Source organism: Pelagerythrobacter sp. (assembly GCF_041912895.1).
In the GTDB taxonomy this organism is placed as follows: Bacteria; Pseudomonadota; Alphaproteobacteria; order Sphingomonadales; family Sphingomonadaceae; genus Pelagerythrobacter.
Genome location: NZ_JAYSGI010000005.1, coordinates 55,874 through 217,716, shown reverse-complemented (window position 1 = coordinate 217,716; position 161,843 = coordinate 55,874). Strand labels below are relative to the sequence as shown.

Below are 161,843 nucleotides of genomic sequence, written 5' to 3'. Positions count from 1 at the left end.
ACGCTGCAGAAGTACAAGTCGCTGCAGGACATCATCGCGATCCTGGGCATGGACGAGTTGTCCGAAGAGGATAAGCTGACCGTCGCCCGCGCGCGCAAGATCCAGAAGTTCCTCAGCCAGCCGTTCCACGTGGCCGAGGTGTTCACCAACATCCCCGGCGAATTCGTGCAGATCGAGGACACGATCAAGTCGTTCAAGGCCGTCGTCGAAGGCGAATACGATCACCTGCCCGAAGCCGCCTTCTACATGGTCGGCGGCATCGATCAGGTCGTCGCCAAGGCGAAGAAGCTGGCCGACGAGGCCTGACACGATGGCGCTGCATTTCGAACTCGTGACCCCCGAAAAGCTCGTCCGTTCGGAAGACGTCCACATGGTGGTCGTCCCCGGCACGGAGGGTGAGTTCGGCGTGCTGGAAGGCCATGCGCCTTTCATGTCGACAATCCGCGACGGCGCAGTGCAGGTCTACAAGACCGAAAGTGCCGCGCCCGAACAGATCGAGGTCCGCGGCGGCTTCGCCGAAGTCAGCGAAAAGGGCCTGACCGTGCTCGCGGAGCATGTCGAAGGCTGAGCCTTTCGCGCTTCACCGGTTACGAAGGGGCGGCCTGCGAGGGCCGCCCCTTTTCATTTCACGCACGCTGGCGCCACCAGCGCTCGTGGAGCATCATCGCGCCCACGGTGCCGAGCGCGAACACCGCCCCCTCCAGCAGCCCGGTGTTGAGCCGCGTCAGCGGCCCGAAGCCGGTCTCTCCGAACAGTGCGGTCAAACGGCCGAAGCGCAATTGCGAGCCGGGGAAACTGTCCGCCAGCAACGCGAGGCTGCCACCCATCATCTCGCCGCCGAGCAGCGCGATCGCGATTCCCGCCGCGCCGCCCGCCAGCGCGGCGACCAGCGCGGCCCTGCGCCACGAGGACAGCCGGTTCGCGACCACGACGGCCGCGCCGACCGCAAGGCCCAGCAACCCGCCCTCGAAGGCGCCGGTGATGTCGCCCGGCGTGCGGCCCAGCAGCAGGCGGAAGGCGTCTAGGCCGAGCAGCTTGGCGAGCGCCCCGGCGACCAGCCCTCCACCTGCGCCGCCCGCCGCCGCCCAGGGAGAGATCGTGGCGCCTGCGTGCGGCACCAGCGCGATCCCGAAGCCGATGGCGGCACCAGCGAACAGCGCCACGCCGATGTTGAGAGCGAGGAGGACCAGCAGCGCCGACAGCGCGGCACCACCGCCGTCCGCAGGCACGCTCGCGAAACCATAGACGATGCCGCCGACCACACCCGCCGCACCGCCCCCGGCGGTGGCCGCGACGCCGAGCGACAGCACCTCGGCCCAGCGCGGCCCGGCGGTTTCGCGTGGCTCACGCGGCGGCGTCTCCCCGCGTCCACTTCCTTCCGCGACCACCGGCGCGACGAAGCGATAGCCGTGCTTCGGCACGGTTTCGATGAAGCGCGGGTTGGCCGCGTCGTCGCCCAATGCGCGGCGCAGGGTGCGGATGCATTGCGTCAGCGCCTCGTCGGTCACCGGGATCCCGCGCCAGATCGATTCGTGGAAATGCGCCTTGGTGACGAGTTCGCCGGGATGCCGCAGGAGCAGTACGAGCGCGTCGAAATAGCGCGCGCCGAGCCCCACCGGCTCGCCGTGGCAGGCCAGCCGGCGCGCCGGCGCGTCGAGCGTGAAATCGCCGAATTGAAAGCGGTTGGCGTCCAACGCACGGCCCTCCCTTCCGCCGCTCATGCCGCGCGGCGCGGCGGGCGTCCAGCGGCACAACCGCGCGTAAGGGTAACACGTTCACACTCGCGTCACCTTCGCGCGGCAATCGAGGGCGAATGACAGCCGCCGCTCGCATTCGGGCCATCGCCGCCGCTCCCCTGCTGCTCGTGCTCGCATCGTGCGGGCCGCGGGTGGACATCCACTACATCGCCACGCCCGAACCGGTGGTCGCGGCGATGATCGAGATGGCCGAGATCGGCGAAGGCGACGTGCTCTACGATCTCGGTTCGGGCGACGGCCGCATCCCCATCGCCGCGGCGAAGCAGTTCGGCGTGCGCGCGGTCGGGATCGAGATCGACCCGCGCCTGATCGAGAAGGCCAAGGAGAACGCCGAGGCGGCGGGGGTCTCGCACCTCGTGGAATTTCGCAAGGCTGACCTGTTCGCGACCGATTTTTCCGACGCCGACGTGGTCACGCTCTACCTCGGCGACACGCTGAACCTGCGGCTGCGCCCGCAATTGCTCGACCAGCTCGAGCCCGGCGCACGCGTGGTCAGCCACGATTTCGGGATGGGCGACTGGACGCCCGACGAGCGCCGCGTGGTCGCCAACCGCCCGGTCTACAAGTGGACGGTGCCCCAGACATTCATTCCCGGCTTCGGCGGGATCGACTGATCCGTCAGCGCATGGAAATCGGGCGGTTCGCTCAGCTTTTCTTCTCCGCCGCCTTCTTCTTTTTCATCGTGTCGTGGAAGCGGTCGGCCCAGCCCGGCTTCACCAGTTGCTCCGCGCGGACCATGCGCAGTTCGCCGTCGGCCACGTCGCGGCTCACCGCGCTGCCCGCCGCCACAATCGCGTCCGCACCGATTTTCACCGGAGCGATCAGTGCGCTGTTGCTGCCGATGAAGGCGCGCGGGCCGATCACCGTCTTGTACTTGAAATAGCCGTCGTAATTGCAGGTGATCGTGCCCGCGCCGATGTTCGCGCCCGCGCCGATTTCCGCATCGCCGAGATAGCTGAGGTGGTTCGCCTTCGCGCCTTCGCCCAGCACGGCCTTCTTCATCTCGACGAAATTGCCGACTTTGCTGCCCTTCTCCATCACCGCGCCGGGGCGCAGGCGGGCGTAGGGGCCGACTTCGCACCGCTCCCCCACGCTCGCGCCTTCGATATGGCTGAACGCGCGGATCGTCGCGCCATCGGCGACCGTCGCGCCGGGGCCGAAGACGACATTGGGCTCGATCGTCACGTCGCGGCCGATTTCGGTGTCCCAACTGAAGAACACGGTCTCGGGCGCGCGGAGCGAGGCGCCGTTCGCCATCGCCTCCTCGCGCTTCAGATCCTGCCACTGTGCCTCGGCCCGCGCGAGTTCGGCGCGGCTGTTGATCCCGGCGACTTCGCCCGGGTCGCTCGTCGTCACCACCGCGCTGTGCCGGCCATCGGTGTTGGCGACGTTGACCACGTCGACGAGATAGTATTCGCCCTGCGCGTTGTCGTTGCCGACCCGCGTGAGCAGGTCGAACATGTCGGCAGCACGCGCGGCCATCAGGCCCGAATTGCACAGGCGGCAGGCGCGCTCGGCCTCGCTCGCATCCTTGTGCTCGACCATCTTCTCGATCCGGCCTTGGGCATCGGCGATCACCCGACCGTATTGCAGCGCATCGGCGGGCTCGAAGCCGAGCACGACCACAGCAGGGGCATCGTCGGCATGGAGCCGGTCGAGCATCGCCTGCATCGTCTGCGGGCGCACGAAGGGCACGTCGCCATAGAGGATCAGCACGTCACCATCGAACCCGGCCAGCGCACCCTGCGCCTGCTGCACGGCGTGTCCGGTGCCGAGCTGCGGTTCCTGCAGGGCCGTGGCGGCGCGGCCCGCCAGCGCGGCCTCGAGCTGTTCGCGTCCGCTGCCGACCACGACCACGGTCTGCACCGGCCCCAGTTCGGCAGCCGACGCCATCAGATGCTCGATCATCGGCCGTCCGGCGATCGGGTGGAGCACCTTGTGCAGGTCGCTCTTCATGCGGGTGCCCTTGCCCGCGGCGAGGATGATGGTGGCGAATTCTCTCATTCCCCGCCCTTGCCAGCAAACGCTTGCGGTTTGAAGAACCATCCGGCACCCCGGCGTGCATGGCGGACTTTCCCTTCGACATCGTCGCGTTCGACCTCGACGGTACATTGCTCGAAACGCACAAGGATCTGGGCACGGCGGTGAACCATGCCCTCGCACTGGGCGGGTTCGCCAGTGTGCCAATCGATCATGCGAAGGATCTGATCGGCGGGGGTGCCAAGATCATGCTGCAGCGCGCCATCGACGATCAGGGCGGGCTGGCGGAGGAGGAATTCCGCAAGCTCTACAAGCAGATGCTCGGCTATTACGGTGAAAACTACGCGGTCCACACGCAGCCCTACCCCGGCGCGGTCGAGGCGCTGGACGAACTCGCTGCGCGCGGGGTGCGCGTGGGCGTGGTGACCAACAAGTTCGAAAGCTTCGCGCGCGGCATCCTCGACACGCTCGGCTTGTCGGATCGCTTCGATTGCGTGATCGGCGGCGATACGCTGGGCAAGGGAAAAGCCAAGCCCGCGCCCGACCCGATCTGGAAGGCGCGCGAGTGCTGCGGCGGCGGATCGCTGGTCTATGTCGGCGACAGTTCGTACGACATGCGCGCTGCGCGCGCCGCCGGGGTGCCGGTGGTCGCGGCGTGCTACGGCTATTGCGACCAGTCGCGCGAAGACCTCGGCGCGGATGCGATGATCGATTCGTTCGCCGAGCTGATTCCGACGCTGGAGCGGTTGGGCCAGGCGTCGTAGCCATCCGCCGCCCCGCCGTGTTCACGCACGGTTGCATCGCCGCGTGGAACCTGCCACCTCCGCGCGCAGATTGACGCTAACGTAAGGGCATCGCCCTCGACAGGAGAGACCGCATGAGCATCGACTTCAACGACAAGGTAGCGATCGTCACCGGCGCGGGCGGCGGGCTGGGCCGCGAATACGCGCTGGAACTGGCGCGGCGCGGGGCGAAGGTCGTGGTCAACGATCTGGGCGGATCGCGCGACGGCACCGGGCATTCGGACGCTGCGCTGAAGGTCGTCGAGGAGATCGAGGCCGCGGGCGGCACCGCGATGGCGAACGGCCATTCGGTCACCGAATTCGACCAGATGGAAGCGATGGTCGCCGAAGCGAAGGAAAAGTGGGGCGGCGTCCACATCCTGATCAACAACGCGGGCGTGCTGCGCGACAAGACCTTCGCCAAGATGAGCCCCGAAGATTTCGAATTCGTGCTCAAGGTCCACCTCACCGGCTCGGCCTTCGCGACCAAGGCGGTGTGGGAAACGATGCGCGAGCAGGCCTATGGCCGCATCCTCATGACGGCCAGCTCCACCGGCTTGTTCGGCAATTTCGGGCAGGCGAACTACGGCGCGGCCAAGCTCGGCCTCGCGGGCCTGACCAAGACGCTCCAGCTCGAAGGCGCGAAGTACAATATCAAGGTCAACACGCTTTCGCCCGTCGCGGGCACGCGGATGACCGAGGACCTGTTCCCCGAAGAGGCGTTCAAGCTGTTCGATCCGGTCAACGTAGTGCCCGCCGCGCTCTTCCTCGTCAGCGAGGATGCGCCGACCAACGCCATCGTCGGCGCGGGCGCAGGCGGTTTCCATTCGGCCTGGGTGGTGATGAACGACGCCGTGTGGCTGAAAGACGAGGACCGGACCGTCGAAGGCTTCGCCGCCAACTGGGACAAGATCGGCGCGATGACCAATCTCCAAGCGCCGCAATCGGGCGCCGAGCAGTCGGGCGCGATCCTCAAGGCGATGCAGGGCGTGCTGGGCAAGGATGCCGCCCCGGGATCGGCGCGCGGCTGACCCCGCGGCCGGCGGATCGCGGCGCGTTGGCGTACCCACCTGAGCTGCGCGAACCCCGCCGGAAGAGGCAATGAACACCGAACTGCAGCAAGGGCTGGCGATCCTCGAGAAGCGCGCGGCCACCGCGCGGTTCCTGATCGTCGCGGTCGCCGGCCTCACGGGCGTTCACCTGATCGGGCTGGTGCTCGTGACGTCCGGCAGCCTTTCGAGCGACGCAATGTTCGTGGGCGATTGGCATGTCGTCGATCTGATCGGCATTCCCTCGCTCATCGCGATCGTTGCATCGATCGTTGCGGTCGCGATGTGGATTCACCGCGCGCATGCGAACCTCGCGGCGGCCGATCTGCACGGGCTCGACTACACCCCCGGCTGGGCCGTCGGCTGGTATTTCGTGCCGATCGCGAACCTGTTCAAACCGTTCCAGGCGATGCGCGAGCTGTGGAACGCGAGCCACGGCGCGCTCGGCGATTACAAGCATCCCGCGCCCGGGCTGCTGTGGGTCTGGTGGCTGACATGGATCTTCAGCAATCTGAGCAGCTCGGGCGATTCCTACGAAACGATCGACCTGATCGGCCTCGCCCTGACGGCGGTTTCGGCCGGCTGCCTGTACATGATCGTGAACACGATAACGCGACGTCAGCACTCGATGGACATCGCCGAAACTTTCGCCTGAATCCAGCGGGATGGATCCGGGAGCCCGGCCCTAGTCGCCCGCGACGAAGCTGGTGATGCTCCATTTCCCGTCGCGGCTGGAGGCCATAAGGCGATAGTCGATCAGGCTGCGCAGCCGGTCGGTGGCGATATAGCCCCGCTTGCCCTTGGTCGTCGCGACATGCTGGAACGGCGCTTCGGGTTCGAGGCCATCGACCAGTTCGACCACGTCCCACGATACGGGTTCGAGCACATCGGCCTCCGAGGCAGGCTCCAGCCGCAGGGGCACGTTCTCGCCGGTGACGATCATGCCCATCATCGGATCGACCGCATCGATCTCCTGCGCGAAATACCACGGGATCGTCATGCTCGCGCGCCCATCGGCGGCGCAACCCATCGTCAGCAGCGTGTCGAGCTCGTCCCACAGATTCGGCGCGTCGCCATCCAGCCGCCCGCGCAATTCCGCCGTTCCCGCGCCGCCGCCGAAGTCGAGCTTGACGTCGGGCGCAGCAAGCTTCGCCAACGCATCGGCGTCGCGCGCCTCGACCGCCCGGCCCAGCGCTGCGCGAAACGCGTCCGCACCCGGCAGCCCGGCGCATTCGTCACGCGGAGCATATGTGCCCTCGGCCAACGCGGGTGGCATCTCACCGGCGGCTTCCTCCACCAGTTCGGTGGTCGCGTCCTTAAGCTTCTCCGACGGCGCCTTGCCCTCGCCGCAGGCCGCGAGTGCGAGGGGGAGCGTCAGGACGAGGCAGATTTTGAAGCGCATGGGGGATTTCCGTTCGGTCAGTCGCTGTCGCTTTCAACCTGCGGCAGCGCTGCCCGTTCCGTAGCCTCGATGTCGTCCGCGGTATAGCGCGGCGTGCTTTCGACCAACGGCACGTCGTCGATCTCGCGCTTGCCGATCTCGATCCCCTTGTCCTTGAGGCGGCGTCCGGCGGAAAGCACGTTGCGCTCGAAGCTGCCGACGAACTTGTTGTAGTTGTTGACCGCGCTCTCCAGTCCGCCGCCGACGCGCTTCATGTGCTCGGCGGCGACCGCGAGCCGATCGTAGAGCTCGGCCCCCGCCTTGCCGATCTCGATCGCCTCACGCGCGATCGTATCCTGCCGCCAGACCTGCGCCACCGTGCGCGCGATCGCCACCAGATTGGTAGGAGTCGCCAGCAATACCTTGTTGCGAAAGGCGAAATCCCACAGCTCGGGATCGTGTTCGAGCGCGGCGGCGACGAAATGCTCGCCCGGCACGAACATCACCACGTAGTCCGGCGCTTCGTCGAACTGGCTCTGGTAGCTCTTGGCGCCGAGCGTCTGGACATGGCCGCGCATCGACTTGGCGTGGAGGTCGAGGTGACGGCGGCGCTCCTCCTCGTCGTCGGCCTCGAAGGCGGCCTGATAGGCGTTGAGCGAGACCTTGGCGTCGATCACCAGCTTCTTCTGGCCCGGCACGTTGACGATCGCGTCGGGGCGCAGCCGCCCTTCTTCGGTATCCAGCGAGTGCTCGAGATGGAAATCGGTATGCTCGGCCAACCCGCACTGCTCGAGCACGTTCTGCAAGGCGCGCTCGCCCCAGCGGCCGCGCGCCTTGGGCGCATTGGTGAGCGAATTGCCGAGCCGCTGCGCCTCGCGCCGGACCTCCTCCTGCCCGCGCTGCATCTCGGCGATCTGCTGGTGCAACCGGCCGAAAGCGTCGGTGCGCTTTTCCTCCAGCGCGGCCACCTGCTGCTCATAGAGCTTGAGCCGTTCGCCAACCGGCTGGAGCAGAGTGGCGATCGCTTCCTTGTTCGCCTTTTCCGCGTGGCCGAACCGCTCGCTGGCGCGTTCGAGGAACAGTTCCTGCGCCTTTCCGAGCACTTGCGCGCCGGTGTTCTCGAACTCCTTGAGCAGCTTCTCGCGCGATTCCTCGAGCAGGCGCTTCTGCTCGGCGAACCCGGCGGCTTGCGCCTTGAGCCCGGTCAGTTCCTCGCGCGCGGTATCGAGCGCCGCAGCGAGGCCGTCGGCGCGCGCGGCCCGCTCGCTCATCGTCGCCAGTTCGGGCGCCATGCGCGAAAGCCGCTCCGCCAGGTCCTTCGCCTCGGCATCGCGCTCGCCGTGCCGCGCACGCCATTCCGCCGCCGGGCGCGAACCGAAGAACCAGCCCAGCCCCGCGCCCAAGGCAAGCGCACACAGGGCGACGATGATCGCAGTCGTTTCCATACTGGGAACATAGACGGAACGATGGCAGCGGGAAAGCCCCGGACGGAACTAGTCCCCGCCTTCGCTCGCTAGGAAGGCACGAGCATCGCCCGCCAGCCGGCGGCAACGGTCTTCATGGAGGGAATCGAATGCGAACGATAGCGCTTCGCCGCGCAGCCGCGCTGATCGCCATCGCCGGGCTGGCCGCGTGCTCCCCGCCGTCGGACGAACCGGAGAAGGAGGCGGAAACCTCGTCGGAAGGCGAGGGTGTATCCGGGCCGGGCAGCGACGCCGCGCCCGCGCTTCCGCCGGAGGACGAGTTGCTGCGCTTCACCGGCCGATGGGCGGAAACGGTGGAGATGTGCCGCGAGGAACCCTGGACGATCACCAGCAACCGTCTCACCGCGCCGGGGGACATCGCCTGCGATCTCGACAGGATCGAGAAATCGCCCGGCGGCTACGCGATCACCGCGCGCTGCACGATCGAGGGGGAAACGCAGGACGACAACTTCGTGCTGCGCTTCGCCGAATCGGCGCAGGCATTGCTGGTCGAAGGAGCTACGACGCTGCCCGCGACCGGGCTGGTGCATTGTGACGAGGGGTAGGGGCGAGAATTGAGTGAGCCGCAAAGGTGCCGGTCAGGCGGCCTTGCGCATCTTGTCCAGCTTCTTGAGCGCCATCTGCTTCTTCAACCGGCTGAGGTGGTCGATGAACAGGATGCCTTCGAGGTGGTCCATTTCGTGCTGGATGCAGGTCGCCATCAGCCCGTCGAGGTCTTCCTCGTGCGTTTCGCCCCTCAGATCCTGCCAGCGGACGCGGCAGGTCGCCGGGCGATCGACGTCGGCGTAGATTTCGGGGACCGAGAGGCAGCCTTCCTGATAGGTCGCCAGTTCTTCCGCCGGGTCGAGGATCTCGGGATTGATGAACACCCGCGGTTCGTTCCTGGTCGGCTGGTGGGTGTGCTCGTGCCCGCCATGGTTGCACACCTCGGGCTCCGCATCGGGATCGTCGGGCTGGAGATCGATCACCAGCACCCGCTTGGGGACGCCGACCTGAATCGCCGCGAGGCCGATGCCGGGCGCGTCGTACATCGTCTCGAACATGTCCTCGACAAGCGTCTTCAACTCGTCGTCGAACGCGGTGACGGGTTCGGACACGACCTTCAGCCGGGGGTCCGGCACTTCGAGGATTTCACGGATAGCCATGCGCGCGATTTAGTGCGCGAGAGCGATAATCTCAAGTGAGTCCTAGCCGACGGGCCGCCGCGCCCGCAGCGCCTGCGCCAGCGTACCTTCGTCGAGGTAGTCGAGCTCGCCGCCGACCGGCAGGCCGTGGGCAAGTTGGGTCACGCGCACGGGCAGTTCTTCCAGTCGCTCGGCGATGTAGTGCGCGGTGGTCTGCCCCTCCAGCGTGGCGTTCATCGCCAGCACGACCTCGTCCACCCCGCCCGCGCCGACGCGTTCGAGCAGCGCGCCGATCGTCAGGTCCTCGGGCCGCACGCCGTCGAGCGCCGAGAGCCGCCCGCCGAGCACGTGATACCTGCCGGTGAACAGCTTGGCGCGGTCGAGTGCCCAGAGGTCCGACACGTCCTCCACCACGCAGATCGCGCGGCTGTCGCGGCGCGGGTCGGCGCAGATGCCGCAGGGCGCGCGGGTATCGATATTGCCGCAGGTCGGGCACTCGACGAGCTTGTCCTTCACCTCGGCCATCGACACGAGAAGCTGTTCGAGAGCGGTTTCGCGCCGCTTGACCAACCACAACACCGCGCGCCGCGCCGAGCGCGGGCCGAGGCCGGGCAAACGCGCGAGCGCCGATGCCAGGTTCTCGATCTCTTGCGATGCCATGGGGCGGGAGATAGGGGCTGCGCTTCCGCAACGAAAGGTGGCCGCAGGGCTTATGCGCATCGTCTTCATGGGAACGCCCGAATTCGCGGTGCCCGCGCTCGCCGCGCTGGACGAGGCCGGGCACACGCTGGTCGCCGCCTATACCCAGCCGCCGCGCCCGGCGGGCCGGGGCAAGAAGCTCCAGCCCTCCCCCGTCCAGCGCGAGGCGGAAATCCGCCACATCCCGGTGCGCTGCCCCGCTTCGCTGAAGTCCGCCGAGGTGCAGGCCGAGTTCGCCGAGCTGGAGCCGGACATCGCGGTGGTCGCCGCTTATGGGCTGATCCTGCCGCAGGCGGTGCTCGATATTCCCAAGCACGGCTGCCTCAACATCCACGCCAGCCTGCTGCCCGAGTGGCGCGGCGCGGCGCCGATCCAGCGCGCGATCCTGGCAGGCGACGCGGTGACGGGGATCACGATCATGCAGATGGAGGCCGGGCTCGACACTGGCCCGATGCTCGCCACCGCACGCACGCCGGTGGAGGACAAGACCGCCGGCGAACTGACCGCCGAACTGGCCGAGATCGGCGCGCAGCTGATGGTCGGCACGCTGATCGACCTGCCCGCGCTCCACGCCGTGCCGCAGGACGATATGCGCGCGAGCCACGCGGCCAAGATCGACAAGGCCGAGGCGCGGATCGACTGGAGCCGCGATGCCGAGGCGATCGAGCGGCAGGCGCGCGCCTTCGCCCCGTTCCCCGGCGCGTGGTTCACGCTGGGCGGCGAGCGGATCAAGGTGCTCGCGGCGGACGTCGTGGCGCGCGAAGGCAAGCCGGGCACCGCGCTCGATGACGAACTGACGATCGCCTGCGGCTATGCCGCGTTGCGCCCCACCCGCATCCAGCGCGCGGGCAAGCCGGCGATGGACGCCGCCGATTTCCTGCGCGGGCGCGCCGTGCCCGCCGGGACGGTGGTGGAATGACATGAGGAACCCGACGATGATCCGTACGCTTCTCGCCGCCACGCTCGGCCTCGCGGCGATCGTACCCGCCGCCGCGCAGGAACCGCCGGTCGAGCAGTTCGGCGTGGATCTCGAGCGGTTCGCATATCCCTGGCCGGTGGAGACGATGCCGGTCAAGGTCGGCGAAACCGCCGCGCAGATGGCCTTCATGGACGTCGCGCCCGACAATCCCAACGGCCGCAGCGTGGTGCTGCTCCACGGCAAGAACTTCTGCGGTGCGACCTGGCAGGGCACCGCCGAGGCGCTGCTCGATGCCGGATACCGCGTGCTGATTCCCGACCAGATCGGCTTCTGCAAATCGTCCAAGCCGCGCGAGGCGCAATACACCTTTGCGATGATGGCCGCCTTCACCCGCCAGCTGATGGAGCGGCAGGGGATTTCCGATGCCGCCGTGATCGGCCATTCGACCGGCGGGATGCTCGCGATGCACTTCGCGCACATGTATCCCGAGGCGGCGAGCCAGCTCGTGCTGGTCAATCCGCTCGGGCTGACCGACCGCATGGCCGAAGGCGTGCGCTACGTCCCGCTGGCGACGCTGATCGCGCAGGAACGGGCCAAGGGTTACGACGAAATCCGCCAGTATCAGCTCGACACTTATTATCACGGTGAGTGGGAGCCGCGCTACGACCGCTGGGTGCGGATGCTCGCGGGGCAATATGCGAGCGGCGACGCGGTCGCTTACGCGCAGGCCAAGACCAGCGAAATGATCCTGACCCAGCCGATCTCCCAGCATATCGAGACGCTGGCGATGCCGGTGACGCTGATGGTCGGAATGCTCGACACAACCACCTTCGGCAAGGGGCAGGCGCCCGCCGAGGTGCAAGAGCGGCTACGCGCGATCCCCGCCCTCGCCCCCGAGGCGGCGGCGCGCTTCCCGGACGGCGAGCTGATCGCGTTCGACGATCTCGGCCATTCGCCGCAGGTCGAGGCACCCGAGACGTTCGACCCGCGCCTGCTCGACGTGCTTGCCCGCCGCGCCGGGCGATAGGCTCCGCATGACCCGCTTCGCGCTGACCATCGAGTTCGACGGCGGCCCGTTCGTCGGCCTTCAGCGGCAGGCGAGCGGGCCGAGCGTGCAGAAATCGCTCGAACGCGCGGTCCATGCGGTGACCGGCGAGGACGCGACATTGCATTCGGCGGGGCGCACCGATGCCGGGGTCCACGCGCTGGCGATGCGCAGCCACGTCGACGTGGCGAAGGACATCGCGCCGTTCCGGCTGATGGAAGCGCTGAACGCGCACTTGCGGCCGGATCCGATCGCGGTGATCGCCTGCGAAGCGGTGGCAGGCGATTGGCATGCACGCTTTTCATGCATCGGCCGCGCTTACGAGTACCGCATCGCCAACCGCCGCGCCCCGCTGACGCTCGACAAGGGCCGCGCGTGGCAGGTGCCGCAGCCGCTCGATGCTGATGCGATGCACCGCGCGGCGCAGGCGCTGGTGGGGAGCCACGACTTCACCACCTTCCGCTCGGTCCAGTGCCAGGCGGCGAGCCCGGTCAAGACGCTCGACCGCCTCGCGGTGCGCCGCGCGGGCGAGGAGGTGCTGATCGAAGCGGAGGCGCGCAGCTTCCTGCATCATCAGGTGCGCTCGATGGTCGGCTGCCTCGCCCTGGTCGGGATGGGCCGCTGGCCCGAAGCGCGCGTCGCCTCGGCATTGGCGGCGCGCGATCGGCAGCAACTCGGCCTCAACGCGCCGCCGCACGGGCTCTATTTCGTGCGCGCGGTCTATCCCGAATAACGGTTTCGAGGCGAAACCTAGATTTCCCGGCCTCGCACGGTTAGCGATAGCGCGAACGAACAGAGAGAGGACCACGATGACCACCACCGGCAAGCAGCTCTTCACCACCCTCGCCGCCGACGGCACGCTGACGGTGGAGGTCGCGGACACCGAGTTTCCCGATCCCACCCGCAACCAGGTGCTGGTGAAGATGGAGGCCGCGCCGATCAACCCGAGCGATCTGGCGCTGCTGTTCGGCCCCTCCGACATCGCGGGGGCGGATTTCTCCCCCGGCAAGCTGGTGGCGACGATGCCCGAACCGTTCAATTCGGGCGCGAAGGCGCGCCACGGCCAGAGGATGCCGGTCGGCAACGAGGGTGCGGGCACCGTAGTCGCGACCGGTGACGGCGAAGCGGCCAAGGCGCTGATGGGTCAGCGTGTCGCCTGCGTGCCGGGCCACGCCTATGCGCAATACGCCATCGCCGATGCCGCGATGTGCCTGCCGCTGGGCGACGTGTCGGCGCGCGACGGGGCGAGCGCGTTCGTGAACCCGATGACCGCGCTGGGCTTCGTCGAGAACGCCAAGATGGACGGCCAGCAGGCGATCGTTCACGCCGCCGCCGCGAGCAACCTCGGCCAGATGTTGCTCAAGATCTGCCAGGAAGACGGGATCGAGCTGGTCAACATCGTGCGCAAGCAGGAACAGGTCGAGCTGCTGAAGGGCCTCGGCGCGAAATGGGTGGTGAATTCGTCCGCCGACGACTTCCTGCCGCAACTATGCAAGGCGATCGAGGCGACCGGTGCCTATTACGGGTTCGACCCGATCGGCGGCGGCACGACGACCGACGCCTGCTTCAAGGCGATGGAGCGCGTCGCGGCCGCGAAGATGGGCGATTACAACCGTTACGGCTCCAACCAGCCGAAGCGAATGTTCATCTACGGTCGGCTCGATCTCGGGCCGACGATCCTGACGCCCAGCTACGGCTTCGGCTGGACGCTCTCGGGCTGGCTGCTGACGCCGTTCCTCGCGAACGCCGGGATGGAAACGGTGGGCCGGATGCGCAAGCGCGTGCTCGACGGCATCACCACGACCTTCGCGAGCAGCTACAAGCTCGAGGTCACGCTGGAGCAGATGCTGGAGAAGGACGCGGCGACCGATTACCACGCGATGCGGACCGGTGAGAAATACCTCGTCACGCCGTGGGGATAAGCGACCTTCAACGCCGGTCGAACGCCGTCTGAATTTCCGCCACGTCGCGCACGCCGTTCGCCAGCAGGACCTGCAGCAGGATACGCGCCTTCTGCGGATTGAGCGCGCGGGCGGCGACGAAGCCGTTGGCGTCGTCTTCGGGCTCGCGGTCGACCAGCCCCTCGTCGAGGCGGCTGGAACGGACCACGACGATTCCGCCTTCGCGCAAGATCACCAGCGCGCGGCGCAGCGGGTCGGGCATGTTGCCTTCGCCCACGCCGGCAACGATCAATCCGCGCGTCTCCGGGCCGACCAGCCGGGTCGCGGTGTCGGCGTTCATTCCGGCGTGGACGTAGAGGATCGGCACCTCGGGCAACGCGTCGTGCCAACGCCAGGCCGCGCCTTCGCCAGTCCGCCACGGCGCACCGAACCAGTCGAGCGCGCTCGGCGTGACGAGGCCGATCGCATCGCGCGGGAAGCCGCGGAAAGCGTCGGTGCCGCGGGTCCGGGCCTTGCGCACGTCGCGCGCGGCGAACACGCGGTCGCCCATCACCACCAGGACTCCGCGCCCCGCCGCACCGGCATCGCCCGCGACGCGCACCGCATTGGCGAAGTTGCGCAATCCGTCGTAGCCCACGGCGTCGGCGGGCCGCATCGCGCCGACCAGCACCACCGGCTTTGCGGCGGGCAGCGTCAGGTCGAGCAGCAGCGCAGTTTCCTCCGCCGTGTCGGTGCCGTGGGTGACGATCACCCCGGCGCAGGCCGGGTCGTCCAGCGCTTCGTGGATCGCGGCGTGGAGTGGGTTCCATACCGCCGCATCCATGTCCTCCGAGCCGATGCTGGCGATCTGCCGCCCGACCAGCCGCGCGTCTAGGCCCAGTTCGCCCACTTGCGAGAGATAGTCCGCGATATCGATCTGGCCCGGGCGGTAATCGTGCCGCAGCGCCGATCCGGCCATTCCCGCGATGGTGCCGCCGGTGGCGAGGACGAGGAGATGCGTGTCGTTCATCCCGGCGCACTAGCCGCCCTCGCCGGCAATCCGCAATTGATTTGCCGCGCCGTCGCGCTATGTGCAGCGGCACCCGGAAGGGGCGCTTAGCTCAGTTGGTAGAGCATCTCGTTTACACCGAGAGGGTCGGCGGTTCGAGCCCGTCAGCGCCCACCACGGACCGCCGGTAGCCGCGCCGAGGCCTCTTGTCCCAGCCCGATCCCGCCATCGAAATCACGCCGGTCGAGCGCCTGCGCCTCGCCCTGGCCGAGCGCTTGCGATCGGGTGCGGGGCGGCGCGCCATCGGGCTGGGGCTGGCGCTTCTGATCGAGGCGCTGCTGATCCTCGCGCTGATCTCGCTCGGCTCCTCGGTGGGGTTCGGCGACGCGGAGGAAGAGGTCACCGTGGTGAACTTCGAGGCGACCGAGCCTTCCGAGGAGGAGCAGCCGCCGGAGCCGACGCCCGAGCAGGAACAACAGGAAACCCGGCCCGCGGAACCGCAACCGCCGGATGCCGCGACACCGCCCGCCCCCTCGCCGCTCGAGCCTGCGCCGGCGCCCGAGCCGCGCGCGGTGATACCCACGCCTTTCCGCCTCCCGCCCGCTGGCCCGCCGCGCCCGGCCCCGACGACACGGCCCGACGCGCCGGTCTACGGCCCGGTCGACAGCGGCCCGGCGGTTCCCGACACCGCGCGCGTCGGCACCGCGCCCAACGGCCAGCCGCTCTATGCCGCGCGCTGGTACCGCGAACCGCGCGACGACGAACTGGCCGGATATCTCTCGACCGCCAGCGGCCCCGGCTGGGGGCTGATCGCATGCCGCACCGCGCCCGATTTTCGCGTCGAGGACTGCGTCGGGCTGGACGAATACCCGGCCGGTTCGCGGATCACCCGCGCGGTGCTCGCGGCCGCGTGGCAGTTCAAGGTGCGCCCGCCCGTGCTCGGCGGGGTGCCGCAGGTGGGAAGCTGGGTAAGGATCAGGATCGATTACGGCACGAGGCCGAGCTGACGGCTATCGCATCGCTTCGGCTATGGCTTCGCGCACGTCGGCGCCCGCCCAATCGTATTCGCCGACCACGCGCCAGACTTCCTGCCCGCTGGCGTCGTAGAGCACGGTGGTCGGCAGGCTCTGGCTTTCCAGCGCGAAACCGAGGTTCAGATCGGGCTCCATCCACGGTTCGAGATGCGCGAAATCCATCTGCGCAAAGAACGGCGCGACCTTTTCCGCCCCGCCCATGTCCTGGCTGACGGTGATGACACGCAGGGCGCCCTCGTGTTCGCCCGCCAGATCGTCGAGTATCGGCATTTCCTTCACGCACGGCGCGCACCAGGTGGCCCACAGGTTCAGCAGCACCGGCGTGCCCTGCGCGGCGGCGAGGTTGAGTTCCTTCCCGTCGGGATCGGTCACCGTGATCGCGGGCATCAGCGCGCCCGCGTGGCTGCGATCGATCGTGGCGGACAAGGCCGCCTTGTCGCCCGCCAACGCGCCCTCGCCTTGCGCCTCCTCCGGTGCTTGCCTATCGCACCCGGCGAGTACGAGAGCCAGGGCGACGAGCGTGAGCGACAAGCGAGACGACACTACGGGTTCCAATGCGATGTGGGGCGGGCGTTTCGCCGAGGGTCCTAGCGCGATCATGCGCGAAATCAACGCCTCGATCCCCTTCGACAAGGCGCTGTGGCGGCAGGACATCGCCGCGAGCAAGGCGCATGTCGCGATGCTGGCGGTGCAGGGCATCGTCTCGCCCGCCGACGCCGACACGATCGCGGGCGGGCTGGACGCCGTCGCCGCCGAATACGAAGCCGACGGCGTGCCGGAGGACTGGGACCTCGAGGACATCCACATGACCACCGAGAGCCGCCTTGCCGAACTGATCGGCCCGGCGGCAGGCCGCCTCCACACCGCACGCAGCCGCAACGATCAGGTGGCGACCGACTTCCGCCTGTGGACGCGCGAGGCGATCGAGCAGGCGGACGCGGGCCTTGCGGCCTTGCAGCAGGCGCTCGTGATACTCGCGGGCGAACATGCGGACAGCGTGATGCCCGGCTTCACTCACCTGCAGACCGCGCAGCCGGTGACGCTGGGCCATCACCTGATGGCCTATTACGAGATGATCCGGCGCGACCGCAGCCGTTTCGCCGACGCGCGCGCGCGGTTGAACGAATGCCCGCTCGGCTCGGCGGCGCTCGCGGGCACGGGCTTTCCGATCGACCGGCAGGCGACGAGCGCCGCGCTCGGCTTCGACCGGCCGACCGCGAACAGCCTCGATGCGGTGTCCGACCGCGATTTCGCGCTCGATTACCTGCAAGCCGCCGCGCAGTGCGCGTTGCACCTTTCGCGGCTGGCCGAAGAGATGATCCTGTGGGCGAGCCAGCCGTTCGGCTTCGTGCGCCTGCCCGATACGCTCAGCACCGGCAGTTCGATCATGCCGCAGAAGAAGAACCCCGATGCCGCCGAACTGGTGCGCGGCCATGCGGGGCGGATCGTCGGCTGCCTCACCGCCCTGATGGTCACGATGAAGGGCCTGCCGCTCGCCTATTCGAAGGACATGCAAGACGACAAGCCGCCGGTGTTCGAGGCGCACGGGCTGCTTGCGCTGTCGATCGCGGCGATGAGCGGCATGGTCGCGGGCAGCGCGTTCGATACCGCGCGGATGCGTGCGGCGGCGGAGATGGGCTATGCTACTGCGACCGACCTCGCCGACTGGCTGGTACGCGAGGCGGATATCCCCTTCCGCGAAGCGCACCACATCACCGGCGCGGCGGTGAAGCTGGCCGAGCAGCGCGGCGTGGCGCTCGACAAGCTTTCGCTGGAAGACCTCCAGGCGATCGACGAACGGATCGGCGAGGGCGTCTTCGCCGCGCTTTCGGTCGATGCGTCGGTCGCCGCGCGCGCTTCCTATGGCGGGACCGCGCCCGATCAGGTACAGCGACGCGTGGCCGAGGCGCGCGCCGCGCTCGGCATGGAGGATTGATGCGCAAGACGACCTCTCTTCGCCCCTTGGCTTTGCTCGCGTTCGTCGCCGCGCTCGCCGCGTGCGGGCAGCGATCCGATCTCGAGCCGCTGCCGGGCGAAGCCCTGCCCCCGGCCCCCTATGGCGCGGGCGTGCAGCCGAGCCCGGAAGATCTGCTTGCGCTCGACCCGCAGGCCGCCCCCGAACGCAACGTCGAACTGCGCAAGCGCTCGGAGGAGCGCGAGGACGATCCGTTCGACCTGCCGCCGCAGTAACTTCCGCTCCGCCAAGCAAGGCTTGCTCGACGCGCTCCGCACCGCCCGCTAAGCGGCCGCGCATGGACCATTTCCAGCTCAAGAACGGCGTTCTTCACGCCGAAGACGTCTCGCTGCCGACGATCGCCGAAGCGGTCGGCACGCCGGTCTACGTCTATTCGCGCGCCACGCTGGTGCGCCATGCGCGGGTGTTTCGCGAAGCGCTGGCGAATCTGGCCGATCCGCATCTCGCCTTCGCGGTCAAGGCCAACCCCAACCTCGCGGTGCTCAAGGTTCTCCAGCAGGAAGGCTTCGGCGCGGACGTCGTCTCCGGCGGGGAACTGACGCGCGCGCTCGCGGCCGGGATGGTGCCGGGCGACGTGGTGTTTTCCGGCGTCGGCAAGACCCACGCCGAACTGGTGCAGGGGCTGGAGACGGGGATCGGCCAGTTCAACATCGAATCGGAGGAAGAGGGCTACGAACTCGCCGCCATCGCGCGTCGCATGGGCAAGGTCGCGGCCTGCGCGCTGCGGGTGAACCCCGATGTCGACGCGCGCACGCACGAGAAGATTTCCACCGGCAAGCGCGAGAACAAGTTCGGCGTCCCGCTCGACCGCGCGGCTGCGATCTACGCTGCGCTCGCGGGTGAGGACGGGCTGGAGATGCGCGGCCCGGCGGTCCACATCGGCAGCCAGCTCGGCGAGTTGGAGCCGCTGGAGACCGCGTTCGCCAAGGTCGGCGCGCTGATCGCGGACCTGCGCGCGGAGGGCCTTGGCGTCACCCACGCCGACCTCGGTGGCGGACTGGGCGTGCCCTACAAGGCAGGCGAGTTCATGCCCTCCCCCGCCGAATACGGCGCGATGGTCGCGCGCGTGACCAAGGCATGGGACGTGCGCCTGACGTTCGAGCCAGGCCGCGTCATCGCGGGCAATGCGGGCGTGCTGCTGACCCGCGTGATCCGGTCGAAGCGCAGCGGCAACGGGCCGCCGTTCGTGATCGTCGATGCGGCGATGAACGATCTCGCGCGGCCCGCGATTTACGGTGCGTGGCACGATATCGAAGCGGTCGCGCCCAGCGGCGAGAAGGCGACCGCGCATATCGTCGGCCCGATCTGCGAAACCGGCGACACCTTCGCGATGGACCGCGAGACCGACGCGCTCGTCGCGGGAGACCTCGCGGTGTTCCGCACCGCCGGGGCCTACGGCGCGACGATGGCGTCGAGCTACAACAGCCGCGGCTTCGTGCCCGAGGTGCTGGTCGACGGCGACCGGTTCGCGGTGGTCGCCGAACGCATTCCGGCGGACGCGATCATGGACGCCGAGCAGGTGCCGGACTGGCTGTGAACAGCCTGCCGCTCTTCCACCGCATCGCCGGACAGCGCGTGGTCGTGCTCGGCACCGGCGAAGCGGCGGAGGCGAAGCGGCGGCTGATCGAGCGCGCGGGCGGCACCTGCTGCGGCGAGGCGGAGGCGCACCATGCGCGGCTGGCCTTCGTCGCACTCGAAGATGCGCGCGAAGCCGAAGCCGCGGTAATGCGGCTCAAGGGCAAGGGGCTGCTGGTCAATGCGACCGACCGGCCCGAACTGTGCGATTTCACCGTGCCGAGCGTGCTGGATCGCGATCCGGTGCTCGTGGCGGTCGGCACCGGCGGCGCCTCGGCGGGCCTCGCGAAACATCTGCGGCTGCGGTTGGAAGCGCTTTTGCCGCCATCGCTCGGGGCGCTTGCAAGCGCGCTCCATGCGGCCAAGGCGCAATTGCGCGCGCGCGTTCCCGAGCCGGGCGAGCGCCGGCGGGTGATCGATGCGGCACTGGCCGAGGGCGGCGCGCTCGATCCGTTCGATACCCGATCGGCGGAAAGTGTTGCCGACTGGCTCGACCGGCCCGGCGAAAGCGGGGGCGCATCGTGCGAGGTGTTCTCGCTCGCCAGCGACGATCCCGACGATCTCACGCTGCGCCAGGCGCGTCTGCTCGGGCAGGCCGATACCGTGCTGCACGATCCAGCGGTGCCCGCCGCGTTCCTCGACCGCGCGCGCGCCGATGCCGTGCGCCGCGTGCTGCCCGGCGAGCCGCCGGAAACCGGCCTGACCGTGATCCTGCGGCGCGACATAGGCGCTTGATCTCCACCTTTCCGCGCCTTAGGAAACACACGTCATCTGGGGAGTAGCCGACCGCCCGTCCGGGGCGGGCCCATGCGTCAACATACTCGGTCGAGAGGCCGTGGCGCACGGGGAACGGGAAACCGTTCGGGCGAGACCAAGGGCATGGCACACCGCCCGGCCGGGCGCGTGGTGCGATGCCGTTTGTCTTGTCTGGTGCCCGGCCCGGAGAATCCACGTGGAAGCCTTCCTGACCTCGACTGCCGTGGTCGCGCTCGCCGAGATCGGCGACAAGACCATGCTGCTCGCCATCGTGCTCGCCGCGCGCTTCAAGGCGCCGGTGCCGATCGTGCTCGGCATCCTGTTCGCCACGCTCGCAAACCACGCTTTCGCCGCCTTCGTGGGCGAGCGCGCCAGCTTCCTGCTCGACGGCACGTGGTTCCGCTATGCCGTCGCCATATCGTTCATCGCGATGGCGGCGTGGACGCTGGTGCCCGACACGTTCGACGAGGACGAGGACGCGAAGCCTTCGCGCTACGGCGCGTTCCTGACCACGCTGGTCGCGTTCTTCCTGGTCGAGATGGGCGACAAGACGCAGATCGCCACGATCGCGCTCGGCGCGCAGTTCCAGAACGTGCTGACGGTGACCGCGGGCACCACGCTGGGCATGATGATCGCCAACGTGCCTGCGGTATTCCTCGGCAATGCGCTGATCGCCAAGGTTCCGCTGGGCGTGGTCAGGGCCGTCGCCGCGCTGCTGTTTCTCGCGATCGGCGTGTGGTTGCTCGCCGAAACCGCGGGCTGGCTGCCGGGCGCCTAAACCAGCTTCTGCGCCGTCTTGCCGAGTTCCGCAAAGTAGTGGGCCATCGCGTCGGCGGTCCGGTCGGACAGCGCGATGAAAGCGCGGCGACGGTCCGCCTCGTCCTCGACCCGTACGAGGAGCCCCGCCTCGACCATCTGGGCAATCCAGCGCAGCGCGGTGGTCGGCGGGACGCCGCTGGCGATGCACAGGCTGGTGACCGAGACCCGCGCGTGCTCGGCGCGCGCGGCGGTGAGGTCGAGCAGGATATCCCACGCGGGATCGGCGAACAGCGCGGATTCGAAGAACCGGTCGCGCAAACGGCGTTGGCGGATGATCCGGCGCACCAGCCGCGGATCGGGCAAGGGTGGTCGCGGCTGACGCAGCAGCTTGCGTTCGCAGCTCTCGTCCTCGCCCCGATAGCCCTGCGTCGGGGATTCGAAACGGAATGCACCGCCGTCGCGCGGGAGCCCGCCGGACAGGCGATCGAGACGCGTCGCGATCTCGCTCACCTGCTCGGTCAACCGAAGCAGCGTCAGGCGGTCGTCCTGGGATAGCTCGCGCACGCGCATGCCGGGCAGAATGGCCAACGCGCGGCCAAGCGCAATTACGCGCTCTCCCCTAGTGGGATCGACCAGCACTTGCGCACGCGACTGGTCGAGGCAGCCGAACACCGCATCGAGCGCGTCCAGCGTGGTCGATACGACAAGCTGCGCCCCGGCCCGTGCCGCGCGGACATCTAGCCGGGCGAGCGCGGCGAGCGTCGCCGCATCGGCCTGTGGACAATCGAGCACGACCACGTCAGCCAGGACGCGCACCGCCGCCCCTTCCGTCAGCATCGTGACCGGGCCGATCTCGCCCAGCCTCAGCCCGGCGGCGGCGGCATCTTCGCCGATCGCCTGCCGCTGCGCCGCACCGTCCGCGTAGACGGCCGCAGCCAATGCCGCGCCGCTTTCCATTCCAGCCATGTCGTAGACGAAATCCGCTTGCCCCATGAGTTTCCGACTCCGCAATTCTATATGCGAACATCGGTAGAACAAAACGGGATTAAGTCAAGAATGGAGCGATTGGGTCAATCGATGAAGGGATCGCGCACGAGGATCGTGTCTTCGCGCTCCGGACTGGTCGATACGAGCGCCACGGGCGTCTCGATCAGCTCCTGCACCCGCTGGATGTACTTGATCGCCTGCGCCGGCAGGTCGGCCCAACTGCGCGCGCCGGCGGTGGTTTCCTGCCAGCCGTCCATCTCCTCGTAGATCGGCTCGACCGCGGCCTGGTCGGCGGCGTGCGAGGGGAAATAGTCGAGGATCTTGCCGTGCAGGCGATAGCCGGTGCAGATCTTCACCGTGTCGAACCCGTCGAGCACGTCGAGCTTGGTCAGCGCGATGCCGGTGACGCCGCTGATCGCGCAGCTCTGACGCACCAGCACCGCATCGAACCAGCCGCAGCGCCGCTGGCGCCCGGTGACGGTGCCGAACTCGTGCCCGCGCTCGCCCAGCCGCTGGCCGACATCGTCCGACAGCTCGGTCGGGAACGGCCCGCTGCCCACGCGCGTGGTGTAGGCCTTGACGATGCCAAGCACGAACCCGGTGCTGGCCGGTCCGAGCCCCGATCCGGCCGCAGCGGTGCCGCTGACGGTGTTCGAGCTGGTGACGAACGGATAGGTGCCGTGATCGACATCGAGCAGCACGCCCTGTGCCCCCTCGAACAGAATCTTCGCCCCGGCCTTCCGCACTTTCTTCAGCCGCTTCCACACCGGCTGCGCGAAGCGGAGCACGAACGGGGCGATCTCGCGCAGTTCGGCGAGCAGACCTTCGCGATCGACCGGCGACTGGTCGAATCCGGCCCGCAGCGCATCGTGATGCGCGCACAGGCGGTCGAGCTGGGGTTCGAGATGGTCGAGATGCGCCAGATCGCACACGCGGATCGCGCGGCGGCCGACCTTGTCTTCGTACGCCGGGCCGATGCCGCGCCCGGTCGTGCCGATCTTGCCCGCGCCCGCCGCGCTTTCACGCAAACCATCGAGGTCGCGGTGGAGCGGCAGGATCAGCGGGCAGTTGTCGGCGATGGCGAAGTTGTCGGGCGTGATCGTCACCCCCTGCCCTTCGAGCTTGGCGATCTCGGCCTTGAGGTGCCACGGATCGAGCACCACCCCGTTGCCGATGATCGACAGCGTGCCGGTAACGATACCGCTCGGCAGCAGGCTGAGCTTGTAGACGTTATCGCCCACCACCAGCGTGTGGCCGGCGTTGTGCCCGCCCTGGAAGCGGACGACGGCATCGGCGCGGCTGGCGAGCCAGTCGACGATCTTGCCCTTGCCCTCGTCGCCCCACTGGGCGCCGATCACGGTGACGTTGGCCATGGTCCGTCCTGCCTACCTTCTGCACTGCACAAACGCCGCGGGCGTTAGGCGCTGCACCCGCGCAGGGCAAGGCGCAAGCGGGATAGATCGCGCCGACAATGCATTGAAGCTGGCAAAGGAGATTTTATGACCGGCACCCCCACGCTCAAGCTCAACGACGGCCGCGCGCTTCCCCAGCTCGGCTTCGGCACTTGGCAGATCGACGACGACAAGGCGGCCGACCCGGTGCGCACCGCGCTCGATATCGGTTACGATCTGGTCGACACCGCCGCGATCTACCGCAACGAACGCGGAGTGGGCGGTGGCCTCTCGGGCCGCGAGGATGTGTGGCTGACGACCAAGATCTGGAACGATAGCCAAGGCTACGACAACACGTTGCAGGCGATGGACAAGAGCCTCGCCCGGCTGGGGCGCGACAGCGTCGATCTCGTGCTGATCCACTGGCCCTGCCCGGCAAAAGGACTGACAGTCGAGACGTGGGAGGCGCTGGTGGAGGTGCGCAAGGCAGGGAAGGCGAAATCGATCGGCGTGTCGAATTTTCGCGAGGAGGACCTGCGCGCGGTGATCGATGCGACCGGCGTGACCCCGGCGCTCAACCAGATCGAGCTGCATCCCGGCTTCCAGCAGCGGAGCCTGCGCGCGGTGCATCGCGACCTGGGCATCGTGACGCAGAGCTGGTCGCCGCTCGGCCAGGGCGACGCGATGGACGATCCGGCGGTCGAGGCAATCGCGGAAGAGACCGGCCGCCCGGCCGCCGCGGTGATCCTGCGCTGGCATCTCCAGCACGGCCTCGCGACGATCCCCAAGGCGAGCAGCCGCGACCATATTGCGGCGAACTTCGAAGCGCTCGATTTCGAGCTGTCGGACGATCAGATGGGGCGGATCGATGCGCTCGACGATTCCGACGGCCGGATCGGGCCAGAACCGTCAGAGACCAACTAGCGCCACCGCCTCGCCGCCGTCGAGACGGTGGGTACATCCCAACGCTCGCGGATCGTCGCTTTCGGACAAGGCGGCGAGCGTTCGCCAGCCGATCGCGCGCAGGCGTTCGGCGGCTTGGCGGTCGTGACCGAGCGGGAGGAACAGCGTCTGGCGCGTCGCAGCGTCGGGCCCTGGCTCGGCCAGCCGGTCGAGGTAGAGCGAGAAGCCCGTCGCGCGTTCCTCGGTTCCGCGGATGCAATAGGTGCCGCCGCGCCCGACCGCGCCGCGCGATCCGGCGGCGTAGAGCGTGAAGCCGAACCAGCTCTGATATTCGAAACCGTGCCGCTCGGTCGGGTCGAGCGTGCAGCGTACGCCGGGCGGAATGCGCGCGGCGATCGCGCGCAGCCCGGCGATGCGGCTGTCGAGCGCGCCGCCCGTATCGATCGCCGCGATTCGGCCGAGCGCCTCCTCGAGATCCCCGGCGGCATAGAGAAGCGGCAGATAGCTTTCCCCACCCGCCGCGCGCAGGCCGCCCGCATCCTTCATGTCGAGTTCGCGCCGCACCGCCTCGACCGCATCGGGCGCGACCGGCAGCGCGCCTGCCGCCAGCGTATCGACCAGATCGGGCATGGTGAAATCGACCGACAGCCCGCTCGCACCCGCCGCCGCCAGCGCTTCCAGCGCCAGCGCGACGATCTCGCCGGCCGCTTCCGCGCTGTCGCTGCCGATCAGTTCGGCCCCGAGCTGGAGCCGCTGGCGGGCAGGATCGAGCTGATCGGCGTCGATGGTCACGACCTCGCCCGCATAGCAGAGCCGCAACGGGCGCGGCGCAGCGGCGAGGCCGGTGGCGGCAATGCGGCCCACCTGCGGCGTCATGTCCGATCGCAGCGCCAGCGTGCGCAGGCTGGCCGGGTCGACGAAGCGGAACATCCGCCGGGTCTGCACCCCGTCCATCCGCCCGGCGAGCGAGCGCTCGAACTCGACCAGCGGCGGGCGCACCCGGTCGTATCCGTGCCCGTCGAGCACATCGAGCGCACCGCGCATCGCTGCGGTCAACGCCGCCGCGGCGTGCGGCAGGCGATCCTCGAGGCCTTCGGGCAGGAGATCGTCGGGGTCGGTCATACGGTCCTTCGAGACGGGCTTTCGGCTGCGCTGCGGCCTTCGGCCTCCGCTTCGCTCAATCCCTCCTCAGGATGAGCGGTGGAAATTATCATCGCTCATCCTGAGGAGCCGCTGAGCTTGTCGAAGCGGCGTCTCGAAGGACCCGGAAAGCCTTGGCCCAGCACCGGTCAAAACGCCAGCGGCATGACTGTCTTCACGCCTTCGAGCGCGCAGGCCTCGGTCACCACCTCGTCGGGAATCGGCTGGTCGACGCTCAGCAGCAGCACCGCTTCCCCGCCCGCATCGCGGCGGCCGAGGTGGAAAGTGCCGATGTTGATCCCGTTGCTGCCCAGCAGCGAGCCGATGCGACCGATGAAGCCCGGCGCGTCCTCGTTGACGATGTAGAGCATGTTGCCCTTCAGATCGGCCTCGATCCCGACGCCGAAGATCTCGACCAGCCGCGGCGCCTCGGACCCGAACAGCGTGCCCGCGACCGAACGATCGCCCGCAGCGGTCGCCACGGTGACGCGCACCAGCGTGTGGTACACCCCCTCGCGGTCGTGGCGCACCTCGCGCACGTCGAGCCCGCGCTCCTTCGCCAGATAGGGCGCATTGACCATGTTCACGCTGTCCGAATACTGGCGCATCAGCCCCGCCAGCACCGCGCCGGTGATCGGCTTGCCGTTCAGCTCCGCCGCCGCGCCCGACCGTTCGATGCTGATCCGGTCGAGATTGCCGTGCGCGAGCTGGCCGACAAGGCTGCCGAGCTTTTCCGCCAGCGCCATGTACGGCTTGAGCTTCGGCGCTTCTTCGGCACTCAGGCTCGGCATGTTGAGCGCGTTGGTGACGCCGCCGTCGACGAGGTAATCCGCCATCTGCTCGGCCACCTGCAGCGCGACGTTGACCTGCGCCTCGGTCGTGCTCGCGCCCAGATGCGGGGTGCAGATGAAGCCCGGGGTGCCGAACAGCGGCGATTCCTTGGCCGGTTCGGTCTGGAACACGTCGAGCGCGGCACCTGCGACGTGGCCCGAATCGAGCAGGTCCTTCAGCGCCGCCTCGTCGATCAGCCCGCCGCGCGCGCAATTGACGATGCGGACGCCCTTCTTGGTCTTGCCGAGGTTTTCCGCGCCGAGGATGTTGCGCGTCTGGTCGGTCAGCGGGGTGTGCAGGGTGATGAAATCCGCCTTGGCCAGCAGGGTGTCGAGATCGGCCTTCTCCACCCCCATCTCGACCGCGCGCTCTTCGGTCAGGAACGGATCGTAGGCGACGACCTTCATCCGCAGGCCGAGCGCGCGGCTGGCGACGATCGAGCCGATGTTGCCCGCGCCGATCAAGCCGAGCGTCTTGCCGGTGACCTCGACGCCCATGAAATCGTTCTTCGGCCATTCGCCGTGCTGGGTGCGCACGTTGGCCTCGGGAATCTGGCGGGCGAGCGCCATGATCATCGCGATCGCGTGTTCGGCGGTGGTGATCGAGTTGCCGAACGGGGTGTTCATCACCACCACGCCCTTGGCGCTGGCAGCGGGGATATCGACGTTGTCGACCCCGATTCCCGCGCGGCCGACCACCTTGAGGTTGGTCGCCGCATCCAGAATCTCGGGCGTCACCTTGGTCGCGGAACGGATGGCGAGGCCATCGTACTGGCCGATCACGGCCTTGAGTTCGTCGGGCGTCATGCCCGGCTTCACGTCGACCTCGCAGCCGCGCTCTTCGAAAATGCGCGCGGCGTTAGGGTCCATCTTGTCGGAGATGAGAACTTTGGGTTTCTGGGACATTTGCAATTCCCTTCAATCGTCATGCTGAACTTGTTTCAGCATCCATCGAGCCTTCGAGAGCGAAGTGCGATGGGGAGAAATGGACCCTGAAACGAGTTCAGGGTGACGGGGAGCGGATCAGGCGCCGGCTTTCAGCCCCTCGTAGGCCCACTCGATCCACGGCAGCAGGCGCTTGAGATCTTCCTGCTCCACCGTGCCGCCGCACCAGATGCGCAAGCTCGGCGGCGCGTCGCGGTAGCCGTTGAAGTCGTAGCCGACGTTCAGCTCCTCGAGCTGCTTGGCAATTTTTTTGGGCACCGCCGCCTGCTCGTCTGCCGAGAGGCTTTCGTACCAGTCGCCCTGAAACACGAAGCACACGCCGGTGTTGGTGCGCTGCGCCGGATCGGGGACCATGTTGCGCAGCCACGGCGTCGCCTCGATCCAGTCGGTGACGATCTTGGCGTTGGCCTCCGCCCGCTCGAACAGCGCCTTGCGCCCGCCGATCGCCTGGGCCCATTCGAGCGCGGCGATGTAATCCTCGGTGGCGAGCATCGAGGGGGTGTTGATCGTCGCGCCTTCGAAGATGCCGGTGTTGATCTTGCCGCCCTTCTTGAGGCGGAACAGCTTGGGCAGCGGCCATTCGGGATCGTATTCCTCGATCCGCTGCACCGCCTTGGGGCTGAGCACCAGCATGCCGTGCTGCGCCTCCGAACCCATGACCTTCTGCCACGAATAGGTCGTGGCATCGAGCTTCGCCCAATCCATCTCCATCGCGAAGATCGCGCTGGTGGCGTCGTTGATCGTCACGCCCGTGCGGCCCGGGGCGAGCCAGTCGGTGTTCGGGATTTTCGCGCCCGAGGTGGTGCCGTTCCAGGTGAAGACGACATCGTTTTCCTGTGGGATGCTCGCGAGATCGGGGATTTCGCCATAGTCCGCGTCGAGCGTGGTCAGGTTCGGCAGCTTGAGCTGCTTCACCGCATCCTGGATCCACACGTTGCCGAAGCTTTCCCACGCCGCGACCGTGGCGGGCCGCGCGGGATCGAGCATCGTCCACATCGCGCATTCGAGCGCGCCGGTGTCCGAAGCGGGCATGATGCCGACGAGGTAGTCGTCGGGCACGCCGAGCAGTTCGCGGCTGAGGTCGATCGCGTACTTGAGACGCGCCTTGCCGAGCCCCGAGCGGTGCGAGCGCCCGAGCGATTCGGTTTTCAGCTTGTCGAGGGACCAGCCCGGGAACTTGGCCGTGGGGCCGGACGAGAAGAAGGGGCGCTCAGGCTTGAGCGTCGGCATATCAGTCATGTATTCTCTCCTTGCAGAGAGCGCGCGCGGCGTTGGGACCGCGTGGCCCACGCGCGGCAATAATGTTGCGTCCAGCCGAGTCAAGCGCGCATAGGATTGCATCGACAGGGCGGATGACTTTTGCGGCTGGCAACCTCTCGCCAAGCGCGCATCACCGCCCTATGGCCGGGCCCGACCATGCAGACCGCAGATCTCCGCATCGCCCTGTTCAGCGGCAACTACAACTATGTGCGCGACGGGGCGAACCAAGCGCTCAATCGGCTCGTCGGCTACCTGTTGGGGCAAGGCGCGGCGGTGCGCGTCTATTCGCCGACGGTGGCGGAACCCGCCTTTGCGCCAACCGGCGATCTGGTGAGCGTGCCGAGCGTGGCGATCCCAGGCCGTTCCGAATATCGCATCCCGCTCGCCCTCTCTCGCGCCAACCGGGCCGATCTGGAGCGGTTCGCGCCGAACGTGGTGCATACCTCCTCGCCCGATTTCGTCGCGCAGGGTGCGCTGCGTTGGGCGCACCGCCGGGGCATTCCCGTGCTCGCCTCGGTCCACACCCGGTTCGAGACCTATCCGCGCTATTACGGCCTCGGCGTGATCGAACCGATGCTCGAGGCCTATATCCGCAACTACTACCGCCGCTGCGATGCGCTGGTCGCGCCTTCGCAGAGCATGATCGATACTTTGCGCGCGCAGCGGATGAACGACGACATCTCGCTGTGGACGCGCGGGGTCGACCGCACGGTGTTCGCTTCGGACAAGCGCGACCTCGCGTGGCGGCGCGCGCGCGGCATCGCGGACGACGATGCCGCGGTGGTGTTCCTCGGCCGGCTGGTGATGGAAAAGGGGCTCGACGTCTTCTCCGAAACGATCGCCGAACTGCGCCAGCGGAACGTGCCGCACAAGGTGCTGGTGATCGGCGACGGCCCGGCGCGCGGCTGGTTCGAGCGCGCGCTGCCCGGCGGCATCTTCGCGGGCTTCCAGACCGGCGCCGACCTTGGCCGCGCGCTGGCGAGCGGGGACGTGTTCTTCAACCCCTCGATCACCGAGACGTTCGGCAACGTGACGCTGGAGGCGATGGCCTGCGGCCTGCCGGTCGTGGCAGCGGGCGCCACCGGCAGCGCGAACCTGGTGCAGGACGGCGAAACCGGCCGCCTCGTGCCCTCGGGCGATGCCGCGGCCTTCGCCGATGCGATCGCGCCCTATTGCACCGACCCTGGCCTGCGCGCGCGCCACGGCGCGGCGGGCGAGGCGCGCAGCCTGGATTTCGACTGGGACGCGATCAACCAGGCGGTTGCGGACACCTATCTCCGGCTGATCGCGTCGAAAGCCTAGGGTCAGCGCAGCACGCCTTTGTTCCGCATGCTGATCGCATAGATCAGCAGGAACGTCGCGACCGACCAGATCACCACGGTCATGATCGCGGTCGCGCCGGTGCTGGCCCATTCGGGCTGCGGCGTGACGGCCTGATACATCGTGGTGCCGGCGAGCCCGACCAGCGACAGCGCAAAGGCCCAGACGGCGAAGCGCGTGCGCAGGAGCAGGAGCACCGATCCGATCACCGCGCCCCACGTGCCGAACGCCCAGCAGGCGTGCGCCCAGGCCGGGAAGCTGTCGATATAAGCCAGCATCTCATCGACCGAGATACCCATGCCCTGCGTCATGCTCGCGAGATAATCGCGGTTGCTCAGTTGCGACTGGGTATAGTCGTTCGCGCCGAAAGCATTCCAGACCAGCGATACCACGCCAACGAGCCACAAGTGCCACGGCGTCTTGCGTGCAGCTTCCACCATATTCGAACCCCTCTCCATGCGGCCCGGGGCGAGAATATCACTCCCGCCCCGGACGCGCCAGCAGGGTCAGGCGTCGCGCCAGTCGAACGTCAGCGGCGCCTCGCGGAAGGCGAAGCGGTCGAGGTGATTGGCGACGACACCCTTCAGCACGTCGCGCTGGCCGGGCTCGCTCGCGTCGATCCGGCATTCGAGCGCGTCCGGCCCGGCATCGAGCGTGAGGACCGCGTCCCCCGCCCACGATCCGCTGCGCCCCTCGGCCGGGAACGTCACCGTCCCCTTGTCCGCCGAATAATCGACCGCGAGGTTGTGCGACCAGTGCTTGCACAGCTGCTGGAGATAACGCGAACCGCTGGTGGTGGGGACGGAGGCTGTGGTCGCGCTGGTCATAGTCGTTCGATCCTTTTTGCCATGTCGTCGATCATGTCCACGATCTCGTCGATCGTGCCTTGATCGAGCTTGCCCGAGCGGGCGCGGTGCTTGAGCACATTGGCAAGATTGCCCATCGCACGCCAGAGGTGCGGCGACCGGCCGCGCTGTTCGCGCTCGCCGTGGGCGGAAAGCCGTTCGAACAGCACCTCGACCTCGTCGGCCTTCTCCGCCAGTTCCGCGCGGCCGGCATCGGTCGCGGCGAAGGCCTTGCGCGGGGTGTCGTCGCCGCGCTCCTCGATCATGCCTTCGTCGGCGAGAAGCTGGAGCGTGGGATAGACCGCACCGGGGCTCGGCGCGTAATCGCCGCCGGTCAGTTCCTCGATCGCCTTGATGAGTTCGTAGCCGTGGCGCGGCTCGTCGGCGAGCAGCTTGAGCAGCGCGAGCCGCAGTTCGCCGTGGCCGAACATCCGCCCGCGGCGGTGGCCGCGTCCGCCGCCGCCGAATGGCCCGCGCGGGCCGAACGGCCCATCCTGCCCGAACGGCCCTTTCGGTCCGAACGGACCATCCGAACCGAACGCGGCGGCCCAGCTCCGCCCGGCGCGCCGCCATTCGCGGCGCATGTCGTTGTGATCGCTATGATGGTGCATCGTGAACTCCTTTCTTCCGATGCCTCACGATATATCTTTGAGCTATCGGTTTTCAAGGCCCCTCGCACCATGGCGTGCGATTTCCTATCTAGCGCAGGAGATGGCCGACCTCTTTCCCGATACGATTCCCGACAGCTCCGCGCCCGATGAGCCGCGCGAGGATGCACCCCTCGCCGACCGCCTGCGCCCGCGCGCGCTGGACGAGGTCGTCGGGCAGGAGCACCTGACCGGATCGGACGGCGCGATCGGCCGCATGGTCGCGGCGGGTAAATTGTCGAGCATGATCCTGTGGGGCCCGCCCGGCACCGGCAAGACGAGCATCGCGCGCCTGCTCGCCGACGCGGTCGGCATGCGCTTCGTCGCGATCAGCGCTGTGTTTTCCGGCGTGGCGGACCTCAAGAAAGCCTTCGCGGAAGCCGACAAGGCGGCGGAGGCCGGACAGCGCACGCTGCTGTTCGTGGACGAAATCCACCGCTTCAACCGCGCGCAACAGGATGGCTTTCTGCCCTTCGTCGAGCGCGGCACGGTGACGCTGGTCGGCGCCACCACCGAGAACCCGAGCTTCGAACTCAACGCCGCACTGCTCAGCCGTGCGCAGGTGCTGATCCTCCACCGGCTCGATCCCGCCGCGCTCGGCAAGCTGCTGGACAAGGCGGAAGGCCTCGAGGGGCCTCTCCCCCTTACGGACGAAGCACGCGCCGCGCTGGTCGCCAGCGCCGACGGCGACGGGCGCTTCCTCCTCAACCAGGCCGAAACGCTCTACGCCGCGCGGATCGAGGAGCCGCTGGCGCCGGGAGAGCTCGGCAGCTTCCTCCAGCGCCGCGTCGCGGTCTACGACAAGGATCGCGAGGGGCACTACAATCTGATTTCGGCGTGGCACAAATCGCTGCGCGGATCGGACCCGCAGGCCGCGCTTTACTACCTCGCGCGAATGCTGGTGGCGGGCGAGGAGCCGCTGTTCGTGCTGCGCCGGCTGGTGCGCGCGGCGAGCGAGGACATCGGCCTCGCCGATCCCCAGGCGCTGGTGCAATGCCTCGCGGCAAAGGACGCCTACGACTTCCTCGGCAGCCCGGAGGGCGAACTGGCGATCGTCCAGGCGTGTCTCTATTGCGCGACCGCCCCCAAATCGAACGCCGCCTACAAGGCGGCGGGCGCGGCGTGGCGCAGCGCGAAGGAAACCGGCAGCCTGATGCCGCCGCAGAATATCCTCAACGCGCCGACGAAGCTGATGAAAGACATCGGCTACGGCAAGGATTACGCTTACGATCACAATGCGGAGGGCGGCTTTTCCGGCGCGAACTACTGGCCCGAGGAAATGGAGCCGCAGACCTACTACACCCCGGTCGAGCGCGGGTTCGAGCGCGAGGTTCAGAAACGGCTCGAGTACTGGGACAAGCTTCGGCGCGAGCGGGAATGAGCCGCTTCCGGCACTTCCTCGCGATCGACTGGTCGGGCGCGGCGGGCGAGCGGCACAAGGGGATCGCGCTGGCGATCGCCGATGCCGCGGGCGGCCCGCCGGTGTTGGTCGATCCCGGACGCGGCTGGTCGCGCGACGAAGTGCTGACGATCCTGCGAGAGCAACTACCGCCCGACACGCTGGTCGGGATGGACCTGGGCATATCGCTGCCGTTCGCGGACTGCGGGGCGTTCTTTCCCGGCTGGCGCGAAAGCCCGCCCGACGCGCGATCGCTCTGGGCTCTAATCGACCGGATTTGCGCGGACGACGCCCACCTCGCCGCGTCGAGCTTCGTGCGGCATCCCGAAGCCGCGCGTCATTTCCGCCACTCCGGCGACCATGTCGGCGACAGCTTCCATCTGCCCGATGCCGCGACCCGCGAAGGCCGCTTCCGCCGCGCCGAACATGCGCAGCGCGCGCAAGGCGTACGGCCGGTGAGCAATTTCAACCTCGTCGGCGCGGCGCAGGTCGGCAAGTCCAGCCTCACCGGAATGCGCCTGCTGCACCGGCTGGGCGGACGCGTGCCGGTATGGCCGATCGATCCGCTGCCGGCGTCGGGTTCGGTGATCGTGGAGATGTACACTTCGCTCGCAGCGCGCGGGGCGGGCGTGCGCAAGGGTACAAGCAAGATCCGGACCTGCGAAGATCTCAACGAACGTCTCGCCGCGCTCGCGTCGCCGCCGGTGGCGCGGTCGGGGCCGATCGACGATCACTCGTCCGATGCGCTCGTGACCGCCGCTTGGCTGCGCACTGTCGCGCACAATCCCGCGATGTGGCACCCCGCCGGGCTGACGCCCGAAATCGCCCGCACCGAGGGCTGGACCTTCGGCGCGCTTTGAAAGGTTCTTGTTGCCCTATCGCTCCGCTGCTTGAGGACGACTCTTGCCCTGATGCCCTATCGCTTCGCTGCGTGAGGGCGAGTCTTGCCTTGCTCCGCCGCTTCGCTACTGGGAGCGGAACGCCGGCTTAGCTCAGTTGGTAGAGCACCTGATTTGTAATCAGGGGGCCACGGGTTCGAATCCTGTAGCCGGCACCATTCCAGCGTTGCTGGAATGGATTTTTGTCTGCGCTAACCCCGCTTCGCGCTGCTTGAGCGCGTCACACCATATCCTCAGGCCGCACCAGCCGGTCGAAATCCTCCGCGCTCACATCGCCGCTTTCCAGCGCCGCTTCGCGCAGGGTCAGCCCTTTCTTGTGCGCCATCTTGGCGATCGCCGCCGCCTTGTCGTAGCCGATCGCCGGGGCGAGCGCGGTGACGAGCATCAGCGAATTCTCCACCCCGCGCGCGATGTTCTCGCGGCGCGGTTCGAGGCCCGCCAGCAGGTGCTCGGTGAAGCTCTCCGCCGCATCGGCCAGCAGGCGGACCGAGCGCAGCGCGTTCCACGCCATCATCGGGCGGTAGGTGTTCAGTTCGAACTGCCCCTGGCTGCCCGCGAACGTCAGCGCGGCGTGGTTGCCGAACACCTCGATGCAGACTTGCGTCAGCGCCTCGCACTGGGTCGGATTGACCTTGCCCGGCATGATCGAGCTGCCGGGTTCGTTTTCGGGCAATGCCAGCTCGCCGAGGCCCGACCGCGGCCCGGAGCCGAGGAAGCGGATGTCGTTGGCGATCTTGTAGAGGCTCGCCGCCAGCGTGTTGAGCGCGCCGTGGGCGAACAGCAGCGCGTCCTGCGCGGCGAGCGCCTCGAACTTGTTCGGCGCGGTTTCGACCGGCAAGCCGGTGATCGCGGCGATCCGTTCGGCCACCTTCTCCGCAAAGCTCGCCGGCGCGTTGAGCCCCGTGCCGACGGCGGTGCCGCCCTGCGCGAGCTGGTACAGCCCCGACAGCGTCGTCTCGATCCGCGCGATCCCGCCGGCGACCTGCGCCGCGTAGCCGGAGAACTCCTGCCCCAGCGTCAGCGGCGTCGCGTCCTGCGTATGCGTGCGGCCGATCTTGACGATGTCCGCCCAGCACTTCGCCTTGGCGTCCAGATCGGCGTGCATCGCACGCAGCGCGGGCAGCAGGGCACGCACGATCTCACCCGCCACGGCGACGTTTATCGCGCTGGGGAAAGTGTCGTTCGACGACTGGCTCCGATTGACATGATCGTTGGGATGGACCGGCGATTTCGAGCCGACCTCGCCGCCGAGCAACTGGATCGCGCGATTGGCGATCACCTCGTTGGCGTTCATGTTCGACTGCGTGCCCGATCCGGTCTGCCACACGACCAGCGGAAACTGGTCGTCGAACTGGCCGTCGATCACCTCCTGCGCAGCGCGCACGATCGCGTCGGCGAGGTCACCGTCCAGCACGCCAAGATCGCGATTGGCCTCCGCCGCGGCGCGCTTGATCACGCCCAGCGCATGGATCAGCGGCAGCGGCAGGCGCTCGCCGCCGATGCGGAAGTTCTGCAAGCTGCGCTGCGTCTGCGCGCCCCACAGCGCGTCGGCGGGCACCTCGACGGTGCCCATAGTGTCGCTTTCGGTGCGTGTCGCGCTCATCCCCGCCCCCGGTAGCTGGCGACACCCTGATCGGGCACCCATAGCCCTTCCGGCGGCGCGCCGCTCTGCCAGAAGACGTCGATCGGGATGCCGCCGCGCGGATACCAGTAGCCGCCGATGCGCAGCCAGCGCGGCTTCATCTCCGCCACCAGCCGCTGGCCGATGCCTACAGTCACGTCCTCGTGGAACCCCGCATGATTGCGGAAGCTGCCGAGGAACAGCTTGAGGCTCTTCGATTCGACGATCCGTTCGCCCGGCGCATAGTCGATCACCAGATGCGCGAAGTCGGGCTGGCCGGTCACCGGGCACAGCGAGGTGAACTCGGGCGCGGCGAAGCGCACGAGATACAGCGCGCCCTCGCGCGGGTTGGGCACGTAGTCGAGCCGGGCTTCCTCCGGCGAGGCGGGCAGCGCACTGGCCTGGCCGAGGTGCAGCGTGTCGGGTGTGTCGCTCATGCCGCGCATGTGGGCCTATCGCGCGCGCCGCACAACCCGCGGGATTGCACTTCGCAATTCACGGACTATTCAGCGCCACCCGGCCCTTGCCGAATGCCTACGAATCTATGCACGCTCGCTCATCATTCCTGCTTGCCGCTGCGGCCCTGGCGCTCGCTTCGCCCGCGCTCGCGCAGCAGCAGGGATCGGCGCGCGATTTCCAACTCCCACCCGATCCGCAAACGACTGCGACGCCCGACGTCCAAGGGCCCGTCGATCCCGACGCGCCGGTGCGGACAGCGCCGCGCTCGGTTCCGACCCCCACGCCGACGGCGCAGCCCACGCCGCAGCCGACCGCGCCCGCGATCCCGCTGCAATTGCCGGCGCAGGAGCCGTCGACACCCGAGCGCACGCCGGCTCAGGCCGAGCCCGCGGCACGCCCCTCCCCGGCACCGGCAGAACCAGCGCCGACCGAAACCGCCGCTCCACCGCCGGAAGCCGCCAGCGACGAACCGCCGGCAACTGGCGGCACCGCTTTCGATTTCACACCCTCGGTCACCGACTCGACGCCGGCGACTGCCATAGCCCCGTCCGAGGAAGGCGGTTCGCTCGTCCCCTGGCTCGCGGCGCTCGTCGTGCTGCTTGTGGCGGGCGGCGCGGGCTTCTGGCTGCTGCGACGGCGCGAGGAACTGGCGCCCGTCCCGGTGGTGGAACCGCCGCTCGCGCGCCGCGAACCGCGGCCCGAGCCTCAGCCCGAGTCCGAGCCAAAGCCCGCAGCGGCACCGCCTGCTCCGCCCCAGTCCCGAACCACGTTCGCGACCCGGACCGAGAGCGTTTCGCTCGCCGCAAAGCCGCTTCGCTTCAGCCGCAGCATGATGAACGCGACCTTCGCCTGGCGGCTGGTGCTGGAAAACCGCGGCGGCGAGCAGTGGGACGATCTCGAGATCGAGGCCGATCTGGTGACCGCGCACGGCTCTGCCCCGATCGCCGACCAGCTCGCCGACGCCGCCGCCCCGCTCGCGCCGATGCGCACGGTGGCCGCTCTCGCGCCGGGCGAGACGGTTGAACTCGACGGCGACGTGCGCCTGCCGCTGCAGCAGGTACGAGCGATCCGGCAGGGCAGCGCCGCGGTCTACGTGCCGTTGCTGCGGCTGCGCGTTGCGGCGAAGGGCAAGGCGCCGCTCGCCCGCACCTTCCTTGTCGGCCAGCTTCCCGACCGGCACGGCGGCAACCTGCGTCCGTTCCGGCTCGACGAGATGCCGCAGAGCTACAGCGCGATCGGCATGCGCCCGCTCGACTAGGGACGCCGGCCCCGCTACCCCCCGGCCATGGACATTCTCGTCTCGACCGACTGGCTGGCAGACAACCTCGCCACCGTCACCGTGCTCGACGCCTCGCGCCACCTCGCCGCGGCGGGCCGTGATCCGGCGTCGGAGTTCGCAGGTGGACATATCCCCGGCGCGCGCTTCCTCGATCTGGGGTCGCTGGAGGATCGGGCATCGCCCGTCCCCTCCGCCTTGCCGACCGCCGCGCAGTTCGCCGAACGGCTCGCTGCGCTGGGCGTGGAGGATGGGAGCCGGGTGGTGCTCTATGACGACAGCGACTTGCGCAGTTCGGCGCGGGCGTGGTTCCTCTTTCGCCTGTTCGGATGGAGCGATGTCGCGCTGCTCGACGGGGGGCTGAAGGCATGGCGTGCCGCTGGCCACACGCTCGATACGGGCGGGGAACAACCCGCGCCGGTCGAAGCCGTGGCGCACGATGCCGATCCGGCGCGCATGCGCGACAAGGCCGAGATGCTCGCGAATATCGATAGCCGCGCCGAACAGGTGGTCGACGCGCGCGACGCGGGCCGCTTCACCGGCGCGGAGGAGGACACGGTCCACGGCCTGCCTGGCGGACACATCCCGGGCGCGCGCAACCTGCACTACCCCGCGGTGCTGAACCACGACGGCACCTTCAAGCGCGGCGACGATCTGCGCGCGGCGTTCGTCGCGGCAGGGATCGACCTCGACCACCCCGTCGTCGCGACCTGCGGCAGCGGGGTCACCGCCTCGGTCCTGCTGTTCGCGCTCGAACTGCTCGGCAAGACCGATACGGCACTCTACGATGGAAGCTGGAGCGAGTGGGGAGCGGACCCCGCCACGCCGAAGGAAACGGGGGCGGCGCGATGAGCGCAGACGGCAATGGCAGCGGCGCGAACACCCGGCTCGTGGGCGCGGGGCGGCGCGCGGAATGGACCGGGCCGGTGGTCAACCCGCCCGTCTGGCGCGCGAGCACGCACCTCTATCCCGACACCGCCGCGCTGGCCGAAGGCGGCAAGGGCAACGCGGACGGGCGCTTCTTCTACGGCCGCCGGGGTGCCCCGACACAGTGGGCGCTGGCCGATGCGCTGACCACGATCGAACCCGGCGCGGCGGGCACCGTGCTTTACCCCAGCGGCGTCGCCGCGATCGCCGGCGCGCTGATGGCGGTGGTCAAGCCCGGGGACGAACTGCTGGTGACCGACAACGCCTACGAACCGAGCCGGATCATGGCAAACGGGCTGCTCCATCGCTTCGGCGTGACCGCGAAGTTCTTCGATCCGCTCGATGTCGAGGGCTTCGCAGGCCTTTTCAGCAAGAACACGAAGGCAGTCTTGCTCGAAAGCCCCGGCAGCCTGACGATGGAGGTGTGCGAGGTGCCTGCGCTCGCCACGATCGCGCGCGAGCATGGCGCGGTCAGCCTGATCGACAACACCTGGGCCTCGCCGCTCGGGTTTCCCGCGCTCGAACACGGGTGCGACATCGCGATCACCAGCCTGACCAAGCACGTCGGCGGCCATTCGGACCTGATGATGGGCGCGGCGAGCGCGGGCGAACGCTGGTACCGGCGCTTGCGCCAGACCGCGCAGGCGCTGGGGCAGGTCGTCTCGCCCGACGACGCCGCGCTGGCGCTGCGCGGCCTGCGCACGATGGGCGTGCGGCTGGAGAAATCGACCGCCACCGCGCTGGCGCTGGCCGAATGGCTCGCCACCCGGCCCGAGGTCGCGCATGTGCTGTGCCCGATGCTGCCCGGCGCGCCGGGGCACGATCTGTGGCAACGCGATTTCTCCGGCGGCTGCGGCCTGTTCAGTTTCGTACTGAAGGGCCGCGACGCCGCCGCCAGCGCGCGGTTCGTCGACGCGCTCGAACTGTTCGGCATCGGCTTCAGCTGGGGCGGCTACGAGAGCCTCGCCCTGCCGATCGACCCCGCCGCGATCCGCAGCGCGACCTCTTGGCCGCCCGCGGGATGGAACGAAGGCGACCGCTGGGGCGTGCGCCTGTCGATCGGATTGGAAGACCCGGAAGACCTGATCGCAGATCTGGAACGCGGGTTCGCCGCGATGGAGGCTCCATGACCACGTCCGCCGTCTTGCCGACTCCGGCGACTACCACGCCTGCGCCCGAGGCGGTTGAGGAAGCAGTCGTCGGCGCAGAATCGCTCAAGGATGCCGTCAGCGAACACAGCATGACCTTCGGCGAGATCGTCCAGAACCTCGATGCGCTCGGCTTCACCGTCGGCGACACGCGCTTTTCGGTATGGAGCGCGCTGGTCGTGCTGATGGTGCTGCTCGTCGTCTACTTGCTCGCGCGCATCCTCGTGTGGCTGTCGCGCGGCGCGATCAAGCGGATGACGCGGCTCGATCCGACGCAGCACCTGCTGGCGGAGAAACTCGTCTCGCTCGCGATCTGGGCGGTCATGGTCCTGATCGCGATCGACATCCTCGGGATCGACCTCACCGCACTGGCGGTGTTCTCCGGCGCGTTCGGCCTCGCGATCGGCTTCGGGTTGCAGAAGACCTTCGGCAACCTGATCGCCGGGCTGATTCTGCTCACCGACCGTTCGATCAAGCCGGGCGATGTCATCGCGGTGACCGATGCGGCGGGCAACGAGAGCTTCGGCCAGATCCGCAAGATCGGCATCCGCGCGATCTCGATCGTGACCCGAGACCGCAAGGAATACCTGATCCCGAACGAGAACCTGATGATCAACCAGGTCGAGAACTGGTCGTACTCCTCGCGCGACGTGCGGGTGAAGGCGCCGGTCGGTGTCGCCTACGGCAGCGATCTCGAGCTCGTCGAGCAGCTGCTGATGGAAGCGACCGTGGGCACGCCGCGCGTGCTCGAGAACCCGGAGCCCGCGGTACGCCTGATGGGGTTCGGCGACAGTTCGGTCGATTTCCAGATCCGCTTCTGGATCAGCGACCCGGAGGACGGGGTGAACAACGTGCGCTCCGAGGTGTTCAAGAACGTCTGGCGCGCATTTCGCGAGAACGGGATCGAAATCCCCTTCCCGCAACGCGACCTGAACCTGCGCGACAGCGAGCAGCTCGATCAGCTCATCGCCGCGCTCTCGCAGCGTCTGCCGAAGGCCGAAAGCTAGGCTTGCCGCGCGCCTACCCGCGCTTTCAAAACCGATCCTAGCGCGACTGACAGCCATTCTCGCTGGTGGAGGCGCCCGCCCGAGCGCATCTCGGCTGCCATGGAAAATGCCGGAACCGTATATCTCGTCGGCGCCGGTCCGGGCGACCCGGACCTGCTGACCCTGCGCGCCGCGCGGCTGATCGAGCGCGCTGGAATCGTGGTGCATGACGGGCTTGTCGACCCCGCGGTGCTCGCGCTCGCGCCGCGCGATGCCGAGTTCGTCTCGGTCGCCAAGCGCCGCGCGCACCACACGCTGCCGCAGGAAGATATCTGTGCGCTGCTGGTGCGCGAGGCGCGCAAGGGCCGCGACGTGGTGCGCCTGAAGGGCGGCGATCCGCTGATCTTCGGGCGCGGCGGGGAAGAGGCCGAGGCGTGCCGCGCCGCCGGCGTTCCGGTCGAGATCGTCCCCGGCGTCAGCGCCGCCAACGGCGCGGCGGCGGCGGCGCAGATCGCGCTGACTCATCGCGACGCCGCCAGCGTGGTCAGCTTCGTCGCCGGACAATGCAAGGGCCTCTCCGAGCAGGACTGGGCCGGCCTTGCCGGCACGGGCCGCACGCTGGTGATCTACATGGGTGTGAAGACCGCGCCGCAGATCGCCGAGAAGTTGATGGCGGATGGCCTCGCGCCCGACATGCCGCTGGCGGTGATCGAGAACGCCTGCCGCGCCGACATGCGCGTGCTGCGCGGTCCGCTCGCCGCCCTGCCCGATCTCGTCGAGCGCGAGCAGGTCCGCAGCCCCGCGCTGATCGTGATCGGCGAGACGACCGCGCGCACCGATGTGCAGGTCGCCACGCTCGCGGCGGAGGCGGCGGCATGAAGATCGTCACCGGCAACGACCTGAAGACCGGCGCGGTGGTGTGGTGGACCGGCACCGACTGGTCGATCCACGTCGAGGACGCGGTCGACGCTGGCGAACAGGCCGATGGCGTCGCCACGCGCGAGGAAGCCGCGCGCCGCGTCAACGTGCCTTACGTGATCGAGGCGGAACGCGACGGCGACGGCGTGCGCCCCGCGCATATCAAGGACCGCATCCGCGCGCTTGGCCCCACCGTGCGCCCCGACCTCACGCTGAAGCCGGCCGATCCGAGCGCCGGAAACTGGGTGATCTGATGTACAAGTACGACCAATACGATCAGGCGATGGTGGACGCGCGGGTCGCGGAATTCCGCGATCAGGTGCGCCGCCGGGTGGAAGGCAAGCTGAGCGAGGACCAGTTCAAGCCGCTGCGGCTGATGAACGGGCTCTACCTCCAGCTCCACGCCTACATGCTGCGCGTCGCGGTGCCCTACGGCACGCTGAACGGCCGCCAGATGTGCGCGCTGGCCGATATCGCCGACAAGTACGATCGCGGGTACGGCCACTTCACCACGCGGCAGAACATCCAGTACAACTGGATCAAGCTGGAGGATGCGGGCGATATCCTCGCCGATCTCGCCGAGGTCGAGATGCACGCGATCCAGACCAGCGGGAACTGCATCCGCAACATCAGCTCCGACCATTTCGCGGGCGCCGCGGCGGACGAGCTGATCGACCCGCGCCCCTACGCCGAACTGCTGCGCCAGTGGTCGAGCTTCCACCCCGAATTCCTCGCCCTGCCGCGCAAGTTCAAAATCGCGGTGATCGCGAGCGAGACCGACCGCGCGGCGATGAAGCTGCACGATATCGGCATCCGCATCGTGAAGAACGACGCGGGCGAAATCGGCGCGGCGTTCTACGTCGGCGGGGGCATGGGCCGCACCCCGATGATCGCGCCGTGCATCCGCGAATTCGTGCCGCTCGACCAGCTGGTGACGTATTCGGAAGCGTGCCTGCGCGTCTACAACCGCCACGGCCGGCGCGACAACAAGTACAAGGCGCGGATCAAGATCCTCGTCCACGAACTCGGCGCGGAGGAATATACGCGGCAGGTGGAGGAGGAATTCGCCCACCTGCTCGAACAGGGCATCGAACCGCCGCTGGCCGAACTCGAGCGGATCAAGGCTTACTTCGCCGATCCTGCGTTCGAGAGCGGGTTGCCGGAAGATATCGACCGCTCCGACCCCGATTTCGCGCTGTGGGTCGACCGCAACTGCGTGGCGCACAAGACGCCGGGCTACGTTTCCGCCGTCATCAGCCTCAAGCCGGTCGGCGGGATTCCGGGCGACGCCAGCTCGGGCCAGATGCGGCTGATGGCCGACCTCGCCGAGAAGTACAGCTTCGACGAGATGCGCGTGATGCACACGCAGAACATCGTCCTGCCGCACGTGCGCAAGGCCGATCTCCATGCGCTGTGGACCGCACTGTACGAGGCCGGGCTCGGCACCGCCAATCTCGACCGCATCGGCGATATCATCGCCTGCCCCGGTCTCGATTATTGCAGCCTCGCCAACGCGCGCTCGATCCCGGTGGCGCAGCAGATTTCGGAGCGGTTCGCTGCCAATGGCAAGGAAGACGCGCTGGGCGAACTGAAGCTCAAGATTTCCGGCTGCATCAACGCCTGCGGGCATCATCACGCAGGCCACATCGGCATCCTCGGCGTCGACAAGAAGGGGGTCGAGAACTACCAGCTCCTGCTCGGCGGCAGCGAGGCGGGCGACACTTCCCTCGGCAAGATCACCGGCCCCGGCTTCAGCGAAGCAGGGATCGTCGACGCGGTCGAAACCGCCGCCGACGTCTATCTGCGCGAGCGCGAGGACGGCGAACGCTTCCTCGACACCTATCGCCGGATCGGCATAGAACCGTTCAAGGAGGCGCTCTATGGCTGAGCCGCTGCGCTTTCGCGACGACGAGCCGGTCGATCACCCCGCCGTCACCGTCGATTCCTTTCTCGATCAGTCGAACGCCGCCGCGGTGCGGGTCGAGCCGGGCGACGATGCCCGCGCGCTGATCCCGCATCTCGATCATATCCGGCTGGTCGAAGTGAACTTTCCCGCCTTCACCGACGGGCGCGGCTATTCGGCGGCGCGCATCCTGCGCGAAGCCGGGTACGACGGCGAGTTGCGCGCCGTGGGTGACGTGCTGGTCGACCAACTCAACGCCATGCGCCGCTGTGGTTTCGATTCGTTTCAGCCCGACAAGGCGTTCGATTCCGCCGATGCCGAGGCGGCGCTGCAAACCTGGCCCGAGGTCTACCAGCCCGCCGCCGATAGCCGCACGTCGATCTGGGCGCTGCGCCACGGGGCCACCGATGGCTGAGGCAGATCCCATCCGCCTGCGCGACCGGATCGATACCGGCCCGCGCTTCACCGATGCCGACGCGATCCGGCTCAATCGCATGTTCCGCGGTGCGGACACGATGGAGATGCTGCGCGCAGTGATCGGCGACGGGCTGGTGGGCGAACTGGCAACCGTTTCCAGCTTCGGCGCGGAAAGCGCGGTGCTGCTGCACCTCGTCTCCCAGGTCGATCCGGCGCTGCCGGTGCTGTTCCTCGAAACCGGCAAGCACTTTCCCGAGACGCTGCAGTATCGCGACGATCTGGTTGCGCGGCTCGGACTGACCGGGCTGGTCAACCTGCGGCCCGACCCGGAGCTGCTGGCCAAGCGCGACGAGAGCGGGCTGCGCTGGTCCTACGATCCCGATGGATGCTGCGAGATCCGCAAGGTCCTGCCGCTCGCCACGGCGCTCGCTGGGTTCGACGCGACACTTACGGGGCGCAAGGCGTTCCAGTCCGCCACCCGCGCCAACCTGCCGCGCTTCGAAGTGGATACCTCCGATGCGCAGGGGCGGCTCAAGATCAATCCGCTGATCGACTGGAGCGCGGACGACCTCGCCGCCTACATCGCCGAGCACGACCTGCCGCCGCATCCGCTGGTTGCGCAGGGCTATCCCTCGATCGGGTGCAGCCCGTGCACGCAAAAGGTCGCCCCCGGCGAAGACCCGCGCTCGGGCCGGTGGAAGGGCTGGGACAAGACCGAGTGCGGCATCCATACCCCGCTCACCGACGACGGCGAGCTGCCTCCCGGTTACGATCCGGCGTTCTAGGAACGGCTCAGAACCACCCTTGTTCGCGATACCAGCGCGCCGTGTTCTCCAGCCCGGCGCGAGTGGCGACGCGGGGTCGCCACAGGCCGGTGGGCACGGCCTTCGCCGGGTCCGAAACCCAGTCCGGGTGGCTCATGTAACCGGCGCGGTCGAGCGTCAGCTTGGCCTTGTCGCCCCGCACCGCGCCGTCGATGCGTGCGATCATGCCGAGTACCGCGCGCGGGACATGCGGCACCCACGGGCGCTTGCCCACCGCCGCGCCGATCGCCAGCGCCAGCTCGCGGTGCGCCCAGCCGCCGGGCTGGCCATCGTCGGGTTCGAACGTCGCGCCGATCGTGCCCTCCCCGCCCGGCACCAGCGCGAGCAGCAGCTCGGCGAGATCGGCGACGTGGATCATCGAGGCGCGCCCCGGCGGCGGCATCGGCACCACGCCGATGCGCGCGGCGCGGAACAGTTCCAACATGTCCTTGTCGCGCGGGCCGTAAACCGCCGGCGGGCGCACGATGGTCCAGTCCAGTCCGCTCGCCGCGACGATCTTTTCCGCCCGCGCCTTCGACGCGCCGTAGGCCGACAGGTCGGGCCGCCGCGCAGCAAGCGACGAGACGAAGACGAAGCGCTTCACCCCCATCTCGCGCGCGACCTCGACCAGCGCCATCGTGCCCGCGACGTTGGGCCCCTCGAACGCCGCCGTGTCGCGCGCGCTGGTCAGTCCGGCGATATGCACCAACGCCTCCGCGCCTTCGACCAGCTTCACCAGCGCAGCGCGGTTGGACAGGCTGCCCGCGACCCACTCGACACGCGCGCGCCGATCCTTGGGCACGTTACGTGCGAGCGCACGCGCCAAAAGCCCGTGCCGCGCGACGGCATCGAGCACGGCCTGCCCGACAAAGCCCGTTCCGCCCGTGATCGCGAGCGTCACAGCAGCACCATGTGATCGCGGTGGATCACCGCCGCGCGCGGGGCGTAGCCGAGAATGTCCGCATGCTCGGCGCTGCGCCGCCCCTGGAGCGCCGCGCACTCGGCCGCGGCATATTCAGCGAGGCCGTGGGCGATGGCGCGCCCTGTGCCATCGTGAACCGCCACCGCGTCGCCGCGCGCGAACTCGCCCTCGACCCCGGTAACGCCCGCTGCCAGCAGGCTGCCGCCCTCGGCCAGCGCCGCGGCGCAGCCCGCATCGACCGTCAGCACGCCGCGCAGCCGCAGCCGCCCGCCGAGCCACGCCTTGCGTGCGCGGTCGCGGCGGCGCGGCAGGAACAGCGTGCCGATGCCGCCGTCCAGCGCGTGCGCGATCGGCGCGGGGTGCGTTCCGTTGACGATGGCCAGCGCGATACCCGCGCGCTCGGCGATCTCCGCCGCCTGCAATTTCGAAGTCATGCCGCCCGAGCCCAGACCCGATGCGGAGCCACCGTCCGCCATCGCGCGCACGGTATCGTCGATTCCGCGCACCAGCGGCACCAGCGCGGCGCCCGTCTCGCGCGGATTGCGGTCGTAGAGCCCGTCCACATCCGACAGCAGCAGCACGGCATCGGCCCGCGCCGCCTGCGCCACGCGCGCGGCGAGCCGGTCGTTGTCGCCGAAGCGGATTTCTTCGGTCGCGACGCTGTCGTTTTCGTTCACCACCGGCACCGCGCCGCTTTCGAGCAGGCGCGCGAGGGTGGAAGCGGCGTTGAGATAGCGACGGCGATCCTCCAGATCGTCGAGCGTCAGCAGCAGTTGCGCCGCCGTGAGCCCTTGCGCCGCCAGCTTGTCCGACCACAGCGAGGCGAGCGCGATCTGCCCGACCGAGGCAGCGGCCTGCGCATCGGCCAGGCTGCCGCGCCCGCCCTTCGCCAGCCCCATCTGCGCGGCACCCAGCGCGATCGCACCGGAACTCACTACGACCACCTGCTGCCCTGCGCGGCGCAGCGCGGCGATCTCGGCGGCGATCGTGTCGAGCCAGTCGCGCCGCGCCTTGCCCGCGCCATCGACCAGCAACGACGAGCCGATCTTGAGCACGATCCGCGGGCAGGCGGCGGCATCGGTCAGGTCGTGGAGAGCGGCGATCGTCATGGCGCGCGCTTAGCCCAGCCCTCGGCCCCCGTCATCCCCGCGAGAGGGGTTGCTCGGCGCGAATTTGCGGCGGTTGAACGAAAGCGGTTCGGGGTCAATCCAGCGGGGACCAGTCGGCCGCATCCTCGGCCTCGTCCTCCACCTCGCTGCCCTTGGTTTCGGTAGCGGTGCGGTTGGGCAGGTAGCCGAGCACGGTGTCGAGCAGCGGCTCCACGCCCTCGCCCGTCGCGCCCGACACGCCGAACACCTCGGCCGCTCCTGCCGCGCGCAATTCCTCGGCGAAACCGGCGACGAGCTCCGGATCGGCCAGATCGACCTTGTTCAGCGCGATGACCTGCGGCTTGTCCGCCAGCCCTTCGCCATAGGCGGCGAGTTCGCCCTGCACCACGCGCATCGCCTCCGCCGGGTCGTCGCCCGCGATGTCGATCAGGTGGACGAGCACGCGGCAGCGTTCGATATGGCCGAGGAAGCGGTCGCCGATGCCTGCACCGTCCGCCGCGCCTTCGATCAGGCCGGGAATGTCGGCGAGCACGAATTCGCGGCCCTTGTGGCGCACCACACCCAGCTTCGGGATCAGCGTGGTGAAGGCATAGGCGCCGACCTTGGCCTGCGCGTTGGTGACCTGGTTGATGAAGGTGCTCTTGCCCGCGTTGGGCAGGCCGAGCAGGCCGACGTCGGCGAGCAGCTTCAGCCGCAGCCAGACCCACATTTCCTCGCCCGGAATGCCGGGCTGATGCTGGCGCGGGGCGCGGTTGGTGCTGGTCTTGTAACTCGCGTTGCCGCGTCCGCCCATGCCGCCTTCGAGAAGCACGATACGCTGGCCGACCTCGGTGAAGTCCGCGAGCACTTCTTCCTTGTCCTCGGAGAGTATCTGCGTGCCGACCGGCACCTCGACGACGAGATCGTCGGCGCCCGCACCCGTGCGGTCGCGGCCCATCCCATGCGTGCCGCGCGCCGCCTTGAAATGCTGCGAGTACCGGAAATCGATCAGCGTATTGAGGCCCTGCACGGCCACGAACACGATGTCCCCGCCCTTGCCGCCGTTGCCGCCGTCGGGCCCGCCGTATTCGACATACTTCTCGCGCCGGAAGCTGACCGCCCCGGGGCCTCCCGCGCCCGAGCGGAGATATATCTTGGCTTGATCGAGGAAGTGCATTGTTCGGCCCGTAGTGAGTTTTGCTAGTTCGCGCTAGCGCTCGGGTTTCTTGTTTCCGCCCGCCCATCCGGGCGTGCGTCCTCGGCGCTGTTCCCTCCGCTACGCTACGGGGCGCCTGCGGGCGGCCGTTCGGCCTTGCGGTCCGCTCGACGCGGACCGGAATTTCGCCTGACAGCTATGGCTTGGAAGGGTCCGGTCGGCGACCAGCCGACCGCAAGCGCGAATGCGCGCCCGCAGCGACGCGCCCGTAGGGCGTGTGAGCGAGGATAGCCAAGGGGCCGGATGGCCCCGCCGGCGCTTGAGGCGAAAACCCGAAAAAACCAGGAAAATTTTCTTCGAAAATTTACCTGGTGGAGCCGAGCGGGATCGAACCGCTGACCTCGTCATTGCGAACGACGCGCTCTCCCAACTGAGCTACGGCCCCGTTCCAGGTTTCATCGCGAAGCGGCCCTGCCGCCCCGCGAGCGCGCGCCTTAGCGAATGCGCAGCGCGGTGCAAAGGGCTAAATCGCCCGGAACGTTCGGGTGCGGTCAGCGCCCACCATTCTCCGGGTCGATCGCCTCGTCCGGCACCGTGAGGACGATCGCGGGGGCTACCGGGGTATCCTCCCTTTCGTCATCGTCCGGCGCATCTCCCGTCGAAGCGACCGACGTGCCGAAGCCGGGCTGTGCGGTAGCCTGCCCCTGGACCACGGGCTGCGAGACCATTTGCGTCTGCCCCTGGATTACGGGCTGCGACACGGCCTCGCCCTGAACTACCGGCTGCGACACCGCCAGCCCGGGCTCTTCCGTCGTCGGCAACGTCACCGACAGCATACCGGCTTGCGAACCGGCGGCGACACTGGGCGCGGGATCGAACGTGGGGATGATCCCGGCTTCGCCATCGGCCGCCGGAAGGCTACCCGCCGACATCGTCGCGGGAATACCCGTCATCACGTCGCTGGAAGCGAGCATTGCCGCGCGCGTTTCGGGTGGCCCGTATTCGGCATCCCACGAAGAGAGCGATACGCGATACAGTTCGTACGAGCTGAAGAAATCGTCGAACACCGCCTCGAGCACCGGCAGCACCCGGATGGCGAAAGCGTCGAGATCGGACGACTGGACGACCAGCGATTCCTGCGCGACCTGCTGCGCGGTATCGCAGAAGTCCTCCAGCGCGGGCGGCAAGGCGAAATAGTTGTACACCTTGGTCATGTAGCTGTCGTATTCCGACTGCCCGTCCGACCCGTAGGTTTCGCGGAATTCCTTGGTCAGCGTCCGGCCGGTTTCGTCCAGCCTTTTGTCGGTCCGCTCGAGGAACGACTTGTACGCCGGCAGGATGCTGGCGTGCTCCAGCTTCATGCAGTTCAGCGCCGCGACGTTCATCGCCGAACGTACGTTCCAGACCTTCTGTGCGTCGGAAATGCCGTAATTCACTGTGCGCCGGATGCCGTCAGGCCCCTTGGGCGGAATGAACATCTGCGCCGTCGCGCCATCGGGCGGAGTCGGGCGCGGCGGGATCACCTTGACCGGCGGGGGCGGAGGCGGCGGAGGCGGCGGAGGCGGCGGCGGCGTGGCGCACCCGGCCAGCATCGTGAGGCCGCCGGCTATCGCCAGCAACTGAATCCGACCTTTGGTCAGTCCGAACATTTCGCTTCACCCTCCGTTTGCCCGCGCGCCATGATTCCCCATCAAAGCTTGCGCCAGCCTGAAGCGCGGACACTAACCGCTGGAGAGGACAAAGAAAATGCCCGAGGCGCACTGGGCGCCCCGGGCACGATGAAGCGAGTCGTATGTGCGACTATTCGCGGCTGCCCATGAAGCTGAGCAGGAACTGGAACATGTTGATGAAGTCCAGATAGAGCGTCAGCGCGCCGAGCACGACCGCCTTGCCCGCGAACTCCGTGCCGCGCACGTAGTCGTACTGCTGCTTGAGCCGCTGCGTATCGTAGGCGGTGAGGCCCGCGAAGATCAGCACGCCGATGAAGCTGATCGCATACATCAGCGCAGGCGATTGCAGGAAGATGTTGATGACCATCGCCACCAGCAGGCCCACAACGCCCATAATCAGGAAGCTGCCCCAGCCGCTGAGATCCTTCTTCGTGGTGTAGCCGAACAGGCTCAACCCTGCGAAGGCGGCGGCGGTGGCGAAGAACGTCGCCGCAATCGAGCCGCCGGTGTAGACGAGGAAGATCGTCGACAGCGACAGACCCATCAGCGTCGCGAAGCCCCAGAACATCGCCTGAAGCGTCGTCTTGCTGAACTTGTTCGCGCCGAAGCTCATGGCGAACACGATCGCCAGCGGCGACAGGATCACCAGCCACATCAGCGGGCTGCCCATCATTTGCGCGGCGAGGCCGGAACTGGCCGTCAGCGCCGCGACGATGCCGGTCAGCAGCACGCCCGAGGTCATGTAGTTGTAGATCGACAGCATGTGCTGCCGCAGGCCCGCGTCGAAGGTCTCGCCCGTCGCGATTCCGCCCTGATAGGCGGGTGAGGCGCCGAATCCCGTCTGAGACCGGCGGGGTTCGTTCCAATCAGCCATGGTGTTGCACTCTCCGTATCCGGCAGCGGAATAGCCGCCGGCTCGGATGCAATATCGCCTGTCAGCGGCGATTTTTCAAGGGAAAGCCGTCTTTGCGAGGCGGCGCGCGCCAACCGTGCGGGCGGCGTTCCGTCAGGCCTCGCCCGCCGCGTCGACCAGCGCGCTCGCCAGCGCGTCGCGCGGCTTCTTGTCGCTCCACAACACGAACTGAAACGCGGGATAGAAGCGATCGCATTCGTCGAGCGCGGTTTCGACCAGCGCCTGCGCCTGGTCGAGGCTCAGCAGCCCGTCGTCGCCGAGCATGACCCCGTGGCGATAGACCAGCACGTTGCCCTGCGACCAGATGTCGAAATGCCCGAGCCACATCTGCTCGTTGACCAGCGCCAGCAACTCGTAGGCGTCGGCGATCTTGTCGCGCGCGACGCGGATATCCGGCAGCGCGAGCAATTGCAGCACCCGGTCTTCCCGCCGCCAGATGCCGCGTAGCTGATATTTCGCCCAGCTGCCTTGGATCTCGCCCAGAATCTCTTCTTCCGACAAGGGCTTGCAGGGCCACCCGCGCGCTTCGAACAGCGCCGTGAGCATGTCCACGGGGGGCGCGTCTTCGCTTTGCAGAATGCCGTTGCCGCCCGATGCCATTGTTTACGTCCCGCTTGAGTTCTTACGATGCGGTCGATGCAGCCTGACGTGGGGCCGTGGCAATCGCGCGCCGCGATGCTGCTGGGGAGAAACCGACAAGCCTGTTCAAAGGTTGTGTAAAAGAGTCGTTAGCCAAGCAATTCGCGGTCTCCGCGGGATCAATCGAGCGGAAGGATTTCCTGCCCCGCGTCGCTGGTGAAGACGAAGCTATCGACTTCGGCCTCGCGCAGGGCCGCGACCGCATCTGCGGCGTCCTTGCGGCTCTTGAACGGCCCGGCGAGCAGGCGGTTCGCCTCGACCCAAGGGGTCGTCATCGGCTTGAAATCGCCGAGGATTTCGGGGGCCTTGCGGCTGATTCGGCGCCAGTCCCACTTGAAGGCTTCGAGATCCTTGCCGGTCGCGACCTGGACCCAGATACGGCTGGGGTGCGCGGGCGGCGCGGGCTCGGGCGGTGGCTTGCGCTCGACCTCGCGGGGGATTTCGATCGTGGTGATATCGACCGCGCCGCTCGCCGCCGCCGGCGATGTCGACGGCGCGAGCGTGAAACCGGCGAAGGCATCCGCCAGGTTTCTCGGTGCGGACTGCTGAGGCGGGGTTGCCGCCGCAGCCGCACCGACCGAGCTATTCGCGGCCGATCCAAGATCGAAGCCGGGCGCCGGCGCGTCATCGCCGCCCAGCACGACCCGTGTGGACTGTTCGATCGCACCCGCCGCGGGCGGAAGCTCACCCGAAGGCATGGTCGAGGCGACCGATGCCGTGGCCGCCGCAGGTTGCGAACCCGCCGGGGTCGAGACGGGCTCGGGAATTTGCTGGACCACCGGCTGCGACACCGTAGGCGGCGCGGCCTGTGGCGCCGCCACCGACGGTGTGGGTTCTGGCGCGGGAGCCCTGCTATCCATCGAACCTGAGCCGCGGGTGGCATCGGTAACGGCAGGTGCGCTGGCATTCATCGCCGCCCCGGCGGGGGCGAGCTGCGCCCCGGGGGAACTCGCAGCGGGCGAACCGCTCGAATACTGCGCGATCCGCGGATCGTCGCGGCCGATCTGGGCTGCGCGCGGGAACACACCGAGGTTGACGGCGGCCGCCTGCTGCGCCTTCGTCAGCCGCCCCATATACCGCAGATAGGGCGAGATACGCGCGGAAAGATCGGCCGGCATCACCGCTTCGGCGATCGCCACCGCCTCGTCCACGTCGCCGAGGATGGCGAGGCCGAAGGCACGCGCGCGGAAACCGGCGAAATTCTCGCCTTCGAGTTGCGGATAGAGCGTCTTCTCGAACGCCTCGCGGTCGCCCGCGATCGCCTGGCTCAGCGCGAGGCGGCGAGCGGTTTCCTCGTCCTGCTCGGCGGCGAGCGCCTGCTGATATTGCGCCTGCGCCGCGGCGTTGTCGCCCACCAGGTCATAGGCCAGCCCGCGCTCGCTCGCGAAACCGGCGGTCGAAACGCCGCCGCGTTCGGCTTCCTCGAACAGCCGCAAGGCGTCGATCGGCCGCTCCGACCGGACGTAGGCTCCGGCGAGGCCCAGCTTGACCAGCGGACTGTTCGGCGAAAGCTCCTGCGCGCGACCGAAGAAGCCGATCGCGGCGTCGACATCGTTGAGTTCGAGCGAGGCGTTGCCAGCATCGATCAGCGCGTCGAAGTCGGCGGCATTGCGCGCCAGCCGCCGCAGCGCTTCGTTGAGATCCTCGATCCCCGGTGGCGGGAGAGGCTGAACCACTGCGCGCGACACCGCGTCGCCGCTCTGCGCAGCAAGCGGAGCGGCGCCGGCGAGCGCGGCAAGCGCGCCGGCTACGATCAGCATAGGGCCGGATTTTCGTCGCATAGCGATGGCGGTCGGCCCGGGCCGCCCCTGCGTCGCCTTCATGGGGCGCGCATTGCAGGGAACGGCTGAACCTTGGCCGAACGGCGACGACACGCGATCTACTGGTTGTTCTGACGCCCGAGGAAGCGCGGGATGTTGAGCGCACCGCCATCGTCTTCACCATCCTCGTCCCGGTCTTCGGCGGAAGGAGGATGCTTGGCCCCCTTGTCGGAGCCGCGCGAGAGGTTCGCCATGCGCTCGAACAGCGTCGAGCCTCCGCCGGAGCCGCTGCCCGAGCCGCCTTCGTTGCCCGAAACGAGCCCGCGGCGACGGCCCATGCCGAGACGCGACTGGACCGGCTGATTCTCCTCGGCGAGCCGATCCGCGTCGAGCAGCAGTTCGTCCTGCTTGGCCGGTTCCGCCGGCGCTTCCGCCGTCAGATCGAGCGGCGCATCGCGCGTATCGTCCTCGTCCGACGCGGTTTCGCGCCCGCCGTAGCCGCCGTCCGACCCGACCACGCCGTGGTCCGAATCGTCGGCCGGTTCCGCGACCCGATCTTCGCTCTCGCCGGTATCGGCATCGCGCGCGTCGTCCATCTCGTTGCGCATGTCGCCGAGGGGATCGACGATGCCGTCGACATCTTCGTCCTCCTCGCCTTCGTCGTCGTAGCTCGTTCCGTAAGACACCAGCTCGCCGATCGGTTGCGCCGCGGGAGCCGGGGCAGAAACTTCGTCGTCGTATTCGTCCTCGCTCGGCAGTTCGAGCACGGGGCGCTTGGGCGCACGCCCGCCCGACAGCGGCAGCGGCCGGCTGTTCGCAGCGGAGCCGTCGATGACCGCGTCGATCCCGGTCGCGACGACGGAGACGCGAATCTTGCCCTCCAGATCGGCGTTGAACGCCGAACCCCAGATGATGTTCGCGTCCTCGTCCACCAGCTCGCGAATGTGGTTCGCGGCCTCGTCGACTTCGAGCAGCTTCATATCCTCGCCGCCGATGATCGAGATGATCACGCCCTTCGCGCCCTGCATCGAAACGCCTTCGAGCAGCGGGTTGGCGATCGCGCGTTCGGCGGCCTCGAGCGCGCGGTTCTCGCCCTCGCCCTCGCCGGTGCCCATCATCGCCTTGCCGGCTTCCTGCATGACCGATTCGATATCGGCGAAGTCGAGGTTGATGAGGCCAGGCATGACCATCAGGTCGGTGATCGAACGCACGCCCTGCTGCAGCACTTCGTCGGCGAGCTGGAACGCTTCCTTGAAGGTGGTTTCGGCCTTCGCGATCAGGAACAGGTTCTGGTTCGGAATCACGATCAGCGTGTCGACGTGCTTCTGCAGCTCGACAATGCCCGATTCCGCCGCACGCATGCGGCGCGTGCCCTCGAACAGGAACGGCTTGGTCACCACGCCCACGGTCAGCACGCCCTTGCGCCGCGCGACCTCCGCGATCACCGGCGCCGCGCCGGTGCCGGTGCCGCCGCCCATGCCCGCGGCGATGAAGCACATGTTCGCGCCTTCGAGCGCGTCCTCGATCTCGCTCACCGTTTCCTCGGCGGCCGCCTTGCCGACTTCGGCCCGCGCACCCGCGCCGAGCCCGCCGGTGATGTCCGGCCCGAGCTGGATGCGCGTGCTGGCGGAGGAGTTGGCCAGCGCCTGCGCGTCGGTGTTGGCGACGATGAACTCGACCCCTTCGATCTGGGCCGCCATCATGTTGGCGATGGCATTGCCGCCGGCGCCGCCGACGCCGATCACCGCGATGCGGGGCCGCAGATCGTCGGATGCAGCAGGACCGATATTGATACTCATGGGGTGTCGCTCCAAGGGATGGTATGCGCGTGGGTTTCCGGCCACATAGTCTGGCACAAAGCGAATCGCCGTTGCATAGGGCGCAATCGCTTATCCACAGTGGTTAACTTCCGCGAGGCCACGTCAGAAATATTCGCGCACGGCGCGGGCCACGCGGTTCACCAGCCCGAGACCGGTATAGCGCATGGTCGGCTGGTAGCTCGGACCGACCGAGCGGATGTCGATCGGATCGTCCGCCGCATAGAGGCACAGACCGGCGAGCGTCGCGAAGCCTGCGGCGGAGTGTGCCTCGGGCAAGCCGCGCAGCGCGGGCGGCTTGCCGATCCGCACCGGGCGCCCGAGCGCGGCCTGCGCGAATTCGGCCACGCCCGCCAGCTCCGCCCCGCCGCCGGTGAGCACGACCTGGCTGCCGCGCGAACCGGAAAAGCCCATCGCCTTCAGCGCCTTGCCGATCTCGTCGGTCAGCCGCGCGAGCTGCTCGGTCACGACCGAGACCAGTTCGGCGCGCGGGATGCGGTTGCTGTCGTCCGCACCGCGCGCGGCGGGCCCCGCCTCGCCGTCGCCCGGGCCGTTGACCGGGATCATCTCGCGGTGGTCGGTCGGGCTGGCGATCGCCGACCCCGACACGCACTTGAGCCGTTCGGCCTGGAACCGGCGGATGCCGAAGCTGGACGCGATCGCGTCGGTAATGTCGGTGCTGCCGAACGGGATCGCCTTGAGGCCGAGCAGCATGCCGCCGGCATAGAGCGAGACGTTGGTCACCTCGCCACCGATCTCGATCAGCGCGGTGCCGAGCTCGCGCTCTTCGGGCGTAAGGCAGGCGTAGCCCGCCGCGATCGGCGCGGCGACGACCGCCTCGACTTCCAGATGGGCGTTCTGCACCACCTCGATCAGATTGCGAACCGGAGCGCCATCGGCGAGCATGACGTGGATATCGACCCCGAGCTGCTCGGCATGGAGACCGCGCGGATTGGCGACGCCGTGCGCGCCGTCGAGCGTGTAGTGCGCGGGCTGGGCATGGAGCACCATGCGCCCGTCGGGCTGGATCGAATCGCGCGCCGCCACCAGCAGCAGCTCGATATCCTCCTCCTCGATGCGGCGTCCGCCGATGTCGATCTCGATATTGGCGACCTGGCTGCCGAGCCCCGCGCCCGAACAGCCGATCCACACGCTCGAGACGCTGGTCCCGGCGTTCTTCTCGGCCCGTTCGACCGCGTCGCGGATGGCGTAGGTGGCGGCGGCCATGTCGGTGACGTAACCGCGCTTGATCCCCTGGCTCGCCCGGTGGCCCGATCCGAGCACGATCATCTCGCCCGTTTCCGACAGGCCCATGATCATCGCCGAGATACGAAACGAGCCGACGTTGACCGCCCCGAACACGCGGTTGATGCGCGGCATCCCCATCATTCGCCCCCTTTTGCTTCCAGCGCCTGCGCCGCGCGGCCCGGCACCCGCATGTAAATGCGATCCGGCGCGCGCATGTCGAAAGTCGCCACCTTGCCCCCCAGCAGCCGGTTGACCCCGTCGAGCCGAGCGAACGAAACCAGCGCCCCGGCCGACTTGTCCGGGCCTTGCGGCAGCGCGAGCACCTGCCCGGTGTCGAACGTGAGATTCCAGCGGCGGTTGCCGATCCATTCGGCCTCGGCCACCTGCGGCTCGATCGCGGGGGCGGCGGCGAGCAGGTCGGACAGTTCCTCCACCTGCGCCTTCGCGCCGGGTCCGGCGATCACCAGCATGCCCTTGGCGTTCGCCGCGGAGATCGGCTCCAGTTCCGCGCCGGTCTGGTCGATCAGCACCAGCCGGCCCGGCTTCTTGAGCACCGCGTGCGGCGTGCGCTCGACGATATCGATCACCAGGCTGTCGGGAAGCTGGCGCGAGACGCGCGCATCCTTGACCCACGACAGTTCGAGCAGTTCGGCGCGCAGCGCGTCGAGGTCGACCAGCGGCATCGGCAGATCGCGCTGGGCGAGCGCGCGCTCGTAGACCTTGAGCTCGTTCATCCGTTCGACGCCGGTCACTTTCACCCGGCGTACTTCGAACCCCGCGTCCGAAGCGAGCAGCGCGACCTGCTGCTGCGCCATCGCCGGCACGCCCGCGAGGCTGGCGACGAACCACGCCAGCGCCACCGCCGCGCCGAGGATCACCGCGAGGAACACGCGGTGCAGCTGTTCCTCGGTGAACGGCAGCACGGCCATCACCGAATCGAGCAGCGACCCGGTCTTCGCGCGCGCGCGCCGCGCGGTCTGCGCGCGTCCGTTCGCCGCGGCGGAGCGCCGCACGCCTTTGGCCTTGCGGTTAACCGTCGCCATCGCCGCTGCTCCCCTGTGCCACTTGCGCCCCCCGCGCCAGCGCCTCGGCCACGATCGCCTCGACCAGATCCTCGTAGCTCATCCCGCAATGCCGCGCCTGTTCGGGCACGAGGCTGAGCGGAGTCATGCCCGGCTGGGTGTTGGTCTCCAGCACGAACAGTCCGTCCTCGCCGTGTTCGTCGTCCCAGCGGAAATCGGTGCGGCTGCAGCCCTTGCAGCCGAGCACGCGGTGCGCGCGCACGGCGAGGTCCATGCACAGCTGCGCGATATCTTCGGGCACAGCGGCGGGGCAGACGTGCTCGGTCATGCCGTCGGTGTACTTGGCGTCGAAATCGTAGAAGCCCGACTTGGGCACGAGTTCGGTGACGGTCAGCGCGCGCGGCCCTTCGGCGCCGTCGATCACCGCTACGGTCAGCTCGCGCCCGCGAATGTACGGCTCGGCGAGCAGGCGGTCGAATTCGCGCCACGGCCCCTTGGTGTCGCGCCCGATCGGATTGCCGTAGTTGCCCTCGGCGGTGACGATCGCGACGCCGACCGAGCTGCCCTCGTTGACCGGCTTGAGCACATAGGGGCGCGGCAGCGGGTCTTTCGCGTAGAGGCTCTCGCTCTCCACGATCCGCCCGCCGGGCATCGGCACACCGTGCGGCACGAGCGCCTGCTTGGTCAGTTCCTTGTCGATCGCAATGACCGAGGTGGCGAGGCCGGAATGCGTGTACGGCACGCCCATCAGGTCGAGCATGCCCTGCACGGTGCCGTCTTCGCCCGGAACGCCGTGGAGCGCGTTGAACACCACGTCGGGCGCGGCCTCGGCGATCCGCGCGGCGACCTGCCGATCCATGTCGATCCGCGTCACCCGGTGCCCGCGCGCCTCGAGCGCCTTGGCGACGCCCTCGCCCGACATCAGCGAGACAGGCCGTTCGTTCGCCCAGCCGCCCATCAGGACGGCGACGTGGAGCTTGGGCAATGTCACGGCCTTCCCACCCGCTGGATTTCCCATTCGAGCATCACGCCGGTTTCGGCATAGACCTTGCGCCGCACGTCCTCGCCCAGCCCTTCGATGTCGGCGCTGGTGGCGTCGCCGGTGTTGATGAGGAAATTGGTGTGCTTCTCGCTCACTTGCGCGCCGCCGCGGGTCATTCCGCGGCAACCGGCGACGTCGACCAGCCGCCAGGCCTTGTCGCCATCGGGGTTCTTGAAGGTCGACCCGCCCGTCTTGGTGCGCAGCGGCTGCGATTCCTCGCGCGCCGTTGCGATCCGGTCCATCTCCGCGCCGATCGCCGCCGGGTCGCCGGGCGTGCCCTGCAAGCGCGCCGAGACGACAACCGCGCCTTCGGGCAGCGCCGAGTGCCGGTAAGTGTAGCGCAGGTCCTTTGCCGGAAGCCGCACGGGTCGCCCGCCGGGCAGGATCACGTCGCAATCGATCAGCACATCGGCGACCTCGCGCCCGTAGGCACCGCCGTTCATCCGCACGAAGCCGCCGACGGTGCCGGGGATACCGCGCAGGAATTCCAGCCCCGCGATCCCCGCGTCGCGCGCGGTCGAGGACACGAGGATACCGCTCGCCCCGCCGCCGCATTCGAGCACGTGATCGTCGAGATCGGCGACTTTCGCGAACGCCTTGCCCAGCCGCACGACCACGCCGGGCACGCCGCCGTCGCGCACGATCAGATTGGAGCCGAGGCCGAGCGCCATGACCGGCAGGTCGCCGCCCAGCTTGATGAGGAATTCGCGCAAGTCGCCGAGATCGGCGGGTTCGAACAGCCAGTCCGCCGCGCCGCCGGCCTTGAACCACACGAGCTTGGCCAACGGCGCATCGGGCGTCAACGTGCCGCGGATGCCCTCCATCGAAATCGGCGCGGCGATCGCGCCCTCGATCTCGCAGTCGGGGGCCATGCCGTCGTCGAACTCGGGCCAGTCGGGCTGCGCCATGGTCACGCCGCGCGCGCCTTCTCGATATCGCTCGCCAGCGTGGCCGCCCACTTGGTGATGTCGCCCGCGCCGAGGCAGATGACGAGATCGCCCTCGCCCACCTCGCCCGCCAGCACGCTGGCGAGTTCGGCCTGGTCGGCGACGGTCGAAGCCGCGCGGTGGCCGCGCGATTTCAGGCCGGCGACGAGCGCAGCGGAATCGACACCCGGCACGGGGTCTTCCCCGGCGGTGTAGACCGGCGTCACATAGACCTGATCGGCATCGTTGAAGCAGTTCTGGAAGTCGTCCATCAGGTCGCCGAGGCGCGAATAGCGGTGCGGCTGCATCACCGCGATCACCCGGCCGGGCGAACCTTCGGCGACGCTTTCGCGCGCGGCGGACAGCACCGCGCGGATTTCGACCGGGTGGTGCGCGTAATCGTCGATCACCGTGGCAGAGCCGTTCGCGAGGGCCACCTGCCCCACGCGGGTGAAGCGCCGCCGCACCCCGCCGAACTGGCCGAAGCCGTTGCAGATCGTTTCGTTCGTGCAGCCCATCTCGATCGCCACCGCGATCGCGGCGAGCGCGTTCTGCACGTTGTGGCGGCCGGGCATCGGCAGGTGAACGCCCTCGATCCGGCGGTCTTCCTCCCCGCGCTGGCGCACGACGACGTCGAAGCGGTTGCCGCCCGCCTCGGACCGCACGTTGACCGCGCAGACGTCGGCCTGGAGCGAGAAGCCGTAGGTCACCACGCGCCGGTCGCGGACCTTGCCGATCACTGCCTGCACCTCGGGGTGGTCGATGCACAGGATCGCCGCGCCGTAGAACGGCACATTGTGGATGAACTCGACGAAGGCATCCTTCACCCCGTCGAAATCGCCGTAGTGGTCGAGATGTTCGGGGTCGATGTTGGTCACCACCGCGATCGTGCCATCGAGGCGCAGGAAACTGCCGTCGCTCTCGTCCGCCTCCACGACCATCCAGTCGCTGTCGCCCAGCCGGGCGTTCGATCCGTATTGCTCGATGATGCCGCCGTTGATGACCGTAGGGTCGACCCCGCCCGCATCGAGCAGCGCGGCGACCATGCTCGTCGTCGTTGTCTTGCCGTGCGTGCCCGCCACCGCGACAGTGTTCCGCAGGCGCATCAGCTCGGCGAGCATCTCGGCGCGGCGCACCACCGGGATGCGGTTTTCCAGCGCGGCGACGACTTCGGGATTGGTACGGCGCACAGCGGTCGAGGTGACGACGACCGCCACGCCCTCCACATTCTCCGCCGCGTGGCCGATGGCGACCTGGATTCCGCGCGCGCGCAGGCGCTCGACACTCGCGCTCTCGGCAATGTCGGAACCCTGCACAGAATAGCCGAGGTTGTGCATCACCTCGGCAATGCCGGACATGCCGATCCCGCCGATGCCGACGAAGTGGATCGTCCCGATATCGGTCGCGACGCCCTTCACAGCGCGCTGTCCTTCGCCGCGCCCTGCCCGGCGACGGCGCCTTGGCTCGCGCCGCGTGCATTGTTCGCGCCGACGCGGATTACGTCCATCATCTCCGCCCCGCCGAAGCTCTCGACCAGATCGGCAAGATCCTTCGCCGCATCGGGCCGGCCGCAGTTCCACGCCGCATGGGCCGCGTTCGCCAGAGCCTGCGGATGCTGGGCGAGCACCTGGATCTGCTTGGCCAGTTCCTTGGGCGCGAAGTTTGCCTGCCGGATCATCCGCGCTCCGCCCCCCTTGGCCAGTTCGCGGGTATTGGCGGCCTGGTGATCGTCGGTCGCGATCGGCAGCGGCACGAGGATCGCGGGGCGACCGACCGCAGTCAGCTCGGCGATCGTCGAGGCGCCCGCGCGGCCGATGAATAGGTGCGTATCGGCGAGCCGCGCGGCCATGTTCTCGAAATAGGTGCCCAGCTCGGCCGGGATGTCGTGCCCGCGATAGCGCTCGCGCACCGCCTCGATATCCTCCGCGCGGCACTGCTGGGTGACCTGCAGCCGCTGGCGGAGCGCGGGGGGCAGCATCGCCAGCCCGTCGGGCACCACCTCGCTCAGCACGCGCGCGCCCTGGCTGCCGCCGGTGACGAGCACCTTGAGCAGCCCGTCCTCGCTCGGCTGCGGGAAGGGTTCGGCGCGCAGATCCAGCACTTCGGCACGCACCGGATTGCCGACGAGATGCGCCTTGCCCGCGTGCTTGGGCTTCAGCCGCGCGATATCGGGATAGGCGGTCGCGATCGCCTGCACCCGCCCGGCGAGCAGGCGGTTCACCCGCCCGAGCACCGCGTTCTGCTCGTGCACCACGCTGGGCACTCCGGCCGAGGTCGCGGCGAGCAGCGCGGGCAGCGCGGGATAGCCGCCGAAGCCGACCACCGCGCTCGGCGCGAACGTTTCGAACAGGCGCAGCGCCATGCGGCGCCCTTCCAGCACCGCGCGGATCGCCTTGATCCAGCCGAGCGGGTTCTTGCCGAAGCGGCCCGCCGGCAGCACGTGTGCGGGGAGGAACGAGGGCTTGCCCGGGATTTTCGCGCCGCGCTCGTCGGTCACCAGCGCGACGTGATGCCCGCGCCGCTCCAGCTCGGTCGCGAGCGCGAAAGCGGGGATCAGGTGCCCGCCGGTGCCGCCCGCCGCGAGCACGTAGTGCCGGTTCGCGCCGCTCATGATTGCGCCTCGCGCCCGAACAATCGCTGCCACAGCCCCGGCGTCTGCGACTTGAGGAACGGGTTGCGCCGGGTGATCGCCAGCAGCAGGCCGACCGTCAGGCACACCGCGATCGTGGACGATCCGCCGTAGGACACCAGCGGCAGCGTCATCCCCTTGGACGGCGCGAGCTGCAGGTTTACGAGGATATTGATGAACGCCTGCCCGCCGATCAGCACCGCGAGCCCCGCCCCGGCGAGCAGCGTGAACAGGTTCTCCTCGTCCGCCAGCCGCACCAGCACGCGCACGATGATCGCGAGGTAGAGCAGCACGATCAGCGCGCAGACGATCAGCCCGAATTCCTCGCCGATGACCGAAAAGATGTAGTCGGTATGTGCTTCGGGCAGGCTCATCTTGCGGATGCCGAGCCACAGGCCGCTGCCGGTCCACCCGCCCGCCAGCAGCGTGCGCTCGGCCAGATCGACCTGATCGAACGCGGTGCCGCCGCCGAGGAAGTCGTTGATGCGGTTGCGGCCGTTTTCGTAGAACAGGTAGATCATCACCGCCGTCGCGACGCCCGCGCCGATCAGCATGGCGAGCCGCTTCACCGGCACGCCGGAAAGGATCACCAGCGCGAACCATACGCCCGCGAACAGCACCGTATCGCCGAGGTTGGGCTGGAGCATCAACAGCGCCCCGATCGCGCCCATCACGCCCGTCGCGATCGCCACGACCGGCAGGTTCGGATCGCGCGCGCGCCATGAGATCACCCAGGCGAGCGCGATCACGAACGCGGGCTTGAGGAATTCGGACGGCTGGAACGAGAAGCCGAGGTTGATCCACCGCTTCGCGCCGTTCACCTCGTAGCCCAGCACCGGCACCAGCATCAGCAGCACGAACATGGCGGCGAACAGCATGATACCGGCGCGCCGCGCGTTCTCGCGCGAGAGCAGCGCGGCGCCGAACATCGCGGCCAGGCCGACGATCTGCCAGCGCAGATGTGCCCAGTAGAAATAGAGATCGGGCAGCGTGTGGCTGGCGGTCGACAGGCGCCGTGCGCTGGCGGGCGACGCGGCGGCGACCGCGGCCGCACCGATGGCCATCAGCGCAAGAGCCAGGAACAGCAGCACGCGGTCGATCTCGCGCCACCAGATGCGCAGCTCGGCGCGCTTGGAGCTGCGATACCGATCCTGCCGCGGCGCGCGTTCGCCCGCTCGCGGGATATAGGGCTGGGTCGCGCTCATGCCGCGGATTTCCCGGCACAGGGATCGACCACCACGCCCGCCGGCGCGCCGGTCAGCATGGCGACGATCTCGCGGAAATATTCGCCGCGCTTCTCGTAGTCGCGGAACTGGTCGAAGCTGGCACAGGCGGGCGAGAGCAGCACGACGTCGCCCGGCCCGGCCGCCGCGAAGGCGAGGCGCAGCGCCTGACACATCAGCTCGGCCCGTTCCACGCGCACGTGGCCGTTCAGAAGCTGCGCGAAACGCGGCCCCGCCTCGCCGATGGTGTAGGCGGCGCCAACGTTGCCGAGATGCGCCTCGCACTCGCCCAGCCCGTCTTCCTTGGGCAGCCCGCCGACGATCCAGTGGACGCGCGCGCGACCGCCTGCCACCGGCGGATAGGCGGCGAGCGCGGGGGCCGCGGAGGCGGGATTGGTCGCCTTGCTGTCGTTGACGAACAGCACCCCGCGATGCTCGGCGACGACTTCCATCCGATGCGGCAACCCGCGAAAGCTCGCCATCGCGGCGAGGATCGCGTCGTTTGCCACGCCGAGTTCGGCACACAGCGCCGCGGCGATCGCCGCGTTTTCGAGATTGTGCGGGCCTTGCAGCGCCGGCCAGTCGGCCTGACGCAGGGCAAGCGCGGCGCGGTCGGCGCAGACGGCGCGACCCGGTGCGCGGCGGGCGCGTTGGGTGGCGCAGATCGCGTCGGTGGGCTCGTCCGCGCAGCCGAACACCGCGAACTGATCGGGCGCCTGCATCGCGAACAGCCGCGCCTTAGACGCAGCGTAGGCGGCGAAATCGTCGTAGCGATCGAGGTGGTCGGGGGTGACGTTGCTCAGCGCCGCGGCCTCGCAGGCGAGCGAGCGCGTCAGGTCGATCTGGTAGCTCGACAGTTCGAGCACGTAGACCCCGCCCACTGGTAACGGCTCCTGCCCCAGAACCGGCAGACCGATGTTGCCGCCCATGCGCGCCGGAATTCCCGCACTCTCGAGGATGTGGTGCACCAGCGCTGTGGTGGTCGACTTGCCGTTGGTGCCGGTGATGCCGACGACCTTGTGCGGCGGCAGCGCGGCGCGGGCGAGCGCGAACAGCTCGATATCGCCGATCACCGGAACCCCGAGCCGCGCGGCGCGCTCGGCGATCGGATGGGTGTTGAGCGGCACGCCGGGCGAAACGACCACGCCGTCGAATCCCGTCAGATCCATCTCCAGCGGGTCGGCCAGCCGCGCGCGGCCCGCCAGCTTGTCGCGCGCGACATCCTGCCGGTCCCACGCGACGACCTCCGCCCCGCTCGCCAGCAGCGTCTCCGCCGCGGCGAGGCCCGAGCGGGCGAGGCCGAGGATGGCGTAGCGCTTACCGGAAAAGGCCGAGGAAACGATCATCGCAGCTTCAACGTCGCCAGGCCCATCAGCGCGAGCACGATCGAGACGATCCAGAAACGGATCACGACCTTGCTTTCGCTCCAACCGAGCTGTTCGAAGTGGTGGTGGATCGGGGCCATGCGGAAAATCCGTTTGCCCGTGCGCTTGAACCAGAAAACCTGAATGATCACCGAAAGCGCCTCGACCACGAACAGGCCGCCGACGATGGCGAGCACGATCTCGTGATGCGCCGCGACCGCGATCGCGCCCAGCGCGCCGCCCAGCGCCAAGCTGCCGGTGTCGCCCATGAACACGGCGGCCGGGGGCGCGTTGAACCAGAGGAAGGCCAGCCCCGCGCCCATGATCGCGGCGCAGAAGATCGCCAGCTCGCCCGCACCCGGCACGTGCGGGATACCGAGGTAGCCCGAATAGTCGACGCGCCCGACCAGATAGCAGATCAGCGCGAAGGTGCCCGCCGCGATGATGACCGGCATGATCGCCAGCCCGTCCAGCCCGTCGGTCAGGTTCACCGCGTTGCCTGCCCCCACGATCACCACGGCGGCGAAAACGTAATAGAGCCAGCCGAGTTCGAACCCGAGGTTGTTGAAGAACGGGACGTAGAGGAACGTGTTGATCTGGCTGACGACGATCCACGAAGCGACCCCCGCCACCGCGAATTCCAGCAGCAGACGGACCTTGCCCGATACTCCGCGATGGCTCGATTTCGAAACCTTGTCGTAATCGTCCATGAAGCCGATCAGCCCGAAGCCGACCGTCACCGCCAGGCAGGCCCAGACGAACGGGTTCGTGAGGTCCATCCACAACAGCATGGAAATGACCAGAGAGGTCAGGATCATCAGCCCGCCCATCGTAGGCGTGCCGCGCTTGGCGAGATGCGTCTGCGGCCCGTCCTCGCGGATGGGTTGGCCCTTGCCCTGGCGCACGCGCAACATGTTGATGAAGCGTGGGCCGATGACGAGCCCGATCACCAGCGCCGTCATCAGCGTCGCACCCGCGCGGAACGTCTGATAGCGGATCAGGTTGAGGGCACCTTCGAAACCCAGCCACTCGGCGATCAGGTAGAGCATTCAGCCGTCCCGGCCGCCGGAATTCCTGGCGGCGAAATGAGTAACAAGCCTGCCGAGCCCGACCGAGTTGGAGCCCTTGACGAGGATCGCATCGCCCGCGGCGATACCGTATTCCTCCAGCGCCGCGATCGCTTCGGCAGGCCCATCGCAATGCGCGAAGGTCATCCCGCCTGCAAGCGCCCCGCCCGCGCCTTTCCCCAAGTCCCGCATGAGAGCGCGCATTTCCTCGCCCACCAGCACCGCGTGATCGACTTTTGCCTCGGCCAGCGGCCCGGCGATCTGTGCGTGGAAGGCGGGCGCGAACTCGCCCAGTTCCTTCATGCTGCCGAGCACCGCGATCCGGCGCGAGGCCGGCGTCTGGCCGAGCTGATGGAGCGTCGCGCGCATCGAGGCCGGATTGGCGTTGTAGCTTTCGTCGATCAGCAACGCGGTCCCGCCGCTCGCCGCGATCCGGTGGCGCGCACCGCGCCCCTTCAGGCCGCCCATCTCGGCCAGCGCGAGCCCGGCCGAGCCGAGATCGCCGCCCGCCGCGCGCACCGCCGCCATCACGCACAGCGAGTTGGCGATCCAGTGCTCGCCCGGCTCGGCGACCGAATAGCACAGCCGCGTGTCGCCGAAGTCCGCCGTCACCAGCGCGCCGCCGTTCGCCGAGGGGATCGCATCGAGCAGGCGGACGTCGGCATGGGCAGCGCGGCCGAACGACAGCACCTTCGCGCCCACCGCCAGCGCATGGCCGCGAAGCCGCTCGTAATGCGGCGAATCCGCCGGGATCACCGCCGTGCCGCCGGGCTCCAGCGCTTCGAAGATTTCCGCCTTGGCGTCGGCGATCGCTTCCTCGCTGCCGAGGTTCTCGATATGCGCGGGCGCGATCGTGGTGACGACCGCCACGTTCGGGCGCACCTGCGCGGTCAGCGCGGCGATCTCGCGCGCGTGGTTCATGCCCATCTCGAATACGCCGAAGCGGCTGCGCGCGGGCATCCGCGCGAGGCTGAGCGGCACGCCGATATGGTTGTTGTAGCTGCGCACAGAGCGATGCGCCTGCCCCCGGCTCGCCCGATCGAGCGCGGCGAAGATCGCTTCCTTCACCCCCGTCTTGCCGACCGATCCGGTCACCCCGATCCGCGCCGCCGCCGAGCGGAGGCGCGACGCTTCCGCCAGCGCCGCGAGCGCGGCGTTTGCATCGGGCACGAGAATATGCGGCCAGTCGACTGGACGTTCGACCACCGCCGCCGCCGCACCGTTCGCGAACGCCTTGTCGACGAAGCGGTGCCCGTCGGTGCTTTCGCCCTTGAGCGCGAAGAACAGATCGCCCGAGCGCACGTCGCGCGAATCGATCTCGACGCCGGAAACCTGGAACGGCCCGCTGGCGGTGCCGCCCATCGCTTCGGCGAGCGACGTCGCGTCCCACAGCGCCAGCCCCATGCGGTCGCGCGGGCGGACGGGCCAGGCGCGCAGGGCGGGATGCGCGCTCATGCCGATACCCCCGGCGCAGCGGCGCATTCGCGCGCCACGGCAACATCGTCGAACGGCAGTATCCGCATGTTCTCTCCCGATCCGACGATCTGGCCCTGTTCGTGGCCCTTGCCCGCGACGAGCACGATATCGTCCGGCCCCGCCATCGCGATCGCGGCGCTGATCGCCTCGCGCCGGTCGCCGATCTCTTGCGCTCCCGGCGCACCGGCGAGGATCGCGCGACGGATCGCCGCCGGATCTTCGCCGCGCGGGTTGTCGTCAGTTACGATAACCGCGTCCGAATGCATTTCCGCGACACGGCCCATGTCCGCCCGCTTGCCTTCGTCGCGGTCGCCACCCGCGCCGAACACGGTGATAAGCCGCCCGCCGACATGCGGTCGCAGCGCGGCGATCGCCGCCTCCAGCGCGTCCGCAGTGTGTGCGTAATCGACATAGACCGGCGCGCCCGACGGCGCGATCACCGCGCGCTCGAGCCGCCCGCGCACCGGCTGGAGGCGCGCCACGCCGTCGAACGTCGCCGCCGCATCGCCTCCGGTCGCCAGCACCAGCCCCGCCGCGACGAGCGCGTTCGCGGCCTGGTATGCGCCGATCAGCGGCAAGCGGAGCGTGCGCCGCTGCCCGCCATATTCGATCGTCAGTTCCTGTCCGAGCTGCGTGGCTTCGCGGCCCGTCAGGCGGATATCCTCGCCCGCCTCGCCCACCGTCATCACGCGCAGGCCCCGCTGGCGGGCATGGTCGATCGCGCGGGCCGACCAGTCGTCGCTCCCGGCCCAGACGACGACCGTTGCATCGTCGGCGACGACCTCGTCGATCAGGCGCATCTTCGCCGCGAAATACTCTTCCATGCTGGCGTGGTAATCGAGGTGGTCGCGGCTGAAGTTGGTGAAGGCGGCGGCGGAAACGCGCAGCCCCTCGTTGCGGTATTGCGATAGGCCGTGGCTCGAGGCTTCGTAGGCGACGTGGGTCACGCCTTCGCGCGCCAGCCCGCTCATGTTCGACAGGAACGTGACGATGTCGGGCGTGGTCAACCCGGTCGACACGCTCTCGTCGGCGGTGGTGACGCCGAGCGTCCCGATCGAGGCCGCGCGCTCGCCCGCCATGCGCCAGAGCTGGCGGGTCATCTCGACCGTCGAGGTCTTGCCGTTGGTCCCGGTCACCGCGACGATCGTGGGCGGAACGGGGGTGAAGAACTTTGCCGCGAGTTGTGCGAACGCGCGGCGCGGCGCGGCGTCGGCGACGTGCACGGCGCCTTCCACCCGCACGTCCGGCCGCGCGACCACCGCAACCGCACCGGCGGCCACCGCGGCAGGAATGAAATCCTCGCCGTTGACGGCAGCACCGCGGAAGGCTCCGAACACCGTGCCGGGGGCCACCTTGCGGTGATCGATCGCAAAGCCGGTCACCTGGAGATCGGCTTCGTCGTCGAGCGCAAGCCCGGCGGCGGCGGCGAGCTTGTGCAGTTTCATTCGCCCCCTCCGCCGATCAGCGGGCGCAGGTCGCTGATATCGACGTCGCGCGCGTCGTCGGGGCGGATGCCGAGCAAGGGGCCGATGCGCGGAACGAGATTGCCGACGATCGGCGCGGCGTTCCACGCGGCGGTGCGCTGGAACGAGCTGGCGGTGGTGCCCTGCGGTTCGTCGAGCATGGCGACCACGACATAGCGCGGGCGGTCCATCGGGAAAGCCGCGGCGAAAGTCGAGATCAGGCTGGACCGGCGATAGCCGCCCGCGCCGGGCTTTTCCGCCGATCCGGTCTTGCCGCCCACGCGATAGCCGGGCGCGTCGGCGCTGCGTCCGGTTCCGTAGACCGAGATCATGCGCAGCAACTGGCGCATCCGCGCGCTGGTCGAGGCCTTGAACACGCGGCGACCGCGCGGCGCCTCGCCGGCTGCGAGCTTGTGCATCGTCGCCGGACGCCACACGCCGCCGTTCACCATCGCGGCATAGGCGCTGGCGAGGTGCAGCGGGGTGACCGCGATACCGTGGCCGTAGCCGACCGTCATGTTGCGGATGCGGGGCCAGTCCTTGCCCGGCCAGATCGGAAACCCACGCGCGGGCAGCTCGATATAGGGCCGCTCGTTCATGCCGAGGTCGATCATCGTCTGGCGCAACCGCTTCGCACCGAGTTCGTCCGCGATCCGCGCGGTGACGGTGTTGGAGGAATGGATCAGCGCCTCCGGCACGTTGAGCGTCGCGCCGAGCGGGTGGCTGTCCCTGATCGTGAAGCCCCCGATCGGCACCGGCGACGCGTCGTACCGGCGGCCGAAATCGCGGACCACGCCCGCGTCGATCGCCGCCGCCACGGTCAGCGGCTTGAAGGTCGAACCGAGCTCGTAGACCTGGTTGGTCACCCGGTTGAACATGTACGATTCGCCTTCGACGTCGATCTTGTTCGGATTGAATTCCGGCAGCGAGGCGAGCGCCAGCACTTCGCCGGTATCGACGTCGAGCACGATGCCCGCCGCGCCCACGGCGTTGACCGACAGCATCCCGCGGCGCAGTTCGTCTTCCAGCGCGCCCTGCACGCGCATGTCGATCGACAGCGCGACCGGCTGGCCGCGGAGCGCGGGATCCTTGAGCCTTTCGTCGAGTACCTGCTCCATGCCGACCTGGCCGTTGCCCGAGGCGTCGATATAGCCAAGCGCGTGCGCCGCCATCGATCCCTGGGGATAGTGCCGGTCGTTTTCGTGCGGCATTTCGAGCGCCAGTTCGCCGATTGCCTGCACCCGATTGGCATCCTCGGGCAGCACCCGGCGGCGCAGGTAGGTCGCCTTGCCCGCGTCGAGCGTCTCGACCAGTTCCTCGCGGTCGAGGTCGGGGAAGATCGCCATCAGTTCGTCGGCGACCTGCTGCGGGCTCTTCACCAGCGGCGCGCCGCTTTCGCCGAGCGCCTCGGGATTGTACCACAGCGCGTAGGCGGGGAAGGCGCGGGCCAGCGGGATGCCATTGCGATCGGTGATCTCGCCGCGCGGCGGCAGCAGTGCCTGCTCGAGCGAGGTCACCGTCGTCGCGCTGTCGCTCACGCCCAGAAAGGCCAGCCGGACGAGCGCGACCGCGCCGATCGAGACGAACACCATTGCCAGCCACAGCGCCCGCCAGCGCGCCACGGTGAGCGAGCGCTGGCGGTTGGTGATGAGGTTGACCCGGCCGGTCGAGATCGCCGTGCTGACGCTGAGCGCGTTCATTCCGACGCCTCCGCGAGCGCTGCGCCGAGCCGCGCACCGCCCGACAGCCGCTCGGCCAGCGAACGCGTGGCCGACAGCTCCTGACGCCCCCCGTCGTCGTGCGAGGGCTCGGCAGCGCTGGCGGGCTGGCCGGTGATGGGCGAGACCATCGCGGGGAAGCCGCTTTCCTCGACCGTCGGCGCGCGGGCGACGCGGATCGGCTCGGGTGCGCCCAGCGCGCGCGGCAGGCCGAGCGCGGCGAGCTGGCGCTCGTTGTCGAGAAACTGGTCGGCGCGCGGCGCCTGATAGCCGAATTCGACCCGGTTCCAGTCGGCGAGCTGCTGCTGGTTGACCCGCGTCTCGAACTCGGTCTCGAGCATGAGCTTCTCGCGCTCGAGCGAGACGATCTGCCGCTCGGCAAGGCGGACCTCGCTCTTCACGGCGTTCACCCGGAAGGTGAGCACGACGAAGCCCGCGAGGCAGACGCTGAGGACCACCGCCCAACCGATCTGGCGCAGGCGGCTGCCGGCGATCATCACGCAGCCTCCCGCGCCGGGGCGGCGGTGCGCACCGCATGGCGCAACGTGGCCGAGCGCGCGCGGGGATTGCCCGCGGTCTCGGCCTCCGAGGGGCGGATCGCCTTCGATACGCCGGCGAAGATCGCCGGCTCGGCCTCGGCCATCGGCAAGTGGCGCGAGCCGCCGGTGCGGGCCGAGGCTTCGCGCAGGAAGCGCTTCACGATCCGGTCCTCGAGGCTGTGGAAGCTGACCACCGCCAGCCGGCCGCCTTCGCGCAGCAGGTTTTCGGCGGCGGCGAGGCCCTGCGTCAGTTCATCCAGCTCGGCGTTCACGTGGATGCGGATCGCCTGGAAGCTGCGCGTCGCCGGGTCCTTCGGCGCGCCGGGATGATGGCCGAGCGCCTTGCGGACCACGCGCGCGAGATCGCCCGTCGTTTCGAGCGGGCGGGCGGCGACGATCGCCCGCGCGACCCGGCGCGACTGCCGCTCCTCGCCGTACTGATAGAGCACGTCGGCGATCTCGCCTTCGCCCGCTTCGTTGACGAAGTCGGCGGCGTTGGGGCGGGTGCGGCCCATCGTCATGTCGAGTGGCCCGTCGGCGGAAAAGGCGAAGCCGCGCTCGGCCTGGTCGAGCTGCATCGAGGACACGCCGATATCCATCGCGATCCCGTCGACCTGCGCGATCCCGGCTTCGGCCATCGCGGCGACCATTTCGGAAAAGCGGCGCGGGTGGAGCACCAGCCGCGGCGGCTGCTCGGTGGTTTCGGGCCAGCCGTTTCCGGCGGCGATCGCATCCGGGTCGCGATCGAAGGCATGGACGGTCGCGCCCGCGTCGAGCAGCGCGCGGGTGTAGCCGCCCGCGCCGAAAGTGGCGTCGACGATCACGTCGCCGGGACGTGGGTCGAGCGCGGCGAGCACTTCGCGCAGCAGCACCGGAACGTGCGGGGCGTCGGCCGCGCCGGTCACTTGCGCTTCGCCTTGGCTTGCTGCTCGGCGACGAAATCGGCGCAGGCCTCCTTCGCCCCCGCCCAGTCGTCGTTCATCCGCGCGAGTTCGGCCGGATTCCAGATGGTGAAGAAACGGCCGAGGCCGTGGAAATAGAGCTGGTCGTCGATCTTGCCGAGGCGGACGAGGTGCGGCGGCATGATGAAGCGGCCGCTGTCGTCGAACGGCACGCGCGAATAGCCGAACAGCTGCGCGGCGCGCACGTCGCGGTCGAAATCGCGCTCGCGCTTCCACGCGAGGTCCTCCTCGCGGTCGAGCTGGGCCTCGAGTTCGTCGTGACGCGACAGGCCGAAGCCGACCAGGCAATCGAGTTTTGCATGACGGTCGATGCACAGCGTGCGCCCGTCGCTCGATTCCTTCACCAGATTGCGGAAGGCGGGCGGCAGGACATAGCGCCCCTTTTCGCCGAGCAGCGAAAAGGCCTGACCGCTAAATCCCGTGAAATTCTGCGCCTCCGGCACTTCGCCCCGCCCCTATCGCCCAAGGGTTGCTCGTCCGGACAGACCTTCCCCGCCCCCGCAATCGCGCATGCAACTGCGGGTCGCCCCTCGCGAATCGGGGCGCGACACGAAACGACCTGTCCGATGGAAGGCATTTGTAATCGGTGCTGGGGCGGGAAGGAAGGGAAAAGTAGGGGATTACAGGGGATTGATTTATAAATACTTGATAAACAATGGTATCTTTCTCACGTCCTCTCGCGCCACCCCGACGCACTGCGACCAGAAATCCCCAAAAAGCCGTCGCTTTACGCCTCCGGACCCGGCTGGTCCCGTGTAGTCCCCGAATGGGCTATCGATCGCTCGCGAATGCGGTGCCGGTCAGCCAGTCCAGCGCCGCGGCACGTGCCTGTACGCCACCGTCCGCCGGCTCTTCGAACAGCGCCGCATCGGCGATCACGGTGGCGACCCCATTGCCGACGGCGCACTGGGCGAACAGGCGATCGTAGGCGATCCAGCAACCCGTCGCCGCCCCTTCCACCAGATGGAGCGTCCCGGCGAGGTTGACGGGCAGCGGCGCGAGGTCGGTTTCGACGATCCTTTCGCCGCCCGGCTGATCGGGATCGAACCGCATCTCCAGCCCCCAGCGGCGCAGGATGGGCGAAAGCAGCGCGACATCCTGCGGCCGGCGGCGATCGCCGATCGGAAAGCGCGATTCCGCGGTCAGCAGCGGGTCGGCGAAGACCAGCACCCGCCCGCCGGCGCGGACCCAGTCGTCGAGCGCGACATTCTCCTGCGGCGAGAGCGCGCGCGGCTGGGCGAGCAGCAGGGCATCGACCCGCGCCAGCCCTCTCGCCGAACCGTCGGGCCGGGCGAGCGTATCGAGCGGCACGAGCTCGTAGCGTTCCTCGAGCGCGCCGCGCGCCCAACCGGTTCGCGTTTCCCGATCGAGCATGTCGGACAGTGCGGCGGTTTCGGCCCAGTAGATCGGCAGCGTAGTGAACAGGCCCAGCGACGGCTTGTCGCGCGCACCGCCCGTGAGCGCCCAGGCCGCGGCCGCGCAGACGACCGCGATTCCCGCCACGATCAGGCCGAGCCTACCGCGCGTCGGGCGCATCGTCCTGCTCGGGCGCTAGCGCGGGGGCAGGCGCTGCGGTCGGCGTCGCCGTGGGGCTGCTCGCCGGCATGTCGGGCACGACGCCGACCTCGGCGAGCGGATCGCTCTGCTGGGTTGCGCTCGGGCTCGGTGCGACCGTCGCCGCGGCTTCCGGCAGGCTCGCGGCTTCGGTCCGATTGGCGCGATCCATGATGACGTTGGCCAGCGCGATCATCAGCAGGATCGCGGCGAGGCCGGTGAGCCCCACCTGCAAGCGATAGATCGATTCGGAGCGAGCCGAGCCAGGCCCGACCGCGCCCTCCTCGACCGGGGCTGCACGAGGGCGCCTACCGCCGAAAATGTCGGAAATGCTGCGCATCGCCTCAGGCTAGCGCAACCGCCGCTCCAGTCAATTGCGCCCGAGCCAGTCGAACGGCGGCAATCCCTTCGATTCGAGCCACGCGCGATCGTAGAGCGTCGAGAGGTAACGAAAGCCCGTGTCGCACAGGATCGTCGCCACGCGCGATCCCTTGCCGAGCTCGCGGCCCAGCGCGATCGCCCCGGCCACGTTGATGCCGGACGACAGGCCGAGGCACAGCCCTTCCTCGCGCAGCAGCCGCCCGACCCATTCGAGGCCTTCCTCGTCCGACACGCGAAACTGCGTATCGATCGGAGCGCCTTCGAGGTTGCCGGTGATCCGGCCCTGCCCGATGCCCTCGGCCACCGAGCTGCCTTCGGCCTGCAATTCGCCGTTCGCGTAGTAGTTGAACAATGCGGCGCCGTGCGGATCGGTGAGCGCGATCGTGATCGTCTCGTCGCGTTCCTTGAGCCCCATACCCACGCCCGCGATCGTCCCGCCGGTGCCCGCGGAACAGGTGAAGCCGTCGATCCGGCCGTCCATCTGCTCCCACAGCTCGGCCGCGGTGCCCTCGATATGCGCCTTGCGGTTCGCCGTGTTGTCGAACTGGTTGGCCCAGACCGCGCCTGCGGTTTCCTCCGCCAGCCGGCGGCTGGTGTGGACGAAGTGGTTGCAATCCGAATACTTGGTCGGCGGCACCAGCACCAGCTCGGCGCCCAGCGCGCGCAACGTGGCCATCTTCTCGCGGCTCTGGTTGTCGGGCATGACGATGATCGCGCGATAACCCAGCGCGCCCGCGACCAGGGCGATGCCGATCCCGGTGTTGCCCGCGGTGCCTTCGACCACGCAGCCGCCGGGTTTCAGTTCGCCGCGCGCCTCGGCGTCGCGGATGATCCCGAGCGCGGCGCGATCCTTCACGCTGGCGCCGGGATTGGCGAACTCGCACTTGCCCCAGATTTCGCAGCCGGCGGCCTCGCTCGGCCCCTTGAGCAGGACGAGCGGCGTATTGCCGATGAGATCGAGCGGATTGGAAACGGGCGCGGGTGCGGTCATGCCCGGTGAGCTAGGCGCTCACCCGCCGCCGCGCAACGCAGATGCGGTTTGCCCGGGCGAATTCAGCCTTGCCTCTCCCGCGCCTCAGTCTTCCTGTGCGATCGTCACCTTGAGCCCGTCGAGATCGGCGGTGAAGGGCACCTGACAGCCGAGGCGCGAATTAGCGTCGCGGTGATCGCTCGATTCGAGCAGGTCGTCCTCGTCCTCGCTGATCGGGGGCAGCTTGTCGGCGAACGCCGGGTCGACATGGACGTGGCACGTCGCGCAGGAACAGCATCCGCCGCACAGCGCGAGCAGTTCGTCGAAGCCGTTGTCGCGGATCGCTTCCATCACCGTCAGGCCATCGTCGACGTCGATCGCCGATTCCTCTCCGCTGCGGTTGACCACGATCAGCTTGGGCATTGCGCGCACTTCCCTTATGGCTCGGCGGCATATTGCAGGCCGCGTTGCGCGCGCCTGTAAGGCAAACGAGCGGATGAAGGCAAGCGAACGCGATGGGATTGACGGCTGGGCAACTGCGCGCGGGGATCGATGCGGCCGCATTGCGCGAACCGCGGTTGGCGGCGGCGGTGGAGCGCGTCGGCTATCCCGAACCGCGCATCCGCCCGACCGGCTACCAGACGCTGCTACGCGCGATCGTCGGCCAGCAGGTCTCGGTCGCCGCCGCCGCCAGCATGTGGACGAAGCTGGAGGCCGAGCTCGGCCCCGAAATTCCCTCGGCCGACCTGCTGGCGCGCGATTTCGACACCCTGCGCGCCTGCGGCCTCTCGCGCCAGAAGCAGGGCTACGCCCGCAGCCTGTGCGAACTGGTCGAGGCCGGGGCGATCGATTTCGCGTCGCTGCCGAAAGACGACGAGGAGGCCATCGCCGAACTCACGCAGATCAAGGGCATCGGCCGCTGGACCGCCGAAATCTACCTGCTCTTCGCCGAAGGGCGCCCCGATATCTGGCCTGCGGGCGATCTGGCGGTGCAGGCCGGGATCGGGAAGATCCTGGGGCTGGAGGCGCGCCCTTCCGAAAAGGAAACCCGCGCGCTGGCCGAAGGCTGGCGGCCGCATCGCGGCGCGGTCGCGATTCTGACCTGGCACTGCTACAACAATCCGGCGCTGTAAGGGGTTGGTCGATTTGACCGTTCCCGAAGCACGTCCGTCATGGGCAAAAGGGGGGAATTAGACATGAGGATATCGATCAAGCACGTTTTCGCCACCTGTTCGGTCGCCGCGCTCGCGCTGGCCGCACCGCAGGCGGCGCTCGCCGATCACCAAGCGGAGACCACGACCGGAATGACCAATACTGCCCAAGCCGCGCCCTTGATTCCGCGCGACGATCTGTTCGGCAATCCCACGCGCGCCTCGGGCCAGCTCAGCCCCGACGGTAAGTGGCTGAGCTGGCGCGCGCCCAAGGACGGGGTGATGAACGTGTGGATCGCCCCCGCATCCGACCCCGATGCGGCCCGCGCGATGACCGCCGCGACCGAACGGCCGATCCCGGTCTTCTTCTGGGCGCCTGACAGCCGCAGCCTGCTCTACGTGCAGGACAAGGGCGGTGACGAGAACTACCTGCTCTACGGGGTCGATGTCGAAACCGGGCGGGAAACCACTCTCACTCCGTTCGAGAACACCCGCGTCCAGGTCGTCGGCACTTCGCAGAACATCCGCGACCGGATTCTCGTCGGGTTGAACAACCGCGATCCGCGCTTCCACGACGTGCACATGCTCGATCTCAACACCGGCGAACTGACGCTGGTGCAGCAGAACGACGGTTATGCCGGCTTCCTCGCCGACGACAATCTCGACCTGCGCATGGCGTTGCAACCCAACGCGGCGGGCGGGATGGACTTCTTCCCGATCGTCGATGGCGAAATCGGCGCCGAGCCGACCGCGAGCACCACCCTCGAGGATTCGCTGACCACCCAGCCCGCGGGCTTCACCACCGACGGCAAGACCATGTACTGGATCGACAGCCGCGGACGGAACACCGCCGCGCTGATCGCGCAGGATGTCGCGACCGGCGAGACGACCGTGATCGCCGAGAACGACAAGGCCGACATCGGCGGGACGATGACCGATCCCAAGACCGGCGAGATCGAAGCCTACAGCTTCACCTATCTCACCACCGAATGGACCGCGATCGATCCCGAGATCAAGGCCTCGCTCGACTGGCTCGACGCGCAGCTGGAGGGGGAGTTCGGCGTCCAGTCGCGGACCGAGGACGATGGCACGTGGGTGGTGTGGAACGATCCGCTGACGGCCCCGACCAAGACCTATATCTTCGACCGCGGCGCGCAGACGCTGAACGAGTTCTACACCTCGCGGCCCGACCTCGACGGCGCGCCGCTGCAAGCGATGCATCCGCTGGAGCTCACATCGCGCGACGGGCTGACGCTGCCCTCCTACCTCACCCTGCCGCCCGGCTCGGACCCTGACGGCGACGGCAAGCCCGACAGCGCCGTGCCGCTGGTGCTGGTGGTCCACGGCGGCCCCTGGGCGCGCGACGGCTACGGCTACAACTCCACCCACCAGTGGCTCGCCAATCGTGGCTACGCGGTGCTCAGCGTCAACTTCCGCGGCTCGACCGGGTTCGGCAAGGATTTCATTTCCGCCGGCGATCTCGAATGGGGCCGCAAGATGCACGACGACCTGATCGACGCGGTCGACTGGGCGATCACCGAAGGCGTGACCGCGCCCGACAAGGTCGCGATCATGGGCGGCTCCTACGGCGGCTACGCCACGCTGGCGGGCCTCACGTTCACGCCGGAGAAGTTCGCCTGCGGGGTCGACATCGTCGGCCCCTCGAACCTCGAAACCCTGCTCGAGACGATCCCGCCCTACTGGGCCCCGATGATCGCCCAGTTCCACGAGCGGATGGGCAATCCGGCCACGCCCGAAGGGCTGGCGATGCTCAAGGAACGCAGCCCGCTCCATTCGGCGGACAAGATCGTCAAGCCACTGCTGATCGGCCAGGGCGCCAACGATCCGCGCGTCAAGCAGGCCGAAAGCGACCAGATCGTCGCCGCGATGAAGGGACACGGCATTCCCGTCACTTACGTGCTGTTCCCCGACGAGGGCCACGGCTTCGCCACCCCGGCGAACAACATCGCGTTCAACGCGGTGGCGGAGAACTTCCTCGCCACCTGCCTCGGCGGGCGGGCCGAACCCATCGGCGACACGGTGACGGGGTCGAGCGCCGAGATCGTCGAAGGGGCGGACCACGTGCAGGGCCTGCAGGCCGCCCTCGGAAGCTGACGCTTACGTAAAGCGCTGGCAAAGCAGGCCGCGCGAGGGTAATCCCTCGCGCGGCCTGTTTTTTTCGGGGCTGGCTCTTTTCGGGAGAGGCAAACGTGGCGGAGCGCAAGGCGATCTTCATAACCGGCGGCGCGTCGGGCATCGGGCGCGCGATCGCGCAGTTTTTCGGCGAACGCAGCTGGTTCGTCGGCGTCGGCGATATCGACGGCAAGGGCATGGAGCAGACGCTCGCCGGGATCGGCCACGGCTTCACCTATTCGCACAAGTTCGACGTGCGCGACCGCGCGGCATGGGACACCGCCCTCGCCTCGTTCGCCACCGCTGCGGGCGGGCGGATCGACGTCGTCGCCAACAACGCGGGCATCCCGCTCGGCGGATCGCTGTCGGACAACACGGCGGAAGAGATCGAGCGCTGCCTCGACATCAACCTCAAGGGCGTGTTGTTCGGCGCACAGGCCGCGTTGCCGTGGCTCACGAAATCGGCGCCGGGAAGCTGCCTGCTCAACACCGCGAGCGCGGCGGGCATTTACGGCACCAGCGGCGCGTCGGTCTATTCGGCGACCAAGTTCGGGGTGCGCGGGCTGACCGAGGCGCTCGACGCCGAATGGGCCGAGTTCGGCATCAAGGTCCGCAGCCTGTGCCCCGGCTTCATCGACACCCCGCTCCTCGAACACGCCCCCAACCAGCAAAGCAACGAAGCGATCCGCGATCGGGTGAAGGCCGCTGGGCTGGAAATCACCCCGGTCGGCGACGTGGCGCAGGCGGCGTGGGACGCGGTGCACGGCGAGCGGCTGCACACGCTCGTCGGCCAGACCGCGCGCCGCCTCGCTTTCGCTTCCCGCTGGCTGCCCGGCCGCGTGCGCAAGATGGCGCGCAGCACCACCCGGCCGCTGGGGCAGTAGTCAGCTCAGCGCGTCGATCGCTTTCGCCATCTCCGCATCGCGCCGCGACAGCCCGCCTGCGTCGTGCGTGGTCAGCGCGATCTCGACCCGGTTATAGACGTTCGACCATTCGGGATGATGGTCGGCCTTGTCGGCCAGCAGCGCGACGCGCGTCATGAAGCCGAAGGCCGCGTTGAAATCGGCGAATTCGAACGTCCGCGCGATCGCCTCGCCCTCGCGGATCAGCGACCATTCGGGATGCGCGCGCAGCATTTCGTCGCGTTCGGCATCGGTGAGGCGGCTCACGGCCATCTTGTGTCTCCTTGTTAGGCGGATGGCTTTCGCCTAACCCGCCGCCCCATGCAAGCGTACCTCGCCGCGACCGACCTTGCCTGCCGGCGCGGCGACCGGGTGCTGTTCCGCGGCGTCTCGCTGTCGCTCGCGCCGGGCGCGGCGTGCCACGTCGCCGGCGCGAACGGGATCGGCAAGACGAGCCTGATCCGCATTTTCGCCGGGCTGCTGCGGCCCTTCGCCGGATCAGTCGAGCGCGGCGGCGCGATCGCGCTGCTGGACGAACGTCACGCGCTCGATCCGCAATTGCCGCTGGGCCACGCGCTGGCGTTCTGGGCCGGGCTCGATGGCGCACGGGTGGCGGACCACGCCGATCGCCTCGGCCTCGCCGGTCTTCTCGACGTACCGGTGCGCTATCTTTCGACCGGGCAGACCAGGCGCGCCGCGCTCGCCCGCCTGCTGGCGCAAGGCGCGCCGGTGTGGCTGCTCGACGAACCGCTCAACGGGCTCGACATCGCAGGTGTCGAATTGGTCGAGGCGCTGATCGCCGAGCAACGCGCGGGTGGCGGGCTGTGTGTCGTCGCCTCGCACCAGCCGATCGCGCTCGGCGATGCCGTGCGGCTCGATCTGGCCGGGTTCGCCGCGTGATCGCCCGCTTGCTCGCGCGCGATCTCGCGCTGCTGTTGCCGGGAGGGCGACGCGGTGGCGCGATGCTGCCGCTGCTGTTCTTCCTCGCGGTGGCGATGCTCTACCCGTTCGCGGTCGGGCCCGACGCACCGCTGCTGGCGAAGACCGGCGGCGGGGTGATCTGGATCGCCGCGCTGCTCGCCGCGATCCTCCCGCTCGACCGGCTGGTCGCGCCCGATCTGGAGCAGGGCACGTTCGACCAGCTCGCCCTGCGCGGCGTGTCGGAGGAACTGGCGATGGCGGTGCGGCTGCTCGCGCACTGGCTGGCCTTCGCCCCGCTGCTGCTGCTCGCCACCCTGCCCGCCGCCGCGCTGCTCGGGCTGAGCGGAGAAACGCTGCGCACGGTGCTGCTCGGCCTGCTCGCAGGCACCCCCGGCCTCGCCGCGATCGGCCTGCTCATTGCCGCGCTGACCGCCAGCCTCCGCACGGGCGCGGCACTGGCCGGGCTGCTGCTGATCCCGCTTTCGGTGCCGATCCTGATCTTCGGCGCGGGCACCCTCGCCCGTCCCGACGCCAGCGGCCTCGCTTTTACGGCGGCGATCAGCCTGACGCTGGTCGCGATGACGCCATTCGCGGCCGGAGCGGCATTGCGAGCCGCGCGGGAGGGATAAATCCTCCCCGGCACGGGAAGGGGGACCATGCGCAGCATGGTGGAGGGGCACCTGCCGCACTCCGAACATTAGCCGTCCCGAACAGGAGCGCGTGCCCCTCCACCCCGACGCCTGCGGCGTCGCGGTCCCCCTCCCCCGTCGGAGGAGGATCAGTAAGGCGGCTTGTGGAGGCCCTTCTCGCTCAGCGTGAAGATCTCGTTCCCGGTTTCGGTGATGCCGATCGAGTGTTCGAACTGTGCCGACAGGCTCTTGTCGCGCGTCACCGCGGTCCAGCCGTCCTTGAGCAGCTTCACCCATGGCTTGCCGAGGTTGATCATCGGCTCGATGGTGAAGAACATGCCGGGGCGCAGTTCCGGGCCAGTTCCGGCCCTCGCGGCGTGGACCACCTCGGGCGCGTCGTGGAACAGGCGGCCGAGCCCGTGGCCGCAGAATTCGCGCACCACGCCATAACGGTGCTGGCGCGCATGCGCCTCGATCGCGGAGCCGATATCGCCCAGCCGCGCGCCCGGCTGCGCCTTTTCGATCCCGATCATCAGGCACTCGTGGGTCACCTCAACCAGCCGCTTCGCCTTCAGCGCCACGTCGCCGATCAGGTACATGCGGCTGGTGTCGCCATGCCAGCCGTCGAGCAGCGGCGTCACGTCGACGTTGACGATGTCGCCGTCCTTCAGCGTCTTCTCGCTCGGGATGCCGTGGCACACGACATGGTTGATCGAGATGCAGCACGAATGCGCGTAGCCGCGATAGCCCATCGTCGCCGGTACCGCGCCGCCCGCCAGCGTGAGTTCGCGCACCTTGTCGTCGATCTCCGCGGTCGAGATGCCGGGCTGCATCAGCGGCACGATGGCGTCGAGGATGCTGGCGGCGAGGCGGCCCGCGCGGCGCATGCCGTCGAACCCCGCCGCGTCGTGCAGCTTGATAGAGCCGTCGCGCACCGCCGTGTCGCGGCTGTCGATCGTCTGATATTCGGTCATGCCGCGCGATATAACGACGGCTGCGGCAAATTGCGAGCCGTCAGCGGCGCGCGGCGAAAGCCTCGCGGTATTCGGGCTTCACCGCCTCGACGATCGCGGCATCGACCGGGAAATTCAGCTCGAAGCTGCCTTCCGCATAAGGCCCGGCGACATAAGGGCCGTACCAGATGCCGATCCGGTCGAACGCCTGGCCGTTGGACGAACCCACGATCACGGTCGCGTTCTCCACCGGCTGGCAGCTCTCGAAACCGGTCGGGTCGTCGGTGGCAGGCGTCACCGGTTCGCCCCGGCGTTTCCCGCGCTCGGCGTTGAGCGCGTCGCACAGCTTGTCGCCCAGCGCACTGTCGAGCGCGGCGGCGGAGCGGAACATCTCGATCCCGGCCACACCTGCGTCAGCCTGCTTGTCCCAGATCAGCGATTCGCGGCCATACATTCCGTGCGCGCCGCCGGTGTAGGTGGAGAAATCGCCGGTCAGGCTCAGATATTGCGGCAGGTTGGCGACCACCTTCCATTCGCGCTCGAAGCTGTGCGGACGGTAAGGATAATCGTTCTCCGCCGCGCTCGCTTTGTCATCTTCCGACTCGGCGATCAGCTTCGCCTTGGAATCCTCGACATCCTTGTCGAACTGCGCTGCCAGTTCAGGCAATGCGCCGACCGCTGCCGGGTAAGCGTAAGCGAAGCTGTAGAGGTCGGTCTCCTCCTCCACCGCCTTCGCCTTGCCCGCCGCGGCCTGCGCGGTCGCGGTGCTGCCGGCCGCATCGGTTTCCTGCACGGCCGGTTCGCCGCTCACTTCGTCGGCGGACGAACAGGCCGCGAGGCCGAGCGCGAGCGGGGCGATGGCGGCGAATGTGCGAAACGGCATTGGATTTTCTCCCGCAAAAGGCGCTATCGGGCCGGGCATGATACCCGATACGAACATCATCCAAGACGATCGCGGACAGGACGCGGTTCCCATCCATCTCGTGACCAAGGACCGGTTCGCCGACTGGTCCAAGGCGCGGTCCGCCGGCCAGCGGGCCGCATTGGCGGCGCAGAAATTCGAAGGCGCGCCGCAACAGGTCGCGATCGTGCCGGACGGCGATGGCTGGTTCGCGGCGGGCGGCGTGGCCGATCCGGCGAACCTGTCGAGCTGGTGCCTGGCCCGGCTGGCCGAGGCATTGCCCGAGGGAACCTATCGGCTGGCCGAGGGTGAGCCGGGCGCGGCGCTGCACGGCTGGCTGCTCGCGCAATACCGCTTCGATCGCTACCGCAAGGACGACGAGCTCACCGGCCCGCGGGTTTTGCTGACGAAATCGGTCAAGGCGATCGAGCCCGCGCTGGCGGAGGCACGCGCCGTCGCGCTGGTGCGCGATCTGGTCAACACCCCTGCCGAGGACATGGGCCCCGCCGCGATCGAGGCCGAGTTCGAGACGCTGGCCAAGGCGCACGGCGCGCAACTTTCGACCGTCCGTGGCGATGCGTTGGAGCAGGGCTTCCCGATGGTCCACGCGGTCGGCCGCGCCGCCGCGCGCCAGCACGCGCCGCGCCTGATGCATCTGACCTGGGGCAAGGAAGGCGATCCCGTGCTCGCGCTGGTCGGCAAGGGCGTGTGCTTCGATTCGGGCGGGCTCGACGTGAAGAGTTCCGCCGGCATGCTCCTGATGAAGAAGGACATGGGCGGTGCAGCGCACGCGATCGCGCTGGCCGGCCTGGTCATGGGCGCGGGACTGCCGGTGCGGCTGCACCTGATCGTGCCCGCGGTGGAGAACGCGATCTCGGGCGATTCCTTCCGTCCCGGCGACGTTCTGCGCAGCCGCAAGGGGTTGACGGTGGAGATCGGCAACACCGACGCCGAAGGGCGGCTGATCCTCGGCGACGCGCTGGCGCTGGCGAGCGAGCAGAAGCCCGACCTCGTGATCGATTTCGCCACGCTGACCGGCGCGGCGCGCGTCGCGCTCGGCCCCGAATACCCGGCGCTGATGACCCGGCGCGACGAAACCGCCGCCGCGCTGATCGCGGCGGGCAAGGCGCATGCCGACGAGCCGTGGCGCCTGCCCCTGCCAGAAGCTTACGTCGAATGGCTCAAGTCCGACATCGCCGACACCGGCAACGCGCATGCCAACGCCTTCGCGGGCGCCAGCGTCGCCGGGCTGTTCCTCGACAAGTTCGTCGGTGAAGGCATCGACTGGGCGCACTTCGACACGTTCGCCTGGCGCCCTTTCCCCAAGCCCGGCCGGCCCAAGGGCGGCGAGGCCTATGGCCTGCGCGCGGCGTGGCACATGTTGCGCGAACGCTACGGCAACCGGTGACGAGCCGCGCGGCCCGCTTGCCCGCCGCGCCCGCGCGCGGTAAGCGGCGCGCCAGCCAGAGACCGAGGTTTTCGAGATAAACGTGACGGCGCAAGTTCAGTACCATCTGCCCGAAGGGCCGATCGGCCTCACGGGCCCCGTCGCGCGCGTGGCGCCCGGCACGCTGCCGCTGCGCGGCGATCTGGCGCATATCGCGCTCGCGGGCCGCTATCTCGCCGCGCACTACGTCGTGCCCCAGCCGCGCACCATCGGGCTGGCCGGCGCGACGCTTCATCAGATCCCGCGCGACGACGCCGGCTCGGTGATCGACCTCGCGGCCGGAACCCCGGTCGAGGCGCTCGACTATGCCGGCGACTGGTGCTGGGCGAGCTGCGGGCCGGAAGGGCCCAGCGGCTACTTGCGCACCGCACTGCTGATCCCGTGACCACCCGCGTCTTCATCGATGGGGCGGCGGGCACGACCGGGCTCGAGATCGTCAGCCGCCTGCAGGATCGCCCCGAATTCGAGCTGCTGGTGCTGGAAGAGGCGCAGCGCAAGGATGCCGGTGCGCGGCGCGCGGCGCTCAACGATGCCGACGTCGCGATCCTGTGCCTGCCCGACGATGCGGCGCGCGAAGCGGTGGCGATGATCGACGCGGCCGGCTGCACGCGCGTGATCGACGCTTCGAGCGCGCATCGCACGGCGGAGGGCTGGACCTACGGCTTTCCCGAGCTCGTCAGCCGTGACGCGGTCGCGAACGCCACACGGATCAGCAATCCCGGCTGCTATCCCACCGGCTTCCTCGCGCTCGTCGCGCCGCTGGTGCGCGCCGGGCTGTTGCCCGCCGACTGGCCGTTCACCGTCAACGCCGTCAGCGGCTATTCGGGCGGCGGCAACGCATTGATCGACCGGTTCGAGCACGATGGCGGCATCGCCTGGCGCGGCTACGGCTTCGATCTTTCGCACAAGCACCAGCCGGAGATGAAGCTGCATGCGGGCTTGACCCACGGCGTGATCTTCGCGCCCGCTGTCGTCCCCGCCTATCGCGGCATGACGGTCGAGGTTCCGCTGCATCTGGGCGCGATGCGCACCGAGCCGACCGCCGATGCGCTGCGGGACGCGCTGACGAGCTTCTACGCCGGCTCGCCCGTCGTCACCGTGGCGGACGGCGATACGCCGGGCGAACTGCTCCTCCGCCGTGACGGCGCGGCAGGCGATGGCATGGTGCTGCACGTCTTCGGCAACGATGGCGGCTGGAACGCCCGCCTCGTCGCGCTGCTCGACAATCTCGGCAAGGGCGCGAGCGGCGCTGCGGTGCAATCGCTGAACCTGATGTGCGGGCTGGACGAAACCGCGGGACTGCGCCTCTCTGCCCAATAAATAGGCAGTCGCTGGATTCCGATTGGGCAGATATCGCCTGCCGGAGCCTCGCTTCGCGCCTGCCTCGCCCTGCCCCGCCTTTGGCACGGTTCTTGATTTACCCGCATGCGTAAGCGATGAGTCGGGCGCGCGGGGGTGGGAGCCTTCGCTCGGCCGATATATTGCGCGGGGATCGAAAGGCTGCATGAAAAAGATCGAAGCGATCATCAAACCCTTCAAGCTCGACGAGGTGAAGGAGGCGCTGCACGAAGTCGGCGTTTCGGGGATCACCGTGACCGAAGCGAAGGGCTTCGGCCGCCAGAAGGGCCATACCGAGCTCTACCGCGGCGCCGAATACGTGGTCGATTTCCTGCCCAAGGTGAAGCTGGAGGTCGTCGTCGGCGACCAGATCGCGGAACGCGTGGTCGAAGCGATCGCCGCCGCCGCGCAGACGGGCCGCATCGGCGACGGCAAGATCTTCGTCTCCACCATCGATTCCGCGCTGCGCATCCGCACCGGCGAGCGCGACGACGACGCCATCTGAATTGTACGATTTCAACGCCCCATAAGGGCAACCAAGAGGAAACCACATGTCCAAGGCCAAAGATGTCCTCAAGCAGATCGAGGAACAGGAAATCGAGTGGGTCGACCTGCGCTTCACCGACCCCAAGGGCAAGTGGCAGCACCTGACGATGACCGCCGGCATCCTGGGCGAGGACGAGCTCGAGGACGGCCTGATGTTCGACGGATCGTCGATCGCCGGGTGGAAGGTCATCAACGAGAGCGACATGATCCTCAAGCCGGATCTCGAGCGGACCTACATCGATCCGTTCAGCGCCACGCCGATGATGATCCTGTTCTGCGACATCGTCGAGCCCTCGACCGGCGACTGGTACGCGCGCGACCCGCGCACCACCGCCAAGCGCGCGGAAAACTTCCTCAAGTCCACCGGCATCGGCGACACGATCTACGTCGGCCCCGAAGCCGAGTTCTTCATGTTCGACGACGTGCGGTTCGAGGACGGCTACGCCGGATCGGGCTATTCGCTCGACGACATCGAACTGCCGACCAACTCGGGCCGCGAATACGAAGCGGGCAACCTCGCCCACCGGCCGCGCGCCAAGGGCGGCTATTTTCCCGTCGCCCCGGTCGACAGCGCGGTCGACATCCGCGGCGAGATGGTCTCGACGATGATCGAGATGGGTTTGAACTGCGACAAGCACCACCACGAGGTCGCCGCCGCGCAGCACGAACTGGGCCTGACCTTCTCGACGCTGGTCAAGACCGCCGACGAGATGCAGATCTACAAGTACGTCGTGCACCAGGTCGCCCACGCCTACGGCAAGACGGCGACCTTCATGCCCAAGCCGATCAAGGCCGACAACGGATCGGGCATGCACACCCACATGTCGATCTGGGACGGCGGCAAGCCGACTTTCGCGGGCAACGGCTACGCGGGCCTCAGCGACACCTGCCTCTACTACATCGGCGGGGTCATCAAGCACGCCAAGGCGCTGAACGCCTTCACCAACCCGACCACCAACAGCTACAAGCGGCTGGTGCCGGGCTTCGAGGCGCCGGTGCTGCTCGCCTATTCGGCGCGCAACCGCTCGGCCTCGTGCCGCATTCCCTACGGTGCGGGCGACAAGGCCAAGCGGGTGGAATTCCGCTTCCCCGACGCGATGGCCAACCCCTACCTCGCCTATGCCGCGCTGCTGATGGCGGGCATCGACGGCATCCAGAACAAGATCCACCCGGGCGAGGCGATGGACAAGAACCTCTACGACCTGCCGCCCGCCGAACTGGCCGACGTGCCGACCGTGTGCGGCAGCCTGCGCGAGGCGCTGGAAGCGCTCGAGGCCGACCACGAGTTCCTGCTGAAGGGCGACGTGTTCACCAAGGACCAGATCGACGCCTATGCCGAACTCAAGTGGGAGGAGGTCCTGCGCGTCGAGACCACCCCCTGCCCCGCCGAGTTCGACATGTACTACAGCGCGTAGTTTTCTGCGCTAACGCTGCGCTGTTTGAGCGCGGAATTTGCCGCGCTAACGCTGCGCTGCTTGAGCGCGTAACGCGTTCACCGAGGGGGGCGTCCGGAGCGATCCGGGCGCCCCTGTTCTTTTGGCGGTTATCGCGGCCCGCGCGTCAGCAGGCCCCGCCGCGCCGCCTGCCACACGCAGCCGACCACCAGCGCGGCGGCGAACATCGTCAGCCAGTCGAGCGGGGCGGGCGCCGCCGCCAGCCCGCAATGCGCGAGCAGCGCCCAGCCGCCGCCGAACACGAACAGCAGGTAGAGCGCGCTGGCCGAAGCCTCGCGCGAGAGCGCGCGCTGGAATTCGTCGACATGGCGCGCCTGCAGCCGGGTGAGCACGACCGCCGCGATCACCAGCCCGATCGCACCCGCCGCGCCGACGGTTCCGCCGATCGGCCCGCCCGGCTCCACGAACGCGAGCAGGAACAGCGCCCCGCCGAGCAACGCCATGCCGACCATGCTGTAGCCGAGCGAGCGGCGCTGTTCGCGCAATTCGTCGGCATCCTCGACATTGAGGAACCGCGCGCCGAACGAAGGGCTGGCGATCCCGACCGCGATGGCGAGGGCGACGATCGCATAGAGAATACCCACCAGCCCTGCGATCTCGCGCGACGGCTCCAGCCCCGCCCCGCCGCCGGCATCGGTGAGGTTCAGGAATAGCAGCGTTGCGGCGAAGCCCGACAACCCACCCGCGATCACGGGCAGCGCCAGCCTTTTCAACAGCGGCTTTTCGGGCGGGGAAGAGTGTGCGGGGGTCATTGCTCGGGCTCCCAGTCGTCGATGAACAGGTCGGGCACGGCCACGGCGAACAGCTTCGCCATGCGCAGCGCCAGCGGCAGCGAGGGGTCGTACTTGTCGGTCTCGATCGCATTGACCGTCTGCCGCGACACGCCGAGCCGCCGGGCAAGCTCGCCCTGGCTCCAGCCGTGCCGCTCGCGATGGTCCCTGACCAGATTGCGCACCGAAAGCTCCTACGCCGTGTAAAGAGCTCTTTACTGTAAAGAGTTTTTGTCAGTCAAGAGTTCTTTACAGCCTTTGGTCCGCCTGCTGTGCGGCGCGCTCCCGAAAAACCATTTTCCTACACGGCACGGTACCGCCTACTTGGTTCACCTCGATTCCCATTTCGACGAGGTGACACCATGCAGCGCAAGACGATTTTCGACGCGGTCCGGCGGATGCTCGGGCGGGGGTTCCGGCAAGCCGAGGTCGACAGCCTCGACGCCGCCATCGACCGGGCCATCGGGTCTTCCGGCGAGCCTAATACGAGGACGGATTTTTTCTCCCAGGACAGTGTAACATGTGGTCCATGTCTCGCCGGCGGGCATACGATCGGCCCCGAGGGCATCGCGATCATCAAGAGCTTCGAAGGTTGTGAACGGCAGCGGGGAGACGGGCTGGTCGAGGCCTATGCCGACCCCGGCACCGGCGGTGCGCCATGGACCATCGGTTGGGGCGCGACCGGGCCGGGCATCGGCCCCGGCACCGTGTGGACGCAGGCCGAATGCGATGCCCGGCTGGCGCGCGATCTGGAACGCTATGCGGCGGACGTGGCGGCCGCGCTTGGCGATGCGCCGACCACCCGGAGGCAGTTCGATGCGCTGGTCAGCTTCCACTACAACACCGGCGCGATCGCGCGCGCCACGCTGACCCGGCGGCACGTTGCGGGCGACTACAACGCAGCAGCGGCGGAGTTCGCGCGCTGGAACCGCGCAGGCGGGCGGGTGATGCGCGGGCTTACGCGGCGGCGCGCGGCGGAGGCGCAACTCTACCTGTACGGCGCGCCCGATCAGTAGTCGCGGCTCACCTCTGCCCGCACGCTTTCGCGGCCGATGGTCGAGACACTGGCCAGCAGCGAGAGCCACGACGTGACGCGGAACTCGACCTCGGTCGCGCTGTAGCCCTGCCCATCGGTGATGATCTCGGCATAGAACCGGCGGCCGAAGTTCTTGCCCACGGCCACCGCGGTGCCGCGGTCGAGCGCCGGGTCGGGCCCGACGAGGCGCAGGCGGTCGAGGCCGATCGCGGTGCGAAGCTGGTTGATCGGGTCCATCCCGCCCCCGCCGCGCAGGCTCGCGACCGCGGCGCCCAGTTGCAGCGCGTCGGTCGCCGAAAGCCCGGTGATCGAGCCGCCGAACAGCAGCCGAGCGAGGATTTCCTCCTCGGGCAGCGCGGGCGAGGAGTTGAAGGTGATCTCGGGCTGCATCGCATTGCCCTGGACCAGCACGATGACGCTCAGCCCGTCGCGCTCGGTCTCGGCGCGAATGTCGAGCCGCGGATCGATCGGGCCGCTTTCGTCGAACTCGATCTGTCCGCGGGTGAGTTCGAAGGTCGTGCCCGCGAAGGTGTAGTCGCCGCGTACGACCTGCGCCGATCCGCCCACGCGGGGATCGGCGGTCGTCCCGCGCACGCGAACGTTGGCGCGCCATTCGCTGTCGAGGCCCATGCCGTCGACGTCGATCCGGCTCGGCGCGCGGGCGTCGATCAGGTAGCGCCACGGCGCGCTGGCGGCGGCGGCCGGGGCGATATCGGCCGGCGCGTTGATTTCGCGCGTGTTGATCCGCGGCAGGTCCTGCGCGGCGGCGGCGGAGCCGAGCGTCCAACTCGCGCGGTTGACCAGCAGCCGCCCGGCGATCGTGCCGCCAACGCCGTTGGAGACGATCCGCAGCGGCCCGGTGACTGTCGCCGACAGGCCGTTGGCATTGAGCAGCCGCGCGTTGCTGGCCGCGGCGCGGATATCGATCTGCGGCCCCCGCTGGCCGAGATCGCGCAGCGTCACCATGCCGCTGCCCGTCACCGTACCGCCATTCGGCGTCGTGCCGCTGAACCGCGTCAGCCGCAGGCGCGAGCCCGAGAAGTCGCCGCGCACCGAGACCCCGGCGATATCGGTGCCCGAAAGCCCGCTCTGCACCCTCAGGTCGTCGCTCGCCATCGACCCGCGCACTTGCGGCTCGGCGAGCGTGCCGGTGACGTTGGCGGACAGTCGCATCGGACCCGTGAGATCGAAGGTGTCGATCCCGGCAAGCCGCCACAGCGCATCTGCCGGCCCCGAATAGCGCAGCTGCGCGGCGAGGCTGCCCGCGCGCAGCCGGTCGGACAGCGCGCCCGTCTGCGGCAGGCCCGAGATGCGGCCCTGCAGCCGCCCACGCCGCGCCGCGCCCTGATCGATCACCGCGCGCGTTTCCAGCCGGTCCTCGCTCAGCCGCGCGACCAGCGAGAGATCGACGGGGGACGAGGACAGCACCAGGCCCGAACGGGTCAGCCCGTCGACCTGCACCCGGACATTGCCGGTGGGCAGGCCGCTGCCGCCGGTGCTGAAGTCGACCACGCCGGAAATCGTGCCGCCCAGCCCCATGTCGGACACCGCGACGTCGACCAGCGACAGCGGCATCCTTGCAAGCTGGATCTGCGCCGAGGTCGGCCCGTCGCCGCCAAAGCGCCCTTGCGCGACGAGAATGCCGCGGCCGTAGCTGAGCTGGGTGGGCTGGAGCGCCCAGCCACCGCCGTCCTGAGCCAGCAGCACTGCGCGGCGCGGCATGCGGATGCGCCGGCCCGCGAAATCGCCCCGTGCGGCGACCGCGATCCGTTGCGGCGCGACCTGCGCGGCGAGTTGCATGTTGAAGCGGCTGCCCCGGCGCCCGGAGAGCTCGGCGGACACTTCGCCCTCGCCGTTGCGCAGTTGCGCGTTGGCGGCGAGGCGGCCGAGGAACAGCGTGCCGTATTGCACGCCCTGCGCCGACACGCTGCCTTCGATCGTGGTGTTGCCCTCGGCCAGCAGACCGCTGGCTTCGATCCGCGCGCGGCCGATCGCGATCCGCGTCTCGCCGCCGAACCGCGCGTCATCGGCATCGAGATTCACGTCGAACGCCTGCCCGCCGCCGCGTGGCGAAAATGCGATCGTGCCGTCGAGCCCGCCCCCGGCCAGCGCGAGATCGCCCGTCACCCCGCCGTCGCCGAGCAGCAGGTCGCCGCGCACGCTCGTCTCCCACACGTCGAGCCGCTCGACCGCGATCCGGGCCGGCCCGTCGGCGGGCAGGTAGAGATCGAGCACGCCATCGAACGGGCCGAGCATCGAGCCGCCCTCGGTATCGATGCGGAACCCGTCCTCGATCGGCGCGATCGCGACGCGCACGTCCTCCAGCCCGGCGGCGGGCAGCGGGCTGGCGAAGACCAGTTCCGCGCGCGGCCCTTCGCCGTCCAGCGCAGCCTCGACCGTGAACGGACCGTATTCGGTGTGCGAGCCGCGCCCGGCGATGCTCGTCTCCCCGCCGCGCACCTGCCCGTCGAGCCGCAGTTCGAGCTTCTGCGAATCGAGCACGACCTCGCGGAACACGATCGGGTTCGCCCCGCCCAGCCCGATCCCGCCACGGAACGCGATCGAAGGGCCGGCAACATTGGCCAGCGTGGCGTTGGTGACTTCCGGGATGCGCCCGGCGAAGTTGGCGCGCAGCGACCACGGCACGCCGTTCGCGATCTTGAACAGGATCTTGGCGTTGCCGTTGACGGTGCCGATGTTCTCGAGCTGCAGGCCGCGCATGGTGATCGGCCCGGCGAGCGCATAAGCGCCGGTGCGCGTCTCGCCGCGCAGCGAGAAGCGCGCGCTGGCATCGGGAAAGACGAGCCGCAGATCGTCCGCCGCAACGCGCGTGCCGGTGTAGGTCACCTCGCCCGCCAGCCGCCCACGCACCAGCCGCGGATCGAGCAGGTCGTTGCCCGCCACGACCTGTTGCACGCGCGTGTCGAGCGGCAGCGTCCAGCGCGAGCCATCGTAAGTCGCGGTTCCCTCCTGGACCAGCCCACGCACTTCGGTCGAGCCGCTGGCGAAGCGGTCCATGACCAGCCGGTGGCCGATGGTGAGATCGCGGAAAGCGCCGTCGAGCGAGGCGAGCATGCGCGCGCCTTCGATGCGGATGTCCGGCCCGAAGCCGAACCGCGCCACCCGCAGGTCGAGGTCGAGATCGTCGAACACGTTGCCCGCGAGATCGACCGCGCCATCGGCATCCGCCGCCATCGCGTCGGAGCGCAGGGCCAGTTCGCCGGCGAGCACGCTGTTCTCCAGCGTGCCGAATGCGGCAAGCGAGATCGGCCCGGCGAACGTCTCGGCCAGTTGCCCCGAGAGCGCGGGGGCGGGAGCAGCCTGGCCGACCACGCCGTAGCGGCCCGCGCGGTTGGTCAGGCGGAAGGCGGCGAAGCGTTCGCCTTCGCGCTGGACGAGCAGCGCCCCGCGCCAGTCGCTCCAGGTGCCTTGGCCCTTGATCAGCGCGCGGTATCCGGCGTCGGCCCCGACCAGCCCGGCGATCACGCCTTCGGTGGGGGCGAGGTAGTCGAGATCGATATCGAAGCGGTCGCCGTCGGGCTCGGCGTCGACCAGCAGGTGCAACCGGTCGCGCGCGCCGAGCGTGCCGTCGGCATTCAGGAACACCCGTCCGTCGCGGATGTCGGCCCTGGCCGCGAGATCGACGCGATGCGCGCGATCGTCGACCACGCCGCGCGCGACGCGGAAGTTGTCGAGCTGGAAGCGGTCCACGCGAATGTCGAAATCGGGCAGGATCGGCGCGTCGGGATCGCCGGGCAGCAGTTCGGGGGTGCGCAGCAGCGTCCCGCGTCGGGCAACGAGATTGCGCACGTCGAGGCCGCTCCACAGCCAGTTGAGCGGGCGCCAGTCGAGCTCGGCGACCGGCACGGTCAGGAACGCCCCCTGCGGGTCGGACAGCACGATATCGTGCAGCGTCGCCTGCCCGTAGATGTCGCCTTCGATCCGCCCGATCGCGATGCGCAGGCCGGAAGCGGGCGCGGCCTTGGCGATCTGGTCGGCGATGAAGCGCTGCCCGATCGGGCTGTTGAGCACGGCGAGCGCGATCAGGACGACCGCCACCAGCCCGACGATCCCGCCGATCAGCCAGCGCCCCGCACGCCCGAGCCGCGAGCGGCGGCGCGGTGCCGGTTCGCCCCCGCTGTCACCTTCGCCCGGGTGCACGATCACCTCGCCGTCCGCCATCAGAAGGCCTGCCCGAGCGAGACGTACACCGCGACCGGGCTGTCGTCCGGCCCGGGATTGAGCGGCGCGCCCACGTCGATGCGGATCGGGCCGAAGCCCGTCTGGTAACGCACGCCGAGGCCGGCGCCGACCCGGAAGGTCTCGAAATCCGGCGTCGTGCTCGTGCTCACCGTGCCCGCGTCGATGAACGGCACGACCGAGAGCGCGCCGTCGAAGAAGCCGGTCCTGATCCGCGCCTCCAGCGCGACTTCGGCCAGCGAGCGGCCACCGGTCGGATCGCCGTTCTCGTCGCGTGGGCCGATCATGCGATAGCCGTAGCCGCGCACCGATCCGCCCCCGCCGCCGTAGAACCGCCGCGAGGGCGCGATGTTGTCGATCGCGGTGCCCGGGATTGTGCCGAACCGTGCGCGCCCGGCCACGACGACCTGTTCGCTGACCTGCTGGTAGTAACTCGCATCGAACTGGCTGCGCAGGTAGACGCTCTGCCGGCCGTTGTTGCGCGAAACCTCGGGCGAAAGTCGCGCGGAAACCCGGAAACCCTCGGTCGGATCGAGCAGATCGTTCGTGGTGTCGAGCTGCACGTAGCCGGGGATCGCGCCGATGAAATAGGTTTCGCGCGGCTGCGGCGGCGAATCGTCGGTCACCGGCGGACGCTCGCGCGTCGCCACGGCTTCGAAGCCGATGCTCCAGCTGATCGGCTTCTGGAACAGCAGGGTGGACGAGCGCTCGAAGGTGGCGACGAAAGCCGCGGTCTGCGCGTCGAACGCCGGGCTGTCGATGGTGCTGGCGTAGGCATCGAGGTTGAGCACGCGGTCGCGCCCGCCAAAATTGTTGCGGCGGAAGGTGATCCCGGCGAGCTGTTCCTGCGTCCCGGCGATCGCGCGCACGCGCAGCGCGCCTTCGGGTGGGAACAGGTTGCGATGCTCCCAGCTCGCCTCGACGCGGAAGCCCTCTTCCGAACCGTAGCCGATCGCGCCGGCGATCGTGCGCAGCCGGGCCTTGGTCATGTCGACGTCGAGCGCCACCTCGCCCAGTTCCTCCCCGGTGGGCGGCGCGGCATTGCGCCGGGTGATCGTGACCGAGGAAACGAGCCCGGTGGCGATGATCGCGCGGCGCAGGTCGAGCTCGAGGCTGCGCTTGTAAACATCGCCCGGATCGAACCGCGCGATCGTCTGCAGATGCTCGCTCGAGAGGAAATCGGGCATGGAGCTGACGATCTCGCCGAAAGCGTACTTGCCGTTCGGCCGCACCGGCAGCGTCAGATCGCCCTCGGCGCGCGCGTGATCGATCAGCAGCTCGGGTTCGTCGATCTCGGCGAAGGGATAGCCGGTTTCCCCCAGCGCCAGATCGAGATCGAACTGTTCCTGCACGATCGCGTCGCTCGACAGCGGATCGCCCGGCTGGATCTCGAACGCCGCGCGCAGACTGTCGTAATCGCGCGCTTCGCTCAACCGCGCGAGATCGATCGCTCCGAAGGCGTAGCGCGGCCCCGGCAGGATATCGAAACGCACGTTGGGGCTGCGTTGCGCGTCGTCACGGCGAGGCCTGATCCCGCCCACGGTGCGGATCACCTGCGCGTCGTAGTAACCATAGACCCGGAGAAGCTCGCCCAGCAGTTCCTCGTCCTGCCGCGCCCGCGCGGCGAGCTGCGCGATGCTGTCGTCGTCGTCCGCATCCTGAAGTTCTTCGATCGTGGACAGCGATTCGAAGCGTTCGGCGAACTCCTCGCGCATCGGGAAGCTCTCTTCGTCGTCCGGAAAGCCGAGCGACAGTTCCGGGCCGAGCGTGACGACCGCTGCATCCGCCAGCGCATCGGCGGGGTCGTCTTCGTCCTCGAACTCGGCGAATTCGATGCCTTCCTCGCGTGGAAGCGGCTCGGGTTCGGCGATCTCGAGCTCGTCGGGCCAGGGCACGGTGATCGCGGGGTCGTCCGGTAGCCGAGCGTCGAGGTCGATGTCCGCAATCTGGTCGGCGGCATCGCGCGCTGCGGGCTCGACACCCTGCTGGGCCCAGCTTTCGGGATTTTCGACCGCGGCATCGGGGATCAGATCCTCGAGACTCTGTTCCGCCGGCTGGTCCTGCGCGGCGAGCGCCTGCGGCGATGCGGAAAGCGCCAGCGCGGCGAGCGCCAACGTCAGCCTTGCTGTCGGCCTATTCGACGAGGCGGTACTGGCTGGCGGTGCCGTCTTTGGCCGGGCGTCCGTCGGCATCGGCGGTGCGCTTTCGGGCGACGGCACCGGCGATAAGCGCGTCCTGCTCGCTCCGCCCGATGCGGTGCCATCCGTCCCGGCCGAGCCGCTCCATGGGGCGGAAGCGGATCTTGTATTGCATGCGCGGCGATCCCTCGACCCAATAGCCGAGATAGACGTAGGGCAGCCCTTCCGCCGCGACGCGCCGGATGTGGTCGAGGATGATGTAGGTGCCAAGTCCAGACCGCGCCTCGTGCTCCGGGTCGTAGAAACTGTAGATCATCGACAGCCCGTCGCCTTGGCGGTCGGTCAGGCATGCTCCGACGAGGCGACCCTGCCTCAAGCCGTCGGTGGGCTCCCGATATTCAACCACATAGCTGGTTACGGGGGTGTGTTCCACCATATCTGCAAAGTCGAGTTCGTCCATCGACGCCATACCGCCGCCGGGGTGCCGCACGCCGAGATAGCGCTGTAGCAGCTCGAACTGTTCCTCGGTCGCCCAGGGCCGGCATTCGGTGGCGACGAGATCCTCGTTGCGGCGGATGATGCGGCGCTGGGTCGACGATGGTTCGAACTCGCCGGCGACGACGCGCACCGACACGCAGGCCTGGCAATCGAGGCAGCTCGGGCGATAGGCGACCGTCTGGCTGCGCCGGAAGCCGATCCGGCCGAGCGCCTCGTTGAGCTGGTCGGCGTGCGCGCCCTTGAGCTCAGTAAACACTTTCCGTTCGCTGCGGCCGGGCAGGTAGGGGCAAGGCGCGGGGCTGGTCACGAAGAACCGGGGGAAGCGGACGGGTGCCGTCACGGCTGGGCGTTTACCTCTCTGGCGCCAGAATCGGCGCGGCTGCGAAACTGCTTGCGACTATGCCGACAAGCGCCGCGCGGTAAAAGTCCCTTAACCATGTATCGTGGTTAAACGCCGATTACTTTGCACGATTGAGGAATGATGAATCAGGCCAGTTCGACTTGGCTCACCGAGTAGCCCTTGCCCCGCAGCGCCTCGACCAGCGCGTCGATCTGCTCGCGGTCGCGCGCCTCGCATTCGATGTCGGTGATCAGACCCTTGGCCGGCAGGCTGGTGAAGATCCGCTGGTGATAGATCTCGATGATGTTGACGTTGTGCGCCTCGAACTCGCGCATCACGCGATAGAGCGCGCCGGGCCGATCCTGCAGAGTGATCCGCAGCCGCGCGAGGCGGCCCGAGCGCGCGAGATCGCGCAGCAGGACGTTGGCGAGCAGGCGCGTATCGATATTGCCGCCGCACAGCACCAGTCCGATCTTGCGCCCGGCGAACCGCTCGCGATGCTCGAGCACCGCGGCAAGCCCGGCCGAACCCGCGCCCTCGACCACGGTCTTCTCGATCTGCAACAGCAGCGAAACGGCCTTCTCCAGCGATTCCTCGCTCACCAACAGGATGTCGTCGACCCGCTCGGCGATCACCTGCGAGGTGAACGCGCCCGGGGCCTTGACCGCGATCCCCTCCGCCAGCGTGTCGCCGCCGCAATCGCGCTGCTCACCCTTCACTTTCGCGTACATCGAGGGGAACAGCGCCGCCTGCACGCCGACGACCTGAATGTCGGGCTTGAGCGCGCGCGCCACCGTCGACATGCCCGAGATCAGCCCGCCGCCGCCGATCGGCGTGACGAAGCAGTCGATCTCCGGCGCGTCCTCGAGCATCTCGAGCGCGGTCGTTCCCGCGCCCGCCGCGACATGCGGATCATCGAACGGGTGGACGAACGTCAGCCCCAGTTCCTTCTCCAACTTGCGCGCGTGGGCGTAGGCTTCGTCGAACGTCTCGCCTTCCAGCACCACGTTGCCGCCCACGCTCTCGGTCTGCATCACCTTCACCGTCGGCGTCGGACGCGGCATCACGATCGTCACCGGCACGCCAAGCCGCGTGCCGTGATAGCTGAGCCCCTGCGAATGGTTCCCCGCGGACGCCGCGATGACCCCGCGCTCGCGCTGCTCGGGCGAAAGCAGCAGCAGCGCATTGAGTGCGCCGCGTTCTTTGTAGGCGGCAGTGAACTGGAGGTTCTCGAACTTGAGCCAGATATCCGCCCCGGCGATCTCCGACAGCGTCTTGCTGTACATCGTCGGCGTGCGCACGACCGCTCCCTCGATCCGCTTGGCGGCGGCGCGGACATCGTCGATGGTCAGGTTCTGCGTGGCGGATTCCGCGGCGGCGGCTCGGGTCTGGTTCATGGCCATGCGCCCTAGTGCAAAAGGCGGCGGCAGGAAACACGGCTCTTCGCCCGCCCATTGCCAGCTATCGGTCTGGACTCTAACTGCCGTCGCTGCACGTCGTACGAAGGACCGCCGATGATCCGCCTTGCCGCCTCCACCCTCGCCCTCGCCGCAGCCTGTTGGAGCGGCACGGCGGCGGCCGACACCCTGATCGAGAACGTCCAGGGCATCACCATCGGCGAGGACGGCGGGATCGAGAACTTCACCGCTCTCGTGATCGGCGACGACGGGCGCATTGCGCAAGTGCTCGACCGCCGCGACAAGCGTCCGCGCGACGTCGATTTCCAAGTCGACGGCGAGGGCCGGTTCCTCATCCCCGGCATGATCGATTCGCATCTCCACGTGATGGCGCTGGGCTTCGCCGCACTCACGCTCGACCTGTCGGATACGACCTCGCTCGCCGAAGCGCAGGCCAAGATCGCGGAATACGCCGCCGCCAACCCCGGCGGGCGCTGGATCATCGGCCGCGGATGGAACCAGGAACGTTGGGGCCTCGGCCGCTTCCCGACCGCCGTGGAGCTCGACGCCGCGGTTGCCGACCGGCCGGTCTGGCTCGAGCGGGTCGATGGGCACGCAGGCTGGGCCAACAGCGAGGCGCTGCGGCTGGCCGGCGTGACCGCCGCAACCGCCGATCCGGCAGGCGGACGGATCGAGCGTGTCGCCGGCTCACGCGCGCCTGCCGGGGTGCTGGTCGACGCCGCGACCGGGCTGGTTTCGGCGAAAGTGCCCGCCCCCAGGCCCGCCGATCGCGATCTCGCCTTGCAGGAAGCGCAGGACATCCTGCTCGCGAACGGAGTGACTGCGGTCGCCGACATGGGGACCACGATCGAGGACTGGCAATCGTATCGCCGCGCGGGCGACGGCGGAACGCTCAAGACCCGGATCATGGCCTACGCCGCGGGCAACGACGCGATGGAACTGATCGCCGGTCCCGGCCCCTCGCCGTGGCTCTATGGGGACAAGCTACGGCTGAACGGGGTCAAGATTTACCTCGACGGCGCGCTGGGCTCGCGCGGGGCCTGGCTCAAGCAACCCTATGCCGACGATCCCGGCAATCGCGGGCTTCCGCTGCTGACCGGCTCGCAACTGCGCAACCTGATGAGCCGCGCCGCGCTCGACAAGTTCCAGATCGCCGTCCACGCGATCGGCGATGCCGCCAATGCCGAAGTGCTCGGCGCGATCGACGAGTTGTCCGACACCTACGAAGGCGACCGCCGCTGGCGAATCGAGCATGCCCAGATCGTCGATCCGGCCGATATCCCGGCTTTCGGCAGGCATGGGACGATCGCCTCGATGCAGCCGGTCCACCAGACGTCCGATCGCACGATGGCCGAGGCGCGCCTCGATCCGCCGCGCCTTGCCGGGGCCTATGCGTGGAAGAGCATCGCCGCGGCGGGCGCGCCGCTCGCGTTCGGGTCTGACGCCCCGGTCGAACGGCCCGATCCTTTCGCCGGGCTGGCTGCCGCCTTCACCCGCCGCGGTGCCGACGGGCAGCCGTTCGGGGGGTGGTTTCCGCAGGAAGCGGTCAGCCGCGAGCAGGCGCTGGCGGCCTATACCACGGGCGGCGCATACGCCGGGTTTGCCGAAGAGCGCTTCGGCCGGCTGGCGGAGGGCCAGTGGGCCGATTTCGTCATCATCGACCGCGATCCGCTGCTGGCGACCCCTGAGGAAATCCGCGAAACCCGAGTCGTGGAGACCTGGGTGGGCGGCGAGCGCGTCTATGCGGCCGGCAGCGGTGAGGGCCGGTGATCGACGGCCGGAAAAATTTCATTATTTTTCGCAGCTGTTTTTCGGAAACCAAAGGCAGCTTAAAGCTTTTGAAACGATAGCGGACCCATTGGCGAGGGCCTTCGGGCAAACTTACTGTGGTTCTGCTCAGGCGTGTTGTCAGATGCCGGGTCGTGGTGTGGGAACGATCGCGGTATCGTGGTAACACGAGGCAATGGTTCGGCAGTTCGCCACGATGCCGCGATACAGGCGAAAGGTGTTACAATTCGGTAACATGTTGGGGCGAATTGCTTTGCGTTATGGGGTTGCCACCCCGCCCGGTCTGTCCTAGTGGGGCAGTGAGTTTTGAACGAATAAGAGCTCTGAGGAGACGTATCGATGAAGTTCCGTAATCTTCTTGCCGCGACGGCTGCCATTTCGATGGCCGCAGCGCCGGCTATCGCTCAGTCGGCTTCAAGCGCCGAGCGTGCCGTGGCCCCGATCAGCAGCGAAAGCGAACTGGGCGGTGACTCCGATGGTTCGGGCGTCATCCTCGCAATTCTCGCGGTTGCCGCGATCGTCGCTGGCATCGTGATCGCGGTTGGCGGTGACGACGACGAGCCGGTCAGCGCCGGCTGATCGCTGTTCCCTAATCGGAATTAGAAAACGGGGCCTCGCGGCCCCGTTTTTTTATGTGCGTTGAATGAATGCTGTTCTTTAGGTGATTTCACACCCGAATCGCCTAGCGGCCAGCGGGATTGCGCCGGGCCGCTCCGCTCGGTTCAATCTTCGGACGTGCTCTCTGTCGTGTCTGCGAGGTCCGCCGACGCCTTGCGCTCCGACAGGAGCATCACGGCGAGCGATCCTTCGAACAGCAGCAGCAGCGGTATCGCCAGGATCAGCTGTGACCCCGGATCGGGCGGAGTAACGATCGCCGCCAGCGTAACGATCCCGACGATCACATAGCGACGGGCCGACGCGAGTTGCGCCCGCGTGACGATTCCCGCGCGGTTGAGCAGCAACAGCAGCACCGGCAGCAGGAAGCTGATCCCGAACGCGAGGATGAACTGCATCACCAGCGACAGGTAATTCCCGGTTCCCGGCAACGCCTCGATGTCGAGCCCGCCGACGTTGCCCTCGAACCCGAGAAACCACCGAAAAGCGGTGGGCATGACGACGTAGTAGGCCAGCGCCGCGCCGGCCACGAACAGCACCGGCGTGGCGATGAGGAACGGCAGGAAAGCCCGCTTCTCGCGCGCATAGAGCCCGGGCGCGATGAACGCCCAGAGCTGATTTGCGATCACCGGGAAGCTGATGAAGAACGCGGCGAACAGCGCTACCTTGAGCTCGACGAAGAACGCTTCGTAGAGCTGGGTATAGATCAGGCGGCCCTGCCCCTGCGGGAAGGCTTCGGTCAACGGCCTGACCAGGAAACCGAAGATGTCGTCGGCGAAATAGAGGCACACCGCGAACGCCACCGCAAGCGCGGCTATACAGCGCAGCAGGCGGGTGCGCAGCTCGATCAGGTGATCGAGCAGCGGAGCCTGGGTCTCGTCCAGATCGCGCAGTTTCAATGCCATGACCGCCGCCCTACTCGCCCCGCGACTGGTCGAGTGGCTTGTCGAGCGGGAGCGGCGGTTGCTCGCTTTCGCCCTCGCCGATCGGCGGTTCCGCGGCCGGGCGCCCATCCTCCGCGTCCGGTGCGCCAGGCTTCGCCGCCGCCTTGCCCTGCTCGAGCGGCTGCATCTCGTCCGATGGGTGCTTGGACATGATGCGCGCGTTCTGCTCGCGCCACTTCTTCTCCATCTCTTCCATCTCGGCTTCGCGGATCATCGCGTCGATCCCCGAGCGGAAGTGGCTCGACACGCGCCGGATCTTGCCGATCCATCGCCCCGCTGTGCGCAGCGCGAGCGGCATATCTTTCGGGCCGATCACGACCACGGCCACGACCACGATTATGAGCAGCTCGATGGCACCGACGTCGAACATGGATCAGGCGGCGCGGACCGGCGCGATCAATGGGCGCTGTCGCGCGTATCCGCCGGCTTCGGATCGGCAGCCGCTTCGGAGGCCGGCTTCGCTTCGTGCGCCGGGCCTTCGATGCGCGGGGACGGCTTGCTCGCGCTGCCGTCCTCTTCGTTCATGCCTTCCTTGAAGCTTTTGATGCCTTTGCCGAAATCGCCCATCATCTCGGAAATGCGCCCGCGCCCGAAGAGCACGAGCACGACGAGCGCGATGATGATGAGCTGCCAGGGGCCGAGCGACATGGGAAACCTTTCCGATTGCGTTGGCGCCGATATAGGCGCTCCTGCCTGGGAGCGCCACCGCGAACCGTCGCAATCAGCCGGTCTGAAGCGGCTCTTCGTCGCCGGCCGGCTTGTCCGCCTCCGCTGCGCCACCGGCAAGCGCTTCGTAGGCTTCGTCGACCGGATCGAGCAGGCCCGCGGCGCGCAGTTCGTCGATCCCCGGCAGGTCGCGGCGCGACTCGAGGCCGAAATGGCGCAGGAACTCGGGCGTGGTCGCGTAGATCACCGGGCGCCCCGGTACCTCGCGCCGTCCGGCGACGCGTACCCATCCCGCTTCCATCAATACGTCGAGCGTGCCCGAGGATGTCTGAACCCCGCGGATCGATTCGACTTCCGCGCGGCTGACGGGTTCGTGATATGCGACGATCGCCAGCACTTCGGTCGCGGCGCGGCTCAGCCTGCGGACCTGTTCGCGCTCGCGGCGCAGCAGGTGCGCGAGATCCGGCGCGGTCTCGAAATGCCAGCGCTTGGCGCGCTCGACCAGCCGCACGCCGCGCCGGTCGTAGTGCTGCGCCAGCGCGCGCAGGCCATCGCGCACCGCGGCCGGACCAGCGTCTCCGAGATGCGCGGCAAGCGACTCGGCGGTCATCGGCTCTTCCGAGGCGAACAGCGTCGCCTCGATCGCTCGCGCCAGAGCGTCCGAAGGCTCGCTCATGTCGCGACCCGCCGCAGCCGCAGTGGGCCGAACACCTCGTTCTGCGCCAACTCCGCCTTGCCCATGCGCGCGAGTTCGAGCGCGGCGACGAAGCTGGACGCCAGCGCCGAACGGCGCAGGCGCGGCTCGGCATGCGGGGGCAGGAAATCGCGCAGTTCCATCCAGTCGAGCGCGACGCCGAGCATGGCCGAAACCCGCCCGAGCGCCGATTCGAGCGTCATCACCGGCCGTTCGCGCACCATGTGGATCGCCGGTGCGGTCCGCGCCTTGACCCGGCCATAGCCTTGCACGAGCGCGTACCAGTCGCAGGTCCACTTCGTGGTGCGGTCGATCCGCAGGCCTTCGGGCGCGGGGCGGAGGAACACGTCGCGCCCGATCCGGTCGCGCGCCATCAGCCGGGCGGCCGACTCGCGCATCGCGCCCAGCCGCTGGAGCCGCAGTTGCAGCCGCAACGCCAGTTCTTCCGGGCTCGGGTCTTCCTGCTCGTCGCGCGGCAGGAGCATGGCCGACTTGAGGTAGGCGAGCCAGGCCGCCATCACGAGATAGTCGGCCGCCAGTTCGAGCCGCAGCGCCTCGGCGCGCTCGATATAGCCGAGATACTGATCGACCAGCGCGAGGATCGAAATCTGCCGCAAGTCGACCTTCTGCCGCCGCGCGAGATCGAGCAACAGGTCGAGCGGCCCTTCCCACCCGTCGAGCTCGAGATAGAGCGCATCGTCCTCGCCCTCGCCGGCCGCGGCAGGGCCGGTCCAGTCCTCGCCGTCATCGCCGGTGGCGAGATCGAGGAGCTGGCCGTCCGAGGTCACGCCGCCGCTTCCCCGATCGCCAGCAGCGCGTCACGCTTCGCCAGCAGATCGTGCGCGCGCGGATCGTCTTCGCCCACACGCGTATCGGCGAGCGCGCGGTCGAGACGCTCATGTCCGCGCTCGGTCAGCGGGGGCAGGCGGCTGGCGATGCCTGTCATATCCTCCATCCTCGCCCAGCAGTTGAGCACCAAATCGCAGCCCGCCGCGATCGCGCGTTCGGACCGTTCCGGGACCGAGCCCGACAGCGCCTGCATGTCGATATCGTCGGTCAGCAACAGCCCGTCGAAGCCGATCCGGCCGCGAATCACCTCTTCGATGACCGTGCGCGAGAGCGTGGCCGGGTTCTCCGCGTCCCACGCGGTGAACAGCAGATGCCCAGTCATCCCCACCAGCGCACCGGCGAGCGCGCGAAACGGCGCGAGGTCGGTCTCGAGCTCGGCTTCGCTCGCGGTGACGGTGGGCATTTCCTTGTGCGTGTCGGTGCTCGAACGGCCATGCCCAGGCATGTGCTTGATGCAGCCCGCGGCGCCGCCCCGCGCCAGACCGTCGAGGATCGCCCGCCCCAGCGCGGCGACCTGCATCGGCTCGCTGCCGAGCGCGCGATCCCCAATCACGTCGTGCGCCCCCGGCTGCCGTACGTCGAGCGGCGGATGGCAGTCGACGGTGATCCCCATTGCCGACAGCTCGAGCGCCATCGCCTCGGCATTCACGCGCGCCGCTTCGATCGCACTCGCGGGGGCCACGCGGTAAAGCGCGTCGAACGCCGCGCCGGCGGGATAGGCCGCCCATTGCGGCGGACGCAGCCGGGCCACCCGCCCGCCTTCCTGATCGATGCACACGAACAGCCGTTCGCGCCCGTGAATCTCGCGCAAGGCGTCGGTCAGGGCGCGCACCTGTTCCCGCGTTTCGCAATTGCGGCCGAACAGGATGTAGCCCGCCGGATCCGCCTCGCGGAAGAAATCGCGCTCCTCGGCGGTCAGCGCGGCGCCGGACAGTCCGAAAATAGCGGGCGTCATCGGCGGAGAATCGCAGTTATCGTCCCTCGCCGCAACCTCGGCGCGAGGTTGCGGTGTGGATAGCGCGGAACCGCGTTCAGCGCTTGACCTGGCAGGCGACCCCGTCGGCCTGCAGCGCGCTGCACAGCTGCCGGGCCGCTGCGACATCGCCGGCGATCGCCTGGAGCCGGAACACCTTTCCGATATCGGCCTGCCCCTCGACGACGCGGTGTGACACGCCGTTCAGCGCCTCGGTCTGGCGGGTCAGCGTCGCCCAGCCGCGCTCGGCGGTTTCGCTGCTCGAGAACGCGCCGACCTGCACGGCTACGCCTCCCGCTTCGTCCGATCCGGCTGCCGTCTCCGACGGTGTCGGCGCGTCCGTCTGCGCGAGTCTTCCTTCTGGGGTGCGTCCCTCGCCCACCACCGGGGCGACATCGCCGGTTCCCGCGGCGATCCGGCCACCGGGATTCTCCGGGCGTTCCTTGTAAGGGGCCTCAGGCGCTTCGATCGTGCTGCCGTCCGCCACCAGTTCGGGGTCGCTGGTCCGATTGCCGAAATACCAGATCGCGCCCAGCACCGCCCCGATCGCGAGCAGCCCGAGAAGCGCGAAACCGAAGATGCGCCCGGTATCGACGCCCGGTTCTTCCTCGTAATCGGCGGATTCGAGCCACGGGAGGCGTTCGCCGTCGGCAAGTTCGAGTTCCTCGGTCTCGACGACCGTCTCGTCCTCGCTCCATTCGTCCACGGTCGGTTCTTCCCCGTCGTGCCCCTTGCGCCGCCCCATCATCGTCACATCTCCTCGACGGCCTCGACCCCGAGCAGGGCGAGCCCATTGCGCACTACCTGCCCGATCTGTGCGGCGAGGAAAAGCCTCGCGCCGGTCAATTCGCCGTCCTGTGCCACGATGAAGCGCTTGTCCGGCGCATCGTTGCCGAGATTCCAGAAGGCGTGGAACGCTCCGGCGAGGTCGTAGAGGAAGAAGGCGATCCGATGCGGTTCGCGCGCCTGTGCCGCAGCCTCGACCACGCGCGGGAACTGCGCCGCCTGCTTGACGAGCGCAAGCTCCTCCTCGCCGAGGCGGGCCAGCGCAGTGCCGGAGGGCGCCATGCCTTCCGCCGCACCCTTGCGGAGTGTCGAGCTGATCCGGGCGTGCGCATACTGCACGTAGAACACTGGATTGTCCTTCGACGCCTCCACCACCTTGGCGAAGTCGAAATCCATCTGCGCTTCGGGCTTGCGGGTCAGCATCGTGAAGCGGACGACATCCTTGCCGACTTCGTTCACCACGTCCGCCAGCGTCACGAAATTGCCGCTGCGCTTGGACATCTTCACCGGCTCGCCGCCGCGCAGGAGCTGGACCATCTGCACCAGCTTGACGTCGAACGGGATCGGCTTGCCTTCACCCTCGCTGAGCGCGGCAACCGCGGCCTTGATCCGCTTGACCGTCCCCGCGTGGTCGGCGCCCCAGATGTCGATCAGCGCGTCGGCATCGGCCGCCTTCTGCATGTGATAGGCGAGATCGGCGCCGAAATAGGTCCAGTTGCCGTCGCTCTTGCGGATCGGACGATCCTGATCGTCGCCGAACTTCGTCGAGCGGAACAGCGGCAGCTCGACCGGCTCCCAGTCTTCGGGCGTCTTGCCCTTGGGCGCTTCGAGCATGCCATCGTAGACAAGATCGTGCTCGCGCAGCCACGCCTCGGCCTGCTCGGGCTTTCCGACGCGCTGGAGTTCGGCTTCGGACGCGAAAACGTCGTGATGAATACCGAGCAGTGCGAGGTCGGCCTTGATGAGATCCATCATCGCGGCCACCGCTCGGGCGCGGAACTCTGGCAACCAATCGCTTTCGGGCGCGGTGCGGTACGTGTCGCCCAGCTCGGCGGCGAGCGCTTCGCCGACCGGCTTCAGGTACTCGCCCGGATAGAGCCCTTCGGGAACTTCGCCGACATCCTCGCCCAGCGCCTCGCGGTAGCGCAGATGCGCGGAACGGGCGAGCACGTCGACCTGCCCGCCGGCATCGTTGACGTAGTATTCGCGCGTCACCGGATGCCCGGCGAATTCGAGCAGCGCGGCGAGCGCGTCGCCGACCACCGCGCCGCGGCAATGGCCCATGTGCATCGGGCCGGTGGGATTGGCCGACACGTATTCGACGTTCACCCGCGTGTCCGCCCCCGCAGCGGAGCGGCCGTATGCCGTACCCAGCTCGGCGATCGCGGCCAGTTCCTCGCGCCACGCCGCGTCGGCGAGCCGCAGGTTGATGAAGCCCGGCCCGGCGATCTCGGCGCCTTCGATAGCGGGATCGCGGCGCAGGTGCTCGACGATCTTCTCCGCCAGCGCGCGGGGATTGGTCGCGGCCTGCTTGGCGAGCACCATCGCGGCATTGGTGGCGAGATCGCCGTGGCTGGCATCGCGCGGCGGCTCCACCGCGACGTTCGCGCGCGAAACCCCCGCGGGCAGCGCGCCTTCGGCTTCGAGCGCGCCGAGCACGGCATCGACTTTCGCCGCGAAGGCGGCGTGGAGGGTCTTTCTGTCCGACATGGCCCGCGCGGTTAGACGAAATGCGCCAAAGCGCAAGCGCCCGGCAGGCAGCGCGGGGTCAGCGCGTGGCGTTGTAGGCCAGCTGGTCCTCGGTCAGCTGGAAGCCGATCAGCAGCTCGAAGTTTGCCCGATCCAGCGCCGCGCGCACTTGCGGATCGGCGAGCGGATCCAGCGCGGCGTCGGGATCGCCGGCACGGCGCCGGCGGGTGATCTGTTCGCGAATGTCGTCCGGCAGCGTGGCCGCGCCGCGATCCACGAACGCTCCGGCGGTGCCGCTGCCTTGCGCGCGCTCCTCGCCCGCGGCGAAGTCGATCACGATCGTGCCGACCCGCTTGGATTGCACCGCAGTGCCGGCGCGCAGGACGGTGGCGAAATAGGGCAGTTCGACCCGGCGCGCCGCGCTGGCGTCGGTGCGACGGGCAAGCACGTCGAAGGTCGCCTGGCTGTAGATGCGCTCGCCGGTTTCGTCGCAGGTCGAACGGACATTCGTGATCGCCGCGGTCACGTCGATATTGGCCGCGGTGCGGTCGCCCGGCGTGCGGAACGTCGTCATGTCGCCGGTATAGTCGGGGACGCCGACCGCCGGGCACGTGGTTCTCACCGCCGTGATGCCGACGCCCTCGCTGATGACGAGATCGCCTTCGCCCGCACAGCCCGCCACCGCGGCGGCCAAGGCGATCGAAGCGAAAAGACGGCGGCTCGGGATCATGCAAGGCTTCCTTCGAATTCCATGTGAGGCCGCCCTAGCGGCGCGCGCGGCAAAGCGCTAGAGGCGCGGATATGAATGCCCCCTTGCAAACTCCGGTGCGCGACGATGCGCGCCCCGCGCTGACGCTCCTGATCGCCGCGCCACGGGGCTTCTGCGCCGGGGTCGACCGCGCGATCGAGATCGTCGAGCGCGCGCTCGATCGCTACGGCCCGCCGGTCTACGTGCGGCACGAGATCGTCCACAACCGCTACGTGGTCGATAGCCTGAAGGCCAAGGGCGCGGTGTTCGTGGAGGAGCTCGATTCGGTGCCCGACGGCGCGCCGGTGGTGTTCAGCGCGCATGGCGTGCCCAAGTCCGTCCCGGCCGAAGCGGAACGGCGCGGGCTCGACTATCTCGACGCGACCTGCCCGCTGGTGAGCAAGGTCCATCGCCAGGCCGAACGCCAGATCGAGGCCGAGCGCCATATCGTGTTCGTCGGCCATCGGGGCCACCCGGAAGTGATCGGCACGATGGGTCAGGTGCCCGAAGGCGCGATGACGCTCGTCGAAACGGTCGAGGATGTCGCCGGGCTGGCCTTCACGCCGGACGCTCCGCTCGCCTTCCTGACCCAGACGACGCTGTCGGTGGACGACACGCGCGCCATCGTCGCCGCCTTGCAGGCCAAGTATCCCCATATCGTCGGCCCGAAGGCGGAGGATATCTGCTACGCCACCTCGAACCGGCAGGCGGCGGTCAAGCAGATCGCGCCGGGCAGCGACCTGGTGCTGGTGATCGGCGCGCCGAACAGTTCGAACTCGCTGCGACTGGTCGAGGTGGCCGAACGCTGCGGCACCGACGCCCGGCTGATCCAGCGCGCGAGCGACATCCAGCCCGAATGGCTCGACGGCGTCGGCACGATCGGCCTCACCGCGGGCGCCTCCGCCCCGGAGAAGCTGGTGCGCGAAGTGGTCGACCGGCTGTCCGAATGGCGCGTGGTGGAAGAGCACACGCTCGTCAGCGCCGAGGAGAAGATGGTCTTCAAGCTGCCCCGCCAACTGATGGCCTGAGCCGCGCATGGCGGTCTACACCCATCTCGGGGCGGAGGATCTCGCCGCGCTGATCGCGCACTACGATGTCGGCGCGCTGGTTTCGGCCAAGGGCATCGCGGAAGGCGTGTCGAACAGCAACTGGCTGATCGAGACCGAGCGCGCCCGTTTCATCCTGACGATGTACGAGCGGCGCATCGAGCTGGCGGACCTGCCGTTCTTCCTCGGGTTGCTCGATCATCTTTCCGCCGCCGATTGCCCGGTGCCGCGCACGATCCACGACAGCGACGGGCAGGCGTGGCGCACGGTGGACGGCAAGGCGGTGGCGCTGATCGAATTCCTCCCCGGCGTTTCGGTCGACCGGCCGACGCCGGCGCAGGCGCGAGCCGTGGGCGGCGCGCTGGCCCGGCTGCACCTCGCGTCGGCCGATTACCCCGGCACCCGCGAGAACGATTTGCGGCCGTCTGACTGGCGGGCTCTGTTCGACCGCTGCGGGGAGAATCTCGCGCGGATCGACACCGCCCTGCCGGCCCTCGTCGACCGGCATATGCCCGAGTTGCTGGCCGAATGGCCGGCGGACCTGCCGGCAACGGTGATCCACGCCGATCTCTTCCCCGACAACGTGTTGATGATGGGCGACCGCGTCGGCGGGCTGATCGACTTCTACTTCGCCTGCCGCGATTTCGCCGCCTACGATCTTGCGGTGACCCATGCCGCCTGGTGTTTCGGCCCCGACGGTCGCGGCTTTCGCGCCGACATCGGCGCCGCGCTGGTTTCCGGCTACGAGGCGGTGCGCCCGCTGTCTGCCGACGAGCGCGCGGCGTTGCCGTTGCTGGCGCGCGGCGCGGCGATGCGTTTCATTTCGACACGCGCCTTCGATTGGATCGACACGCCCGAAGATGCGCTGGTAACGCGCAAGGATCCGATGGATTTCGCCAGGCGGCTGGAATTCTACGCCGAGGCGGGGGACAGGGCCTTTGCATCGCGCGGCTGAAGGGGCAACGGCTTAAGCCATGAAGCAGGTCGAGATTTTCACCGATGGCGCGTGCAAGGGCAATCCCGGTCCGGGTGGCTGGGCGGCGTTGCTGCGACTGGGGCGGCACGAAAAGGAACTGGCGGGCGCAGAAAGCGACACGACCAACAACCGCATGGAACTGACTGCGGCGATCCGCGGCCTCCAGGCGCTGACCGAACCCTGCCGGGTGACGCTCTATTCGGACAGCAAGTACGTGCTCGACGGCATGACCAAGTGGGTCGCGGGCTGGCAGAAGCGCGGCTGGATCAACGCGAGCAAGAAGCCGGTGCGCAATGCCGACCTGTGGCACGAACTGATCGAGGTCGCGGGCAATCACGAGATGACGTGGCGCTGGGTCAAGGGGCACGCCGGCCATCCCGAGAACGAGCGTGTCGACCGCCTGGCGAGCGACGAAGCGGACCGGATCGCGCGCGAAGCGGCGCGCTGATCGCCGTCAGCCGAAGCGGGCGGGCGAATAGAGCGCTTCGTCGAGACCCCGGGTCATCGCATCCCGCTCCAGCCCGAGCAGCAACTGGGCGCCCAGCCGAGCGGCCGCGGGTGCAGTCTGGATGCCGAACCCGCCCTGCCCCGCGAACCAGAAGAACGCATCGTCCGCCGGATCGAAACCATAGACCGGGCGACGATCGGGCGCGAAACTGCGCAGACCGGCCCATTTGTGCTCGACCGCCTCGACCCGCCAGTCCACCACGTGCTGCAACCGGTCGATCGCCTCGGCCACCGCGAGTTCCTCGGGCGCCGCGTCGCATGGCTTCGAGGGCACCTCGTCGTGCGGGCTCAGCCACAGGCGCCCGCTCTCCGGCTTGAAATAGAACGCGCCCGAGATGTCGAGCACGAGCGGCAGATCGTCGGGCGGCGGTGGATCGACGCGCAACTGGGCCACCGTGCGCCGCAGCGGCGTGATCCCGAGCGGGCGCATTCCCGCGAGCGCGGCGACGTCGTCGGCCCAGGCTCCGGCGGCATCGACCAGGATATCTGCCTCGATCCGGCCGCAGTGGGCAGTGCCGATCGCCCAGCCGTCCGTCATCCGTTCGATTCGCATCGCCCGCGCGCGCGTTTCCAGTCGTCCGCCCGCCTTCGCGAACGCGCCGAGGTACTGCGCATGCAATCCGGCGACGTCGATATCGGCGCAGGCCCGCTCCCACACAGCACCCGTCCACGCCGCTCTTATTCCGGGCACCTGCCGTTCGAGCGCCTCGCGCCCAAACCGCTCGAGCGTCGCGCCGCTCGCCGAAAAGCGTTCGATGAAGGCGTCGAGAACGTCCGCTTCGCTGTCGCGCCCGATGTAGAGCGCCCCGCGCGGCGAGAGAACCCCGCGCTCGCGCAGATAGGGGCCCGACGCGAGGGTCAGCGGCACGATCTCCGGTCCGCCGTAGCATTCCTCCCAGAATGCCGCCGAGCGACCCGTCGCGTGGTATCCGGGGCGATCCTCGGCCTCGAGCACGACCACCCGGGCGTGCGGGGCGAGCTCGGCGCCGAGGCTCGCGCCGGCCATGCCCGCGCCGACGATCGCGATGTCGAACCGATCCGCCAAGGCCGGGTTACCCGCGCCCGGGCGCGACGCGGTCGAGGAATTCGGCGATGGCCGCCATCGCGCGATCGCGTACCTCGTCTACCTCGCGCAGGATCTCGTGCCGCGCTTCCTTGCCGAAAGTCACCAGTTCGCCCTCAGGCAAACGCCGCGCCGCGGCCTCGATCGCGGCCATGCCGACCAGCCTGTCGTTCGAGGCGGCGAGCAGGAGGACGGGGGTACGAACCGAGTCGAGTACGCCGGGCCGATAGAGCGAGCGCATCGATTCGTAGGCGCGTTCGACCCAACCCCAGCTTCCCGGCCCCATCACGAGCTCCGGCCGCGCGTCGCGCCACCACAGTTCGTCCTGATAGCGGTCGCGATCGTGCGTCAGGAGGTCGGCCCGCGCCGCCGGGACTTCGCCCGGCTTCTCGCTCCACTTCCACGCCGGGCGCGCCGGATCGCCGAAACGCTTCATCACCGCCGCGAGGCGATGCATCCAGCTGACCGGCAGAACACCGCCGTAGAACCCGAGCATCGGGGCCGAGAGCACGACGGCATCGGGATCGACCCGCTGCTCGGCCACCGCGCGCAGCACCAGATGCCCGCCCATCGAATGGCCCATCAGGATATGCGGCCCGGGCGTATCGGCGGTCCAGGCCCGCCACAGATGCGCGAGATCGTCGACCCAGCGCGAGAAATCGTCGACGTGCCCGGTCACGGCATCGTTGCCCAGCCGCCCCGAACCGGCTTGCCCGCGCCAGTCCGACGCCGTCACGCGCCAGCCGGCGCGATGCCACTGCTCGAGCGTCTCGAGGTATTTCTCGTAGTTGTCGCCGCGGCCGGGGAGGAACAGGATCGAGCCGCGCGCTGCGCCGCCTGGCGCGGGCCAGTCGATCCGGCGGATCGCGTGCTGGTCGGGCGCCATCCAGCGGCTCTCGACGGCGTGCGCCGGAATCGCGCGCCGATCCATCGCGGCGCGCAGCCCTGCCGCCTGATCCGTTTCGGTCTGGTCCGCTTGGCTAATGCCGCCCTCCTGCGGGTGGTTACTCTTTGGTAAGCGATACCCTGTAGCACCAGATCCTGAGGGGGGACCATCGGGGGTTTCGATGCCGGAAGGCTATTTCCACTACGGGCTGCTCGTAGCCTTGGCAATCGCGCTGGTTATCGCAGCGTTTACCGATCTTCGCCGGCGCCAGATCGACAACTGGCTCAATGCCGCGATCGCGCTCGGCGCACCGCTGTTCTGGTGGGCGAGCGGCGTGTCGCTGTGGCCCGGGGTGGCGATCCAGCTCGGTGTCGCGCTCGCCGCATTCGCCGTGCTGGCCCTGCTGTTCGCGCTGCGCATGATGGGCGGCGGCGACGTCAAGCTGCTGACCGCGCTGGCGCTGTGGATCGCCCCTGCACCGTTCCTGCAATTGCTGATCGTGATGGCGCTGGCCGGCGGCGTGCTGACGGTCGTGCTCGGCGCGTGGCACGTGATGCGCCGCCGGCGCGACCGGCTGGCGGTGCCTTACGGCGTCGCGATCTCGACCGGAGGGCTGTGGATTCTCGCCACGCATTATCTGCCAGCCGCCGGAATCGCAGGAGTTTCGGGGTGAACCCGATTTTAACCAGTTCGCACCTACAGACGAAAACCATATTCGCCCGCGGCTCTCGCGGGCAGCACGAGGGGGCTTGTTAAGCCATGGACAGGAAGAAGCTGGTATTGTTGCTCGGCGCGCTGGTCATCGCGATCGGCACCGCTCTGGCGGCTCGCAGCATGTTTGCCGGGGCATCCGCCCCGCAGGCGGAAGCGGCGGCGCCGGTGCCGCAGGGTCCGAAGGTTCTCGTCGCGCAACGTGCGCTCGAAACCGGCACGATCATCACCGCCGATGCGATCGGCTTCCAGATGTGGCCCGAAGAGCTCGTCAAGGATGCCTATTTCCTCGACGGGGAATCGGACATCACCAAGCTGCTCGGCACCGTCGTGCGCTTTCCGATCACGGCGGGCGAGCCGGTGACACAGGGTTCGCTGGTGAGCCCGGGCGACAGCGGTTTCCTCGCCGCCGCGCTCGGCCCCGGCATGCGTGCGGTCACCGTGCCTGTTTCCGCCAAGACCGGCGTGGCCGGGTTCGTGTTCCCGGGCGACCGGGTCGATCTCGTCCTCACGCAGAGCGTCAGCGGCGACGATGGCCAGGCGCTGAAGGCGTCCGAAACGATCCTTCGCAACCTGCGGGTGCTCGCCACCGACCAGTCGACCACGACCGAGAAGGTCGAGGGGAACACCGTCGTCCGCGCATTCCGCACGGTCACGCTGGAGGTGACACCGAAGATCGCCGAAAAGGTCGCGGTCGCGCAGACCATCGGCACGCTCAGCCTGTCGCTGCGCTCGATTGCCGACAACCAGTCCGAACTCGATCGCGCGCTCGCCGCGGGCGATATCAAGATCCCCGACGATGCCACGCCCGAGGAGGAGGAGAAGCTGCTTCGCCAGGCGATGGCGCGTCCGCTCGACCAGGGCTCGACGTACGTGACCGGCGGCGACGTCTCGCGCTTCCAGCGCTCGTCGATGCCCGCCACGGGCCCGGTGTCGGCGCCGCAGCCGTCGATGGGCCCCGTGGTCTCGGGTGACCCGGCGCCTCCGGTTCGCAGCGGGCCGACCGTCCGCGTGACCCGCGGCAAGGCCACCGAAGAAGTACCGGTCGAGAAGAACTGACATGCGCAACGACCACGCATTTCCCGCCTGCCGCAACCACGGCACGCAATCGAGGGGCAAAACCATGAAACGCCGCCTTATCGCCACTGCGCTGCTCGCGGGCATCGCGCTGGCCCCGGTTTCGGGTGTTCCGGCCAATGTCGCCAGCGCCCAGACAGTTTCCAGCCCGGCGCAGAGCATCGTGCTCTCGATCGGACGCGGAGAGCTGATCACCGTTCCCGGATCGATGGCCGACGTGTTCGTCGCCAACGAGACGGTCGCGGACGTCCAGGTCAAATCCCAGCGCCAGCTCTACGTGTTCGGCAAGGCCGGCGGCGAAACCACCGTCTACGCCAGCAATTCGGCGGGCGACGTGATCTGGTCCGCCAACGTCCGGGTCGGATCGAATATCGACAGCATCCCGCAGATGCTGGCCCTGGCGATGCCCGAGGCCGCCATCTCGACCGCGACGATGGGCGCCAACACCGTGCTGCTGACCGGAACGGTCGCCGCGCCCGAGGACGCCGCCGAGGCCGAACGCCTCGTGCAGGCTTTCGTGGGCGAGGAGATGAACGTCATCAGCCGCCTGAAGATGGCGACGCCGCTGCAGGTCAATCTCCAGGTGCGTTTCGCCGAAGTCAGCCGCTCGCTGGTTCGCGCGATCGGCGCCAATCTCGCCAGCTTCGACGGCACCAGCGGGTTCAAATTCGGTGTCACCACCGGCCGTTCGCCCTTCCCGCAATATGCGCCGGGCGGCGGCGCCTTCACCGGCGTGACCGAAGCCACCGAGGGCTCGACCGTCGTGACCGGCATCGAAGGCGGGACGACGATTTCTGGCCTCGGCCGCTTCCTCGGCCTCGATCTCGCGGGCGCGCTGGACCTTGCCGAGCGCGACGGCCTGCTGACGACGCTGTCGCAGCCCAACCTCACCGCGCTGTCGGGCGAGACGGCGGATTTCCTCGCGGGCGGCGAATTTCCCATTCCCATCAGTCAGGGTCTCGGCACCACCGCGATCGAATATCGCAAGTTCGGCGTCAGCCTCTCCTACACGCCCACCGTGCTGGCCAACGGCCGCATCTCGATGCGGGTGCGCCCGGAGGTTTCCGAGCTTTCGAGCCAAGGGGCGGTCACGCTCGACGGCTTCCAGATTCCGGCGCTCACCATCCGCCGCGCCGAGACGACGGTCGAACTCGGCTCCGGCCAGAGCTTCATGATCGCCGGGCTGATGAGCAACAACGCGCAGAGTACGATCGACAAGGCGCCGGGTGTCGGCGACGTGCCGATCCTCGGCAACCTGTTCCGCTCGCGCCAGTTCCGCAAGGGCGAGACCGAGCTGGTGATCGTGGTGACGCCCTATCTGGTCAACCCGGTCAACGCCAACGACATCCGGCTGCCGACCGACGGCTTCCATGCAGCCAACGAAGCGCAGAGCCTGATCGGATATCAGAACAACGACGGCATCAGCGGCGAGCAGCGCCCCGGGCCGACGGCGGTCGATCGCGACGCGCCGGCGCCCGACGTGTCGCACGGAAACGGCGGACAGGCGATCCTGCCCGGCGCTTCCGCCCCGGCCGAACGCCGCGCCGAAACCGCCGCCCCCGGCTTCAGCCTGAAGTGAGAAAGGTGATCACGATGCCCAAGGCTATCCCCGCAACGACCCGGCGCAAGCTCGCCGTCGCCGTCGCTTTCTCTCTCGGCCTCTCGCTGGCCGCATGCGGAGGCATGCCCCAGAACCGCAGCCTCTATTCGACCAAGCAGCCCGTCGTCGAACGCACCAATTACGTGCTCGACGTGCAGGTCGGCCCGGGCGGGCTCTCGATCCCCGAGCGCCAGCGCCTCGCCGACTGGTTCGAAGCGATGGGCCTGCGCTACGGCGACCGCGTGGCGGTCGACGATCCGGCGACCGGCGGCGCGGCTCGCGGAGCCGTGGCCGAGCTCGCTGCGCGCTACGGCATCCTGCTCAGCGAAGGCGCGCCGGTGACGGTCGGCCATGTCGCGCCGGGTAGCGCGCGCGTCGTCATCACCCGGTCGAGCGCCGAAGTTCCCGGCTGCCCCGACTGGTCGGCGAAATCGGACATGAATTACAGCAACGGCACGTCGCCGGGCTACGGCTGCGGGGTCAACAGCAATCTCGCCGCGATGGTCGCGAACCCGGAAGATCTGGTCAACGGGCAGAAGGGCACCGGGGAAACCGTGGTGATGAGCTCGACCAAGGCGATCAGCAGCTATCGCGAACAGGCCCCCACGGGCGAAGACGGCCTTGCGGCCAGCGGCACCGGCACCGGAGGAAACTGAGCCATGAACGCTCCCTGGAAACCCAACGGCAACCGCGATCCGTTCGCCGCCTTCATCTGCGACGAAGCCGCGCTCGACGTGTTGCGTCCGGTCGTCATCGAGATGGGCTGGCAGCCGGAGAAGTGCGCCAAGGGCGGTCTGCGCAACGCAATCCAGTCGCTGTCGGTCAGCGCCAGCCCCAACATCTTGCTCGTCGACCTGTCCGAAAGCGGCGACCCGCTGAACGACATCAACGCGCTGGCCGAGGTCTGCGAGCCTGGCACGGTGGTGATCGCGGTCGGCCAGGTCAACGACGTGCGCCTCTACCGCGACCTCCTCGCGAGCGGCATTCACGACTACCTGCTCAAGCCGTTGTCGGCGGGCCAGCTTCGCGACGCGCTCAACCACGCGCAGGCGGTGTTCGCCGCACCGCGCGCCAGCGATCCCGAATCGGCCAAGCGCCACATTTCGACCGCGGTCGTCGGCACCCGCGGCGGCGTCGGCGCCTCGACGCTCGCGACCTCGCTCGCCTGGCTGTTCAGCGCCGACCACAAGATGCCGACCGCGCTGCTCGATCTCGACGTGCATTTCGGCACCGGCGCGCTGGCGCTCGACCTCGAGCCGGGGCGCGGCCTGACCGACGCGATCGACAACCCCAGCCGTATCGACGGGCTGTTCATCGAACGTGCGATGATCCGCGCGAACGACAACCTCGCGATCCTCTCGGCCGAAGCGCCGATCAACGCCCCGTTGATGACCGATGGTTCGGCCTTCGTGCAGCTGGAGGAAGAGTTCCGCCAGGCGTTCGAGATGACGGTCATCGATCTCCCGCGGAACATGCTGATCAACTTCCCGCACCTGCTGACCGAAGTGAACGTCGTCGTCCTCGCGGCCGAAATGACGCTCGCCTCGGCGCGCGACACGATCCGCATCCTGTCGTGGCTCAAGGCCAACGCCGCGCACGCGCAGCCGCTGATCGTCGCCAACAAGGTACAGGTCGGCGTGTCGGAGATCGGCAGAGCCGACTTCGAGGCCTCGATCGAACGCCCGATCGATTTCCTGATCCCTTACGACGCGAAGACCGCCGCCAACGCTGCCAAGCTCGGCCAGACGTTCGCCGACGCGAACCGCGCCAGCAAGTCGGCCGCGGTGATGCGCCAGCTTGCGGACCGGGTGATGGGTGCGAGCGACGCGGAAGCGGGCGACGCCGAACCGGCGAAGAAGTCGCTGCTCGGCAGTTTCGACATCAAGTCGCTTCTGGCGAAGAAGGAAAAGAAGGTCGCGGCTCCGGCCGAGTGATCTCGCACCGTTCGCAGGCTTCGGCATCGCGGGCGGCAAGGAAGGGCAGGACACGCGCATGAACATCATCCAGCTCCTGCTGGTCGGATGCGGACTGATGAGCCTGATGGTCATCGGCTACCTGCTGCTGGCCGGTCCGTCGGCGGCCAAGGAAAGCCAGCGGCGCATCCAGGCGATGCGCTATCGGCATTCGGACAGCACCGATACGCGGGTCGAATCGCAGCTCAAGAAGGCGATCGCCGCGCGCCGGCCCAAGATGCACAAGATCGCCGGGTCGACCTCGCGGATCGAGGCGCTCGCGGTGCGGCTCGACCGGACGGGCAAGAAATGGTCGATCAGCCAGTATTTCTACGCGTCGCTCGGCATTGCGCTGGCGGTGGCGGTGGTCATGTACCTGCGCAGCGGGGCGGCGTTGCTCTCGCTCGGCATCGGGCTGTTCGTCGGCGCGGGCCTGCCGCACATGGCGGTCAACCACCTGATCAAGAAGCGCACCAACGATTTCAACGCCAAGTTTCCCGACGCGATCGAGCTGATCGTGCGCGGCCTGCGCTCGGGCCTGCCGGTGACAGAGACGCTGCAGGTCGTGGCGCAGGAAATCCCCGGCCCCGTCGGCCTGGAGTTCAAGGGCATCGTCGAGCGCATCAAGATCGGCCGCACGATGGAGGAATCGCTCCAGGAAACCGCCGATCGGCTCGGCATTCCGGAGTTCAACTTCTTCTGCATCACGCTCGCCATCCAGCGCGAGACCGGCGGCAACCTTGCGGAAACGCTCGGCAACCTCGCCGACGTGCTCCGCAAGCGTGCGCAGATGAAGCTCAAGATTCGCGCGATGAGCTCGGAATCGAAAGCTTCGGCCTACATCGTCGGCGCACTGCCGTTCATGGTCTTCGGCATGATCTGGTGGATCAATCCCGAATACATCGGCGGCTTCTTCACCGACGATCGCCTGATCGTGACCGGTCTGGGCGGCATGGTCTGGATGGGGATCGGCGCATTCATCATGGCCAAGATGGTCAGTTTCGAGATCTGAGCGAGGACCAAGCGACATCATGGAAACGCCCGCCGGCCCCACGCTTCTCGGCTTCGACGTCATCCTCGTCGGCACGATCCTCGCCGGGATCGCCGCGCTTGCGGTGGTCCTCGCGATCTATGCCGCGGTCACCGTCAAGGACCCCATGGCGCGCCGGGTGAAGGCGCTCAACGATCGCCGCGACGAGCTCAAGGCGGGCATCGTCAAGGGCAACACGCGCAAGCGCCAGAGCCTCACGCGGAAGTCCGAGGGCACCGAGAAGATCAAGGACACGCTCGCGGGCATGAAGGTGCTCCAGCAGAGCCAGATCGAGGACATTCAGCAGAAGCTCGCGCACGCGGGTTTCCGCAACAAGGAACTGGCGGTCTACGTGATCGCCGGGCGGATCGTGCTGCCCCTGCTCCTCGGCGGGCTCGGCTTTTTCATGATCTACCTGATCGACTATTTTCCCGACTGGGGCGGGATGAAGCGCGTCGGCGCGATGGCCGCGCTGCTCTACCTCGGCTACAAGGGGCCCGAGCTGTTCCTCTCGAACAAGGCCTCGAAGCGCACCGACGCGATCCGCAAAGGCCTGCCCGACGCGCTCGATCTGCTGGTGATCTGCGCCGAAGCCGGCCTGACGGTGGACGCCGCCTTCAACCGCGTCGCCAAGGAATTAGGTCGCGCCTATCCCGAACTGGGCGACGAATTCGCGCTGACCGCGATCGAGCTGTCGTTCCTCACCGAACGCAGGATGGCGTTCAACAACCTCGCCTATCGCGTCGATCTGGAATCGGTGCGCGGGGTGGTGACCACGATGATCCAGACCGAGCGTTACGGCACGCCGCTCGCATCCGCGCTCCGCGTGCTCTCGGCCGAATTCCGCAACGAGCGCATGATGCGCGCCGAGGAAAAGGCCGCGCGCCTGCCCGCGATCATGACGGTGCCGCTGATCCTGTTCATCCTGCCGGTGCTGTTCATCGTCATTCTCGGCCCGGCGGCCTGCTCGATCAGCGACGCGTTCTCCGGCGGCGGCCCGGCGCAGGGCCCGAACTAGCCGGGCTTGCTAGAGATCGAGTTCGCCCGCCTGCTCGCGCACCCGCGCCAGCAGGCGGGTAAACGTCTCGCGCTCCTCTGCCGAGAACGATGCGAAGAGCTGCTGCTCCATCCGCAGCGCCAGCGGCATGATCCGGTCGTACATCGAACGGCCCGCGCCCGTGAGCGCCAAGTGGTGCGAACGGCCGTCGGTTGCATTGGGCTCGCGCGCGACGAGCCCGCGATCCTCCAGCGTGCGGCAGGCCCGATTGACCGCGACCTTGTCCATCAGCGTGCGCGCCGTGAGCTCGCGCTGGGTCGACGCCCCGGCATCACCGAGGACCGCCATGATCCGCCATTCGGTGATCTTGAGCCCGAACTGGCTGCGATAGACTTCTGCGATCGTGTTGCTCGCCGCATTGGATGCGATCGAGAGCTGATAGGGCAGGAAACGGTCGAGCTTGAGCTGCCTGGCGCTGTCGGGATCGGTCATGTATTCCGTTTCTACCGCCGACGCCCGGCAAGACAAGCGCCGGCCGATGGAGACCGAACGGGGCGGCCCTCAGGCCACCCCGCGGAAAGGCGTTCCGCCGATTCTAGCGCGGCGCCATCCTGATGCCGCCGTCGAGCCGTACGTCCTCGCCGTTGAAATAGCCGGTCTCGATCATGCACAGCGCCAGCTTCGCATACTCTTCCGGGTTGCCCAGTCGCTTGGGGAACGGAACGCTGGCGGCCAGCGCGTCCTTCACCTGCGGCGGCGCGGCGTTCATCAGCGGAGTGTTGAAGATGCCCGGCAGGATCGTGTTCACCCGGATGCCCTCGCCCATCAGGTCGCGCGCGATCGGCAGCGTCATGCCGATGACCCCGCCCTTCGACGCCGAGTAGGCGGCCTGGCCGACCTGCCCGTCTTCGCCCGCGACCGACGCGGTGTTGACGATCGCCCCGCGATCCCCGTCCTCGCTCAGCGGATTGAGCGTCATCATGCCCGCCGCCGACTTGGCGATGCAGCGGAACGTGCCGACGAGATTGATCTGGATGACGAAGTTGAACGCATCGAGCGGAAAGTGGCTGATCTCCCCGCTCTGCTTGTCGCGCTTGGCGGTCTTGATCGCATTGCCGACCCCCGCGCAGTTGACCAGGATGCGCTCCTGCCCGTGCGCCTCGCGCGCCTTGGCGAAGGCGGCATCGACGCTGGCGTCGTCGGTGACGTTGCATTCGCAGAACACGCCGCCGATGTCGGCCGCGACCGCCTTGCCTTTCTCTTCCTGCAAGTCGAAGATCGCGACCTTCGCGCCCTTCGCCGCCAGTGCACGCGCGGTCGCTTCGCCGAGGCCGGAGGCGCCGCCGGTGACGACGGCGGGAGTGTTGCTGCTGATGTCCATCAATTCATCCTCTTTCAAAGCGCCTCGACGATCGTGACGTTGGCGACGCCGCCGCCTTCGCACATCGTCTGCAGGCCGTATTTCTTGCCACGCGCCTTCAGCGCATGGACGAGCGTCGCCATCAATTTGGTTCCGCTCGCTCCCAGTGGATGGCCGAGCGCGATCGCGCCGCCGTTGACGTTGAGCCGGTCCGGGTCCGCCCCGGTATGTTTGAGCCAGGCGAGCGGCACCGGCGCGAACGCTTCGTTGACTTCATAAAGGTCGATATCGCCGATCGCCATCCCGGTGCGCTGCAGCGCCCTGTCGGTCGCGAACAGCGGTTCTTCCAGCATGATTACCGGGTCGCCCGCGGTAACAGTGAGTTTGACGATGCGGGCCAACGGCGTGAGCCCCTGCTCCTTCAGCACCTTTTCCGAAACGATCAGCGTGGCGCTCGATCCGTCGCAGATCTGGCTCGCGGTCGCTGCGGTGATGGCGCCCTTCTCGTCCAGCAGCTTGACCCCGGCGATGCTCTCCAGCGTGGCGTCGAAGCGGATGCCCTCGTCCACCCGATGCAATTCCATGCCTTCGGGCGTCTCGATCTCGACCGGGACGATCTCGGCTGCGAACGCGCCCGCTTCGGTCGCGGCGATCGCCTTGCGGTGGCTATCGAGCGCGAAGCGGTCGAGGTCGTCCTTGGTGAACTCGTGCTTCCGCACGATCATCTCGGCGCCCATGAACTGCGACCATGTAACGCCGGGATACTTTTCCTCGAGGCCCGGCGACTTATAGGTGCCCAGCCCCTCCTTCATGTGGAAGATCGCCGTGGTGCCCATCGGCACCCGGGTCATGCTCTCGACACCGCTGGCGATGACGACGTCCTGCGTCCCGCTCATCACCGCCTGCGCGGCGAACTGAACCGCCTGCTGGCTGGAGCCGCACTGGCGGTCGATCGTTACTGCGGGCGTCGATTCCGGCAGCGCCTTCGAAGCGAGCACGGCGTTGCGCCCGACCTGCACCGACTGTTCGCCCGCCTGGCTGACGCAGCCCATGATGACATCGTCGACGCTCGCCGGATCGATCCCCGTCCGCGCGACCAGCGCATCGAGCGATTTCGCCGCAAGGTCGACCGGATGAACCCCGGCAAGCCTGCCCCCGCGACGGCCGCCGGCGGTGCGAACGGCATCGACGATATAGGCTTCGGGCATCTGCTGAACTCCTGGCTTCGACGTCCGACGGGGGTATGGTCAGCTTCCGTTTACGTCAAGTGGGTGCGCTCTTCGGTGGCCGGGCTATTCTTGCCAACCGGCCGATGGTCCGCGTAAGGCGTCGAGCAAAGTCGAATGCTTCATCGGAGCCCATGAAAAAGCTGTTCGAAATCAATCCGGCGATCGATCGACAGGCTTGCGCGAGCCGGTTTGCCGAGCGCACGAGAGTGCAGATCCGCGATGTTCTGACCCGTGAAACCGCGGAAGAAATCCGGATGATATTGGCGCGCGGCACACGCTGGGGTCTGGCGGTTCGCGCGGGCGACGGCACAGCCAATCCGCCGCGCAGCTTCTATCCGCATGAAGTCGCCACTCCCGCCGGTGCGGAGGAGGCGAACAAGGCGGCGCTGGCCGCGCATCAAGCGTCGGCGCGGGGCGACTACGCGTTTCGTTATGCCAACTATCCGATCCTCGACGCGCTCAATCAGAAGTGGGATCCCGACGGGCCGTACGAGCTGCTGCTCGAGTATCTCAACGCGGCCGATTTCCTCGATCTCGTGCGCGAAGTGACCGGGTTTCTCGACCTGATCAAGGCCGATGCGCAGGCGACGTTTTACGCCCCCAACCATTATCTCGGCCGACATAACGACAGCCATGTCGCCGAAGGGTGGCGGGTCGCCTACGTGCTGAATTTCGCGCCGGACGACTGGCATCCCGACTGGGGCGGATACCTGATGTTCCTCGATTCGGACGGCGACGTGATCGAAGGGTTTCGTCCCCGGTTCAACGCGCTCAACCTGTTCGCGGTGCCGCAAGCACATCTCGTAAGCTACGTCCCGCCATTCGCACCGATGGGCAGATTTGCGCTGACCGGCTGGTTGCGCACTTGATGAGCCACGCCGTGGCAGACGTCCGCGCACGCGCGCAGGCCGCCATCGACGCAGGCGATGCCGCAGGGGCCTCGGCGATTTTCGGTGAGGGTCTGGCATCGTTTCCGAACGACGCCGCGCTGTGGAACAGCGCTGCCGGGGCGTCGCTACGTGCCGGAAACGTTGTCGAGGCCGCCGAGCGCTTTTCTCGTGCCCGACAACTCGCCCCGCAATCGCTCGATTACACGATCAATCATGCCATTGCGCTGGGACGGCTCGATCGGCACCACCAGGCGCTCGCCGTGCTCGGCGAACACGAAGCGCAAGGTGGACTGGACCTGCGCTACTGCTCGACCCGCGCGAATGCGTCGCGCAATGCGGGGTTGCTGGCCGAGGCGGCGCAGTGGTACGACGCGGGCCTGGCGCTGAATACAGGGCATGCACGCTCGCTCCACGGTCGCTCGCGCGTCGCGCTCGAACGCGCCGAACCCGACGCTGTCTCGCGTTTCGATCGCGCGCTGCAGGCCAGCCCCGGCGATCCGGAGCTCTGGCTCGGCAAGGCGCAGGCACTCGATGCAGCGGGGCGGACGGAGGACGCGATCGCGGTGGCACGCGCACTGGTTGCGCAGGTTCCACAATGGCTGGAAGCGCTCCGGTTGCTCTCCCAGCTTCTGCTTGCCGAGGGTATCAGTGACTTCGCAGAGCCATATCGCGAAGCGGCCGAGCGTGTTCCGCACGATCGCGCGATACCGATGGCACACTGCGCCGTTCTCGCGGGTCTCGACCGGTCGGCCGAAGCGGCGGAGGTTGCTGCGGCGGCTGCGAGACGATTTCCCGACGAACAGCGCCTGGTGCTACTGGAGGCCGCCCACGCCGGTGAAGCCGGCCAGAACGAGCGCGCTGAGGCGCTCTGGGCGCGCCTCAAACTTGCCACTAGCGAATGCACCCTGCAGGAATCCCGCCATCGCCTGCGGATAGGCGAGCCAGAGCGCGCGGCTCATCTGCTCGATAAGTTTCTGGAAACGGACCCATCCGGCGTCGCCGGATGGGCGTTGCGCGGGCTCGCGTGGCGGTTGCTCGACGATCCCAGAAGCGAATGGCTGCACGAGCAGGCCGGGCTGGTCCAGTTGCTGCCTTTACGCGGTGCGGATCACGTGCTGCCCGAGGCGGTTCCGCTGCTGCACGCGCTTCACGACGGTTCGGCACTGCCGTTGAACCAATCCCTGCGCGGGGGAACGCAGACACGCGGCGGTCTGTTCAACCGGTACGAGCCGATTTGGCGCGAGTTTCACTCGTCGGTACTGCAAACGCTCGACTATTACCGGACGAACTTGCCGCCGCACGATGCCGACCATCCGCTATTGCGGCATCGCGACAGCAAATGGAGCATAGCCGGCTCGTGGTCCGTGCGCCTTTCGGGCGGTGGCGACCATCACACCTCGCATATCCATTCTCAGGGCGTCGTCTCGTCGGCGCTTTACCTGGAGCTTCCCGGTGATTCGCGCGGTGGTAAGCTGGAACTCGGTCGGCCGCCACCCGACCTGCGGCTCGCGTTGCCACCACTGCGCATCATAGAGCCGCGCGAAGGCCATCTGGCGCTGTTTCCCAGCACGCTCTATCACGGCACGACGCCTTTTTCCGGTACGCACCGCATGACGGTCGCTTTCGATGTCGGGGCCGATGTCGGCGAGGCGCCATGACCACCGGCGATCGTGCGGCATGGAACGCCTTTTGGGCATACGCGGGCGCACGAACAGGGGCGGGCTGTCTGCCCAGCGGATCGCCCGCACTCGAACGTGCGCAGCGGGCGTCGTGGGAGAGTTTCGCGCCGCGCATCGGCGGAAACGGGCGGGTGCTCGACATTGCCACCGGCGATGGCCGCGTGATGGCGTGGCTGCTCGCGTGCCGACGCGACCTGGCGCCGACGGGTATCGATTTTGCAGAAAAGCTGCCGCCACCGCCCTCCGGCGCATCGGTCCGCTGCGGCATATCGATGGAGGACCTGCCCTTCCCCGCCGGGACGTTCGACGCGGTGGTGAGCCAGTTCGGCTTCGAATACGGCGACATACCCGGCACCGCGGCGGAAATTGCGCGCGTTCTGGCGCCTGGGGGCATCGTCGGCCTGATGACCCATCGGGGAGACAGCGTCATTCTGATGCACAACCGCGCGCGCCGCGACGCGATATCCTGGGCGATCGAACGAGAGGACCTGCCGGGAATCGCCAAACGGAGCCTCGCCTTGCGCAGCGCGGGAATCGCTGCCCTGCCGCCGGCGATTTCCACCGCGCCCGCCCGGGGGCAAGCCATGTTCGGCGCCAATTCCGCCGCGTGGGAAATCGCCGAGGCGATCCGCCGCACACTCGAACTAGGTCGCAACGACATGACCGGCAGAGTGGCAGCTTCGATCGATACCATCGCCGTCATGGCCAAGGGCGAGATGGGGCGAATCGCGGCGCTCGAACGAGCTTGTGCCGCGGCATCGAACGAAGATGCTCTTGTATCGGCGCTTGGCGCAGCCGGTCTCGAGCAAATCGAAATGACTCCGGTCCGCGAGGCCGCCGGTGCGCGCCCCTTCGCCGATTTCAGGTTGATTCGCAGCAAGTAACAACTCCGGCTTCGAGCCGGAATGCAATGCGCGAGCCGTCGTGACGGTCTCGAATGCCGGACTATGACCAGCAGCGACGGAGCGCAAACGAAAGAGGCGGCGTCCGCCAGGACGCCGCCCCTCGTTTTACGTCTCTCGAACGATCAGAAATCCATGCCGACCGAAACGAAGTAGTCGCGGCCGAGAACATCGTAGACACCCGGATAGGTGTTCGCCTGCTCCTGGTTCGATCCGATCAGCGGCGGCCGCTTGTCGAACAGGTTGTTCACACCGGCGGTGAAGGTGAAGTTCTCGTTCACTTCCCACGACAGCGAGAGGTCGAACAGGTCGTAGCTGCCGATTTCCTCGACGATGTAATCCGTCGTATCGTCGTCGTCAGTCACCTTTCCGACATGGCGCCAGCGGAAGCTGGTCGTCATCGGGCCGTCCATCCACGACAGGCGGCTTGACCACTTCCATTCAGGCGTCGGGTTGCCGCAGTTCAGGCCGAACTTGCCGGCGCACTCGGTCACCTCGTCGGGCAGTTCGACGAGCGGGGTGAAGTTGTTCTTCTCGGTGTAGTTGCCGAGGAAGAAGAACCCGAGCCGCGAGTCGCCATTGCCCGTCAGGCTGGCACCGATCGGCGTCATGTAGTCGAGCTGGAAGTCGACGCCGCTGGTTTCGAGGCTCGCCAGGTTCGCATTCTGCGCGGAAACCACGAACGGAGGACCGGAGATGACACCCTGATCGTCACGCGAGATGAACCCGCAGACCGCGCTCGAAGCATCCTGGATCGTGTTGTAGCACAAGTCCAGAATGTTGTTCACGCTGCCGCCGGCGACCGAAATCGCGTTGTCGATCGTGATGTCGTAGTAGTCGACCGTGATGTTCAGGCCCGGGATGAAGCTCGGACGGATAACCGCACCGATGGTGAAGGTGTCGGAGACTTCTTCCTGCAGGTTCGGGTTGCCGCCGAAGGCGCCCTGGACCTGATCGTTGGGCTGGATGAACTCGGCGAACACTGCAGAGGCCGGCACGCCGGTGGCAATGCAGAGATCGCGAAGCGCCTGCGTACGATCACCGGGTGCCGTACGATCACTGCACGGATCGGTAGCGGTCGGGAAACCGACCGACTGGCCGCCGAACAGTTCCTGCACGTTCGGTGCACGAACCGCGCGCTGATACTGGCCGCGGAAGGTGATGTCCGGGATCGGAGCGAACTCGGCGCCGCCGAAGTAGGCCCAAGCACCGCCGACGTTGTCGAGCGAGTAGTGCGAGTAGCGAGCGCCACCCGTGAACTCGAGACGATCGATGAAGCCATCCTGGATTACCGGAACGCGAAGTTCGCCGAACACTTCCTTGGCGTCGTAGCTGCCCGCGGTCGGCTGACCGGCGTTGAAGCCGGCAACGTCACCCGAAGAAAGCGCGGTATCCGGAATGAACTCCGCGCTCATCTTGCGGTACTCGACGCCGAGCGCGAAGGCGATCGGATCGACGGCCAGACCGCTCGTGAACAGCGGGCCGGAGACGCTGGCCTGCGCAACCTGCAGCGACGAGACCTCGCTGTTCTGAGCGAGGATCGAAATCGAGTCGACGCATTCCGGGCTCAGCTGGTTCTCGCCGAACACGTTGCAGGTGCCGTTCGCCGTCAGCGCGGTGAACGCCGAACGCGACACGTTGCCTTCCTGGATCGAGCCGTTCCGGGTCCGCGAGTACGAGTAGAACGCATCGTACTGCAGGGTATCGGTCAGATCGCCCTTGAAGCCGGCCAGCACGCGGAATGCGTTACGTTCGTCCGTGACGTTGCGCGAGGAAATGCCGGTGGTACGGGTGTTGACCCCGAGACGGACCTGTCCGGGCGCGAGCGGATCGATCGTGGTCGAACCGGTGGTCTGCGAACCGTAGGGGTTCGGGCAGGTGACGGTGTTGCCGTCCGGATCCGTGCAGGTCGCAGCAGCAGCTGCCGCAATGGCGGCCTGCTGACGCTGAGCGATCAGCTGAAGCTGAGCGAAGTCGGCAGCGGACACCAGACCTTCGATCGCGTCGAGATCGAAGTTCACGTTCTGCGTAATCGGCGTCGCGGCCAGCTCGTTCTCGACCCGGTTGTTGACGAATGCCACTTCGGCATAGGCCTCGATACCGTCGGTGATCTCGTACGAGCCGTAGCCACCCAAGGTGTAACGCTCTTGCGGGACCATCAGATAGTTGGTCGGCGCATAGTTGTATGCGTTGGCACTGGTGTAGGGCGTGCTGGTACCCGGCGTTCCGAAGAATGCGCCTGCACCCGGATAGTTCGTACCAGCCGCGATATCGAAGCAGCCGGCATTGCGCGGAGGATTGCCGTCACCGCCACAGCTGGCACCGGCGCCGATCGCCAGGTTCTCTGCGGCCGTGAAGCGGCCCTGCGGCACGCCTGCAGAACCACCCGGAACCAAGCCATTTTCGCCATCGCCCAGCGCGTTGAACGAGAAGTCGCGATCACCCTGGAAGATGCTGCCACGACGATAGTACTCGGCGTAGGCGGTCACGTTGCCGCGGCCGTCGGCGAGGTCGCTGCCGATCGCCACGTATGCGTTGTAACGCTGACCGTCGCCTTCTTCGGTGATGCCGTACTGGCCGCCAGCGGTAACGCCGTTGAGATCGTCACGCAGGTTGAAGTTGATGACGCCTGCAAGCGCGTCCGAGCCGTACACGGCCGAAGCGCCGCCGGTCACCACATCGACCGAGTCGATCAGGAACTGCGGAATGGTGTTGAGGTCGACGATCTGGTTGGCATCATAGAAGATGTAGCGGCGGCCGTTTACCAGCACGAGGTTACGGGTCGAGCCGAGACCACGCAGGTTCAGTGTCGCGACGCCGCCACCCGGGTTGTTCGAAAACGACGTGGTGCCCGGAACGACCTGCGGCAGGGTGTTGATGACCGATTCGACGTTCACTGCGCCGGAGAGCTTGAACTCTTCGTCCTGGACGACGGTCAGCGGGCTGGTCGAGGTCAGGTCGCTGCGCTGGATGCGCGAACCGGTGACGACGATCGTCTCGCCCTGCATACCCGCGTCCTGATCGGCCTGGGAGCCGACGGCGTTTTCATCGACCTGGTCGGTCTGCGCGTAAGCCGGCGATACAACCATGGCGCTCGCCATGATCGTGCCGACCAGCAACGAAGCTTTGCTGAAGCGGTTGGACATTTCTAACCCCTCTGAGATGAGCGCCACCACGGCGCGCATTGAAAATTTAGTTCGAGTGCCCGGGCCCACAGCCCGAATAGGCGGCGTCTAGTCGAAGCAATCGTCGCCCCGCAATCGAACTCGACGCCGCGCAAGACGGTCTCTGACGAACTGTGGCACTGATGTTACAGTTGGCCAACCGCGCGGAATATGCGACGAGATCGCCCGGTTTTCATCGAGGGGAGCATGGTGGAGATGGGCACGCGCAAATTCCTGGCCGGCGGCATCGCCTGCCTCTGCCTCTGCGCAGCGGGCACCGCATTCGCGCAGGATGCAGATGAAGCGGATCACATCGCGGCATTGAAGGCATGCCAGCAAATCGCCGCGGATACCGAAAGGCTGACATGCCTCGACGCCGCCGCCGGCGCGTTCGTCGCCGCGAGCGAGCAAGGCGACGTGCGCCTCGTCGACGCGGACGACGTCCGCCAGACCCGCCGGCGGCTTTTCGGATTTACCCTTCCCGACCTCAATATATTCGGCGGCAACGACGATGAAGACGACGAGCTGGATATGCTGGAATCGACGATAACGTCCGTCCGATACAGCGCCGGCGACGCTTTCGTGTTTGAAATCGCGGAAGGCGATGCCCTGTGGCAGGTCAGGAACGCCCCCGCTCGCCTGCGGCAAGTGGAAGTGGGCGACCCCGTCGTGTTCAAGAGGGCGGCGCTGGGCAGCTATTTCATCCGAATCGACGGCCAGATCGGGGTGAAGGGGAAGCGGATCGAGTGATGGGGCGAGACTCAGAGCATATTTCACCCAAGGGATGACAAGTGTTGCATTTGAGAGACAGCGTCGCCGCGTCGTCCTCGAAAACAATTGATTTCATTTGCGACCAAGGGGGGGGTGCCGCATTCAGCGATGTGGCGAATGCGCGTATTAAACGTGAGTTTAGTCGCTGATCTTAATATTTTGCGCTCGATTCCTGAGCGCTCAAGGGGGACTGAAAATCATGAGAAGCAGTTTTTCCACCAAGCGCGGATTGCTGGCTGGCGCTGGCGTTGCCGCACTGTCGTTCGCGGCTTTTGCCGCCCCTGCCTACGCGCAGAATCAGGGCGACGAGCAGGACGTCGAAGGTGATGCAGAGTCCGTCGTTGCGGAGCCGGGGCAAGACACCCAAACCGACGATGGGCTAATCATCGTCACCGGCAGCCGCATTGCGATCAACCCGAATCTCTCAAGCCCCGTCCCTGTCACGGCAATCAAGGCGGAGACGTTGGTCCGCAGTTCGGATCTTGCGCTCGGCGATGCGCTGAACGATCTTCCGGCCCTGTCTTCTACTTTCGGCACCAGCAACTCGGGTCGCTTCATCGGTACCGCCGGCCTCAGCCTGCTCGATCTGCGCGGCCTGGGCACGGAGCGCACGCTTGTCTTGGTCGACGGTCGTCGTCACGTCACCTCGACGCCCGGTGACTTCAATGTCGACGTCAACACCATTCCCACCGACCTGCTCGAAAGCGTCGAAATCGTTACCGGGGGCAATTCCGCGGTCTACGGCTCGGACGCCATCGGCGGCGTGGTCAACTTCATCCTGCGGGACGATTTCGAAGGCATTCGCCTCAAGGCCCAGAACGGCATCTCCAGCCGTGGCGACCGCAATTCCTACTTCATCAGCGGCACCGCCGGGACGAACCTCTTCGACGACCGCGTGAATATCGCCATCTCCGGCGAATACGCCAAGCAGGAACCGCTCTTTTTCTCCGAGCGCCCCAATCAGTTTGGCACTTTCAACGGTACACCTGGCTTTATCACCGTTGACTCGGACTTTGATGTTCAGCCAAATCCTGACTTCGATCCGACCGATCCGAACTCTCCTGAGTTTATCAACGTGCCGGAAGGAAATTTTGGCGACGGTATCCCCGATACGGTCTTTAACGATGGTAATCCCGGCAGCACCTTCGGACAGCTTTCCGAAGGTGGCGCGCTACAGACTTTTTGCGACGCACCACGGTTCGACCGTCGGGTAACGGCAACCTGTAGCGGAATACTCGACCAGAACGGCTTTAATACCCAAGTCAGATATTTCTTCCTGCCTAATGGCAATCTGGTTCGCAATAATGCGGAATATACGCTCACCGGCGGAACGCTGGGCGGCCTTGGTTCGACCGGAATCGAAGGTGGCCAGGCGTCGGTCGGCTTGACGCGTTACGCTGGCAATCTGTTGATCAATGCTGACCTCAGCCCGGCGTTCAAGCCCTTTCTGCAGGCCAAATATGTCCACATTGATTCGCTTCAGGCCTCATCTCAGGCGACTTTCGTCACGGGTGCCCTCAACGCTGTCTACTCGACCGATAATCCGTTCCTGAACGATCAAGCTCGCGAGGTCATCAATTCGATCACGGCGCGTCCGGGCGGCGGAACTAATCTGTTCCAGGCATTCAGGTTCAATTACGATATCGGGACGAGAGCGGAAAATCACGAACGCGACACGTACCGTGTCGTTGCCGGCGTTCGCGGCGATTTGACGGATTCAAACGCGGGCAATCTGCGGTATGAGGTCGCATTCAATTATGGCCGCACCGAAACCTTCTACGAAACCGGCGGCAATGTTCTCATCGAGAACTTCAACAACGCAACACGCGCCGTGCGTGCAGCCGATGGCACCATTCAATGCAGCATCAATGCCGACGCCGATGCGTCGAATGACGATCCGGCTTGCGTTCCGATCAATCTGTTCGGTTTTGGCGCGCCATCGCAAGCCGCTCAGGATTATGTTCTCTATACCTCGTCGCGGGATGAATGGGCCGAACAGTATAATGCTACGGCATTTATTTCCGGCGACACCTCCGGTTTCTTCGAACTCCCGGGAGGCCCGGTTGGTTTCGTGGTCGGCGGTGAATACCGGCGGGAAAGCGCGTTCTCCGATTTCGACGAAGTCACCAAGAGCGGCGCGACCTTCTTGAACTCGAACAGCGCGTTCGATCCCCCTGCGTTGGAGGTTTACGAAGCATTCGGCGAACTGCGCGTTCCGCTGCTTGCCGATATGCCTTTTGTCGAGGAACTGACGGCTACGGGTGCGGTGCGTTATTCGGATTATAACTTCTCCGGTGGTGCAACCGCATACAACGCGAGCCTGATTTACGCGCCCATTCCCAGCCTGCGATTCCGCGGTGGGTATGGTCGTTCGGTTCGCGCGCCGAACCTGGGCAATCTGTTTGCCACTCAGTCGGAGACCTTCAACTTCATCAACGACCCTTGTGATCAGAACTTCATCAACGATGATCCTGATTTTGCTGCTCGTTGTGCCGAGGCTGGCATCCCGACGACGATTACGCTGCCTGACGGAAGCGTCATTCCCTTCACCAATGCGGCGACGTCGAACATTTCGGGCTTCAACAGCGGCAATCCCAATCTCGAACCCGAAGTCGGTAACAGCATCACCATCGGCGGTGTGTTCCAGCCGGAATTCCTGCCGGGCTTCTCGTTGTCGATCGACTATTATGACATCGAGGTGAAAAAGGTCATTTCCGGCCTGAGCGCCCAAGGAATCGTCGATCAGTGCTATGGCGATCCGGAATCGCTCGACAATCCGTTCTGTGACGTGGTGTTCCGCCGCGCACCGACCGGCAATATCTTCACCGATTACGCTTTCGATGGACAGTCTGGCCGCCGGTTCCCCGGTATCGCCGACACTTCATTCGATGCAGTTGGCCCTGGCTTCATCAACCAGCCGTTCAACTTTGCATCGTTGAAGACTTCGGGTATCGATGCCGATCTGAGCTACACCACGGAACTTGGATCGGACATGAGCCTTGCGGTTCGCGGTCTCGTTAGCTGGATCGCCAATCGCGAGCAGTTCCTGGACATCGAAGATCCCGATTTCTCGACCCGGACGAAGAGCACGCTCGGCAATCCGGAGTGGGAAGGCACGGTCCAGGCTGCGCTCAGCTTCAAGAACGTGACCTTCACTTATGAAGGTCGCTATGTCGGCAAGCAGACGATCGGCGTATGGGAACTGCAGAATTCGCATCAGGGTCGTGAACCGACCGATGCCGATCAGTTCCCGGTGATCTACTATCCGGACGTTTTCTACAGCGACATCCGGTTGAATTTCGAACTCGAAGACAAGTACGACTTCTATGTCGGCGTCGACAATGTGACCGATCGACTGCCCCCGTTCGGCGCGACCGGCGTCGGCGAAGGCAGCGCGATCTTCGACAATCTTGGTCGCTTCTTCTACGCCGGCCTTGTCGCCAACTTCTAAGATCGGCGTTCAACGACAAAGAAAGGCCGCTCCTCACCGGAGCGGCCTTTTTTTATGTTCACCGGGAATTTTGAATTATTGCAGCTTGGTGTTTTGTTTAGCTTGGCCCAGATCAGGCGCTGATCACAGGATGCGCATCTCCAGCGCCCCATCCCCCTCGTCCACCTTCACCGTGCTCCCATCAGGCACTTCGCCCGCCAGCAGCTTGTCCGCCAGCGGATCCTGCAGATAGCGCTGGACCGCGCGTTTGAGGGGGCGCGCGCCATAGACCGGGTCGTAGCCCACGCGGCCGAGCCAGCGGCTCGCGGCGTCGGTCAGGTCAAGGGTGATCTTGCGATCCTTGAGCAGCTTCTGGACCCGCGCGACTTGGATATCGACGATCGGCGCCATGTGCTCGGCGGCGAGGCGGTGGAACAGGATGATCTCGTCGAGCCGGTTGAGGAACTCGGGCCGGAAATGGCCCCGCACGACGTCCATCACCTGCGCTTCGACGCTGTCGACGCCCTTCCCATCCTCGATCTGGGTGAGAAACTGGCTGCCGAGGTTCGACGTCAGGATGATGAGCGTGTTCGAGAAGTCGACCACGCGCCCTTGTCCATCCGTTAATCTGCCATCATCGAGCACTTGTAGCAGCACGTTGAACACGTCGGCATGCGCCTTCTCGACCTCGTCGAACAGTACGACCTGATAGGGCCGCCGCCGCACAGCCTCGGTCAGCACGCCGCCTTCCTCGTACCCGACGTAGCCCGGAGGGGCACCGATCAGGCGGGCGACCGCGTGCTTCTCCATGAATTCGCTCATGTCGATGCGGACGAGGGCGTTGTCGTCGTCGAACAGGAAGCCCGCGAGCGCCTTGGTGAGTTCGGTCTTGCCGACGCCCGTGGGGCCGAGGAACAGGAACGAGCCGAGCGGACGGTTCGGATCCTGTAGTCCCGCCCGCGCGCGGCGGACGGCCTTGGAGACGGCGGCGACCGCCTGCTCCTGCCCGATCACGCGCTTGCCGAGGATGCTCTCCATCTGGAGCAGCTTTTCGCGCTCGCCCTCCATCATCTTGTCGATCGGCACGCCGGTCCAGCGGCTGACCACCGAAGCGATGTCCTCCTCGGTCACTTCCTCACGCAGCAAGGCGTTCGCAGCCTGCCCTTCGGCTTCGGCGAGGCGCTTCTCCAGCTCGGGAATTTTCCCGTAGGAAAGCTCGCCCGCCCTGGCGAGATCGCCCGCGCGCTGCGCCTGTTCGAGCTCGATCCGCGCCTGATCGAGCTCTTCCTTGATCTTGCCCTCGGCGGCAATCTTGTCGCGTTCGTTCTGCCAGCGCGTGGTCAGTTCGCTCGACTGCTGTTCGAGGTTCGCCAGTTCGCCGCGCAATGCCTCCAGCCGGTCCTGCGAAGCGCGATCGCTCTCCTTGCCGAGCGCCTGCTCCTCGATCTTGAGCTGGATGATTCGCCGGTCGAGGCCCTCGATCTCCTCGGGCTTGCTCTCCACCTCCATGCGGATGCGCGAGGCGGCCTCGTCCATCAGGTCGATCGCCTTGTCGGGCAGGAAGCGGTTCTGAATGTAACGGTTGGAAAGCTGCGCCGCGGCGACGATCGCGCCATCGGTGATGCGCACGCCGTGGTGCAGCTCGTACTTGTCCTTGATCCCGCGCAGGATCGAGATCGTGTCCTCGACCGTGGGCTCGTCGATATAGACCGGCTGGAAGCGCCGCTGGAGCGCCGGGTCCTTCTCGACGTATTTCTGGTATTCGTCGAGCGTGGTGGCGCCGATGCAGTGCAATTCGCCGCGCGACAGGGCAGGCTTCAGCAGGTTCGAAGCATCCATGCTGCCTTCGCTCGCACCCGCGCCGATCAGCGTGTGCATCTCGTCGATGAACAGGATGATCTGGCCGCCCGCGCCCTTCACCTCGTCGAGCACGGCCTTCAGCCGCTCCTCGAATTCGCCGCGATACTTCGCGCCGGCAATCAGCGCGCCCATGTCGAGGCTCATCAGCGTGCGGCCCTTGAGGCTGTCGGGCACGTCGCCGTTGGCGATGCGCAGCGCGAGCCCTTCGGCGATCGCGGTCTTGCCGGTACCCGGCTCGCCGATCAGCGCGGGGTTGTTCTTGGTCCGCCGGGCGAGGATCTGCACCGTGCGGCGGATTTCCTCGTCGCGGCCGATCACCGGGTCGAGCTTGCCGTCGCGCGCGGCTTCGGTGAGGTCGCGCGCATAGCGCTTCATCGCGTCGTAGGCCTGTTCGGCGCCAGCGCTGTCGGCGGTGCGACCCTTGCGCAATTCGTTGATCGCAGCGTTGAGCTTGGTCGCCTCGACACCTGCATCCTTGAGCGCCTGCCCGGCCGAGGTTGTGCTGGCGAGCGCCAGCGCGACCAGCAGCCGCTCGACGGTGACGAAGCTGTCGCCCGCCTTTTCGGCGATCTGCTCGGCCTGATCGAGCACCCGCACGGCATCGTTGTCGAGCCCCGGCGTCGCCTGCGCCCCGCCGCCCGAGACCGCCGCGATCTTCGCCAGCCCGGCATCGACCCGCTCGACCGCGCGCCCGACATCGCCGCCCGCGCGCTGGATCAGCCCGGCGGCCATGCCCTCGCTGTCCTCGAGCAGCGCCTTGAGCAGGTGCAGCGGCGTGATCCGCTGGTGGCTCATGCGGATGGCCACGGTCTGCGCGCTCTGGAGGAAGCCCTTGGCGCGGTCGGTGAACTTCTCGAGATTCATCGGCAATCCCTCATGCTGCATACCGGCCCGATATGGTGTTGCGGATTTGCAACACAAGTCTCACGCCCCGAAAACCCGAGGTGTGTTACCCGAATATAGGACCATCGCGGCGCGGCGCGAGAGGAAATGCGAAAATGACGGGCGCCGTCAGTCGCTCGCGACCCGCTCGACACCGGGCACGAGCAGCGTGCGTCCGCCGCCGAAATCCTGCCGCACGACGAGCAGCCCGAGCCGCTCCATATGCTCGAGCAGGCGGCGGATGCGGCCGGGGGAACTCGAACCATAGACGCGCGCCAGTTCGTCGTCTTCGGGCGCGGACAGGCCCTCTGCGGCGGCGGCAGCGATCGCGAGATAGGGCGCGAGCACGTCGTCAGGCACCGCCTCGGCCAGTGGAAGGATGCGCGCCCGCGTATCTTCGTCCAGCCGCTCCAGCCCGGCGCTGGCGATCGCGAAGCTGCGGCGGAACGCGGCCATATCGGGCAGCGGACCGACCAGCCGCTGCTTGCGGCAGCGCAGCAGGAAACCCTGATAGAGCGAGGAGGCGGACTGGAACGTCGCCCCGTCCTCGCGCGCCATCGCGGCGATCGTCGCCTCGATCTCCGCGCTGCCGCCGCACGGCGCCTCGCTGGCGGGCGCTGTCCCCGTTTCTTGCGCCGCGATCGTCTCCGCCAGTTGCTCGGGCCGGGGCGCGGGAGGCGGCGGTGGTGGTGGCGCGGCTTTCGCCACCTCGCTCGCCAGTTCGCCGAGCAGGAGCGATTCCATTTCCTCCGGCGCGGCGTCGGGCAGCGGCATCAGCCCGTCCTTGCGCGCAGCGGGGCCGGATTGGACCGCGCCGATCTTCACCGCCAGCGGCCGCCGGCTGATCGCCGGGCCGAGCGCGAGGAAATGCCCGCGCTCCAGCTCGCGAATCCGTTCGGCCTGCCGCCGCTCCATGCCGAGCAGATCGGCCGCGCGGACCATGTCGATATCGAGGAAAGTGCGGCCCATCAGGAAGTTCGAGGCTTCGGCGGCGACATTCTTGGCGAGCTTCGCCAGCCGCTGCGTCGCGACGATCCCGGCCAGCCCGCGCTTGCGCCCGCGGCACATCAGGTTGGTCATCGCTCCCAGCGTCATCCGCCGGGTATCCTCGGCGATCTCACCGGCGACCGAGGGCGCGAACATCTGCGCTTCGTCGACCACCACCAGCGCCGGGTACCAGTGCTCGCGCGGGGCGTCGAACAGCGCGGTGAGGAACTGCGCGGCGCAGCGGATCTGCTGCTCCACCTCCAGGCCTTCCAGTGCCAGCACCACCGAGGCGCGGTGCGCGCGGATGCGCCGTGCCAGCGCTTCGATCTCGGCGGGCGAATAGGCCGCGCCGTCGATCACCACGTGGCCGAACGGTTCGGCGAGGCTGACGAAATCGCCCTCCGGGTCGATCACCACCTGCTGTACCAGCCCCGCGCTTTCTTCCAGCAGGCGGCGCAGCAGGTGCGACTTGCCGCTGCCCGAATTGCCCTGGACGAGCAGCCGGGTGGCGAGCAATTCCTCCACGTCGAAGGTCACGGGCTCTCCGCCCGCGGCGTGGCCGATGGTGATCTGCGCTTTCACGCCGGGCGGGGTAGCGGGCCGAATCCCCGCGCCGGAAGAGGGCGCGGCGACTTATCCCGAGCGAATCGCACGAGTTGCGAAGGAAAACCTTCACCCGCGCGCGCAGGCCCGCTAGGCAGGCGGCCGGGAGATATCGCCGATGAAAAGATGGGTCGCGCGCGCCGGGTTGGCGCTGCTGGTCTTGCTGCTCGCCGCATTCGTGGTGCTCGCTTCGTGGGAGCCGTTCGCCGCGCGCAAGAGCGCGCCGCCCCCCGATCGCGCCTACACCGCGGAGATCGTGCGCGACGAATTCGGCGTCCCGCACATCCACGGCGCGACCGACGCCGACGTCGCCTACGGCGTCGCCATCGCCCATGCGGAGGACGATTTCTCGACGCTGCAGGACGTCGCGGCCATGAGCAAGGGTCGCTACGGCGCGATCGCGGGGGAAGACGGCGCGGCGGTCGATTACGTCTATCACCTGCTCGACGCGCGCGGCACGGTGGAGCGGGAATTCCCCGCGCTGCCCGCCGACACGCGGGCGCTGTTCGAAGCCTATGCCGCCGGGCTCAACCAGTATGCCGCCGAGCACCCGAGCGAGGTCAAGCTCGCCAACCTGTTCCCGATCAACGGGGAGGACATCGCGGCAGGGTTCGCGCTGCGCCAACCGTTCTTCTTCGGGCTCGACAGCACGATCGGGCCGCTGGTGGAAGGCGAGGACCTGCGCCCCGAACACGGCCCGGCGATCCCCGGCGCGCCCGGTATTGCGCCGAGCGGCGAACCGATCATGGGCGACGAGCCCGCGACCACCGCGCAGCGCGCGCCGCTGCCCGTCCACATGGGCGAGGACGGCGCGCTCGCCGGATCGAACGCCTTCGCCATCGCGCCGGAGAAATCGGGCGACGGCGTCACCCGGCTCGTCTCGAACAGCCACCAGCCCTGGCGCGGCGGCGTGGCGTGGTACGAACTCGTGGTCGAGAGCGACGAGGGCTGGCACTTCGCCGGGGCCAACTTCCCCGGCAGCCCCTACCCCTTCCTCGGCCACAACGAGACCCTCGGCTGGACCAACACGGTCAACCGCGCCGACCTGATCGACGTCTACCAGCTCGAACTCGACGACTCCGGCACGCGCTACCGCCTCGACGGTGAGTGGCGCGACCTGGAGCAACGCGCGGTAACGTTGCCGGTCAGGATCGGCCCGATCGTGCTGCCCGTGCGCCGCACCGTCTGGCGCAGCATCCACGGGCCGGTGGTGAAGAACGACCGCGGCGCCTTCGCGATCCGCTATGCGGGCATGGGCAACATCGGCTCGCTCGACGAATACTACCGCCTCAACAAGGCCGAGACGTTCGAGGAATGGCGCGCGATCCTGGCGCGGATGGACGTGCCCAGCACGAACTTCATCTACGCCGACCAGACCGGACGGATCGCGATGTTCTACAACGCGGCGATCCCCGCGCGGAAGCCGGGTGCGAACTGGCGCGGCGTGCTGCCGGGCGACGATTCGAGCCTGATCTGGCAGCGCACCGTCGATTTCGATGCGCTGCCGCAGATCGTCGATCCTGCTTCCGGCTGGCTGTTCAACGCCAACAACGCACCCTATTCCGCCGCCGGGCCGGGCAGCGACCTCTCGCCCGAAGATTTCGCGCCCGAGATGGGCGTGGAGCTGACCACGACCAACCGTTCGATTCGCGCGGCGCGGTTGATGTCCGAAGCCGACATCATCGACCGCACCACGCTGGAGCGGATCAAGTACGATACCGTCTACGACCGGGTCGGCTACGTCGCCGAACTGTTCGACGAGATCGCCGCGCTCGACCTGTCGGGCGACCCCGAACTCGCGCGTGCGCAGGCGCTGCTCGGCAAGTGGGACTACAGCGCGGACGGCGTCGGGCGCGCCGACGCGCTGGCACTGCTGATGATCAAGGACTTCATGGCCTCGTCCTACAACGGCGGCGAGCGTCCCGATGTCGAGGATACGTTGCGCGACAAGGTCGCGCACCTGAAGGCCCATTTCGGCCGCATCGATCCGCAGATGAGCGCGCTGCTGCGCCTGCGCCAGGGCACCGACAGCCCCTATGCGGTCGACCTGCCGCTCGACGGGGGGAGCGACACGCTGCGCGCCTCGACCACCTGGGACGTCGACGCGGACGGCCGCCTGTCGGTGCGCCACGGCGACAGCTTCCTGATGTTCGTCGAATGGACGCCGGGCGAGCGCGTGGTGTCGCAGTCGATCCAGCCGTTCGGAGCGGCGACCACGCGGCCCGACAGCCCGCACTACACCGACCAGGCGCCGCTCTTCGTGCGCCATCAGGTGAAGCCGGTCCATTTCTGGCGCGCCGATGTGCTCGAACACGCGGCGCAGCGAAAAACCGTGTCAAACCGGTGATCGGGGCGTAGGGTCCGCGACGCAACAACGAATCGCTTATTCGGGGGAAATCATGCGCTTGAAACTTGCCACCGTCAGCCTTGCGGCGCTCTCGCTCGCCGCTTGCGCCAGCACGCAGACCGGAACACGCGCCGCCAGCGCCGACCCAGAGGTCGCCGCCGCCGAAGCCGTGACGGGCGAGCCCGCGCCGGTTTCCGAACTGATCGAAAGCGTCTCGATTCCCTACGAGGAATTCAAGCTCGACAACGGGCTGACGGTGCTGGTGCACGAAGACCGCAAGACCCCGGTGGTCGGCGTTTCGGTGTGGTACAAGATCGGCTCCAAGCACGAGCCCGACGGCAAGACCGGCTTCGCGCACCTGTTCGAGCACCTGATGTTCAACGGCAGCGAGAATTCGCCCGGCGACTTCTTCGAGCCGCTGCAGCAGGTCGGCGCGACCGATTTCAACGGCACCACGTGGTTCGACCGGACGAACTATTTCGAGACCGTGCCGACCGGCGCGCTCGACCGCGCGCTGATGCTGGAAAGCGACCGCATGGGCTACCTCCTCGGCGCGGTCACGCAGGAAAAGCTCGATAACCAGATCGGCGTCGTCCAGAACGAGAAGCGGCAGGGCGACAACCAGCCCTACGGCCTCGTCGAATACGAGCAGCTCGAGAACCTCTATCCCTCGGGACACCCCTATCACCACTCGACGATCGGCTCGATGGACGATCTGTCGGGCGCGACGATGGCGGACGTGCAGGGCTGGTTCCGCGACCACTACGGCCCGAACAACGCCGTGCTCGTGCTCGCCGGCGATATCGACGCCGCGACCGCGCGCGAGAAGGTGACCAAGTGGTTCGGCGCAATTCCCGCCGGCCCGGCGATCGATCCGGTCGCCGCTCCCGTTCCCGACCTGCCCACTCCGCTCGCCAAGACGATCTACGACCGCGTCGCCACGCCCCGCGTCTATCGCATGTGGGCGGTGCCGGGGCTCGACAATCCCGAATACCTGCCGCTCTCGATGGGCGGCACGGTGCTCGGCGGGCTCGCCAGCTCGCGGCTCGACAACGCGCTGGTGCGCGAGCAGCAGCTCGCCGTCCGTGTCGTGGCGAGCGCGCAGATCTTCGCGCAGGCGGGCCAGTTCGTGGTCTATGCCGACGCCAAGCCGGGGGTGAGCCAGGAACAGCTCGCCGCCGCGCTCGACGCCGAGATCGCGAAGTTCATCGCCGAAGGTCCGACTGCCGACGAGCTGCAACGTGCCACGACCACTTATGCCGCGGGCCAGATTCGCGGGCTGGAGCAGGTTGGCGGGTTCAGCGGCAAGGCGCCGACGCTCGCCGAAGGGCTGCTCTATTCGGGCAATCCGGCCGAGTACAAGGAAGTGCTCGAAACCGCCGCCGCGATGACGCCCGAACGCGTGCGCGACGTGACCGCCAAGTGGCTCTCGCGCCCCGTGTTCGCACTCACCGTCGAGCCGGGCGAACGGCGCGAAGGCGGCGAGAACCGTGGCGGTTTTTTCACGGGTGACGACAGCGGCCTCGCCGGTCCGGCGTTCTATTCCAACCCGCTGGCCCTGCAGCTTCAGGGCGGCGCGGCGGCAGCGGAGGCCGACCGCTCGCAACTGCCCGAAGTCGGCGAATTGAAGCCGCTCGACTTCCCCACGATCGAGCGGGCCACGCTGTCGAACGGGATGGAAGTCTATTTCGCGCACCGCGACGCGGTGCCGACCGTCAGCGTGCGGGTGAACTTCGATGCCGGCTATGCCGCCGATCCGAAGGACAAGCTCGGCATCCAGTCGCTGATGCTCAGCATGATGGACGAAGGCACCACCAGCCTCGATTCGACCGAACTGGCGATCGCCAAGGAGCGGCTCGGCGCCAATCTCTACACCTCCGCCGACGCCGACACGACTGCGGTCGGGCTCGACGCGATGGCGCCCAACCTCGCGCCCTCGCTCGAGCTGATGGCGGACTACGTGCGCAACCCCGCGTTCGACCCGCGCGAGCTGGAGCGCGTGCGCGCGCAGCAGCTCACCCGGATCCAGAACGAGCTGAACAACCCCGGTGCGATCGCCCAGCGCGCGCTCGCCCCGATCCTGTTCGGCGAGCAGCACCCCTATGGCATCCCGCCCTCGGGCACGGGCAGCGAAGCGGTGGTCGCAGCGCTGACCGCACCGGAGCTGCGCGACTTCCACGACACATGGCTGCGCCCCGACATGGCACGCGTGTTCGTGGTCGGCGACACCACGCTGGCCGAGGCGACCCGCCTGCTCGAAGCGAGCTTCGGCGACTGGCAGGCCCCGGCCACGCCCGCGCCGGAGAAGAACTTCGACGCGCCCATCCCGACGCAGCAATCGCGGGTGATCCTGATCGACCGGCCCAACTCGCCGCAATCGGTGATCGTGGCCGGCCGCGTCCTGCAGCAGAAGGGCACCGACGACCTGCTCGTGCTCGATGCCGCGAACGAGGTGTTCGGCGGCAGCTTCCTCAGCCGGATCAACATGAACCTGCGCGAGACCAAGGGCTGGTCCTACGGCGTGCGCAGCCTGATCCAGCAGCCGCTCGATCGCACGAGCTTCCTGATCTACGCCCCGGTCCAGGCCGACCGCACCGGCGATTCGATCGTCGAACTGCGCAAGGACCTGTCGGCCTATACCGACGCGCAGGGCGTGACCGGCGAGGAGCTGACCCGGCTCATCAACGGCAACGTGCGCGAGCTTCCGGGACAGTTCGAGACTTCGGGCGACGTGCTCGGCGGGATGGTCAATATCGTCACCTACGATCGGCCCGACGACTACTACGAGACGCTGAACGCGAAGTATTCGAACCTCGCCGCCGGACAGCTCGACCAGGCTGCGCGCGCCTCGCTGCTGGGCAACGATCTGGTGTTCGTGATCGTCGGTGACGCCGATGTGGTCGCGCCGCAGCTCGAAGCGGTCGGCCTGCCGGTCGAGGTGCGCGAGGCGGAAACCGCCGGCGCCGGGGAACCGGCCGCCGAATGAGCTTGTTGACATGGGTGTAAGCAACCGCGATTGCGGCACCCGACTTCAACCGAGGAGATGACAATGTCTGTTGGCGGCACCTACGACTGCGTAACCAAGAGCCCGATGGGCGACCAGAAGAGCACCTTCACCGTGGTCCCCAGCGACGACGGCACCACGTTCACCGGCCAGAACGCCGGCACGCTGGGCTCGATGGACGTCAAGGACGGCAAGATCGACGGCAACACGCTGACCTGGAAGATGGACATGACCGTGCCCATGCCGATGACGCTGGAAGGCACCGCCACCGTGGACGGCGACCAGCTGACCGGCTCGGTCAACGCCGGCGCGTTCGGCGCGATGGCGATGACGGGCCAGCGCCAGGGCTGACCGGTTCACCCCGCGTAACAAAAGGGCCGTCGGAGCGATCCGGCGGCCCTTTTCCGTTCGCGCACCAGCAGATCGTGTCGGAGCCTTTTGACAGATCGAACCGTTGCGGAAGCGAACCATCGCAGGAGTCCGCATGACCAGGCCTTCCCTCCCTGCCGACGGCGGTTGCCGGTGCGGGCAGCTTCGTTTCCGGATTTCGGCCGAGCCTCTGCTCACCGGCGCGTGCCACTGCACCGGGTGCCAGCGCATGACCGGAGGCGCCTATTCGCTGACGGTGACCGTTCCCGAAAGCGGCTTCACCGTGACGAAGGGTGAACCGGCCATCGGCGGCCTGCATGGCGAGGTGCGCCATTTCCACTGTCCGTACTGCATGAGCTGGGTGTTCACGCGCCCGCCGCAGGGAACGATGCCGTTCGTCAACGTGCGCGCGACCATGCTCGACGATGCAAGCTGGTTCGTCCCGTTCGTCGAAAGCTTCACGTCGGAAAAGCTGCCATGGGCGACCACGCCCGCCGAACGCAGCTACCCCGAATTTCCGCCGATGGAAGATTACGAGGAAATGATCGCGGCGTTCGCCAAGGCGCAAACCGCCTGACGATGCGCGCGCGGCGTTGGCGGCAGGCTCAGCCCTACCCCAGCTTCGCCTTCAGCAGGTCGTTCACCACCGCCGGGTTGCCCTTGCCTTTCAGCGCTTTCATCGTCTGGCCGACGAAGAAGCCGAACAGCTTGTCCTTGCCGCCGCGGTATTCCTCGACCTTGTCGGCGTTGGCGGCGAGAACTTCGTCGATCACGCTCTCGATCGCGCCGGTGTCGCTCAACTGCTTGAGGCCTTCGGTTTCGGCGACCTCGGCCGGGTCGCGGCCGGTCTTGAGGACGATCTCGAAGATTTCCTTGGCCTGACCGCCGCTGATCTCGCCGGCGGCCTGCATCTTCAGGATCGCGGCCTGCGCCTCGGCACTGGCGTGCGCCGGGTTCGCCTCGTCGCCGAGCGCGTTCATCACGCCGGGCGCGATCGAGAGCGACCAGTTGGCCACCTGCGTCGCCACGTCCTTCTCGCCCTTGCCCAGCGCGCCTGCTGTCGCGGCGAGCAGCGTTTCGAAGCGCGCGAAGGTTTCGACCTCGGCGGTCAGCTCGCGCGCGTTGTATTCGCTCAGGCCCAGTTCGCCGACATAGCGCGCGCGCTTGGCATCGGGCAGTTCGGGCAAGCTGGCGCGGCATTCCTCCAGAAACGCATCCTCCAGCTCCAGCGGCAGCAGGTCGGGATCGGGGAAATAGCGATAGTCGTGCGCGTCTTCCTTGCTGCGCATCGAACGGGTGGTGCCGGTGTTCGGGTCGAACAGCCGGGTTTCCTGCACCACCGTGCCGCCATCCTCGATCAGGTCGACCTGGCGGCGCGCCTCGTGCTCGATCGTCTGCATGACGAAGCGCACCGAGTTCACGTTCTTCGTCTCGGTGCGCGTGCCGAATTCGTCACCCGGCTTGCGCACGCTGACGTTCACGTCCGCGCGCATCGAGCCTTCTTCCATGTTGCCGTCGCAACTGCCGACATAGCGCAGGATCGCGCGCAGCTTGCGCACATAGGCTCCGGCCTCGGCGGGCGAGCGCATGTCCGGGCGGCTGACGATCTCCATCAGCGCCACGCCGCTGCGGTTGAGATCGACGTAGCTCATCGTCGGGTGCTGGTCGTGCATCAGCTTGCCCGCGTCCTGCTCGACGTGGATGCGCTCGATGCCGATCACCTTGTCCTCGGCGATCCCGGCCTTTTCGTCGGCTTCGATCGCCAGCGAACCTTCGCCGACGAGCGGATGATAGAGCTGCGAAATCTGGTAGCCCTGCGGCAGGTCGGCGTAGAAGTAGTTCTTGCGGTCGAACCGGCTCCAGCGGTTGATCTGGGCCTCGATCGCCATGCCCGTGCGCACCGCCTGGCGGATGCACTCGCGGTTGGGCACCGGCAGCATTCCCGGCATCGCCGCATCGACGAGGCTGACCTGCGTGTTCGGCTCCGCCCCGAACGCGGTCGAGGCGCCAGAAAACAGCTTGGCGTTCGATGTCACCTGCGCATGGACCTCGAGGCCGATCACGACCTCCCACTCGCCCGTCGCGCCCTGGATGCGGTAGTTACTCATCGTCCGTGATCCGTTTGCTGTTGTCATCCTGCTCGAGCCGACGCGCAGGGGTTACCGGTGTGTCTATCGCCCGTTCGGGCTGCTTGCCGAATTGCGCCTCGCCGTATTCGATCCTGCGCGAGAGGAAGAATGCGAATCCCACCAGCGCGATCAGCGAACCGAACAGGATCAGCATGAACAGCATTACCACCACTTCTCCGGCCGCGCGTCGAACCCGGCGCGCTGCTCGATGGCCAGCCCTGCGTTGAGCACACCCTGCTCGTCGAACGGCTTGCCGATCAGCTGCAGGCCGAGCGGCAGGCCCTCGCCGTTGAGCATGGCGGGCACGCTCATCGCGGGCAGCCCGGCGAGGCTGGCGGGCACGGCGAACACGTCGTTCAGATACATCGCCAGCGGATCGTCCAGCTTGTCGCCCAGCGGGAAGCTGGCGGTGGGCGTGGTCGGAGCGAGGATCACGTCGCACTGCGCCCAGGCCTGCTCGAAATCGCGCGCGATCAGCGTGCGGATCTTCTGCGCCTGGTTGTAGTATGCGTCGTAGAACCCCGCCGAGAGCACGTAGGTGCCGATCAGGATGCGGCGCTTGACCTCGTCGCCGAACCCTTCGGCGCGGGTCGCGGCGTACATGTCCTGCAAGCCCGCCCCGTCCGGCAGATCACGCAGCCCGTACCGCACGCCGTCGTAGCGGGCGAGGTTGCTGGAGGCTTCGGCGGGCGCGATGATGTAATAGGCGGGCAGCGCGTATTTCGTGTGCGGCAGCGCGATGTCGACCACTTCGGCGCCCGCGTCGCGCAGCCATGCCTTGCCGCGTTCCCAGCTGTCGAGGATTTCGGGATCGGTCCCCTCCATCCGGTATTCGCGCGGAATGCCGACCTTCTTGCCCGCGAGGTTCGCGTCGAGCGATCCGGCCCAGTCGGGCACCGGCAGGTCGAGGCTGGTCGAATCCTTGGCGTCGAACCCGGCCATCGCGCCGAGCATGATCGCGCAGTCGTCCACGCTGCGGGCCATCGGCCCGGCCTGATCGAGACTGCTGGCGAAGGCGACCACGCCCCAGCGGGAGCAGCGCCCGTAGGTCGGCTTAATCCCGCTGATGCCGGTGAAGGCGGCAGGCTGGCGGATCGATCCGCCGGTGTCGGTCCCGGTCGCGGCGGGCGCGATACGCGCCGATACCGCCGCCGACGATCCGCCCGAGGAACCACCCGGTGCCAGCGCGGCATTGCTGCCCTGCTTGCGCCAGGGCGAATTGACGTTGCCGAAGAAGCTCGTTTCGTTGGACGAGCCCATCGCGAACTGGTCGAGGTTGAGCTTGCCCAGCATCCCCGCGCCCGCGCTCCACAGGTTGTGCGAAACGGTGCTTTCGTATTCGGGTGTGAAGCCTTCGAGGATGTGGCTCGCGGCGGTCGTCTGCACGCCCTTCGTCGCGAACAGGTCCTTCATGCCGATCGGCACGCCGGCCATCGCGCCCAGCGGCTTGCCCGCCGCACGGTCGGCATCGACCGCATCGGCTGCGGCGAGCGCATGATCGGGCGTGGCGACGATGAAGGCGTTGAGCTCGCCCGCACCCGCGACCGCGGCGTTGAACGCCTCGGCCACTTCGCGCGCGGTGAACTCGCCGCCCGCGACCCCGTCGCGGATCGCCTTGACGCCAAGGTCTGTCAGGTCGGTCATTATTCGATCACCTTGGGCACGCCGAAGAAGCCGTGTTCGGCCGCGGGCGCGTTCGCCAGCACCGCATCGCGCTTGCCGCCGGCGGTCAGCGGATCGGCGTCGATCACATCGTCGCGCAGGCGCAGCGTGTTGGGAATGACGGCGGTCATCGGCTCGACGCCGCTGCAATCGACTTCGCCGAGCATCTCGACCCAGCCGAGAATCTTGGACAGCTCGGGCGCCATGCGCTCGAGCTCGTCTTCGTTCATCTTGATACGCGCCAACGAGGCGATCTTCGCCACAGCGGCCTTGTCGACGGACATGCGGATTGCCCTTCGTCTGGGGGTGGATTTCCCCGCCGCGCTAGCAGCGCGCCCGGCGGGCTTCAAGCGGCGGCGGCGTTACTGCTGCGGCTGCGGCGGCATCGGTTGGGGCTGCGGCATCGGCTGGCCCGGCTGGCCGGCCTCGCCCGGCGCGCCGCCCTGCTGCATCTGCATCATCTGTTGCATCGCCTGCATGCGTTGCTGGAACTCGGCGAACGGCATGAAATCGAGCAGCTCGACCTCGAACACCAGATCGCTGCCGGCGGGGATCGCGACCTCGCCGGTCATCGGGTTGACCTTGGCCTCCTCGCCATAGCCCTTCTCGGCCGGGATCTCGATCAGATAGCGGCCGCCCTTCTGCATCTTCACCGCGCCTTCGGCGAAACCGGGGATCATCCCTTCAAGCGGCAGCGGAGTCGCCTGCCCTTCGTCGAACACCGTGCCGTCGGCGAGCTTGCCGGTATAGTTCACCAGTACCACGTCGCTCGTGGCCGGGTTGGGCCCGGTGCCCGCCTGCAACTCCTCGACCGACACGCCCTTGGGCACCGCAGCCCAGGCGAGCCCGGCGGCGAGCAGCACCGCGACCGCGACCCCGAGCCACAGCTTCGTCAGGCTGCCCTTCGCGATGGGCTGGAGCGGCACGCGGGTGATCTCGGTCATGGAAAAACGGTCCTGAAATGCAAAAGCCTGAAAATGCAAAAGGGCGCGGAGGTCGGCCTCCGCGCCCTGATGGCTTATCGCTGTGATGTCTTCAAGCGCGGCAGCGCTTATTTCGCGCCGTCGCGCTCCGCCCGCTTGCGCTCGAGCTTGCGCGCGCGGCGAACGGCGGCGGCCTTTTCACGGGCGCGCTTCTCGCTCGGCTTTTCGTAGTGGCGGCGCAGCTTCATCTCGCGATACACGCCCTCGCGCTGCAGCTTCTTCTTGAGCGCGCGGAGAGCTTGGTCGACATTGTTATCGCGAACGACGATCTGCATAAATTCAAACACCTCACAGCAACGGCGCGATGCCCGCGGTGCGCGGGAGAGCGCCAGTTACGAATCAACGAAAAACGCGCCGAATCCGTTCCGGATCGGCTCGAAACGCCGCGCACATAGGCAAAATGGGCACCGATGGCAAGCGATGATCGGCCCTCGCTCGCGCGGGATGACGCGGGCGCGTTTGCCGTCTAAGGGCCTGCGGATGACCACCGTATCACCGATCGCGGCCAGCCTCTACGTCTTCGCCGGCGGCGGCGCGGGCGCGCTGCTGCGTTACCAGACCGGGCGCATGCTGACCCATGTGCTCGGCCCGCAGGCCGTGGCCGCGTTCCCGTGGGCGACGCTCGCCGTCAACGTGATCGGGAGCTGCGCGATGGGCCTGCTCGCAGGCTGGCTCGCGCGGCACGGTCAGGGTGGCGAGCAATGGCGGCTGCTCATCGGCGTCGGCCTGCTCGGCGGGTTCACCACTTTTTCCGCCTTCAGCCTCGAGCTGATGCTGCTGATCGAACGCGGGCAGCCCGCCCTCGCCGTCAGCTACGCGCTGATCTCGCTCCTCGCGGGACTAACCGCGCTCTACATCGGCCTCATCGCCATGCGGCTCGCCGCATGAGCCGGGACGATGCCAGCAAGACGGTGCGCCAGTTCACCGTCGAACCCGACGACGATGGCGTACGTCTGGACCGGTGGTTCAAGCGCCACCTGCCGCAGATCGGCTTCGCGACGATATCGAAATGGGCGCGCACCGGGCAGGTACGGGTCGACGGCGGACGCGCCAAGCCCGAGGATCGGCTGGCCGCCGGGCAGGTCGTGCGCGTGCCGCCAGGCGGCGAAGCACCGCACCGCAAGCCGAAGGCGAAACGCCCGCTGACCGAGGCCGAACTGGCCGAAGCGCGCGCGATGGTGATCGCCGAGACGCCATCCGCCATAGTGCTCAACAAGCCGCCGGGCCTCGCCACGCAGGGCGGCAGCAAGACGCACAAGCACGTCGATGGCCTGCTCGACGCCTTCGCCCCCGAAGAGGACGATCCGCGACCCCGCCTCGTGCACCGGCTGGACAAGGATACCAGCGGCGTGCTGCTGATCGCGCGCACGCCGGGCAGCGCGGCATCGTATTCCAAGCGCTTCTCGGGCCGCAGCGCGAAGAAGATCTACTGGGCGCTCGTTGTCGGCGTACCCGAGGTTTTCGAGGGCACGATTGACGCGCCGCTGGCCAAGCAGCCGGGCACCGGCGGCGAGAAGATGCACGTCGACGAGGAGAACGGGCAGAGCGCGGTGACCCGTTACCGCGTGGTCGATCGCGCCGGCAACAAGGCTGCATGGGTCGAGCTGGAGCCGATGACCGGGCGCACGCACCAGCTGCGGGTCCACCTCGCGGCGATCGGCCATCCGATCGTGGGCGACGGCAAGTATGGCGGGCAGGACGCGTTCCTGACCGGCAGCGTCAGCCGCAAGATGCACCTCCACGCGCGCCGCCTCATCATCGACCAGCCCGCCAGCGGCGGCAAGAAGCAGGGCAAGCTGGACGTTACCGCCGATCTGCCCGAACACTTCGCCGCGAGCATGGCGCACTTGGGGTTCGATCCGGGGGCGAGCGATGCCGCGACACTGCGCGAAGGTCCGCCCGAGCGCAGCCGCGAGGAAAAGAAGCAGGCCGCGCGCCAGCACGCCAAGCAATACCGCAAGGCCCGCCGCGGCGAACGGCGCGGACGCGGCGCGCCCGGCAAGCCGAAGAGCCCAGCCAAGCCCAGGGGGCCGGCCAAGCCCACGGGCAAGCGCAAGTGACCGTCAGGCTGGCGGTGTTCGATTGCGACGGGACGCTGGTCGATGGACAGGCCTCGATCTGCATCGCGATGGAGACGGCCTTCGCCGGGGCCGGGCTGCCCACTCCCGACCGGCACGACATCCGCCGCATCGTCGGGCTCAGCCTGCCGCAGGCGGTTCGCCTGCTCGCCCCCGATGCGGACGAAGCGCGGCGGCATCACGCGGTCGATGCCTACAAGCACGCCTTTCGCACCAGCCGCTTGGACGGCACGTTGGAAGAACCCCTGTTCGACGGCATAGCCGATCTGCTCGGCCTGCTGGCCGGGCGCGGCTGGACGCTGGGGGTCGCCACCGGCAAGTCCGACCGGGGGCTCGCCGGATGCCTCGCCACGCACGGCATCGCTGAGCATTTTGTCACGCTCCAGACCGCCGACCGCCATCCCTCGAAGCCCGATCCGGCGATGCTCGAAGCCGCGCTGGCCGAGGCGGGCGCGCAGGCGGACAACAGCGTGATGATCGGTGACACCACGTTCGACATGGACATGGCCCGCGCCGCCGGGGTGCGGGCGATCGGCGTCGCCTGGGGCTATCACACCGCACAGGAACTGCGCGAGGCAGGCGCGGAGCACGTCGCGCGAACGCCCGCCGAACTGGGAGAGCTGCTGTCATGACCGACCCCGCGATGGGCCGCCATTTCTCGATCGTCGCGGTGCGCTTCACCGGCGTGCTGATGATCCTGCTCGGCATCCTGATGGTGCGCGGCACGATCGATACCGCGGCGGGCGTCGGCTACGTGCTGATCGGGATCGGACTGGCCGAGGTGTTTCTCGTGCCGCTGTTCTTGGCCCGGCGCTGGCGCAGCCCGAAGGAATGAAGCGCTTCTATCGCGAAGCCGCCGCCGCCGAGGTAGACGGCGGCTGGCAGGTCGCGCTCGACGGGCGCGCGGTGAAGACCGCGGGCGGTGCGCCGCAGATCGTGCCGACGCGCGCGCTGGCCGAGGCGCTGGCGGCGGAGTGGAACGCGCAGGGCGAGACGCTCGACCCGGCGGCCTTTCTTATGCGCGGCATGGCCGATCATGCGATCGATACGGTGCGCCCCGATCGTTCCGCGGCGATCGCCAAGCTGCTCGCTTTCGGCGAGACGGACACGCTGTGCTATCGCGCCGACCCGGACGAACCGCTCCACCCCCGCCAGCGCGAGGCATGGGAGCCGCTGCTGGCTGCACTCGAGGCGCGCGAAGGCATCCGGTTCGAACGGGTGAGCGGCGTGATGCACCGCGCACAACCGCCCGAAACGCTCGACGCCTTGCGCGCCCGGCTGGAAACCTTCAACGAATTCACCCTCGCCGCGCTGCAGGCGATGGCCTCACTCACCGCCTCGCTGTGCGTGGCACTCGCTGCGCTGGAGAACGACGCGGACGCCGCCGACCTATGGGCGCTGGCCAATCTGGAAGAGGACTGGCAGGCCGACCTCTGGGGCCGCGATGCCGAAGCGGAAGCGCGCGGCACGGCGCGCGGGCGCGAATTCACGGTGGCGCAGGCGTTCGCGCGGCTGGCGCGCGAGCAGCAACCTTAACCCACCCACTCCGCGACTTGGCCCGCGACATCGTTCGCCGCCTCGTTCAGCGCCGGGCCGACCGAAGCCGCGTCCGCCGCGACGCCGGGCACCACGCTTTCGAAACGGCGCGTCTCGATCTGGCGGTTCGCCGCATCGCGGATCGCATCGAAGCGGACCACCACCGAGGAGGTGCGCGCATCGTAGCCGAAATCGCGCAGCACGCCGCGCAGCTGCGTCTCGGGCGTCAGCGCCGGATCGTCAGAATCGATCACCACGCGGCCGCTGCGCGTGCGGATCGTCTCCGCCAGCAGGCCGCGGAACAGCCGCGCGGGTTTGTCCACCCAGACTGCATCCTTGACGTAGGCCACGTTCGCATCGTCCACCTGCACCGGCACGCGCACGACATCGAGCCGCGCGGGCGCGTCGGGCACGAGGATCGCGAGCGACCCGGCGGCATTGCCGGTCGCGCCCGATCCGGCGGGTGCCTCCGCCGTGGGCGTCAGCGTCAGCAGGCTTTCGGGCGGTTCTGCGCCGAAGCTGATGCAGCCCGACAGCGCGGCAAGCGCTGCCAGCGCCGGAAATGTCCTGACAATCGCGCGCATCGCGTTCCCCCGTGATGTCGGTATTGATCTCGCCATCGATCTCGCCGGGCTCATGGCTCGTAATCGGGCAGCTTCTGCCCGCCGACCAGCGATCCGGCGCCCTGCGTTTCGATCTTTTCGGTCACGTTGCGCAGCGCCCGGCTGGTCGCGCGCAGATCCTGCATCGCGGCTTCGGCGGCGGGCAACGTGCTTTCGGAAAGCTGGCGCGCGGCGGGGCGTGCGTCGTCCAGCGTGGCGCTGAGCGACTTGGCGGCATCGTCGGCCGATTTCAGCGTGCCGCGCAATTGCGTGGCCAGCGACTGGCCTTCCTGATTGAGCAGCCGGTCGGTCGAGCCCATCACTTTCTCGAACGCATCGAGCGCTTCGGCCGATTCGCGCAGCGTCACCTGCAGTTCGGCCATCGTCGCGCGCACCTGCGGCGCGGTTTCGGCCAAGTCCGCGGTCATGCGGTTGGTGTTGCGCAAGATGCCTGCGATCTCGCCCTGGTTGTCGTCCGACAGCAGCAGTGTCAGCCGCTCGGTCAGCGTCGCCAGCCGCTCGAGCAGCAGTGGCGCGTTGGCGAGCAGTTCGCCCAGCCCGCCCGGCTTGGTTGGGATCACCGGCACGCCTTCGGGGCACGCGGTGTTGCCCGCGCCGTCTTCGCACGTCAGCGGGGGCGCATCGCGGCGCGCGCCGTCGAGCAGGATGGTCGAAACGCCCGTGAACGAACCCTGGATCGTCGCGGTCGTGCCGACGCGGATCGGCACCTCTTCCTTTACCTTCACGCGGACGCGGACGAACTGCGGATCGGTTTCCCACAGCGAGATATCGGTGACCTGCCCCACCGGCACGCCCGCGAACGAGACCTGCGATCCGTTGGCGAGCCCGGCGACCGACTGCTTGAAGAAGATGTCGTATTCGTCCTGCGCGCCCTGCCCCAGCCGGGCGAGCCAGACGAAGAACAGCGCCAGGCCGGCCAGCAGCAACAGCGTGACGGCCCCCACCCAGACATGATTTGCGCGCGTTTCCATTCGCTTGCCCCTATGCCTCGCCTTGAGAGCGCTTGTCCATCATTTCGGCGCGCTTGCGGCTCGCCTGAGCGGCGCGGCCGCGCGGACCGTTGAAATATTCGTCGATCCACGGGTGGTCGGTTTCGAGCAGTTCGGGGATCGTCCCGACCGCGATCACCTTGTGGTCGGCCAGCACCGCGACCCGGTCGCAGATCTCGTACAGCGTATCGAGATCGTGGGTGATGAGGAACACCGTAAGCCCCAGCGTCTCCTTCAGCTCGCGGGTCAGCTTGTCGAACGCGGCCGCGCCGATCGGGTCGAGGCCCGCGGTCGGCTCGTCGAGGAACAGCAGTTCGGGATCGAGCGCCAGCGCGCGCGCCAGCCCGGCGCGCTTCTTCATGCCGCCCGAAAGCTCGGACGGATACTTGCTGACAGCTTCTTCCGGCAAGCCCGAGAGCATCACCTTGTAGCGCGCGATCTCGTGCATCAGTTCGGGCGAGATGTCGGGGTAGAACTGCTTGAGCGGCACTTCCACGTTCTCGCCCACCGTCAGCGTGGAGAACAGCGCCCCGCCCTGGAACAGCACGCCCCAACGGTTGCGCACGCCGAGGTTCTCGTCCGGCTCGGCATTGGTCATCGATCGGCCGAAGACCTCGATCTCGCCCGCTACCGGCGTCTGGAGGCCGATGATCGAGCGCATCAGCACCGACTTGCCGGTGCCCGACCCGCCGACCACGCCGATGATCTCGCCCCGGTTGACGGTGAGCGACAGATCGTCGTGGATCGTCTGGTCGCCGAAGCGGTTGACGAGCCCCTTCACCACGACCGGATGCTCGCCGCGATACCGCTCGTAGCGGCCGAGGCCCTTCTCCTCCAGTTCTTCGTCGCTGTCGGTCATCCCCAGCCGATCTCGGTGAAGAACACCGCAAAGAACGCGTCGAGCACGATGACCATGAAGATCGCCTGGACCACCGCCTTGGTGGTCTTGAGGCCGACCTGCTCCGAATTGCCTTCCACCTGCATGCCCTGATAGCAGCCGGTCAGCGCCACGATCAGGCCGAACACCGGCGCTTTCGCCAACCCGACGTAGAAATCGTAGATCGGCACCACTTCCTGGACCCGGGCGAGGAAGGTGGTGAACGGGATGCCCAGCATCAGGTCGCCGATCACCGCTCCGCCGATGATCGCGATACACGAGGCGAAGAAGCCGAGCAGCGGCATCATCAGCACCGCGGCGAGGATGCGCGGGATCACCAGCGCCTCCATCGGCGAGATGCCGATCGTACGCATCGCGTCGACTTCCTCGGTCAGCTTCATCGTGCCGATCTGCGCGGCGAACGCGCTGCCCGAGCGGCCCGCGACCATGATCGCGGTCATCAGCACGCCAAGCTCGCGCAAGGTGATCCGGCCGACGAGATTGATCGTCAGCGTCTCGGCCCCGAATTGCGCGAGCTGCACCGCGCCCTGCTGCGCGATGACGATGCCGATCAGGAAGCTCATCAGCCCGATGATCGGCAGCGAGGATACCCCGACCAGCTCCATCTGCCGCACCAGCGCCTTGCCACGAAAGCGCGAGGGGTGGCGGATCAGGCTCAGCGTCGCGAGCAGGATCTGGCCGAGGAAGCCGATCATCCCGACAGCGCCCTGCCCGAATTCGTGGACCAGTTCGCCCATCCGTTCCGGCACGCGTTCCCACACCGGCCTGCGCGATGGCCGTATGTCCGCCGTGTTGCCCGCCGTATGCACCGCGTTAAGCAAGCGCTTCGCGCGTTCGTTCGCACCGACGATCTCGGCATTGTGACGCGCGGCGAGGTTGCACGCGACCCATGCGCCGACGGTGTCGATTTCGCTCACGCCCGAAAGGTCGATCGTCTTGGGATCGCCCTCCAGCCCGCGCAGTTCGTCGTCGACCGCGCCGATCGTGGAAACGAGGTAAGGCCCTGAAAGGACAAGCCGCGCGCGCTCGCCGCCGCCATCCTCGAGTTCGTATTGAGCCCCGTCCTTCATCGCTTCGACCTATGCGGGCAAACGATGCGCACTACAAGCGGGCAATCGTGCGTGTTGCGCGCCGCCCGGCCCGCTGGCAAAGGCGGCAGCCTTATGAGCACAGACCTGCCCAAGACCTTCGACCCCGCCGATATCGAGGCGCGCTGGTATTCGCACTGGGAAGCGAACGGCCTGTTCCGGCCCGAGCGCCCGGATGCCGAGCCGTTCACGATCGTCAACCCGCCGCCCAACGTGACGGGATCGCTCCACATCGGCCACGCGCTCGACAACACGCTGCAGGACGTGGTCGTGCGCTACGAGCGGCTGCGCGGCAAGGATGCGCTGTGGGTCGTCGGCACCGACCATGCGGGCATCGCCACGCAGATGGTGGTCGAGCGCCAGTTCGAGGCGAGCCAGGACAAGCGCACCAACTATTCGCGCGAGGATTTCGTGGCGAAGGTGTGGGAGTGGAAGGAGGAAAGCGGCGGCACGATCACCCGCCAGCTCCGCCGCCTCGGCTGCTCGATGGACTGGAGCCGCGAACAGTTCACCATGAGCCCCGAGTTCACCCGCGCGGTGACCAAGGTGTTCGTCGACCTCTACAACGACGGCCTGATCTACCGCGACAAGCGGCTGGTGAACTGGGACCCGAAGCTCAAGACCGCGATCAGCGACCTCGAAGTCGAGACGCAGGACGTGAAGGGCGGCTTCTGGCACTTCCGCTATCCGCTGGCGGATGGTGTCACCACGGCGGACGGCAAGGACCACCTCGTCGTCGCGACGACCCGGCCCGAAACGATGCTGGCCGACATGGCCGTGGCGGTGCATCCAGGCGACGAGCGCTACGCCAGCGTGGTCGGCAAGGAGATCGTCCAGCCGATCACCGGCCGCCGCTTCAAGGTGGTGGCTGACGAACACGCCGATCCCGAACTGGGCAGCGGCGTGGTCAAGATCACGCCGGGCCACGATTTCAACGACTTCGAGGTCGGCAAACGCGCCGCGATCGCGCCGGGCGAAATGCTCAACATGCTCGATGCCGAGGGCAACGTGAGCCAGACGGCGGACGGGCTCGTGCCGGACGAATTCCTCGGTCTCCACCGCTTCCGCCGCGACGGGACGGACGGCGCGCGCGAACTGGTCGTGGCACGGATGAAGGAACTGGGCTTCCTGATCCCGCACCTCGACAAGGATGGCGCGGAGCACGACGCCGAACCGCGCACGATCGCCACACCCTTCGGCGACCGCGGCGGCGTGGTGATCGAGCCGTGGCTGACCGACCAGTGGTACGTCGATGCCGAAAAGCTCGCGCAGGCCCCGATCGAGGCGGTGCGCGACGGGCGGATCGAGATCGTCCCGAAGAGCTGGGAGAAGACGTTCTTCAACTGGATGGAGAACATCCAGCCGTGGTGCGTTAGCCGCCAGCTGTGGTGGGGGCACCGGATTCCGGCTTGGTACGACGAAGACGGCCAGGCCTACGTCGCGCTGACCGAGGAGGAAGCGCAGGCACAGGCGGGCAACAAGAAACTGACCCGCGATGACGACGTCCTCGACACATGGTTCTCCAGCGCGCTCTGGCCCTTCGCCACGCTCGGCTGGCCGGAGGAGACCGACCTCCTCGCCAAGCACTATCCCAACGACCTGCTGATCTCCGGCTTCGATATCCTGTTCTTCTGGGATGCGCGCATGGCGATGCAGGGGATGCATTTCCTGGGTGAAGCGCCGTGGAAGCGGCTCTACCTGCACGGGCTGGTGCGCGCGGCGGACGGGCAGAAGATGTCCAAGTCCAAGGGCAACGTGGTCGATCCGCTGCTGCTGATCGACAAGTACGGCGCCGACGCGCTGCGCTTCTTCATGGCGGCGATGGAAAGCCAGGGCCGCGACGTGAAGATGGACGAGGCGCGGGTCGAGGGATACCGCAACTTCGCCACCAAGCTGTGGAACGCCACCCGCTTCTGCCAGGCGAACGGCATCGGCGCGAGCGACAGCGTCGCGGCGCCTGCGGCGACCAGCGCGGTCAACCGCTGGATCGTGGGCGAGGTGGTGGAAACTCTCGCCGCGCTCGACAAGGCGATGGCCGACCTGCGCTTCGATGCCGCCGCGAACGCGATCTACCACTTCGTGTGGGACACGTTCTGCGATTGGTATCTGGAGCTTATCAAGGGCGGGATCGACGACGAGACGAAGGCCGTCGCCGGCTGGACGCTCGACCAGATCCTCGTGATGCTGCACCCGTTCATGCCTTTCATCACCGAGGAACTGTGGCACGCGCAAGGCGATCGGCGGTACGAACTGATCCTCGCTAAATGGCCGCAGCCCGAAGCGGCGGTGGACGCCGCGGCCAAGGCCGAGGTCGAATGGCTGATCGAGCTGACCCGCAACCTGCGCGGGGCGAAGAACGAACTCGGCCTCGCCCCCGGCGCGAAGCTGGAAGCGTGGCTAGCCGAACCGTCAGGCGTCGCGCGCAAGGTGCTGTCGGGCAATGCCGCCGCGATCGAGCGCGTGGCGCGGCTTTTCGCCGTGCACACCGAGCCCGCCCCCGGCGGCGCGGCGTTGCAGGTCGGCGCTGGAGGCGATGCGCTGGTGATCCCGCTGGAAGGCCTGATCGACATCGACGCCGAGAAGGCACGCCTGACGAAAGCCCTTGCCGCTTCGGAGAAAGAGGCGAAGGCACTCGAAGGGCGGCTGTCGAACGCCAACTTCGTCGAACGCGCAAAGCCCGAGGCGGTGGAGAAGGCGCGCGCCGACCACGCGCACCACACCGCCGAGGCGCAGCGGCTGAAGGCGGCGCTCGAACGGCTGGGCTGAGCCAAAAAATCCTCCCCCATTGGGGAGGGGGACCATGCGACAGCATGGTGGAAGGGCACGCGCGGCTGCTCATGATCTTCAATGTCGCGAACCCTTGCACCTGCCCCTCCACCACCCGCTTCGCGGGCGGTCCCGCTCCCCGTGCCGGGGAGGATTTTCCTACTCCGCCCGTTTGTGCAAAGGGGTTGGCATGACACGCTTCCGCTCCCTTTCGGCAACCTCGGCACAGCGGCGCGAGCGGCCCGGATTTTTTCTCTCCAGGACTGTGGTCCAACCGGTCCATGTGTCGGTGTATCATGGGGCGCGGCCATGCCGCTGACGCTCGCCACGCAGGCGCCGGGCGAGCCCGAGATTTTCGCTTCACTCCAGGGCGAAGGGCCGAGCGCCGGGCGCCCGGTCGCGTTCCTGCGCCTCTCGCGCTGCAATCTCGCCTGCCAGTGGTGCGACACGGCCTACACGTGGCACTTCGAGGGCGACAATCGCCCGCACCGCGACGATACGACCTTCGATCGCAAGGCGAACCAGCTCATGCTCTCGGAAGACGAGGTGGCGCAGCGGATCGCGGCGCTGGGGCAGGATCGCCTCGTCGTGACCGGCGGCGAGCCGCTGTTGCAGGCCGGACCGCTGGCGAAGCTGCTGGACCTGCTGCCCGACATCGCGGTGGAGATCGAGACCAACGGCACGGTCGCCGCCCCGCCCCGGCTCGACGTGCGGATCGACCAGTACAACGTCAGCCCCAAGCTCGCGCACAGCGGCAATCCAGCCGATCTGGCGCTGCTGCCCGAGCGGCTCGACGCCTATGCGACCGATCCGCGCACGTTCTTCAAGTTCGTGATCGCGCAACCGGACGACGTGGACGAAGTGCTGGCGCTGGCCGAGCGTTACCGCTTCCGCCCCGGCCACGTGTTCCTGATGCCCGAGGGGACCGACAGCGCCACGATCCGGCAGCGCGAGGCATGGCTCGCCCCGCTATGCCTCGAACACGGCTGGCGCATGAGCGACCGGCTGCACATCCACCTCTACGGCGACACGCGCGGGACGTGAGGGCGGGTGCTCAGCGCCCCTGCGAGCGCCAGCGGCGCACCACGCGCTGCACGGTCTCTTCCTCGCCCCCGCCTTCGCGCCACAGCGCGACGAAGCTCGGGTCTTCGGAGGCCGGGCGACGTTCTTCCTCCAGCGTGTCGAAGCTCACCCGGATCGGGATCGCCACACCTTCGCCGCAGATGATGCACTCGCGGTTGCGCAGCGCGGGAATGCTGTCGAGGAACCCGCGCGCGCCTTCGGGCATCGCGGCCTTCACGAACGCCTGGTCGCGCTCGTTGTTGAGGCGCATCGAGATGATCGTGCCGCATTGCGACAGCACGCCTTCGGCGAGGTCGGACGGGCGCTGGGTGATAAGGCCCAGGCTGATGCCGTACTTGCGCCCTTCCTTGGCGATGCGCGCGAGGATGTTGCCGACCGACGAACCATCGGCATTGGCCTCGTTGGGCACGTACCGGTGCGCTTCCTCGCACACGAGCAGGATCGGCCGGGTCTTCTCCTCGCGGCCCCAGATCGCGAAATCGAACACCAGCCGGCTCAGCACCGCGACCACGGTGCTGGTGATGTCCGACGGCACGCCCGAGACGTCGATGATCGAGATCGGCTTGCCCTCGCCCGGCATGCGGAAGACCTTGGCGATGAACTCGGCCATCGTGTCGCCCACGAGCATGCCGGAGAACATGAACTGGTAACGCGGGTCGCCCTTCAGCTCGTCGAGCTTGTTCTTGATCCGCATGTACGGGGCGGACGATGTCGCCTTGTCCAGCTTGCCCATCTCGGTCTGGATCTCGTTCGAAAGGTCCGACAGCAGGTAGGGGATCGGCGAATCGACGGTGATCTTGCCCATCGTGTCGGCCAACCGGTTCTTCGAACGGGAGCGGAGCAGGCACTTGGCGAGGATGTCCATGTCCACCTGCCGTTCGTTCCCGCTCGAGGTCAGCAGCACCTCGCAGTGCTCCTCGAAGTTCATCAACCAGTAGGGCAGCTGGAGGTTCGACACGTCGAGGATCAGGCCCGTCTTGCGAAATGCCGAAGCGTATTCGCCGTGCGGGTCGATCATGACGATATGCCCTTCGGGCGCGGCGTCGCAGATTCGGTGGAGGATCAGCGCGGTGCCGGTGGACTTGCCGGTGCCGGTCGAGCCGAGCAGCGCGAAATGCTTGCCCAGCATCGCATCGACGTAGAGCCCGGCGCGAATGTCGCGCGTGGGATAGACGGTGCCGATCGGGATGCTCGCACGGCCGTCGCTGGCGTAGATGTGCCGCAGGTCGGCGGTCGTCGCCGGATAGACCTTCGCGCTGGGCACCGGATAGCGGGTGACCCCGCGGCGGAAGCCGTGGATGCGGCCGGTCAGCTTCTCCTCGGTTCCTTCGCCGAGAAAGTCGATGTCGGCGAGGATGCCGCCAGCCGTCCGGCGATCCTGCCGCTGGTTGCGCACGCTGGCGAGCAGCCACGAGTTGCCGACGCGGATCTTGATCTGGCTGCCGACCTGTCCGGCGAGCGCGATCGAGGGGTCTTCGTCGGCCATGCAGGCGTTGAGCCGCGCGACGTCGATGGCGATTTGCGCGCCGGAACCGGCGACCTCGAGCACGACGCCGATCGGCTTTATCGCATTGTCGGGATCGGCGGCGGCGCGCGGCGCGGCAGGGCGGGCCATGGCCATCGCAGGCACACGCTCCCGCGCTTCGGCGTCGTCGGCTTCGACCGGCGCACGCCGTGCGGGGTTACCGTGGCCCATGTCGGTCATGTAAAGATACGCCCTTCGTTCTGCCCCTGCCCGGGGGTAGCTCCGGCGAGGTTAAAATCGGGTCAACAGAGGGCCCCCATAGGATCAGATCATGGCGAACAGGCGGCCCGCGACCCACCCCATGCCGACCGACATGAACACCGCGAGCAGGCCGTAGAACAGCGATTGCTGCTCGGCGAACACCTCCACGAAGCGTTCGAAGCCGACCTTGCGGACCTCGACCTCGGCGATCGCGGAGGCGATCACCCGGCCGCGAGTGATCGCGAAGGTTTCAGCGGTGTAGGTGCCGGTCTGAACGTTCGAGGGCAGCGATATGCGCGCCTGGTACAGCACCTGTTCGCTGATCTGCACGCCGTCGGGCAATTGCTTGTACAGCCCCTGGCGGCTGCGCAGGTCGACGAGGCCGGCCTTGAAGGTCGCCTGCTCCTCCGGGTCGATCGTCCCGCTTGGCGAGAGTTGCAGGTAATCGAGACCGAGTTCGTAGATCGCGGCGGTCCGCTCGTCGACGATGTCCGCGATCGGGCGCGAGGCGGCGACGGCGAAGAACGAAGGCGCGGACTGGAATGCGGTGCTCTGGGCGTTGACCCAGATGCCGCCGACCCGCTCCTTCTCGCGCACCGCGATGGGTTCGGTCGGCCCCTTCAGCACTACCACGATGTCGTAGTCGCGGCCGGCGCGCGCTCCGGTCGGGTCGAGGATCGCGCCGAACAGTAGCAGTTCGGTCCCGGTGAAGCCCTGCTGCACCTGGATATCGTCCTGCGACACGGAAGGCACGAGGATCGGATCGCGCTGGCCCGACAGCATCAGCAGCGCGAGGAGAAGGAACAGCTGCTTCACAGCGGCACCACGGTGAAGATCTCGTCGGGGCGAACGAGCAAGCCGAAGAACATCCGCAACGCGATCGCGAGCACGATCGCCGCGAGCGCCAGGCGCAGGTATTCGGGCTTGAACTTCTGCGCCACCTGCGTGCCGAGCTGCGCCCCGGTGACCGAGCCGATCAGCAGCAGCACCACTAGCACGATGTCGACCGCATGAGTCGTCAGCGCGTGCATCATCGTGGTCGCCATCGTCACGAACAGGATATTGTACAGCGAAGTGCCGACCACGACGTTGGCGCTCATGCCGAGGATGTAGAGCATCGCGGGCACGAGGATGAAGCCGCCACCCACCCCCATCAGCATCGTGAGCGTACCCACCGCGACGCCGAGCAGCAGCGGCGCGATCGGCGAGATGTACAGGCCGGAACGGTAGAAGCGCCAGCGCAGCGGCAGCGCGGCGATCAAGCGGTGGTGGCGCCGCTTCATTGCGGGCTTCTTCTCCCCCTTGTCGGACGGGCGGACCGCCTGCCACGCCTCGCGCGCCATCAGCGAGCCGATCGAGCCGAGCATGACGACGTAGAGGATATTGATGACGGTATCGATCTGCCCGATCGACTGGAAAAAGCGGAACAGCAGCGCACCGATCCCGGCGCCGATGATCCCGCCCCCCACGGTGACCGCGCCCATGCGGTAGTCGACCCCGTTGCGCCGGTTGTGCGCCAGCACGCCCGACACGCTGGCGCCGGTGACCTGGGTCGATGCGGAGGCGGCCGCGACCGTGGGCGGCACGCCGTAGAAGATCAGCAGCGGCGTCGTCAGGAATCCGCCGCCGACGCCGAACAGACCCGAGAGAATACCCGTCAGCGCCCCCAGCCCCACGATGACCAGCCCGTTGACCGAGAGGTTCGCGATGGGGAGGTAGACGTCCATGTCCACGCCCTAACCGAGCGCGGCGGCGGTTGAAAGCGCGCGCGTTTCAGAATCCGGTCGATAGCGTGAGCGCGACGCCCGTATCGGGCATTGCCGTTCCCGCGACGCGCACGCGATAGTCGACCGCCAGCCGCGCCGGCGCTACACCGAGATCGAGGTGGAGCGCCGCGCTCGGGCCGACGTCGAGCCGGGCGGCGCCTTTCTGCGCACCGCCCCAGACCCCCGCGCCGGCGCGCAACGTGCCGAGATCGAACCGCGCCACTTCGCGGTCCGCCCGCGCCTGGCCGTCGACGAACGCGGTGGCGAAATCGCCGCCGACATACCCTGCCTGCAGATAGGCCTCCCCACGCAGTGCGAACGGCAGGCGCGCCGGCGGGAGTTCGGTGACCGCGAAAGCGGCCGGGCGCAGCCGCGCCCGACCTGCCGCGCTGCGAACGGCCCGCACTTCGGCATGGACAGACACCGGGACGCCCGGCACCGGCCGTGCGGCGAACCCGGCCGCCAGTTCGCTTTCCCGCCCCCCCGCGAGCGCCTGGCTTACCCGCGCGTAGGCTGTCGGCCGATGCGTGCTGCCGGGCGCGAGGCGATAGCGCACCACGGCGCCCGCCTGGCTCGCGCCGTAGCTGGCGGGTCCGGCTCCGGCCAAGCTCCGGCCGGACGCGTTCGGGCGCAGCAGCAACCACGAATCGACCGACCAGCGATCCTTACGCGCCAGCGCTGCAACGCCGCGTTCGGCCCCGCTCGCCGAGCCTCTTCGTTGGCGCGGCGCAGCGCTCCCGAACTGCGTGGTCAGTTCAGCCGGAATCGGCAACGAAGCTGTCGCGGCGAGCCAAAGCAGGTGATGGCCGGCCATTACCTCGCCGCTGTGGAACGATTGCAATCCCGCGGCCGCGCCGGCTTCGCGCACCGGCAGCAGGCGATCCAG

General features: G+C 68.0%; 153 protein-coding genes, 3 tRNA genes, 1 pseudogene and 1 riboswitch (1 of these 158 cut by a window edge). Of the genes and pseudogenes, 71 read left to right on the top strand and 86 right to left on the bottom strand.

What is annotated here, in order from left to right; genetic code table 11:
* Both ACE3QC_RS14105 and ACE3QC_RS14100 read left to right on the top strand, forming a co-directional pair.
* Positions 1-306 (top strand): annotated as a pseudogene (locus ACE3QC_RS14105) (F0F1 ATP synthase subunit beta); the annotation flags it as partial.
* Positions 307-310: 4 nt separating this feature from the next.
* Complete coding sequence (locus ACE3QC_RS14100) at positions 311-568, top strand: ATP synthase F1 subunit epsilon (protein ID WP_374409296.1); 258 nt, start codon at positions 311-313, stop codon at positions 566-568.
* Positions 569-626: 58 nt separating this feature from the next.
* Here the strand turns inward: ACE3QC_RS14100 and ACE3QC_RS14095 are convergent, their stop codons facing one another.
* Positions 627-1,694, bottom strand: coding sequence for a transcriptional regulator (locus tag ACE3QC_RS14095; RefSeq protein ID WP_374409294.1), 1,068 nt, complete (start codon positions 1,692-1,694; stop codon positions 627-629).
* 119 nt (positions 1,695-1,813) lie between these two features.
* Here ACE3QC_RS14095 and ACE3QC_RS14090 point away from each other — a divergent pair, with 119 nt between their 5' ends.
* Entirely contained in the window at positions 1,814-2,371 is a 558-nt protein-coding gene (locus ACE3QC_RS14090) for a cyclopropane-fatty-acyl-phospholipid synthase family protein (RefSeq protein WP_374409293.1), read from the top strand.
* Positions 2,372-2,402: 31 nt separating this feature from the next.
* Here ACE3QC_RS14090 and glmU read toward each other — a convergent pair whose 3' ends face one another.
* Positions 2,403-3,761 carry a bifunctional UDP-N-acetylglucosamine diphosphorylase/glucosamine-1-phosphate N-acetyltransferase GlmU gene (gene glmU, locus ACE3QC_RS14085; RefSeq protein ID WP_374409291.1) on the bottom strand — a complete coding sequence of 453 codons (1,359 nt, stop codon included), beginning with the start codon at positions 3,759-3,761 and terminating at the stop codon, positions 2,403-2,405.
* 59 nt (positions 3,762-3,820) lie between these two features.
* Between glmU and ACE3QC_RS14080 the strand changes: the two genes are divergently transcribed.
* The 3 genes from ACE3QC_RS14080 to ACE3QC_RS14070 all read left to right on the top strand — a co-directional run bounded on the left by ACE3QC_RS14080 (position 3,821) and on the right by ACE3QC_RS14070 (position 6,223).
* Positions 3,821-4,501: an HAD-IA family hydrolase gene (locus ACE3QC_RS14080; RefSeq protein WP_374409289.1), complete on the top strand. Its 681-nt coding sequence runs from the start codon at positions 3,821-3,823 to the stop codon at positions 4,499-4,501.
* Between the two features lie 113 nt (positions 4,502-4,614).
* A complete protein-coding gene (locus ACE3QC_RS14075) occupies positions 4,615-5,550 on the top strand; it encodes an SDR family NAD(P)-dependent oxidoreductase (protein ID WP_374409287.1) in 936 nt (311 codons plus the stop codon).
* A 70-nt stretch (positions 5,551-5,620) separates the two neighbouring features.
* A complete protein-coding gene (locus tag ACE3QC_RS14070) occupies positions 5,621-6,223 on the top strand; it encodes a DUF4328 domain-containing protein (protein ID WP_374409285.1) in 603 nt (200 codons plus the stop codon).
* 30 nt (positions 6,224-6,253) lie between these two features.
* Here the strand turns inward: ACE3QC_RS14070 and ACE3QC_RS14065 are convergent, their stop codons facing one another.
* On the bottom strand, positions 6,254-6,970 hold the full coding sequence (locus ACE3QC_RS14065; protein WP_374409283.1) for a hypothetical protein: 717 nt from the start codon (positions 6,968-6,970) through the stop codon (positions 6,254-6,256).
* Between the two features lie 17 nt (positions 6,971-6,987).
* A complete protein-coding gene (locus ACE3QC_RS14060; protein WP_374409281.1) occupies positions 6,988-8,394 on the bottom strand; it encodes a DNA recombination protein RmuC in 1,407 nt (468 codons plus the stop codon).
* Positions 8,395-8,522: 128 nt separating this feature from the next.
* Between ACE3QC_RS14060 and ACE3QC_RS14055 the strand changes: the two genes are divergently transcribed.
* Entirely contained in the window at positions 8,523-8,978 is a 456-nt protein-coding gene (locus tag ACE3QC_RS14055; RefSeq protein WP_374409279.1) for a hypothetical protein, read from the top strand.
* Positions 8,979-9,011: 33 nt separating this feature from the next.
* Here ACE3QC_RS14055 and def read toward each other — a convergent pair whose 3' ends face one another.
* Positions 9,012-9,578, bottom strand: a complete 567-nt coding sequence (def, locus tag ACE3QC_RS14050; RefSeq protein ID WP_374409277.1) for a peptide deformylase — start codon at positions 9,576-9,578, stop codon at positions 9,012-9,014.
* Positions 9,579-9,620: 42 nt separating this feature from the next.
* Entirely contained in the window at positions 9,621-10,217 is a 597-nt protein-coding gene (gene recR, locus ACE3QC_RS14045) for a recombination mediator RecR (protein WP_374409275.1), read from the bottom strand.
* Positions 10,218-10,269: 52 nt separating this feature from the next.
* On the opposite strand from recR, the gene fmt reads away from it, so the two are divergent.
* From fmt to ACE3QC_RS14025, 4 genes are all read left to right on the top strand, one after another.
* Complete coding sequence (gene fmt, locus ACE3QC_RS14040; RefSeq protein ID WP_374409314.1) at positions 10,270-11,175, top strand: methionyl-tRNA formyltransferase; 906 nt, start codon at positions 10,270-10,272, stop codon at positions 11,173-11,175.
* 16 nt (positions 11,176-11,191) lie between these two features.
* A complete protein-coding gene (locus ACE3QC_RS14035; protein ID WP_374409273.1) occupies positions 11,192-12,202 on the top strand; it encodes an alpha/beta fold hydrolase in 1,011 nt (336 codons plus the stop codon).
* 7 nt (positions 12,203-12,209) lie between these two features.
* Positions 12,210-12,953, top strand: coding sequence for a tRNA pseudouridine(38-40) synthase TruA (gene truA, locus ACE3QC_RS14030; RefSeq protein WP_374409271.1), 744 nt, complete (start codon positions 12,210-12,212; stop codon positions 12,951-12,953).
* Positions 12,954-13,029: 76 nt separating this feature from the next.
* Positions 13,030-14,142 carry a zinc-binding dehydrogenase gene (locus ACE3QC_RS14025; RefSeq protein WP_374409269.1) on the top strand — a complete coding sequence of 371 codons (1,113 nt, stop codon included), beginning with the start codon at positions 13,030-13,032 and terminating at the stop codon, positions 14,140-14,142.
* A 7-nt stretch (positions 14,143-14,149) separates the two neighbouring features.
* Here ACE3QC_RS14025 and ACE3QC_RS14020 read toward each other — a convergent pair whose 3' ends face one another.
* A complete protein-coding gene (locus ACE3QC_RS14020; protein WP_374409267.1) occupies positions 14,150-15,130 on the bottom strand; it encodes an asparaginase in 981 nt (326 codons plus the stop codon).
* Positions 15,131-15,210: 80 nt separating this feature from the next.
* Here ACE3QC_RS14020 and ACE3QC_RS14015 point away from each other — a divergent pair.
* Positions 15,211-15,286, top strand: a tRNA-Val gene (locus tag ACE3QC_RS14015).
* A gap of 29 nt (positions 15,287-15,315) precedes the next feature.
* Positions 15,316-16,116 carry a hypothetical protein gene (locus ACE3QC_RS14010; RefSeq protein ID WP_374409265.1) on the top strand — a complete coding sequence of 267 codons (801 nt, stop codon included), beginning with the start codon at positions 15,316-15,318 and terminating at the stop codon, positions 16,114-16,116.
* A gap of 3 nt (positions 16,117-16,119) precedes the next feature.
* On the opposite strand, the gene ACE3QC_RS14005 is transcribed toward ACE3QC_RS14010, so the two are convergent.
* Positions 16,120-16,590, bottom strand: a complete 471-nt coding sequence (locus ACE3QC_RS14005) for a TlpA family protein disulfide reductase (protein ID WP_374409263.1) — start codon at positions 16,588-16,590, stop codon at positions 16,120-16,122.
* 112 nt (positions 16,591-16,702) lie between these two features.
* Here ACE3QC_RS14005 and argH point away from each other — a divergent pair, with 112 nt between their 5' ends.
* From argH to ACE3QC_RS13980, 5 genes are all read left to right on the top strand, one after another.
* The gene (argH, locus tag ACE3QC_RS14000) at positions 16,703-18,079 is read left to right on the top strand and encodes an argininosuccinate lyase (protein ID WP_374409312.1); all 1,377 of its coding nucleotides are present in this window, start codon (positions 16,703-16,705) and stop codon (positions 18,077-18,079) included.
* On the top strand, positions 18,079-18,333 hold the full coding sequence (locus tag ACE3QC_RS13995; protein WP_374409261.1) for a lipoprotein: 255 nt from the start codon (positions 18,079-18,081) through the stop codon (positions 18,331-18,333). The genes argH and ACE3QC_RS13995 overlap by 1 nt, the downstream gene beginning before the upstream one ends.
* A 62-nt stretch (positions 18,334-18,395) precedes the next feature.
* The gene (gene lysA, locus ACE3QC_RS13990) at positions 18,396-19,655 is read left to right on the top strand and encodes a diaminopimelate decarboxylase (protein ID WP_374409259.1); all 1,260 of its coding nucleotides are present in this window, start codon (positions 18,396-18,398) and stop codon (positions 19,653-19,655) included.
* Positions 19,652-20,428, top strand: coding sequence for an NAD(P)-dependent oxidoreductase (locus tag ACE3QC_RS13985; RefSeq protein ID WP_374409257.1), 777 nt, complete (start codon positions 19,652-19,654; stop codon positions 20,426-20,428). The genes lysA and ACE3QC_RS13985 overlap by 4 nt, the downstream gene beginning before the upstream one ends.
* 25 nt (positions 20,429-20,453) lie before the next feature.
* A riboswitch (yybP-ykoY riboswitch) is annotated at positions 20,454-20,556 on the top strand.
* A gap of 89 nt (positions 20,557-20,645) precedes the next feature.
* Positions 20,646-21,227 carry a TMEM165/GDT1 family protein gene (locus ACE3QC_RS13980; protein WP_374409255.1) on the top strand — a complete coding sequence of 194 codons (582 nt, stop codon included), beginning with the start codon at positions 20,646-20,648 and terminating at the stop codon, positions 21,225-21,227.
* On the opposite strand, the gene ACE3QC_RS13975 is transcribed toward ACE3QC_RS13980, so the two are convergent.
* Together ACE3QC_RS13975 and ACE3QC_RS13970 are read right to left on the bottom strand one after the other, a co-directional pair.
* Positions 21,224-22,201, bottom strand: coding sequence for a winged helix DNA-binding protein (locus ACE3QC_RS13975; protein WP_374409253.1), 978 nt, complete (start codon positions 22,199-22,201; stop codon positions 21,224-21,226). The two genes, ACE3QC_RS13980 and ACE3QC_RS13975, sit on opposite strands and share 4 nt — an antisense overlap.
* Positions 22,202-22,278: 77 nt before the next feature.
* Entirely contained in the window at positions 22,279-23,568 is a 1,290-nt protein-coding gene (locus ACE3QC_RS13970) for an adenylosuccinate synthase (RefSeq protein ID WP_374409251.1), read from the bottom strand.
* A 126-nt stretch (positions 23,569-23,694) separates the two neighbouring features.
* Between ACE3QC_RS13970 and ACE3QC_RS13965 the strand changes: the two genes are divergently transcribed.
* Positions 23,695-24,510, top strand: coding sequence for an aldo/keto reductase (locus tag ACE3QC_RS13965; protein ID WP_374409249.1), 816 nt, complete (start codon positions 23,695-23,697; stop codon positions 24,508-24,510).
* Here the strand turns inward: ACE3QC_RS13965 and ACE3QC_RS13960 are convergent.
* The 3 genes from ACE3QC_RS13960 to ACE3QC_RS13950 all read right to left on the bottom strand — a co-directional run bounded on the left by ACE3QC_RS13960 (position 24,496) and on the right by ACE3QC_RS13950 (position 28,643).
* Positions 24,496-25,611: an ATP phosphoribosyltransferase regulatory subunit gene (locus ACE3QC_RS13960; protein WP_374409247.1), complete on the bottom strand. Its 1,116-nt coding sequence runs from the start codon at positions 25,609-25,611 to the stop codon at positions 24,496-24,498. The genes ACE3QC_RS13965 and ACE3QC_RS13960 overlap by 15 nt on opposite strands.
* A gap of 167 nt (positions 25,612-25,778) precedes the next feature.
* Positions 25,779-27,365, bottom strand: a complete 1,587-nt coding sequence (gene serA, locus ACE3QC_RS13955; protein WP_374409245.1) for a phosphoglycerate dehydrogenase — start codon at positions 27,363-27,365, stop codon at positions 25,779-25,781.
* 117 nt (positions 27,366-27,482) lie between these two features.
* Positions 27,483-28,643, bottom strand: a complete 1,161-nt coding sequence (locus ACE3QC_RS13950) for a phosphoserine transaminase (RefSeq protein ID WP_374409243.1) — start codon at positions 28,641-28,643, stop codon at positions 27,483-27,485.
* Positions 28,644-28,820: 177 nt separating this feature from the next.
* Here ACE3QC_RS13950 and ACE3QC_RS13945 point away from each other — a divergent pair, with 177 nt between their 5' ends.
* Positions 28,821-29,966 carry a glycosyltransferase family 4 protein gene (locus ACE3QC_RS13945; protein WP_374409241.1) on the top strand — a complete coding sequence of 382 codons (1,146 nt, stop codon included), beginning with the start codon at positions 28,821-28,823 and terminating at the stop codon, positions 29,964-29,966.
* A 2-nt stretch (positions 29,967-29,968) separates the two neighbouring features.
* Here the strand turns inward: ACE3QC_RS13945 and ACE3QC_RS13940 are convergent, their stop codons facing one another.
* From ACE3QC_RS13940 to ACE3QC_RS13930, 3 genes are all read right to left on the bottom strand, one after another.
* Entirely contained in the window at positions 29,969-30,424 is a 456-nt protein-coding gene (locus ACE3QC_RS13940; protein WP_374409239.1) for a hypothetical protein, read from the bottom strand.
* Positions 30,425-30,490: 66 nt separating this feature from the next.
* Positions 30,491-30,811, bottom strand: coding sequence for a DUF2218 domain-containing protein (locus tag ACE3QC_RS13935; RefSeq protein ID WP_374409237.1), 321 nt, complete (start codon positions 30,809-30,811; stop codon positions 30,491-30,493).
* A complete protein-coding gene (locus tag ACE3QC_RS13930; protein ID WP_374409235.1) occupies positions 30,808-31,440 on the bottom strand; it encodes a PadR family transcriptional regulator in 633 nt (210 codons plus the stop codon). The genes ACE3QC_RS13935 and ACE3QC_RS13930 overlap by 4 nt, the downstream gene beginning before the upstream one ends.
* A 100-nt stretch (positions 31,441-31,540) precedes the next feature.
* Between ACE3QC_RS13930 and ACE3QC_RS13925 the strand changes: the two genes are divergently transcribed.
* From ACE3QC_RS13925 to ACE3QC_RS13915, 3 genes are all read left to right on the top strand, one after another.
* Entirely contained in the window at positions 31,541-32,857 is a 1,317-nt protein-coding gene (locus ACE3QC_RS13925) for a replication-associated recombination protein A (RefSeq protein WP_374409233.1), read from the top strand.
* Positions 32,854-33,735 (top strand): hypothetical protein, encoded by an 882-nt coding sequence (locus ACE3QC_RS13920; protein WP_374409231.1) that lies wholly within the window; start codon positions 32,854-32,856, stop codon positions 33,733-33,735. Before ACE3QC_RS13925 ends, ACE3QC_RS13920 begins: the two co-directional genes overlap by 4 nt.
* A 121-nt stretch (positions 33,736-33,856) precedes the next feature.
* Positions 33,857-33,932, top strand: a tRNA-Thr gene (locus ACE3QC_RS13915).
* Positions 33,933-33,994: 62 nt separating this feature from the next.
* Here ACE3QC_RS13915 and fumC read toward each other — a convergent pair.
* Both fumC and queF read right to left on the bottom strand, forming a co-directional pair.
* Positions 33,995-35,377, bottom strand: a complete 1,383-nt coding sequence (gene fumC / locus ACE3QC_RS13910) for a class II fumarate hydratase (protein ID WP_374409229.1) — start codon at positions 35,375-35,377, stop codon at positions 33,995-33,997.
* Positions 35,374-35,832 (bottom strand): preQ(1) synthase, encoded by a 459-nt coding sequence (gene queF / locus ACE3QC_RS13905; RefSeq protein ID WP_374409227.1) that lies wholly within the window; start codon positions 35,830-35,832, stop codon positions 35,374-35,376. The genes fumC and queF overlap by 4 nt, the downstream gene beginning before the upstream one ends.
* Positions 35,833-35,939: 107 nt before the next feature.
* Here queF and ACE3QC_RS13900 point away from each other — a divergent pair, with 107 nt between their 5' ends.
* The 9 genes from ACE3QC_RS13900 (at position 35,940) to ACE3QC_RS13860 (ending at position 44,214) form a co-directional block, all read left to right on the top strand.
* Positions 35,940-37,112 (top strand): hypothetical protein, encoded by a 1,173-nt coding sequence (locus ACE3QC_RS13900; protein WP_374409225.1) that lies wholly within the window; start codon positions 35,940-35,942, stop codon positions 37,110-37,112.
* Positions 37,113-37,139: 27 nt separating this feature from the next.
* Positions 37,140-37,982, top strand: a complete 843-nt coding sequence (locus ACE3QC_RS13895) for a sulfurtransferase (protein ID WP_374409223.1) — start codon at positions 37,140-37,142, stop codon at positions 37,980-37,982.
* Entirely contained in the window at positions 37,979-39,187 is a 1,209-nt protein-coding gene (gene metC / locus ACE3QC_RS13890; RefSeq protein ID WP_374409221.1) for a cystathionine beta-lyase, read from the top strand. Before ACE3QC_RS13895 ends, metC begins: the two co-directional genes overlap by 4 nt.
* Positions 39,184-40,212: a mechanosensitive ion channel family protein gene (locus ACE3QC_RS13885; RefSeq protein ID WP_374409219.1), complete on the top strand. Its 1,029-nt coding sequence runs from the start codon at positions 39,184-39,186 to the stop codon at positions 40,210-40,212. The genes metC and ACE3QC_RS13885 overlap by 4 nt, the downstream gene beginning before the upstream one ends.
* A gap of 99 nt (positions 40,213-40,311) precedes the next feature.
* Entirely contained in the window at positions 40,312-41,070 is a 759-nt protein-coding gene (gene cobA, locus ACE3QC_RS13880; RefSeq protein WP_374409217.1) for a uroporphyrinogen-III C-methyltransferase, read from the top strand.
* Positions 41,067-41,363, top strand: a complete 297-nt coding sequence (locus ACE3QC_RS13875; protein WP_374409215.1) for a DUF2849 domain-containing protein — start codon at positions 41,067-41,069, stop codon at positions 41,361-41,363. The genes cobA and ACE3QC_RS13875 overlap by 4 nt, the downstream gene beginning before the upstream one ends.
* Positions 41,363-42,997 (top strand): nitrite/sulfite reductase, encoded by a 1,635-nt coding sequence (locus ACE3QC_RS13870; protein WP_374409213.1) that lies wholly within the window; start codon positions 41,363-41,365, stop codon positions 42,995-42,997. Before ACE3QC_RS13875 ends, ACE3QC_RS13870 begins: the two co-directional genes overlap by 1 nt.
* Positions 42,990-43,427, top strand: a complete 438-nt coding sequence (locus tag ACE3QC_RS13865; protein ID WP_374409211.1) for a DUF934 domain-containing protein — start codon at positions 42,990-42,992, stop codon at positions 43,425-43,427. Before ACE3QC_RS13870 ends, ACE3QC_RS13865 begins: the two co-directional genes overlap by 8 nt.
* Positions 43,420-44,214 (top strand): phosphoadenylyl-sulfate reductase, encoded by a 795-nt coding sequence (locus ACE3QC_RS13860; protein WP_374409209.1) that lies wholly within the window; start codon positions 43,420-43,422, stop codon positions 44,212-44,214. The genes ACE3QC_RS13865 and ACE3QC_RS13860 overlap by 8 nt, the downstream gene beginning before the upstream one ends.
* Before the next feature lie 7 nt (positions 44,215-44,221).
* On the opposite strand, the gene ACE3QC_RS13855 is transcribed toward ACE3QC_RS13860, so the two are convergent.
* The 28 genes from ACE3QC_RS13855 to ACE3QC_RS13720 all read right to left on the bottom strand — a co-directional run bounded on the left by ACE3QC_RS13855 (position 44,222) and on the right by ACE3QC_RS13720 (position 74,204).
* A complete protein-coding gene (locus tag ACE3QC_RS13855; protein ID WP_374409208.1) occupies positions 44,222-45,133 on the bottom strand; it encodes an NAD-dependent epimerase/dehydratase family protein in 912 nt (303 codons plus the stop codon).
* Positions 45,130-46,263, bottom strand: coding sequence for a glutamate 5-kinase (proB, locus tag ACE3QC_RS13850; RefSeq protein WP_374409207.1), 1,134 nt, complete (start codon positions 46,261-46,263; stop codon positions 45,130-45,132). The genes ACE3QC_RS13855 and proB overlap by 4 nt, the downstream gene beginning before the upstream one ends.
* A 94-nt stretch (positions 46,264-46,357) precedes the next feature.
* Entirely contained in the window at positions 46,358-47,419 is a 1,062-nt protein-coding gene (gene obgE / locus ACE3QC_RS13845; protein WP_374409206.1) for a GTPase ObgE, read from the bottom strand.
* Positions 47,420-47,767: 348 nt separating this feature from the next.
* Positions 47,768-47,843: transfer RNA gene (locus ACE3QC_RS13840), tRNA-Ala, on the bottom strand.
* Between the two features lie 106 nt (positions 47,844-47,949).
* Positions 47,950-49,017, bottom strand: coding sequence for a hypothetical protein (locus ACE3QC_RS13835; RefSeq protein ID WP_374409205.1), 1,068 nt, complete (start codon positions 49,015-49,017; stop codon positions 47,950-47,952).
* Positions 49,018-49,198: 181 nt separating this feature from the next.
* The gene (locus ACE3QC_RS13830; RefSeq protein ID WP_374409204.1) at positions 49,199-49,942 is read right to left on the bottom strand and encodes a Bax inhibitor-1/YccA family protein; all 744 of its coding nucleotides are present in this window, start codon (positions 49,940-49,942) and stop codon (positions 49,199-49,201) included.
* 132 nt (positions 49,943-50,074) lie between these two features.
* The gene (locus ACE3QC_RS13825; RefSeq protein WP_374409310.1) at positions 50,075-50,527 is read right to left on the bottom strand and encodes a YbjN domain-containing protein; all 453 of its coding nucleotides are present in this window, start codon (positions 50,525-50,527) and stop codon (positions 50,075-50,077) included.
* Between the two features lie 212 nt (positions 50,528-50,739).
* Positions 50,740-52,380, bottom strand: a complete 1,641-nt coding sequence (locus ACE3QC_RS13820) for an SPOR domain-containing protein (protein ID WP_374409203.1) — start codon at positions 52,378-52,380, stop codon at positions 50,740-50,742.
* 119 nt (positions 52,381-52,499) lie between these two features.
* On the bottom strand, positions 52,500-54,179 hold the full coding sequence (gene ftsZ, locus ACE3QC_RS13815) for a cell division protein FtsZ (protein WP_374409202.1): 1,680 nt from the start codon (positions 54,177-54,179) through the stop codon (positions 52,500-52,502).
* A 123-nt stretch (positions 54,180-54,302) separates the two neighbouring features.
* On the bottom strand, positions 54,303-55,583 hold the full coding sequence (ftsA, locus tag ACE3QC_RS13810) for a cell division protein FtsA (protein WP_374409308.1): 1,281 nt from the start codon (positions 55,581-55,583) through the stop codon (positions 54,303-54,305).
* Positions 55,583-56,488 (bottom strand): cell division protein FtsQ/DivIB, encoded by a 906-nt coding sequence (locus ACE3QC_RS13805; RefSeq protein ID WP_374409201.1) that lies wholly within the window; start codon positions 56,486-56,488, stop codon positions 55,583-55,585. Before ACE3QC_RS13805 ends, ftsA begins: the two co-directional genes overlap by 1 nt.
* On the bottom strand, positions 56,475-57,458 hold the full coding sequence (locus ACE3QC_RS13800; protein ID WP_374409200.1) for a D-alanine--D-alanine ligase: 984 nt from the start codon (positions 57,456-57,458) through the stop codon (positions 56,475-56,477). Before ACE3QC_RS13800 ends, ACE3QC_RS13805 begins: the two co-directional genes overlap by 14 nt.
* Positions 57,455-58,381 carry a UDP-N-acetylmuramate dehydrogenase gene (gene murB, locus ACE3QC_RS13795; RefSeq protein WP_374409306.1) on the bottom strand — a complete coding sequence of 309 codons (927 nt, stop codon included), beginning with the start codon at positions 58,379-58,381 and terminating at the stop codon, positions 57,455-57,457. Before murB ends, ACE3QC_RS13800 begins: the two co-directional genes overlap by 4 nt.
* A gap of 38 nt (positions 58,382-58,419) precedes the next feature.
* On the bottom strand, positions 58,420-59,853 hold the full coding sequence (gene murC / locus ACE3QC_RS13790) for a UDP-N-acetylmuramate--L-alanine ligase (RefSeq protein ID WP_374409199.1): 1,434 nt from the start codon (positions 59,851-59,853) through the stop codon (positions 58,420-58,422).
* Complete coding sequence (gene murG / locus ACE3QC_RS13785) at positions 59,850-61,046, bottom strand: undecaprenyldiphospho-muramoylpentapeptide beta-N-acetylglucosaminyltransferase (protein WP_374409198.1); 1,197 nt, start codon at positions 61,044-61,046, stop codon at positions 59,850-59,852. Before murG ends, murC begins: the two co-directional genes overlap by 4 nt.
* The gene (locus tag ACE3QC_RS13780) at positions 61,043-62,269 is read right to left on the bottom strand and encodes an FtsW/RodA/SpoVE family cell cycle protein (protein WP_374409197.1); all 1,227 of its coding nucleotides are present in this window, start codon (positions 62,267-62,269) and stop codon (positions 61,043-61,045) included. The genes murG and ACE3QC_RS13780 overlap by 4 nt, the downstream gene beginning before the upstream one ends.
* Positions 62,266-63,633 (bottom strand): UDP-N-acetylmuramoyl-L-alanine--D-glutamate ligase, encoded by a 1,368-nt coding sequence (murD, locus tag ACE3QC_RS13775; protein ID WP_374409196.1) that lies wholly within the window; start codon positions 63,631-63,633, stop codon positions 62,266-62,268. The genes ACE3QC_RS13780 and murD overlap by 4 nt, the downstream gene beginning before the upstream one ends.
* Positions 63,630-64,700 (bottom strand): phospho-N-acetylmuramoyl-pentapeptide-transferase, encoded by a 1,071-nt coding sequence (gene mraY, locus ACE3QC_RS13770; RefSeq protein WP_374409195.1) that lies wholly within the window; start codon positions 64,698-64,700, stop codon positions 63,630-63,632. Before mraY ends, murD begins: the two co-directional genes overlap by 4 nt.
* Positions 64,701-66,173 (bottom strand): UDP-N-acetylmuramoyl-tripeptide--D-alanyl-D-alanine ligase, encoded by a 1,473-nt coding sequence (gene murF, locus ACE3QC_RS13765; protein WP_374409193.1) that lies wholly within the window; start codon positions 66,171-66,173, stop codon positions 64,701-64,703.
* Positions 66,170-67,639 carry a UDP-N-acetylmuramoyl-L-alanyl-D-glutamate--2,6-diaminopimelate ligase gene (locus ACE3QC_RS13760; protein WP_374409191.1) on the bottom strand — a complete coding sequence of 490 codons (1,470 nt, stop codon included), beginning with the start codon at positions 67,637-67,639 and terminating at the stop codon, positions 66,170-66,172. The genes murF and ACE3QC_RS13760 overlap by 4 nt, the downstream gene beginning before the upstream one ends.
* Complete coding sequence (locus tag ACE3QC_RS13755) at positions 67,636-69,357, bottom strand: peptidoglycan D,D-transpeptidase FtsI family protein (RefSeq protein ID WP_374409189.1); 1,722 nt, start codon at positions 69,355-69,357, stop codon at positions 67,636-67,638. The genes ACE3QC_RS13760 and ACE3QC_RS13755 overlap by 4 nt, the downstream gene beginning before the upstream one ends.
* A complete protein-coding gene (locus ACE3QC_RS13750; RefSeq protein ID WP_374409303.1) occupies positions 69,354-69,872 on the bottom strand; it encodes a hypothetical protein in 519 nt (172 codons plus the stop codon). Before ACE3QC_RS13750 ends, ACE3QC_RS13755 begins: the two co-directional genes overlap by 4 nt.
* Positions 69,872-70,819, bottom strand: a complete 948-nt coding sequence (gene rsmH / locus ACE3QC_RS13745; protein ID WP_374409187.1) for a 16S rRNA (cytosine(1402)-N(4))-methyltransferase RsmH — start codon at positions 70,817-70,819, stop codon at positions 69,872-69,874. The genes ACE3QC_RS13750 and rsmH overlap by 1 nt, the downstream gene beginning before the upstream one ends.
* Positions 70,816-71,319 (bottom strand): division/cell wall cluster transcriptional repressor MraZ, encoded by a 504-nt coding sequence (locus tag ACE3QC_RS13740; protein ID WP_374409185.1) that lies wholly within the window; start codon positions 71,317-71,319, stop codon positions 70,816-70,818. The genes rsmH and ACE3QC_RS13740 overlap by 4 nt, the downstream gene beginning before the upstream one ends.
* A gap of 328 nt (positions 71,320-71,647) precedes the next feature.
* Positions 71,648-72,412, bottom strand: a complete 765-nt coding sequence (locus ACE3QC_RS13735) for a Gldg family protein (RefSeq protein WP_374409183.1) — start codon at positions 72,410-72,412, stop codon at positions 71,648-71,650.
* Entirely contained in the window at positions 72,393-72,665 is a 273-nt protein-coding gene (locus tag ACE3QC_RS13730; protein ID WP_374409181.1) for a hypothetical protein, read from the bottom strand. The genes ACE3QC_RS13735 and ACE3QC_RS13730 overlap by 20 nt, the downstream gene beginning before the upstream one ends.
* Before the next feature lie 135 nt (positions 72,666-72,800).
* On the bottom strand, positions 72,801-73,802 hold the full coding sequence (locus ACE3QC_RS13725) for a cysteine synthase A (protein ID WP_374409179.1): 1,002 nt from the start codon (positions 73,800-73,802) through the stop codon (positions 72,801-72,803).
* A gap of 84 nt (positions 73,803-73,886) precedes the next feature.
* Positions 73,887-74,204 carry a 2Fe-2S iron-sulfur cluster-binding protein gene (locus ACE3QC_RS13720; RefSeq protein WP_374409177.1) on the bottom strand — a complete coding sequence of 106 codons (318 nt, stop codon included), beginning with the start codon at positions 74,202-74,204 and terminating at the stop codon, positions 73,887-73,889.
* Positions 74,205-74,296: 92 nt separating this feature from the next.
* Between ACE3QC_RS13720 and ACE3QC_RS13715 the strand changes: the two genes are divergently transcribed.
* The 3 genes from ACE3QC_RS13715 (at position 74,297) to ACE3QC_RS13705 (ending at position 77,949) form a co-directional block, all read left to right on the top strand.
* Complete coding sequence (locus tag ACE3QC_RS13715; RefSeq protein ID WP_374409175.1) at positions 74,297-74,914, top strand: DNA-3-methyladenine glycosylase; 618 nt, start codon at positions 74,297-74,299, stop codon at positions 74,912-74,914.
* A gap of 63 nt (positions 74,915-74,977) precedes the next feature.
* On the top strand, positions 74,978-77,047 hold the full coding sequence (locus tag ACE3QC_RS13710) for an alpha/beta fold hydrolase (protein ID WP_374409173.1): 2,070 nt from the start codon (positions 74,978-74,980) through the stop codon (positions 77,045-77,047).
* Between the two features lie 95 nt (positions 77,048-77,142).
* On the top strand, positions 77,143-77,949 hold the full coding sequence (locus ACE3QC_RS13705) for an SDR family oxidoreductase (RefSeq protein WP_374409171.1): 807 nt from the start codon (positions 77,143-77,145) through the stop codon (positions 77,947-77,949).
* Here the strand turns inward: ACE3QC_RS13705 and ACE3QC_RS13700 are convergent, their stop codons facing one another.
* Complete coding sequence (locus tag ACE3QC_RS13700; RefSeq protein WP_374409169.1) at positions 77,950-78,240, bottom strand: 4a-hydroxytetrahydrobiopterin dehydratase; 291 nt, start codon at positions 78,238-78,240, stop codon at positions 77,950-77,952.
* A 48-nt stretch (positions 78,241-78,288) separates the two neighbouring features.
* Between ACE3QC_RS13700 and ccmA the strand changes: the two genes are divergently transcribed.
* On the top strand, positions 78,289-78,867 hold the full coding sequence (ccmA, locus tag ACE3QC_RS13695; RefSeq protein ID WP_374409167.1) for a heme ABC exporter ATP-binding protein CcmA: 579 nt from the start codon (positions 78,289-78,291) through the stop codon (positions 78,865-78,867).
* Positions 78,864-79,517, top strand: a complete 654-nt coding sequence (locus tag ACE3QC_RS13690) for a heme exporter protein CcmB (RefSeq protein ID WP_374409165.1) — start codon at positions 78,864-78,866, stop codon at positions 79,515-79,517. The genes ccmA and ACE3QC_RS13690 overlap by 4 nt, the downstream gene beginning before the upstream one ends.
* A 149-nt stretch (positions 79,518-79,666) precedes the next feature.
* Here ACE3QC_RS13690 and map read toward each other — a convergent pair whose 3' ends face one another.
* Complete coding sequence (gene map / locus ACE3QC_RS13685) at positions 79,667-80,491, bottom strand: type I methionyl aminopeptidase (protein ID WP_374409163.1); 825 nt, start codon at positions 80,489-80,491, stop codon at positions 79,667-79,669.
* Positions 80,492-80,531: 40 nt separating this feature from the next.
* Entirely contained in the window at positions 80,532-81,353 is an 822-nt protein-coding gene (locus tag ACE3QC_RS13680; RefSeq protein ID WP_374409162.1) for a DUF4163 domain-containing protein, read from the bottom strand.
* A gap of 37 nt (positions 81,354-81,390) precedes the next feature.
* On the opposite strand from ACE3QC_RS13680, the gene ACE3QC_RS13675 reads away from it, so the two are divergent.
* The 5 genes from ACE3QC_RS13675 (at position 81,391) to glnA (ending at position 86,117) form a co-directional block, all read left to right on the top strand.
* Positions 81,391-82,779, top strand: coding sequence for a M17 family metallopeptidase (locus ACE3QC_RS13675; protein WP_374409160.1), 1,389 nt, complete (start codon positions 81,391-81,393; stop codon positions 82,777-82,779).
* Positions 82,780-82,861: 82 nt separating this feature from the next.
* Positions 82,862-83,203 (top strand): hypothetical protein, encoded by a 342-nt coding sequence (locus ACE3QC_RS13670; RefSeq protein ID WP_374409158.1) that lies wholly within the window; start codon positions 82,862-82,864, stop codon positions 83,201-83,203.
* Positions 83,200-84,138: an N-acetyl-gamma-glutamyl-phosphate reductase gene (argC, locus tag ACE3QC_RS13665; RefSeq protein ID WP_374409156.1), complete on the top strand. Its 939-nt coding sequence runs from the start codon at positions 83,200-83,202 to the stop codon at positions 84,136-84,138. The genes ACE3QC_RS13670 and argC overlap by 4 nt, the downstream gene beginning before the upstream one ends.
* 184 nt (positions 84,139-84,322) lie before the next feature.
* Positions 84,323-84,661 (top strand): P-II family nitrogen regulator, encoded by a 339-nt coding sequence (locus ACE3QC_RS13660; protein ID WP_374409154.1) that lies wholly within the window; start codon positions 84,323-84,325, stop codon positions 84,659-84,661.
* A gap of 46 nt (positions 84,662-84,707) precedes the next feature.
* The gene (glnA, locus tag ACE3QC_RS13655; protein WP_374409152.1) at positions 84,708-86,117 is read left to right on the top strand and encodes a type I glutamate--ammonia ligase; all 1,410 of its coding nucleotides are present in this window, start codon (positions 84,708-84,710) and stop codon (positions 86,115-86,117) included.
* A 128-nt stretch (positions 86,118-86,245) separates the two neighbouring features.
* Here the strand turns inward: glnA and ACE3QC_RS13650 are convergent, their stop codons facing one another.
* Both ACE3QC_RS13650 and ACE3QC_RS13645 read right to left on the bottom strand, forming a co-directional pair.
* Positions 86,246-86,869, bottom strand: a complete 624-nt coding sequence (locus tag ACE3QC_RS13650; RefSeq protein ID WP_374409150.1) for a hypothetical protein — start codon at positions 86,867-86,869, stop codon at positions 86,246-86,248.
* Positions 86,870-86,904: 35 nt separating this feature from the next.
* Positions 86,905-87,111 carry a helix-turn-helix transcriptional regulator gene (locus ACE3QC_RS13645; protein WP_374409148.1) on the bottom strand — a complete coding sequence of 69 codons (207 nt, stop codon included), beginning with the start codon at positions 87,109-87,111 and terminating at the stop codon, positions 86,905-86,907.
* A 177-nt stretch (positions 87,112-87,288) separates the two neighbouring features.
* Between ACE3QC_RS13645 and ACE3QC_RS13640 the strand changes: the two genes are divergently transcribed.
* Entirely contained in the window at positions 87,289-87,942 is a 654-nt protein-coding gene (locus ACE3QC_RS13640) for a lysozyme (protein WP_374409146.1), read from the top strand.
* Here ACE3QC_RS13640 and ACE3QC_RS13635 read toward each other — a convergent pair.
* The 4 genes from ACE3QC_RS13635 to ACE3QC_RS13620 all read right to left on the bottom strand — a co-directional run bounded on the left by ACE3QC_RS13635 (position 87,936) and on the right by ACE3QC_RS13620 (position 96,535).
* Positions 87,936-92,144, bottom strand: a complete 4,209-nt coding sequence (locus tag ACE3QC_RS13635) for a translocation/assembly module TamB domain-containing protein (RefSeq protein ID WP_374409144.1) — start codon at positions 92,142-92,144, stop codon at positions 87,936-87,938. The genes ACE3QC_RS13640 and ACE3QC_RS13635 overlap by 7 nt on opposite strands.
* Entirely contained in the window at positions 92,144-94,276 is a 2,133-nt protein-coding gene (locus ACE3QC_RS13630) for an autotransporter assembly complex family protein (RefSeq protein WP_374409142.1), read from the bottom strand. Before ACE3QC_RS13630 ends, ACE3QC_RS13635 begins: the two co-directional genes overlap by 1 nt.
* Positions 94,277-94,295: 19 nt before the next feature.
* Positions 94,296-95,138 (bottom strand): arginyltransferase, encoded by an 843-nt coding sequence (locus ACE3QC_RS13625; protein WP_374409140.1) that lies wholly within the window; start codon positions 95,136-95,138, stop codon positions 94,296-94,298.
* Positions 95,139-95,284: 146 nt separating this feature from the next.
* Complete coding sequence (locus ACE3QC_RS13620; protein ID WP_374409138.1) at positions 95,285-96,535, bottom strand: threonine ammonia-lyase; 1,251 nt, start codon at positions 96,533-96,535, stop codon at positions 95,285-95,287.
* 117 nt (positions 96,536-96,652) lie between these two features.
* On the opposite strand from ACE3QC_RS13620, the gene ACE3QC_RS13615 reads away from it, so the two are divergent.
* Entirely contained in the window at positions 96,653-98,326 is a 1,674-nt protein-coding gene (locus ACE3QC_RS13615) for an amidohydrolase (RefSeq protein ID WP_374409136.1), read from the top strand.
* 357 nt (positions 98,327-98,683) lie between these two features.
* Positions 98,684-98,923 carry a hypothetical protein gene (locus tag ACE3QC_RS13610; protein WP_374409134.1) on the top strand — a complete coding sequence of 80 codons (240 nt, stop codon included), beginning with the start codon at positions 98,684-98,686 and terminating at the stop codon, positions 98,921-98,923.
* Between the two features lie 143 nt (positions 98,924-99,066).
* On the opposite strand, the gene tatC is transcribed toward ACE3QC_RS13610, so the two are convergent.
* The 9 genes from tatC to ACE3QC_RS13565 form a co-directional block, all read right to left on the bottom strand.
* Positions 99,067-99,864, bottom strand: coding sequence for a twin-arginine translocase subunit TatC (gene tatC, locus ACE3QC_RS13605; RefSeq protein WP_374409132.1), 798 nt, complete (start codon positions 99,862-99,864; stop codon positions 99,067-99,069).
* Positions 99,865-99,874: 10 nt separating this feature from the next.
* The gene (tatB, locus tag ACE3QC_RS13600) at positions 99,875-100,273 is read right to left on the bottom strand and encodes a Sec-independent protein translocase protein TatB (protein WP_374409130.1); all 399 of its coding nucleotides are present in this window, start codon (positions 100,271-100,273) and stop codon (positions 99,875-99,877) included.
* Positions 100,274-100,299: 26 nt separating this feature from the next.
* Positions 100,300-100,551, bottom strand: a complete 252-nt coding sequence (gene tatA / locus ACE3QC_RS13595) for a twin-arginine translocase TatA/TatE family subunit (RefSeq protein WP_374409128.1) — start codon at positions 100,549-100,551, stop codon at positions 100,300-100,302.
* 73 nt (positions 100,552-100,624) lie between these two features.
* Positions 100,625-101,245, bottom strand: coding sequence for an SMC-Scp complex subunit ScpB (gene scpB / locus ACE3QC_RS13590; protein ID WP_374409126.1), 621 nt, complete (start codon positions 101,243-101,245; stop codon positions 100,625-100,627).
* Positions 101,242-102,051 (bottom strand): ScpA family protein, encoded by an 810-nt coding sequence (locus ACE3QC_RS13585; protein WP_374409124.1) that lies wholly within the window; start codon positions 102,049-102,051, stop codon positions 101,242-101,244. Before ACE3QC_RS13585 ends, scpB begins: the two co-directional genes overlap by 4 nt.
* Complete coding sequence (nagZ, locus tag ACE3QC_RS13580; RefSeq protein ID WP_374409122.1) at positions 102,048-103,067, bottom strand: beta-N-acetylhexosaminidase; 1,020 nt, start codon at positions 103,065-103,067, stop codon at positions 102,048-102,050. The genes ACE3QC_RS13585 and nagZ overlap by 4 nt, the downstream gene beginning before the upstream one ends.
* A 76-nt stretch (positions 103,068-103,143) precedes the next feature.
* Complete coding sequence (locus tag ACE3QC_RS13575; RefSeq protein ID WP_374409301.1) at positions 103,144-103,833, bottom strand: SPOR domain-containing protein; 690 nt, start codon at positions 103,831-103,833, stop codon at positions 103,144-103,146.
* Positions 103,834-103,835: 2 nt separating this feature from the next.
* Entirely contained in the window at positions 103,836-105,581 is a 1,746-nt protein-coding gene (gene argS, locus ACE3QC_RS13570) for an arginine--tRNA ligase (protein WP_374409120.1), read from the bottom strand.
* A gap of 58 nt (positions 105,582-105,639) precedes the next feature.
* On the bottom strand, positions 105,640-106,290 hold the full coding sequence (locus ACE3QC_RS13565; RefSeq protein ID WP_374409118.1) for a hypothetical protein: 651 nt from the start codon (positions 106,288-106,290) through the stop codon (positions 105,640-105,642).
* A gap of 71 nt (positions 106,291-106,361) precedes the next feature.
* Between ACE3QC_RS13565 and ispH the strand changes: the two genes are divergently transcribed.
* Genes ispH through rnhA form a run of 3 tightly spaced genes read left to right on the top strand, consistent with a single transcriptional unit; the run spans position 106,362 to position 108,778 of the window.
* On the top strand, positions 106,362-107,336 hold the full coding sequence (gene ispH / locus ACE3QC_RS13560; RefSeq protein WP_374409115.1) for a 4-hydroxy-3-methylbut-2-enyl diphosphate reductase: 975 nt from the start codon (positions 106,362-106,364) through the stop codon (positions 107,334-107,336).
* A 7-nt stretch (positions 107,337-107,343) separates the two neighbouring features.
* Positions 107,344-108,309 (top strand): homoserine kinase, encoded by a 966-nt coding sequence (gene thrB, locus ACE3QC_RS13555; protein ID WP_374409114.1) that lies wholly within the window; start codon positions 107,344-107,346, stop codon positions 108,307-108,309.
* Between the two features lie 19 nt (positions 108,310-108,328).
* The gene (gene rnhA / locus ACE3QC_RS13550; RefSeq protein WP_374409112.1) at positions 108,329-108,778 is read left to right on the top strand and encodes a ribonuclease HI; all 450 of its coding nucleotides are present in this window, start codon (positions 108,329-108,331) and stop codon (positions 108,776-108,778) included.
* Between the two features lie 6 nt (positions 108,779-108,784).
* Here rnhA and ACE3QC_RS13545 read toward each other — a convergent pair whose 3' ends face one another.
* Entirely contained in the window at positions 108,785-109,882 is a 1,098-nt protein-coding gene (locus ACE3QC_RS13545) for an NAD(P)/FAD-dependent oxidoreductase (RefSeq protein ID WP_374409110.1), read from the bottom strand.
* Positions 109,883-109,889: 7 nt separating this feature from the next.
* Positions 109,890-110,831, bottom strand: a complete 942-nt coding sequence (locus ACE3QC_RS13540; protein WP_374409108.1) for an alpha/beta fold hydrolase — start codon at positions 110,829-110,831, stop codon at positions 109,890-109,892.
* 136 nt (positions 110,832-110,967) lie between these two features.
* Here ACE3QC_RS13540 and ACE3QC_RS13535 point away from each other — a divergent pair, with 136 nt between their 5' ends.
* The 7 genes from ACE3QC_RS13535 (at position 110,968) to ACE3QC_RS13505 (ending at position 118,174) form a co-directional block, all read left to right on the top strand.
* Positions 110,968-111,459 (top strand): prepilin peptidase, encoded by a 492-nt coding sequence (locus ACE3QC_RS13535; RefSeq protein ID WP_374409106.1) that lies wholly within the window; start codon positions 110,968-110,970, stop codon positions 111,457-111,459.
* 86 nt (positions 111,460-111,545) lie between these two features.
* Positions 111,546-112,556, top strand: coding sequence for a Flp pilus assembly protein CpaB (gene cpaB, locus ACE3QC_RS13530; protein WP_374409104.1), 1,011 nt, complete (start codon positions 111,546-111,548; stop codon positions 112,554-112,556).
* A gap of 64 nt (positions 112,557-112,620) precedes the next feature.
* Entirely contained in the window at positions 112,621-114,153 is a 1,533-nt protein-coding gene (locus tag ACE3QC_RS13525; protein WP_374409102.1) for a type II and III secretion system protein family protein, read from the top strand.
* Between the two features lie 14 nt (positions 114,154-114,167).
* Positions 114,168-114,830 carry a CpaD family pilus assembly protein gene (locus tag ACE3QC_RS13520; RefSeq protein ID WP_374409100.1) on the top strand — a complete coding sequence of 221 codons (663 nt, stop codon included), beginning with the start codon at positions 114,168-114,170 and terminating at the stop codon, positions 114,828-114,830.
* Between the two features lie 3 nt (positions 114,831-114,833).
* Entirely contained in the window at positions 114,834-116,108 is a 1,275-nt protein-coding gene (locus tag ACE3QC_RS13515) for a pilus assembly protein CpaE (RefSeq protein ID WP_374409098.1), read from the top strand.
* 58 nt (positions 116,109-116,166) lie between these two features.
* Entirely contained in the window at positions 116,167-117,138 is a 972-nt protein-coding gene (locus ACE3QC_RS13510; RefSeq protein ID WP_374409096.1) for a type II secretion system F family protein, read from the top strand.
* 16 nt (positions 117,139-117,154) lie between these two features.
* Positions 117,155-118,174 carry a type II secretion system F family protein gene (locus ACE3QC_RS13505; RefSeq protein WP_374409300.1) on the top strand — a complete coding sequence of 340 codons (1,020 nt, stop codon included), beginning with the start codon at positions 117,155-117,157 and terminating at the stop codon, positions 118,172-118,174.
* A gap of 9 nt (positions 118,175-118,183) precedes the next feature.
* Here the strand turns inward: ACE3QC_RS13505 and ACE3QC_RS13500 are convergent, their stop codons facing one another.
* From ACE3QC_RS13500 to ACE3QC_RS13490, 3 genes are all read right to left on the bottom strand, one after another.
* A complete protein-coding gene (locus tag ACE3QC_RS13500) occupies positions 118,184-118,645 on the bottom strand; it encodes a MarR family winged helix-turn-helix transcriptional regulator (RefSeq protein ID WP_374409094.1) in 462 nt (153 codons plus the stop codon).
* A 103-nt stretch (positions 118,646-118,748) separates the two neighbouring features.
* Positions 118,749-119,534 (bottom strand): SDR family oxidoreductase, encoded by a 786-nt coding sequence (locus ACE3QC_RS13495; RefSeq protein WP_374409092.1) that lies wholly within the window; start codon positions 119,532-119,534, stop codon positions 118,749-118,751.
* 14 nt (positions 119,535-119,548) lie between these two features.
* Positions 119,549-120,721, bottom strand: a complete 1,173-nt coding sequence (locus tag ACE3QC_RS13490) for an acetyl-CoA C-acetyltransferase (protein WP_374409090.1) — start codon at positions 120,719-120,721, stop codon at positions 119,549-119,551.
* Between the two features lie 35 nt (positions 120,722-120,756).
* Between ACE3QC_RS13490 and ACE3QC_RS13485 the strand changes: the two genes are divergently transcribed.
* The 3 genes from ACE3QC_RS13485 to ACE3QC_RS13475 are packed head-to-tail and all read left to right on the top strand — an operon-like array spanning position 120,757 to position 124,195.
* Positions 120,757-121,611, top strand: a complete 855-nt coding sequence (locus ACE3QC_RS13485) for a 2OG-Fe(II) oxygenase family protein (protein ID WP_374409088.1) — start codon at positions 120,757-120,759, stop codon at positions 121,609-121,611.
* On the top strand, positions 121,611-123,290 hold the full coding sequence (locus ACE3QC_RS13480) for a putative 2OG-Fe(II) oxygenase (RefSeq protein ID WP_374409086.1): 1,680 nt from the start codon (positions 121,611-121,613) through the stop codon (positions 123,288-123,290). Before ACE3QC_RS13485 ends, ACE3QC_RS13480 begins: the two co-directional genes overlap by 1 nt.
* Positions 123,287-124,195 (top strand): class I SAM-dependent methyltransferase, encoded by a 909-nt coding sequence (locus ACE3QC_RS13475; RefSeq protein WP_374409084.1) that lies wholly within the window; start codon positions 123,287-123,289, stop codon positions 124,193-124,195. The genes ACE3QC_RS13480 and ACE3QC_RS13475 overlap by 4 nt, the downstream gene beginning before the upstream one ends.
* A gap of 143 nt (positions 124,196-124,338) precedes the next feature.
* Here the strand turns inward: ACE3QC_RS13475 and ACE3QC_RS13470 are convergent, their stop codons facing one another.
* Positions 124,339-127,359 carry a TonB-dependent receptor domain-containing protein gene (locus ACE3QC_RS13470; protein ID WP_374409082.1) on the bottom strand — a complete coding sequence of 1,007 codons (3,021 nt, stop codon included), beginning with the start codon at positions 127,357-127,359 and terminating at the stop codon, positions 124,339-124,341.
* Positions 127,360-127,584: 225 nt separating this feature from the next.
* Here ACE3QC_RS13470 and ACE3QC_RS13465 point away from each other — a divergent pair, with 225 nt between their 5' ends.
* Complete coding sequence (locus ACE3QC_RS13465; protein WP_374409080.1) at positions 127,585-128,127, top strand: hypothetical protein; 543 nt, start codon at positions 127,585-127,587, stop codon at positions 128,125-128,127.
* A gap of 220 nt (positions 128,128-128,347) precedes the next feature.
* Positions 128,348-131,599, top strand: a complete 3,252-nt coding sequence (locus tag ACE3QC_RS13460) for a TonB-dependent receptor domain-containing protein (RefSeq protein ID WP_374409078.1) — start codon at positions 128,348-128,350, stop codon at positions 131,597-131,599.
* 123 nt (positions 131,600-131,722) lie between these two features.
* On the opposite strand, the gene clpB is transcribed toward ACE3QC_RS13460, so the two are convergent.
* Together clpB and ACE3QC_RS13450 are read right to left on the bottom strand one after the other, a co-directional pair.
* Positions 131,723-134,302: an ATP-dependent chaperone ClpB gene (clpB, locus tag ACE3QC_RS13455; protein ID WP_374409076.1), complete on the bottom strand. Its 2,580-nt coding sequence runs from the start codon at positions 134,300-134,302 to the stop codon at positions 131,723-131,725.
* Between the two features lie 147 nt (positions 134,303-134,449).
* On the bottom strand, positions 134,450-135,889 hold the full coding sequence (locus ACE3QC_RS13450) for a helicase HerA domain-containing protein (protein WP_374409074.1): 1,440 nt from the start codon (positions 135,887-135,889) through the stop codon (positions 134,450-134,452).
* Between the two features lie 139 nt (positions 135,890-136,028).
* On the opposite strand from ACE3QC_RS13450, the gene ACE3QC_RS13445 reads away from it, so the two are divergent.
* From ACE3QC_RS13445 to ACE3QC_RS13430, 4 genes are all read left to right on the top strand, one after another.
* Positions 136,029-138,257, top strand: a complete 2,229-nt coding sequence (locus tag ACE3QC_RS13445; protein ID WP_374409072.1) for an acylase — start codon at positions 136,029-136,031, stop codon at positions 138,255-138,257.
* A 52-nt stretch (positions 138,258-138,309) separates the two neighbouring features.
* A complete protein-coding gene (locus ACE3QC_RS13440; RefSeq protein ID WP_374409070.1) occupies positions 138,310-141,243 on the top strand; it encodes a M16 family metallopeptidase in 2,934 nt (977 codons plus the stop codon).
* A gap of 63 nt (positions 141,244-141,306) precedes the next feature.
* Complete coding sequence (locus ACE3QC_RS13435) at positions 141,307-141,612, top strand: hypothetical protein (protein ID WP_374409068.1); 306 nt, start codon at positions 141,307-141,309, stop codon at positions 141,610-141,612.
* A gap of 133 nt (positions 141,613-141,745) precedes the next feature.
* Positions 141,746-142,207, top strand: a complete 462-nt coding sequence (locus ACE3QC_RS13430) for a GFA family protein (RefSeq protein ID WP_374409066.1) — start codon at positions 141,746-141,748, stop codon at positions 142,205-142,207.
* A 34-nt stretch (positions 142,208-142,241) separates the two neighbouring features.
* Here the strand turns inward: ACE3QC_RS13430 and gatB are convergent, their stop codons facing one another.
* The 6 genes from gatB to rpsU form a co-directional block, all read right to left on the bottom strand.
* Positions 142,242-143,738, bottom strand: coding sequence for an Asp-tRNA(Asn)/Glu-tRNA(Gln) amidotransferase subunit GatB (gene gatB, locus ACE3QC_RS13425; RefSeq protein WP_374409064.1), 1,497 nt, complete (start codon positions 143,736-143,738; stop codon positions 142,242-142,244).
* The gene (locus ACE3QC_RS13420; protein WP_374409062.1) at positions 143,731-143,913 is read right to left on the bottom strand and encodes a hypothetical protein; all 183 of its coding nucleotides are present in this window, start codon (positions 143,911-143,913) and stop codon (positions 143,731-143,733) included. The genes gatB and ACE3QC_RS13420 overlap by 8 nt, the downstream gene beginning before the upstream one ends.
* 8 nt (positions 143,914-143,921) lie before the next feature.
* On the bottom strand, positions 143,922-145,403 hold the full coding sequence (gene gatA, locus ACE3QC_RS13415) for an Asp-tRNA(Asn)/Glu-tRNA(Gln) amidotransferase subunit GatA (RefSeq protein ID WP_374409060.1): 1,482 nt from the start codon (positions 145,401-145,403) through the stop codon (positions 143,922-143,924).
* Positions 145,403-145,705: an Asp-tRNA(Asn)/Glu-tRNA(Gln) amidotransferase subunit GatC gene (gene gatC, locus ACE3QC_RS13410; protein WP_374409058.1), complete on the bottom strand. Its 303-nt coding sequence runs from the start codon at positions 145,703-145,705 to the stop codon at positions 145,403-145,405. Before gatC ends, gatA begins: the two co-directional genes overlap by 1 nt.
* Before the next feature lie 78 nt (positions 145,706-145,783).
* Positions 145,784-146,365 (bottom strand): FKBP-type peptidyl-prolyl cis-trans isomerase, encoded by a 582-nt coding sequence (locus ACE3QC_RS13405; protein ID WP_374409056.1) that lies wholly within the window; start codon positions 146,363-146,365, stop codon positions 145,784-145,786.
* A gap of 107 nt (positions 146,366-146,472) precedes the next feature.
* A complete protein-coding gene (gene rpsU, locus ACE3QC_RS13400) occupies positions 146,473-146,679 on the bottom strand; it encodes a 30S ribosomal protein S21 (RefSeq protein ID WP_143554799.1) in 207 nt (68 codons plus the stop codon).
* Positions 146,680-146,884: 205 nt separating this feature from the next.
* Between rpsU and crcB the strand changes: the two genes are divergently transcribed.
* Genes crcB through ACE3QC_RS13375 form a run of 5 tightly spaced genes read left to right on the top strand, consistent with a single transcriptional unit; the run spans position 146,885 to position 150,018 of the window.
* Positions 146,885-147,292, top strand: coding sequence for a fluoride efflux transporter CrcB (gene crcB, locus ACE3QC_RS13395; protein ID WP_374409054.1), 408 nt, complete (start codon positions 146,885-146,887; stop codon positions 147,290-147,292).
* Positions 147,289-148,464 (top strand): RluA family pseudouridine synthase, encoded by a 1,176-nt coding sequence (locus tag ACE3QC_RS13390; RefSeq protein ID WP_374409052.1) that lies wholly within the window; start codon positions 147,289-147,291, stop codon positions 148,462-148,464. The genes crcB and ACE3QC_RS13390 overlap by 4 nt, the downstream gene beginning before the upstream one ends.
* Positions 148,461-149,114: an HAD-IA family hydrolase gene (locus ACE3QC_RS13385; RefSeq protein WP_374409050.1), complete on the top strand. Its 654-nt coding sequence runs from the start codon at positions 148,461-148,463 to the stop codon at positions 149,112-149,114. The genes ACE3QC_RS13390 and ACE3QC_RS13385 overlap by 4 nt, the downstream gene beginning before the upstream one ends.
* The gene (locus ACE3QC_RS13380) at positions 149,111-149,317 is read left to right on the top strand and encodes a hypothetical protein (RefSeq protein ID WP_374409048.1); all 207 of its coding nucleotides are present in this window, start codon (positions 149,111-149,113) and stop codon (positions 149,315-149,317) included. Before ACE3QC_RS13385 ends, ACE3QC_RS13380 begins: the two co-directional genes overlap by 4 nt.
* Positions 149,314-150,018 carry an ATP12 family chaperone protein gene (locus ACE3QC_RS13375; protein WP_374409046.1) on the top strand — a complete coding sequence of 235 codons (705 nt, stop codon included), beginning with the start codon at positions 149,314-149,316 and terminating at the stop codon, positions 150,016-150,018. The genes ACE3QC_RS13380 and ACE3QC_RS13375 overlap by 4 nt, the downstream gene beginning before the upstream one ends.
* On the opposite strand, the gene ACE3QC_RS13370 is transcribed toward ACE3QC_RS13375, so the two are convergent.
* From ACE3QC_RS13370 to ACE3QC_RS13355, 4 genes are read right to left on the bottom strand one after another with little or no spacing between them, the layout of a single operon-like run.
* Complete coding sequence (locus ACE3QC_RS13370) at positions 150,015-150,602, bottom strand: ABC-type transport auxiliary lipoprotein family protein (RefSeq protein WP_374409044.1); 588 nt, start codon at positions 150,600-150,602, stop codon at positions 150,015-150,017. The two genes, ACE3QC_RS13375 and ACE3QC_RS13370, sit on opposite strands and share 4 nt — an antisense overlap.
* A 50-nt stretch (positions 150,603-150,652) precedes the next feature.
* Positions 150,653-151,612 carry an MlaD family protein gene (locus ACE3QC_RS13365; RefSeq protein WP_374409043.1) on the bottom strand — a complete coding sequence of 320 codons (960 nt, stop codon included), beginning with the start codon at positions 151,610-151,612 and terminating at the stop codon, positions 150,653-150,655.
* Positions 151,613-151,622: 10 nt separating this feature from the next.
* Positions 151,623-152,489, bottom strand: a complete 867-nt coding sequence (locus ACE3QC_RS13360; RefSeq protein ID WP_374409041.1) for an ABC transporter ATP-binding protein — start codon at positions 152,487-152,489, stop codon at positions 151,623-151,625.
* The gene (locus ACE3QC_RS13355) at positions 152,486-153,598 is read right to left on the bottom strand and encodes an MlaE family lipid ABC transporter permease subunit (RefSeq protein WP_374409039.1); all 1,113 of its coding nucleotides are present in this window, start codon (positions 153,596-153,598) and stop codon (positions 152,486-152,488) included. The genes ACE3QC_RS13360 and ACE3QC_RS13355 overlap by 4 nt, the downstream gene beginning before the upstream one ends.
* A gap of 93 nt (positions 153,599-153,691) precedes the next feature.
* Here ACE3QC_RS13355 and ACE3QC_RS13350 point away from each other — a divergent pair, with 93 nt between their 5' ends.
* Both ACE3QC_RS13350 and ACE3QC_RS13345 read left to right on the top strand, forming a co-directional pair.
* Positions 153,692-156,382, top strand: a complete 2,691-nt coding sequence (locus ACE3QC_RS13350; protein WP_374409037.1) for a valine--tRNA ligase — start codon at positions 153,692-153,694, stop codon at positions 156,380-156,382.
* 309 nt (positions 156,383-156,691) lie between these two features.
* Positions 156,692-157,426: a 7-carboxy-7-deazaguanine synthase QueE gene (locus ACE3QC_RS13345; protein WP_374409035.1), complete on the top strand. Its 735-nt coding sequence runs from the start codon at positions 156,692-156,694 to the stop codon at positions 157,424-157,426.
* A gap of 10 nt (positions 157,427-157,436) precedes the next feature.
* Here ACE3QC_RS13345 and ACE3QC_RS13340 read toward each other — a convergent pair whose 3' ends face one another.
* The 4 genes from ACE3QC_RS13340 to ACE3QC_RS13325 all read right to left on the bottom strand — a co-directional run.
* Positions 157,437-159,170: an ATP-binding protein gene (locus ACE3QC_RS13340; protein WP_374409033.1), complete on the bottom strand. Its 1,734-nt coding sequence runs from the start codon at positions 159,168-159,170 to the stop codon at positions 157,437-157,439.
* A gap of 84 nt (positions 159,171-159,254) precedes the next feature.
* A complete protein-coding gene (locus ACE3QC_RS13335) occupies positions 159,255-159,974 on the bottom strand; it encodes a TIGR02186 family protein (protein ID WP_374409298.1) in 720 nt (239 codons plus the stop codon).
* A 29-nt stretch (positions 159,975-160,003) separates the two neighbouring features.
* The gene (locus ACE3QC_RS13330) at positions 160,004-160,918 is read right to left on the bottom strand and encodes a sulfite exporter TauE/SafE family protein (RefSeq protein ID WP_374409031.1); all 915 of its coding nucleotides are present in this window, start codon (positions 160,916-160,918) and stop codon (positions 160,004-160,006) included.
* Positions 160,919-160,964: 46 nt separating this feature from the next.
* Positions 160,965-161,843 carry the 3' portion of a hypothetical protein gene (locus ACE3QC_RS13325; protein ID WP_374409029.1) on the bottom strand. The gene runs 252 nt beyond the window's last position, so only the last 879 of its 1,131 coding nucleotides appear in the window; its start codon lies off the right edge, out of view; its stop codon occupies positions 160,965-160,967.

Excerpts from the sequence above, each read along its gene's own strand:
- truA (WP_374409271.1), top strand. The coding sequence starts at position 12,210 with ATGACCCGCTTCGCGCTGACCATCGAGTTCGACGGCGGCCCGTTCGTC.
- ACE3QC_RS13920 (WP_374409231.1), top strand. The coding sequence starts at position 32,854 with ATGAGCCGCTTCCGGCACTTCCTCGCGATCGACTGGTCGGGCGCGGCG.
- ACE3QC_RS13635 (WP_374409144.1), bottom strand. The coding sequence starts at position 92,144 with ATGGCGGACGGCGAGGTGATCGTGCACCCGGGCGAAGGTGACAGCGGG.
- ACE3QC_RS13370 (WP_374409044.1), bottom strand. The coding sequence starts at position 150,602 with ATGCGCGCGATTGTCAGGACATTTCCGGCGCTGGCAGCGCTTGCCGCG.
- ftsZ (WP_374409202.1), bottom strand. The coding sequence starts at position 54,179 with ATGAGTATCAATATCGGTCCTGCTGCATCCGACGATCTGCGGCCCCGC.
- mraY (WP_374409195.1), bottom strand. The coding sequence starts at position 64,700 with ATGCTCTACCTGATCGCCGAGTGGCTGGGTTTCGAAGGTGCCCTCAAC.
- ACE3QC_RS13715 (WP_374409175.1), top strand. The coding sequence starts at position 74,297 with ATGGGATTGACGGCTGGGCAACTGCGCGCGGGGATCGATGCGGCCGCA.
- lysA (WP_374409259.1), top strand. The coding sequence starts at position 18,396 with ATGGACCATTTCCAGCTCAAGAACGGCGTTCTTCACGCCGAAGACGTC.
- ACE3QC_RS13710 (WP_374409173.1), top strand. The coding sequence starts at position 74,978 with ATGAGGATATCGATCAAGCACGTTTTCGCCACCTGTTCGGTCGCCGCG.
- ACE3QC_RS13420 (WP_374409062.1), bottom strand. The coding sequence starts at position 143,913 with ATGCTGATCCTGTTCGGTTCGCTGATCGCGCTGGTGGGATTCGCATTC.
- glnA (WP_374409152.1), top strand. The coding sequence starts at position 84,708 with ATGTCCAAGGCCAAAGATGTCCTCAAGCAGATCGAGGAACAGGAAATC.
- clpB (WP_374409076.1), bottom strand. The coding sequence starts at position 134,302 with ATGAATCTCGAGAAGTTCACCGACCGCGCCAAGGGCTTCCTCCAGAGC.
- murF (WP_374409193.1), bottom strand. The coding sequence starts at position 66,173 with ATGAGCGCGCATCCCGCCCTGCGCGCCTGGCCCGTCCGCCCGCGCGAC.
- ACE3QC_RS14065 (WP_374409283.1), bottom strand. The coding sequence starts at position 6,970 with ATGCGCTTCAAAATCTGCCTCGTCCTGACGCTCCCCCTCGCACTCGCG.
- ACE3QC_RS13930 (WP_374409235.1), bottom strand. The coding sequence starts at position 31,440 with ATGCACCATCATAGCGATCACAACGACATGCGCCGCGAATGGCGGCGC.
- ACE3QC_RS13345 (WP_374409035.1), top strand. The coding sequence starts at position 156,692 with ATGCCGCTGACGCTCGCCACGCAGGCGCCGGGCGAGCCCGAGATTTTC.
- ACE3QC_RS13925 (WP_374409233.1), top strand. The coding sequence starts at position 31,541 with ATGGCCGACCTCTTTCCCGATACGATTCCCGACAGCTCCGCGCCCGAT.
- fmt (WP_374409314.1), top strand. The coding sequence starts at position 10,270 with ATGCGCATCGTCTTCATGGGAACGCCCGAATTCGCGGTGCCCGCGCTC.
- metC (WP_374409221.1), top strand. The coding sequence starts at position 37,979 with ATGAGCGCAGACGGCAATGGCAGCGGCGCGAACACCCGGCTCGTGGGC.
- ACE3QC_RS13885 (WP_374409219.1), top strand. The coding sequence starts at position 39,184 with ATGACCACGTCCGCCGTCTTGCCGACTCCGGCGACTACCACGCCTGCG.
- gatA (WP_374409060.1), bottom strand. The coding sequence starts at position 145,403 with ATGACCGACCTGACAGACCTTGGCGTCAAGGCGATCCGCGACGGGGTC.
- ACE3QC_RS13500 (WP_374409094.1), bottom strand. The coding sequence starts at position 118,645 with ATGACCGATCCCGACAGCGCCAGGCAGCTCAAGCTCGACCGTTTCCTG.
- murG (WP_374409198.1), bottom strand. The coding sequence starts at position 61,046 with ATGAGCGGCGCGAACCGGCACTACGTGCTCGCGGCGGGCGGCACCGGC.
- rnhA (WP_374409112.1), top strand. The coding sequence starts at position 108,329 with ATGAAGCAGGTCGAGATTTTCACCGATGGCGCGTGCAAGGGCAATCCC.
- ACE3QC_RS13365 (WP_374409043.1), bottom strand. The coding sequence starts at position 151,612 with ATGGAAACGCGCGCAAATCATGTCTGGGTGGGGGCCGTCACGCTGTTG.
- ACE3QC_RS14090 (WP_374409293.1), top strand. The coding sequence starts at position 1,814 with ATGACAGCCGCCGCTCGCATTCGGGCCATCGCCGCCGCTCCCCTGCTG.
- ACE3QC_RS13435 (WP_374409068.1), top strand. The coding sequence starts at position 141,307 with ATGTCTGTTGGCGGCACCTACGACTGCGTAACCAAGAGCCCGATGGGC.
- ACE3QC_RS13720 (WP_374409177.1), bottom strand. The coding sequence starts at position 74,204 with ATGCCCAAGCTGATCGTGGTCAACCGCAGCGGAGAGGAATCGGCGATC.
- ACE3QC_RS13895 (WP_374409223.1), top strand. The coding sequence starts at position 37,140 with ATGGACATTCTCGTCTCGACCGACTGGCTGGCAGACAACCTCGCCACC.
- ACE3QC_RS13780 (WP_374409197.1), bottom strand. The coding sequence starts at position 62,269 with ATGAGCGCGACCCAGCCCTATATCCCGCGAGCGGGCGAACGCGCGCCG.
- obgE (WP_374409206.1), bottom strand. The coding sequence starts at position 47,419 with ATGCACTTCCTCGATCAAGCCAAGATATATCTCCGCTCGGGCGCGGGA.
- scpB (WP_374409126.1), bottom strand. The coding sequence starts at position 101,245 with ATGAGCGAGCCTTCGGACGCTCTGGCGCGAGCGATCGAGGCGACGCTG.
- cobA (WP_374409217.1), top strand. The coding sequence starts at position 40,312 with ATGGAAAATGCCGGAACCGTATATCTCGTCGGCGCCGGTCCGGGCGAC.
- tatB (WP_374409130.1), bottom strand. The coding sequence starts at position 100,273 with ATGTTCGACGTCGGTGCCATCGAGCTGCTCATAATCGTGGTCGTGGCC.
- ACE3QC_RS13355 (WP_374409039.1), bottom strand. The coding sequence starts at position 153,598 with ATGAAGGACGGGGCTCAATACGAACTCGAGGATGGCGGCGGCGAGCGC.
- ACE3QC_RS13515 (WP_374409098.1), top strand. The coding sequence starts at position 114,834 with ATGAACGCTCCCTGGAAACCCAACGGCAACCGCGATCCGTTCGCCGCC.
- ACE3QC_RS13460 (WP_374409078.1), top strand. The coding sequence starts at position 128,348 with ATGAGAAGCAGTTTTTCCACCAAGCGCGGATTGCTGGCTGGCGCTGGC.
- ACE3QC_RS13480 (WP_374409086.1), top strand. The coding sequence starts at position 121,611 with ATGAGCCACGCCGTGGCAGACGTCCGCGCACGCGCGCAGGCCGCCATC.
- ACE3QC_RS13825 (WP_374409310.1), bottom strand. The coding sequence starts at position 50,527 with ATGCTCACGGCGCTGTTCGAAGCGCGCGGGTGGCCCTGCAAGCCCTTG.
- ACE3QC_RS13830 (WP_374409204.1), bottom strand. The coding sequence starts at position 49,942 with ATGGCTGATTGGAACGAACCCCGCCGGTCTCAGACGGGATTCGGCGCC.
- tatA (WP_374409128.1), bottom strand. The coding sequence starts at position 100,551 with ATGTCGCTCGGCCCCTGGCAGCTCATCATCATCGCGCTCGTCGTGCTC.
- ACE3QC_RS14060 (WP_374409281.1), bottom strand. The coding sequence starts at position 8,394 with ATGGAAACGACTGCGATCATCGTCGCCCTGTGTGCGCTTGCCTTGGGC.
- ACE3QC_RS14055 (WP_374409279.1), top strand. The coding sequence starts at position 8,523 with ATGCGAACGATAGCGCTTCGCCGCGCAGCCGCGCTGATCGCCATCGCC.
- ACE3QC_RS13465 (WP_374409080.1), top strand. The coding sequence starts at position 127,585 with ATGGTGGAGATGGGCACGCGCAAATTCCTGGCCGGCGGCATCGCCTGC.
- ACE3QC_RS13940 (WP_374409239.1), bottom strand. The coding sequence starts at position 30,424 with ATGGTGGAAGCTGCACGCAAGACGCCGTGGCACTTGTGGCTCGTTGGC.
- ACE3QC_RS13525 (WP_374409102.1), top strand. The coding sequence starts at position 112,621 with ATGAAACGCCGCCTTATCGCCACTGCGCTGCTCGCGGGCATCGCGCTG.
- ACE3QC_RS13935 (WP_374409237.1), bottom strand. The coding sequence starts at position 30,811 with ATGACCAGCGCGACCACAGCCTCCGTCCCCACCACCAGCGGTTCGCGT.
- recR (WP_374409275.1), bottom strand. The coding sequence starts at position 10,217 with ATGGCATCGCAAGAGATCGAGAACCTGGCATCGGCGCTCGCGCGTTTG.
- ACE3QC_RS13975 (WP_374409253.1), bottom strand. The coding sequence starts at position 22,201 with ATGGGGCAAGCGGATTTCGTCTACGACATGGCTGGAATGGAAAGCGGC.
- ACE3QC_RS13995 (WP_374409261.1), top strand. The coding sequence starts at position 18,079 with ATGCGCAAGACGACCTCTCTTCGCCCCTTGGCTTTGCTCGCGTTCGTC.
- ACE3QC_RS13495 (WP_374409092.1), bottom strand. The coding sequence starts at position 119,534 with ATGGACATCAGCAGCAACACTCCCGCCGTCGTCACCGGCGGCGCCTCC.
- ACE3QC_RS13865 (WP_374409211.1), top strand. The coding sequence starts at position 42,990 with ATGGCTGAGCCGCTGCGCTTTCGCGACGACGAGCCGGTCGATCACCCC.
- ACE3QC_RS13900 (WP_374409225.1), top strand. The coding sequence starts at position 35,940 with ATGCACGCTCGCTCATCATTCCTGCTTGCCGCTGCGGCCCTGGCGCTC.
- ACE3QC_RS13860 (WP_374409209.1), top strand. The coding sequence starts at position 43,420 with ATGGCTGAGGCAGATCCCATCCGCCTGCGCGACCGGATCGATACCGGC.
- ACE3QC_RS13335 (WP_374409298.1), bottom strand. The coding sequence starts at position 159,974 with ATGCTGTCGGGCCAGCGCGATCCGATCCTCGTGCCTTCCGTGTCGCAG.
- ACE3QC_RS13755 (WP_374409189.1), bottom strand. The coding sequence starts at position 69,357 with ATGAACGCGCTCAGCGTCAGCACGGCGATCTCGACCGGCCGGGTCAAC.
- ACE3QC_RS13735 (WP_374409183.1), bottom strand. The coding sequence starts at position 72,412 with ATGCGCCCGACGCGCGGTAGGCTCGGCCTGATCGTGGCGGGAATCGCG.
- ispH (WP_374409115.1), top strand. The coding sequence starts at position 106,362 with ATGAATGCCCCCTTGCAAACTCCGGTGCGCGACGATGCGCGCCCCGCG.
- ACE3QC_RS13380 (WP_374409048.1), top strand. The coding sequence starts at position 149,111 with ATGACCGACCCCGCGATGGGCCGCCATTTCTCGATCGTCGCGGTGCGC.
- ACE3QC_RS13475 (WP_374409084.1), top strand. The coding sequence starts at position 123,287 with ATGACCACCGGCGATCGTGCGGCATGGAACGCCTTTTGGGCATACGCG.
- ACE3QC_RS13965 (WP_374409249.1), top strand. The coding sequence starts at position 23,695 with ATGACCGGCACCCCCACGCTCAAGCTCAACGACGGCCGCGCGCTTCCC.
- murB (WP_374409306.1), bottom strand. The coding sequence starts at position 58,381 with ATGGCCCCCGACTGCGAGATCGAGGGCGCGATCGCCGCGCCGATTTCG.
- ACE3QC_RS13960 (WP_374409247.1), bottom strand. The coding sequence starts at position 25,611 with ATGACCGACCCCGACGATCTCCTGCCCGAAGGCCTCGAGGATCGCCTG.
- ACE3QC_RS14070 (WP_374409285.1), top strand. The coding sequence starts at position 5,621 with ATGAACACCGAACTGCAGCAAGGGCTGGCGATCCTCGAGAAGCGCGCG.
- ACE3QC_RS13950 (WP_374409243.1), bottom strand. The coding sequence starts at position 28,643 with ATGACTGATATGCCGACGCTCAAGCCTGAGCGCCCCTTCTTCTCGTCC.
- ACE3QC_RS13675 (WP_374409160.1), top strand. The coding sequence starts at position 81,391 with ATGATACCCGATACGAACATCATCCAAGACGATCGCGGACAGGACGCG.
- ACE3QC_RS13535 (WP_374409106.1), top strand. The coding sequence starts at position 110,968 with ATGCCGGAAGGCTATTTCCACTACGGGCTGCTCGTAGCCTTGGCAATC.
- ACE3QC_RS13350 (WP_374409037.1), top strand. The coding sequence starts at position 153,692 with ATGAGCACAGACCTGCCCAAGACCTTCGACCCCGCCGATATCGAGGCG.
- ACE3QC_RS13565 (WP_374409118.1), bottom strand. The coding sequence starts at position 106,290 with ATGATCCCGAGCCGCCGTCTTTTCGCTTCGATCGCCTTGGCCGCCGCG.
- murD (WP_374409196.1), bottom strand. The coding sequence starts at position 63,633 with ATGATCGTTTCCTCGGCCTTTTCCGGTAAGCGCTACGCCATCCTCGGC.
- cpaB (WP_374409104.1), top strand. The coding sequence starts at position 111,546 with ATGGACAGGAAGAAGCTGGTATTGTTGCTCGGCGCGCTGGTCATCGCG.
- ACE3QC_RS13490 (WP_374409090.1), bottom strand. The coding sequence starts at position 120,721 with ATGCCCGAAGCCTATATCGTCGATGCCGTTCGCACCGCCGGCGGCCGT.
- map (WP_374409163.1), bottom strand. The coding sequence starts at position 80,491 with ATGACCGAATATCAGACGATCGACAGCCGCGACACGGCGGTGCGCGAC.
- ACE3QC_RS13760 (WP_374409191.1), bottom strand. The coding sequence starts at position 67,639 with ATGAAACTGCACAAGCTCGCCGCCGCCGCCGGGCTTGCGCTCGACGAC.
- rpsU (WP_143554799.1), bottom strand. The coding sequence starts at position 146,679 with ATGCAGATCGTCGTTCGCGATAACAATGTCGACCAAGCTCTCCGCGCG.
- def (WP_374409277.1), bottom strand. The coding sequence starts at position 9,578 with ATGGCTATCCGTGAAATCCTCGAAGTGCCGGACCCCCGGCTGAAGGTC.
- ACE3QC_RS13615 (WP_374409136.1), top strand. The coding sequence starts at position 96,653 with ATGATCCGCCTTGCCGCCTCCACCCTCGCCCTCGCCGCAGCCTGTTGG.
- ACE3QC_RS13620 (WP_374409138.1), bottom strand. The coding sequence starts at position 96,535 with ATGAACCAGACCCGAGCCGCCGCCGCGGAATCCGCCACGCAGAACCTG.
- ACE3QC_RS13340 (WP_374409033.1), bottom strand. The coding sequence starts at position 159,170 with ATGACCGACATGGGCCACGGTAACCCCGCACGGCGTGCGCCGGTCGAA.
- ACE3QC_RS13945 (WP_374409241.1), top strand. The coding sequence starts at position 28,821 with ATGCAGACCGCAGATCTCCGCATCGCCCTGTTCAGCGGCAACTACAAC.
- glmU (WP_374409291.1), bottom strand. The coding sequence starts at position 3,761 with ATGAGAGAATTCGCCACCATCATCCTCGCCGCGGGCAAGGGCACCCGC.
- ACE3QC_RS13870 (WP_374409213.1), top strand. The coding sequence starts at position 41,363 with ATGTACAAGTACGACCAATACGATCAGGCGATGGTGGACGCGCGGGTC.
- ACE3QC_RS13405 (WP_374409056.1), bottom strand. The coding sequence starts at position 146,365 with ATGACCGAGATCACCCGCGTGCCGCTCCAGCCCATCGCGAAGGGCAGC.
- ACE3QC_RS13485 (WP_374409088.1), top strand. The coding sequence starts at position 120,757 with ATGGTCAGCTTCCGTTTACGTCAAGTGGGTGCGCTCTTCGGTGGCCGG.
- ACE3QC_RS13700 (WP_374409169.1), bottom strand. The coding sequence starts at position 78,240 with ATGGCCGTGAGCCGCCTCACCGATGCCGAACGCGACGAAATGCTGCGC.
- gatB (WP_374409064.1), bottom strand. The coding sequence starts at position 143,738 with ATGAGTAACTACCGCATCCAGGGCGCGACGGGCGAGTGGGAGGTCGTG.
- argH (WP_374409312.1), top strand. The coding sequence starts at position 16,703 with ATGTGGGGCGGGCGTTTCGCCGAGGGTCCTAGCGCGATCATGCGCGAA.
- ACE3QC_RS13640 (WP_374409146.1), top strand. The coding sequence starts at position 87,289 with ATGCAGCGCAAGACGATTTTCGACGCGGTCCGGCGGATGCTCGGGCGG.
- nagZ (WP_374409122.1), bottom strand. The coding sequence starts at position 103,067 with ATGACGCCCGCTATTTTCGGACTGTCCGGCGCCGCGCTGACCGCCGAG.
- ACE3QC_RS13680 (WP_374409162.1), bottom strand. The coding sequence starts at position 81,353 with ATGCCGTTTCGCACATTCGCCGCCATCGCCCCGCTCGCGCTCGGCCTC.
- thrB (WP_374409114.1), top strand. The coding sequence starts at position 107,344 with ATGGCGGTCTACACCCATCTCGGGGCGGAGGATCTCGCCGCGCTGATC.
- ACE3QC_RS14035 (WP_374409273.1), top strand. The coding sequence starts at position 11,192 with ATGATCCGTACGCTTCTCGCCGCCACGCTCGGCCTCGCGGCGATCGTA.
- ACE3QC_RS13660 (WP_374409154.1), top strand. The coding sequence starts at position 84,323 with ATGAAAAAGATCGAAGCGATCATCAAACCCTTCAAGCTCGACGAGGTG.
- ACE3QC_RS14100 (WP_374409296.1), top strand. The coding sequence starts at position 311 with ATGGCGCTGCATTTCGAACTCGTGACCCCCGAAAAGCTCGTCCGTTCG.
- ACE3QC_RS14020 (WP_374409267.1), bottom strand. The coding sequence starts at position 15,130 with ATGAACGACACGCATCTCCTCGTCCTCGCCACCGGCGGCACCATCGCG.
- ACE3QC_RS14075 (WP_374409287.1), top strand. The coding sequence starts at position 4,615 with ATGAGCATCGACTTCAACGACAAGGTAGCGATCGTCACCGGCGCGGGC.
- queF (WP_374409227.1), bottom strand. The coding sequence starts at position 35,832 with ATGAGCGACACACCCGACACGCTGCACCTCGGCCAGGCCAGTGCGCTG.
- proB (WP_374409207.1), bottom strand. The coding sequence starts at position 46,263 with ATGACGATCGCCGCTCTCCACGACCTGACCGATGCCGCCGCCTGCCCG.
- ACE3QC_RS13510 (WP_374409096.1), top strand. The coding sequence starts at position 116,167 with ATGAACATCATCCAGCTCCTGCTGGTCGGATGCGGACTGATGAGCCTG.
- ACE3QC_RS14080 (WP_374409289.1), top strand. The coding sequence starts at position 3,821 with ATGGCGGACTTTCCCTTCGACATCGTCGCGTTCGACCTCGACGGTACA.
- ACE3QC_RS13520 (WP_374409100.1), top strand. The coding sequence starts at position 114,168 with ATGCCCAAGGCTATCCCCGCAACGACCCGGCGCAAGCTCGCCGTCGCC.
- serA (WP_374409245.1), bottom strand. The coding sequence starts at position 27,365 with ATGTCCCAGAAACCCAAAGTTCTCATCTCCGACAAGATGGACCCTAAC.
- ACE3QC_RS13445 (WP_374409072.1), top strand. The coding sequence starts at position 136,029 with ATGAAAAGATGGGTCGCGCGCGCCGGGTTGGCGCTGCTGGTCTTGCTG.
- gatC (WP_374409058.1), bottom strand. The coding sequence starts at position 145,705 with ATGTCCGTCGACAAGGCCGCTGTGGCGAAGATCGCCTCGTTGGCGCGT.
- fumC (WP_374409229.1), bottom strand. The coding sequence starts at position 35,377 with ATGAGCGCGACACGCACCGAAAGCGACACTATGGGCACCGTCGAGGTG.
- ACE3QC_RS13875 (WP_374409215.1), top strand. The coding sequence starts at position 41,067 with ATGAAGATCGTCACCGGCAACGACCTGAAGACCGGCGCGGTGGTGTGG.
- ACE3QC_RS13330 (WP_374409031.1), bottom strand. The coding sequence starts at position 160,918 with ATGGACGTCTACCTCCCCATCGCGAACCTCTCGGTCAACGGGCTGGTC.
- crcB (WP_374409054.1), top strand. The coding sequence starts at position 146,885 with ATGACCACCGTATCACCGATCGCGGCCAGCCTCTACGTCTTCGCCGGC.
- ACE3QC_RS13575 (WP_374409301.1), bottom strand. The coding sequence starts at position 103,833 with ATGATGGGGCGGCGCAAGGGGCACGACGGGGAAGAACCGACCGTGGAC.
- ACE3QC_RS13375 (WP_374409046.1), top strand. The coding sequence starts at position 149,314 with ATGAAGCGCTTCTATCGCGAAGCCGCCGCCGCCGAGGTAGACGGCGGC.
- ACE3QC_RS13360 (WP_374409041.1), bottom strand. The coding sequence starts at position 152,489 with ATGACCGACAGCGACGAAGAACTGGAGGAGAAGGGCCTCGGCCGCTAC.
- tatC (WP_374409132.1), bottom strand. The coding sequence starts at position 99,864 with ATGGCATTGAAACTGCGCGATCTGGACGAGACCCAGGCTCCGCTGCTC.
- ftsA (WP_374409308.1), bottom strand. The coding sequence starts at position 55,583 with ATGGGGATGCCGCGCATCAACCGCGTGTTCGGGGCGGTCAACGTCGGC.
- ACE3QC_RS13805 (WP_374409201.1), bottom strand. The coding sequence starts at position 56,488 with ATGGCGACGGTTAACCGCAAGGCCAAAGGCGTGCGGCGCTCCGCCGCG.
- ACE3QC_RS13820 (WP_374409203.1), bottom strand. The coding sequence starts at position 52,380 with ATGCTGATCGTAGCCGGCGCGCTTGCCGCGCTCGCCGGCGCCGCTCCG.
- argS (WP_374409120.1), bottom strand. The coding sequence starts at position 105,581 with ATGTCGGACAGAAAGACCCTCCACGCCGCCTTCGCGGCGAAAGTCGAT.
- ccmA (WP_374409167.1), top strand. The coding sequence starts at position 78,289 with ATGCAAGCGTACCTCGCCGCGACCGACCTTGCCTGCCGGCGCGGCGAC.
- ACE3QC_RS13750 (WP_374409303.1), bottom strand. The coding sequence starts at position 69,872 with ATGATCGCCGGCAGCCGCCTGCGCCAGATCGGTTGGGCGGTGGTCCTC.
- ACE3QC_RS13440 (WP_374409070.1), top strand. The coding sequence starts at position 138,310 with ATGCGCTTGAAACTTGCCACCGTCAGCCTTGCGGCGCTCTCGCTCGCC.
- ACE3QC_RS13390 (WP_374409052.1), top strand. The coding sequence starts at position 147,289 with ATGAGCCGGGACGATGCCAGCAAGACGGTGCGCCAGTTCACCGTCGAA.
- ACE3QC_RS13540 (WP_374409108.1), bottom strand. The coding sequence starts at position 110,831 with ATGGATCGGCGCGCGATTCCGGCGCACGCCGTCGAGAGCCGCTGGATG.
- ACE3QC_RS14025 (WP_374409269.1), top strand. The coding sequence starts at position 13,030 with ATGACCACCACCGGCAAGCAGCTCTTCACCACCCTCGCCGCCGACGGC.
- ACE3QC_RS13970 (WP_374409251.1), bottom strand. The coding sequence starts at position 23,568 with ATGGCCAACGTCACCGTGATCGGCGCCCAGTGGGGCGACGAGGGCAAG.
- ACE3QC_RS13725 (WP_374409179.1), bottom strand. The coding sequence starts at position 73,802 with ATGACCGCACCCGCGCCCGTTTCCAATCCGCTCGATCTCATCGGCAAT.
- ACE3QC_RS13470 (WP_374409082.1), bottom strand. The coding sequence starts at position 127,359 with ATGTCCAACCGCTTCAGCAAAGCTTCGTTGCTGGTCGGCACGATCATG.
- ACE3QC_RS13430 (WP_374409066.1), top strand. The coding sequence starts at position 141,746 with ATGACCAGGCCTTCCCTCCCTGCCGACGGCGGTTGCCGGTGCGGGCAG.
- ACE3QC_RS13610 (WP_374409134.1), top strand. The coding sequence starts at position 98,684 with ATGAAGTTCCGTAATCTTCTTGCCGCGACGGCTGCCATTTCGATGGCC.